At 38.2% G+C, this 230,686-nt stretch carries 205 protein-coding genes and 2 pseudogenes (1 of these 207 only partly in view); 65 read left to right on the forward strand and 142 right to left on the reverse strand.

The window, feature by feature from the left end; translation table 11 throughout:
* Nucleotides 1–37: 37 nt before the first annotated feature.
* Nucleotides 38–214: a hypothetical protein gene (locus I6F42_RS01210; protein WP_165722958.1), complete on the forward strand. Its 177-nt coding sequence runs from the start codon at nt 38–40 to the stop codon at nt 212–214.
* Between the two features lie 124 nt (nt 215–338).
* Here the strand turns inward: I6F42_RS01210 and I6F42_RS01215 are convergent, their stop codons facing one another.
* From I6F42_RS01215 to I6F42_RS01225, 3 genes are all read right to left on the reverse strand, one after another.
* Complete coding sequence (locus I6F42_RS01215; protein ID WP_197150185.1) at nt 339–2,510, reverse strand: S46 family peptidase; 2,172 nt, start codon at nt 2,508–2,510, stop codon at nt 339–341.
* Nucleotides 2,511–2,608: 98 nt separating this feature from the next.
* Nucleotides 2,609–4,699: a bifunctional diguanylate cyclase/phosphodiesterase gene (locus I6F42_RS01220; RefSeq protein WP_010552964.1), complete on the reverse strand. Its 2,091-nt coding sequence runs from the start codon at nt 4,697–4,699 to the stop codon at nt 2,609–2,611.
* A gap of 461 nt (nt 4,700–5,160) precedes the next feature.
* Nucleotides 5,161–6,948 (reverse strand): M61 family metallopeptidase, encoded by a 1,788-nt coding sequence (locus I6F42_RS01225; protein ID WP_197150187.1) that lies wholly within the window; start codon nt 6,946–6,948, stop codon nt 5,161–5,163.
* A 204-nt stretch (nt 6,949–7,152) separates the two neighbouring features.
* Here I6F42_RS01225 and I6F42_RS01230 point away from each other — a divergent pair, with 204 nt between their 5' ends.
* The 6 genes from I6F42_RS01230 to I6F42_RS01255 all read left to right on the forward strand — a co-directional run bounded on the left by I6F42_RS01230 (nt 7,153) and on the right by I6F42_RS01255 (nt 14,248).
* Nucleotides 7,153–8,688, forward strand: a complete 1,536-nt coding sequence (locus I6F42_RS01230) for a GGDEF domain-containing protein (protein ID WP_197150198.1) — start codon at nt 7,153–7,155, stop codon at nt 8,686–8,688.
* A 65-nt stretch (nt 8,689–8,753) separates the two neighbouring features.
* The gene (gene ppnN / locus I6F42_RS01235; RefSeq protein ID WP_007580678.1) at nt 8,754–10,097 is read left to right on the forward strand and encodes a nucleotide 5'-monophosphate nucleosidase PpnN; all 1,344 of its coding nucleotides are present in this window, start codon (nt 8,754–8,756) and stop codon (nt 10,095–10,097) included.
* Nucleotides 10,098–10,107: 10 nt separating this feature from the next.
* Nucleotides 10,108–10,881 carry a flap endonuclease Xni gene (xni, locus tag I6F42_RS01240; RefSeq protein WP_197150206.1) on the forward strand — a complete coding sequence of 258 codons (774 nt, stop codon included), beginning with the start codon at nt 10,108–10,110 and terminating at the stop codon, nt 10,879–10,881.
* 69 nt (nt 10,882–10,950) lie between these two features.
* Nucleotides 10,951–11,334 carry a DUF3192 domain-containing protein gene (locus I6F42_RS01245; RefSeq protein ID WP_024591078.1) on the forward strand — a complete coding sequence of 128 codons (384 nt, stop codon included), beginning with the start codon at nt 10,951–10,953 and terminating at the stop codon, nt 11,332–11,334.
* An 11-nt stretch (nt 11,335–11,345) separates the two neighbouring features.
* Nucleotides 11,346–13,034, forward strand: coding sequence for a hypothetical protein (locus I6F42_RS01250; protein WP_197150209.1), 1,689 nt, complete (start codon nt 11,346–11,348; stop codon nt 13,032–13,034).
* 206 nt (nt 13,035–13,240) lie between these two features.
* On the forward strand, nt 13,241–14,248 hold the full coding sequence (locus I6F42_RS01255; protein ID WP_007580684.1) for an isocitrate dehydrogenase: 1,008 nt from the start codon (nt 13,241–13,243) through the stop codon (nt 14,246–14,248).
* A gap of 57 nt (nt 14,249–14,305) precedes the next feature.
* On the opposite strand, the gene I6F42_RS01260 is transcribed toward I6F42_RS01255, so the two are convergent.
* The gene (locus I6F42_RS01260) at nt 14,306–17,302 is read right to left on the reverse strand and encodes an immune inhibitor A domain-containing protein (protein ID WP_197150220.1); all 2,997 of its coding nucleotides are present in this window, start codon (nt 17,300–17,302) and stop codon (nt 14,306–14,308) included.
* A 489-nt stretch (nt 17,303–17,791) separates the two neighbouring features.
* On the opposite strand from I6F42_RS01260, the gene I6F42_RS01265 reads away from it, so the two are divergent.
* The gene (locus I6F42_RS01265) at nt 17,792–19,516 is read left to right on the forward strand and encodes an acetolactate synthase 3 large subunit (RefSeq protein WP_197150222.1); all 1,725 of its coding nucleotides are present in this window, start codon (nt 17,792–17,794) and stop codon (nt 19,514–19,516) included.
* Complete coding sequence (gene ilvN, locus I6F42_RS01270; protein ID WP_007580691.1) at nt 19,516–20,013, forward strand: acetolactate synthase small subunit; 498 nt, start codon at nt 19,516–19,518, stop codon at nt 20,011–20,013. Before I6F42_RS01265 ends, ilvN begins: the two co-directional genes overlap by 1 nt.
* A gap of 92 nt (nt 20,014–20,105) precedes the next feature.
* Here ilvN and I6F42_RS01275 read toward each other — a convergent pair whose 3' ends face one another.
* From I6F42_RS01275 to I6F42_RS01345, 15 genes are all read right to left on the reverse strand, one after another.
* Nucleotides 20,106–20,381, reverse strand: a complete 276-nt coding sequence (locus I6F42_RS01275) for an HU family DNA-binding protein (RefSeq protein ID WP_002962474.1) — start codon at nt 20,379–20,381, stop codon at nt 20,106–20,108.
* 210 nt (nt 20,382–20,591) lie between these two features.
* Nucleotides 20,592–21,131 (reverse strand): DUF3833 domain-containing protein, encoded by a 540-nt coding sequence (locus I6F42_RS01280; protein WP_010552971.1) that lies wholly within the window; start codon nt 21,129–21,131, stop codon nt 20,592–20,594.
* A gap of 1 nt (nt 21,132) precedes the next feature.
* Nucleotides 21,133–21,621, reverse strand: coding sequence for a chalcone isomerase family protein (locus I6F42_RS01285; protein WP_197150225.1), 489 nt, complete (start codon nt 21,619–21,621; stop codon nt 21,133–21,135).
* Between the two features lie 54 nt (nt 21,622–21,675).
* Entirely contained in the window at nt 21,676–22,176 is a 501-nt protein-coding gene (locus I6F42_RS01290) for a DUF2878 domain-containing protein (protein WP_007580697.1), read from the reverse strand.
* Nucleotides 22,154–23,416 (reverse strand): cyclopropane-fatty-acyl-phospholipid synthase family protein, encoded by a 1,263-nt coding sequence (locus I6F42_RS01295; RefSeq protein WP_165735776.1) that lies wholly within the window; start codon nt 23,414–23,416, stop codon nt 22,154–22,156. The genes I6F42_RS01290 and I6F42_RS01295 overlap by 23 nt, the downstream gene beginning before the upstream one ends.
* Before the next feature lie 37 nt (nt 23,417–23,453).
* Nucleotides 23,454–24,191 (reverse strand): DUF1365 domain-containing protein, encoded by a 738-nt coding sequence (locus tag I6F42_RS01300; RefSeq protein ID WP_197150226.1) that lies wholly within the window; start codon nt 24,189–24,191, stop codon nt 23,454–23,456.
* Nucleotides 24,184–25,440 carry an NAD(P)/FAD-dependent oxidoreductase gene (locus I6F42_RS01305; protein ID WP_007580703.1) on the reverse strand — a complete coding sequence of 419 codons (1,257 nt, stop codon included), beginning with the start codon at nt 25,438–25,440 and terminating at the stop codon, nt 24,184–24,186. Before I6F42_RS01305 ends, I6F42_RS01300 begins: the two co-directional genes overlap by 8 nt.
* The gene (locus I6F42_RS01310; RefSeq protein WP_007580704.1) at nt 25,437–26,147 is read right to left on the reverse strand and encodes an SDR family NAD(P)-dependent oxidoreductase; all 711 of its coding nucleotides are present in this window, start codon (nt 26,145–26,147) and stop codon (nt 25,437–25,439) included. The genes I6F42_RS01305 and I6F42_RS01310 overlap by 4 nt, the downstream gene beginning before the upstream one ends.
* A 2-nt stretch (nt 26,148–26,149) precedes the next feature.
* Nucleotides 26,150–26,578 (reverse strand): nuclear transport factor 2 family protein, encoded by a 429-nt coding sequence (locus tag I6F42_RS01315; RefSeq protein ID WP_007580706.1) that lies wholly within the window; start codon nt 26,576–26,578, stop codon nt 26,150–26,152.
* Between the two features lies 1 nt (nt 26,579).
* Nucleotides 26,580–27,974, reverse strand: coding sequence for a deoxyribodipyrimidine photo-lyase (phrB, locus tag I6F42_RS01320; protein WP_197150228.1), 1,395 nt, complete (start codon nt 27,972–27,974; stop codon nt 26,580–26,582).
* Entirely contained in the window at nt 27,974–28,927 is a 954-nt protein-coding gene (locus tag I6F42_RS01325; RefSeq protein WP_007580711.1) for a DUF523 and DUF1722 domain-containing protein, read from the reverse strand. Before I6F42_RS01325 ends, phrB begins: the two co-directional genes overlap by 1 nt.
* A gap of 8 nt (nt 28,928–28,935) precedes the next feature.
* The gene (locus I6F42_RS01330) at nt 28,936–29,601 is read right to left on the reverse strand and encodes a ChrR family anti-sigma-E factor (protein WP_197150243.1); all 666 of its coding nucleotides are present in this window, start codon (nt 29,599–29,601) and stop codon (nt 28,936–28,938) included.
* Nucleotides 29,594–30,217, reverse strand: a complete 624-nt coding sequence (locus I6F42_RS01335) for a sigma-70 family RNA polymerase sigma factor (RefSeq protein ID WP_010552978.1) — start codon at nt 30,215–30,217, stop codon at nt 29,594–29,596. Before I6F42_RS01335 ends, I6F42_RS01330 begins: the two co-directional genes overlap by 8 nt.
* 68 nt (nt 30,218–30,285) lie before the next feature.
* Nucleotides 30,286–30,864: an LON peptidase substrate-binding domain-containing protein gene (locus I6F42_RS01340; protein ID WP_010552979.1), complete on the reverse strand. Its 579-nt coding sequence runs from the start codon at nt 30,862–30,864 to the stop codon at nt 30,286–30,288.
* A gap of 235 nt (nt 30,865–31,099) precedes the next feature.
* Nucleotides 31,100–31,372: a hypothetical protein gene (locus tag I6F42_RS01345; RefSeq protein WP_010552980.1), complete on the reverse strand. Its 273-nt coding sequence runs from the start codon at nt 31,370–31,372 to the stop codon at nt 31,100–31,102.
* A 298-nt stretch (nt 31,373–31,670) separates the two neighbouring features.
* Between I6F42_RS01345 and I6F42_RS01350 the strand changes: the two genes are divergently transcribed.
* On the forward strand, nt 31,671–33,362 hold the full coding sequence (locus tag I6F42_RS01350) for an alkaline phosphatase (protein ID WP_010552981.1): 1,692 nt from the start codon (nt 31,671–31,673) through the stop codon (nt 33,360–33,362).
* A gap of 60 nt (nt 33,363–33,422) precedes the next feature.
* Here I6F42_RS01350 and I6F42_RS01355 read toward each other — a convergent pair whose 3' ends face one another.
* Together I6F42_RS01355 and I6F42_RS01360 are read right to left on the reverse strand one after the other, a co-directional pair.
* Nucleotides 33,423–34,907, reverse strand: a complete 1,485-nt coding sequence (locus I6F42_RS01355) for a cellulase family glycosylhydrolase (protein ID WP_197150246.1) — start codon at nt 34,905–34,907, stop codon at nt 33,423–33,425.
* Nucleotides 34,908–35,307: 400 nt separating this feature from the next.
* Nucleotides 35,308–35,658, reverse strand: a complete 351-nt coding sequence (locus tag I6F42_RS01360) for a hypothetical protein (protein ID WP_101216961.1) — start codon at nt 35,656–35,658, stop codon at nt 35,308–35,310.
* 185 nt (nt 35,659–35,843) lie between these two features.
* On the opposite strand from I6F42_RS01360, the gene I6F42_RS01365 reads away from it, so the two are divergent.
* Entirely contained in the window at nt 35,844–36,473 is a 630-nt protein-coding gene (locus tag I6F42_RS01365; protein ID WP_197150256.1) for a hemolysin III family protein, read from the forward strand.
* Nucleotides 36,474–36,717: 244 nt separating this feature from the next.
* Here the strand turns inward: I6F42_RS01365 and I6F42_RS01370 are convergent, their stop codons facing one another.
* The 5 genes from I6F42_RS01370 to I6F42_RS01390 all read right to left on the reverse strand — a co-directional run bounded on the left by I6F42_RS01370 (nt 36,718) and on the right by I6F42_RS01390 (nt 42,662).
* Nucleotides 36,718–38,940 (reverse strand): DUF2971 domain-containing protein, encoded by a 2,223-nt coding sequence (locus I6F42_RS01370; protein ID WP_197150259.1) that lies wholly within the window; start codon nt 38,938–38,940, stop codon nt 36,718–36,720.
* Nucleotides 38,941–39,311: 371 nt separating this feature from the next.
* The gene (locus tag I6F42_RS01375; protein WP_197150262.1) at nt 39,312–40,406 is read right to left on the reverse strand and encodes a GGDEF domain-containing protein; all 1,095 of its coding nucleotides are present in this window, start codon (nt 40,404–40,406) and stop codon (nt 39,312–39,314) included.
* Between the two features lie 47 nt (nt 40,407–40,453).
* Nucleotides 40,454–40,627: a hypothetical protein gene (locus I6F42_RS01380; RefSeq protein WP_197150264.1), complete on the reverse strand. Its 174-nt coding sequence runs from the start codon at nt 40,625–40,627 to the stop codon at nt 40,454–40,456.
* An 837-nt stretch (nt 40,628–41,464) separates the two neighbouring features.
* Nucleotides 41,465–41,770 (reverse strand): MGMT family protein, encoded by a 306-nt coding sequence (locus I6F42_RS01385; RefSeq protein ID WP_197150266.1) that lies wholly within the window; start codon nt 41,768–41,770, stop codon nt 41,465–41,467.
* Complete coding sequence (locus I6F42_RS01390) at nt 41,760–42,662, reverse strand: LysR family transcriptional regulator (protein WP_010552989.1); 903 nt, start codon at nt 42,660–42,662, stop codon at nt 41,760–41,762. Before I6F42_RS01390 ends, I6F42_RS01385 begins: the two co-directional genes overlap by 11 nt.
* Before the next feature lie 122 nt (nt 42,663–42,784).
* Between I6F42_RS01390 and I6F42_RS01395 the strand changes: the two genes are divergently transcribed.
* Both I6F42_RS01395 and I6F42_RS01400 read left to right on the forward strand, forming a co-directional pair.
* The gene (locus I6F42_RS01395; protein WP_197150268.1) at nt 42,785–43,867 is read left to right on the forward strand and encodes an efflux RND transporter periplasmic adaptor subunit; all 1,083 of its coding nucleotides are present in this window, start codon (nt 42,785–42,787) and stop codon (nt 43,865–43,867) included.
* A gap of 2 nt (nt 43,868–43,869) precedes the next feature.
* The gene (locus I6F42_RS01400) at nt 43,870–46,938 is read left to right on the forward strand and encodes an efflux RND transporter permease subunit (protein WP_197150271.1); all 3,069 of its coding nucleotides are present in this window, start codon (nt 43,870–43,872) and stop codon (nt 46,936–46,938) included.
* A gap of 108 nt (nt 46,939–47,046) precedes the next feature.
* On the opposite strand, the gene I6F42_RS01405 is transcribed toward I6F42_RS01400, so the two are convergent.
* Nucleotides 47,047–47,379, reverse strand: a complete 333-nt coding sequence (locus I6F42_RS01405) for a PBPRA1643 family SWIM/SEC-C metal-binding motif protein (RefSeq protein WP_197150273.1) — start codon at nt 47,377–47,379, stop codon at nt 47,047–47,049.
* Between the two features lie 242 nt (nt 47,380–47,621).
* Between I6F42_RS01405 and I6F42_RS01410 the strand changes: the two genes are divergently transcribed.
* Both I6F42_RS01410 and I6F42_RS01415 read left to right on the forward strand, forming a co-directional pair.
* A complete protein-coding gene (locus tag I6F42_RS01410) occupies nt 47,622–47,879 on the forward strand; it encodes a MetJ regulator of methionine regulon (protein ID WP_197150276.1) in 258 nt (85 codons plus the stop codon).
* Nucleotides 47,880–47,937: 58 nt separating this feature from the next.
* Nucleotides 47,938–48,522, forward strand: a complete 585-nt coding sequence (locus tag I6F42_RS01415) for a hypothetical protein (RefSeq protein ID WP_197150280.1) — start codon at nt 47,938–47,940, stop codon at nt 48,520–48,522.
* Nucleotides 48,523–48,544: 22 nt separating this feature from the next.
* On the opposite strand, the gene rluF is transcribed toward I6F42_RS01415, so the two are convergent.
* The 10 genes from rluF to I6F42_RS01465 all read right to left on the reverse strand — a co-directional run bounded on the left by rluF (nt 48,545) and on the right by I6F42_RS01465 (nt 64,140).
* Nucleotides 48,545–49,582 (reverse strand): 23S rRNA pseudouridine(2604) synthase RluF, encoded by a 1,038-nt coding sequence (rluF, locus tag I6F42_RS01420; RefSeq protein ID WP_033012488.1) that lies wholly within the window; start codon nt 49,580–49,582, stop codon nt 48,545–48,547.
* 86 nt (nt 49,583–49,668) lie between these two features.
* The gene (locus tag I6F42_RS01425; protein ID WP_197150666.1) at nt 49,669–50,739 is read right to left on the reverse strand and encodes a DUF418 domain-containing protein; all 1,071 of its coding nucleotides are present in this window, start codon (nt 50,737–50,739) and stop codon (nt 49,669–49,671) included.
* Nucleotides 50,740–50,769: 30 nt separating this feature from the next.
* On the reverse strand, nt 50,770–51,984 hold the full coding sequence (locus tag I6F42_RS01430; RefSeq protein WP_197150290.1) for an EAL and HDOD domain-containing protein: 1,215 nt from the start codon (nt 51,982–51,984) through the stop codon (nt 50,770–50,772).
* 89 nt (nt 51,985–52,073) lie between these two features.
* Entirely contained in the window at nt 52,074–53,609 is a 1,536-nt protein-coding gene (locus I6F42_RS01435) for a glycogen synthase (protein ID WP_197150667.1), read from the reverse strand.
* An 81-nt stretch (nt 53,610–53,690) separates the two neighbouring features.
* Complete coding sequence (gene glgC / locus I6F42_RS01440) at nt 53,691–54,992, reverse strand: glucose-1-phosphate adenylyltransferase (RefSeq protein WP_002958601.1); 1,302 nt, start codon at nt 54,990–54,992, stop codon at nt 53,691–53,693.
* A 14-nt stretch (nt 54,993–55,006) separates the two neighbouring features.
* Nucleotides 55,007–57,544, reverse strand: coding sequence for a glycogen/starch/alpha-glucan phosphorylase (locus I6F42_RS01445; RefSeq protein ID WP_197150293.1), 2,538 nt, complete (start codon nt 57,542–57,544; stop codon nt 55,007–55,009).
* On the reverse strand, nt 57,537–59,600 hold the full coding sequence (gene glgX / locus I6F42_RS01450; protein ID WP_197150295.1) for a glycogen debranching protein GlgX: 2,064 nt from the start codon (nt 59,598–59,600) through the stop codon (nt 57,537–57,539). Before glgX ends, I6F42_RS01445 begins: the two co-directional genes overlap by 8 nt.
* Nucleotides 59,593–61,833 (reverse strand): 1,4-alpha-glucan branching protein GlgB, encoded by a 2,241-nt coding sequence (gene glgB / locus I6F42_RS01455; RefSeq protein ID WP_197150297.1) that lies wholly within the window; start codon nt 61,831–61,833, stop codon nt 59,593–59,595. The genes glgX and glgB overlap by 8 nt, the downstream gene beginning before the upstream one ends.
* Nucleotides 61,834–63,828, reverse strand: a complete 1,995-nt coding sequence (gene malQ / locus I6F42_RS01460; protein WP_197150300.1) for a 4-alpha-glucanotransferase — start codon at nt 63,826–63,828, stop codon at nt 61,834–61,836.
* A 9-nt stretch (nt 63,829–63,837) separates the two neighbouring features.
* Entirely contained in the window at nt 63,838–64,140 is a 303-nt protein-coding gene (locus I6F42_RS01465; protein WP_007580752.1) for an isoamylase early set domain-containing protein, read from the reverse strand.
* A 383-nt stretch (nt 64,141–64,523) separates the two neighbouring features.
* Between I6F42_RS01465 and I6F42_RS01470 the strand changes: the two genes are divergently transcribed.
* Nucleotides 64,524–65,456, forward strand: coding sequence for a hypothetical protein (locus I6F42_RS01470; protein ID WP_197150303.1), 933 nt, complete (start codon nt 64,524–64,526; stop codon nt 65,454–65,456).
* A 59-nt stretch (nt 65,457–65,515) separates the two neighbouring features.
* Here the strand turns inward: I6F42_RS01470 and I6F42_RS01475 are convergent, their stop codons facing one another.
* From I6F42_RS01475 to I6F42_RS01485, 3 genes are all read right to left on the reverse strand, one after another.
* Nucleotides 65,516–66,685 carry a cache domain-containing protein gene (locus I6F42_RS01475; protein ID WP_197150308.1) on the reverse strand — a complete coding sequence of 390 codons (1,170 nt, stop codon included), beginning with the start codon at nt 66,683–66,685 and terminating at the stop codon, nt 65,516–65,518.
* Between the two features lie 101 nt (nt 66,686–66,786).
* Entirely contained in the window at nt 66,787–67,158 is a 372-nt protein-coding gene (locus tag I6F42_RS01480) for a hypothetical protein (protein ID WP_197150310.1), read from the reverse strand.
* Between the two features lie 277 nt (nt 67,159–67,435).
* The gene (locus tag I6F42_RS01485; protein WP_002958609.1) at nt 67,436–67,864 is read right to left on the reverse strand and encodes an Lrp/AsnC family transcriptional regulator; all 429 of its coding nucleotides are present in this window, start codon (nt 67,862–67,864) and stop codon (nt 67,436–67,438) included.
* A gap of 194 nt (nt 67,865–68,058) precedes the next feature.
* On the opposite strand from I6F42_RS01485, the gene I6F42_RS01490 reads away from it, so the two are divergent.
* From I6F42_RS01490 to I6F42_RS01505, 4 genes are read left to right on the forward strand one after another with little or no spacing between them, the layout of a single operon-like run.
* Nucleotides 68,059–69,264 (forward strand): aspartate aminotransferase family protein, encoded by a 1,206-nt coding sequence (locus tag I6F42_RS01490; RefSeq protein WP_007580760.1) that lies wholly within the window; start codon nt 68,059–68,061, stop codon nt 69,262–69,264.
* Between the two features lie 50 nt (nt 69,265–69,314).
* A complete protein-coding gene (astA, locus tag I6F42_RS01495; RefSeq protein ID WP_007580762.1) occupies nt 69,315–70,349 on the forward strand; it encodes an arginine N-succinyltransferase in 1,035 nt (344 codons plus the stop codon).
* A 7-nt stretch (nt 70,350–70,356) separates the two neighbouring features.
* Complete coding sequence (gene astD / locus I6F42_RS01500; protein WP_197150313.1) at nt 70,357–71,823, forward strand: succinylglutamate-semialdehyde dehydrogenase; 1,467 nt, start codon at nt 70,357–70,359, stop codon at nt 71,821–71,823.
* Between the two features lie 35 nt (nt 71,824–71,858).
* Nucleotides 71,859–72,662 (forward strand): DUF1338 domain-containing protein, encoded by an 804-nt coding sequence (locus tag I6F42_RS01505; protein WP_197150315.1) that lies wholly within the window; start codon nt 71,859–71,861, stop codon nt 72,660–72,662.
* A 71-nt stretch (nt 72,663–72,733) separates the two neighbouring features.
* Here I6F42_RS01505 and I6F42_RS01510 read toward each other — a convergent pair whose 3' ends face one another.
* Entirely contained in the window at nt 72,734–74,014 is a 1,281-nt protein-coding gene (locus I6F42_RS01510; protein ID WP_008169642.1) for a flavohemoglobin expression-modulating QEGLA motif protein, read from the reverse strand.
* 146 nt (nt 74,015–74,160) lie between these two features.
* Between I6F42_RS01510 and I6F42_RS01515 the strand changes: the two genes are divergently transcribed.
* The 7 genes from I6F42_RS01515 (at nt 74,161) to I6F42_RS01545 (ending at nt 80,942) form a co-directional block, all read left to right on the forward strand.
* The gene (locus I6F42_RS01515; protein ID WP_010553009.1) at nt 74,161–74,418 is read left to right on the forward strand and encodes a DUF3081 domain-containing protein; all 258 of its coding nucleotides are present in this window, start codon (nt 74,161–74,163) and stop codon (nt 74,416–74,418) included.
* Nucleotides 74,418–74,723 (forward strand): hypothetical protein, encoded by a 306-nt coding sequence (locus tag I6F42_RS01520; protein ID WP_007580773.1) that lies wholly within the window; start codon nt 74,418–74,420, stop codon nt 74,721–74,723. Before I6F42_RS01515 ends, I6F42_RS01520 begins: the two co-directional genes overlap by 1 nt.
* Nucleotides 74,724–75,132: 409 nt before the next feature.
* Complete coding sequence (gene betI / locus I6F42_RS01525; protein WP_010553010.1) at nt 75,133–75,708, forward strand: transcriptional regulator BetI; 576 nt, start codon at nt 75,133–75,135, stop codon at nt 75,706–75,708.
* Between the two features lies 1 nt (nt 75,709).
* Nucleotides 75,710–77,173, forward strand: a complete 1,464-nt coding sequence (betB, locus tag I6F42_RS01530; RefSeq protein WP_010553011.1) for a betaine-aldehyde dehydrogenase — start codon at nt 75,710–75,712, stop codon at nt 77,171–77,173.
* An 11-nt stretch (nt 77,174–77,184) separates the two neighbouring features.
* A complete protein-coding gene (gene betA, locus I6F42_RS01535) occupies nt 77,185–78,852 on the forward strand; it encodes a choline dehydrogenase (RefSeq protein ID WP_197150328.1) in 1,668 nt (555 codons plus the stop codon).
* A 158-nt stretch (nt 78,853–79,010) separates the two neighbouring features.
* A complete protein-coding gene (locus I6F42_RS01540) occupies nt 79,011–80,228 on the forward strand; it encodes a BCCT family transporter (protein ID WP_197150341.1) in 1,218 nt (405 codons plus the stop codon).
* 9 nt (nt 80,229–80,237) lie between these two features.
* A complete protein-coding gene (locus I6F42_RS01545) occupies nt 80,238–80,942 on the forward strand; it encodes a TorF family putative porin (RefSeq protein ID WP_197150344.1) in 705 nt (234 codons plus the stop codon).
* A 96-nt stretch (nt 80,943–81,038) separates the two neighbouring features.
* Here I6F42_RS01545 and I6F42_RS01550 read toward each other — a convergent pair whose 3' ends face one another.
* From I6F42_RS01550 to fdxA, 4 genes are all read right to left on the reverse strand, one after another.
* Nucleotides 81,039–82,949, reverse strand: coding sequence for a bifunctional diguanylate cyclase/phosphodiesterase (locus I6F42_RS01550; protein ID WP_197150348.1), 1,911 nt, complete (start codon nt 82,947–82,949; stop codon nt 81,039–81,041).
* Between the two features lie 209 nt (nt 82,950–83,158).
* The gene (locus I6F42_RS01555; protein WP_033012790.1) at nt 83,159–83,617 is read right to left on the reverse strand and encodes an Sbal_3080 family lipoprotein; all 459 of its coding nucleotides are present in this window, start codon (nt 83,615–83,617) and stop codon (nt 83,159–83,161) included.
* A gap of 20 nt (nt 83,618–83,637) precedes the next feature.
* Entirely contained in the window at nt 83,638–85,881 is a 2,244-nt protein-coding gene (locus tag I6F42_RS01560) for a carbohydrate binding family 9 domain-containing protein (RefSeq protein WP_197150351.1), read from the reverse strand.
* A gap of 136 nt (nt 85,882–86,017) precedes the next feature.
* The gene (gene fdxA, locus I6F42_RS01565) at nt 86,018–86,341 is read right to left on the reverse strand and encodes a ferredoxin FdxA (protein WP_010553018.1); all 324 of its coding nucleotides are present in this window, start codon (nt 86,339–86,341) and stop codon (nt 86,018–86,020) included.
* Nucleotides 86,342–86,535: 194 nt separating this feature from the next.
* Between fdxA and I6F42_RS01570 the strand changes: the two genes are divergently transcribed.
* Nucleotides 86,536–88,143 carry an NAD(P)/FAD-dependent oxidoreductase gene (locus tag I6F42_RS01570; protein ID WP_197150352.1) on the forward strand — a complete coding sequence of 536 codons (1,608 nt, stop codon included), beginning with the start codon at nt 86,536–86,538 and terminating at the stop codon, nt 88,141–88,143.
* Between the two features lie 95 nt (nt 88,144–88,238).
* The gene (locus I6F42_RS01575) at nt 88,239–89,738 is read left to right on the forward strand and encodes an amidase family protein (protein ID WP_197150353.1); all 1,500 of its coding nucleotides are present in this window, start codon (nt 88,239–88,241) and stop codon (nt 89,736–89,738) included.
* 30 nt (nt 89,739–89,768) lie between these two features.
* Here the strand turns inward: I6F42_RS01575 and I6F42_RS01580 are convergent, their stop codons facing one another.
* From I6F42_RS01580 to I6F42_RS01715, 28 genes are all read right to left on the reverse strand, one after another.
* Nucleotides 89,769–91,073, reverse strand: coding sequence for a DEAD/DEAH box helicase (locus I6F42_RS01580; protein ID WP_197150354.1), 1,305 nt, complete (start codon nt 91,071–91,073; stop codon nt 89,769–89,771).
* 67 nt (nt 91,074–91,140) lie between these two features.
* Nucleotides 91,141–91,572, reverse strand: coding sequence for a hypothetical protein (locus I6F42_RS01585; protein WP_010553021.1), 432 nt, complete (start codon nt 91,570–91,572; stop codon nt 91,141–91,143).
* Between the two features lies 1 nt (nt 91,573).
* Nucleotides 91,574–92,386 (reverse strand): MipA/OmpV family protein, encoded by an 813-nt coding sequence (locus I6F42_RS01590; protein WP_197150356.1) that lies wholly within the window; start codon nt 92,384–92,386, stop codon nt 91,574–91,576.
* Complete coding sequence (locus tag I6F42_RS01595; RefSeq protein WP_197150360.1) at nt 92,379–93,608, reverse strand: beta-ketoacyl-ACP synthase; 1,230 nt, start codon at nt 93,606–93,608, stop codon at nt 92,379–92,381. Before I6F42_RS01595 ends, I6F42_RS01590 begins: the two co-directional genes overlap by 8 nt.
* Nucleotides 93,608–94,333, reverse strand: coding sequence for a 3-ketoacyl-ACP reductase FabG2 (locus I6F42_RS01600; protein ID WP_010553024.1), 726 nt, complete (start codon nt 94,331–94,333; stop codon nt 93,608–93,610). The genes I6F42_RS01595 and I6F42_RS01600 overlap by 1 nt, the downstream gene beginning before the upstream one ends.
* Nucleotides 94,333–94,794 carry a hotdog family protein gene (locus I6F42_RS01605; protein WP_010553025.1) on the reverse strand — a complete coding sequence of 154 codons (462 nt, stop codon included), beginning with the start codon at nt 94,792–94,794 and terminating at the stop codon, nt 94,333–94,335. The genes I6F42_RS01600 and I6F42_RS01605 overlap by 1 nt, the downstream gene beginning before the upstream one ends.
* A 3-nt stretch (nt 94,795–94,797) precedes the next feature.
* A complete protein-coding gene (locus I6F42_RS01610; protein WP_197150363.1) occupies nt 94,798–95,967 on the reverse strand; it encodes a beta-ketoacyl-[acyl-carrier-protein] synthase family protein in 1,170 nt (389 codons plus the stop codon).
* A 1-nt stretch (nt 95,968) separates the two neighbouring features.
* Nucleotides 95,969–96,529 (reverse strand): DUF3261 domain-containing protein, encoded by a 561-nt coding sequence (locus I6F42_RS01615; RefSeq protein ID WP_197150368.1) that lies wholly within the window; start codon nt 96,527–96,529, stop codon nt 95,969–95,971.
* A gap of 2 nt (nt 96,530–96,531) precedes the next feature.
* Entirely contained in the window at nt 96,532–97,806 is a 1,275-nt protein-coding gene (locus I6F42_RS01620; protein WP_197150370.1) for an NAD(P)/FAD-dependent oxidoreductase, read from the reverse strand.
* Nucleotides 97,806–100,148 carry an MMPL family transporter gene (locus tag I6F42_RS01625; RefSeq protein ID WP_197150384.1) on the reverse strand — a complete coding sequence of 781 codons (2,343 nt, stop codon included), beginning with the start codon at nt 100,146–100,148 and terminating at the stop codon, nt 97,806–97,808. The genes I6F42_RS01620 and I6F42_RS01625 overlap by 1 nt, the downstream gene beginning before the upstream one ends.
* Nucleotides 100,117–100,680, reverse strand: coding sequence for a hypothetical protein (locus tag I6F42_RS01630; protein ID WP_197150387.1), 564 nt, complete (start codon nt 100,678–100,680; stop codon nt 100,117–100,119). Before I6F42_RS01630 ends, I6F42_RS01625 begins: the two co-directional genes overlap by 32 nt.
* Nucleotides 100,670–101,098 (reverse strand): thioesterase family protein, encoded by a 429-nt coding sequence (locus I6F42_RS01635; RefSeq protein ID WP_010553031.1) that lies wholly within the window; start codon nt 101,096–101,098, stop codon nt 100,670–100,672. Before I6F42_RS01635 ends, I6F42_RS01630 begins: the two co-directional genes overlap by 11 nt.
* A gap of 9 nt (nt 101,099–101,107) precedes the next feature.
* Nucleotides 101,108–102,664, reverse strand: a complete 1,557-nt coding sequence (gene hutH / locus I6F42_RS01640) for a histidine ammonia-lyase (RefSeq protein WP_010553032.1) — start codon at nt 102,662–102,664, stop codon at nt 101,108–101,110.
* A gap of 19 nt (nt 102,665–102,683) precedes the next feature.
* Nucleotides 102,684–103,673 (reverse strand): family 2 glycosyl transferase, encoded by a 990-nt coding sequence (locus I6F42_RS01645; protein ID WP_010553033.1) that lies wholly within the window; start codon nt 103,671–103,673, stop codon nt 102,684–102,686.
* Between the two features lie 13 nt (nt 103,674–103,686).
* Nucleotides 103,687–104,424: a glycosyltransferase family 2 protein gene (locus I6F42_RS01650; RefSeq protein ID WP_010553034.1), complete on the reverse strand. Its 738-nt coding sequence runs from the start codon at nt 104,422–104,424 to the stop codon at nt 103,687–103,689.
* A gap of 12 nt (nt 104,425–104,436) precedes the next feature.
* A complete protein-coding gene (locus tag I6F42_RS01655) occupies nt 104,437–104,793 on the reverse strand; it encodes an acyl-CoA synthetase (protein ID WP_010553035.1) in 357 nt (118 codons plus the stop codon).
* On the reverse strand, nt 104,786–106,114 hold the full coding sequence (locus I6F42_RS01660; protein WP_197150399.1) for an AMP-binding protein: 1,329 nt from the start codon (nt 106,112–106,114) through the stop codon (nt 104,786–104,788). The genes I6F42_RS01655 and I6F42_RS01660 overlap by 8 nt, the downstream gene beginning before the upstream one ends.
* On the reverse strand, nt 106,098–106,664 hold the full coding sequence (locus I6F42_RS01665) for a hypothetical protein (RefSeq protein WP_010553037.1): 567 nt from the start codon (nt 106,662–106,664) through the stop codon (nt 106,098–106,100). Before I6F42_RS01665 ends, I6F42_RS01660 begins: the two co-directional genes overlap by 17 nt.
* Nucleotides 106,664–106,918 carry an acyl carrier protein gene (locus tag I6F42_RS01670; RefSeq protein WP_010553038.1) on the reverse strand — a complete coding sequence of 85 codons (255 nt, stop codon included), beginning with the start codon at nt 106,916–106,918 and terminating at the stop codon, nt 106,664–106,666. Before I6F42_RS01670 ends, I6F42_RS01665 begins: the two co-directional genes overlap by 1 nt.
* A 56-nt stretch (nt 106,919–106,974) precedes the next feature.
* Nucleotides 106,975–107,232, reverse strand: a complete 258-nt coding sequence (locus I6F42_RS01675) for a phosphopantetheine-binding protein (RefSeq protein ID WP_010553039.1) — start codon at nt 107,230–107,232, stop codon at nt 106,975–106,977.
* Nucleotides 107,225–108,019, reverse strand: coding sequence for a 1-acyl-sn-glycerol-3-phosphate acyltransferase (locus I6F42_RS01680; RefSeq protein WP_010553040.1), 795 nt, complete (start codon nt 108,017–108,019; stop codon nt 107,225–107,227). Before I6F42_RS01680 ends, I6F42_RS01675 begins: the two co-directional genes overlap by 8 nt.
* On the reverse strand, nt 108,001–108,729 hold the full coding sequence (locus I6F42_RS01685; protein WP_010553041.1) for a beta-ketoacyl synthase chain length factor: 729 nt from the start codon (nt 108,727–108,729) through the stop codon (nt 108,001–108,003). The genes I6F42_RS01680 and I6F42_RS01685 overlap by 19 nt, the downstream gene beginning before the upstream one ends.
* A gap of 81 nt (nt 108,730–108,810) precedes the next feature.
* A complete protein-coding gene (locus tag I6F42_RS01690) occupies nt 108,811–109,332 on the reverse strand; it encodes a hypothetical protein (RefSeq protein ID WP_010553042.1) in 522 nt (173 codons plus the stop codon).
* Complete coding sequence (locus I6F42_RS01695) at nt 109,329–110,435, reverse strand: beta-ketoacyl synthase N-terminal-like domain-containing protein (RefSeq protein WP_197150404.1); 1,107 nt, start codon at nt 110,433–110,435, stop codon at nt 109,329–109,331. The genes I6F42_RS01690 and I6F42_RS01695 overlap by 4 nt, the downstream gene beginning before the upstream one ends.
* Nucleotides 110,435–110,707 carry an acyl carrier protein gene (locus I6F42_RS01700; protein WP_010553044.1) on the reverse strand — a complete coding sequence of 91 codons (273 nt, stop codon included), beginning with the start codon at nt 110,705–110,707 and terminating at the stop codon, nt 110,435–110,437. Before I6F42_RS01700 ends, I6F42_RS01695 begins: the two co-directional genes overlap by 1 nt.
* Complete coding sequence (locus I6F42_RS01705) at nt 110,698–111,849, reverse strand: ABC transporter permease (RefSeq protein ID WP_197150406.1); 1,152 nt, start codon at nt 111,847–111,849, stop codon at nt 110,698–110,700. The genes I6F42_RS01700 and I6F42_RS01705 overlap by 10 nt, the downstream gene beginning before the upstream one ends.
* A complete protein-coding gene (locus I6F42_RS01710) occupies nt 111,843–112,766 on the reverse strand; it encodes an ABC transporter ATP-binding protein (protein ID WP_197150409.1) in 924 nt (307 codons plus the stop codon). The genes I6F42_RS01705 and I6F42_RS01710 overlap by 7 nt, the downstream gene beginning before the upstream one ends.
* 68 nt (nt 112,767–112,834) lie before the next feature.
* Nucleotides 112,835–114,859 carry an NADPH-dependent 2,4-dienoyl-CoA reductase gene (locus I6F42_RS01715; RefSeq protein ID WP_197150411.1) on the reverse strand — a complete coding sequence of 675 codons (2,025 nt, stop codon included), beginning with the start codon at nt 114,857–114,859 and terminating at the stop codon, nt 112,835–112,837.
* A 265-nt stretch (nt 114,860–115,124) separates the two neighbouring features.
* On the opposite strand from I6F42_RS01715, the gene I6F42_RS01720 reads away from it, so the two are divergent.
* A complete protein-coding gene (locus I6F42_RS01720; RefSeq protein ID WP_197150413.1) occupies nt 115,125–115,946 on the forward strand; it encodes a hypothetical protein in 822 nt (273 codons plus the stop codon).
* Nucleotides 115,947–115,970: 24 nt separating this feature from the next.
* Here the strand turns inward: I6F42_RS01720 and I6F42_RS01725 are convergent, their stop codons facing one another.
* On the reverse strand, nt 115,971–116,417 hold the full coding sequence (locus I6F42_RS01725; RefSeq protein ID WP_010553049.1) for a DUF2141 domain-containing protein: 447 nt from the start codon (nt 116,415–116,417) through the stop codon (nt 115,971–115,973).
* 84 nt (nt 116,418–116,501) lie between these two features.
* On the opposite strand from I6F42_RS01725, the gene I6F42_RS01730 reads away from it, so the two are divergent.
* The 4 genes from I6F42_RS01730 to I6F42_RS01745 are packed head-to-tail and all read left to right on the forward strand — an operon-like array spanning nt 116,502 to nt 120,016.
* Nucleotides 116,502–117,422, forward strand: a complete 921-nt coding sequence (locus I6F42_RS01730; RefSeq protein WP_010553050.1) for a hypothetical protein — start codon at nt 116,502–116,504, stop codon at nt 117,420–117,422.
* Nucleotides 117,423–117,431: 9 nt separating this feature from the next.
* A complete protein-coding gene (locus I6F42_RS01735; protein WP_197150415.1) occupies nt 117,432–118,586 on the forward strand; it encodes a beta-ketoacyl-ACP synthase III in 1,155 nt (384 codons plus the stop codon).
* 13 nt (nt 118,587–118,599) lie between these two features.
* Entirely contained in the window at nt 118,600–119,001 is a 402-nt protein-coding gene (locus I6F42_RS01740; protein ID WP_010553052.1) for a hypothetical protein, read from the forward strand.
* A 10-nt stretch (nt 119,002–119,011) separates the two neighbouring features.
* On the forward strand, nt 119,012–120,016 hold the full coding sequence (locus I6F42_RS01745; RefSeq protein ID WP_197150417.1) for a BtrH N-terminal domain-containing protein: 1,005 nt from the start codon (nt 119,012–119,014) through the stop codon (nt 120,014–120,016).
* A 64-nt stretch (nt 120,017–120,080) separates the two neighbouring features.
* On the opposite strand, the gene dapA is transcribed toward I6F42_RS01745, so the two are convergent.
* Complete coding sequence (dapA, locus tag I6F42_RS01750; protein WP_197150431.1) at nt 120,081–120,998, reverse strand: 4-hydroxy-tetrahydrodipicolinate synthase; 918 nt, start codon at nt 120,996–120,998, stop codon at nt 120,081–120,083.
* A 171-nt stretch (nt 120,999–121,169) separates the two neighbouring features.
* Here dapA and I6F42_RS01755 point away from each other — a divergent pair, with 171 nt between their 5' ends.
* Nucleotides 121,170–121,823: a DUF6058 family natural product biosynthesis protein gene (locus I6F42_RS01755; protein ID WP_024591738.1), complete on the forward strand. Its 654-nt coding sequence runs from the start codon at nt 121,170–121,172 to the stop codon at nt 121,821–121,823.
* A gap of 9 nt (nt 121,824–121,832) precedes the next feature.
* On the opposite strand, the gene I6F42_RS01760 is transcribed toward I6F42_RS01755, so the two are convergent.
* From I6F42_RS01760 to I6F42_RS01790, 7 genes are all read right to left on the reverse strand, one after another.
* Nucleotides 121,833–122,597: a 2-keto-4-pentenoate hydratase gene (locus tag I6F42_RS01760; RefSeq protein ID WP_197150434.1), complete on the reverse strand. Its 765-nt coding sequence runs from the start codon at nt 122,595–122,597 to the stop codon at nt 121,833–121,835.
* 138 nt (nt 122,598–122,735) lie between these two features.
* Nucleotides 122,736–123,140: a hypothetical protein gene (locus I6F42_RS01765; protein WP_002958658.1), complete on the reverse strand. Its 405-nt coding sequence runs from the start codon at nt 123,138–123,140 to the stop codon at nt 122,736–122,738.
* 109 nt (nt 123,141–123,249) lie between these two features.
* Entirely contained in the window at nt 123,250–123,408 is a 159-nt protein-coding gene (locus I6F42_RS01770; protein WP_007378675.1) for a hypothetical protein, read from the reverse strand.
* Nucleotides 123,409–123,434: 26 nt separating this feature from the next.
* Nucleotides 123,435–123,779 (reverse strand): hypothetical protein, encoded by a 345-nt coding sequence (locus I6F42_RS01775; RefSeq protein ID WP_197150437.1) that lies wholly within the window; start codon nt 123,777–123,779, stop codon nt 123,435–123,437.
* A gap of 720 nt (nt 123,780–124,499) precedes the next feature.
* On the reverse strand, nt 124,500–124,787 hold the full coding sequence (locus tag I6F42_RS01780; RefSeq protein ID WP_197150441.1) for a putative quinol monooxygenase: 288 nt from the start codon (nt 124,785–124,787) through the stop codon (nt 124,500–124,502).
* A 79-nt stretch (nt 124,788–124,866) separates the two neighbouring features.
* A complete protein-coding gene (dkgB, locus tag I6F42_RS01785) occupies nt 124,867–125,682 on the reverse strand; it encodes a 2,5-didehydrogluconate reductase DkgB (RefSeq protein WP_024591732.1) in 816 nt (271 codons plus the stop codon).
* A 419-nt stretch (nt 125,683–126,101) separates the two neighbouring features.
* Complete coding sequence (locus I6F42_RS01790) at nt 126,102–127,274, reverse strand: MFS transporter (protein ID WP_024593033.1); 1,173 nt, start codon at nt 127,272–127,274, stop codon at nt 126,102–126,104.
* Nucleotides 127,275–127,389: 115 nt separating this feature from the next.
* Between I6F42_RS01790 and I6F42_RS01795 the strand changes: the two genes are divergently transcribed.
* Entirely contained in the window at nt 127,390–128,277 is an 888-nt protein-coding gene (locus I6F42_RS01795) for a LysR family transcriptional regulator (protein ID WP_197150444.1), read from the forward strand.
* 22 nt (nt 128,278–128,299) lie between these two features.
* On the opposite strand, the gene I6F42_RS01800 is transcribed toward I6F42_RS01795, so the two are convergent.
* Complete coding sequence (locus I6F42_RS01800; RefSeq protein ID WP_197150447.1) at nt 128,300–128,779, reverse strand: hypothetical protein; 480 nt, start codon at nt 128,777–128,779, stop codon at nt 128,300–128,302.
* A gap of 169 nt (nt 128,780–128,948) precedes the next feature.
* Between I6F42_RS01800 and I6F42_RS20140 the strand changes: the two are divergent.
* Nucleotides 128,949–129,196: pseudogene (locus I6F42_RS20140) on the forward strand (LysR substrate-binding domain-containing protein); the annotation flags it as partial.
* Nucleotides 129,197–129,460: 264 nt separating this feature from the next.
* Nucleotides 129,461–130,501, forward strand: coding sequence for a metal-dependent hydrolase (locus tag I6F42_RS01805; RefSeq protein WP_197150450.1), 1,041 nt, complete (start codon nt 129,461–129,463; stop codon nt 130,499–130,501).
* A gap of 74 nt (nt 130,502–130,575) precedes the next feature.
* Here I6F42_RS01805 and I6F42_RS01810 read toward each other — a convergent pair whose 3' ends face one another.
* Complete coding sequence (locus I6F42_RS01810; protein WP_197150454.1) at nt 130,576–131,538, reverse strand: sensor domain-containing diguanylate cyclase; 963 nt, start codon at nt 131,536–131,538, stop codon at nt 130,576–130,578.
* Nucleotides 131,539–131,862: 324 nt separating this feature from the next.
* On the reverse strand, nt 131,863–132,132 hold the full coding sequence (locus tag I6F42_RS01815) for a hypothetical protein (RefSeq protein WP_007580861.1): 270 nt from the start codon (nt 132,130–132,132) through the stop codon (nt 131,863–131,865).
* Between the two features lie 241 nt (nt 132,133–132,373).
* Between I6F42_RS01815 and I6F42_RS01820 the strand changes: the two genes are divergently transcribed.
* Both I6F42_RS01820 and ykgO read left to right on the forward strand, forming a co-directional pair.
* Nucleotides 132,374–132,640, forward strand: coding sequence for a type B 50S ribosomal protein L31 (locus I6F42_RS01820; protein ID WP_007580864.1), 267 nt, complete (start codon nt 132,374–132,376; stop codon nt 132,638–132,640).
* Complete coding sequence (gene ykgO / locus I6F42_RS01825; RefSeq protein WP_002958669.1) at nt 132,637–132,771, forward strand: type B 50S ribosomal protein L36; 135 nt, start codon at nt 132,637–132,639, stop codon at nt 132,769–132,771. The genes I6F42_RS01820 and ykgO overlap by 4 nt, the downstream gene beginning before the upstream one ends.
* 63 nt (nt 132,772–132,834) lie before the next feature.
* On the opposite strand, the gene I6F42_RS01830 is transcribed toward ykgO, so the two are convergent.
* Both I6F42_RS01830 and I6F42_RS01835 read right to left on the reverse strand, forming a co-directional pair.
* Nucleotides 132,835–133,221 carry an OsmC family protein gene (locus I6F42_RS01830; protein ID WP_024591728.1) on the reverse strand — a complete coding sequence of 129 codons (387 nt, stop codon included), beginning with the start codon at nt 133,219–133,221 and terminating at the stop codon, nt 132,835–132,837.
* Between the two features lie 83 nt (nt 133,222–133,304).
* The gene (locus I6F42_RS01835) at nt 133,305–133,694 is read right to left on the reverse strand and encodes a cytochrome b562 (protein ID WP_007580869.1); all 390 of its coding nucleotides are present in this window, start codon (nt 133,692–133,694) and stop codon (nt 133,305–133,307) included.
* A 614-nt stretch (nt 133,695–134,308) separates the two neighbouring features.
* Here I6F42_RS01835 and I6F42_RS01840 point away from each other — a divergent pair.
* Nucleotides 134,309–137,152: a TonB-dependent receptor domain-containing protein gene (locus I6F42_RS01840; protein WP_010553070.1), complete on the forward strand. Its 2,844-nt coding sequence runs from the start codon at nt 134,309–134,311 to the stop codon at nt 137,150–137,152.
* Nucleotides 137,153–137,478: 326 nt separating this feature from the next.
* Here the strand turns inward: I6F42_RS01840 and I6F42_RS01845 are convergent, their stop codons facing one another.
* The 18 genes and pseudogenes from I6F42_RS01845 to I6F42_RS01925 form a co-directional block, all read right to left on the reverse strand.
* Entirely contained in the window at nt 137,479–139,257 is a 1,779-nt protein-coding gene (locus tag I6F42_RS01845; RefSeq protein ID WP_197150458.1) for a sugar phosphorylase, read from the reverse strand.
* 55 nt (nt 139,258–139,312) lie between these two features.
* Nucleotides 139,313–140,533 (reverse strand): glycosyl transferase, encoded by a 1,221-nt coding sequence (locus tag I6F42_RS01850; RefSeq protein ID WP_002958673.1) that lies wholly within the window; start codon nt 140,531–140,533, stop codon nt 139,313–139,315.
* On the reverse strand, nt 140,526–142,271 hold the full coding sequence (locus tag I6F42_RS01855) for an HAD-IIB family hydrolase (protein WP_197150461.1): 1,746 nt from the start codon (nt 142,269–142,271) through the stop codon (nt 140,526–140,528). The genes I6F42_RS01850 and I6F42_RS01855 overlap by 8 nt, the downstream gene beginning before the upstream one ends.
* A gap of 145 nt (nt 142,272–142,416) precedes the next feature.
* Nucleotides 142,417–143,655: a uracil-xanthine permease family protein gene (locus tag I6F42_RS01860; RefSeq protein WP_007580880.1), complete on the reverse strand. Its 1,239-nt coding sequence runs from the start codon at nt 143,653–143,655 to the stop codon at nt 142,417–142,419.
* A gap of 10 nt (nt 143,656–143,665) precedes the next feature.
* Nucleotides 143,666–144,295 (reverse strand): uracil phosphoribosyltransferase, encoded by a 630-nt coding sequence (gene upp, locus I6F42_RS01865; protein ID WP_002958676.1) that lies wholly within the window; start codon nt 144,293–144,295, stop codon nt 143,666–143,668.
* A gap of 146 nt (nt 144,296–144,441) precedes the next feature.
* The gene (locus I6F42_RS01870) at nt 144,442–145,398 is read right to left on the reverse strand and encodes a phosphotransferase (RefSeq protein WP_197150463.1); all 957 of its coding nucleotides are present in this window, start codon (nt 145,396–145,398) and stop codon (nt 144,442–144,444) included.
* A 208-nt stretch (nt 145,399–145,606) separates the two neighbouring features.
* Nucleotides 145,607–146,293: a hypothetical protein gene (locus I6F42_RS01875; RefSeq protein ID WP_197150465.1), complete on the reverse strand. Its 687-nt coding sequence runs from the start codon at nt 146,291–146,293 to the stop codon at nt 145,607–145,609.
* Between the two features lie 419 nt (nt 146,294–146,712).
* Entirely contained in the window at nt 146,713–147,687 is a 975-nt protein-coding gene (locus I6F42_RS01880; RefSeq protein WP_197150466.1) for a transposase, read from the reverse strand.
* Between the two features lie 101 nt (nt 147,688–147,788).
* Nucleotides 147,789–147,851 (reverse strand): annotated as a pseudogene (locus tag I6F42_RS20380) (Mobile element protein); the annotation flags it as partial.
* Nucleotides 147,852–147,886: 35 nt separating this feature from the next.
* Nucleotides 147,887–148,291, reverse strand: a complete 405-nt coding sequence (locus I6F42_RS01885) for a hypothetical protein (protein WP_197150468.1) — start codon at nt 148,289–148,291, stop codon at nt 147,887–147,889.
* Nucleotides 148,292–148,769: 478 nt separating this feature from the next.
* Complete coding sequence (locus tag I6F42_RS01890) at nt 148,770–149,744, reverse strand: transposase (RefSeq protein WP_197150470.1); 975 nt, start codon at nt 149,742–149,744, stop codon at nt 148,770–148,772.
* A 283-nt stretch (nt 149,745–150,027) separates the two neighbouring features.
* On the reverse strand, nt 150,028–150,453 hold the full coding sequence (locus tag I6F42_RS01895) for a hypothetical protein (RefSeq protein ID WP_197150473.1): 426 nt from the start codon (nt 150,451–150,453) through the stop codon (nt 150,028–150,030).
* Nucleotides 150,454–150,481: 28 nt separating this feature from the next.
* Nucleotides 150,482–150,862, reverse strand: a complete 381-nt coding sequence (locus I6F42_RS01900; RefSeq protein WP_197150476.1) for a hypothetical protein — start codon at nt 150,860–150,862, stop codon at nt 150,482–150,484.
* Between the two features lie 106 nt (nt 150,863–150,968).
* Nucleotides 150,969–151,328: a hypothetical protein gene (locus I6F42_RS01905; protein WP_010553078.1), complete on the reverse strand. Its 360-nt coding sequence runs from the start codon at nt 151,326–151,328 to the stop codon at nt 150,969–150,971.
* Between the two features lie 119 nt (nt 151,329–151,447).
* Entirely contained in the window at nt 151,448–151,633 is a 186-nt protein-coding gene (locus I6F42_RS01910; RefSeq protein ID WP_033012802.1) for a hypothetical protein, read from the reverse strand.
* A 133-nt stretch (nt 151,634–151,766) separates the two neighbouring features.
* Nucleotides 151,767–152,204, reverse strand: coding sequence for a hypothetical protein (locus I6F42_RS01915; RefSeq protein WP_010553080.1), 438 nt, complete (start codon nt 152,202–152,204; stop codon nt 151,767–151,769).
* A gap of 337 nt (nt 152,205–152,541) precedes the next feature.
* Entirely contained in the window at nt 152,542–153,633 is a 1,092-nt protein-coding gene (locus I6F42_RS01920) for an IS91 family transposase (protein ID WP_096058057.1), read from the reverse strand.
* Entirely contained in the window at nt 153,630–154,463 is an 834-nt protein-coding gene (locus I6F42_RS01925; RefSeq protein WP_010555537.1) for a tyrosine-type recombinase/integrase, read from the reverse strand. The genes I6F42_RS01920 and I6F42_RS01925 overlap by 4 nt, the downstream gene beginning before the upstream one ends.
* 304 nt (nt 154,464–154,767) lie before the next feature.
* On the opposite strand from I6F42_RS01925, the gene I6F42_RS01930 reads away from it, so the two are divergent.
* Nucleotides 154,768–155,697, forward strand: a complete 930-nt coding sequence (locus I6F42_RS01930; RefSeq protein WP_050576436.1) for an integron integrase — start codon at nt 154,768–154,770, stop codon at nt 155,695–155,697.
* A 383-nt stretch (nt 155,698–156,080) separates the two neighbouring features.
* Here the strand turns inward: I6F42_RS01930 and I6F42_RS01935 are convergent, their stop codons facing one another.
* From I6F42_RS01935 to I6F42_RS01955, 5 genes are all read right to left on the reverse strand, one after another.
* Complete coding sequence (locus I6F42_RS01935; RefSeq protein WP_197150479.1) at nt 156,081–158,336, reverse strand: acyl-CoA dehydrogenase; 2,256 nt, start codon at nt 158,334–158,336, stop codon at nt 156,081–156,083.
* A gap of 339 nt (nt 158,337–158,675) precedes the next feature.
* The gene (locus I6F42_RS01940) at nt 158,676–159,704 is read right to left on the reverse strand and encodes a zinc-binding dehydrogenase (protein WP_197150484.1); all 1,029 of its coding nucleotides are present in this window, start codon (nt 159,702–159,704) and stop codon (nt 158,676–158,678) included.
* A 10-nt stretch (nt 159,705–159,714) separates the two neighbouring features.
* Nucleotides 159,715–161,127, reverse strand: coding sequence for a TolC family protein (locus tag I6F42_RS01945; RefSeq protein ID WP_010553923.1), 1,413 nt, complete (start codon nt 161,125–161,127; stop codon nt 159,715–159,717).
* Nucleotides 161,120–164,272 carry an efflux RND transporter permease subunit gene (locus I6F42_RS01950; protein ID WP_007582022.1) on the reverse strand — a complete coding sequence of 1,051 codons (3,153 nt, stop codon included), beginning with the start codon at nt 164,270–164,272 and terminating at the stop codon, nt 161,120–161,122. Before I6F42_RS01950 ends, I6F42_RS01945 begins: the two co-directional genes overlap by 8 nt.
* Before the next feature lie 9 nt (nt 164,273–164,281).
* A complete protein-coding gene (locus I6F42_RS01955; protein ID WP_197150487.1) occupies nt 164,282–165,451 on the reverse strand; it encodes an efflux RND transporter periplasmic adaptor subunit in 1,170 nt (389 codons plus the stop codon).
* Nucleotides 165,452–165,570: 119 nt separating this feature from the next.
* On the opposite strand from I6F42_RS01955, the gene I6F42_RS01960 reads away from it, so the two are divergent.
* Nucleotides 165,571–166,509 (forward strand): LysR family transcriptional regulator, encoded by a 939-nt coding sequence (locus I6F42_RS01960; protein WP_010553925.1) that lies wholly within the window; start codon nt 165,571–165,573, stop codon nt 166,507–166,509.
* Between the two features lie 10 nt (nt 166,510–166,519).
* Here the strand turns inward: I6F42_RS01960 and I6F42_RS01965 are convergent, their stop codons facing one another.
* The 7 genes from I6F42_RS01965 to I6F42_RS01995 form a co-directional block, all read right to left on the reverse strand.
* A complete protein-coding gene (locus I6F42_RS01965) occupies nt 166,520–167,557 on the reverse strand; it encodes a GGDEF domain-containing protein (protein ID WP_197150492.1) in 1,038 nt (345 codons plus the stop codon).
* A gap of 169 nt (nt 167,558–167,726) precedes the next feature.
* Nucleotides 167,727–168,698: a GTP 3',8-cyclase MoaA gene (gene moaA, locus I6F42_RS01970; RefSeq protein ID WP_010553927.1), complete on the reverse strand. Its 972-nt coding sequence runs from the start codon at nt 168,696–168,698 to the stop codon at nt 167,727–167,729.
* Nucleotides 168,699–168,883: 185 nt separating this feature from the next.
* Nucleotides 168,884–171,175 carry a xanthine dehydrogenase family protein molybdopterin-binding subunit gene (locus I6F42_RS01975; protein WP_197150494.1) on the reverse strand — a complete coding sequence of 764 codons (2,292 nt, stop codon included), beginning with the start codon at nt 171,173–171,175 and terminating at the stop codon, nt 168,884–168,886.
* Nucleotides 171,176–171,187: 12 nt separating this feature from the next.
* Nucleotides 171,188–171,676 (reverse strand): (2Fe-2S)-binding protein, encoded by a 489-nt coding sequence (locus I6F42_RS01980; protein WP_007582016.1) that lies wholly within the window; start codon nt 171,674–171,676, stop codon nt 171,188–171,190.
* A 199-nt stretch (nt 171,677–171,875) separates the two neighbouring features.
* Nucleotides 171,876–172,469, reverse strand: coding sequence for a nucleotidyltransferase family protein (locus I6F42_RS01985; protein ID WP_121955118.1), 594 nt, complete (start codon nt 172,467–172,469; stop codon nt 171,876–171,878).
* Nucleotides 172,463–173,491: an XdhC family protein gene (locus tag I6F42_RS01990; protein WP_197150496.1), complete on the reverse strand. Its 1,029-nt coding sequence runs from the start codon at nt 173,489–173,491 to the stop codon at nt 172,463–172,465. Before I6F42_RS01990 ends, I6F42_RS01985 begins: the two co-directional genes overlap by 7 nt.
* Before the next feature lie 85 nt (nt 173,492–173,576).
* Nucleotides 173,577–174,440, reverse strand: coding sequence for a DUF6279 family lipoprotein (locus tag I6F42_RS01995; RefSeq protein ID WP_197150499.1), 864 nt, complete (start codon nt 174,438–174,440; stop codon nt 173,577–173,579).
* Between the two features lie 687 nt (nt 174,441–175,127).
* On the opposite strand from I6F42_RS01995, the gene I6F42_RS02000 reads away from it, so the two are divergent.
* Complete coding sequence (locus tag I6F42_RS02000) at nt 175,128–175,853, forward strand: tetratricopeptide repeat protein (RefSeq protein ID WP_007582012.1); 726 nt, start codon at nt 175,128–175,130, stop codon at nt 175,851–175,853.
* A 136-nt stretch (nt 175,854–175,989) separates the two neighbouring features.
* Here the strand turns inward: I6F42_RS02000 and I6F42_RS02005 are convergent, their stop codons facing one another.
* The 12 genes from I6F42_RS02005 to dnaK all read right to left on the reverse strand — a co-directional run bounded on the left by I6F42_RS02005 (nt 175,990) and on the right by dnaK (nt 189,233).
* Entirely contained in the window at nt 175,990–177,408 is a 1,419-nt protein-coding gene (locus I6F42_RS02005; protein ID WP_197150503.1) for a coniferyl aldehyde dehydrogenase, read from the reverse strand.
* Between the two features lie 256 nt (nt 177,409–177,664).
* A complete protein-coding gene (locus tag I6F42_RS02010; protein ID WP_197150507.1) occupies nt 177,665–179,140 on the reverse strand; it encodes a DASS family sodium-coupled anion symporter in 1,476 nt (491 codons plus the stop codon).
* Nucleotides 179,141–179,148: 8 nt separating this feature from the next.
* Complete coding sequence (locus I6F42_RS02015) at nt 179,149–180,105, reverse strand: porin (RefSeq protein ID WP_197150511.1); 957 nt, start codon at nt 180,103–180,105, stop codon at nt 179,149–179,151.
* A gap of 174 nt (nt 180,106–180,279) precedes the next feature.
* The gene (locus I6F42_RS02020) at nt 180,280–181,644 is read right to left on the reverse strand and encodes a sigma-54 dependent transcriptional regulator (protein ID WP_010553935.1); all 1,365 of its coding nucleotides are present in this window, start codon (nt 181,642–181,644) and stop codon (nt 180,280–180,282) included.
* Nucleotides 181,637–183,367 carry a cache domain-containing protein gene (locus I6F42_RS02025; protein ID WP_010553936.1) on the reverse strand — a complete coding sequence of 577 codons (1,731 nt, stop codon included), beginning with the start codon at nt 183,365–183,367 and terminating at the stop codon, nt 181,637–181,639. Before I6F42_RS02025 ends, I6F42_RS02020 begins: the two co-directional genes overlap by 8 nt.
* Nucleotides 183,368–183,537: 170 nt before the next feature.
* Entirely contained in the window at nt 183,538–183,801 is a 264-nt protein-coding gene (locus tag I6F42_RS02030; protein ID WP_010553937.1) for a hypothetical protein, read from the reverse strand.
* Nucleotides 183,802–184,004: 203 nt separating this feature from the next.
* A complete protein-coding gene (locus tag I6F42_RS02035; RefSeq protein WP_007585454.1) occupies nt 184,005–184,256 on the reverse strand; it encodes a hypothetical protein in 252 nt (83 codons plus the stop codon).
* Nucleotides 184,257–184,402: 146 nt separating this feature from the next.
* The gene (locus I6F42_RS02040; protein WP_197150513.1) at nt 184,403–184,771 is read right to left on the reverse strand and encodes a response regulator; all 369 of its coding nucleotides are present in this window, start codon (nt 184,769–184,771) and stop codon (nt 184,403–184,405) included.
* Nucleotides 184,772–184,863: 92 nt separating this feature from the next.
* Nucleotides 184,864–185,268 (reverse strand): DUF1761 domain-containing protein, encoded by a 405-nt coding sequence (locus I6F42_RS02045; RefSeq protein WP_024609209.1) that lies wholly within the window; start codon nt 185,266–185,268, stop codon nt 184,864–184,866.
* A 150-nt stretch (nt 185,269–185,418) separates the two neighbouring features.
* Nucleotides 185,419–185,880, reverse strand: coding sequence for a Cys-tRNA(Pro) deacylase (ybaK, locus tag I6F42_RS02050; protein WP_007585460.1), 462 nt, complete (start codon nt 185,878–185,880; stop codon nt 185,419–185,421).
* 97 nt (nt 185,881–185,977) lie between these two features.
* The gene (dnaJ, locus tag I6F42_RS02055; RefSeq protein ID WP_010553942.1) at nt 185,978–187,117 is read right to left on the reverse strand and encodes a molecular chaperone DnaJ; all 1,140 of its coding nucleotides are present in this window, start codon (nt 187,115–187,117) and stop codon (nt 185,978–185,980) included.
* 202 nt (nt 187,118–187,319) lie between these two features.
* Nucleotides 187,320–189,233, reverse strand: coding sequence for a molecular chaperone DnaK (gene dnaK / locus I6F42_RS02060; RefSeq protein ID WP_008171317.1), 1,914 nt, complete (start codon nt 189,231–189,233; stop codon nt 187,320–187,322).
* Between the two features lie 242 nt (nt 189,234–189,475).
* Here dnaK and I6F42_RS02065 point away from each other — a divergent pair, with 242 nt between their 5' ends.
* A complete protein-coding gene (locus I6F42_RS02065) occupies nt 189,476–190,291 on the forward strand; it encodes a thioesterase family protein (protein WP_024593153.1) in 816 nt (271 codons plus the stop codon).
* Here I6F42_RS02065 and I6F42_RS02070 read toward each other — a convergent pair.
* Entirely contained in the window at nt 190,280–190,942 is a 663-nt protein-coding gene (locus tag I6F42_RS02070) for an ABC transporter substrate-binding protein (RefSeq protein WP_231616283.1), read from the reverse strand. The genes I6F42_RS02065 and I6F42_RS02070 overlap by 12 nt on opposite strands.
* A gap of 248 nt (nt 190,943–191,190) precedes the next feature.
* Between I6F42_RS02070 and I6F42_RS02075 the strand changes: the two genes are divergently transcribed.
* The 3 genes from I6F42_RS02075 to I6F42_RS02085 are packed head-to-tail and all read left to right on the forward strand — an operon-like array spanning nt 191,191 to nt 194,617.
* On the forward strand, nt 191,191–192,357 hold the full coding sequence (locus I6F42_RS02075) for a paraquat-inducible protein A (RefSeq protein WP_010553945.1): 1,167 nt from the start codon (nt 191,191–191,193) through the stop codon (nt 192,355–192,357).
* A complete protein-coding gene (gene pqiB / locus I6F42_RS02080; protein WP_007582433.1) occupies nt 192,354–194,009 on the forward strand; it encodes an intermembrane transport protein PqiB in 1,656 nt (551 codons plus the stop codon). The genes I6F42_RS02075 and pqiB overlap by 4 nt, the downstream gene beginning before the upstream one ends.
* Entirely contained in the window at nt 194,009–194,617 is a 609-nt protein-coding gene (locus I6F42_RS02085) for a PqiC family protein (protein WP_007582431.1), read from the forward strand. The genes pqiB and I6F42_RS02085 overlap by 1 nt, the downstream gene beginning before the upstream one ends.
* Here the strand turns inward: I6F42_RS02085 and I6F42_RS02090 are convergent.
* Nucleotides 194,614–195,120, reverse strand: a complete 507-nt coding sequence (locus I6F42_RS02090; protein WP_165724926.1) for a GNAT family N-acetyltransferase — start codon at nt 195,118–195,120, stop codon at nt 194,614–194,616. The two genes, I6F42_RS02085 and I6F42_RS02090, sit on opposite strands and share 4 nt — an antisense overlap.
* 323 nt (nt 195,121–195,443) lie before the next feature.
* Between I6F42_RS02090 and I6F42_RS02095 the strand changes: the two genes are divergently transcribed.
* Nucleotides 195,444–196,826 (forward strand): Na+/H+ antiporter NhaC family protein, encoded by a 1,383-nt coding sequence (locus I6F42_RS02095; RefSeq protein WP_197150522.1) that lies wholly within the window; start codon nt 195,444–195,446, stop codon nt 196,824–196,826.
* 67 nt (nt 196,827–196,893) lie between these two features.
* Here the strand turns inward: I6F42_RS02095 and I6F42_RS02100 are convergent, their stop codons facing one another.
* Nucleotides 196,894–199,776 (reverse strand): insulinase family protein, encoded by a 2,883-nt coding sequence (locus I6F42_RS02100; protein WP_197150525.1) that lies wholly within the window; start codon nt 199,774–199,776, stop codon nt 196,894–196,896.
* 238 nt (nt 199,777–200,014) lie between these two features.
* Between I6F42_RS02100 and I6F42_RS02105 the strand changes: the two genes are divergently transcribed.
* Nucleotides 200,015–200,431, forward strand: a complete 417-nt coding sequence (locus tag I6F42_RS02105) for an MAPEG family protein (RefSeq protein WP_007582427.1) — start codon at nt 200,015–200,017, stop codon at nt 200,429–200,431.
* A 64-nt stretch (nt 200,432–200,495) separates the two neighbouring features.
* Here the strand turns inward: I6F42_RS02105 and I6F42_RS02110 are convergent, their stop codons facing one another.
* Nucleotides 200,496–201,245 carry a peptidylprolyl isomerase gene (locus I6F42_RS02110; RefSeq protein WP_197150527.1) on the reverse strand — a complete coding sequence of 250 codons (750 nt, stop codon included), beginning with the start codon at nt 201,243–201,245 and terminating at the stop codon, nt 200,496–200,498.
* Between the two features lie 258 nt (nt 201,246–201,503).
* Here I6F42_RS02110 and I6F42_RS02115 point away from each other — a divergent pair, with 258 nt between their 5' ends.
* Both I6F42_RS02115 and ushA read left to right on the forward strand, forming a co-directional pair.
* Complete coding sequence (locus I6F42_RS02115; protein WP_010553952.1) at nt 201,504–201,674, forward strand: hypothetical protein; 171 nt, start codon at nt 201,504–201,506, stop codon at nt 201,672–201,674.
* A gap of 92 nt (nt 201,675–201,766) precedes the next feature.
* The gene (gene ushA / locus I6F42_RS02120) at nt 201,767–203,401 is read left to right on the forward strand and encodes a bifunctional UDP-sugar hydrolase/5'-nucleotidase UshA (protein WP_197150533.1); all 1,635 of its coding nucleotides are present in this window, start codon (nt 201,767–201,769) and stop codon (nt 203,399–203,401) included.
* 26 nt (nt 203,402–203,427) lie between these two features.
* Here ushA and I6F42_RS02125 read toward each other — a convergent pair whose 3' ends face one another.
* Together I6F42_RS02125 and I6F42_RS02130 are read right to left on the reverse strand one after the other, a co-directional pair.
* Nucleotides 203,428–204,372, reverse strand: a complete 945-nt coding sequence (locus I6F42_RS02125) for a hypothetical protein (protein ID WP_197150534.1) — start codon at nt 204,370–204,372, stop codon at nt 203,428–203,430.
* Entirely contained in the window at nt 204,365–205,243 is an 879-nt protein-coding gene (locus I6F42_RS02130) for a hypothetical protein (protein ID WP_197150670.1), read from the reverse strand. The genes I6F42_RS02125 and I6F42_RS02130 overlap by 8 nt, the downstream gene beginning before the upstream one ends.
* Before the next feature lie 240 nt (nt 205,244–205,483).
* Here I6F42_RS02130 and I6F42_RS02135 point away from each other — a divergent pair, with 240 nt between their 5' ends.
* The 3 genes from I6F42_RS02135 (at nt 205,484) to I6F42_RS02145 (ending at nt 213,162) form a co-directional block, all read left to right on the forward strand.
* A complete protein-coding gene (locus I6F42_RS02135; RefSeq protein ID WP_010553956.1) occupies nt 205,484–206,344 on the forward strand; it encodes a S1/P1 nuclease in 861 nt (286 codons plus the stop codon).
* 167 nt (nt 206,345–206,511) lie between these two features.
* Nucleotides 206,512–209,739 carry a TonB-dependent receptor gene (locus I6F42_RS02140; protein ID WP_010553957.1) on the forward strand — a complete coding sequence of 1,076 codons (3,228 nt, stop codon included), beginning with the start codon at nt 206,512–206,514 and terminating at the stop codon, nt 209,737–209,739.
* 342 nt (nt 209,740–210,081) lie between these two features.
* A complete protein-coding gene (locus I6F42_RS02145) occupies nt 210,082–213,162 on the forward strand; it encodes a TonB-dependent receptor (protein WP_197150542.1) in 3,081 nt (1,026 codons plus the stop codon).
* Between the two features lie 51 nt (nt 213,163–213,213).
* On the opposite strand, the gene I6F42_RS02150 is transcribed toward I6F42_RS02145, so the two are convergent.
* Complete coding sequence (locus I6F42_RS02150; RefSeq protein WP_197150544.1) at nt 213,214–213,645, reverse strand: MarR family winged helix-turn-helix transcriptional regulator; 432 nt, start codon at nt 213,643–213,645, stop codon at nt 213,214–213,216.
* A gap of 150 nt (nt 213,646–213,795) precedes the next feature.
* Here I6F42_RS02150 and hmgA point away from each other — a divergent pair, with 150 nt between their 5' ends.
* Both hmgA and maiA read left to right on the forward strand, forming a co-directional pair.
* Complete coding sequence (hmgA, locus tag I6F42_RS02155) at nt 213,796–215,097, forward strand: homogentisate 1,2-dioxygenase (RefSeq protein WP_197150545.1); 1,302 nt, start codon at nt 213,796–213,798, stop codon at nt 215,095–215,097.
* A gap of 2 nt (nt 215,098–215,099) precedes the next feature.
* Nucleotides 215,100–215,729 (forward strand): maleylacetoacetate isomerase, encoded by a 630-nt coding sequence (maiA, locus tag I6F42_RS02160; protein ID WP_197150548.1) that lies wholly within the window; start codon nt 215,100–215,102, stop codon nt 215,727–215,729.
* Nucleotides 215,730–215,762: 33 nt separating this feature from the next.
* Here maiA and I6F42_RS02165 read toward each other — a convergent pair whose 3' ends face one another.
* Entirely contained in the window at nt 215,763–215,996 is a 234-nt protein-coding gene (locus tag I6F42_RS02165; RefSeq protein WP_007582405.1) for a TIGR02647 family protein, read from the reverse strand.
* A 138-nt stretch (nt 215,997–216,134) separates the two neighbouring features.
* Here I6F42_RS02165 and I6F42_RS02170 point away from each other — a divergent pair, with 138 nt between their 5' ends.
* Nucleotides 216,135–216,437, forward strand: coding sequence for a DUF1496 domain-containing protein (locus tag I6F42_RS02170; RefSeq protein WP_008134362.1), 303 nt, complete (start codon nt 216,135–216,137; stop codon nt 216,435–216,437).
* A 54-nt stretch (nt 216,438–216,491) separates the two neighbouring features.
* The gene (locus tag I6F42_RS02175; protein WP_010553962.1) at nt 216,492–216,800 is read left to right on the forward strand and encodes a VF530 family DNA-binding protein; all 309 of its coding nucleotides are present in this window, start codon (nt 216,492–216,494) and stop codon (nt 216,798–216,800) included.
* Nucleotides 216,801–216,850: 50 nt separating this feature from the next.
* On the opposite strand, the gene I6F42_RS02180 is transcribed toward I6F42_RS02175, so the two are convergent.
* Nucleotides 216,851–218,470, reverse strand: a complete 1,620-nt coding sequence (locus tag I6F42_RS02180; protein ID WP_197150560.1) for a diacylglycerol kinase family protein — start codon at nt 218,468–218,470, stop codon at nt 216,851–216,853.
* Nucleotides 218,471–218,819: 349 nt separating this feature from the next.
* Between I6F42_RS02180 and I6F42_RS02185 the strand changes: the two genes are divergently transcribed.
* The 6 genes from I6F42_RS02185 (at nt 218,820) to I6F42_RS02210 (ending at nt 224,490) form a co-directional block, all read left to right on the forward strand.
* Nucleotides 218,820–219,350, forward strand: coding sequence for a sigma-70 family RNA polymerase sigma factor (locus I6F42_RS02185; protein ID WP_008171354.1), 531 nt, complete (start codon nt 218,820–218,822; stop codon nt 219,348–219,350).
* On the forward strand, nt 219,347–220,030 hold the full coding sequence (locus I6F42_RS02190) for an anti-sigma factor domain-containing protein (RefSeq protein WP_197150573.1): 684 nt from the start codon (nt 219,347–219,349) through the stop codon (nt 220,028–220,030). The genes I6F42_RS02185 and I6F42_RS02190 overlap by 4 nt, the downstream gene beginning before the upstream one ends.
* Nucleotides 220,031–220,188: 158 nt before the next feature.
* The gene (locus I6F42_RS02195; RefSeq protein WP_197150576.1) at nt 220,189–221,781 is read left to right on the forward strand and encodes a DUF4331 domain-containing protein; all 1,593 of its coding nucleotides are present in this window, start codon (nt 220,189–220,191) and stop codon (nt 221,779–221,781) included.
* An 11-nt stretch (nt 221,782–221,792) separates the two neighbouring features.
* On the forward strand, nt 221,793–222,302 hold the full coding sequence (locus I6F42_RS02200) for an Ig-like domain-containing protein (RefSeq protein WP_197150582.1): 510 nt from the start codon (nt 221,793–221,795) through the stop codon (nt 222,300–222,302).
* Between the two features lie 53 nt (nt 222,303–222,355).
* Complete coding sequence (locus tag I6F42_RS02205) at nt 222,356–223,381, forward strand: hypothetical protein (RefSeq protein WP_197150586.1); 1,026 nt, start codon at nt 222,356–222,358, stop codon at nt 223,379–223,381.
* Nucleotides 223,378–224,490, forward strand: coding sequence for a HupE/UreJ family protein (locus I6F42_RS02210; RefSeq protein WP_197150589.1), 1,113 nt, complete (start codon nt 223,378–223,380; stop codon nt 224,488–224,490). The genes I6F42_RS02205 and I6F42_RS02210 overlap by 4 nt, the downstream gene beginning before the upstream one ends.
* 66 nt (nt 224,491–224,556) lie before the next feature.
* On the opposite strand, the gene I6F42_RS02215 is transcribed toward I6F42_RS02210, so the two are convergent.
* The 4 genes from I6F42_RS02215 to I6F42_RS02230 all read right to left on the reverse strand — a co-directional run.
* A complete protein-coding gene (locus I6F42_RS02215; RefSeq protein WP_007582392.1) occupies nt 224,557–225,183 on the reverse strand; it encodes a TetR/AcrR family transcriptional regulator in 627 nt (208 codons plus the stop codon).
* Between the two features lie 96 nt (nt 225,184–225,279).
* Nucleotides 225,280–226,698 carry an efflux transporter outer membrane subunit gene (locus I6F42_RS02220; protein WP_007582391.1) on the reverse strand — a complete coding sequence of 473 codons (1,419 nt, stop codon included), beginning with the start codon at nt 226,696–226,698 and terminating at the stop codon, nt 225,280–225,282.
* Nucleotides 226,695–229,829, reverse strand: a complete 3,135-nt coding sequence (locus I6F42_RS02225) for an efflux RND transporter permease subunit (protein ID WP_197150594.1) — start codon at nt 229,827–229,829, stop codon at nt 226,695–226,697. The genes I6F42_RS02220 and I6F42_RS02225 overlap by 4 nt, the downstream gene beginning before the upstream one ends.
* A 12-nt stretch (nt 229,830–229,841) precedes the next feature.
* Nucleotides 229,842–230,686: the 3' portion of an efflux RND transporter periplasmic adaptor subunit gene (locus I6F42_RS02230; RefSeq protein WP_010553970.1), read on the reverse strand. 325 nt of this gene lie beyond the right edge of the window; the window shows 845 of its 1,170 coding nt (coding positions 326–1,170); its start codon lies off the right edge, out of view; the stop codon is at nt 229,842–229,844.

Below are 230,686 nucleotides of genomic sequence, written 5' to 3' on the forward strand. Positions count from 1 at the left end.
TCCTCTGATAAAGCATTTATATTTAAAGGAGTGTTACATGGAGTATAAGTTTATTGCAGTTTCTCAAATCTGGGCTACAGGTGGTATGTTAAATAGAGCAAACGCTAAAGCAAACGAGTTGGCAAGAGATGGGTGGGTTTTATCAAAAATGGAAAAAGGCTTTAGTGGTTTTTTATTTGCAACTTTATATCTAGCCTTTGAGCGTAAAATTTAAATATAACAAGCGACTAAGGTTTCGATTATCCGATCATGGCACTTAGCAGTCATAAACGAATCAAACATCAACAAAAAAGGCGCTTCCTTTACGGTAAGCGCCCTTCTCTTATCTCACTAATTACTTATTTTACGATTGTCATTTCGTCTAACAAGTTTTGTGCATTATCTACTTTATCCATTACCCACAGCATGTAGCGCGAATCAACGTGGATTGAGCGATTAAGCTCAGGGTTGTAATCCCAGTCACCAATAATACTTTCGTAAACACCGTCAAACAGTAAACCAACAAGCTCTGCTTTGCCGTTAAGTGTTGGCGAACCTGAGTTACCACCGGTAGTGTCTACATTTGATAAAAAGTTAACGGGTACTGTATTCATGCCACCCGTGTAGTCACCGTAAAGCTTGGCTTTAATTTGCTCTTGTAACTTTTTAGGTGCATTAAATGGGTCAACATCAGTGTTTTTAGCTAGTAACCCTTCAAGCGAGGTAAAAGGTGTTGCTACCAAGCCATCTTGAGGTGAGTAGCCGCCTACGGTGCCATAGGTTACTCGTAGAGTGCTGTTGGCATCGGCGTATACAGGTTTGTTTTTAGCTTTGTTAAACGCAATTATTGCGCTCATTAACTCTGGGCGAGCTGCTTGTAATTTACCTGCAAGTGCTTTTGATTTATCTTCCTCAGCTTTCATTACTTTAAAGATTGCTTTAGCGTACTGCACAAATGGGTCTTGGCTTTGATTTAGCTGGCTAAACGATTGCTCAAACAATGAACTACGAACAGTGGCATTATCAAGTCTTGACTGTTCATACATGCTATCAAGTAACGCGCTTTGGGTTGCTTTATCAAACCCATTTTGTACTTTAAATACGTTATCAACGTCGCTAAAACGCTCTTCTTTTGGAAGTGCTGCATACAGTTCTAAAAAGTGCAGTAAAATAGCTTTGTCTACTTTGCTATCATAACGGCGCGTCATGCGCTCAAGTCCTGCTTTAATGCGAGGTAAGTCACGTTCTTGATAACCAGATTCACGTTCGCTATTTGGCTTTTGTTTTTCGTAAGCTAAGCGGTATAAACGTCGTGCTGTACTGATCATTTGTGAGCGATGTACATAACCTAACATGCGGTCGCGTTCACTGTGCTCTTGTGATTGCGCAATTAGCTCAGATAGCTCACCTAATACGCTTCCGTATTGTTCTTTACGCTCACCATCACTATTGATCCATTGTGTTAACTCTTGCTCAAACTGTTTTTTGCGCTCAAGCATAGTGCCTTTTTTGAAGCTTTCGATCATCGAACCATAGTTTTTAATATAGTTGTTATAACCTGCAATGGTGCTTTCGTAAGCAATACGCGCTTTACTGCCGTCCTCTGAGTTTTCTTCAATAAGCGACACGTATTTTGAGTTATGAACGCGTGCTTTAGGGTAGCTATCGTTAAATACGTTATCTACCTCTGTTGCAATGCGGTATCGGTTAGTACGCCCTGGGTAGCCTGTAACCATTACAAAGTCGCCTTCTTGCACGCCTTTGGCACTTACTTTTAGGTAAGAGTCAGGTACGTAAGGTACGTTGTCTTCGCTGTACTCTGCAGGTTTTCCATCTTTGCCTACATAAGCGCGGTAAAAACCAAAGTCGCCTGTGTGGCGCGGCCACATCCAGTTATCTATATCGCCGCCGTATTTACCTACGCCCATAGCTGGTGCGTAAGTTAAGCGTACGTCTTTTATTTCAAGTGACTTAATTAGGTAAAACTCTAAACCACCGTGAAACGAATACACGTTACAACGATAGCTCTCGTCGGCTTCACATTGGGCTACTAGCGCTTTTTCATTTTTTTCGAGTGCGTCGTAGCGTGCTTTTGCTGTTAGCTCGTTAGTACCTTTAATTACTTCATCTGTTACGTTGGTAACCGTTTTTGTTACATAGACGCGTGAGCCCGGCGCTGCAGGTAAATCTTCTGTAGGACTTTTAGCTAAAAAGCCATTTTCTAAAATATTGTTTTCAGGTGTTGAGTTGTATTGTACCGAGCCATAAACACAGTGATGGTTTGACACAACTAAACCCTTAGGCGATACAAACGATGCTGTACAGCCACCTAGGCTAATTACCGCATTCATTGGGAATTCGGTTAATTTAGAAATAGATTCAACATCAATTTCAAGCCCTTTGGCTTTTAAAATTGATTCTAACTCTGGAAGTTGGTGTGGTTGCCACATGCCTTCGTCGGCTATGGCACTACTTGAAAGTGATAAAGAAAATGTGGCTACTAATGTAGCTACAAGAGGTTTTAAACGCATTATAGAATCCTTTTTATTTGTTTCTATAACAGGTTACTCGTCAGTAGCTAATGAGGTCAATAGCCGTGCAATGAATTGTTACAATCGAGTGTTTAATCTTACTTTTTATCAAAATTCATCGAAAAATCAAGAAACTGTTTTGCTGGTATTGGTTTACTAAAATAGAAGCCTTGCATAAAATCACAACCCAATTCGTTCAGTAAAGTATGCTGCTCTTTTGTTTCTACACCTTCAGCTACCACTGTCAGTCCTAAGCTGTGTGACATGGCAATAATTGCCTTTACGAGATTACAATCTTCATTGTTTAGCACAATGCCATCTATAAAACTTCTATCTATTTTGAGTACATTAAAAGGGTATTCTCTCAAATAACTTAATGATGAATAGCCTGTACCAAAGTCATCCATTGATAAGTTAATCCCTAATGCTGTAATTTCAGTCAGTATATCAACAACATTAGTGTGGCAACTCATCAGTACTCCCTCAGTAATTTCAAGCTCTAAACTTTCGGGATTTACGTTTGCATCAATAAGTGAGTTTTGAATAAAGCGCAGTAGTCCTGAATCTCTAAATTGACGAGGAGATAAGTTAACGGCCATTGTATATTTTTGTTCGCGTTTACAGGTGCTTTGCCACTCATTTAAAAAATGTAATGCTTGGCTAATTACAAATTTACCAATAGGTACAATTAATCCTGTATTTTCGGCAATAGGTATAAACTCATCGGGTGTTACATTGCCTAACTCAGGGTTATGCCAGCGTAATAACGCTTCAGCACCAATGATATGTTTATTTTTAACATCTAATTGAGGTTGGTAATATAGTTCGAATTCATTACGCTCAAGGGCACCACTCATTTGCTCTTCAATTGATAAACGCCGCTGGATTACTACATTCATTTGCTTTGCAAAAAAAGAATAGGTGTTCCGGCCTAATGCTTTAGCTTGATACATTGCGGTATCTGCGTTACGCAGTAAATCCGAAGCTGAACTGCCATTTTCAGGATACATAGCAATGCCAGCGCTCAACGTAACCATTAATTCGCGGCCTTCTATTTTAAATGGTTCTCTAAAGTTTTTAAGTAACTTATCAACTATACGCAGCGCACTTTTTGCACAAGTTAAATCTGGTAATAATACAATGAACTCATCGCCTCCTAACCTTCCTACCATATCGTTATCACTGATAGTTCGCTGGAGTCTTGCAGCAGCTTGAATTAATAGTTTATCGCCAACTTCGTGTCCAAGTGAGTCGTTAATTTTTTTAAAATCATCTAAATCAAGAAAACATACAGCGGCATTACCTTTATTTTCATCCGCATCTTTCAAAATTTTTGATAACTTATCTAGCGCTAAAAACCGATTAGGAAGTAATGTTAAGCTATCAAAATAGGCTTGATGGCGTATTAGCTCATCTGATTTATGTTGTTCGGTAATATCACGAACAATAACCATGACTTGCTCATATTGAGGTACATGATTTACACGGGCTTCAAAATATACAGTGCCTTTAGGTAATCTAAGTTCGTACTCAAAGCTAACCATTACTTTTTGTTTTAGTGCTTGGGCAATATTAATCTGAAATTTAATCGCAATTTCATCAGGTAATACAGCAAACATGCTTTTACCAATAAATTCATTAGGATTAACATAGAGGTTATTCTCATTGCTGGCGTGATAGTCAACAATAGTGCCATCTTCTTGCATTAAGAAGAATAAATCAGGAATCGCTTCGAATATGGTTTCAAGCATTTTTTCTTTGAAAACAGCCTGCCCTTGGGCCTTTTTTACATCGGTTAAATCAATATCTATGCAATACATTTGTTTAATATTATATTGATTTATAAACATCACATGGCTTGAATACACACACACCTGTGTACCATTCTTACGCTGTAAGGTAATCTCTGCTGCAGGAATTTCTGTACCGTTGTTAAGCCAATTAGTATGAGCCGATACAACCGCATCTTGCATTGGGGTAGGAATAATTAAATCTTCTAGTTTTTGTCCAGCAGCTTCTTGTGCATTATACCCATAAAGATACTCACTACCTTTATTCCAATAAATTACACGTCGTTGTTCGTCATATCCTTGCACAGAAATAGCATTAACCGCATCAAATAATTGATGAAGAGGGTCGTTTGTAACAAACTGATGAGTTAACGCATTTACAACTTTATCTATTTTCATTTCGATGACAAGGATCAAGAAAAACTTACTAATAATAATAGTATTTAATGACTAATTTTTCTCTAAAAAATGTATTTATATTAGTAATTAATTTGATTTTAGCAACAAAACAAGTCAGCAGCTCATTTTTTATACATACATTTCATGTAAATAGGTGCTTTTTAAGACAAAATGTAGCTGCCGGCTCTGAATTATCAGGCCTAATAGCTCACTCTATTTTTTTATAATACCAATTTAGTCTTAAAATTATTTTTGATAAACTTAGTAGAAAGAATATGAAAATCTTCCCTGTTAACATCATTCCATTTTTTTAACATATCTATATTTTTAATACGCTACGATTTCCAGTTTTATTATTTCATGATGAACTTAAAAAACATCAACACATAGCGTGATCCACGCTGTAATACGGAAGATCACGCTATGATTAATTAATATAAAAAACAATATAATTTTTATCGTTATTTGTCAGTCACATCATTTGGATGTTCCACGCCAATCCATGCTTTGAATAGTGCTTTTTGCTCAGGCGTTGCCTCTTTATCAGCAACTACTTTTTTAGGCTTATCAAAATCTTCTGATAGTACTAATGTTAAGCTTTCAAGAGCATCGCGGCGAATGTAGTCTATTGTTACTTTGTCGCCTGCTTTAAACGTTTCTAAGCTGGTTTTTAAATCTTTACCTACGTGATGTTTGTTTATAGCGACAATTTTATCATCGGTAGTTAAACCTGCTTTCCACGCACTGCCACCACGGCGAACGTAACTTAACGTAAGTAACTCACCTGTGTTTTTAGCGGTAGCATCAATGCTTGCAAGGGCTTTTGCTTTTTCAGGACGTTCAAATTTCAAGCCTACTTTAGTAAGTAAGTCGTCAAAGTTAATACTTGCAGGCGACTCAACATTTTCTTGCCACCAGCTTGAGTAATCACGCCCTGTTAAACCTTTTAAGATATTAAGTACATCTACATCTGTAAAACCAGCTGGCATTTTATGATTGTTATAAAGTGCTTTGTGTACGTCGCGATAGCTTATTTTACCTTGGCTTTTTTCTAGCAAGTCGATATCTAAAACTAATGAAAGTAATGAACCTTCTGAATAAATATTAGTGCTGTAGTTACGTGCATGATCGCCACCTTGGTTAATCCATTTATCAAAGCTTGTTTCGCTTGCGCTTTGCACTTCACGGCCCGGTGTTTGTAAATGACGATTAATGGTTTTACTCATCACTTTAAAAAATTCATCTGTTGTTTCAATACCAGAGCGAACCATTAAATGATCTTCAAAATAACTTGTTGAACCCTCTGCAATCCAAAGCAGTTTAGAGTAATTCATGTTCGTGTAATCGTACGGCACTAAACCTTGAGGGCGGTATGCTTTAACATTCCACGTATGAACAAACTCATGCGCAGCGGTGCTAATAAAGGCTAGGTAATCTTCGCGGCTACCAAATCTATCGCGTGGACGTTGAATAATTGTTGAGTTTAAATGCTCTGTTGCACCACCAGCACCCGACGTAGCATGAACCATAAATACATAACGTTCATATGGATAGCCATCCCAAATTACATTACCAGTAGCAACTAATTTTTTAAGATCGGTAAGCATTTGCTCTACATCGTAGTTACCGTCGCCCCATATAACTAAATCGTATTCACGGCCATCTACTTCAAATGTGTGTAGTTGGTTAATACCCGTTTCAATTGGTGAATCAACAAGCACGTCGTAATCTGCTGCTTTAAATGAATTTTTGCCTTTTAAATTATCCATACCCGATACAGAGCGCCACTTTTTAGGCACCTCTAAATTAACGGTTACTGGCTCTTGGCGAAATGATTCACTAAACATAAAAAAGCCTGATGCATCTATAAATGCATGGCTGTCGTCAATGTGGCGAGCGCGCTTACCAAGCTCATTTGCATACACCTGGTAGTCAATATTAACTTCGGTTGGCTCATTAAGGTGTACACGCCATGTACTGTGATCAATTTTTTCCCATTTTAACTCTTTGCCATCTTCATCTTTAGCTTTGAAGTAACGAATGCCATTGGCAAGGTTTAGCATTTCATAGCGACCCGTTCGCCATGCAGGAAGTTTTATATCAAGATGTGCTTGTGCAGTTTTTGGAAACTCTACACTTACATCACCTAAATGGTGCTGTGGTTGTGAGATTTCTAAAGAATAATTTACGTCGGCAAATACAGGTGCTGAACATGCAGCTAGGATAGATAGGGCTAATAACTTTTTCATAGAGACTCTTAGTGGAAACTTAATTGCCTGCAAGACTAGCAAGCCCCTATTTAAAAGTGAATTAAATACGACAAATTGCCCCGTATACGAGTTTATACGTAGTAGCTTATTAAAATTTCTAAGTTTTTTACTAGATAACTACACATAATAAGAATTTGTTGTAAACTAAAGATAATGAAATTAAATTGATGGCGGTACGCTTAGGTGTCACAAAGATCTAACGCAGCAGATAAAAAGCTAAAACAGGCAATTGATGCTCGTATGGCTGTTGAAAGTGCACGCAAACATCAAGTGGATATTTTGTGTGACTTTGCAGCTAAACTTTCGCTAAGCTGTAAAGGGCTTGATATTGAGTTAGATAATCGCCTTGCTAAATTTAGAAGTGCACTCAATAAAGGTATGAGCTTTGAAGACCTCTCTCCCCTTGTTAGTGAAACTTTAACACTACTTAAAAACCAAGAATCAGTTCAACAGACCCAACAACGTGATTTATTCAACAATGTGCAAAATGCAGGTAAACAACTACAAAAAACCAAGGGTTTAACTGACGATACCCGCAGGACACTAAGAAACCTACTCGATAATGAAATTAATAATGTCCATTCAGTGCATGGTTATATCCCACTTCTTGATCAACTTATATCGTTTTACCATCAAGCTTTAATAACAAAACAAGACCCAGTAATTGATAAAAAGTTACCTACTGTACAAAGCTATGCAAATAAACTGCTTGAACTAACTAATGAACTTGTTCTGGAAGATGAAGCTACTCAACAAATTAAACATATAAAAAACAGCATTACCGCAAGTAAAACTATAACAGCATTACTTGATGCTGCGATTAGTATTATTGATGTAGTGGTAAAAAATATAAGTAAAGAACGTAAATCGGCACAAAGTTTTTTAGTTTCATTAAATCAAACCCTTGAAGATTTACACAATTCTATTATCTCAACTAGCAAGCACTCTGAGTCAATGGAAGTTGAGTTTGACTCATTAAATAAAAGTATCGAACTAAAAATAAAAAATCTTAATGAGCAAACCCAAAAAGCCACGTCAATTTCATCTTTAAAAGAACTCGTAGATAACGAATTAAAATCACTAAGCGAAGATTTTATAGCAAAAGAAAAACTTGAGCGAAAAGACAGAGAAATGCTTAGCTCTAGCTTTAATGAAATAAATAATCGTATTGGCACTTTAGAAGGTAAGTTAACAACGTATAAAAAACGCTTAAACGAGCAGCGCTTTAAAAGCTTACTTGATGGGCTTACAAAACTGCCTAACCGAGCTGCATTTGATGAACGCTACGATCACGAAATGCATTTGTTTAATGTGCAGCCATCAGATGTTACGCTTGCGGTTATTGATGTTGACCACTTTAAATCTATCAATGATAGATTTGGCCACACCGCAGGCGATATTACCTTACAGGTTATATCAAAAGCGTTGCAAAAATCGGTAAGAAAGTCCGATTTTATAGCGCGTTACGGCGGTGAAGAATTTGTATTGTTAATGCCTGGTGTGTCGCTTGAAAACGCAACATTACCTCTGGATAAAGTAAGAAAGGTAATTAAAAATATACCTTTTAAATTTAGAGAAAAACAAATTGAGATCACTATTTCGGTAGGTGCAACTCAGTTTAAAAAAGGCGATACTCTGTTAAAGGCATTTGATAGAGCAGATGATGCTCTTTACGAGGCCAAAAATTCAGGACGAGATAGACTTTGTACCAGTAAATAATGTCATAGCCATTATAAATTTTATGACAAGTAGTTTTTTACGATTTAGCAGTAAGGAGAACGTCTATGTTAATACAGTTAAACCCAACTGGGGTTTTAGATTTACTGTCGCAATTAGAAGTTGATTTATTAGAGCAATCTTCTGCTAGTGAGCGTTATAAGTTATTTAGAAACTGCGTACTAGCAGTGCTTAATGTAGGTAGCCATACCGACGAAAGTAGCGATATATACGACAAATACAAAGATTTTGATATTCGTTTAGTAAGCCGCGAACGAGGTATTAAAATTGAGCTTGAAAACCCACCCGAAACCGCATTTGTTGATGGCGAAATAATTACCGGAATTCACGAGCATATATTTTCTGTTATTCGCGATATTTTGTTTATTTGTCAAAAATACGAAAAAGATTTAAAAGAGCAAAAAGCCATTACTCATATGGTATTCGATATGCTCAGAAATGCCGGTGCTTTGCGTGTTAATAGCGAGCCAAGTATGGTTGTTTGCTGGGGCGGACACTCAATAAACGAAGTTGAATATAAATACACAAAACAAGTAGGTTACGAACTGGGCTTACGTGGATTAAATATTTGTACTGGTTGTGGCCCTGGTGCCATGAAAGGCCCAATGAAAGGTGCCACTATTGGCCATGCAAAACAGCGCAATACCAATAACCGTTACTTAGGCCTAACAGAGCCAAGCATTATTGCTGCAGAGCCACCAAACCCTATTGTTAACGAATTAGTTATTTTACCTGACATTGAAAAGCGCCTTGAAGCTTTTATAAGAACAGCTCACGCTATTATCATTTTTCCTGGTGGCGCAGGTACTGCTGAAGAATTGCTATATTTATTAGGCATATTACTTCATCCAGATAACACCAAACAATGTTTGCCTGTGATTTTAACTGGCCCTAAAGAAAGTGAAGCGTACTTTAAAGAGCTGTGTGAATTTGTTGAAATGACGCTTGGTAAAGAAGCATTAGATAAGTTTGAAGTTATTATTGATAACCCTGAGTTAGTTGGGCAAAAGCTAAGATCGGCTATGGCCAATGTTCGTGATTACCGTAAAAGCGAAGGCGATGCCTACTACTTTAACTGGACGTTAAAAATCGATAACGATTTTCAACAACCTTTTGCACCAACACACGAAAATATGGCAAGTCTTGATTTACATCTTGATCAACCAAAGCAGTTATTAGCAGCTAATTTACGCAGAGCTTTTTCAGGTATTGTAGCTGGAAATGTAAAAGACGAAGGCGTTAAAGCCATTAAGCAAAACGGTCCATACATTTTAAGTGGCGAGCCTGCCCTTATGGAAAATATGGATACGTTATTACAAGCATTTGTTGATCAAGGCCGTATGAAACTCCCTGGCAGCAAATACATTCCGTGTTACAAAATAAAAGCATGAGTTTTATAGTTTGAAACCCCATTTACTTCTTATTGATGCGCTTAATTTAATTAGGCGCATTTACGCCGTTGACGCTAATCAAAAACATCACAGCGATGAGCAAATGATACAAACGTGCTGCGCACGTGTAGCTCATGCGTGTAAAAAGCTTTTAGATACAAGTAATGCAACCCATGCGATTGCGGTATTTGATGGTGACAAAAGCTGGCGTTATCATTTTTATAAAGACTACAAACACTCCCGTGCCCCAATGCCTCAAGTGCTAAAAGATGCCTTAGAGCACTTTAAAACCGCAATAGAAGAAACTGGTATTGTTGTATTTGAGCCTATTAACGATGAAGCCGATGACATTATTGCAACGCTTGCGTTTAAGGCATCAAATAATCAAATAGCTAATACTGTTGTCTCTACTGATAAAGGCTTTTTACCCTATTTAGGCCCCTACATTACAGTTTATGATTACTTTAAAAAACTCTATTTAGATGAGACAAGTATAAAAGAGCGTTTTGGTGTTGAGCAAAATAAGCTCGTTGATTTTTGGGCTTTGGCTGGTGATAAAACAAATGATATTCCGGGAGTAAAAGGAATAGGTACTAAGTCTGCGCAGCAAATAGTTAATAACTATCATTCTATTGAGCATGCGGCCGAAGATGAGTCTCTAAGCCCGAGTATTAAAGCAAAGTTAGCCGCTAATATGGATATGTACGTAATCTCAAAGCACTTGGTTAGTTTACGCACCGATATAAATTTAGGCTTTAGTTTAAAGCAGTTAAGACTTAATTAGTCGCAAGTTAATAGCCTCTAAACATTACAAAACGTATACTATTATTAGTTACCGGAGTCAGAGTAAACCATATTGAAAAAATTTATCCGATATTTAATCTTAGGTTTAGGGCTATATGCACTGATAGCAGCGTTGGTGATCACCTTTTATAAAGACGATCCTCAGGCTATGATCTGGCAAGACCGAGAAGCTTTTAATAAACGTTATATCGAAAAACTATCACTTGAGCAGCCCACAACACTAAATACTGTGCTTGATTATTTAGGCAGCCCCGACCTTACTTATGCCAAACGAGATGGTGAACAAGTATTTCAGATTGTTTTTTACCGTACACAGCATAAAACATCTGACGGTATAACCACTATGGATGAATGTACTGGGTTATTATTTAAAAATGGGCAGCTATTTTTATGGGGTCCTAGTGCATATAATAAATATCAAGAACAAAATTAGGTGAAGGTTTAATGGATGAAGCTGTTTCAACTACTTTAGAGCAGCTGCTTAATAATACGCAGCTGTTTTTAAGCTATTATAACAATAAACAAAAATGGACAGCCTTATACCCCATGGCAAGTAAGCTAGCTGAGCAATATAGAGTGCTCTATAGCGAACAGCCATTCGCATTACAAGCTCGTTTAACACTTTATAATCCTAATTATTCTTATGCCACCAACTTAGTTGTTAGTCAAAGTGTAATAACCGCTGCACTTTGTAAATCTCAACACTATAACAATGCCCTAAGCGAGCTATACATAGCGGCTTCACTTATTGAGCATTTATGTGTTGGAGCGCAATTAAACAAGCTTTGCGAACAAACACCTTTTCAAGACTCTGATAAAAACATATGGAAAATGCGTCATCAGTTAGCCGCAAAAGTAATGTTATCCAGTGGCGATTCTGCCAAACCCGTCACGCAATTATTAGCTAAGTTAAGTAAATATAAACAAGCATTGGTAAGTGCTCCTAAAATAATGCTTTACGATGGGGGCATAACACTAATTGCTTTAGCAAATATTATTAGTATGAACATTACTAGTAATACGGCTAATAAACACATAAGTTTATTTAAAGCACTTACTGACTTGTACATTCGCACACCAAATTTGTTTGCACTGCAGCTAATCAAATCACTTATAGCCCATTTGGGGCCACTATTACCGGGAAGCCGCGTTTTTTATGCCGAGCAAACCATGATTTATTTAGCGACTGATGCGCAGCAAAAACATATTTTAATTAGTAACACTAATCCAAATAAATTAGCTTGGTTTAGCGTTAAAGCAACGCTTAACGACAACCCAAAACAATGGCATTGCGCTGATAAAACCATTAGCTTTAAAGTGTTTAACAGTGAACATGTTAAGTCAAAAAGTGTGGCTGGCGTTGATAAAGCACAGTCTTTACTTGAACTAATAAGTAATATTAAGTCACAGCACGAATATAGCTATAAAGGGCTAAGCCAGCTAATGGTGGCTCACCCTCAGGTAGTTGCTAATTTATGTGAGGCAGTGAAACCTTATAATAAGGAGCATCAGGCCGCTAAAGACTTAAAGCATAGTTTATCGATGGTCGGTTATTATAATGCGCCTGCGATAATTCAAAGAGTTGTTTTTGAGCAATTAGTTAATGTTACCCCACACCCTCTGCAAGCCTACGTTACTAACAGATTAAATGGTTTAGTGAAAATAATGGCCTTATTAGTCAGTAAAAATAAACATGACCAGTTTGAACACATTACATTACCTTTATATGCTTATGCTCATTTTTTATTAACGCAATGCAGTACACAGCTTTCTCGTAAAACGCTGATTGACGACACACCAAATAAAACATTGAGTGCCCCTATTTGCTCATTTTTTGGTGTGGATTCAATTAATAACGAGCAACTAACGCAACAGCTTACTCATTTATTAAGTGACAACCCATGGACAACGGCACTTTTAGAAGCAGAGCAAACACCTAAAAAACACTTAACTGATTCTCATAAACTCTGGATCACACTTAAAATTGTTGCCCAGAGTGTTTTTAAACCAGAACTTGCGCTAACAGCGTGGCAACTGCAAACATTAAACGAACAACTGAAAATACTAAATTGGCAAAACCCAACTGATTTTAATCAAAAATTAGAATCTCTCGCGTTATTTAATAGTATTTAATTTATGGAACCCTATTTAACGTCTTTATACCCATTATAACTTTGGTGTATACCCAGTATTTCTTGTATAAACTAGCAAAATGGGTGATAAGTTGATATAAATGCGCCCTTAAATTTTCAAGCACGTTCACATAAATGATCTAACAAGCGATTATCCTCTCAGGGTAATAATTTATGTGCAAATCAAACTCTTTAAAGGAAAAGTCAATGGCCAAACAAACCATCACAGTGATCAAAGGCGACGGCATCGGTCCGAGCATTATCGACTCAGCACTTGAAATATTAAAAGCCGCAGGTTGCGACTTTGATTATGAATTTGTTGATGCTGGCCTAGCTGCACTTGAAAAAACAGGTGAGTTACTTCCACAAGACACGGTTGATACAATAGCTAGAAACAAAATCACTCTTAAAGGCCCATTAACAACGCCTGTAGGTGAAGGTTTTACGTCTATTAACGTAACACTTCGTAAGCAATTTGGTTTATACGCTAACGTACGCCCTGTTAAATCATTTGTTGGCACTAAAGCACGTTACGACGATATTGATATCATTACTATTCGTGAAAATACGCAAGGTATGTACTCAGGTGCAGGCCAAATAGTAAGTGAAGACGGTAATGAAGCAGAAGCAAAATCGATAATTACGCGTGAAGGCGCAGAAAAAATCGTAACTTTTGCATATGAGCTAGCGGTACGTGAAGGTCGTAAAAAAGTAACTGCTGTTCATAAAGCTAACATTTTAAAATCAACATCTGGTTTGTTTTTAAAAGTAGCACGTGAAGTAGCTGAGCGTTACCCACAAATTGAATCAAATGAAATGATTGTTGATGCAACGTGTATGAAACTGGTAATGACACCTGAAGAGTTTGACGTAATTGTTACGACTAACTTATTTGGTGATATTTTATCTGACCTTTGTGCTGGTTTAGTTGGCGGTTTAGGTATGGCTCCAGGTGCTAACATTGGTGAAGACGCTGCAATTTTTGAAGCTGTACACGGTAGTGCACCAGATATTGCTGGCAAAAACCTAGCTAACCCAACATCTGTAATTTTAGCGTCTATCCAAATGCTTGAGCATTTAGATATGGGCGATACAGCAGAGCGTATTCGTAGTGCTGTTGCTGATGTAATTAAATCAGGCGACCGTACAACTCGCGATTTAGGCGGCAGCCACGGTACAACTGATTTCACTCAATCAGTAATTGACCGTTTATAATTAATATTTGTTATTAATTTAAATAGCCCGCTAATTTAGCGGGCTTTTTTTTATTTGCTAGCTGCGCTTTATCCTAGGTAAGCATAAAAGTAATAACACTAATAAACCTGCCAATGATCCGCCACTTGAACCCGAACTACTTTGTTGCTTTTGCACTGTAAGAGATAACTCTTTAGTAAAAGTATCATTTGTTTGAGTATCAGTAACATTCAACGTTACACTAAATGCCCCGTCAGTTTGATAAGTATGCCTTGGGTTTTGTAAGTTTGATACCGCACTGCCATCACCAAAATCCCAACTGTAAGTATAACTATTAAAGCCGCCGGTTACTTGCGCATTAAATTGAGCGCTTAAATCATTTACTGTAACGTTTGCGTCTATGCTAAGCGGAACAGTTGCCGTTACATCAACTGCTTTAGTTTGCTCCGTGCCTTCGTTATCTGTCACTGTAAGCGTTACTTGGTAATCACCAGAGTATAAATAATTATAAGTGAGCGATTGCGTCGTTAAAGTACTTCCATCCCCTAGCTGCCAATTATAAGTATACGGTGCGACTCCACCTGTAAACGAAGCTTGAGCTGTTAATATTCCTTGGTTTATTTCATATTCAATTTCATTTACAGATAATGGCTCAACTAATATAACTTGAGCTACAGCTACTTGCTGTGAAGTATCATTACTTGCCATAAACTCAACGCTATAGGTGCCATAATCTTGGTATTCATGAGTAGGCGTTAACTCTGTGCTGGAGCTTCCATCGTCAAAATTCCACGTGAATTTATCCGCAGGCGTGAGTGCAAAACCTTCTACATTAAAATTAACGATTAAACCTGTTTTGGTAAAATTAACACCCTTAGTAACATCGTAATTAAGCTCTACCTCTATATCTTCACTATCAGCTGACTGGCTTATAATATTAAACCCAAAGCCAACCTGTGGAAGAACAACACCCGATGGCTGTTGCGCTGAAAAGCTATAGTCGGTTTTATCAGTAAACTCTGTAATAGCTGATAAATCATCATCACCTAATCCAGCTCGCTGTGGATATAAACTAAAAGCAGCATCACGAATTTGAATTGCTGAAGCAGCCGGAGTTTGCGTACTGCCTTTATTTATCGAGCGCTGATCAGCATCTACCACTAATGCAAAACCACTACCAGGATGCTCTGTCGTGTTGTTATCTGCTTGAGATTCATTGCTATACCACAATAATAATCCCGGTGAGTACTGCTCTGCTTGCAAACTACTGTCAACACCTGTGTATGAACGCAATTGTAAATAGTAATGTGATGGCGATGCATATGTGTAACTACCTATTTTTTCAAAGCCATTAAACTCGGTGTTAACTTGATCTTGTGCATTATTTTGCCAAATTAAGGTATCACTTTGCTCAATACGCATATCATCCACAACAAAACCATAATAATGTGTGTTCGCATCTGTTATGTATTCTATTTTTAGATCAATCATTTGCCCAGCATAAGCTGATAAATCAAACTCATGAGTTAAATAGCCGTTAGGCTGCTTAGCATCGCTATTAAAAAATGAATCCCCTGATATATACGGACCAATGTCACCATAGTATGGGTTTATTGCTTGCGTATAATTACTAGCAATAGGCTCCCCATTTACTTTTACCTGTACTAAATCATAGTCGCGCTCAATACTGTAATAAGCAATAAAGCTTAAAGTAAGTGCCTCAGTTGTGTTTGGTAGCGTTACTGTATTAACTAAGCTGTTACTAATATTGTCGCCCGTATTTGAATAGTATTGAAAATCGCCTTCTACTGGCGTTTTAAATTTTTCGAGTCGAGATGGCAGTGTTATTTTTATTTGGCTTTGTAGTTGTGAAGTACTCGCAGTATTAATTAATGTTTGCTGTGCGTTAGCATCTATCTCATCCATATCAAGCGTGAGCTGATTAACCCAATTACCCTGGTATCGATTTTGTAAATATTCAAGCGCATAAGGGCTAAACATAACAGGCTCTGAGCCTCGTGGAGAACCTGCCCAACTTCCTGTCGACATAACTGACCAAGACGCGACAGGCTCACCTACCGTGTTAGATTGTAAGTCGTATTCATCTAATAATCCCAAGTCATGCCCAAACTCATGCACCACCACGCCAATCCCAGCATCAATTGGATTAATTGTGTAACCAAAGAGTTTAATACTGCTGCCTGCAATCTCGCTCGGCCCGCTATTCTCATCAAATACATAATAGCGGTGCGACCAAATAGCATCGGTGCTTAGGTAACCACCACCTGCTTCCTCACCAATACTAGAATGAAAAATCATTACATGGTCAATAATGCCGTTGGGTTCATTAATAATTCCATCGCCATCAACATCATCTAAATCAGTTAAATCATAGTCCGCTAAATTAATATTAAACTTTGCAACCGCCTTCTCCACAGCCTCTTTGACTAAAGCGGGCGCATTTTTATCACGCGTACTGCCTTGGCGTTCACCATATATTTTTGCATTACTATCAGCGGTTACCCAGCCATATACCTGCCCGTTAAAGTTTAAGCTATTACCAGACGCTGCTTTATAATAATCTGCAGCCGTTGATAAGCTTTGTCCATCAGGGCCCGCATAACCTTGAGTATTAAAAAGCATTTGCTGATAGTGTTCAGTTGAATATTCAGCGTAAAACATGTTTGTGTCTTGCTCTACAAGTCGATTATCGTCATGTTTGAGGTCAGGAAAATCAATTAAGATAGCTAACACTTTTACATCATTAACGCTTTGATCAGGCACTAGCGACGTTGAAAAAGCGGCTTGTTTTTTATTTGTGTTTGAAAAATCCGTAGAGGAAGATTTAAATCGCCTAAAGCCATTTTTAATTGAGTGATTGGCAACTTCTTTGTTACTCATATATGACTTAAATGAACTATCTAACTCACTAGAGGATATTTGGTCTCTTTTTTTAAGCCAATATAAAATACGTTCTTCGTTAGTTATACCAACATCATGCGGGCTTAAATTATTAGCCGCTACTATAGGGCTTAATAGCGTAGTTAAAAGCGCAATTAACGTCACTTTTTTCACTGTGTTTTCCTCAAACATAATTATGTAGTAATCATACCTAATAATAGAAATTTAAACATGCGATAAAAACATATAGTTAACATGTGCAATAAAAGTTAATGGTCTTTCACACTTTTTTATAACTAAAATCAAACACACAACCTAAAACGCATAATTTCTGCTAGTTAACTCAGTTAAATACAGTATTTCTGCAGATTTAAATTAAAAAAAGCTACAAAACGAATTTAAAATGCAAAAAACCACTTTCAAGGTTGACATAAGGGTTCAAAACCCTTAAAAATAAACCTATACAGAATTTTTAATTTAAAAGCAGTGTTTTGCTAAGTAGAGTAAAAACTATGAACACACAAATTAACCTTTTAGTCGTACTCGTACTGGTCTTAGTTATAAGCCCAGCGGGGATGTATTAAAAGGTGATACTGCTTTTTAAAAACCCTCGCACTACGCGGGGGTTTTTTTATGCATAAAAAAGCGCACAGAGGAATGAGGATGAGCAAACAAGAATATAATGGCTCTGAACTAGTAGTTCAGGCATTAAAAGAGTTAAAGGTAAAATACATATTTGGCTACCCCGGTGGTTCGGTTTTAGACTTATATGATGCACTTTTTCAGCAAGATGATATTGAGCATATATTAGTACGTCATGAACAAGCTGCCACACATATGGCTGATGGTTATGCTCGTGCTACTGGAGACGTCGGTGTTGTACTTGCAACCTCAGGCCCTGGCGCTACAAACTGTATAACGGGTATTGCAACGGCCTACATGGATTCAATTCCTATGGTTGTATTATCAGGCCAAGTGCCTACAAGTTTGATTGGCGATGATGCATTCCAAGAAACTGATATTGTGGGCTGTTCTCGCCCTATAGTTAAACACAGCTTTAACTGTAGAAGTGCTAAAGAAATCCCAACAATCTTAGCTAAAGCCTTTTATATAGCCAGTACAGGTCGTCCTGGACCTGTTGTAGTTGAGCTTCCTAAAGATATGCTTAACCCTGCTATAAAGTTTGAATACGAATTTCCTAAAACAACAGAGCTAAGAACATACAGCCCTAATACTAAAGGGCATTCAAAACAAATTCGTAAAGCGGTAACAACTATTCTAGAGGCCAAAAAACTGGTTATCTATTCTGGCGGTGGTATTGTTATTTCAAATACGTCAGAGCAATTAACGCATTTAGTTGAATCGTTAAATGCGCCCATTACCAATACACTAATGGGGCTTGGCGGCATATCAGGTGTACATCCAAACTTTGTAGGTATGCTAGGCATGCACGGCACGCTTGAGGCTAACAAAGCAATGGCAAACGCCGATGTGATTTTAGCGCTTGGTGCACGATTTGATGACAGGGTAACTAATAACGTTAAAAAGTTTTGTCCAAATGCCACAATTGTACATGTAGATGTTGACCCAACTTCAATTTCAAAAACAATCAAAGCACACATACCAGTTGTAGGTTGTTTAGCAACCGTACTTGAACAACTACAAACGGGTATTGATAAAAGCCTAATTAAAATAGATCGCAGCGCGCAAGAAGATTGGTGGCGCCAGATTATCAGCTGGCGTGAACAAAAATGTTTAAGCTACAACACAGATGGCGACAAAATTAAGCCACAAGCCGTTATTGAAGCTGTTTATAAAGCCACTAATGGCGATGCTTACGTAAGTTCTGACGTTGGTCAGCACCAAATGTTTGCAGCGCAATATTACCCATTTAAGCATCCTCGTCAGTGGATAAATTCTGGCGGCCTAGGCACTATGGGCTTTGGTTTACCTGCTGCTATGGGCGTAAAATTAGCCTTTCCTGATAAAGAATCTGTATGTATTACGGGTGATGGCTCTATTCAAATGAATATTCAAGAGCTATCTACCTGCTTGCAGTACAACCTAGCGGTAAAAGTTGTATCACTCAATAACCGCTCTTTAGGTATGGTACGCCAATGGCAAGATATGGTTTACGGCGGTCGTCATTCATCATCTTACATGGACTCACTGCCTGATTTTGTTAAGTTGGTTGAAAGCTACGGGCATGTGGGTATTAAAGTAAACACACTTGATGAGTTACAACCTGCAATCGATAAAGCTATGAGCATAAACGATCATTTAGTCTTTTTAGATATTCTTGTAGACGAGAAAGAACATGTATACCCAATGCAAATCAAGTTAGGCGGCATTGATGAGATGTGGTTACGTAAAGGAGTAAAAGCATAATGCGTCGTATTTTATCTATTCTATTGGAAAACGAACCAGGTGCACTGTCGCGTATTGTTGGGCTTTTTTCACAACGTGCATACAACATTGACAGCCTAACTGTTGGCACAACTGATGATCAGTCGTTATCACGTATTACCATTACCACCATGGGTGATGACAGAGTGGTTGAGCAGATCACAAAACAAGTTAACAAATTAGTCGACGTGCTTAAAATTATCGATTTAACAGAAATGAGTCACATTGAGCGAGAGTTATTGCTTGTTAAGGTATTTGCTCAAGACGAGACGACTCGTGCAGCGGTTACCCGCGTAGTTGATGTGTTCCAGGGTGTTATTTTAGATATGGGCCGACAAAGCTATAGCCTGCAACTAGTGAGTAGTACAGACAAAATAGAATCGTTTTTAGACACACTTCGCCATGAAACCGATATTATTGAAGTTGTACGTTCTGGTGCTGTTGGCATTGGCCGAGGCGATAAAGCCTTAAAAGCATAAATTTATAATATAAAGGCATCAGTTGATGTCTTTATTAAACATAAAAAAAAAGAGCTAAATAGCTCTTTTTTTATTTTAATTCGTTAAACCTATTAAGGGTTTACTTGGTCTTTAAGACCTTTACCTGCTTTAAAGCTTGGGATAGTTGCCGCTGCGATTTGGATCTCAGCACCCGTTTGTGGGTTACGGCCAGTGCGAGCTGCACGTTCTTTTACTGAGAAAGTACCAAAACCAACTAATGCTACTGAATCACCTTCTTTTAAAGAAGAAGTTACAGCACCTGTAAACGCGTCAAGAGCACGAGTAGCAGCGGCTTTAGAGATTTCTGCATCAGTAGCAATTTTTTCAACTAATTGAGCTTTATTCATTGTTAGATTCCTATTCGTTATTATTTTGCCTTCGCAAAACCTATCTTTATGCATTTTTAAAGAGTTAGCAACAGCAAATTGCATTTTTTGCTTAAATTCTTAAAAAATGAGTAAAATTTAAATAATTCTCGGTAGAATACAGCGTGTTGGGTTAACAAAGACTTAATTTGAGTACAATTTTGGCGCAAGTTAAGCAACTGGGTAAATAAGCTATATTTTTTCGATAACTAAGGTCACTTCCCCGACCTCGACTCCAAACTTAACAATAGATGTGCGGTTTATCAAGCGCGATTGTGTAACCAGGTACATCCAATCGTCAAAATTCACTTCTAAAGTACTGCCATCGTATGGAAGCTCTACATCATAATTCCAATGAAATACGCTGCCGTCACTTTTGCCTTTTGCTGTACCTATAACATCAGCTGCTGTCCCCGTTAAACTATTGTCTTCATTTAACGTTATTTTCCAGATTCGCTTTTGGGTTTCGCCATCATCATAAACAAAGTCTTCTTCAATAACGCCCTGGTTACCGTCCCAAGTCGCATTCATATCTACGACAAGCTTTCGGGTCAATTCGCCTTTAAAGTCTTGTACAACACCATAGGCTTTCAAATTTCCGCTAAAAAACGTTTTAAAGTCGAAATTTGGCGATGTATTTTTATAATGTTCAACATTTGGTGCCGAACAGCTAATTAAAAGTAGAGCCGAGAGGCTCATAACAGCTGCTTTTAACGTGTTTAATATGTTCATATTAATTCCCTAATAATTGCTTTCGTAATTTTGGCTCAGAGGTTTTTTCATCAAGCCAAATAGCTAAAAAGTCACTCGAAAATTGAGGTTCATCAATTTCACCCATTTTTTCATCATTATGATAAAAAGTGCTCATACCTTGCTCATTTGTCACTAATGTTAGTGAGTCACCCTTTTTTATATCAGGCCAAATAGACAACAATTTACTGTCGTATTTGTCTGCCAGCCCTGTTTTTCCAAGATGTTCCCACTGCTCATTTGTTGCTTTTACTATTTCTTTAGCGTCAAAGTCACGTAAATAGGTAAGCTTAAACTTAACAGGATGTGTTCCTGCGCTGTAATTACCTGAAGGGGTAAATAGCACAGCGTCATATACATCCCAAAATAAATACTCCACTCGTGCTTCGCCTACTTTATTAAATTGTGTGTTAGCTAAAACAATTGAAGTGGTAAGCAAATAAAAAGTAACTGCCTTTAGTAAAAATTTCAAAATAAGCTCCCTTTGAGTCAATGGGTAATGTTACGAAATAGAAATTGTGGAAGATCAGCGATTGATGAATAACTTGATTTTTTGGTTTATGAAAAGAATAACAGTAAACACTGTAGACCAAAGCGCCCCGTAAACGAGCCAGAATTGCCATAAAGGTAAACCTAAACTTATTACTTCAAAGCGCGCTCCAGCCCAATAACTTGCTGGCGCAAATGCCATACATACCAAAAAGGCCTGCCAAAGCTTTAATTTACTCAAAAAAACCATAGAGGTATTCAAAGAAAGTAATAATGCAGCCCATAAAAACACGAGCCATAGAGGGAAGGGATAAACTTTAAATTCTAACAAGCCTAACTTTACCGCTATAAATTCTAACAATAGTGCTAAAGGTAGGGCTTTAATTAATAGTAAGGAGTCTTGTTTTTTCTGCTTTGACAAACAAAACATTAAAACAATAATCAAGCCACTAAAAAGTAGCGAATTGGCTTCAAGCAGCAATGATAAAAACCACACTGCTTGAAATAAAACAAAATTAGTAACCGAGCGCAATATCATCGTTATCACTAGTAAAACGAGGTTTACGCGCCATTAAATGTACCGTACTTGTTGCTCTGGCTCTAAACGCACCTTCACAATAAGCAAAATAAAATAACCATAAACGATAAAAGCGTTCATCAAATTTAGAGCGGTCTAAATCAGGCCAGCTTTTTATAAAACGAGTTCGCCAGTCTGCTAATGTTCGTGCGTAGTGAGCACCAATATCATTAACAGTATGAATAACCATATCGGTATTATTTTTAATCTGCTCACTCATTTCGTTAAGCGATGGCAAACATCCGCCCGGAAAAATATACTGCTGGATAAAGTCAGAGTTTTTTAAATAATGCTTATAACGCTGATCGCCAATAGTAATTGCTTGAATAAGCATGGCGCCATCGTCTTTTAGGAGCTCACCACACTGAGTGAAAAAGCTCGGCAAATAATCATGACCCACTGCTTCTATCATTTCAATAGAAACAAGCTTGTCGTATTTACCTTTTAGTAGTCTGTAATCGAGCTTAAGTAATGTTATTTTACTTTCAAGACCAAGTTCAACAATCTTGTTAGCTACATAATCATGTTGCTCATCAGATATGGTTGTTGTTGTTACATGGCAATCGTAATGTGTCGCAGCATATATAGCAAATGCCCCCCACCCTGTACCAATTTCAATTACTGAATCATTTTTTTGAAGCTCAACTTGCTCACAAATGCGTTTAAGCTTGTATTGCTGAGCCTCTTCAAGTGTGGCTTCTTTTGTAGGATATACAGCACTTGAATAGAGCATTTCTTTACTTAAAAATGATTCGTACAAATCATTACCTAAGTCGTAATGAGCAACAATATTTTTCTTAGATCCCGATTCTGAATTTTTGTTTTTTATGTGATTAAACCGGTGTGCGATATTACTAAAAAATGCGAATTTTTTTTCAAACTCATCAAGTTGCTTTTCATTTATAGCAAATATCTCGATGAATGAAGTTAAGTTGTCACAAGACCAATGTCCCAAAATATACGCTTCACCAGCGCCAACGCTTCCAGATAACGCAAACGCTTTATACATAGCTTTATCATTAACTGTTACTGTTGCTTTTAACGCAGACGATACATCACCAAAAACTGTGCGCTCATTTCCTTCAATTAAAACAACTTGACCTGTTTCAATTGACGAAAAGGCTTTAGTCACTAATTTTTTATATATATTAGTTAACCAACTAGTGCTTTGTTCGCAATTTAAGCTCGACACTTTATCCATTAAAATACCTATTAATTGTCCTGACTACCTATGTGCTTTATGGCTTACCTGAGTGACCTAAAAAAGGCACTCGCTTTAAAAACAACTTTAATGCTTGATAATAAATACCTTTGAAAATAGACCATGTCATAGCCGGAAAACGTTTAAACAACTTATTAATCTCTTCGTTAGTGAGTTCTTTACGTTTTAAGCGAAGTGTTGCATCAAATAATAACTCTTCATTTCGCTTATTTTCAATGTGTATCAATGTTTTATCAGGCGATTGTTTAACATGCCAATGATAGTTCATATCCAGATTCATAAAAGGTGATACGGAAAAAACCTTCTTAAAGTTCACTTTTTTTTCTAAAGGGACTAAATAATAATGACGTTCGTTCCATGGTGTATTACTCACTTCAGCAATCATGTACTTAAAACGGGTGTCGTTGTGGCCAAAAAAGTAAAAATTAACAGGGCTAAAATACACACCAAAACAACGAAATTGCCCTAGCATGTAAATATGAGAAAAGGTTTCAGTAATACCTAAATTGGCAAGTTGATCATGCGCACGCTCAATAAGAGGTCGTTTAGCAAGTTCTAAGGTATCTTTAAGATAATCAGCTTCATTAAATTTTAACGCTTTTAAGCCTGACGTACCTATGTGTTTATGCACACCATTTAGTTGTTGAGGATTATTTAAATCTACCCACATCATATACAAAGGGTAACTAAAACGATGTTCTTTAACAGCAAAACGGCGATGTTTTACATCGCCTAAATACACTGCACTAGTCAAATTCGACCCCAAGTTGCTTGGCTACATCTACACCACTGTGTACGCCATCTTCATGAAAACCATTGTACCAATAAGCACCACAAAAATAACTATTGTTTTGTCCATCAATACTGTGTTTAAGCTTTTGAGCAGCAATTGACTCTTGGTTAAATACAGGGTGATGATAAGTAAACTCGCGCAAAATTTTACTTTGGCTTATTCCTTCAAGGTGATTAAGCGTTACACAAAACTGTGTATCCGATTGTATACCTTGCAAAATATTCATTTGGTAAGTAACAACAGCTGCTTTATCAGTGTTGTTATTAAGTAGGTAGTTCCAACTTGCCCATGCCGCTTTTCTATCTGGTAAAAGGTTTGTATCGGTGTGCAGCACAACTGAATTCTCAGTGTAAGCTATTGCACCCAATACTGACTTTTCTTGCTCAGTAGCATCACCAAGTAGTGCAAGCGCCTGATCTGAATGACAAGCAAATATTACTTTATCAAACTTACTTAATTCACCATTGGCAAACTCTATTGTTACTTCATCATTTTGACGCGTAACAGATTTAATATCTGTATTAAGTTTAATTTTATCAGCAAAGCCTCTGATCAACGGCTTAATATACTGACGAGAGCCACCTGGTACTACATACCACTGTGGTCTGTTTGTTACATCTAAAAGGCCGTGATTAAAGAAGAACTTAACAAAAAATTCAACGCCTACATTTTCCATTTCTTTAATACTGGTAGACCATATAGCCGCGCCCATCGGAAGAATATAATGGTATTTAAAAAAGTCATTAAAGTGATTGTCGCTAAGCAGTTGCCCTAATGATTGATCAGATTGGTAATCATCTTTTTCATGTAGTGCTTTACACAATTTGTTAAACCTAACAATGTCGTACAATAATCGCCAAAACTTAGGTCTAAAAATATTACGACGCTGTGCAAACAGGCTTGTAAACGTATGGCCATTGTATTCAAAGCCAGTGGCTTCGTTATGAACACTAAAGCTCATTTGGGTTGTTTGTTTATCTACACCAATACGCGATAGTAACTTTTCAAAGTATGGGTAAGTTCTGTCATTAAATACAATAAAGCCAGTATCAATTGCGTATTTTATGCCGCATACATCAACATCAACCGTTGCGGTGTGACCACCTATATAATCATTTTTTTCAAATACGGTTACATCGTAATGTTTATGAAGCAAATGCCCACATGTTAAACCAGATACACCAGTTCCTATTATTGCTATTTTTTTCAACGGGCTAATCCTTTTGCGATTTTAAGCCAAATTGGGAGTGGTAAAATACGTAATGCTTTTAATATAAGTGTAAAACGGTACGGAAAGTGAACATCTTTTCGGCGCTTATGTATTCCCTTAATCATATAATCTGCGGCTTTTTCAGCGGTAACGGCCATAGGCATCGGGAAATCATTTTTATTAGTAAGCGGAGTTTTCACAAAGCCAGGGTGAACTAAAGTCACATCAACATCATCTAAATCAACAGCTAAGCTTTTTGCTAAGTAACTTACACCCGCTTTTGATGCACCATAAGCTTCTGAACGAGGTAGCGCAAGATAGGTAACACTTGAGCTGACCAAAACAAGCTGACCACCTGAATTTATTTTAGGAAGTAGCGCCTCAAGGCAATACCCCATAGAGAGTAAATTTACGTTTATTACACGTTCAAACAATGCACTATCAAAGTTTCGTGCGTCATCTATGTATTCACAGTTACCCGCGTTTAAAATAACACGGTCAAAATGAGGAAAGCCAACTGTCGACTCTTTAATGTCTTGTAGATTAGTTGCATCAAATTTACATGCTTGAATATTGTCGTATTTAGCAAGCTCAGCGAGCTTTTCACTATTACGGCCACAAGCTATAACAGTGTCTCCCAACTGCGCATATTTAATTGCTAACTGCTCACCAATACCAGAAGTAGCACCCGTTATAAGTGTGATCATAATTAACCTGCCCTTTTATCAATTAGCTTTATAACACTACCAAGTAAAGGAATATGTTTGTACAGCAACTCGCCCACATTAAAGTAGTCTCTGTGCTTGATAATTTTGCCATTTTCAAAAATAAGCTTGCTATGACCTTCTACCGAAATAGTTTTACCTGATGAAAGCTTTGGATGTGCATAGTGCATAGTCCAATAAATAAAAGCATTGTTTCCGCTATTAAACGAATCGCTAATATCAAACTGACAATGCTTAACATTGCTGTATAAGTTAGCAAAGTACCTGCGCAATTCTACAATGCCATTAATTTCGTGCATTGGGTCTATAAACTGTATGTTGTCACAGTAAATATCACTCAATAAATCAAGATTAGTGCTATCAAGCTGTTGGTATATTTCAACAAATTTATCTACTGGTAACTGGTTATCCATATCACACCTTAAATGCAGCAAGTGCACGTTCTCGTGCCGCTTTATGATCAACTATTGCTGGCCAGTAACATTCCTTATCTTTACCTATTGCGGCTAAATAAGTGTGTGGAAAATGAATGTGTTTATCTGGCACGTTTTCAAGCTCTGGCAAATACTTACGGATAAACTTGCCAGTTGGATCAAAGCGCTCGCTTTGTCTGATAGGGTTAAAAACTCTAAAGTAAGGCTGAGCATCACACCCGGTACTTGCAGCCCACTGCCAGCCACCATTATTTGAGGCTAAATCGCCATCAATTAGGTGCTGCATAAAAAAGCGCTCACCTTCGCGCCAGTCTATTAATAAATGCTTAGTTAAAAAGCTCGCAACAACCATACGTAAACGATTGTGCATCCAACCGGTTTGCTTTAGTTGTAGCATTGCAGCATCTACTAACGGGTAACCTGTACGCCCTTCACACCATGCTGTAAATTCATTTTCGCTTTTACGCCACACTACGGCGTTATACTTTTCGTTAAAGTTATCACCGCGCGAAAGCTTCGGAAATTCAGCAATTAAATGCCTGTAAAATTCGCGCCAAACAAGCTCGTTAATCCACGTAAACGTTTTACTTTTTGACGTAGTTAAAATATCAGGATAACGCTGCTGAATATTAATAAGCAGCTGTTTTGTGCTTACAATACCAAGTGCTAAATACGGGCTTAAACCTGATGTGCCTTTTACGCTGGGTATATCACGCTGATCGTCGTAGCTTGTAAGTTTGTCACATATAAAGTTATCGACCACAGTAGAAAGTGTTTCGTCGTCAACCGGCCACTTATCCGAGCATCCATCACTTTTTAGTAAGCCGCTTTCATCAAATTTTGTTGGCTCAGAAGTTAAAGGCCATTGAGGCAAACTAAAGTGTGTATCTTGATACTGCTTTAACCATGCTCGTTTGAAAGGAGTAAATACTTTATACATTTCATTACTTTGATTTTTGACCGTTCCAACAGGTGCAATTAAATCACCTTCGTACAAAGTAAAAGTAATAGAAAGCTCATCGCATTCGTGCAAAATTGCTTTATCGCGGTTTACTTCATTAAGCTCATATTCTGTATTAGCAATTACGTGTTTTACATCGTTTGCTTTACAAAAATCAATAAGCTCACGCGTACAATCAGAAAAGCTAGGTGCTTCAATAACATGTAAAGTAATACCGTAATCAGCAAGCTGAGATTGAAGATAAGTAACTCGGCGCTTGAGTAAGTCAATCTGAATAGGCGCAGTTTGGTGTTGTTGCCACTGTTTTTCAGACACAAAAAAAATGGCGTGTTTAGCGCCATTGTTTAGCGCTTGAATTAACGCTTCATTAGAAAAAAGGCGCAAATCGCGCCTAAACCAAAATAATGTATCCATTAAATACCAAATCGTAGTTTTAAATCGTGAGGGTAAGGGTTAAAAAACACTTGTTTTTCAAGGTACTCATTTGGGTGAACCTTCAAATGATGTTTTAACAAGGTAAGTGGTACATACAATGGCACCAAACCTTCGCGGTATTCATCTATCGCATCACGAAGTTCTTGTTTTTCAACCTTCGATAAATCAGTTTTAAAGTAACCTTGTAAATGCATTAGCGTGTTGCAATTATTTCTGCGAGAAGCTGGCTTTTTAAGACCCGTCATCAAACCTAAAATATATTCATCAGCAACTGCATTTATATCGTCGCCTACATAAGTCCCCAGCAGGTTACCCAAATCACGATAAGCTTGATAGTTATGAGCCATCAACAAGTACTTATACTGAGAGTGAAATTGAGTAAGCTTATGAACCGTAAGCGGCTCTTGTACTAATTTTTGCCAGTTTTTAAATACGTAAATTCTCATTACAAAGTTTTCACGTAAATGCATGTCGTTTAAACGTCCGTTTTCTTCACATGGCAATAATGGGTTGTGCTTCATTATTTGCTCAGCAAAAAAACCAACGCCTTCAGAGGTATTACCTGTTCCTGCTTCATTGTATATTTTAATGCGCTCCATGCCGCAGCTTGGGCTTTTTGCACAAAATACAAATCCGCTTAATTCTTTAGCTTGTTCAGTAGCAACTTTTTTACCATATTCAGTAAGTTGTTGGCCTACCTCGCCGGTGCCATCTGGGCGGCATACTTTAATAGTATCGCCCACTTTAACTTGGCGAATAGTTGGACGAGGTATCGGTAAACCAACAGCTACTTCCGGACAAAACCGTGTGTATTCAACGTGTTTACCTAGCTCATCCATACAAAAATTTGACTTTTTATGTCCTGTGTCAAATCTAACTTTTTCGCCTGCTAAGCAGGCGCTTATACCTATTTTTATTATATCTGTGTGCATATATTCTCTTAGTAAATCAAATTACCTATTGGATTTAGTAACTTGCTGAAGCCCTTATTAAAATGTAGCGCACTACTGACAACTGTAAAGCATAAACATCCATCTTTCGTTAAAGGTGTATGTTGATGACTACCATCTTGCCAAATAAAGTCGCCTGGTACGTAATTACCATCTTCATCACTAAACTCACCGTCTAGTAGTAAAGTAACTTCAAATCCGGTATGTGTATGCTCAGGAATTTCGCCACCGGCATCAATATGTAGCAAGCTAGAACGCAGCGCACCATCATCAAGCGAAACGCGAGATCGTGCCAGTTTACCAACTTGTGTAAATTTGCTATGAGAAATACGTGTTAAAGCACGTGGAAGCTGATAGTTATGCTCATTCACTTTAATAGAGACAGGCTCTACTTCGTAAACTTCATCGATAGAATCATCAGACATGATCATATCGAGAACATTTAGTTCAAATTCTTCAAGTAAATCAGATTTCTCAAATTGACCAGGCTCTTCACTAAATAATGCATTTGCATTACTAGCTTCAATTTTAGCTACTTTAGCTTGGCACACAGGGCACATGTCTACGTGAATAGAAACGGCTAAACTCAATGATGTAGCAAGTGATGCATCGCAATACTGTGTCAGTAAAGTTTCACTCGGGTGATGTTTAATCATGCTGATCTCCCATTTCATTACGTAATTTTTGCAAGGCCAAACGTAACCGTGATTTTACCGTGCCTACTGGAATATTAAGTTGATGTGCAAGTTGCTCTTGCGACATATCTTGAAAGTAAACGCCTCTTACCACTTCGCGTTGAGCAATCGGTAATTTGTCTAAATAACGCTTAATTTGCTTATCTTCTAAATGATCACTGTATTCGTGATGCGTATCTTGTGAGTCGTTTAGTAACGGCCAAATATCTTCGCTTATATTTTCTTCTTTATTACTTTTCATTTTACGAAGCATATCGAACGAAGCATTACGCATAACGGTATAAACCCACGTAGTTGCAGCGCCTTTTTCACTATGATACAAATGTGCTTTACGCCAAACAGACGTTAATGTCTCTTGCACAAGCTCCATGGCTTGGGCTTCAACACCAAACTGCTTAATTCCAAAGCGTTTAATTTTTGGCGCAAAGTATTCAAATAAATATGAAAACGCTTTTTTATCGCGTGATTGCGCAACATCTATAAGCGCTTGCATGAGCTCTTTACTCGGCGTTTCTGGCATGGCAGTGTACTTACCTGTATTAGGTTCACAACGTGGTGACTGTTGTTGACTTACCATAATAATTTATCCCGTTATTGCTTTTGTATTAAGTAATACGGGCAATAATTAATTTAGGATCATAAAATTTAGGCAAATTCGTTATTAATCACAGTATGGAGGAAATTCAGTAAGTTATCAAAATTCGTTTCAAACGCAAGTTGCTGTTTTTTCTCAATAGAAACAGGTAGGAGTTCGAGCCAACGTGCTGCAATCCAGGGAAGCTTGTCAAAATGAGTTTTCTTGTACAACAAATTAAGTTCCGGATTACCATCAAACACGTTTTTAAGCGCGTCGTGTAGTAGGTAATGTTCACCAATTTGATTGTTAGAATCTTTGTACCAATACGGCGTATTACAAGGCGATACCAAGCCATGACGTAATTCGTCTTCGTCTTGATAAACATCATTAATTTGCACATTTTGCGATGCAAATACATCAATTAATAATACATCGTTATCGTCTTGGTCAAAATCAATAATATCAACAAGGCAACCTTGCGCGCTTATATTAAAAGGCGTGTCATGCTCAAAAGTACAAAGCACAAACCCTGTATTATTTTTTAATGCGGTTTTAACCATATTTAAGTAGCGAGGCTCAAATATGCGTAATCGCGTATAACCTTCAGGTAACATAAAAATGGGTAATGGAAAAATCGCACGTTTCATAAAGTCTACTTATTTCAAACACTCTGCCTTTATTTACGTGCGCTTTTGCTAAGTCGATCAGCTTTGTATGAATCGAATTAATTACCAGCTATATAATTGGCTAAAGATTAAACCAACCTCCCATAGCTTTAAACACTTGAACCGAGTAATAAGCGCTAATCATACTGACTACGGGTGCTAACATTAATGCAAATAATCCAAGTTCACTGCTCATCGTTTTAATCCTTTAAATGATTTATTTTACGTTTTTTATACTAGTATCAGTATTTTTAAGCGCTGTGCTATCTGTTAAAACGGGCTCATCTAATAAACCCTCTAAAACAGTTTTAGCATCAAAATAAAGCGTTTCCTTTAGTGATTTTTCAAGCTCGATTGTGGTTTGCTTAACATAGCTTGCTACACTTTGAGTTAATATATCAGTTACATCTAGGTCCACCTCTGTTGCGTGTACTTGCGCAGAACCTAATACTAATAAACTTGCCATAGCGATTTTAATTGAATGTTTCATAATGGTGTTCCTTGTTTGTGTATTGTTTAGACGTAGTTATATACTCAAGGGTTGTGCCAACATAAAAATAAACTTTAACCAATTGTAATTAAACAACTTTACATGCATTACTTTAATTTTAAAAATTCATCTCTCGTTAATTTAACCATTTAATTTAATTTTTTGACTACTTTTTAGTTAATAAATAAAAGGATTTAAAGGTATTAATACCGTCACACTAAATACATTTAGCGTTTATAAAAACGTCATATCTACCCGCTAAAGTGCACACCACTATAAATAATTCAAAAAGTGCAGTATGACTCTTTCATCACGTCGAAATTTTTTAAAAACCTCAGCAGCAAGCATATTTACCGTCGCAGTATCGAGTGCCATTACAGGTTGTGCTCAAACATTAATAAACAAACCTCTATCGGCTATTGAATTTAAACACGGTGTAGCGAGTGGCGATCCGCTTAGTCATGCTTTAATAATTTGGACACGTGCAACTCCTTCTCAATCAAATTTTGAAGTTACTGTTGCTTGGGAACTGGCAAGTGACTCTCAATTTAAAAACATTATTCGCAGCGGGCAAGAACAAACAGATAAAAGCCGAGACTTTACAATAAAAATAGATGTACAAGAACTTGCTCCAAACACAGAGTACTTTTATCGGTTTGTGGGTTTGAATACACAAAGCCCTATAGGCCGTGCTAAAACACTACCAATAAACAATGTTGAACAAGTAAAAATGGCTGTTGTGTCTTGCTCAAACTACCCTGCTGGGTACTTTAATGCCTACACCGATGCCGCTAAGCAAAAAGATTTAGATGTGGTACTGCATTTGGGAGATTACATTTACGAATACCCAATGGGCGGATACGCTACCGAAAATGCTGAAAAAATTGGCCGCCAATTAGCAGCCGATAACAGCGGTGAAATTATTACCCTTAGCGACTATCGTAAGCGCTATGCTATTTACAGAACAGACCAAGGCTTACAAGCACTTCACGCTGCAGCGCCATTTATCGCAATATGGGATGATCACGAAGTTACCAACGATACCTATAAAAGTGGTGCTGAAAATCATACTCCTGATGAAGGTGACTTTTTTAAGCGCCGTGCAGCAGCTATTCAAGCCTATTACGAATGGCTACCAATTAGACCGCCTATGGGCGAACAAAGCCCGCAAATATATCGCACCTTCGATTTTGGTAATTTAATAAGCTTGCACATGCTAGATACGCGCGTAATAGCACGCGATAAACAACTTGCTTACAGCGACTATAAAAACCCCGAGACCAAGCAAATGGATGTTGCGCGCTTTGTCAGTGATTTAAATAATCCAAATAGGCAGTTACTAGGTAACACACAACTAAACTGGCTCACGAGTGCAATAACTAAATCAAATGCAAAATGGCAAGTATTGGGCCAGCAAGTATTGATGACTAAAATGTGGCTACCTACTGAAATATTCTCGCAATCCGATCGCACTAAAATACCTCAGGTGTTAAAAGAGCTTGTTGCCATTAAAAAAGCCGTGTTAGCTAATAAAGCGGTAACACCCGCGCAACTCGCACGCGTAAATACTTTAATGCCTTATAATTTAGATGCGTGGGATGGTTACCCAAGCGAGCGCGAAGCATTATACAAAAGCGTTACTGCATTAAATAAAAAGTTAGTCGTGGTTGCAGGTGATACGCACAATGCGTGGCATGGCACATTAAAAAATGCAAAAGGCGAAAGCGTAGGAGTAGAGTTTGCAACACCTGGTGTTACATCCCCGGGTATGGAGCATTATTTAGCGCTTAATACAGCACAAGCAAAGCAGATGGCTGACTCGCTTTCATTGCTAATAAACGACTTAAATTATTGTGACTTATCACACCGTGGGTATATGTTACTGACTATTACTAAAGAGCAAATCACAACCGATTGGCGCTATATAGATAACATAAACTCACCAAGCTACAATATTGTTGAACAACACCAAAGTGTTTATAAAGGCTAATACTTTTAAAAAGAAGGTAAATGTATTATTTACCTTCTTCGCATATTTTATTTAACGTGCTTAATTACAAGTATAAAGAAGCGTCCACGAAGCATCACTTCCGGGAATGCTGTTTGTATACCAATTTGCACTGTATGCATTACCTTGATATTGCATTTTATCGTCAGTGTTATTGTGAGTAAACGGACCACCTGAGTAATCTTTGTTCACCCAATTAGGGTATGCATTAATACCATTACAATCTGTTGAACTTACAACACTGCATCCGTTTGTATCAACACTTGTACCAGCGGGTGTATCTGGGCACTGATCAATATCATCATTCACACCATCGTTATCCGCATCGCTTTGTGGCTCAACTACTTCAACAACACAACCTATATTATTAACAGTTTCACCTGCAGGTGTATTAGGGCATTGATCAACATTATCGCTTATACCATCGGCATCGCTGTCAGTTACTGCACAACCAATACTATCAACCGTTGTACCTGCGGAAGTATTATCGCACTGATCAAGGCTGTCACTTACGCCATCCCCGTCGCTATCTAAATCAACATTGCTACTACCACCACCCCAACCTTGAATGATCTCTTTAACTTTAGTGCCTGACGATGTTAGTGAATTCCAACTACCGCCTGGAGTAAATAACGAAGCACCTTCGTTTTTATCGTTTAAAGCCCAGTTAGCGTGGCTAATATTGTTTGTTTTAAAAAATGCCATCCATGCATCGGTTTCATTGATATTAACACCACCATTACCATCAGCATTAACTGTTCCCCACTCTGTAGCAAATAGTGCAATGCCGTTATCGAGTGCTGTTTGTGCTTTATTTCGATACGATTGACCATGTGTGCCAGCATAAAAATGCAGAGTGTAAGCAATATTGGCACGATCAATTGGGTTTTGTGATGCCACATCAACATCTTGCGACCACGTAGGCGTTCCAACCACAATTAAGTTATCAGGATCGATTGCTCTAATTTTATCAATAACTGTTTCTGCATAAGGCTTAATATCGTTAACCCACGAGATTTGTAACGGCTCGTTATAAATTTCATAAATAACATTGTCGTACTGCCCATATTTGGTAGCTACGTCTTCAAAAAAGCGAACTGCAGTTGCTTGATCGGTATGTGCTTCATGGCTATGAAAATCAATAATAACGTACATATCTTCAACAATAGCTGCGTTTACAACAGTATCAAGACGGCTCATATTGCCCTCCCAATCAAAGTTCAAACTACCACCAGTACTCGTACCATGACCAATAGCTGCACGAATTAATGTTGCATTAAATTCAGTTTTTGCCTTTGCTACTGTTTCTGCTGTATAAAACTTTTCAGCACCCCACCCCGTATTACTCCAAAATAGGCTAGGTCCTGCAAAGCTTGTGCTTTCCCCACCCGCAAGAATTTGATTCCCACTCACCGTTAACTTCTCAACAGCGGCATTAGCCATTGTTGAGCATCCTAGTAATAAAGCTAACGATAAGCTCGCCACTTTAAAATCCTTTCTTTTGTGATTATTTGAACTGTTATTCATCGTATTTCCTTAAATTGAAATTATCAGTCGTCATTGCTTGACGTAATAAATTGACACCAAACCAATACTTAATAGTCAAATAAAGTTAATTTGGCGAGCAGAAAGCACCATTTATTTATTAACATTAAATGAATAAAAAGGTACAAAGATAAGGATTTTAATTAACTAAATATCAACAAGTGAGCGATTTAACGAGGTTTGAGGATTTTACTGGGTATATACAGGCATTTACACGATGTTTACATGATGCGGGCAAAAAATCTCGGTTACAAAAAATATGTATAAAAATGAAAAGGCGGTAATAATAATTATTACCGCCATCAATAATAGCTAAATATCAGGGATAAATATGCGGGAAGAAAATTAATAAGCCAACCAAACCGAGTTCTGATTAAGTGGCTTATTTTTTAGTGGGCAGCGCTTTTCTACCCAAACGGTATGCATCCATCATGCTCAGCACCCAAATTATAATCATTAAAGGTAAATACTTATATTCAGCGAGTTTAGCGCAGGCGTCAGAAGGTTGTTGCGCGGCTTTTAAAATGGCCGTAACCGACATGGGGATTTTTCCGTGTACAATTTCATTTGCAGTACACTGTGCAATCGCAAATATATCTTGAAGGGTTAAAATTAAAAGAACAGAAAATACACCCGCAAAAATAGCGCCTATAAGGTGTTTTTTTAAAGAAAAATGCCCCGCTCCAGGATAAACAATGGCGGTAAGTAAAGCAGCTTTTAGATCTTGTTTCATGGTTATTTCAGCTCGTAATATGTATTACACTAGACACCAACATAGTGAATTAATTCTCTTTAAAATCAAGTAAAAGCTAAAGTAGCGTATCAAATAAAGTTATTTAGAATTACTCACAGCTAAGATTGAAACTTTCAGCGTACAGTTGTACACTGAAATTAATTCCAATAGTGGTAGGAACAGTTATGTCGTTAGAAGCGCCTTATTCCCGTAAAGAAGAGAAATTAAACGTAATCAGCCATGCACTCGGTATTATATTTGCCGCGTTTGTTATGTGGGATTTATTTAGCCAAGCCACCAGCACTAAAGCGTATATTAGTACTGCAATTTATGGCAGCAGCCTATTTGTGCTGTTTTTGTCGTCCACTTTGTACCACGCCAGTATTCAACCGCGCTTAAGAGCCTTTTATAAAAAGTGCGATCACTGCGCCATATACTTATTAATTGCCGGCACCTACACTCCCTTTTTATTAATCTCATTAACCGGTGCTTGGTCATGGGCAACACTTACATTTATATGGACTGTGGCACTAGCAGGCGTTGCGTACAAAGTATTTGTAAAAAACAGTAATAAAAAAATATCACTCGCCACCTACTTGCTCATGGGTTGGTTTGCACTGGCTATAGTGTATCCACTTTATTCTAGTGTTGATGTAAAAGCACTTTACTGGCTACTTGCCGGCGGTATTTTTTATAGTTTAGGTACATTATTTTACAGCGCTAAAAGCACCCAATTTAGCCACGCTATTTGGCACTTATTTGTTATTGCTGGGTGTGTTTGCCATTATATTTCAATTAGCAATTACGTTTATTGAGCTGGTTAGGCTAATTAGAATGGTCTGGTTTGAGTGAAGAGCAGACCGTCAGCCTTTGTCTTTGCGGTAGGCTGTTTCAAGCTCATTGCTGCCGTTAATATTCAATTTTTGAACGTTCACTTTGAGCCAACAACAAATTGTCACTTAATAGCTTAATTCCTCCATAACTGACACTGCATTGTGAATGTGGGGGGCTCTTTCTGAGTTGCGATGCGGCCCCTAAGTTTAGTATGAAACTAGTCCTTTAATTTATAACCTCGTATTCCAGTTCGAAAAAGTTCTTTTCTGATAACATAGCTCTTCTTAATTCAATCTTCGATAAATTATTATCAATATTTTCATTAAGTCCACTGATGATGCTTTGTATCAACTTTATTGTACTTTCGGGGAACTTATAACCTACAGTAATGCTTTTTATGTAAGCATAAGCTCTATCGCCTGTTTTATAAGGGTAGCTGGCTTTTTCGTAATAAATTTTATCCCTTTTATATGCGAATAGCCGAACTTCCTTCTCATATGACCAATCTTTGTTTTTGGTAAGCATATATTGATTGAATAAGTAACGTTCTTTTTCTTTGTATCTTTTGGTGGTGTGAGAGTAGTTCACTTTATCAATACCAACACCATCAGGTAGTTCACCTTCAAAGTAATATTCCACCATAAGCCCTGTATGATTCTCAGCGTAATGCGACCACATTAGCATTGAATTCTCATTATTTGAAAAAGAAGCCAATCGGAAGTTGGGACGCAAAAATAAATTAGTTTTATCAGCACTCAAATTATCGTATGGTAATTCAATTGGATCATTGAGTTGTTCAGAAGATGCTAGATAAAAATATCCATTAACTAAAGCGTCAAGAGTGAACTGGTTGAAAGGGTAGTACTTAAATAGTGAATTCCCATTTTGGGATGTAGATAAAGTATACCTAAAATGACCAGCAATACTCTCATTAAAGCTATCTATATATTCATCGTATAAAGAGTCTGGAATAGAGTGTTCTGATCGATTTAGACAAGATAAATAGTTTGAGATAATTACATCATTCAGCTCTCCGCTGACTTTCATTGAGTCAATAGCCGATTTAAAATGCGTTAATGCTGTGTCAACTTTATCTTGTCTTTCATAATATATAGCTAGTAAATTAGAAACTGACATTGAAGGTTCTAGCTCTGTTAAAAGCGAAGGTGCTTCATCGTGCCTGTTAGTATCAATAAGATAAGATGCCAATCTAGTTTTGTCATTTTCGCTTAAAGGTTCATCAGTACTCTTCAACTTTTCTATTTCTATATTAATGACATGCTTATCCCATTTATCCTTCAGTGATTTAAGCTTTTCTACTATTGAGTCGTGCATGTAATGGTTTAATAGATCATCATGGCTCAGATATTCATCGGCTTCTTGATACAAGCTCCAATGTTCAATCGGATGAAGGTCATCTTTTTCAACTAGAGAAGTTTCTAATACCTTAATATTTTTTAATATCAAATAGGCTAAATATAATGGGTTGCAACTATATTTTCTAAAGAAATTTTGCTTGTTGATGGCTATTTCATATTCTTCATTTAACTCAATGTCTAAATATAGCGATGACAGTAGGTAATACAGCCTTAGTTGATTGTTAATTTTTCTTGGTTCTTTAATTTCTTCCTCTACTAATGAGATGACTTCACTATACTCCTCTGCCTCGAACGCGTATTTTATTATCGCCTCTTTAGTTGGGTTCGCATTTCCTTTTTTTACTTCTTTCTTCGCTTCTTCATAAATACGTTTAAAGTCACCTTCAAGATATTTAACACTTTCAAAGAAGTATGATTTTTGAACAGCGTAGTCAAAATCAATACATCCTTTATCAAGATATAAGTCAATAATACTTTTACTGACCCGTTCCTTTTCATTCATGAGATTAATGCCATTTTCGAGGTCGTCTAGATAGAAATAGCAAATCAATAGGAAGTCGTGACAGTGAGAAACATTTGTATCAAGGAATATGCTTTTTAATTCCTGCCAATCGGCCTTATCAAACTTTGCTTGTATCAATTGAGGAGCATATGCATTGAGAAGGTTATATGAAACTAGATCAAATTTCTTTGCTTCATAGTTTATTTTAATTGCAGTTAGGAAATAAGAAGTGTTTCTAGTTAAAGCGAATAAATTCCACAATACATGCGAGTCCCTCTCATCGTGTTTTAGTGCTTCTTTAAAATAATAAGTTGGTATTTTACGCTCATTGGGATAATTAAACAGTTCACGCGCTATGTCACCTAAATAGCTATACGAAGAAACATAGCTCTCTTTTATATGTAGGATTTTATTGAAAACCTCAGAGGTATCCTTACCTTTCAATTCTAATAAGAAAAAGTAAAGACCTAGATTATTATTATCTTCAGCCCAAGCTTTTTCGTTGGATAGATATTCTAAACTTGCAAACTTTTTGTTTTTAAAATTATTTTTAACTTGGCTATCCATACCATTTCCTTTGATTAGATTGACGGTCAAATAAACTCTTACACTTCTTTAGATGTTGCTATAAATTTTATCTGATCAGGAGAAAATCATACCATGCAACTATGGTTATTAGAATGGCCGTTTATGGCGCAAAGTTAGCGTTCAATGTACTGCTTCCAATGACTGCAATGGTGGCTTAGCTGTCCAATTCAGAGGTTTTTGAAAAGTAATGTCAATGTCTGCTGTTGGCACTTACCCGCCCGTAATAATCACAGTAACAAATAGGGTCAGCCTTTCTTTTTTCTTTTGACTAGGGAAAGAAGCAAGACCTGCCCCAAATTTTTACGGTAATTATAATTATCGAAGATAAATATATAATCTGTGGATAAAAACTATGGACATGCTCTATTCCTGCCATTTTCTTTAGCTATGTACAGTTGCTTATCTGCTTGTTTATATAAGTCTTCAATTGAGGTGTTTTCTTTATTCAGTTCAGATAGACCTATACTGATAGTTGTACTCATCGTAATATTATTATAAATAAAAACTTTATCTTCTATAATTCTACGTATTTTTTCTGTAATCACCTTTGCTTCATCAAGTGAAGCGTCATTGAGTAAAATAGTAAATTCCTCCCCACCAACACGAGCAAAAACATCACTTTTCCTTATGTTTTTTTCTATTTCTTTTACTACATTTATTAAAATAAAATCGCCCACTTGATGTCCATAATTATCATTGATATTTTTGAAGTAATCTATATCAATCATTAAAAGTGAAAGCTGTTTTTTTTCTCTAGCTGCTATAGCTATTAATTTTTGGGAAATTTCAAAAAAATAACGTCGATTGTATATGTTTGTTAGCTCATCAATCATCGATAAATGATGCAGTTTATTAACACTTTTTTCCAAATCATCATGAGCCTGAATACTCGATAAACGACTACTATATATAGCTTTTGAAAGTAAGATAGTAGCGGGTATATAGATAAGTGTTAATACAATTAAACTAATATGGTGATGCTCACCGTAGTAAATCATAATGAAAATTTGAGGAATAATCATTGAAAAGAAAAAAATCAAATATGCCTTATAAAGTGATGACATAGATAATGCCGCAGCCGTTATAATCCCTATAATCATAACAAAAACAACTAATTCATATGGTTGAGGCGCATATACAATGGATAAAATAGAAGACATTGTCCACATAATGGCTTGGAATACGTTAGAAATAATGAAGTATATTCCATTTTTTTGTATTCCTTCTTGGTTTTTTGTTCTTAAATATTTTTTAAAACTTTTTGCATTATAAAAACGACACGTAGCTAATAATATTTGAAAAACAAACCAAATAATTAAGATATTAAATGGTATATATTTAATAAATACACCAATATAAGCAAAAGAAACGATTAACATAGCAATCATCGCTCTTGGTGTTTGCTCAACTAAACTTTCTATAAGTTTAGGATGGACGGTTAACATATTATTCCCTGATTTTTCATTCTAAAGCTCCTTTTACACTAATGCTATTAGTTAATCTCGGCTTGTATAAAGTAGCCAACTAGCACTAGGCTTCCAATCATTAACTCGCGCTGAAATATCACTGGCAGGCATCTAGCAACGCCATAACCTTGTGCTAATTCACCGTCAAGTATCAACAACACCGTATCACGATCAATAGTTTCTACCCCTTCAACAATCACATCACGTTTGAAGAATTTAGCTAAACTATTACCCTCTCAATAATGGGAAATCAATCCTAATTAATCAATCTTTTACGCAAAAAAGCCGGGGCTATCTTAATCAAGCTAGCGGGTAAAAGTAGACAACGATACTATTTTTAATAGAATCTAAGAGTCGTTTGTAACAATGAAAAAGTTCATAGCGTATAATTATCGCTGTTAGAATATACCATCACAAAATACTATATTAAATATAATAATTAATAATAAATCATTATCACTGATTTTAGTTGCTATAAGCATGGTTGGTTGACAATTAACGTTAAGTATTCCTAAACCGGTCACTACAACATTGATTCTGGCTGAATACATCGAATCACCTGATTTTAAATGATATTTATAACAAATACATTCTCATCTGATGCCAGCTCACAGTGTGAAAAGCAGCTCAATAATCCTAATTACTTTATACCTTTAGCAACTGAGAAGTTTAAATTCTGTATCCATTAATACATCAACTAGCCAATATCAATTAGATGTTGATTCAACAACAAGCTCTGCTGGCTTGCCTTTGTAAAGGGTTGAAATAGATAGAATAACAGACATGTCATTATTTAAACGCTTGCAGCTAAGCGTTTCACCTTGTTCATTATTGATAGCAAAACACTATTATTTGAATGCAGGTCAATTCCATCATAGAGTTTCATACTAAGCACCTCCATGCACTGTCTATGTTTTGGTCAACACAACTGTATCGAAAAACCCGAGACGCTTTCTATGTGATTATAAAATCTTAACTCCACATGTCACGATTCATCAACGTTCGTTTATGGTACTTATCAGCCAATAATAATCATGTCACTCCCACCGGCACTCGCGCATATTCACTTTGTCGTTTTTAAACAGTACACCTTCTGATAGTAGCCTTTCGCGCTGTTCTTGGTATTTTTCGCTACCTGCAGGGAATGATATTTCACCTTGGCTATTCACTACCCTGTGCCAAGGTATAACCGAGTCGTTTGGCATCATTTTTAATAAGCGCCCGACCAACCGTGAGTTTTGCGGGTAGCCCGCAAGTGCTGCAACTTGCCCGTAACTTGCTACTTTTCCTACTGGTATGCCTGCGATAACAGTATAAATAAGCGTTTCTTTATCAATATCCATTGTTGTTAGAATATTCCTTACTTAATTGTTTAAATTGCTCCCAGATAGTACGCGCTACAGGGCCGTGGTGCATTGCATGCTGCCTAAAGGCTCTAATTTGCGCGCTAAATTTATGCTCTCGGTCAGTTATGTGTATTTCTTGAAGTAAGCCTGCTTTTATTTCAGGGTCGCAGTGCTCTAGGCTCATCATTGCCCAACCCGCACCTGAGAGTAAAAACGATTTTAGGGTCGATACATCATCAATTTTCATCATGGCGGAGCCTTTTGAGTACGATAGCCTGTCGCTGTCGATACTCAAGTCACTTTCAAACATGGCTAAACACGGATACGTTTGCAGTTCGCTATAGGTGAGTTTTTGAGGGAGTACGCCTTTAGCGCTCACAATGCCTATATCGAGCCTGCCTATGGGTACGCTTTCTAAATCGCCTGTCGCGTGAAATAAATCAAACCACGGACCAATACCTAATTCAGCTTGCCCACTGTTTACTTGCTCTAATGAAATAAAACGCTTCCCGCTTGTTAAGCTAAACTCTGTGCTGGTAAACAACCTAAAAGTATTACTTATGATCTCGTTATAACTCTGCATATGACAAAGTTGTTCGTAACAAACTCTAAATTGGGGTTCATTACCTAATGCCAATTCTTTAGCGAGCTGTGCTAGCTCGTCGTTGGCATGCAGTAGTTGCTGTGCTTCGCGGTGAAAAACACGCCCTTTTTCAGTAAGCTGTAATCGGTACTTACTTCTGTCTAGTAACTCAAATCCTATTTTGGCTTCTAAGTTTTTAATGGCTAGTGTAAGCGCTGGCTGCGTTTTATGTAGCTTTAATGCTGCTCCGCTTAAGCTTGCGCTTTGCACTATGGCATCTAAAATTATTAATTGATTCAGCTTCATATACCGCTCTGCAACATCATAAATAAAACTTATTGAGTTTCTAAAATTTAATGATTTTTATTTTATATGTTTGCAGCGTATGCTGCACTTAATTATTTTGCCATCATTGCAACGGAGAAGACATGAAACTCTTTCGTCTATGTTTATTAACAACGACCTTACTTAGCTTAATAGCCTGTTCTGAGCCAGAACAACAAGTTAAAGAAGAGCCTATTCGCCCTGTTAAATTATTCAACATAGGTCATGATACGCAAATTAACATTCGTAGTTTTCCTGCTGAAGTTGTTGCAAACCAAGGCTCGTACCTTGCTTTTAGGGTAAACGGCGAACTTGTTAAGTTTCCTGTGCTTGCTGGTGAACACGTTGAAAAAGGTGATTTATTAGCAAAACTAGATCCAGAAGATTTTCAATTACAGTTTGACGAACGTAAAGCGCGCTTTGAATTGGCAAAATCACAACTTGGCCGTATTGAGCAATTGTTTGAGAAAAAAATCACCAGCCAATCAGAATTAGATCAAGCCACTGCTAATATGCAAATTGCTGAATCTGCATTTAAAATTGCACAAACGAACCTTGAATACAGTGAACTACGCGCACCATTTTCAGGCACAGTGGCTAAGGTGTTTGTTAAAAACTTTGAAAATATTCAAGCAAAGCAAAATATATTACGCTTAGAAACACGCGATTTAATGGACGTAGAAATTCAGGTTCCTGAAAAAATAGTCGCTCGCTTTAAAAAAGGCACCGATTACCACCCTACTGTAAAGTTTGATGGCTTTGACGACAAAGAATACATACTTGATATTAAAGAGTGGGATACCCAAGCAGATCCTGCAACACTTACTTATAAAGTTGTATTTTCGCTACCAGTACCTGAGGACTTTAATTTACTAGCCGGTATGACGGGTAGCGTGCTTATTGATTTAAGTAAAGTAACGCGCTCGCAAGTTGCTTATACAATCTTACCTATCGAGTCGGTGTTTTCTGAGCCGCAAGAATCAATTGAAGATAACGCCTACGTATGGCTTTTTGATTCAAAAACTAGCCAAGTGCATAAACAAGCTGTAAAGGTTGGCCAGTTGCACCGCGATGGTATTGAAGTATTAAGTGGTATTGAAGAAGGCCAAATTGTGGTTTCAGCCGGTGTGCATTCACTAAAAGAAGGCATGAAAGTAAGAGCATGGAATAAAGAGCGAGGCTTATAATTATGAGCTTTGCACAACTCTCCATAGAGAAAAAAGTAATCAGTTGGATGTTTACGCTGCTGCTATTAATTGGCGGTAGTGTGTCGTACTTTGATTTAGGGCAACTAGAAGACCCTGAGTTTACGCTTAAAAAAGCCATGGTTATTACTATGTACCCTGGCGCGTCGCCGCAACAAGTTGAAGAAGAAGTTACTTTTCCGATTGAAAACGCGATTCAGCAATTGCCTTATGTTGATTACGTTACGTCTATTTCATCTAACGGTAAATCGCAAATTTCAGTAGAAATGAAAAGCAATTATCGTAAAGAGCAGCTTCGCCAAATTTGGGATGAAATGCGTCGTAAAATTAACGACCTTTCTCCGTCATTACCCAGTGGTGTTTACCCAAGCACTATTTTGGACGACTTTGCCGATGTTTACGGTGTTATGTATTCGGTAACCGGCGATGGTTATTCGTATGACGAACTTAAAGATTACGTCGATTTTTTAAAGCGTGAACTGGTATTGGTTAAAGGCGTTAGTAAAGTAACCGTTGCGGGGCAACAACAAGCGCAAGTAATGGTTGAAGTTTCTACGCGTAAACTTGCTCAATTAGGTATTGCGCCAAGCCATATATTCCAGTTATTGCAATCGCAAAATACGGTATCTAACGCGGGTAAAATTCGCGTGGGCGATGAATCAATTCGCTTGCATCCTACTGGCGAATTTAAAGATGTAAAAGAGCTTGAAACCTTATTAATTTCAAAATCAGGTGCCAATGAGCTTATTTACTTAGGCGATGTAGCAAAGGTTTACAGAGAGTACGCAGAAGTACCAAATAACATTATTCGTTATAACTCTCAGCAAGCTTTACTTATTGGCGTGTCGTTTATGTCGGGTGTTAATGTGGTTGATGTGGGTAAAAACATAGACGAGCATTTAGCATCACTTGAATATCAACGCCCTCATGGTATTCACATAAATTCGGTATACAACCAACCACAAGAGGTTCAAAAATCGGTTGATGGTTTTATTATCAGCTTACTTGAAGCCATTGCGATTGTTATTGTTGTACTGCTGTTATTTATGGGCTTAAAAAGCGGCATTTTAATTGGTGGTATTTTACTGCTTACCGTACTGGGTACGTTTATATTTATGAAGTTGTTTGCTATCGACTTGCAACGTATATCGCTTGGGGCACTTATTATTGCGCTTGGTATGCTGGTCGATAACGCAATAGTCGTCACTGAAGGCATACTGATAAACCTTAAACGTGGCCAAACAAAACTCAAAGCGGCTGTTAATATTGTTGAGCAAACAAAATGGCCTTTACTAGGTGCAACAGTTATTGCAGTAACTGCATTTGCGCCAATTGGTTTAAGCTCTGATGCCAGTGGTGAATTTGCCGGTAGCTTGTTTTGGGTGTTGTTTATTTCGCTTTTATTAAGCTGGATAACAGCCATTACGCTAACGCCATTTTTTGCCAATTTAATGTTTAAAGAAAACGAATTTAAAAACGAAGAAGGCCAAGAAGATGAAGACCCATACAAAGGCTTTATTTTTAACGGTTATAAAGCGATTTTAGATTTAGCGCTGCACTTTAGAAAAACCACGCTTATATTAATGGTTGTTTTGCTGTGTACAGCGGTTGTTGGTTTTGGCTCTGTAAAACAGTCGTTTTTTCCTGCCTCTAATACGCCTATGTTTTATGTAGATTACTGGCAAGAGCAAGGTTCTGATATTCGCTCAACCCTTGAGGGCGTTAAAAAACTTGAAGATTTTTTGCAAAAAGAAGACCTTGTTGAAGAAGTAACAAGTACAACAGGCCAAGGTGCACCGCGCTTTATGCTTACCTACGCGCCAGAAAAATCATACCCAGCGTACGGCCAATTAATTATTCGTGTTGCCGACAGAGAAGCCGTAGCAACTGTAATGCAAACAGTGCGTGATTACTCAAGCAATCATGCACTCTCTGCACAGCTTAAAATTAAACCGATGGAAATTGGCCCCTCTACTGATGCAAAAATAGAAGCACGTTTTTCGGGCCCTGATCCTGTTATTTTAAGACAACTCGCCGCTACAGCCGAAGAACTGATTGGTAGCGACGATGGTGCATACAATATTCGTGATGACTGGCGCGCACGTACCAAAATGATTCGCCCGCAATTTAACGAGCAAAAAGCACGTCGATTAGGTATTAGTAAATCAGACTTAGACAATGTATTACTAACGAGCTTATCGGGTAAACAAGTGGGCGTATATCGCGATGGTACGCAATTGCTACCCATTATTGCTCGCTCTCCTGCTAACGAGCGCTTAAACGTAGAAAGCGTACACGACCTTCAAATATACAGCCCAGTTCTTGGTGTATTTGTACCAGTGACTCAAGTTGTAGACGAATTTGATGTGCAGTGGGAAGACAGCCTAATAATGCGCCGCGATCGCAAACGTACTATTACAGTAATGGCCGATCACAATGTATTAGGAGACGAAACGCCCGCTAAATTATTTGCGCGTATTCGCGGTCCGATAGAGAACATGGAACTACCGCGTGGTTACCAACTAGAATGGGGCGGCGAGTTTGAGTCGTCAAGCAAAGCTCAAAAAGCAATATTTGGCTCATTACCGCTGGGTTATTTAGCTATGTTTGCAGTCACGGTATTACTTTTTAACTCACTTAAACAGCCACTTGTTATTTGGGCAACTGTGCCTTTGGCTATTATTGGTGTAAGCGCGGGCTTGTTAGCGATGAATGCTCCGTTTAGCTTTATGGGGCTACTTGGTTTGTTAAGCTTAAGCGGTATGCTAATTAAAAACGGTATTGTATTAGTTGATCAAATAAATCTTGAATTAAGGGAAGGTAAATCGCCCTATGAGGCCGTGTTTGACTCTGGTGTGAGCCGTGTACGACCGGTTGCAATGGCAGCTATAACCACTATTTTGGGTATGATCCCGCTGTTATTTGACGTGTTTTTTCAGTCAATGGCGGTAACGATTATGTTTGGTCTAGGCTTTGCTACAATTTTGACTCTAATTGTAGTGCCGGTACTGTACACGGTTATATTTAGAATTGATTACGAGCCACGTAAGTAGTTAAACATATAATCGGTTAACATTAAAAATGCCACTGGCTCAAGGTCAGTGGCATTTTTATTTAATACCGATGAAAAAAGAAAGGCTACATATTTAGTTGTTAAGAAACTAACCGCAACACTTTTTATATTTTTTGCCACTACCACATACACAAGGTGCGTTACGCTCTGGTACTTTATCAAATACTTGTGGTGTTGACTTGCTAAGCGCAAAGTCTAGTTCGCGAATATCTTCTGGTACGTCTGCTTTAACTTCAATTGAAGCAAACAGCGAATGCTCTTCTAGTATTGCTTCTATTTCTGATTGTCGTTCAGCTGAGCTTACAATTAGCGTTAACGGGTGCAACTCTGTGCCTACCTTTGCAGTACGATTTGGCGCAAATCCATTACTGTTATTTTTACCCATTATGTCGGGCTTACCCATAAAGAAAAATTTTGACATGTTACTTCTATAACCTTTCTACATTATTAAGACGGCGCATCTTAACAGCTTACCCAAAATATAACTAAGTGTACTTGCTAATGCACAATATAAATCAGGCTTTAGCGTATATACGCCTAATATAGCGACATAATGAGGCCATTTAATGGATTTAGGCAAAATTTAAAATTCGAAATATAGTAAAATTATAATGACTCAACTCAGTGGCGTTTTAGTATCTAACTTAATATTATGGAAAAGCATTGGAAAACTTTAAAATTGCAGTACTAATAGCAGGCAGTCTTTTTATACTTTTTGGTTATTTACGCTTTATAACTGACGATAATGGTAACGTGAACTTAAACAACTACCGTTTTACAGGGGGCATACTACTGGTTATTTCCGGTATGGTTGATGGCACACGCGACCTTGTTAAGCGCCTGCGCTCTAAAAAAGCATTATCGGCGATTGCAATTTATTTAGGTATACTCTTATTTTATATTGGCTTTAGCATTCAATAGCTAAACATTAAGCGCTAATTTGGGCTTTATACAAGCAGCATTTTATAAGTGAATACCTGTGACCTTTAAACAACTATTCAACAGCGCTCTGCTACTTTTAGCAACGGCTCCTCCACTGGTTTTACTTGCATGGGATGAACAAGCTGATCCCGCATTTATTCCCAATGGTATATATAACACCTTAACATTTACGTTATTTCCAATAATGACGATCGTGTTATCGGTTGCTTTATTTAGGCACTTATATAAAAAATACAATAATAACTTTGAATTTAAACATACGGTTAAAGATTATATTGTTGAGCACGGGAAATTCCGTTCAGTATTTATACCAATCGGTTTACCTATTTTAATTTACTTATGGTTGTGGACGTCAGTATGTATTTCAGTAAAGTTACTGGCTAATAAATACGGCGATAATATATGGCAGCAAGAATATCAGTTACTCGAAGTAGGTACTTGCCCAACTGATTATGAATACAGTTGCGCAAAACTGACTGTACTGGATTTAAAAAGCTATAAAAAGCACACTTTTAGATGGTATTTAGATAAAGGTAGATTGGTGAGTTTGCAAAATAACAACATAAACTTAGTGGGCGTTAAAAGCCCACTTGGTAATATAGTACAAGAAATACAGTGGTAGTAGAATACCACTTAGCTGCACATTATTTTTTTAGACTGAGAATACGGTCCGAACTAGGTTTTGAGTCTGATTTAGCATTAGACGACTTGTTCTCTTTAATGCTTTTTGGCTTACCCACATACGTGGTAGAACGCTTTTGGTAAGGAGTATTACTGCGCTCATTTTTGCGCTCTGTGTTAGCGTTGCTGCGCTCAGAGTTACGATTTGTATTTCGCTCAGTACTACGCTCATTATTTCGATCACCATTATTAAAGCGTCGTGGGTTTTCGCCCTGAAAATCGCGTTTTTTAGGTGCTAAAGGTGCATTATTTTCTGATTGCTTATTAGTATCAAGCGAATGCTCTTGAGTTTTACCTGAGTCAGAAATCGAGTCGTTTATTTGCGCCATTTCAATATCTGACAAGTGACGCCACTGCCCTACTTTTAAACCTTTAAGTGTTACGTTCATTATGCGCGTACGTTTTAAGGTTACAACTTCGTAGCCTAAGTATTCACACATGCGGCGTATTTGACGGTTTAAACCTTGAGTAAGTACTATTTTAAATTCTTTAGGGCCACTTTGCGTTACTTTACATTCTTTAGTAACGGTATCTAAAATAGGCACACCATTCGCCATTTTTGTAACAAACTGACGATTAAGCGGTTTATCTACCGTAACAACGTATTCTTTTTCGTGATTATTGCCCGCACGTAAAATTTTATTAACGATATCGCCTTCGTTAGTTAAAAATATAAGCCCTTCAGACGGTCTATCTAAGCGCCCTATTGGGAATATACGCGTAGGATAATTTACCGCGCGAATAATATTACTTTGAATTTTACTTTCGGTAGTACACGTTATACCAACGGGTTTATTGTAGGCAATGTAAACGCGCTTTGGCGTGGCTTTAAGCGGCTTACCATCAATTAATACAACATCGGTAGCGGCTACTTTTACGCCCATTTCTGGTGAGTAGCCATTAACGCTGACACGACCTTGCTCAATATATTTATCGGCTTCGCGGCGTGAACAAAATCCTGTTTCACTAATAAATTTATTTAAACGTTTTAATTCGGTCATGGCACTTATAGCGTAGTAATTTTTAAGGCGAGTAGTGTAAACCACCCACACTATTTTTTCGCCCCTAATTTACTATTTATAGGTGTTTAAGCACTAATTTTTACTTTAGTTAATTTACGCCATACACATTCAAGCGGACCTTGATTAAAATAGCGGCTGTATAAAAAGGTAAATATGAGCTGCAGCGCAACTAATGCCGTTGCAACTAACCAATAGTCAATACGATCAAAACTGAGCACCCAGTGGGTAAATAGCACTTTATATAACAACAGTTGTATGAGTGTTTGGCTAATATATAAAGTAAATGCTAAGCGCCCTGCTTGTTGAATAAGCATGCCGACGTGTGCTCTGTTATTGCAAAATTTAACAATTAAATGAATATACAGCGTAGCCATACCTAGGGCCGCAAACATATTTACAAATTCTTGCACCCCATATCCTAAGCTGCCATTAAGCTGTGATGCATAAAGCCTGATTCCACAAAAAACAAGGGTCATTGCACCGAAAACTATTAATTGCTGAGTCGTTAAGCCTTTACTAAAAACGTCTTGTTTATATAAATAAATGCCAATAAGCATAAGGCCCACGCACATCCACATTGTCATTATTGGCACCATAACAAGCATCAATGTGTTCATGGCGAGGTTACTAATAAAGTAATCAATATAGTGTGGGTTATATAAATCTATAAACTGTGCTGAATCGCGGTAAATCACTTCATCGGGTACGTTAGATACAATAAGCACTGTAGCTACACCCGATAACAAAATAAACTCAAGTCCTCTTTTTAAAAGAACAGTGCTATCACGCTCTAAATATTTAATAACAAACCAGCCAGATACACCGTAAACAAATAAAATATCACCTGCCCAAAGTAAAAAACCATGCGCTAAACCAAAGAGGATTAACCAATAGAGCCTGCTTTTTAACTGCACTTCAGACTTGTAACGTTGCCACTGAATATAAAGTCCGGCGCCAAAAAGCAAACTAAACAGTGTTCTAAAACGCCCGTCTACAAACAAACTGCTAAAGGTGTGAATAATTGAGTCGCTTACAGGAGGATTAGTTAAAGAGGTATACCCGTATTCAAAAAGGCCGAAGGCGTAAGCATTCATGTAAACTAGGCCAAGCACGGCAACGCCGCGAATAAAGTCCATATTATAATTGCGCATTAAAGCTATTATCCGTTAAATATTATTCTTATAACTGTCAGCCCAATCGACTGACTGCTGGTAAAGTGGAGGAAGTATAGCACTGTCTATATTTAGCAAAAGTACAGCTTGTTCAAGTGCCCACCAGCTTCCTGTTTCGTATGCTTTAACAACGTTTAAAATATAATAAAGTGTGTTTTTATCCCCTAATAATGCCGTTTTTATTTCATCAGGGAAAGGTAGCTTTTCAACAAGCAAGCTCATTGGTTGATCAAGGATTGCATCTAGCAGTGAAAATAACCCAGTTAAAAATGCTTCGCCTGACTGGCTTTTATTAACCTTTTTTGCTAACAACTCACAAAAACGAGCACGTACAACACACACTTGCATTAGCTCTGCAGGCTTTTTACCCGCTGTATGAGCAGTAACAATAAGGCTCACAAACTTTTTAAGGCGTTCATGGCCTAAATACACAAGCGCTTGCTTTAATGACGATATTTGGCTTTGTATAGGAAAAACACCGCTGTTAATTAAACGCAGTAATTTATACGCAAGTGCAGCATCAAGCTCAAACAGTCCAGATATAGCTTTTATATCTGGACTGTTTTTCATTATTTCGGCGTAAATAGCGACGACTAAACCATAATTATAATCAATGTCATTTTGTTTGATCATGGTAGGTTTTGCAAAAAAATAGCCTTGAAAATAATCAAACCCCAAATCAAAGGCGAGCTTATAGTCTTCTTGCGTTTCTATTTTTTCGGCTAGTATTTTTATTTGTTTATGCGTTTGTAACTTATTAATTATGGGCTGTATTTCGCTAAGAGGTGTAATTGCAATATCAAATTTAATGAGCTTCACAAGCTTTAAAAAACGATCCCACTGTGGTTTATATACAAAGTCATCGAGTGCGAGTTTGTAGTTACTATGAAATAAACCTCGGCACAGTTCATAGTTATCGTCGGTGGGTTCTATGGTTTCGAGTAACTCAATCACAACGTCTTGGCATGGTAGGAAAGCACATAAATCGAGTTTTAATGATTCTGGTCCTATATTAATAAGCGCTTTTTTGCCTGATGTAATATGGCGTGTACCTAAATTTAATTGATTTTCCATAATAAGCCTTGCTGTTGCTTGGCCTTCGGCAATGTCTGGAAAATAATTTTTAGGACTATCACGAAAAAGTAGCTCATAGGCTACTACTTTTTTACTTCGATTGAATATTGCTTGCCTTGCAACAAATACAGACACATTACCTACTTCTTAGTTTTTATATAATACTAAGTAATTAAACCCTAAGCAGGTACATTTGTCACTAAACTTTAAAGTACAGCAACGATTTACCGGTATAAGGTTGTTATATAATCAGTTGCCACTTGTGGCCACGAAAAACGCATTTGCTCTGCGCTGTGCTTAATTTTATGCCACTTTTTAGGATTTTGCTTTTTAATTAAGAGAGTTTCGTCTAAACAGCTAATTAAATTACTCGTTTGCGTTGCTAACGTATCTCCATTAAAGCTAAAACCATTTTCGTGGTGTTTAACTGTATCTTTTAATCCGCCAACACTGTGAACTAAACACGGTTGCCCCGCACGCATTGCTAACATTTGGCTAATACCACAAGGTTCAAACGAACTTGGCATTAAAAATAAGTCACCTAGTTGATACATTAAATCGCCAACACCTTGACCATAGCCCTTCAAAAATAAAAGATTAGAATTACGCGCCATTGCTTTGGTAAATATGCTTTCGAGCTCTTTATCACCCGAGCCTAGAATAATAAGTCTGCCGTTATATTCATTAATGACTTGGCACACTTTATCAATAGCTAAAGCCTCATTAACCTGCTGGCACAATAACAACACTTTTTGCTCTGTAAGTCGGCCAACGCTTGTGATTAATGGGCCATTATTAACCGTTGCTTTAAATTGCTGTAGTCGTTGGTGGGCAATATAGTAGCCGCTTTGTAACTGCTCGCTATATGCCATCCAAGTAAATAAAGTGTTCTCTGCTTGGCTATAAAAATCAGCGAGAGTTGCTCCTTCAAGTGCATTGCTTGGATATTCGCAGCCATTTAAAATACCGACAAGCTTACCTTGGCTTGCTGCATTTTGCAGATCTTGCTCAAGCCCTTCGCCACCAAAAAAACCATGCTCGTAATTACTAGGTTCAAGAACCTCTTGGCTGTAGGTTGGTGATACAACATGTATTTTATCGCAAAGATTTATTGCACTGCGCATAGGATTAAAGCAATGAGGGTAACGCGGGTCGCATAGTTGCTGGCCATTATAACTAAGTGACGGAAACCATGCCTCTAAGCTTGAGTCGTCGTGTTTAAAAGGTCTTATACCTTGCAGTGCAATATTATGCACTGTGTAGGCAATGGGTAAGGTATTAAGTGAGCTATAACGTGGCTCAAACTTAAGTAAAACTGCAACGCAGGCGCTGTGCCAATCATGTAAATGTAGCGCTGTAGGGCGCTTTAATATACCTTGTAATAATGCTTCGCAGACAGCTGCATTAAATAAAGCAAATTTAGTCGCATCAGTTGCAAAAGGCCTCCCCGGTGCATCATTACAATATACACTGCCTGATTCACTAAATAGCGGGTGGCTAATAACAATTTGGCTTACGTTATTTTGGGCTTGTTGTACTTGAAAAACTGTTAATACATGGGGTTGAGCATTAAATGCAACGGTTACTTCACCTATATAAATACGCTCAAGAGGCTCAAACCCGTAGTCAGGAATAACAACGTCAACCGTTATACCTTGCTTTGCGAGCGCCCTTGGGGCATCGCGTACTACATCTGCCACACCGCCTACTTTTGCGCCTGGTAACGCGTCATTTTCTGCTGCAACCATTAATACATGCATTAATTTACTACTTCCTTTAACCTGTGTGGGCTTGCTCATAAATGAGCAAGCTTTGTTGTCGTGCTTAATATTTAACGTGTTTTACGCTAGCTTTTTATTCTCACGCGCTTGGCGCTCTAACTTTTTTGCAAGCTCAGTGAGCATATCACGAGTAACAAGAACGATGCCTTTCTTAGATACTCTAAAGCCGTTTTCTTCATCTGTTTTTTTGTCAAAACCGATTTCGAGACCTGCCGGTATTTCACAGCTCCTATCTATAATCGCACGCTTAATTTTACAACCTCGATTTATAACCGCACCGGGTAAAATTACCGACTGCTCAATGGTACAAAATGAGCGAACGTGGACATTAGAAAACAAGAGTGACTTTCTAACCGCAGAGCCCGAAATAATACACCCACCCGACACGGTTGAGTCCAAGGCCATACCGCGTCTATCTTCGTCATCAAAAATAAACTTAGCAGGTGGTAGCTGCTCTTGATATGTCCATATTGGCCACGTTGGGTCGTATAAATCGAGTTGTGGTTCTGGCATTACTAATTCCATATTAGCCTCCCAGAACGAATCTAGTGTACCTACATCGCGCCAATAAGGCTGCCCTTCTTGGTTTGGATCTCTAAATGGGAAAGCAAATACATTATGCTCTTCTATAATTGCTGGAATAATATCGTGACCAAAATCTCGGCCAGAGCCTTCGTTTTCAGAATCTTTTTTAAGTTGCTCAAACAAAAATTCAGTATTAAAAATGTAATTCCCCATTGATGCTAAACATGTACCTGGCTTGCCGGGTACAGAGCTAGGCATTGCTGGTTTTTCATCAAAACGACACACTCTGTTTTCTTCATCAACGGTCATTACACCAAACGTATCTGCGGCTTCCTCTACGGGCACTTCAATACAACACACTGTCATATCTGCGCCCTTTTGCACATGTTCAGCCAATAAAGCGCCATAGTCCATGCGATACACATGATCTCCAGACAAAATCATCACATATTTAGGGAGTTCGTGACGAATAATATCTATGTTTTGAAAAACAGCATCTGCGGTTCCACAGTACCAATCATCACCTTGGCGCTGAGATGCAGGTAGTATTTCAACCGACTCACCCAACTCTTTTTTAAAGTGGCCCCACGCGCGGTTTACATGGCGAATTAATGAATGTGATTTATATTGTGTAGCAATACCAACACGTCTCACACCCGAGTTAATGCAGTTTGATAGTGGAAAATCGATAATTCGATGCTTACCACCAAAGTAAACTGCTGGCTTTGCTCGCCAATCGGTTAACTCATGCAGGCGAGAACCGCGACCACCTGCCAGTATTAACGCGTAAGTTTCTCTGGTTAGGCTACTTATGTAGCGATTTGCATAATTAGGCATAATACTCTCTCCATTTAGTCTAGGCTGTTAGTGGCATGGCTTTTAGTTGTCGTTAAGTCTGTTTCACTAATATTGAGGGGTTCTAAATGCCAAATATCTTCACTGTATTGGCTTATGGTTCTGTCACTTGAAAACATACCACTGGCTGCCGTATTTAAAATACTCATTTGTGTCCAGTAGGTTTGATCTGCGTAAGCTTTATCAACTTCTTTTTGAGCTGCTACATAACTTTCAAAATCGTGCGCAACAAGCCATGGATCGTGTGGGCTCTTAATTGCATTTGTAATATCGTCAAATAAGCATGGTTCAAACAAGTTAAAATGGCCGCTTTCGAGTAGTTGCATTACATTATTTAAATCGCTATTTTGCGCGATTAAATGCTCAGGATTGTAACGCGATTTAATATCATCAATTTGATGAGCTTGTGCCCCAAACAAAAAGAAGTTGTCTGCACCAACGGCGTCTCTAATTTCAATGTTTGCACCATCCAGCGTGCCTATCGTCAATGCACCATTCATCATAAACTTCATGTTGCCAGTACCAGACGCTTCTTTGCCTGCGGTAGATACTTGCTCTGACAAATCGGTTGCAGGACAAATAACTTCCATAGCGGTTACGTTGTAATTAGGTAAAAAGGCGACGCGTAAATACGGGGCTGCTAACGGATCTTTATTTATAACCTCTGCCACGTTATTAATAAGCTTAATAATTTTTTTAGCCATGTAATAACCCGGTGCTGCTTTACCACCTAATAAAACACAGCGAGGAACAAGCCCTTGGGTATCACCACGGCGAATACGGTCATATAAATGAATCACATGAAGTATGTTTAATAGCTGACGTTTGTATTCGTGAATACGTTTTACTTGTACGTCAAACATCATCGATACGTCAAAATCAACATCGCAGCGCGCCTTAACTAAATCAACTAAACGCTGTTTGTTTTCGCGTTTAGCATTTTGCCATTGCCCATGAAATGCTTTGTCGTCGTAAAAACGACGTAGGTCGCCAATTGTTGAAAAGTTTTTAACCCAGTCATGACCAATTTTTTCGCTGATTAATTTACTTAAAACGGGATTACAATGTGCAAGCCAACGTCTTGGGGTAACACCATTTGTTTTGTTATTAAACTTATCTGGCCACAGTGCGTAAAACTCTTTAAATAAACCCGCTTTTAACAGTTCGGTATGCAGTGCTGCTACGCCATTTACAGAGTAACTCCCTACAATGGCTAAGTAAGCCATACGAATTTGCGGCTCATCGCCCTCTTCAATCAACGACAATGCACGCTGTTTATTAACATCACCCGGCCATTGCTGTGCAACTTGTGCTAAAAAGCGTGCGTTTATCTCGTAAACTATTTCTAAAATGCGTGGTAATAATTTTGAAAACAACGAAACAGACCACTTTTCAAGCGCTTCAGGAAGTAGCGTATGGTTTGTGTAGGCCATTGTTTTAGTCGTGATTTGCCAAGCATCGTTCCAATCAAGTTCGTAATCATCAATTAAAATACGTATCAGCTCTGCAACAGCAATACTTGGGTGCGTATCGTTTAACTGAAAAACATGAAAATCAGCAAAGTCGCTAAAGTTCTCGCCATGTTGGGAAACCCACTGATCAACTACGTCTTGAATACTCGCAGATGATAAAAAGTATTGTTGGCGCAATCTAAGCTCTTTACCATTTTCGCTGCTGTCGTTTGGATACAGCACCATGGTAATTTGTTCAGCTAGGTTTTTTTGTGCGACGGCTTCTGAGTAACTGCCTGCATTAAATTCGGTCAAATTAAATTCATCTGTCGCTTCTGATTTCCATAAGCGTAGCGTATTTACAATATTGTTTTTATAACCTGGGACAGGTACATCGTAAGGTACAGCTAATACATCTTGTGAACTCATCCATTGACGATGCTCTCGGCCGAATTTATCTGTGTAACTTTGCACGTAGCCGCCAAATTTCACACGTTTTGCATGCTCTGGCGCGCTTAGCTCCCATGGGTGCCCTTCGCGCAGCCAGTTATCTGGTTGCTCAATTTGGTTACCATCTTTAATTGATTGGTTAAACATGCCGTATTCGTAACGAAGGCCATAACCAATTACCGGTAACGCTAGACTTGCACAGCTATCTAAAAAACAAGCAGCTAGGCGGCCCAAACCACCGTTACCTAAACCTGCGTCGTGTTCGGCATCTTCAAGCGTTTCTACTGTTGTGCAGTATTCTTGTAATGCAGCAGCAACTTGGTCGTCTAAATCTAGGTTTAGTATTGCATTACCCAGCGCACGTCCCATTAAAAACTCAAGAGAAAGGTAAGCCGTTTTGCGGCGTTTCTCTTGCTTAATTTGTTGATTCGTTTCTCTGCAGCGGGCAACAAGTCTGTCGCGAATAGTCAGCGCTAAAGCATGGTATAAATACAGTCTTGATTCGCCGACCTTATCGCGACCTAGGGTATAATAAAAATGCCGTGTTAAGTCATCTTTAAGCGTACTTTCATCTATAACAGGACCTTCTTGCCAGCCCTTTACTACACACACTTGTTCACTTTGTTTAGCCATGACTTACATCCTCTAAATTAGCACTAAAAACCCAACTACTTTGTGCTGAAATTTCAACCATCGCATCTTCATTACTACTCACAGATGCATTATTTACACTTGATAAAACCATTTGCCACGGCGCATTAATAGGCGAAGGCGGCATTTGGCAAAAAACTGTTTTTTTACTGGCATTAAATACCATCAGTAATGCATGATTATTTTGCTTATCAAGTAAGCTATACATTAAAAACTGTCTGGTATCTTCGTGCCAATGAGCGTCGGTCATGGTTTTACCTTGTTCAGTAAACCACTTAACGGTAAAACGCTCGTCTATATCATCTAAAAATACACTGTGTTTGAACGCACTGTGCGCGCGTCTAATTTTTAAAGCATCATCAATAAATCGTGTTAGCGAATGATTAAGTTGAGAATCTTTCCAGGCAAGCCAGCTAGTGCGATTATTTTGGCAATAAGCATTGTTATTACCCCCTTGAGAGTGCGCCATTTCGCTGCCAGCGGCAATCATGGGTACACCTTTTGAGAGTATTAAAGTAAGTAAAAAGTTCTTTTGTTGTTGCAAACGCAGTGCGTTTATTTTTGAGTCACTGGTAAAGCCTTCTACTCCACAGTTAAACGAATGATTTGCACTGTGCCCATCTCTGTTTTGCTCACCATTAGCTTCGTTATGCTTTTCTTCATAACTCACTAAATCGGCAAGCGTGAAACCATCATGACTCGTTATAAAGTTAATGCTATTAAGTGGTCCACGTTGGCTATGCTCAAAAATATCAAACGATCCATGCAAACGTTTTGCAACGTTGGCAATTATGCCCGTTTCACTTTGCCAAAAACGTCTAATTACATCGCGGTATTGATCGTTCCATTCTCGCCATGGCGGCGGAAATGCCCCAAGCTGATAGCCACCAGGACCTATATCCCAAGGTTCACTTATTAGCTTAACCTTATTAAGCACAGGGTCTTGGGCTACTGCTTGTAAAAAAGTATGTGCAGAGCTAAAGCCTGCTTTTGAGCGCCCTAAAATGGTCGCTAAATCAAACCTAAATCCATCAACTCCCATTACCTCAACCCAATAACGAAGGCTATCAAGTACAAGTTGCAGCGTTTTAGGGTGATCAATATTTATGGTATTTCCACAGCCGGTATCGTTTATATATACATTAGGCTGACCCTCTACTGTGCGGTAATACGCTAAGTTATCAAAGCCTCTTAGCGATAATATAGGGCCATCGGCCCCCGCCTCTGCTGTATGGTTATAAACAACATCTAAAATAACTTCTATGTCGGCAGCATGAAGCTCGCGCACCATTTGCTTAAACTCGTTTATATCGTCGTTTACTAAATAGTCTTTATGGGGGGTAAAAAAGTTAAGCGTGTTATAACCCCAATAGTTTTGCAGCCCTTTTCCTGTTAAAAATTGCTCACTAATAAAAGAATGAACAGGTAAAAGCTCAACTGCTGTAATGCCAAAGCTTTGTAAATGCTCAATAAAGCTTGGGTGGCTTAACCCTAAAAACTTTCCTTGTAGAGATTTAGGTATTTTAGGATGACGACACGTTGTGCCTTTAACATGGCACTCGTAAATAACCGTGTTTGACCAACGGTGGTTTGGCTTTTTATGCGTATACAACGTAGGAGCCGCTACTTTTGACTTAGGTATATCAATCGCATTATTTACGGTGCTTTTAGTGCCAATTGGCATTTGCCCATAATGGCGTTCGCTCCATGTAAACTCACCAAACAAGTCTTTTGCGTATGGGTCTATCAGTAGTTTATTTTCGTTAAATAGTTGACCATTTTTAGGGTTATATTCACCCTCAACTCTAAAGCCATAAAGTGCGCCGGCGCTTAATGGCGAAATATGAATACTCCAAATACCCCCTTCGTTAATATTCATCGCCATTTTTAGAATTTCTGAATGGCCACTTTTATCAAACAAACACACATAGGCTTGGCTTGCACCTGGCGCATAAAGCGCGAAGTTAACCCCATTATTAATAACACTAGAACCTAGCGGTTCTACATTACCGGGGGCTACATCAAATTGGTTACTCATCATCAACCTTTTGTAAGTAAATAGTTGTTAAGCCACCAATGGCAATTGAAATACTGTGTTTAAAGCCATGATTTGATTCATTTATTGCCTGAACTATCTGCGATGAATCTTTAGTTACTTCAACGCCAGAGCCAAAAAACTGAGTATCGTCTGTATTTAAAACAACTTTATAACGTCCTTTACTCGGTACGCCAATAACGTAGTTTTCATATGACGCGGGGGTAAAATTAGCAATAACAACCACAAAGTCTTTTGCGTTTTTAGCATAGCGAACAAAGCTTAAAATGCTCTGCTGATTATTATTGTTATCTATCCAGGTAAAACCAGCCGCGCTCGAATCTAACTCATACAACGCGGGTTGGTTTTTATAAACGGTATTGAGCGCTTTTACGGTGTGCTTTATACCGTTATGGCTTTGGTGCTCAAGTAAATGCCAATCGATAGAATGATCGTGTCCCCACTCTTTTCGCTGTGCAATTTCACCGCCCATAAACAAGAGTTTTTTACCCGGGTGTGCCCACATAAATGCGTAGTAAGCGCGTAAATTTGCAAATTTCTGCCAATCATCGCCTGGCATTTTTTCAATTAACGATCCTTTACCGTGTACTACTTCATCGTGGCTTAATGGCAATATATAGTTTTCACTAAAAGCGTATACCATCGAAAAAGTCATTTCGTGATGATGATGCTGACGGTATAAAGGGTCGTGCTGCATGTAATGCAAACTATCGTTCATCCAACCCATATTCCACTTATAGCCAAAGCCTAAGCCGTTGTGCTCAACACTTTGGGTGACGCCCGGCCACGCTGTTGACTCCTCAGCCACCATCATAATGCCTGGGTTGTTTTTATAGCTGCGCATATTGACTTGCTTTAGGCACTCAATCGCACCTAAGTTTTCGCGCCCGCCATAACAATTAGCAATCCACTCGCCTTCTTTTCGGCTGTAATCTAAATACAACATAGAAGCTACGGCATCTACACGCAGACCATCTAAACCAAATTGATGTAACCAATACATAGCATTTGAAATCAAAAAGCTTTTAACTTCAGGGCGGTCGTAGTTATAAATGTAGGTATTCCAATCAGGATGAAAACCTTGGCGCTTATCGGCATGCTCATATAAATGAGTGCCATCGAATCGATGTAAGCCATGCGGATCGCTGGGAAAATGCCCAGGCACCCAATCAAGTAAAATACCTAAATTAGCTTTGTGGCATTGCTCTACAAAGTATTTAAAGCTGTTGTAATCGCCAAAACGGCTGGTAGGTGCAAATAAACCAACAGGCTGATACCCCCACGAACCATCAAACGGGTATTCACTTATTGGCATAAGTTGAAGGTGGGTAAAATTCATTTCAAGGGCGTAGCTAACCAGTTTGTCAGCAAGCTCTGTGTAACTTAAATAGCGGTTGTTTTCAGCGCGTTGCCATGAGCCTAAATGCACTTCATAAATACTAATTGGCGCATCAATATGATTACGCTTTTGTCTGTTTTTAAGTGCCTGAGCGCCGAGCGTTATAGGTTCTGGTTTATACTGCAGTACACTTGCAGTACCCGGGGCTTGTTGCATTTTAAATGCATAGGGGTCGGCTTTTTCGAGTACTTCTCCACTTTGAGCGGTAATTGCAAATTTGTAGCACATGTCGGCTTTAAGGCCTGGTACGAATAGCTCCCATACACCACTTGCAGGATGAAAACGCATAAAGTGGCGATTAGCTTGCCAAAAATTAAACTCACCAATAATAGAGACACTTGCAGCATTAGGCGCCCATACACAAAAGCGCACACCCTCTACATTTTGTTGAGTGCTAAAATGTGCACCAAAATGAGAGTACGCATGTTCAAGGCTGCCTTCGTTAAATAAATACATTGCCTCTGCATCAAGTGTGCTTTCAAAGCTGTATTCATCATAAAAGGTAGTGCTGCTATTTGTGTACTGAGCAATGCATTGATAAGGCGCAGTGGGCAGCGCATCAACTTTGACTATAAATAAGTCACTTTGTTGGTAGCGCTGCGCCTTAATACTTTTATTATTTAATGTAACACTCACACTTATTGCACAAGGTAAGTAAAAACGAATTTCAACTTCGGCATCTGTTTTATGTGCCCCTAAAAAGCTAAATGGGTCTTTAAATCGTCCTGTATTTAATGCATGTACTTGTGCATCATAGCTATTTTCATGTACTGAGCTGTCCTGTGCTGACGATTTTTTATTAATTGTACTGCTCATTTAACTTTTCCTTATTGAATCGATAGCAGCTAAAAGTGAGCCATTTTTAGTAAATATTTCTTCACTGGTATGCGTTAATACACGTCGCCAATTAGGATATTCTTTATCTGTCCCGGGGATATTAACCGGATATTTCTGCTCATCTAAATCATCTATTTGAATTGCAAATAAACGCGATTGAGAACCCGCCAAACATAATGCTAGTGCGTTATATACTTCGACTGAATTACTATGTAATAAAAGCTCGGTTGTATTGGTATGGCGATTAATAAATCGTAGTATCCTATGTTGCTCTTCTATTCGTTGTTGCTTTAATTGCTCGTATTCATTGCAAGTAATAAGCTTGTATTGTTGCTTAATATTTAAATCAGCATGCTGCCACCAACCTGTAAATGGAGGGACATCATGATTGGCTATCATTAACAAACACTGTGTTGCTAGCTCATCAGTCGATAAAAACTCACCACTGTGTTGTTTTTCAAAATAAAATAAGCTGTTAGAAAAAATACCGCTAGATGCCAAAGCCTGCCTTACCTCTGGCGGCACAACGCCTAAATCTTCTCCAATAACAATACTCTGATTAATATGTGATTCAATTTTTAAGATGGCGAGTAAGTGCTCAAACGGGTAGTAAACATAACAGCCATCTTGTTCACTATTGCTTTCAAAGCACCACCATAGGCGCCTAATAGCCATTACGTGGTCAATTCTAAGTCCACCTACATTTTGCATGTTTGCGCGAATGAGCGAGCGATAGAATTGGTAGTGATTATTACTAAGACTTTGAGGATTTAGTGCTGGAAGCCCCCAGTTTTGGCCAGCTTCGGCCCATGGATCGGGTGGAGCACCTACACTTGCACCTTGGCTAAACAGTGGCTTTTGATTTTTAAACTCGGCCCCATCACCCGCACAACCAACAGCTAAATCATTGATTAAGCCAATAGCCATACCTCGCTCTGCACAACTTTGTTGACACAGTGCCAATTGCGTATGCGCTTGCCACTGCAGGTAATAAGCAAATGTTAAGTTATCTGATTCGAGGGTATTTAACGTAGTTGAATGAGTATTACAAAAATCAGTAAACGCTTGGTGACGCTCATCACTTGCCGTTAATTCAAACTGATTATAAAGCGCTTCAAATAACGCATACTTTATATGGCTTACATTTTCATAATCTATAAATTGATCATTACTTTTTATAAGTGTAATTACATCGTCTCGTTGCATAAGGTCATGTAGAACTGCGTTATTTTGTGCGTCTTCGCTTAATACTATAGAAATATAAAGAGGGTTTAATAAAGCCCGACTACTAGGGCTATAAGGGCTTGCACGCTCTGGCATATCAGCAAATAACAAATGCAGTGGATTAAGTAATATGTAATCCATATTTTGCGAGCTACATAATTTTGTAAGCGTTAGTAAATCGTCAAAATCGCCAATACCTAAATGCGCTTTATTTTTTAATGTGTAAAGCTGAATAGATAATCCAGTGCGCTTTGTGTCTTCAACTTGATAGACTTGCTCAGGCACGCACCAAATTTGTGTAATAGCGTGTTGCTCACCTACCTGAACATTAGCGTCATGATAGCCAATTGGCATATTACCAATGGGTAGTGCCAGCTCAATATAGCGAACGCCATGCAAGTAATATTCACCAGTGACAGCCAAATTATAAAGGTTCTCAACCGCTATATTAATCCCAAGAGAAGGGACATTAATGTTGGCGGCTAAATACTGCTGACGTTCGTCTATACGAAGCTTTAAAGCGCATTTTTTTTGGTCAACCAAACTCACACTGGGTACTAAATCCAGCCAAAGAGATGCATCTAAATCATAAGTTAGTTGAGTTATTTCGGCTTCGTTATTTGTATCAACACCGCAACATTGCAAAGCACGTTTACGCGTGTCTTCGCTAAAAAACACCTGTTCACCTGTATACTTAGTGAATTCAAAGCCAATACCATGCAGGTAAAACAACTGCGAAAGAGCATCCATTGAATCGCCTTAATTAATGCGTTGAGTATTTACTATGCTGTTTTCTGTACCAAATGTATTGCCAATATAACCATCAGCTTGGTGGTCGTTATCCCAAATGTCTCCATTTATTAAATAACGAAAGTGAAATTGTTGATCGATAGGTAAGCGTTGCTTAAATTTAAACACACCTTGTTTTTTATTAAGCTTCATTGGCACAGGTTGCCAATCATTAAATTCGCCTAGTAAGCAAACTTCTTCTGCCTCTGGGTGAGAAAATTCAAAGGTTACTTCAGCTTCATCTTTTGTTTTAAAAAAACGTTTATTCAACATAGCAGGCTCCAACTAAACCAAAAAGGGTACTTAATCTTTGCCACAGGCCATACAACTAAACAAAAAGGCGATGTGGATTCCATTCAAAATCATTAAACACGTTGTAAGTTAACCAAAACTTTATTTACGCATTATTACAGTGCAACAATTCATTTTTTCTGCACTTAAAAAGTGCGGTTAGTATATAAACAATCTTTTTTAAAAAGCTCAGTAGTACAGAGCAATATTTGAACCAACTAAGCGTACATCACATATTATTTATTTAATCGAATTTAAAGTTAAATAATCCAAAAGTATTGCCTAAATTTATAAAATTCTTTTGTTCTGTACTTTCATCAGCGATAATACACAGCATCTTAATACTCTGAAATATCATAATTTTCATGTTGAAAAAAAGCATTTTAATAACTATAGCCATCATCTTTTTAATAATAGCCACACTTGTTAGTTCTTCAATCTATACCCTTTATAGTAAAAAAGAAATCTCAGTTGATCCTAAATTAAAAGAAATCTCAGGTATTGAATTTGATAAACAAAAACGTCTATGGGCTATTAACGACGGAGGCAACGAACCCAAGCTTTACCGCCTTAACAAAGATGGTTCTATCGCCAAAGAAATTTTGGTTGAAAACGCTAAAAACATTGATTGGGAAGACATGACCCAAAACAAATTTGGGCACTTTTTTTTAGGGGATTTTGGTAATAACAAAAATGATCGTAGATGGCTCACTATTTATAAAATAGAAAACCCTATAGATATAAAAACAAACACAACCCAAGCCGAAATAATTAAGTTTACCTACCCTGAAATGGATGGCAGTCCAATAAAACCCAATGACCGCAATTTTGATTTAGAAGCATTTGTAGCACTAGGTCGTCATTTATATTTATTTACTAAAAACCGCACAGAACCTTTCGATGGTATTACTAAAGTGTATAAAGTGGGCGATCATGCAGCAAATTTTGATGCTGAGCTAATTGACTCTTTTAAAACGTGTACCACGCTTGAAAAACTATGCTGGATAACCTCTGCGGCGCTCAGCCCCGATCGTAAAAAATTAGTCTTACTTGATTCAACAAGTCTTTGGTTATTTGAAAACTTTGAAGGTGATAAGTTTTTCTCTGGTGATGTATCAAAAATAGACTTAGGGATTGTTACTCAAAAAGAAGCAGTCACCTTTTTTGATGACAATACGATTGTATTTACAGATGAAGAGTTTAAAGGCATAGGCGGTAATGCTTATTTTATAAAGCTTGATAAAGCCAAAAAAGAAGTTATAAGAAAAAAACCTATTTCAGAAAAAACACTTCCATAGCATATAGTTAGCTAAGCTGAAGCATTAAAGCTTAGCTAACTTATGTGAAAGGTAATGAGTTAATTACTCTTTGCGTTTGACGAATGAAGTGCTTTTTCTACATCAACACCTAAAATTAACACTCCAATATGACTATTATTATCATCTAAAACAGGAAAACTTAGCTGAACTTGAAAATGATGTGTTGATGCATCATATGTGACGCTATCAAAGTTAAAATCTTTTGACTGTTTAAATATTTTAGTAAACTTATTTTCATCTCCTTGCCAGTAGTCACTGGTTAGCTTACTAATAGCGATGTTTTTTCCTTGGTTATCAGTCAATATTAGCTCAGTAACAACACCTTTGAATTGAGATTGCCATTTTTTAAATACTTTAGATAACGGTAAATTAAGCATAGCTAATCCATCAGGGTGCTTTACTTGTTTACTTTCTTTTATCCATAGCTGGTCTAGTCTTTTAATTTCAGATTCACTTAAGGGAGACTCATTACTTATTTGAACTTGTTCTACTAAACTAGGTAAGTTTAGTAAGGTTTTAGCACTACTGGACAACCTATCAAGTATTTGCTTTTCTTCACTTTTTGATAGTGAAAATGGAGCCTGCGCGCAAGTATTTATATTTTCATCAAACTGCTGCATAAATTTAGGGAAGCGTTTAATAAGTGAATGCGAAGCAAATAATCCCAAAGGTACATACCTAAAAAATTCTCTTTGATACTCATCTTCATTAATGCCTAGCTTTGAGGCTGCTAATTCAAAATCGTCTAAATCAAGTAGAATTCTATCAATCCGCTTATGGTGCATAACATTTACTATTTCTTCTAATGAATTTACTTCTACCTCAGTAATAATATTCTGAGTTTTAAACCAATTAGCCTGGAAACTCCCTCTTACTGCACCATAACGCATTTTATTTTTTGGTTTATTAATGCTCTCTGGATGAGTAAACCAGTACCAGCTTTCTAAAAATATGGGGGATGATATGCGCCCATAGGCCTTCATTTCAGGCATTAAATGAGTTGTGAAATAACCGTCTAAGCGGTCTAACTTTACTTCTCGACGTGCACGTAACCATGGCAAGGTTTGTAGCTGAAAAGGGGCTCCCATTTCAAATAAAATACACTCAACTTGGTTGACTGCATTATCAGGTGCACTGGTGGGTAAGTTTGTTCCAAACTGAAGAGGCTCAGTTAAACCCAATAAGAGGGTAAAAAAATATGCAGGCATAATCCATTACTAAATATTGTACAAATTAAAATGAGTGTAGCCAAACAGATTAAAATTGCATTATTTGCTGTAATTATTAGGTAACAGCTCTAATTTCCTAGCTATGCAGCGCTTACACACTTAATAAACCGTTCTGTTAGCAGTGTTACTGTAGCTTTGTCTGTATAGTGCTGCTTAGCATTCTTCATAATATGCTTTGAGCAAACATTTTTAGATTCTTCAAATTGAGAATTGCAGCTAACAACAGTATTACCTAAAGCTTCCTGATAGGCTTTATCTGCGCACATAGTTAAAGCAAAATCTGTAGCGCCAGCAATTATTTCATTGATATTTACTGAGGATGTTTCGAGTTTAAAATAGATATCACTATACGTATTAACTTCTGTATTCTTTGACGAAAAATGACTAGCTTTGGCAGTTAAATAATAGCCTATAAGTATGATTGATAATATCACTGTAAAAACCGTTTTCATAATTACCCTTAACACAATAATTAGTATTGCATTGTTTATAAAATAGTTCGATTTTTTACATAAGTACGAGGGAGGGAGACTCTCTACATCCATGTAAGTAGTAAATAAATCCTTGTCATATAATTACTAAAAACGCAATTACCAACTAATTTTAATTTTAGCACGCAAGATAAATAAATCAAGAATTTATAAACTATTTACTACACGTTATTTACTAATGTTTATAGTCATTTCTAATATATAAACAGTATTAAACAACTCAGGGCTTAAATGGCGATTAACGCTTAAATTTAGTTTCTAAAATTACAGAAGATGTTGTGCGCTCTACTCCATCCAGATTTCCTATATCGTCTAGTAAATGGCTAAGCTGCTCTAAATTTTGAGCCTGTACTACAGCAATTAAATCAAACTCACCACTTATCGCGTAAAGCTGCGAAATTGCATCAATTTGCTTAAGCTCGATATTTGTTTTAGTTGTTAATTTTTGCCTTACTTTTATAGACACATGAGCTGATACCATTTTACTGAGGTAGTCGTCACCATAATCAACGCTATAGCCTTTAATTACACCCGTTTCTTCTAGTTTGAGCATACGGCTTTGTACCGTTGAACGAGATAAGTCAAGCATGCGAGCAAGATCAGAAATACTCGCTCTAGCGTTTGTTTTTAGTACAGAAAGTAGCTTTTCATCTTGTGGAGTTATCATAATGGTTATTTTCTTCGTTATTTTGTCTTTTATTTTAATCATTTTTCACAAAATAGCACTGCAATTTTAATAGCTAACCTTCGATAATGGCCTCTACAAGAAATAATAACGTGTTTGCTGAAGAATAAAGGCTATATTCTTCTTTGAGTTAGCAACTAATCTTTTATCTAAGCCCATTAAATTTAGGTGTAAAAATGCAAGTAACAAGAGACTTATTTAACGACGTAATGGTACCAAACTATAATCCATCAGCAATCATTCCAGTTCGTGGTGAAGGTTCACGCGTTTGGGATCAAAATGATAACGAGTTTATCGATTTTGCTGGTGGTATTGCCGTTAACTGTTTGGGTCACTGTCATCCTGCATTAGTTAAAGCATTAAAAGAGCAAGGCGAAAAAATTTGGCATTTATCGAATGTTATGACTAATGAGCCAGCACTTCGTTTAGCTCAAAAAATGGTTGAAGCAACATTCGCTGATAAAGTTTACTTTGCAAACTCAGGCGCAGAAGCAAACGAAGCAGCCCTTAAGTTAGCTCGTCGTTATGCATTGGACGTATATGGCGCTGAAAAAACGCAAATTATTGCATTTAATAAAGGTTTCCATGGTCGTACATTCTTTACAGTAACTGTGGGCGGGCAAGCAGCATATTCTGACGGCTTTGGTCCTAAACCTGCTGACATAGTACATTGTGATTTTAACGATATAGCAGCATTTGAAGCGCTGATCAGCGATAAAACATGTGCTGTTATGATGGAACCATTACAAGGTGAAGGCGGTATTATTTCACCAACAGATGAATTTGCTAAAAAAGTACGTGAACTTTGTACTAAACATAACGCGTTACTTATTTTTGATGAAGTACAAACGGGTGTTGGCCGCACAGGCGATTTATATGCTTATGAAGGTTTAGGTGTTGTTCCTGACATTTTAACAACGGCAAAAGCATTGGGTGGTGGTTTTCCAATTGGCGCTATGATCACTCGTACGCCAATTGCTGAGCATTTAAAAATTGGTACTCACGGTTCTACTTATGGCGGAAACGCACTTGCTTGTGCTGTAGCCGAAGCGGCATTTGATACAGTAAATACACCAGACGTACTAAATGGTGTTAAAGAGCGCGAGCAATTATTCCGTGACGGATTAAACGCAATTAACGAAAAATACAACGTATTTAGCGAAGTACGTGGTAAAGGCTTATTAATTGGCGCAGTACTAAATGACAAATTTGAAGGACGTGCACGCGACTTTTTAGTAGCCAGTGCTAATAATGGTTTAATGAACCTTGTAGCTGGCATGAATGTAATTCGCTTTACACCGTCTTTAGTTATCCCGTTTGAAGATATTAAAGAAGGCTTAGCGCGCTTTGAAAAAGCCGTTAGCGATGTAGTAAACGGTTAATATAGTTTAAATTAGCACGCCTACAGGCGTGCTATTGGAGCAAGCAATAAATGCAAGTATTACGTCCTATTACTGCCAATGATTTTGACGCGCTTAAACAAATAGCGATTGAGTCCGGTCATGGGTTTACCTCTTTACCTGTGGACGATGCACAGCTTAAAGAAAAAATTGAACGTGCTGAAAAAAGCTTTGCCAAAAACATTAACCAGCCACTTGATGAAAGCTATTTATTTGTTTTAGAGGACAGTGAAACAGGTGACGTTATTGGCACAACCGCTATAGAAGCTGCGGTGGGTTTATCGGTACCTTTATATCATTATCATTTAGGTAAAACAGTACACCACTCGCCTACTTTAAATGTATATAACACCGTTGATATTTTAAGCATGTGTAACGACTACACAGGTTGCTCTGAAATATGCACATTATTTTTGCGCGAAAATAGCCGTAAAGGTTTAACGGGTCGATTTTTATCGCGTTCACGCTTTTTGTTTATGGCTCAGCATAGCGAGCGTTTTGCCGATACTGTTATCGCAGAAATGCGCGGTGTTAGCGACGAGGACGGTCATTCTCCTTTTTGGCAATGGCTGCAAGAGCACTTTTTTAGTATCGAATTTCCAGAAGCGGATCACTTAGTTGGCTTAGGCGATAAGGTATTTATTAGCGAGTTAATGCCTAAATACCCTATTTATGTGAACTTGCTTAGCAAAAAAGCCCAAGCAGTTATTGGGCATGTGCATGAAAAAACAAAACCTGCGCTAAAATTATTAGAAAAAGAAGGTTTTGAGCACAGAGGCTACGTTGACTTATTTGACGCAGGCCCAACGGTTGAAGCAAAGCTTGGTAATATTCGCAGCATTCGCGACTCTCAAGTTTGCCCTATTACTATTGGTGAGCTTGATCACATATCACAAAATAGCTCTGATACGCTGGCTGTATGTAATCAAGGCGTAAGTGGCTTTAGAGCAACATTTACCAAAGACGCACATTACAATCATGCAAAACATACCCTCGTCATTAGCCAAGATGTAGCTAAGGCGCTTAATTTAAGCCAAGGAGATGCAGCGCGATTTTTCCGCCTGTAAATTATTTATGAATACACACCTAATTAATAATCAGTGGCATGTGGGCCTTGGTCCAGCATTTGAGTCAATCAATCCAAGTAATGGCAATGTGGTATGGCAAGGCAATGGCGCAAACGCCCAGCAAGTAGATTCAGCTATAAAAGCAGCCAGAGCAGCACAGGTACAATGGGCAGATAAGCCGCTTGAAGAGCGTATAGCCATTCTTGAAAACTTCGCAGCTCAATTAAAAGAACACAGTGAAGAATTTGCGACCATAATTGCACGCGAAACAGGTAAGCCATTATGGGAAACCCGTACCGAAGTGGGCGCAATGACAGGCAAAGTAGCTATATCTGTAAAAGCGTACCATGAGCGTACCGGTACAACCGAAAACCCAATGCCCGGTGCTAAAGCGTTTATTAGACACAAACCGCATGGCGTTGTGGCTATTTTTGGCCCGTATAACTTTCCGGGGCATTTACCAAACGGGCATATTGTTCCTGCAATTTTAGCAGGCAACACCGTAGTATTTAAGCCATCAGAACTAACACCGCACGTTGCAGAATTCACCCTCTCACTTTGGTTAAAAGCGGGCTTACCAGCGGGTGTTATTAACCTTGTCCAAGGTGAAATTGAAACAGGCAAAGCGCTTGCTTCTCATAAAGATATAGATGGATTGTTTTTTACCGGTAGCTCAAACACAGGTCACTTACTACATAAGCAATTTGCAGGGCACCCTGGCAAAATTTTAGCACTTGAAATGGGCGGTAATAATCCTCTTATTGTAAAAGACGTGAGTGATGTAAGCGCTGCTGTGCACGATATTATTCAATCAGGCTTTATTACCTCAGGTCAGCGCTGTACGTGTGCACGCCGCTTATTTATTGAAAAATCGCTCAATGGCGATGCTATTTTAGAAAAGCTAATAAGCGCGACTAAAAACATAGTTGTAGACGACAGTTTTGCTACAGAGCAGCCTTTTATGGGGGCAATGATAAGCGAAAAAGCAGCACTGGGTATGGTCGCTGCCCAAAGTGAATTAGTGTCAAAAGGCGCGCAAATCCTTGTTGAACTTAGGCAATTAAAATCAGGCACCGGTTTTGTAAGCCCGGGTATTATTGATGTAACAAACATTACCGACATGCCAGATGAAGAACATTTTGGACCGCTAATTAAAGTGTATCGCTACAACGACTTTGACAGCGCAATCATTGAAGCCAATAACACAAGCTTTGGTTTATCTGCAGGTTTACTTAGCGACAGTGAAGATGATTACACTCACTTTTTAAAGCGCATCCGTGCAGGTATTGTTAACTGGAACCGCCCTATTACGGGTGCCTCAAGTGCAGCTCCATTTGGCGGTATTGGCGCCAGTGGTAATCACAGAGCAAGTGCCTATTATGCAGCCGATTATTGCGCATACCCTGTAGCATCTGTTGAGTCAGACAAAGTGAGCTTACCGCAAACCCTAGCGCCTGGCTTGATAATTGAATAAGCAATAAAACCAAAATTTAGATTTAAGGATTTAACATGCATACTGATGTAAACACATTATTTGAGAGCCTTTGGAAAAACTACTTAAACGTAACACCATCGGCAGACAAAATTCATGACCTTTTAGGGTCAACGCAAAAAGATGACATTATTAATGATCATATTGCGCTGCGTACGTTTAATATTGAAAAAGTGGGCCTTGAAAAACTCGCCGCTCATTTTTTAGCAATTGGTTACAAAGAATGTGGTGAATACCACTTTGAAGCTAAAAAACTCTACGCAAAGCACTACGAGCATAGCGATCCGAATCAACCAAAAGTGTTTATTTCTGAGCTACTAGTAGAAAAATGCTCGCCAGAGTTACAAGCCATCGTAACCGACATGGTTGATAAAATTGATGAAAGTGCTGTTACTGCTGATAACTTTTTGTACTCAGGCACGCATTGGCAAGTAAGCACCGATACTTACAAACAACTGCTAGCTGAAAGCGAATATGCAGCGTGGATGTCGGCGTGGGGTTACCGTGCTAACCACTTTACTGTAAATATTAATACGCTTGCTAAGTTTAATAACATTCATGATGTTAACCAAGCTCTAAAAGACGCTGGATTTTCGCTTAATACGTCAGGCGGCGAAGTTAAAGGCTCACCAGAGGTGTTACTAGAGCAATCGTCAACACTTGCTGATGAATACTCAGTTACCTTTAGTAATGCTGATATGAGCATTCCTAGCTGTTTTTATGAGTTTGCTATTCGTTACCCTAAAGCAGACGGTGAGCTTTATACTGGTTTTGTTGCAGCCTCAGCTGACAAAATATTTGAAAGCACCAACGCTCGATAGCAAAACCTAAAGTACTTTATTTAAAAAGCCCGTTATGGGCTTTTTTTATGTCGGTAGGTTATGTTGATTAATTATAAAAATAACGGTTTATAATCGTTTTCTAACTTTTCAAACGATAAATCGCCAATAAAGCGGCCAAAGCTCAACCAAGTTGCCAAACCGCGTAAGTCTTTAAAGTGTGGTGGCACAAATTGTGGGCTCTCAATTACACCTAAATCATGAAGCTGCGATATTAATCTAAAATCATCTATCGATATTTTACCTACCAGTAATAAAGGAAGTCTATCGATTCGTCCAAGCTGTATTGCTACGCGTATTAAGTTATAAACCAGTACAAAGCCTTTAATGTAAGCAATATCTTTTGTAAAAGGCAAACCTGTTGGCGTACTGCCTCTAAATACACGCTGCGCGAGTGTGTAACTGTCATCTTTTGATAAACCTTGCGCTACGTAATCACGGTAAATATCTACAAACTCAGCACCGTCAATTACCTTTGTAACGGCTTGAATACGATTCACTAATTTAGATAAACGCCTTGGAGTCGATTTTAATGTAATAATTTCGGTAAGTACCGCTAAGCCTTCTTGGGTAATAGTAGAGCTAGGTGTGCCTTTACTTAAACATGTTAAATAAGGCTGAGCTAAACCATTTTGAGTGGTACCTACGTGTATCCACCCTTCGTGAACTTCTAAAATATCAAGCTCACGCTGAGAAAACTTAACATCTTGATTAAGCTTTATATTATTAGCACCTGCGGCTGCATCACTAACAATACCATCGCTAAGCATTACCTCTACGTTTATGCCTGCCATACTGGCATTTACTTGCTCAGACAAAATACGCACAGCATCAACAGCATCAATATTTTTAGGGTCGTCAGGCAGTATGTCGGCTATAAGTAAATTTTGCAGCGGTTTATCTAGCATATTAGCTAGCTCAGAAAGTGAGGGCTCACCAGCATGGAATAAATCTTTAGGGTGTCCAAATAACTCCACTGATAAGTCATGAAACTCTGGCGTTCCACGATACTCAAGCATACTTAATACCGTTTTATACTCGGTGCACATTTTTCCCATATATTGAGCAATCGGATTTAACTGCCCCAATTGGTTAATAATGTTACGGTGCAAAGTAGAAAATGCTTGGCGTAACTCGCTAGGTACAAAACCAAGGTCGCGCTGTTGATAATATGCACGATCGATGAGTGGGTTTTTTTGACATTTCTGTCTAAAAAACTCCTCTTTAGTTTGTTTATCCCAATTAATAGCATCGAGTATCCTAATTGGAGTTTGCAATGCAATTAATTGATCCGATAACTCACGAGTTTTTAGTAGTAACGCCTTGTCTATCATGCTCTAAGCTCAACAATAAATGAGTTTTGAGCATAATTTAAAAAAGCGAAATTACAAAGCAATATCACACTTTTTTAGCTATTGTTTTTAAGATGATCGACCCTCATATCTGTATCGTATGAGTTATTAAACGAAGGGCATAAAACATGAAAAACGAAATCGACAATAAACAGATTTTAGCCGTGTATGAACGCATAATTCAAAAAGGTGAAATGACTGATGAAGGTAAACATTATCAAGGCGTTACTGCTTATTCAGACGTAGATGGTTACACCATATACTTACAAGGTAGCGGCGTTGAACTGCGCTTTGGTTTTCACAATACTTACCACCTTGACTACGAACATGAAAAGCATAAAGACGACTTTTTAAAAAAATTATATAACATTGCAAACGAAGGCTAATGCAACCACGAAAACGCAGACACCGCCCTACCAGTAAGCTCAATACTACTTTTATAAACCAAGTAGTAGAAGAGCTTAGAGCTGATCCAAGCAAAGTCTCAATTATTCAAGAAAATTTAGAACAATACCGTGCTCAAACTCATTTAAAGCGTGGTTTTTTACTGGCTATAGAGCGCTTTGATTGGGTTTTTGAAGCAAGCAAAGATATAGACTTTATTTGCCAGCAAATTTTAGCTGATGACTATATTGGCAATAGACTAAGACGTTACCCCCTACTTTTTAAAGGCGTTATTAATAATGCCTGACCTTTCAAAACCAAGCGCTTTAAAACGATAAAACCACAAAGTTTACTCTCTATATAAATTTATTAGAGCACTAAGCAATTGCAGGTTTAGTGCGCTTTTGTATTAAATTAATACTATTAGTACTCTAACTATTACTGCACTAATGATTATTGATCATTTTATTCATTTATTGCTGTAAACAAATCATTACTATTATTTAATTTCAAAATAGAATTCACAAGCCTTTGTTTTAAATAAAATAAAACAAAGTAAAACCTTATCTTCTTTATCGCATTAGTTGCGCTTTTATTAATGATTAATCTACATTTTGGCATCTAGATATTTACTTCAGCCTTGAATTGTTAGAGCTATTACCTTAAGCTTATGTTTATTGAACGTTCAATTAATAAAAATTATGCCTAAAGTCGGAATGGAACCTGTCAGACGTCAGCAGCTAATTGACGCGACTATAGAGTCAGTTGCAACTAATGGACTACAAGGCACAACTATAAACAGCATTAGTAAAAATGCCGGTTTATCGTCAGGCATTATTAGTCATTATTTTGGTGGTAAGCAGGGGTTAATTGAAGCCACTGTTAGATACTTACTAACAAGCTTAAAACAAGGCTTGATAAGTAAAGTAAATAACCAAACGAATGCCATTGAACGTTTAATGATTATTATCGAAGCCAACTTTGCGCTTGTACAACAGCGTAATGATACAACCCGAACGTGGTTAAGTTTTTGGGCGCAATCGATGCATGATGAAGAATTACACAGACTACAAAACGTAAACAGTAAACGCTTGCAAAGTAATTTAGCATTTTCTTTTAAGCAATTAATGCCTATTGAGCAAGCAAAGCAAGCTGCAGAACTTAGCGCCGCAATGATCGATGGCCTATGGTTAAGAGCAGTACTGAGTAAATCAGACAATAATCAGTTTAAACACAGTGAAAAGTTAGCAAAAAGCTACGTACTTTCACTTATCAAGCAATATGGAGCCTAGCGTGACTACACCTGTCTATCAAAACTTTATTAACGGCCATTTTCTTGCAAACCAGAACGGCAAAACATTTGATGTATCAAACCCAGCAACGGGCGAGGTTATTTACGCAGTAGAAATTGCCGACGAATTTATTCAAAACGCAGCCATTGCCAGTGCAAAGCAAGGTTTTGCTCAGTGGTCAGCAATGACACCCATTGAACGTAGTCGCATTTTATTAAAAGCAGTGGCTATTTTACGCGAGCGCAACGATGAGCTGGCACTTGTAGAAGTACTCGACACCGGTAAACCAATGCAAGAAGCAAATTGTGTTGATATTGAAACTGGCGCTGATGTAATTGAATACTTTGCAGGCCTTGCGCCAGCACAAGTAGGCCAACAACAAATGGTTGGTGATGACTTTTACTACACACGTAAAGAGCCATTAGGTATTTGTGCGGGTATTGGTGCATGGAACTACCCACTACAAATTGCGTGTTGGAAGTCGGGCCCTGCCCTTGCAGCTGGTAATGCATTTATATTCAAACCATCTGAAGAAACACCACTTGGCGCAATTAAACTTGCAGAAGTATTTGTTGAAGCTGGCGTACCTGCAGGTGTGTTTAATGTTGTTCAAGGCGCGGGCGATGTAGGCCAGTGGCTAACGCAGCATAGCGATATTGATAAAGTATCGTTTACGGGTGAAGTAGGCACAGGTAAAAAAGTAGTGGCAAGCGCTGCCGGTACTTTAAAAGATGTCACGATGGAACTTGGTGGTAAATCTCCACTATTAGTATTTGATGATGCCAACATTGAGCAAGCGGTTAGCGCTGCTATGTTAGGTAACTTTTATACGCAAGGCGAAATTTGTACTAACTGTACACGTATTTACGTTCATAAAAATGTATATCAGCAGTTTATTGATGAGCTTAAAGCGCGCACTGAGAAAAACATTATTGCTGGTGACCCACAAGATTTAAATACTAACTTTGGCGCACTTATTTCTAAAAAGCACCAAGAACTAGTAATGAGCTACGTTAATAAAGGCATCGAAGAAGGTGCAACGCTATTAACCGGTGGTACAACGCTTTCACCTAAATCTGCACCTAATGGCTATTTTGTAGCACCGACTGTGTTTATTGATTGTAATGACGATATGACTATCGTTAAAGAAGAAATATTTGGCCCTGTAATGAGCGTGCTTGTTTTTGACGACGAAGACGATGTTATTGCACGCGCTAACGGGACTCACCTAGGCTTAGCTGCAGGCGTATTTACTAGCGATATTAAACGTGCGCACCGCGTGATTCATAAGTTACAAGCCGGTATTTGTTGGATTAATGCATACGGTAACTCACCTGCTGAAATGCCAGTTGGCGGTTATAAGCAATCGGGTATTGGCCGTGAAAATGGTATACAAACTCTTGATCAATACACGCAAACTAAGTCTATTTATGTTGGTATGGCCGACATAGAAAGCCCATTTTAAGGCGCCCTACTATGAGTAATCATTACGACTATATTATTGTTGGCGCGGGTTCGGCTGGTTGTGTTTTAGCAAACCGTTTATCTGAAGATTCAAGTAACCGCGTATTACTACTTGAAACTGGCGGTAGCGATAAAAGTATTTTTATAAAAATGCCAACCGCGTTATCTATTCCTATGAATAGTGACAAATACGCATGGCAGTTTCATACGCAACCTGAGCCTCATTTAGATAACCGTGAGATGCATTGTCCTCGAGGCAAAGTATTAGGCGGCTCGTCATCTATTAATGGCATGGTATATGTACGTGGCCACGCAAAAGATTTTGACGAATGGCAGCAACACGGTGCAAACGGTTGGGATTACCAATCATGTTTACCGTATTTTCAAAAAGCAGAAAGCTTTTACCTTGGTGAAAATACTTACCGTGGTGGCAAAGGCCCGCTTGGCGTTAATAACGGCAACGAAATGAAAAACCCGCTTTACCGCACCTTTATCAAAGCAGGTGTGCAAGCCGGTTATGCTTCTACAGATGATTATAATGCGTCGCAGCAAGAGGGTTTTGGCCCAATGCACATGACCGTAAAAGATGGCGTGCGCAGCTCTGCTTCTCGTGAGTATTTAGACCCAGTTAAATCGCGTAGTAATTTAACGATTATTACAGGTGCACTCGCACAACGCGTGATTTTAGATGGTAAAAAAGCCACTGGCATTGAATATAAAGTAAATGGCAACGTTAAAATTGCACATGCTGCAAAAGACGTTGTACTAAGTGCAGGGCCAATTGGCTCTCCACATATTCTACAACTCTCTGGTATTGGTGATACTCAAGCGCTTGAAAAAGCAGGCATTGAAGTACAACATCATTTACCTGGTGTTGGTCAAAATTTACAAGATCATCTTGAGTTTTACTTTCAATACAAGTGTAAGCAACCTATCACGCTTAACGGCAAGCTAGGCATTGTTTCAAAAGGGTTGATTGGCGCGCGCTGGTTATTAACGCGCTCAGGTTTAGGTGCAACGAATCATTTTGAATCGTGTGCGTTTATTCGCTCAAAACCAGGTGTTGAATGGCCAGATATTCAGTATCACTTTTTACCAGCGGCTATGCGTTACGATGGTAGAAGTGCATTTGCAGGTCATGGTTTTCAGGTACATGTTGGTCATAACAAACCAAAAAGTCGCGGTAGTGTCACTATTGCTTCTGCGAATCCTGAGCAACCACCAACCATTTTATTTAATTACCTTGAACACCAAGACGATATTGAAGGCTTTAGAGCGTGCGTTCGCTTAACACGCGACATAATCGAACAAAGTGCCTTTGATGAATACCGCGATGAAGAAATTCAACCTGGTAAACATATTCAAACAGATGAAGAAATAGATGCCTTTGTACGCCAAGCCGTAGAAAGTGCCTACCACCCTTCTTGCTCATGCAAAATGGGTGAAGATGATATGGCCGTTGTTAACTCAAATACGCAAGTACATGGTATTGAAGGACTACGTGTTGTTGACTCATCTATATTCCCAACAGTTCCTAACGGAAACTTGAATGCACCTACTATTATGGTTGCTGAAAAAGCAGCTGACATAATTTTAGGTAAAGAACCATTACAGAAATCGGATGTGAATGTTGCCATAACAACAAATTGGCAAGAAACACAACGTAGTACGGAGATCTAACTTTAGCCACATGCTCAGGTTTAGCCTCGTCGGGCTAAACCATTGCGTGCCTTGCAGTGGCACACGATGTAAATAGGTTACGTTGTGTTAATGCGAGAATAAAACAATAAAATACGGAGTGCTTATGAATTATTTTTATTCATTATTGGAGGGTAACAATGACTATTTGGCTTAATGCAGGCATCATTTTTACCTTACTTGCTATTATCACTATTTTAATTAAATGGGGTAATGTTCGCGTAGTAGGTGTAACACCAGTTCGAACCTTTACGTTTATAGCAATACTATTTACTTCTGGCCTTGATGTTGGCCTTATTATGTTTCCTTTAACTGAGTTTGCAGGTTATGCAGACATAAAAGCAAGCCCAGAATACGCGTTTGCAAATCCACTGGCTATTGAGTTTGGCTACTGGGGATTTTTGATCTGGGGATTTTACTTTCTTACGTGCTTTTATTTCTGTGTAATAGAACCTAAAGTGAAATTTTTCGAAATTCCTTGGGTTAAATTTATCAATAACGTTGTAATTATTGGTACATGTGCATTTACCGCTTATTTGCTGCTTACAAACCTACCGTGGTATTTACCCGAACTAGGTGATGGAACAAGTATAGTTTCTGAGTTTTACTTAATTGTGTTTGCTGCTATCTGTTTTGCTGTGTACTCAAGTACTGATATTAAATATGTACGTATTTTGAGTATTTCTACTACGTGGTTATTTTTAGCTTTAATCGCCTTTATGTGGGCTGGCGCATTTGTGATTGGTGATAGTCAAATGTCAGCATTTACAGATAACTTAGGCTCTATTGGTACTTACTTTGCAAACATTAATGAATTTGTTTTACCGCTTAATGATTACCATGAGTTTTACTTATTCTGGTGGTTTGCGTGGAGCATAATGATTGGTCAATTTACATCACGCTTTGTTGGTGGACTTAAAACATACCAAGTATTAGGTGCTATGTTGATTTTCCCTTCTATTCCTATTGCGATTTGGTTTAGCGTACTTTACCACTACCATGAAGCCGGCATTCCAACGCAAGGCATTAAAAACTTTGCAATGGTATTTGTAGGTATTGTATTTGTAATTAACTCACTCGATTCGTTAGTGCGTTTATATACAGATAACCTAAACTTTACCGTAAAGCGTTTTGGAAAAATGAAATACATGATCGGAAATGTTGTTGCTCTATCACTACTTACATTATTGTTTAAATTAGAATTTTTACAAATTCAGTGGGTAGGCGCATTAGTTATTGGCTTATTCTTTATCTGTGCTGCTTTTATTGGTTACAGTAAATTTAAAACAGTAACGAATATAGACAGCTCACCAAAAGCAAACGCAATTGATTATACAAAAATAGACACTGTACACTAGGGAATAGTAATGAATAACAAACTAAAACAACTTGTAGTAGCACTACCATTAGCACTTTTATCAACAACTGCAGCAGCTGATTGGTCAACAACAATCACTGCAGCGTCTGACTACACTTTTAATGGTGTAAGCCAAACAGATAGCAACCCTGCAATTCAAGGTAGCTTAGACTATGCCTTTGAAAGCGGTGTATATGCAGGTGCATGGGCTTCAAATGTAGATTTTGGTGACGATACCGATTTTGAACTTGATGCTTACATTGGTAAGTATGTACAACTTGATGAGCAATTTAGTGTTGATTACGGTATTGCTTATTACACTTATCAAGGTAATAACAGCGATGGTAACTACGCTGAGGCTTACACTAAGTTTGGTTATGCAAGTGAGTACGGCCAAACTGAGCTTAACTTTTGGTACAGCTGGGACTACTTCGGTTACGATACAGGGCATGTTATTTCGATGATTGCTCACACGTATGAGCTGGCTCCAAACCATGCACTACGTGCCAGCTTTGATATTTCAAACTCACTTGATGGTGATAAGTTTGAGTGGGATGAGATTAAGGGTGATAAATCATACCACCACTACCGCTTAGCATACCAAACAAGCTACGAAGGTTTTGGTATTGAAGTGGCCGCTGAAAACACAAGCTTAGATAATGATGCGTCTGACGAGCGTATTGTACTTGCTATTTCACGCACATTTGATCTTTAATTCAGTAATTACTGATTAAACAAAAAAATGCCACTCTATTTAGAGTGGCATTTTTATTTGTAAACTAACTAACTAACTAACTAACTAACTAACTAACTAACTAACAATATCCCACGCACTTGTACCCGATGCTGAAAGGTTACTAGTGTTGTTACGTAATACTTTATTACCAACATTAACCGATGACTCAGGGCGGCTAACTAAATATCCCTGAACAGAGCTCACACCCATTTTTTTAACGAGTTCAAACTGCCCAATTTCTTCAACGCCTTCTGCAACAATTTTAAGACCTAGCTTTTTCCCAAGATCACTAATTGTATTTAATATATCGTTATATTTTTGGCTTTTATTGGCTTGTGCTATAAACGAGCGATCAATTTTAATAACATCTATTGGTAAATCCGCTAATGTACTTAAAGAACTAAAACCTGTACCAAAGTCATCAATAGCAATAGTGATACCCTCTTCTCTGAGCCTGCTCAGCTCTTTAATAATTCTTGGACTGGCTTTAATGAAAGTTGATTCGGTAATTTCTAGCATCAAAGACGTAGCCGGTAAGCCGGTTTTTTTTAGCTTCTTCATTACCCAATCATAAATATCACGATGCTTTAGTTGAATGCCCGAAACGTTAACTGATATTTTTACTTTGCGCATACCTGCATTGTGCCAAGCAGCCATTTGCCGACACGATTCAAGCATAATCCAATCGCCAAGCTCTAATATTAAATTAGACTCTTCTGCTATCGGAATAAACTCTGAAGGAGGGATCATACCCTCAACTGGGTGGTCCCAGCGTGTAAGCGCTTCGAAATAATCAATCATACAATCTTCAACATGCACAATTGGCTGAAAAGATAAGTACAAATCTTTACACGCGACTGCTATGCGAAGCTCTTCGAGTAAATAATGGTAACGGCGCATTTTGTTACCCATTTCTGGTGAGTAAACTTTAAATATTCCCTTACCATCGCTTTTAGCTCTATACATAGCTACATCAGCTAATTGTAAAAGGGCCTGCGGCGTTGACGCACTTTCTGGATATGCCGCGATACCAATGCTGGCACTAATTTTTACTATTTTATTGCCTAGCACAAAGTCTTTTTCAAGTTCACTTAGCACGTGCTTAGCAATTTCAACGACTCTGTCACTATCATCAAGTAATTCTATAAAAATGGAGAACTCGTCTCCTCCTAACCTTGATAAGTTTTGCTCTAATTGGTTAGCACTATTTATGTTACTTAATTTATGGTGGCGTAAAACATTCGCAAGTCGGCTAGCAACTTGAACTAATATTTCATCACCAAAACTGTGACCAAACGAGTCGTTTACTTGTTTAAAACCATCAAGATCTATAAACAGGAGTGCGCACTTCAGCTCTTCTTGGTTTGCGTGATTAATTTGCCTGTCGATATGTTCAATATACGCATGGCGGTCAATTAACAACGTCAGTTTATCTTGGCATATACTTGTTTGTGTTTGTTTTACGTAATTAGCCACATGCGTATTTAAACTATTTATTGATTGGCTTAAGCTGCTTACACCCAAAGGATTCTCTGCCGGTTTTACTTGCAAATTAAATGCAGTGAGTAAGCTATTGGCTTGAAGATTAAGCTCCGCTATTTGATTTTTATAATGACGCTTTCTACGCTCTCTGCGTAAGTACAGGCCAGAACCAAATATTAAGATACATAAAAGTAAAAAATTAATAGGTGATGCAAGTGTCATTATAATTAACTTACTTGAATCAGCAGCTACAAACTGGGTGTCAGTGGTTTTAATAAGCAAAAAATCAGCTGTGGGCTGCTCAATTATATAGTGGCCATTTAATATCGGATTATACCAAGGAGCCATATCAAGAGAGGTATTCGTTATTTCAAAATTTCGTATATCAATACTGGTACTAAATAGATTTATACGGTTAATCTGATTCGTTAACCCTATATTTATGCAAAAACAAAATAGAATTATGATTAAGAAAATAAAACCAAGTGGTTTAAATTTATTCATAAAAAAAATCCATCTATCTTACCTCTCCCTTAAATCCATTTCCAAAAGCGGATTATATCGCTTGCATTTAGTACTACGCAAGCATTGATATAATCCTAAGCCATTAGCATAACAAAAAATCGTAACAATAATGGATTACCTAACTATATCTGCATATAGTATAGGTGGGATAAACAAAAATAAACAAAAAGGTTCTAATTGTTTAAAATTTAATACATACCGTCAATAAGCTCTATAATTTTTTCTTCGGCGTCTATAAACTTATCCAGTCCACCACCGGTGCGATAAGATGCTTGCGCTATTTTTTCATTCGTTTCAACGTCTTTAATCCAAATATTTGCGTATGCCATATAGAGCGCTAAATCCCAACGCCAATTTGCTACGTAGTAAGCAACGGCATTACACCCTGTTGTGTCTGCATCTGGTAACTCAGTCTGGTAGTCTTGATGCTGCAATACATAATTAGCAGGAATAACTCGGGTTTCTACCTCATGCTTTGCAAAACCTTTTTTCATCGCATCAATAACCCCCTCTTTAACAGCCTTATGTTCAGCAATACACACTGTTTTAGGTTTGTTTGTTTCAAAGCGAGTAATGTCTTGCTTGGCCGCACAACCCGCCAAGGTAGCAACCATTGCAGCTGCAACTGTTATTTTTAAAGTTTTCATATTTATTCCTTTTTTAATATTTAAAGCCGCCATGCATAGCTAACTTTTGTAAATAAGGTACGTTGATCCCGCTCAATATTTTTAAGTGAATCGTCTTGGTAACCTCTATCTGAGTAACCCAAATAAAACAACGTTTGCGCATTAATTTTATATGAGTAAACAAGCTGACTACCGTAGTCTTTGTTAATTTGACTAACTTGATAAAAGTAGGCATTTTCGTCTCTATCAATATCTTCAAATTGTAAAATTAATTTAAGAATTGAACGCATGCTAAATTTATAATGAAGTCTAAAGTCGACCAAGTTAGCAGTAAACACCCGCTTCCCTTGCGGGTTGTCTAATTGACTGTAGTTATGCTTTACATCGAGTTGCCAATGGTCGTTAATGTCCCAAACCACTTGGGTTTGAGTGTCAAACGCGTCGCCTAATTGCTCATTTGCATAATCAATGCGGCTAGCGTATTCAATATATAACGAAAGCTTTAAATCTTTAGTGGGTTTAAAGCCCGTATAAATAAAACCAATATTTTGATTATAAAAATTGTCGTTATAGTTTTCATAGCGGTGCACTAAACCAATTTCAAAAATAGATTGTTTTTGGCCTTTAAAGCTTAAAAAGCCTTCGTATTCTTCTTCAAGTAAGTCGCCGTTTTGCGCCCACGTTTTATCCCAGTCAGCTTCGTATGACCATGAGGTAAGTAAATCAGATTCATCTCTGTACCATGTTTGTCCGCCACCAAAGCCTACTTTTTCATAATCGACTTTAGCTTGATAACCTAAATCGGTGCGGTAGTCCTGCCCAATATTTTCATAAGATGCAAATAATTTGTAATCACGTTTATCGCGGGTAAGTTCCAGGGCATATGCTTCATCTGACTGAGTTTCAGATAAGTTATAATTTTGAATTAAAAATTCAGAGTTACGTGTATCAGCAGATGATACTTGATACAAAAGAGTATCCGATTGATTAAACCAGTAGCTACCATCCACTGATAATACAGTGTTGTGATAGTCATCACTTTCTCTGTGCGTGCTTGAAAGGCCAATAGTACCCTGCTGACCTAGATCATATTGATAACGCCCTGCGGCAGCATTCGTTTTTTCGTTTAAGCTTGCAAAGCCAGAGCCCTGATTCGTTGGCAGTAAAATATTACTATTGTCGTCATCAGCGAGCATTAACGCATAACTATGATCACCCGTTTTACCCGTTAATTTTGCACCTAAAGTAGGCTCTGCAATTGTACGTGTATATAAAAGCTCAAATAAGCTGCTTTTAAAGTAAGAAGCTCCATCTAAAAAGAAAGGACGTTTTTCAGCATAATAAATAGAAAAGGTTGTATTTACATCGAGCTCTAAAGAGTCTGTTTCTACTTGCGAAAAATCTGGGTTGATAGTCGCATTTAAAACAGCGTCCTTGGTTAAACCCCAGCGCAAATCTAAGCCCACTTCGGTATCTATATCACCATTATCCCAGTTACCCGGTAATTCAGATTTATTATCGTTACGAAGTGCTGTCAATGTAGGTGTTAATTGAATATTTTTACTCGATTCAATATCGCTAAAACCCACTAACTTATCAAACTGACAAAGGCTACATTTTATATTTCTATCAAATCCCATATTTGATAGCTGATATAAAACATCACGTTGGTAGTTTCTCATTACTGAAAAACCCCACGTTAGCTCTTTTTTATTTTCAGGAAAGCGCAGTGCCTTAAAAGGAATACGCATTTCAACAACGTAACCTTTCTCGTTAATTTGTCCCGCGCTATCCCAAATAGCATTCCATGAGGTATCTGAGCTCCACCCATCGGTATCGGTCATTCTTATATCGCCTTGTGCGCCAAGGGGATTTACATGAAATTCATAACCACTGCGTTCATCATTAAATGTATCAATAACAAGAATGACTACGTCGTCTTCCCATAGCGTATCGCGGTCACGAAGTGATGCACGAATTTGTTCAGGGTTTGGATCCTCTGCAATAAAGGCAACATATAAGTTTGTGCCATCTTCGTAAATAAAGGCATCAGTTTTTACAGGAGGTGTGCCTTTTTCGTTAGGCTCATCTTGGTAGAGTAGAGGTATACGTGTCGCATTTTGCCAGTGCGCTTCATCCATAACACCATCAATAGTGATATTTGAATCAATACGAGATAAGGATATTTGCTGTTTACTAGCCGCTACATCAAGGCTTGAGAGTAATAAAACGAAACTTAAAAATAGGAAAGTAAATTTTTTTATTATAGTTATAAAGTACTGCATAAACATCCATTTAGACTGTAATTACTCATAGGGAGTAACTTAAGCTGGGGATTGTAATTTATCCAGGTACATTTGTTAATACTTTGAAATAAAAAATCAACTATTTAATGATAAAGGAGTAACTAATTGTTACGTATTATGTTTCGAGTAGTTTAAGTTTATCGTCTATGCCATTCCATATATCAGCGTCCTCTGGTGCAGGTTTAACCTCTGTAATGCGCGGCCAGACCAGTGCAAGTTCAGCATTCAATTCAGCAAACTCTTTTTGAGATTCTGGTAATTCATCTTCTTGGTATATAGCATCAGCTGAACACTCAGGGACACATAAACCACAATCGATACAATCAATCGGGCTAATTGCTAAAAAATTAGGGCCTTCAAAAAATGCATCTGCTGGGCACACTGATACGCAATCGGTGTACTTACATTTTATACAATTTTCGGTGACTACAAACGCCATACTATTTTAATACCTAAGATTTTAAACAACAGTTGTGGATCATACCCATCCACTCCAAAAATACAATAAATAAGTGCCATATCACCCTATTTTAACGTAAAATACGCGCCTTATGTTTGCACACCCGTTGTGCCCTGCATCCCCTTATTGTGAGCGGTAATAATACCCCGCTATGACACCTAAAAGAGATATAAATGATACGTTTAACCGAAATAAAGCTGCCACTTGATCATGACGAAGATGCAATTGGTCAAGCAATTGTAAATAAACTAAAAATCCAACCAGAACAATTGCACAGTTTTAATGTGTTTAAGCGTGGTTATGATGCACGTAAAAAATCAGCTATTTTACTGATTTATACACTCGATATAGAAGTTGATAACGAAGCCGAGCTACTCGCGGCATTTGAAAAAGACCAACATGTAAAAGTAGCGCCAGACACAAACTATAAATTTGTAGCCCAAGCCAGCGAAAATATAACAGAGCGCCCTGTTGTGATTGGTTTTGGCCCTTGTGGTTTATTTGCAGGCTTATTACTTGCTCAAATGGGCTTTAATCCCATTATATTAGAGCGCGGTAAAGAGGTACGTGAACGTACAAAAGACACGTTTGGCTTTTGGCGTAAACGCACACTTAATACCGAATCAAATGTACAATTTGGTGAAGGTGGCGCAGGTACATTCTCAGACGGTAAGTTATACAGCCAAGTAAAGGATCCAAAACATTACGGTCGTAAAGTCATTACTGAATTTGTAGAAGCAGGCGCACCCGATGAAATTTTATACGTAAGTAAGCCACACATTGGTACGTTTAAACTTGTCACCATGATTGAAAAAATGCGCGCTCGTATAATAGAACTAGGCGGCGAAATTCACTTTAGCACACGTGTTGACGATATTCATTTAGACGACGGGCAAGTAACAGGTTTAACGCTTTCAAATGGCGAGCAACTAAACACTCGCCATGTTGTATTAGCCGTTGGTCACAGCGCACGTGACACGTTTGATATGATCCACAAAAAAGGGATTTATGTTGAAGCAAAGCCATTCTCAGTCGGTTTTAGAATCGAACATAAACAATCAATGATCGATGAATGTCGTTTTGGCACAAATGCAGGAAACCCAATTTTAGGCTCTGCCGATTATAAACTTGTTCATCATTGCGACAATGGCCGCACAGTTTACAGCTTTTGTATGTGCCCAGGTGGCACAGTAGTCGCTGCAACCTCTGAAAAGGGCCGCGTTGTTACCAACGGTATGAGCCAATATTCACGCAGTGAGCGCAACGCTAACAGCGCTATTGTGGTAGGTATTTCTCCAGAGCAAGATTTCCCAGGTAATCCACTTGCTGGAATAGACTTACAACGTAAACTTGAAGAGCAAGCGTATGAGCTTGGTGGTAGCAACTACGATGCACCAGCCCAGTTAATTGGCGACTTTTTGAAAGGTAAATCATCAGAAAACTTAGGTGAAGTACAACCCTCTTACACACCCGGTATTAAGTTAACTGACTTGAGTAAAGTGCTACCACAATTTGCTATTGATGCCCTTCGCGAAGCGATACCAGCGTTTAATAAACAAATTCGCGGCTTTTCAACTAACGACGGTTTACTAACCGGCGTTGAAACACGTACTTCGTCGCCTATTAGTATTAAGCGTGATAAAACATTCCAAAGTATTAACACCAAAGGGCTTTACCCTGCAGGTGAAGGCGCAGGCTACGCTGGCGGTATTTTATCAGCGGGTATTGATGGTATTAAAGCGGCTGAAGCGGTCGCACTTTCTATGTTAGAAAACGCTTAAACCTCTTTTTTAAGCCGTTTATCGAAAAGCCTCACTTTGTGAGGCTTTTTTGTGCTAAATGTATAGAAAATAATAACACCTCAAGCACCTCAACAATGATCAAAACATTTACCTTTTCGTTGCTTAGTGTATTAGCAATTTTTAACGCTAAAGCACAAGAGCTAAAAACCATCGATGAAATTCACAGTGCATATAAAAATAATTCTATTAATGCACAGCAACTCACCCAAAATTATATAGACCGAATTAATAAACTTAATCCACACTATAATGCGGTTATTAGTTTAGAGCCTACAGCTATTGCTCAAGCTAAAACGTTAGATGAACTTGCCGTCAAAGGAACTTGGGCTGGGCCATTACATGGAATACCTGTACTTCTTAAAGATAATATAGAAACTAAAGGCACACTTCCTACAACTGCTGGCTCTTTAGCACTTAAAAATAACGTTACTGATAATGATGCTTTTGTTGTTAAACAACTACGTAATGCGGGCGCTATAATTTTAGGTAAAGCTAATTTAAGTGAGTGGGCAAATTTTCGTTCATCCTATTCATCTTCAGGCTGGAGTGCCGTAGGCGGACAAACACATAATGCGCACGATGTAACACGTAACCCATGTGGTTCTAGCGCAGGTTCTGCTGTTGCGGTAGCACTTAACTTTGCGCCTATAGCATTAGGGACTGAAACAGACGGTTCAATTACGTGCCCTGCCTCAGTAAATGGAGTGTATGCAATAAAACCGAGTATGGGCCAAGTATCACGCTCAGGCGTTGTGCCTCTTTCAAGTAGCCAAGATTCTGTAGGGCCGATGGCGCATTCACTTAAAGATGCGCTGCTGGTTTTATCAGTTTTGCAAGGTGAAGACTCCCTTGATGCGACAACTACAGGGTTTGAATTAAAAACAGGTAATATAAAATCAAAATCGTCACTTATTATTGGTGCACTGCCTAGCGACAAATTTACAGTTGAAACGCAGCGCCTTTATGCCAAGCAGTTACAAGCATTACAACAGGCTGGACACACTGTTATTAATGTAGATATTACTGATAACTTAGATACGCTATTTGCTGATGAATACTATATTTTACTTTACGACTTCAAAGCCGAAATTAATCATTACCTCGCAAACACTCCAAAACAAGTGGCTGTTAAAAGCCTAAAAGCACTTATTAATTTTAATATTAAAAATAAAAAAACAGAAATGCCCCACTTTGAGCAAGATATCCTAGTTCAATCGCAGGCTATTGATTTAACTAACAAACAAAAATATCAGGAGACTAAAGAACGCTATCGCACTTTAGCAACGACAGCCATTGTTAATGTATATAAAAACAACAAGCTTGATATTGTTATAGCGCCTACAGTATCACCGGCCTGGAAAACAGACTTAGTTAATGGTGATAATTTTAATGGCAGTAGTAGTTCGTTATCTGCTATTGCTGGCACAACGCACATAACCCTACCGGTCGGAAAAGTAAGTGGTTTACCGGTTGGTTTGTCCATAATAGCAAATAAAGAGGACGAGCAAGCGGCTTATTTATACGCAAATATTATTGATGAGGTGTTATCACCAGGCACAAAAAAACCTGAGTAAACTCAGGTTTTTTAAACTAAACGGCGTTAACTATGACTTTTTAAGTGACAGTTTTTCGCCTTTTAAGCTTTTACGAACGCTTGAAATACGTGAGCGATTTACTGCTCTCGCTTCACCGGTTGCTTGTCCTGATAACTTGTTAGAACGTGTACGGCGTAAATGCGCTGGTTTTTTACCAATTTTATCAATTAGTACTTCACGGTTACTTACTTCATAACCTTCTAAATATACACGTTTGATTTTCTGGCCGATTAGCGTTTCAATTTCAAACAAAGTGTTTTCTTCTTCGCGGCTAACAAATGAGATTGCTTGACCTTGGCGACCAGCACGACCTGTGCGGCCAATACGGTGAACGTAATCTTCTGCAAGCCAAGGTAAATCAATATTAATTACACGAGGTAAGCCATCAATATCAATACCACGAGCAGCGACTTCTGTAGCCACTAATACGCGTACCTTGCCTTCTTTAAATTCACGTAAAGCACGACGACGGTTACCTTGAGATTTATCACCGTGGCAAACGCCTGCCGGGATACCATCAAGGTTAAGCTCTTTAACAAGCTCATCAGCTGTTTCTTTCATGTTTACGAAGACAAGCACTTGTTGCCAGTTTTTCTTACCAATCAATTCAGAAAGTAGCTCTTGCTTACGACGCTCTTCAACAGGGTAAACAACATGCTCAACGGTGCTTGCTGTACTGTTAGTTTGATCAACACGCACTATTTCAGCTTGTTTCAATACTTTAGATGCAAATTGTTTAATTGCTGCAGGGAATGTAGCAGAGAAAAGTAAAATCTGGCGCTCTTCTGCACAGCTTTTAATCACGTTTTGCATATATTCAATAAAGCCCATATCAAGCATACGGTCAGCTTCATCAAGAACAAGGTGCTTAACACTTGCAAGGCTTAAGTTACCTAAACGAATATGATCAAATAAACGACCTGGCGTTGCAACAACAATATCTACACCTTCTTTTAAAGCATTTGCTTGGCCGGCAGTGCTAACACCACCAAATAAGCTAACGACTTTAAGTGATGTATGCTTTGCAAAATCTCTAAAATTATTTGCAATTTGTTCTGCAAGTTCACGCGTTGGAGCAAGTACTAATGCATGAGGTGCATTCGTTGTGCTGAGTTCAGACTCAACCAATTTTTGGATGATAGGTAAAGCAAACGCGGCAGTTTTGCCGGTACCAGTTTGTGCACTGGCTAAAACGTCTTTACCTTTACGAACAGCAGGAATTGCTGCGCGCTGAATGGGCGTAAGAGTGTGATAGTTAAGTTCGTCCAACGCCTGGATGATTTCAGGAGCGAAACTAAAAGATTTAAAATTCATGCTGTATAACCTACGGCCACATTATCAAGGGTCGCAAATTATACAGCAAAAAAGTGCTAACAGTTAGTTATAACTTAACTAAAGTGCCTTTTAATGCAACACCAGCCATAATAGTACCTGCACCACATTCAAATTCAGTACTACTGACAAACTCACGTTTTTTGTAATATGACTGAATATTAACAACTGCATTCATGCCTTCTTTTACAGCACGCTCTTGTAATGCTTTAAGTGCACTTAACATTACCCACTCACATGCCTCAGTATCAGACTTACCAAATGCATTGGTTTTTTTATTAGTGATTACTTCACCGTATTTGCTGCTTTCTTTTGAATAGCTTTGATCAGCAAAGTAAAGTGGTATATCCAATAATGCATTTTTTGCTTTAGTTGTTTCTAGCAATTTTTGAATTGGGTATTTACTAATATCATCACGGGCTTGAGCAGCCGATGTCATTAATACTGTGGCAATAAGCAACGTACTTATAATCGTTTTCATTTTATCTTCCTTCTCGTGTATAAAATTTCCATGCAACTCCAAAGCCAAGCGATACATTACTGTTTTGCTTAACTAAAGGACTCTGTTGCTGCTTTGTATTTGCTAGGTAATCATATTTTACAAAACCACCTAACCAATATTTTTTAGTATCAAGATTTATCCCAATGGATAAATCTGATCCTGAATATCCGGAACGGTTATTAAACTCAGCTCGTTCAGCACTACTATCAAGTAATGAAATACCATAATAATAATTTAAATACCGATCGTCAGCAAAATTAGCATTTGCTCTAATACTGGTGCTTAACTCATAGTCATTCGTTATTAAAAGTGGCGACTCGAAATAAACACTAGGTCCATAATGCCAACCTACATTAGTGATAGACCCAAAATCGGTAGCCATAGCTTTTCGAGTAAAAAGCCCAAAATATAGGTGGCGTTTTGTTTGTGGGGTTCCTATTAAATAATAATTTAATGATGGCCCCAGCTCAAACACCCAATCTAAGTCATCTAAGCCTTCTCGTGCAGTGTTATCTTTACTGTCAATAGCAATACTTACACCGGCAGAAATGTCTAAATGCAGGTTCCCATGCTGCCACAAGTAGCCTGTAAAGCTATTGCGGTCGATATCTAAATCATCACTTTGATAACGGATATAAGGTACGGGGAGTGCATACTGTTCACTTTGATCAGAACCTAGGTAATGTGGGATGTCAGCCATAAAGATACCGCCACCTACTTCAAGCTTTGATGCACTAAACGAAAACGTACTAAATAAAATTAATAATAAGTATAACCACTTAACTTTACTCACCTTGAAACCGTTTAAAAATAAGAGATGTATTAATACCACCAAAAGCAAAGTTGTTACTCATTACAAAATTTGTATGGATCTCTCGACCTTTCTCAGTAATGTAATCAAGAGGTGCACATTCACTGTCTATTGTTGTTAAATTAATAGTGGGTGCAAACCAGTCATCATTCATCATGTTTATACTTGCCCATGCTTCTATTGCACCACACGCACCAAGAGTGTGCCCTAGATAACTTTTTAGTGAACTAATAGGCTTAGCACCTAATGCATTAAATGTTGCATGAGATTCTGCAATGTCACCTCTATCGGTTGATGTACCATGTGCATTAATATAACCAATTTGATCCGCTGAGATATTAGCATCTTGTAGTGCCATTTCGATTGCAACTTGCATTGTTTCAGAAGTTGGTTGTGTTAAATGTTGCCCATCAGAGTTACAACCAAAACCAACAACTTCAGCTAATATGGTTGCACCACGTGCTTTAGCGTGTTCATACTCTTCTAAAATGAGTGTACCTGCGCCCTCACCGATAACTAAGCCATCACGGTTTTTGTCAAACGGTCTTGGTGTATTTTTAGGCGTTTCATTTTTTGTACTCGTTGCATACAAAGTATCAAAAACAGCTGCTTCTGTAACACATAGTTCTTCAGCACCACCTGCGACCATCAATTTTTGGCGACCGAATTTTATCGCTTCGTATGCATAACCAATTCCTTGTGAACCCGAAGTACACGCTGAACTTGTTGTGATCACACGACCTTTTAAACCAAAAAATACGCCAACGTTAACCGGTGCAGTATGAGCCATCATTTGAATATAACTCGTCGCGGTTACGCCATTCATAGAACCACTTTCCATCATGCGACCAAAAGAGACTAAAGGCTCTGTTGAACCTATTGATGAGCCGTATGACACACCGGTAGAACCATCAGTTAAAGCTGGGTGATCCAACAATTGTGCTTGCTCTAAGGCTCGCTCAGTTGCAACTGTAGACATAAGAGAAACACGTCCCATAGAACGAACCATCTTTCGCGTATAGTTTGCTGGGCGACTAAAACCTTCAACGGGGGCTGCTAAATTGGTATTTAAGCCATCAATATAATCCCAGCTAGGCATACGTTTTACTGCATTTTCACCTTTTATTAAAGCCGCTTTGAATACATTCCAATCATCACCTAGCGCAGTGATAGACGCCATTCCCGTTACTACTACACGTTTCATTACGCCATTCCACCATTAACTTGAATTACCTGACGGGTAATATAACTTGCGCCATCAGACATTAAAAAAGCGACTGTTGCAGCCACTTCATCTACATTTCCCATACGGTTAGCGGGAATCATTTTTTTCATTTCGGCTATTGGTAAATCATCAGTCATACCAGTATCAATAAGACCAGGTGCCACACAATTCACTGTTATTTTTCGCTTTGCAAGCTCGACAGCAAGAGCTTTCGAAGCTCCAATAATACCTGCCTTTGATGCGCTATAATTAACTTGCCCACGGTTACCAGCAACGCCAGAGACCGATGACATAGCGACAATACGCCCACCTTTACGATTACTTACCATTGGCATAACTAAAGGATGCAACACATTATAAAAGCCATCTAGGTTTGTGTGTATTACGCTATCCCACTCTTCATCTGTCATTGCAGGAAATGCAGTGTCAGCTGTAATCCCGGCATTGCATACCACGCCATAAAATGCACCATGTTGCTCTACATAACCATCTAAAATTGTTTTAGCTGATTCTCTATCTGCAACATCAAATTGCAAAATATCAACATTGACACCTAGAGCAATAATTTCAGATTTAACCTGTTGTGCCGCTTCTATTCCTGAGCGACAATGCAAACTAATATCAAAGCCATCTTTAGCAAGCTTTAAAGCAATGGCTTTACCAATACCTTTACTCGAACCGGTTACTAGTACACGTCTTGACATTAAATTTGCTCCGCTAAAAATTGGCTAGGGTTTTCTGGTTGAAATACATTAATTTTGGCATCCACTAATAGCGCGTCGCCTTCTTTAATTTTGCACTCAAATGCACTTAAACCACTTTCTTCACTATATAATTTTTCAACTTCAATGGTTAAAGTGCTATTGAGAGAAAAACCAGTGCAATGCATTTTATACTTACGGCTGCTTACTAAAAATCCAACTTCTACTTTAGCACCACTATCTACTTGGTTTGCGTTAGCATAAGCAGCAATAGTTTGTGCCATATATTCAATTCCAACATGGCTTGGTACCTGCTTTAACTCAGGGTCATAAAAATTACTTTGAGGAGTAATTGTAACAAGGCAGCATCCTCTAATTTCGTCATAACTTTCTAGGCTATCGATTAAAATCATTGGTGCAGTGTGAGGTAATACACTTTCGATTGGGTGATGAGGGTGATTCATAGCTTATAGTCCGATTAATACACTGACGTTATTACCGCCAAATGCAAATGAGTTTGATAAACAGGTAGTTATTGTAGAAGGGTGTTTAGCACCAACTGAAACAAGGTTTATTTTGGGTAAATTGGTATCTTGTTCACCATCCCATACATGAGGAGCATAATCATTGCCCCCTAGTAATAACCAACATAAACCTACTTCAGTCGCGCCAGCGGCACCTAATGTATGGCCAATCATACCTTTAGATGAGCTACATGGTGTTTTAATGCCAAAAACATTCATTACAGCAATGGCTTCCATTTCATCATTTTTAGGCGTTGCAGTACCATGCAAATTTACATAGTCGACTTCATTTATATTAATATTGGCGGCAGCTAACGCACTTTGCATTGCCATTGCAGCTCCTTCACCTTGTGGATGAGGTGCCGACATATGATGCGCATCACTGGATTCACCAACGCCTAATAATTTAACTTTTCCCTGCTTTTGTACAATACATAAAGCAGCGGCTTCACCTATGTTTATTCCATCACGATTTTTGCTTGATGGGTTTGATATACCTGCAGATGTTGATGCTAAGGCATGAAAACCATTTACCGTCATCCCACACAGGCTATCTACACCACCTACAATTGCAGCATCGGCTAATTCACAAGCTATCATTTCTTGCGCTGTCGCAAATGCTTTAGAGCTTGATGAACATGCTGTAGATAATGTAAAAGCAACGCCTTCTAAACCCAGCTCACTTTGAATAAATTGCGCTAGGTTGTCCATCTCTTGTTGCTGGTAATGATACTCACTCGGAAAAAGACCATCCCGCTGTTGAGTTTTCATTGCTTGTTCACCTTGAGCAATACCTGATGTACTTGTACCAACAATAACTGCAATTCGCTGTGCACCATATTGTTTTTTAAGCTCAGTAACGGGCTCTCTTAATTGCTCAAGTGCATGTGCTGCCAATTGATTATTTCGAGTTTGAAACTCAAGAGGTCGGTCAGTTAACTCGGGTAACTCTGCATCCACAGCGCCAACATAAATAGGACCTTCGTCAAATAAAGTATTGTTGATAACAATACCCTCTTGACTACCTGCAAGTAAGTTACGTTTTATACTTTGATTATCACACCCTAGTGCATTTATCATGGCGTAATGGCTAATAAATAGCGGTTGTTGCATATTAATATTCTTCTAATCTTTCTATAGTTAAGCGATAATTCTGTTCGTTATCAACAAGTTGAGTCTGTGATGCATTATATATAACTTCACGAATTAATGTATCGCCTCGATAAAAACGACGTGTTAGTTGCCCTGCAATAGCAGCTTGTGTTATTTGGCAGTTTTTACACATATGTTGTTTAAGTAGTGCTAATGGCCAAAATGCACTTTGCATATCATAAATAATTTTTTTTCCGTCAAGGTCAACTCCTAACGAATTAGTCGTTGTTAACTGCTCCGTGAGGGTATTAAACTGCAACTGAGATAGTGGAACACCTTCAAAACTCAATGCTGCAACTTTGATCATTTTCTCAGAAAATTCAGTAGACACTAGCATTGACTGCTCAACAACACCTGAAAATTGAAACTTCTCAAGCCAGCCTTTGCCAACCATTTCATTAGGTATTGGCATTAACTCAAACAATGCAGTATCAACTTTTGGTTTATGAGTAATCTGGCAAGCATTTAAAAACACAATAAAAATGATAATAAATGCCGCTTTAATACTTTTATTAAACAACATACTTATACAACAGCAGCATCATTATCAGCCATTTCAGAGTCACATATTTTTTCTAAAATATTAAGACCTCGTTTAGTGTTTTTAACGAACGGATTTTTTTTATCCCATGCATAACCCGCTAAAATGGAGCAAACCATTGCTTTTACATCAGGCTGACCATCTGCAAAAAAGATAACTGATTGTAAACTCGTATCATACCAAGAGTTCACAAAGTATTTGAATACAGTGATCCCTTCACGCAGTGGTATTTCATATTCATTTTTCCAATCAACAGTCTCACCTTGTAATTGTTTAACCACAAGTTCAGATGCCTGTACCGCAGAACGAAGTGCAATTGTAACCCCAGAAGAAAATACGGGATCTAAAAATTCACCTGCATTGCCCAATAACGCAAATTTATCACCATGTAACTGTTTTACATTTGCTGAGTAACCGCCAATAGTGCGAACAGGAGCAATTATTTCAGCATCAGCTAACAATGATGATAAGTTATCATCTTCATTAATAAACTTAAGTAATATTTGCTCAAGGCTCATATCTGGATTTTCTATCTGTGCGGTTTCACCCACAACGCCTACGCTCACCGTACTGTCACTAAATGGGATAAGCCAATACCACACGTCAGGAATATCTGGGTGAACTGTAATAAGTATTTTATTACGATCAAATTTAGGACAATCTATATTATCTTTAAAATGTGTAAATACGGCTTTACGAGGTGATAACTCACTCGCTTCTTCTAAATCTAATAAACGAGGAAGAACTCGACCAAATCCACTTCCATCTAAAGTGAAACGGGCTGTTATTTTACTTTTTTGCTCCGTTTTTAAATTAGTAATGTCAATGCACGTACCATTTTCGTTAGTTGTGAAGTTTGTAACACGGTTCCCAAAACGAATTTCAGCTCCTTGATTAATCGCTTCTTGAGCTAATAAATTATCAAACTCAGCGCGTTTAACTTGATAAGTTGTACCAGGGCCTTCACTAAACTTTTCTTCAAAATTAAAGTTGGTGTGATGACCACTTCGGTAAAATGCAGCGCCATTTTTAAATTGGAAACCCAGTTTTTCAGCATTTTCTATTAATGTGTCTAGCATATTTGCTTGGCGTAAATAATCCATTGATTGTGGTAATAAACTCTCACCAATAGAAAAACGAGGAAACTCATCTCGCTCTACTAAACATACACTTAAACCATGCTGCATTAATAAACACGCAGCAACTGTTCCTGACGGACCAGCACCGATTATAGTTACATCAAAATCAGTTGATATCATTAAATATTCCTTTTCGATACAAGAGTAAGGCGCGGGGCCATAATGAACACCATAACAACACCTATAAATACAGTGAAACCAAATTGGCTCACCGCGGGTGTTGAGCTAACAATTAAAATTGCAAATACAAATAAAGAACTTAAAGCTGAGATGAGCGTGGTTAATGTTATTTTTTCACAAAGACCATGCTCAGCATAAAATACGCAGTAGTCTAAACCCAATGCCAAAATGAGTATGCCCGCTACATAATTAAACACACTTAAGCTGTCAAAAAACCATGCACTAATAACAAGTGCTATTACCATAGCAATTGCAGGTCGGCTTACGGCAATAAACGCATTAAGCAATCCGTATCGTAGCCAAAAAACAAGCATTGCAGCACCAAGTGCAAAAATATAAATTAAAACCAAATGATGCCTAAACAAACCTACCTGCTCACTTACAGCTAATACTTTATCAACAAAAAAAACATCTTTGTAGTTATTTAAGGTCCTTTCGAGCATTTTTGGATCGTTAATACCTTGCAACTTAATAATACTGTAGTAACGACTATTAATTTCGACCCATTGATCTGTAAATAAGTGGGCTATTTGGCTTTTTTGCCATGTTGGAAAATCTAACTGAGTTAATTCTGGATTATTTCGCATGTAAGGTAATTCTAATAATGTTTTTAATTGATTGAATAAACCGTCATTCTCGGCTTGCAACATTAACGCTTGCGACTTTTTCTGCATAGCAATTGAAGGCAACCACTGGCTGATACTTGAATATCTGGAAAAGGCATTATTTTTCTTTAGTTGGCTTAAGTCTTCAGCTAATTGTTCAGAGCGTTCCAATGTTTGCTGAGAAGAATCCCCCGCCACTAAAATATATGGGCTGTCCCATTGTGCATTTAATATTTCTGAAATTTTCTGTTGTTGAGTCACTAAGCTAGCTGAGCTTTTATAAAACGTACGCGGATCATCAACATTATTAACCACACTTAAAGCTACTATCGCTATAACTAAAAAACCAGCCTGCCACCAATAGTTTAAGCGTTTTTTGAGGAGTGCTTTTTGCCAATTATTAAGTTGAGTAACAAAGTGAGGAATTACGCTTGGTTTTTTTACAATAAAACCAGCAATACTTGGGTAAACAAGTAATACCGTAAGCAAAGCCCCCAATAAACCAGCCATAGTAAATACGGCAATTTGCTTAAATAGTACTAAAGGTGTAAATACTAAAATTAAATAACCGACTGTTGTCGTAATAAAACCCAATAAAAGTGACGAACGAATACTGAGTAAGGGGTTAAACCTGTCAACTTTACTAAAGCGTAATTCGCTCAATGCATGAAAACTATAATCAGCAGCAATACCAATTAATGTAACTGCAAATACCAACGTTAATATATTTACTTCAGTAAAAAATAAACGCAATGCACTGTAACCGTAAAGCATACTTATAGAGATGACAAATAACGTACAAAAAATACTTAACGTGCTTCTATAAACAACCATAATCAACAATAAAGTAGCAATAATGGAAATACTGCCAAATACAGTCATCTCGTTCTGAGCCGTCATACTTGCGTCAGCGGTAAAAAATGCGGCTCCGGTAACAAGATAATGTACACCGGATTTTTTTTCGTCATTTTGTCTTTTTATATCGTTAACTTTTGCAGCTATGTCTTTGGCTATATTTAAATCTAAGCCAGTATCAGAACTAATAAAATTAATAAGCACATAGTAAATTGTACCGCCAGAACGACCGTTTTTTATCTCATCTTGAGCAATAAGATAACCTTGGTAGTTTTTAAGCTTCATTGAGGGGGCGTATTGTTGATTAAAAAAATCAGCTAAACCCAAATTAGGATCAGAAGATAATGTTGCTGCCACCCACGGCGACCCCATTTCATTTAATAAACTAAATTGATAATTAAATACAGCATCTGAATTTTTGTTTTGTAATAGCTGTTTATACTTTTCACTCAGAAATGCATATTTATAAGGTAGGTAATCCTTAACTACAGATTGCAGTTCTGGAAGTGCTCCAAAATGAATATTAACTTCAATACCATTAATATCCCTTAGCGCAAATGCAGCTTGCTCTGCGTACTTTATCGCGTTGCTACGCTTTTTATGACCAACAAGCATGACGTGTTGACGCAACTGTTGCTGCTCAACTTTATCACTCACTAATCGCACATCCTCACTTTGTTCCACCGTAAATATCTGGTTAATATCTGCCACAATAGCAAAAGGCTTAAATAGCCATAAATAACTTAAACCAGCGAGTAAAATAAGTAATTGTAATCCCCAAAGGAGTAACTTAGTGCGTGAGTTTAACGACATCCATGTCATTTTGAGTCAGCTCCTTGCTGGTAAATACCATCATTATCTCTGTTTTATTATTTTGCTGGTCTGTTAATACTATACTGCGTTGACTTTCACCAAGTGCACACAAGTTAACATTGGTAAATAATGCAGCAACGTCTTTAAGTTTTGGTATTAAGTTATAACAACGTTCATTGTCTAAAGCGGTTATGTTCCAATCACTTTCATTAATTTGCCCACTAAGGAGCTTTGCAAGTAAATTGTTTATTTGCTTATCTTGAGTAAGCGTTTCATACGCTTTTGATGTATCTAAGCGACGATAAATCCCACTAGGCAGTAACAGCATTTCACTGCTAACCGGTGATATGGTGTGCCAGTAAACATGTTGATCATAAATAACAAATTCACCTTGCGATTTAATCGCCCGCTTTAAAAATGTAAAATGCTTAGCTTGGCTAAACTGTCCTTTACCCTGCAATACTTTAAAGCGACTAAAGTCATTAGCTGCAGCATGCGTACTAAAAAAAAATAAAAATACTAAAGCCAGTTTATTCAACATAAACCATCACTTTATCAGTAAATATACTTGGCGATTCAAATTGGAGATCTTGAGTATGTAAGTCCATCGCAACTTGTATCGTATAAGCTTTAGTCAGAACCTTATCCGTATCAAGGCATTCAATACGGTAATCAATTTTAATCCGCATCTCAAATTCAACCAAAGAGGCGTGAATACGTATACGAGATCCAAATACAGCCGATGCAACATACTTTAATCGCATATCAACAATCGGCCACATAAAGCCTGACTCTTCCATCGCATTATAGTTATAACCAATTTTATCTAGCAATGCGCAACGGGCGTCTTCTATGTATTTTACATAGTTACCATGCCACACAATTCGCATTGGGTCTAAATCATAAAATGGGACCACCATATCTATGGAGGCACTAACAATTGCTTTGGATTTTTTCATTATTTACCTTTAGCTATTTTGATAAAGTGCCCAACGTTGAGTTTGAATATACTCAATCGTTTGACGTAATATCATATCTGTTGGGCGATCTTCTTCTAATAAATCAAAGAAACTTGCTACATCATCAATCATTGCAGTAATTTCAGGGTTTAATGCAGAAGCATCAATTTCATTATTCAAAATACGAATTCGAACACCTTGCACAGCAGCCAATAAAGTTGCCGCGAGTACCTGTTCTGTTAGTTGTAAAATACGTAAACAGTCACGTGCAGCAATGGTCCCCATACTAACTTTATCTTGGTTGTGACACTCTGTAGAGCGTGAAAACACGCTGGCTGGCATCGTTAATTTAAGTGCTTCAGCAGTCCATGCAGAACAACCAATCTGAATAGCTTTAAAACCATGGTTAATAAAGTGACGTTCACTTGAAGCCGCACTTAAATTGGATGGCAAACCATTATTCATCTTAACATCAACCATCGTCGCAATTTGTCGATCTGCTAAATCAGCTAAATTTGCCACACAGTTTTTCATCGAGTCCATAGCCATTGCAATATGACCGCCATAAAAATGACCTCCGTGTAAAACATGCTCGCCAATACCATCAATAATAGGATTATCGTTAGCACTGTTAAGTTCATTTTCAATCATATTTCTTAACCATGGTAGGCTATCTTCAAGCACACCTATAACGTGCGGAGCACATCGAATAGAATAGCGATCTTGTAAGCGGTCTGAATTACGAGGATGCTCAACATGGTTTAAGTCATGCTGAATGCGTTTAGCAACATTTTGCTGACCAACATGCGGCTTAACACTAAATAAAATATCATCGAAGTGATTGCTATTACCTTTAAGCGCAATACTTGCAAGTGCAGTTATACGCGTCATTAAACGACTTGCGTACTCAGAGCGGTCGAATGCTTGACATGCTAGCGCCGTCATAACGGCGGTGCCATTCATAATAGCTAGCCCCTCTTTAGGGCGTAACGTAATTGCTTTTAAACCCTCAGCCGAAAATGCCTCTAATGAATTAACGACCTGATCTTTATAGTACGTATCACGTTCACCAATTAAGCTACCAGCAACATACGATAGAGGTGTTAAATCACCACTTGCGCCTACTGATCCTTCTTGTGGAATAACAGGAATAATATCGCGGTTGATCATCTCAACTAATAATTTAAGTAAATCCCAACTTACACCGGAATAACCTTGTGACAAAGACGCCAAACGACTTGCTAAAATAAGCTTACCTTGCTCTGGCGTAAAAAAATCACCCAAGCCACAACCATGAAAACGCGTTAGGTGTATTGGCAGCTCATTAACGAGTGATAAAGGAATTTCAACGGTGCATGAATCACCGTAACCGGTTGTTACACCGTATATATGACCTTCTTCAGCTAATAGCTTATCTAAAAAAGCGACGGCAGAATCAATTTTTTTTGCAAAGTGACTATCACCAGAAAGCGCAACTCCGCGCTTATCTTTTACAACACTGATAATGTCTTCAATTGTTAAACGGCCTGCACCAAATAATAGGTGACTTGATGTATTACTTTCCATTTACTACTTCTCCAGATATTTAGCTAGGCTTTGAATCTTTGTCTGTGGCTTTTGGCCAAAAATTAAAAAAATTGTACCATTGATACGGCGCTTTTTTACAATAAAACTCGAGTCGTTGAGCGAACTTAGTAGCCATTGACTGAAAATACGCTTGACGCTCTTTACGTTTAACCTTGATAGGGTCTGCAAATTTTTCAATGTACGTTTTATAACGTCCTTGCTCATTAATACAAAACATTAAAAATACAGGGCATTCCATAATGTTTGCAAGAGCAAATGGACCTACAGCAAACGGAGCATCTTCTCCTAAAAACGGCACATGATGTACACTATTTGGGTTATTAACCGATGTACGGTCAGCAAATATAATTACGGCTTCACCGTCGTCTAATTTTTGCTTTAATTTAATTGTATCATCTGGACCAAAGTTATTGATATGAATAAAATTAATGGCTGCATCTTGGTTAACCTTCTTCAAAAAATTATTAAATGAAGGTGTATGCTCATTATAAGTAATCACGTTAAGCGGTCGTTTGTTATCTCCCATGCTAAAAATAGCACGACAAATTTCCATATTACCTAAATGAGCACTAAAAATAACAGCGCCTTTAGCCTCTAGTAATTGCTGATAACCTTCTGGTGTAGCAATTTCTAAATCTTTAATATTTACTTTACCAAGCCAAGCATCAAATTTATCTAAAATTGCCATACCAAACGAGAAGTACAACTTAAAACCTTGTTTAAAACGCGCCCAACCAGTGCGTTTATCCTCACCCATACTGACATTAAGATTATCTAAATAGTGCCAAATAGCTTGACGAGATAAACGACCTGTAACGTAAAAATAAAACATAACTGGTGTTAAAACTATTTTAAACAGCCACTTACCAAATACCTTGTATATAAATACCAATACTTCGATACCAAGCATAGAGCCGCGTTCTTTTAATTGTGACCAATGAAATGGTTTATCAACGTCGTTATGCGGTGCTTTTTTTTGCTCTGACACGCAATAAATCCCTCTATTTAAATTTGTTTATAATTAAACGTGGTAAACGCCACAACATGCCAAAAAAGAGTCTCGTATGCATTTTTGAAATTAACACGTTATCTTCCCACACATTAAAGTGTGATACTCCATTCTCTGGGTAATGAACTTTAGTTTTGATAAATTCAACAGGCGTGCCTTGCCAATAAAGCTTTACCATTACCTCTATATCAAAATCCATTTTATTACCCAAACGAGTACTATTTATAAGCGTTATATAAGCATCTAACGGATATACACGAAAACCACACATAGTGTCCTTTAATGCAAACGATAACGTTTCTATATAAACCCAAAAATGAGTTATAAAACGTCCATAATAACGTCCTTTTGATATTGACTCATCGTAGATAGGTTGCCCACTCACTAATGCTTTAGGGTAAAGCTTAGAGCGAGTCACAAGTTGGTCTACATCGTTTAAGTCGTGTTGACCATCAGCATCAATTTGAATTGCATGACTCCAGCCTGCTTGATGAGCATGAACAAGACCCGTTTGTACAGCGGCTCCTTTGCCACCATTTTCAATGCGGCGTACCAATGTAACCAAAGCAAACTCTGCATCTATTTCTTCAAGCACATTTTGCGTTTGTTCGTTGCTTCCATCATCAACCAATATAATAGGTAGATTAAAATCAACTAAAGCAGATATCGTATCGTGAATCACTAAATCGTGATTGTAATTTGGGATAACAAATCCATATTTACTCGACATTATAAAGCACTCTTATTCATCATTTAGCACTACTTTGCCTGATGCATGCTGCCCATGCTCTGAGCTGTAACTAAAGCTAAATTTAGTATTTTTAATTTTTTTTAATAATAAATCTACTTCGTAATTTGGTTTAACTATAATCTGAAATTTTAACGCATCAACTGAAATTGCTTTTTGGCAATCTACATTCAAATATTTAGTCAAATAATGCATCACCCAATCAAGTTGAGCTACACCGGGTAAAATTGGTGCTAGCGAAAAGTGACCTTGAAAATAAAATAAGTTTTCTGGTATTTTCAAACGCAAAAGCACATGTTCAGGGCTTTGTTCTATTACTTCACAAATAGGTTTATATACAAAATCAGTCAAACATTTTCTCCAATTGCATTTTTTCGAGTTTACCTTGCGTGTTATAAGGCAATGCCGACAAATAACGAAACTTACGTGGTACCACTAAAGGTTCAAAAAATGCTTTTAAATGACTCTTAAGAGCCTGTGAAAACTTAAATTTACCGTGCTCTGCTAATACAGCTTCACCCTCTTGGGTTAGCACTAATACTGCGGCAATTTCACTTCGTTTGTTTTGCTGCTCACTTTCAAGAAGTAATACATAGCATTCGTTAACCAAAGTGTATTGATTTATCTTCTGTGTTATCTCATCTAATGAACAACGTTTTTCTTCAATTTTAACAATGCGATCTGCTCGACCTAATAACGAAAACTGATTACTGTTGGTTAATTGCGCTCTATCATCTGTTTGATACCACTGACGCTGATCAACATAAGGCGATGAGATAATAAGTCTTTGTAAGTCATCTGTTTTTATTTTTATAGGCGTAAACGCTTGCCAGATTATAGACTCACTTTGTTGACGCCAAGCTATTCCGCCAGTTTCAGTACTTCCAAGCACTTCAACCGGTGAATAACCAAATTGCTCGCTTAGTAAATTAGCAGCAACTGATTGTAGTGGTCCACCAGATGAAAAACAGCAGCGTAATTTATCTTTAACAGATACTAATACGTTATCTTGAACCAATCGATGATAGTAAGCTGGGCTACTAATTAAGGTAATGTCACTTTTAACTGTATTTTCAATAAACGAAAGTAAATGCTCTGGATATTCAAAGCTACTAAAACAAACATTTCGACCAGAGTATAGAGGCCAAAGTACTTTAAATAACAATCCATAAATGTGTTGATGCGACACAGTAGCAACCAAAGTCGTATTTACAATTTGCCCGCCAAATTGATCTTCAAGTACATCAAGTTCTAAAACTAATTGCTTAAACGTTTTATCTACCGCTTTAGGTTCTCCACTCGAACCCGATGTAAAAAAACGAATATTTGTAAGCTCGTCAATATCAAGCGCAGCTGTAGTGCTACTTCTTAAATCTGGCGTAAATGTGATGTCAGCAGATGATAAGCTAGCATCACCACAAAATGCATCGGCATGGCTTAAGCATTGCGTGAGCTGAGCAGGTTGTCCATTTTGGGGCAAAACAATTGACTTTTTTGCCACTAATAAAGCAAAAAACAATACGCTAAACTGGTAGCTATCAGCATCAAAAAGCAACCACGTAGTTTCAGGTTGCTTAGAAAACTTTTTAGCGTGCTCGTTAACCTGCTCACGCCAAGTTGTAAAGTCATGGTTCTCACCATAAAAATAGTTATTATTATTTGGCCACTTCATTCGATTTATTTTTTGCCTTTTGCCATTTTCTTACAATCAATTCTATGATCATTAATAACCCCATCAGCAGATACGAAATCAAGCCATTATAGGTAAGCCATACTTTTGGATTTGGGTGAAATACGGTTACAGTCGCAATAAAACCATTCAATATAAAAAACACACACCACACTTTAGTTACTGATCGTGTGTAACGCTTTCCATGTTCATCTAGGGTTTCAAATTTGCCTGCAATAATTTCAATTACACTTGGGGGTCTATATAGTGAATAAGCAAACACAGCTAAAAAGCAGCAGCTAATAACAACAGGGTAAAACTTTAACGCTAATGCTGAATTTGCAAAAGTAGCAAAAAGTAATAACCCACACCCGCATGCAGTCATAATTTTTAAATGAGGAATTGTTGCTTTGCTGTCTTTAACCAACCAATGTCTTAGCAATAAAACGGCAACAAAAACACCACCAATAATTACCGGTTCACTGTACTGTAAGCCAAAATATACCGCAAAAGGGTAAGTTAATAATAAGCCAGCTAACAACGCCTTTTTCATTAAGCCTCAACAACCATTAGCTTTTCAATTGCGTCAATTACATCTTGTACGGTACGAACTTGTTTAAAGTCATCAGGTTCGATTTTTTTACCTGTTTGTTCGCGTAATTTTACAACCAAATCTACGGCATCAATGCTATCAAGATCTAAATCTTCATATAAACTTGCTGTGCGAGTAATGTCCTCAGGCTCTATCTCAAAATATTCCTGTAAAATATCGCTAAGCATCACAAAAATTTGCTCGCCGCTTTTCATGTTTTCATTATTCATATATATATCCAAATACTGTATCGCTTTATAAACGCAGTATGTTATGCCCTTGTTGCAGCTATAAAATCACATAAAGTTTTAACCGAGTAAAAATGCTTTTTACTGTCATCGGTATTTCCATCAATTTTTACATCGTATGCTTTCTTAATTGCGACACCTAATTCAAGTGCATCAATTGAATCTAAGCCTAAACCATCAACAAAGAGTGCTTCTTCATCGTTAATATCTGCGGCTTCAATGTCTTCTAAATCTAAAGTTTCGATAATTAGTTGTTTAACTTCAGTGCTTAAATCACTCATATTTTAATTTTTCCTCGTTAAGATAAGCTTGTAAATCGCGTGTTAGTTTGCGTACCGAATTAGTTATCTGATCGTCTTGTATATAAGGCGCAATCAAATAAGGTGGTAAAACACGCATCTTAAAGGTAAAACGGCGATCAGTTACCTGATACCACTTTTGTCCTTTGGTTAATGTTATTGGGTTTACATCAATTAAGATTGGTAAAATATCGACTTGAGTTCGAAGCGCAATGTTGCCTGCCCCTCGTTTAAAATGCCAAGGTTTACCTGGTATACTTCGAGTTCCTTCAGGGAACACTATAAGGTTGTTTCCACTAGCAAAGCTTTTTTTGCATTGCCCTAAAAAGTAATCTGGCTCAGCATCATTATTGATATAACCAGTGGCTTTAACTACACCTTTTAGAAAAGGGTTTTTCCATAGATCAGCTTTAACAACACAGTCTGCATGGCGCACAATAGAAATAAGCACAACAACATCGATTAAAGATGGGTGATTAGCTATTATTAACTGCCCTTTTGCTTGTTTTATTGCATCGAGCTTATCTACGTCTAAGCGTAATATGCCAACTAAGCGCATATAACCAACAAAAAATTTAAATGAATAATGCACTGCAGTTCGTGCAGCTTGATTTCGTTTATTTATATCACGATAAATAAGTCGTTGAATTGAAAAAATAATAACAGACAATGCCAAACCACCAGCACTAAACAATGCAAAGGCACTGCCTGTTGCAATAATACGGTATGCTTTTATCAATTGAGTCTTCATTAGCGCGATAGCTGCCATTGATATCTTTTTGAGTTTATTTCTAACTTATTATTTTGTGAAAAATAAAACTTTAAAAAATCGAGAGCTTGTAACTCAGCTGCTTCACTTTCTTTTACTTGATGATGACCAGTGCATTTTAACTCAAAACCGTTACTACTTTCACACGGTTCAATAAGCAACCCTACTGCTATATTGTCAGGTTTTTGTTGTACATAAGGTTGGTAATGTTCAGGTACAGCTTGGTCACTATATACATATAAAATACGCTCATAGCCACGAGTTTTTAGCTTTGCTACAGCATCTACTAATCCCATAAAAAAACTATCTTCACCTGCGGACATAGCGCAAAGTGGTGCTTTATTTCCAGCATAAATACTAAACAAACCACCCACAGCATTATGTACTGATAACGCAAAGTTAGTTGGGGAAAGCGTTTCTTTAGCTGCAACAGATGCAATTAATTTAGTCGTTTTGTGTAGGTCGCCATGGCGAGAAGAAAATACACTAGGAATGTTATGCTGAAATGCTTCACTTGCCTCTAAAGCACAGTGAAGTGTCAGTTTAGCAAATGCACTTAAACGTCTTCGCTGCATCGCAGGTATCTGTTTTAATTCAGGAAGAGTTAACGTTTGTGGGTTTACTATCATACCGTTAGAGTATGATTGCCAATCTTGGTGATTTATTTTTCCGTCGCCCCAAGCGATGCATTTTTTGATAATAAATTTCAATGTAATAATCCCTATTACAGCAGTGGTGACAAAAAGAGGCTAGATTCTACAGTCGCACTTGTTTTGATTCAAGGAAAACTCTCATATAACCCCACGTTCGCCGAAAAAACCATCATCTTGGATTATTTTCGCCCAACATTCTCGCTGGTTTTCATCTTCTTGCCAAACCAGTAAAATAGCGTGTTCAATCAAACCTAAACTCATATCGGTTTCAGCTAGCAGCTTATTTTTTTCTATTGCTTGCTTACTACTACCTATAAAAATGTTTGGACCATCAATCGAGTACGTATTAGCTATATAATAGTTTGCTGCATTACCAACACTTGCTACAAAATTTAATGGCTTTATAGGGTTGTTTTGGTGTACATCAATTAACATCGATTGCATTGAATCACTCGAAAAGTAATCCGCGCAGCTATACAAGCCACTCTTTGCACTTAGTTCAATATCACCTTTAGCACGGTATACAGCAAGCAATGCAATTAGTGTAAAAGAATCCATCCTACGAACCTGTAAACCGGTTTCTTGTTTTACGAGTTGCCTTAAGCTTTTTACATCTAGCTTTTTTTCAAAACTTAAATAGCTACTGCCTACTTCTTTCATTCAGTCCCCCTATAACACTGAAAAACTAAAGCCGCATTATTACCGCCAAAACCAAAGTAATTAAATAATACAGTGTTCACTTGTGAAAAGTCATTTCCTTTATAAAAGGGCCACATCAAATCGTTATTTTGAGTTATATACTCAGGTGGTATGTACGATTCTTTACTTAAACAATCAGCAAATAGTGCAATTTCAATTACACCACATGCGCCTAATGTATGTCCTGTAAAAGGTTTAAAAGCAATAATAGGAGGAGGACTCTGAGTTATTTCTGATGTATTAAATAATGTAGTTAAAGCATTGCACTCTGCTTCATCATTACCAAGCGTGGCAGTACCATGTACTTTAATTAGGTCTATATCAGTACTTTGAATATTTGCCTGTAGTAAACAATCATTAATAACTTGTGCAATATGACTGCCATCTTCCTGAGTCATTGTTAAACTATAAGTGTCGCATGACGATGCACCACCCAGCATTTTGAGACTACACTGCGCGGTAGGCGTCGATGATAAATAAAGAGCTGCAACTCCCTCCCCTAAGATTAAGCCCGAACGACCTTTAGCAAATGCAATTAATTCTGTTTTACTAATTAAATCTAACGACTTAAAGCCTTCAACTGTTAGGGGGTTATAAAATTCGCAACCTATAACCAATGCATGTTCAATTTTTCCGGTACTTATTAAACGCGAAGCATACAAACATGCATTAGCACTTGCTGTACATGCTGTGCTAAAAGTAAATTCCAATTCATTTAAACCGTATCGTTTTGCTAATGCTTGGCTAATTTTATCTGTTTTAGATAGCCATAGCTTATCTTCATCCCCAACTTTCACAGCACTGATATCTAAAGAAGTCGATCCTAAAAACAAATTAGTTTTTGCTAAGTCACTAGCTGATAAATTCAACTTTTTAAAAAGAGGATATAGCACAGCATCAAAATAACTTAAAATACTCGTAAAATCGCTACAATTTATTTCTTCTCGGAATGATTTAAATGCCACACTCACATCTTCAATAGTGCTTACAACACTACTTGTTTTATTACTTAATGGTGCCGATAGCACTTCGCTGGCATTTAAATATACATCCCGTTTATTCATTACTTAGCACGCTCTTGAATAATGAAGTCGGCAATTGTATCTATAGACTGTAAATGTTTACGCGTTTCTTTAGAGCCTTCGACTTTAATGCCAAAGTTTTGTTTTAATACTAATGAGAGTTGTAAAGCATCTAACGAGTCTAAGTTGATGCGTGATTTACTTCCAAACAATAGCTCTGAGTCAATAATATCAGCGGGCTCAAAATCATCTTCTTTATCACATTCAGTAATAATCAATTGTTTTAACTGTAGTTTTAATTCGGCTAATTCCATGTCAAATTCCTCATTTTTTTATTAAATATACATAGTGCAGCAACAAAGCATAGCAATGAAAAACCCCAAAGCGATGCTGTATATTGCCAAAAAGTGTGATCAACTGATTCACTCATCAGTTGTCGTAATAGTTGAGCTGACCAAAACATTGGCGACCCATTTGCCAGCGCGGCTAAATTATCCGGCATAATTTCAAGCGGCACCATAAAGCCACTTAACGCAGCTAAAATTATATTTACTCCACCACCTACAACAATAGCTTGCTCATAACTCGACACCATACTTGCTAATAATAAAGCAAAGGCAATCGCAGTAAAACTAACGGTTATAAATGTAAATATACTAAGCAATAAACCATGCAGCGGTAGCAAAGGTACATTCAAAAAATAGGGAATTACAATACAACCAATAATCGCAAGTAAACAACCTTGTATAATACTTACAATTACATAAGCACACGCTTTGTTATAAAAATAGCGAGCCATACTGATTGGATACGTTTTTAATCTAACCAAAGTGCCATTATTACGCTCATTAATAAAAGTGAGCGAAATAGGCAAAACAATAAAGTAAATACCAAATACCCACCAAGCAGGAATGCTGTTCAACGCAGGGTTGTGTAACGCTTTAGCTAGCGGCTTTTCTAATAAATAACTTACATCTGATGATTCAACAACTTGATTAACTTGCTCATCTAACGATAAATCCTGAGATAAATCACCTGTATCAAGCATATACAAATAGAGTTTTAATTGAGATAAGCTCGCTTTCAATTTTTCAGTCATTAGTAATCGCGTTTGCGGAGCGAATTCGTCACTTATATCTAACCGTAACTGGCTATTACCTTGGCGCATTAAAATTTGTTTATCTACACCGGCTTCTATTGTTAATCTGTTATCGGAATTATTTTTATCTATAGTAAAACCCTGTGCAATTAAAAGTGCGATTAAAACATTGCTATGCGCACTATTCTCTTGCCCAATTACACTGAGAGTTAGATTAGCTTGTATATTTTTTTGCGACTGACTGCTTGCCATCGTCATAATAACCATAAATACAATAGGCATTAGTAATAATACAGCTAAGCTGTGTAAGTCATTTATAATTAATCTGGCTTCTTTTTTTACCGTATGGATTAACATGATGACTCCGAAAATAAGTCTCGATACAGTTGCTCTATATGACTATTTGAAAATGTCAGTGTTTTAATATCATGACTTAAATTAGCAAGCACTATAAAAGCTGATGCTAGCTGCTCGCTATTACTCACTTTTAATTGATGTCCGCCATTTTCTAAAATGGTTATCGGCTGTGTAAAAAGAGTTATTTGAGTAGGGGATAAAGGCTTAACAGTAGTGAAGTTTAAAGACGGTTTTTGAATATTTAAAAGTTCATTTGCTACGACTTTACCATTATTTAAAAATACGACTTCATCGCATAGCAATTCAACTTCGTGTAATAAATGAGAGGTATAAACCAAGGTTTTACCTTGTTGTTTTAAATCCAATAATAAATTAATTATTGCATCACGCGATAGTGGATCTATGCCTACCGTTGGCTCATCTAAAAATATAATGTCTGGCTGTTTACTCAAGGCAATTGCAATATTTAAGCGACGCTTATATCCACCTGATAAAGAACCCGCCATTTTATTAGTAACATCATCAAGCCCGCATGCTCGTATAGCCGATTTAATATGGTTTGAATGTAAACTGCGATTTCTTTCACTTATGGACACAAAAAAAGCTAAATTATCGTGCACACTAAGTTCATGATAAAAGGCAAAATCTTGCGGTACCAAAGCAACTTTTTGCGCGATAGCTTTTTTGGTCGTGTACTGTGAATAAAAAGGGTAACTAATATGACCTGTTTGAGCAGTCAATAGACCACTCATTAATGAAATTAATGTTGATTTTCCAGCTCCATTAGGACCTAAAATAGCGGTACAGCTACCTTGAACAAGATTGAGTGATATATTGTCAACACTCAATGGCATATTTGCTTTATAACCAAAGCTCACTTGTTTTAGCGCCAACATAATAGGCATTAACTGCGTCATACCTTTCCCTGTAACATTAATTATTCCTTTATATTTTTAATTATATTAATAGTGAACTGCGTAACCAGCTATAAACTTTGCGCAACAGAAAAAGCATCGCCAATCGCTCTTTGTAAGTCTAATTTTTCAGAGTTTAACGCACCACCTATATAGCTAACTGGCATTAAACTGTTTAGTTGATGATGATACTCTGGCAGTACCGACTGCTGACCACTACAAATTACAACATGGTCCACACTTAATACTCGTTCACGGTTACGTATATTTAAATGCAAACCTTCTTCATCTATTTTTTGATAATTCACAGCAGCAAGCATTTTTACTCCCTGCTGTTTTAAATGCTCTCGGTGTATCCAACCAGTCGTTTTCCCTAAATCTGCACCATGCTTTCGCAGTTTACGTTGCAGCAAATACACTTCATTTGATACTGTTGATTTGGCAGGTTTTTCTTTTATACCACCAGCATTGCCGACGCTCAAGTCAATACCCCATTGCTCACTAAAACGTGCGTTTGAGGGGGTCATATTCAAACACCGATTTTTCATTGCAACTATGTAAGCGGCGACATCAAAACCAATTCCACCAGCACCAATTATTGCAACTTTTTCGCCTGGCTTTACTTTAGCGCTAAGCACTGACTCATAACTAATTACGTTTGGTAATTTAATACCTTCTATTTCCGGGGTTAAACCTGTGACACCCGTAGCAATAACGCAGTGATCAAAACGAGCTAAAGCCGCTATATTAGCTTTTATATTTAAGTTAATTGTAACATTTAGATTTTTTAAACGGCTTTTAAAATAACGTAACGTTTCTCTAAATTCTTCTTTTCCGGGTACATTGGCGGCAAGTAATAGTTGCCCACCGAGCTCTAATGCACTTTCAAATAAAGTAACTTGATGGCCACGTTCTGCGGCATAAATAGCACAAGCCATTCCTGCAGCGCCACCACCGACTATAGCAACTTGTTTTACCTTATTAGCTTTATTAACAGGCATTAGCGTTTCATTACAAGCTCGAGGATTAACAATACATGTGGCTGGCAAGTTAATAAAGATATTATCTAAACAAGCCTGATTACAGCCAATGCAAGTATTAATTTGGTCAGAATTACCCGCTTTCGCTTTTGCGACAAACTGACTATCGGCTAAAAAAGGGCGTGCCATAGAAATAAAATCAGCATGTTTACCTGCAAGTAATTGTTCTGCAACTTCTGGAGTATTAATTCTGTTGCTCGTAATAACAGGCACCGTTACTGCTGTTTTTAACCGTTGACTTAAGGATGAAAAAAATGCTCTTGGAACACTCGTTGCTATAGTTGGAATGCGCGACTCGTGCCAACCAATGCCAGAATTAAGCATATCAACACCTGCAAGTTCTAGCTCATGCGCCAACTGCAATACTTCATCAAAAGTACTGCCGTCTTCAACTAAATCAAGCAAAGATAAGCGAAATATAACTATAAAGTCACGCCCTAAAGCAGCGCGAACTTGTTTTACAATACTAACTGCAAAGCGAATACGGTTTTTATAACATCCGCCCCATTGATCATCTCTATGGTTTGTCGCTTTAACAATAAATTGATTTATTAAATACCCTTCAGAGCCCATAATTTCGACACCATCGTACCCTGCTTTTTTAGCGAGCTTGGCGCATTGCACAAAATCATCTATTTGTTTTTCTATTTGTTGATGGGTTAATTCTGCTGGAGTATAAGGGCTTATAGACGCTTGAATAGCTGATGGAGCAACTTGCTTAGAATGGTAACCGTAGCGCCCTGCATGCAATATTTGCATGCAAATTTTTGTATCGTGTTTTTTAACAGCCTTTGTAATTAACGTGTGTTGCTCAACTCCCTCTATAGAATCTAAAACACTTCGATTAGGCGCTAATATCCCTTCTTGATTTGGAGAGATACCACCGGTAATAATCAAACCAACACCTGCGCGGGCACGTTCACCATAAAAAGCGGCTAAACGCTCAAAACCTTGAGGTAACTCTTCTAAATTTGTGTGCATAGAGCCCATCACCACACGATTATTTAGTGTAGTGGAACCTAACTGATAAGGCGTAAACAAATGGCTATATAACATAAAAACAACACAAAGTGGCTCAAAACCGCGCTAGAGTAACAAGCTTTAATTATGACTGCAAAATTTACTGCAATATTTTAAAATTAACGACAAAACAGTTTGATTTAAAAACAAATAAATAATATATCTTGTTGTGTAGCAAAGTGATGACTATGATAGTTAACAAGTTTATTATACTAATTAACTTTCAAATACAGAGTGCTATATTTAAAAAATTAACAATATAGTATTACTCTTTTTACTCCCTCTTATACAAGGAATCGTTATGTTTTCATTAAAATCATTATTAATGGGCTTAGGTTTAGCTGCATTATCAAGCTCTGCATTTGCACTAACAACAAGTGAGCAGCTCAATTATGACCGGTTAATTTCAGGCGATATTAATCAAGTAAAACAAGCTGCTCAGTCTATTGTATCCAGCAATAACAGCAACCCTGAGGTGCTAGATGCTTTAGCCCAATACTTAGCCAAAAACTACTTAGCTGCGGCTGATTACCAATTAGATACAATGGCGTGGGCATGTCGCGCTTTAGGTGAGACAGGAAACGCGCGTTACCGAGATTTACTCTCTACTATAGTTAATAGCAATGCACATAAAAAAATCCGTAAATATGCAAAAAAATCATTAAAGCGTTTACCTTCTGATAGTACTGAGCAATTTGTAATTGGATCTGTAGATTTATCAAACTTACAAAAAAATGCTCCTAAGTCGGATATTCCCTCGCTTAAAGGTGACGATAAAGTCCTGTTTGATATAGCAAGTGAAAATTTAACTGAAATTAAATTGCTCGCCCAACAGTACACATCTAAAGGCCTACCCTCTAAGAAAATAGGCGACACCCTTGCTGAGTATTTTGCTCAAAATTACAAAACAAGCGAACAACACAAATTCGATACTTTAGCGTGGGTATGCAAAGGTTTAGCAACCGATGCAACCGGACGTTATAAAACACTAATTGAAGACGCTGAAGAAAACAGCCCTATTCGTGCAGTTAGAAAGCATTGCCCTGATGATATTGATGGAAATGGCCCGTATTACAAAGCAGGTGATGTTGATTTAGCTGCAATTATTAAACAGCTTAAATAACGTATTTATAAATAACGCCGTAATTTAACGGCGTTTTTTGTAATTAACGTTTACTTTAATAGATTTACTACTTGTAAGTTCAAACACGCTATTTTCGGGTGATGGTAGCCCCATCATTAAATTAGGGTTGTTCGAAAACCCAACTGGTTCTTTAGGGATCGAACTCGACGATACATCAAGTAGACCATTTCCATTTAGATCTTGAAAAAAACGCAAACAATAACGACCTTCAGGTAACTCATTCAGCGTTACTTTATGCTCATCACTCGTTACTGTAAAATTTTGTACTCGAATCTCTGGTAAATCATCCCATGCTAGGGCTGTATTATTGCAATCAAGCACTTGAAAGTGTAATTGACCTCCCACTCCCCTAAACTTAGCGAACGAAATATCAAGAGAGTAACCTTGCCCTACAGCAAATAATTTACAGCTAAATAGTATAGTAGAAACAAAAATAACTATTTTATACATCAAGTAATCATCCAATTTAGTATGGTTTGAGTTTTTATATTGGGTATAATAGCCGACTATTAGGAAGTTATAAAAGGTAAAAGGATGCACAAAGTACTCGTTATTCATTATTCTCAAACAGGTCAACTCACCAAAATTGCAGATTCAATTGTAAAACCTCTGCAAAATGATGATGAAATTACGGTAGATTACCTTAATTTAAAACCTGAAAAAGAATACCCATTCCCTTGGCCTTTTTTAACCTTTTTTCATATTTTTCCTGAATGCGTAAAAATGACGCCGCAACCAATGGAAGTTGTTGAGCCCGATCATAGCGATTACGACTTAATTATTTTAACGTATCAAGTATGGTTTTTATCTCCATCGCTCCCTATTTCATCATTTATGCAATCGCCACAAGCAGGTAAACTACTAAATAATAAACCCGTTATTACCGTTATTGGTTGTCGTGGCATGTGGTTAAGCGCACAAGAAAAAATGAAACAGCTACTTAAAAATGTCAATGCTAACCTAATCGATAATGTGGTGCTTAGTGATGAATGCGGTACTGGCTTTAGCTTTTTAGCAACACCACTTTGGATGTTCACAGGAAAGAAAAAACCTGTTTCGTGGGTACCTGCAGCAGGTATCGCCGAAAAAGAAATTATTGATGCTAGTCGCTTTGGTATCGCAATAAAAAAATCAATTAACAATTTACCCAATACGCAACAACTTCAACATTCTGTGTTAAAAGGATTAGGAGCAGTTAAAGTAAATGAGAGATTTATTGCCAGTGAACGTGTTGGTCAACATAGCTTTAAGATTTGGAGTAAAATCCTAACAGCTTTGGGTCCTATGCACTCAAAGCGTCGAAGTTGTGGGCTTATAATCTATGTGCTATTTTTGCTCACCTTAATTATTACTGTGGTGCCAATTACAGCAATAATAAAAAAATTAATTGCCCCTTTAACAAGAAAAAAAATTGCAAAGCAAAAAGCCTATTTTGCTGAGCCTTCTGGAGAGTAGTTTTACGTTATGGAAAATGCCGTATACATAAATAACTTACATGCTGTTTTACCAAATAGCCCTGTTAATAATAAAGAAATGGAAGTTGTATTAGGTGAAGTTGGAGGGCAACGCTCGCGCGCTAAACCTGTTATTTTACGCAGCAATCAAATAAAAAATCGTCATTACGCTATTGATCCACAAACTGGCGAATATAATTACACAAATGCATCGTTAGCGGCTGAAGCTGTAAAAGGATTATTTACTAAAGAAGGTACCCAACTAGAGCAACTAGACTCTTTGGTGGCAAGTACCTCTATGGCTGATCAGATCATGCCTAATCACGGTGTAATGGTCCATGGAGAGCTTAAAAACCCAAGCCTTGAAGTTATCTCAACTGCAGGTATCTGTTTGTGCGGAATGACGGCTCTTAAATATGCTTACTTAAATGTTAAGGCTGGTGAGAGTAAGCACAGTGCAGTCGTTGCCAGTGAGCTTGCATCCAATGTAATGCACTCAAGAAACTTTGCCGCCGAAAGCGATTATAAAGTTGATATGCTCAACCAGAAACCTGAAATTGCTTTTGAAAAAGACTTCCTTCGTTGGATGTTATCTGACGGTGCTGGCGCAGCATTATTAAGTAATCAAGCTAACCCTACAGGTTTATCACTTCGTATTGATTGGATTGATATTGTTTCTTATGCAGATAAACTTGAAGCGTGTATGTATGCAGGGGCAGAAAAAATAGATGGCGTATTAAAAAGTTGGACCCGTTTTGATTCAAAAGAACGTGAACAACAATCAATACTTTCTGTTAAGCAAGATGTAAAACTACTTAATGAAAACATCGTTAAATTTACGGTTGAAGATGCACTTAGTAAAATAATAAAAAAACGCGCCATAAAAGCCAGTGATTATGATTTCTTTTTGCCGCATTATTCGTCAGGTTACTTTCGCGAACGTTTATTTGAAGGATTAAATAATATCGACTTTCAAATCCCTTACGACAAATGGTTTACTAACTTAACAGAAAAAGGCAACACAGGGTCTGCATCTATTTTCATTATGCTTGATGAGCTTTTTAAATCAGGCAAATTAATAAATGGTCAAAAATTACTGTGTTATGTACCTGAGAGTGGTCGTTTCTCAAGTGCATTTATGCAATTAAGTGTCTTAAGCCAATAGTTTAGAGTCCATTATGAAAAAAGATGAAGTACCTCAAGATAATAGCAAAAGCTATCAGGGCCAAAACAAGTTACTTTACGCGGTAGACGACAGCGGACATTATCACGGTGTTAAATCATCTGGCTGGGAAGTAGAGAATTTTGCAACCCAATTAGCGGTAGACGATTTAAATGAACAAACAAGCCAAGCTCTATCTGATGCTCATTCGGGGCTAATTTCTCCGCTTGGTTATCATATGCTCGCAAGACGCTTTGATGTTTCAACCCTTGCTGCCGCGAGTGGTTTTTTTCAATGGCAAATTAATCGTCATTTGCGTCCCGCTATTTTTTTAACGTTATCTGATAAAAAAATTAACCGCTATTGCGATACACTAAAAATTAGTCGTGACGCTTTACTCTCACTGCCCTCACTATAACGAACCTTTCATGCCTGACATTATTTTACCTATTAACCACCTACAATCTTCACATTGTGAAACGGGTGTAGTTGCCACACTTTTACAAAGTAAAGACATTAATATGAGCGAGCCAATGGCTTTTGGTCTTGCTTCAGCCCTTACTTTTGCTTACTTACCTTTTGTAAAAATTAGTGGGATGCCATTAATTGCTTATCGCATGCCTCCAAAAACAATCATTAAAAAAGTATGTAAAAAATTAAATATTGAATTAGAAGCTCGCAAGTTTTCGAATGCGAAAGATGGTATGCAAGCACTCGATGACGAGCTAGCTAAGGGCAATTTAGTTGGTTTACAAAGCTCTGTATATTGGCTGCCTTATTTCCCTGAAGATATGCGCTTTCACTTTAATGCACATAATCTAATTGTTTATGGGAAAAACTCTCTTGGCGAATATCTTATTAGCGACCCTGTTTTTGAGCATCCAGTAACGTGCCCTGCAGAGGATTTAAAAAATGCGCGCTTTGCAAAAGGTGCACTCGCGGCAAAAGGATTAATGTATGTTATTCGCAGTACACCATCGAATATTGAGCTCAATGAAGTGATTAAGCCCGCAATCAAAAAAACAGCAAAAATGATGAATGGGTTAATATTGCCGTATTTTGGTCTTAAAGGCATTCGTCATATGGCAAAAAAAATACGATTGCTTGATAAAAAGACACCTAAATATACCCGTCTTTATTTAGCTCATATTGTGCGTATGCAAGAGGAAATAGGCACCGGTGGGGCTGGTTTTAGATTTATGTACGCCAGCTTTTTAGAGCAGGCAGCCGATATATGTAAAATACCAGCACTCAACCAATGTGCAGTGCACACTACCTTAGTGGGTGATTTATGGCGAGAATTTGCAATGGATGCCGTAAAGTATTGTAAAAAGCGCGGTGATATTAGCTTAGATGATATCGCAAAAAAGCTTGAACAAGTAGCTGAAGAAGAAGCAAAACTAAGTAAAATGCTACTTTCAGCTATCGCTTAAATATTAAAAGTCACCTTAGAGTGACTTTGATTTTAATAAACAGATTAAAGCTGCCACCTAATTACTAAGAAAGTAGTGCTATATCACCTTGCTTAATGCACTTAGCTGTACCGCCTACAACATCGTCATTATCTAGCGCATTAATTAATACTTCGCCTTGGGCTTGCTGCTCATCACTAAGCGGTAAATACGGTAATCTAAATACTGGGTTTACTGCGCCAGTCATCATCAATGCGGTATTAATAGCAATCGGGTTTGGTTCACAGAACAACCAGTTCATCAATGGTTGTAACGACGCATTTAGCTCGTTACTTGGCGTATCCATTAACTGACGGAATAACCCAGGTATTAAGTTAGAAGTAACCGAGATAACTCCGTGCGCTTTATGTGTGTGGCGCGCATCATGACTTTCGTCATCATTACCCGACCAACATGCAATACCTTGTTGCTCATAATGGGCAATACGTTCATTACCGCCACACTCTTTTACGCCAATAAAATATTCATGCTTAGCGAGTGGCTCAATAATATCAGGTGTTAGGTCTTGACCTGTTCGCCCTGCTACGTTGTAAATAAAGGCAGGTCCAATATCAAGTACGCGTTTAAAGTGCTCTTTAACGCCTGCAATAGACGTACGTCCGTAATATGGATTAATTTGCAGTGCTGCATCCATACCACTGGCAAAGCCATATTTAGTTGCTTTAATCGCTTCACGGGTGTTGTTACTACCGGTATTACCGACAATAACCAGTTTGTCACCATACTTGTTTGCACTGTGCGCTATAAGCATTAAATGCTCTTCCCAGTTCATTAACTGGCCTTCGCCTGTTGTGCCACCAACTACAATGCCGTCAACGCCTGCTGCAATTTGTATTTCTACGAGCTCATCGTACTTTGCTAGGTCTATTTCACCGTTTGCTAAGTATGGCGTTTTAATAGCTGTAATAAGGCTTGCTTGTTTAATTTGGTCTAGGGTGCGCATAAAAAATCATTATTTATAAAACTTGCGCTATTTGTAACATAATTGCCGGTACTTTTGGAGGTGTAAGCCTACATTTAATTATAAAATTTCTTGTGTTATTAAGTTTGGTAATACAAAATGAACAACTGTATATATGAACAGTATTTTATTTTTAACGATACCAGAGGCTTTATGCGTTTATCTGACTACTTAGCAACTCATTTTTATAACACCGATGAACTGTGCCAAGCATTAAATATAGATGCAGATACACTTTTAGCTTGGCAAGAGCGAAGTGTTTTCCCCAAACCAAGTTACTGTATTAAAAGTCAACTTAGCTGCAGCTCATATTCAGGCTTGTATGAATGCGAAGAGTATGACGACTATTACCCGCGCGGCTGTGTTAATTGGGGTCAAGGTCTTTTAAAACAAAAAATAGAATCATCAAGCCATGCTTTTAATTATTTTGCACAGCAATATACTGCAAGCCTAACTAAACTCGCTCAGCAAGGATTTACGTTTAGCGAAGAGCTATTTGGCTGCGAAATAGACGAGCACTTGCAGCAAATTTGGCAACAGTTTTTATGCAGTAAGTACGGCGTGCTTACTCAAAATGGATTAATAGACGAAATAGTCTCGGTAGATATTGGCAGGCTATTAGTTGACGACATTACAGAACTGCGCAGTAAAGCGAGCTTAAACCAAGAAGAAAGAGCGCTACTGCACCCTGCCATGAAACTTTTAAACAAAGCATTAGGGCATGGCGCCGATCATGAAAAACAACACACTTTGCGCACCCGTTACATAGATGCGCTTATTTTAAAATACGATTTATCTATTAAGTGACGTTTAAATTTACTTTGATAAAAACGTAGTGCTAACAGACCCTAAGTCTTCGTAACTAACCGTGGTTAACTGATCAGTATTAAGCTCAACAACACCACAATAAGAGCCTGTTATAAACACTTGCCCTGCTTTTAAGTTAATTCCCTTTGCTGATAAGTAATTAACCGCCCAATAAAGTGGAAGCTGCGCAAGTTTTGCAGGATGCACACCCGCCAGGTTTAACTCCAGCTCAGTTTGCTTAACATTAATATTTACAGTACTTGCGTTATACGCTTTGGCTTTATCTATTTGTGGGCCTAAATACACACCTTGATTAGATAAACCATCAGCCAGTTTTTCAATGTGAGTGCTTGGAGTGTCTTCATCAAACCTTTTTTGAATAAGCTCAAGTGCCAAGTGGGCGCTGGCAAATGCAGTATCTACGTCTTCATTTTTATAGATTTTATTACTTGGTAAATCGCTTTGTAAAATAAATGCAATTTCTGGTTCTATCAGCGCTTTGTTGTTTGTTGTATACAGTGGGCAATTTTCAGCTTGTTTTATAGGTGCATGTAAAAGAGGCGCTAATATAATTGAGCCATCATCTAAAGGCAGCATACACTTCCAGCCATATACAGTTTGCTCATTTAAATAAATCATCAACTTTTGTACTTCTATTGCATCGTCAGTCGTATCTAGTACTAACTCTTTAGGAAAGTTTGAACGCGCTGGGTTTTCTTCTCTTTGTGCTAATAAGTGAGTAGCAATTAGTTTGAGTTGTATTGAGTTGTTCACATAAATCTCTTTAAAATACGTTACTGGTTAAGCAGTAAATAGGAAGGGTTATATTATTAATGTATTAGCTTAGGCATTAGAACATCATGTTAAATGCCTATAATTAAAATTGTATTTAAAACAAAGCGTGGGAATTATTTAAGTATCAATAGATTTAAGCGATCGTAAAAATAGCCCTAAGCCGCCAAACGCTAAAATTATAATAACAATCAAATCAAACGACGTCATAGTTCGCATACTAAATCGAACACTCGATATAACGCCAAATATTAGTGCAGTTAACGAGCCAAGAGATAGCACCCAGCCTAAAATATTTTTAGAATTGTAAAAAATCAGACCCACACCAAAAATAAATGGGATCATAACCATGCCGCCTGTAACGCCAAAGCCACCTAAAGCATTAACACTATAAATGCGAGAACTTAGTCCAAAATTAGAGGTCACCGAAATTGCGTTTAGCAGCATATAAAAGCCACCGCACATCATAATCAAACCAATAAAAAAATGCCCAATACCACCAGAGCTTCCACCCGCACCTTTCATTATTAATTATTCCTTTTATATTTTTAACGTAATCGTTTTAAATGGTAATTACTCGACTATTAACATTGACCGCGGTCTACATAATCAATCAGTGCACACGCGAAAACACTTATCGCGTAATTACATGCCAAATAACATAAAACCAAGATAAAAAACCATGCAAAATTGCCCATAACACAGACTCGTTAGCACTCCATGAAATAGCAATTGCTAGTGCTGTACCAAAAGAGACTCCATATTTTACTATTTCATTTCTTGAGTTTCTCATTAATTATATTCCTAATTTTTAACTTGTTAGCTGCTTGATTTGCTTACTAAAACTGAAAGCTCTTTACCATCAATATTGATACTTGCTTCTTTGCCTAGTTCAACAACTAAAGAGGGAGCCATATGTTTTTCACCTAGCTTCAGGTCAGTTGCTAAACTAACAGTAGAATCATCAATTGACGTTACTGTAAGAGCAAAACTATACGAATTATCAACTGAAACAGACGCCTCTTCATTTGAATTTACAACTAAAGTAGGTGAGCCAATTAGGCTTTTATTATCATAAAACTTGGCCTTCACTACAAAACTATCATTAGCTTGTGCAAATGAGGCAAAGCCTAACAACGCTACTATTGCGATTAATTTTTTCATTATTATTTCCATATAAATTATACAGCTTAAAGATATTGGGGCCTGTTGACCTTTCAGGATTAAAATTTGTTCAATCTAGGGGCTATTTAATCGCGGCGCGAGGTTTGTAACCTAGTGGGCTAAGTAAAAACCGAGCAACAAAGAGTAAATAGCCCCTAAGCAAAACCCTTCGGGCAGCGCATGTTTGGCATTTGTGCTACGTTATCACCTATTTATGGGGAATAACCACACTACATAGGCTTTGCCTTGCCTAAATACCAAACAGTCTGCTGCAAATTTAACCTCGAAAGATAAACAGGCCCTAGGCTTTATTGGCTGTGATTTTTTAGCTAGTAATTTACTAGTGATTGATGTTACATCATTCACTATACTCTCCATGCGCCAAGGCACGTAACAGTGCCTATTAGTGTTTCTATATTTACACCAGAGAACTTTAATGTAAACAACAAATTAAATAGGCTATTTATTAGAGTGGATTGTGATACCAAAACGACTTTTAATAGTGTTATTAATCTCTTTAAATTTTGACGCACTACACATTAACAAAAAAGAGTCTTATTAGGTTTCATTTGTATATTGGGGAGGTTGAGTATTTAGGCAGGTTGGAGTGTAAGAATAAAAGGTGATGTAAGTTAACAGCACCTATTTGGGTATTTACTTGGTTATATGTAATTTACTAAGTATTTTGAATACATACCATAATAGGCACTATAAAAATTCTTAACCAATTGATTTATATACATCAATACTACTATTGGTTAAAAGCCCAGTAACTTGCGTACCAAACGCTTTAAAGTGTGGCTCGTTTTTATGCGCTTCAAAGTGCTCGTCAGACGCCCATTGTTCGCTAACAACGTAATCGGTATGTTTATCATCATTTTTTACCGATAATTCATAACGTAAGCACCCTACTTCTTGGCGCGATGACTTTTGTAAGTTTTCAAGTGCTGTAAGCATCACATCTGCATCAATATTTTTGCACGACAGTGCAGCTATAACCGTTAACATGTGTATTCCTTTTTAAAAGTTAAGGTGTAGATAATCTACACCTTAAAATATTTAGTTTAACTTTGCGTTTGAGGTAAGTTTACTGATCCCACTGCGGCGCAAATTCTGGTGTTGCTTGGCGGTCGCCACAATCTAGGCCATCAATGCGGGCTATGTCTTCATCATCTAATTTAACGTGGTCGTTAAAGTTATCTTCTAAGTTTTTACGCTTAGTTGATGATGGAATTGTCGTCATGCCGCTGGCGTTAACCCATGCTAAAACAACTTGTGCTGGACTTGCATCGTGCTTTTTAGCAATGTCGATAATGGTTTGATCTTTAAGTACTTTACCTACTACAAATGGCATGTACGCTGTCACGTGTATATCGTGCTGAGCACAAAATGCACGCAATTTAGTATTAGTTAAATATGGGTGCACCTCAACCTGATTGGTAAATATTTCACGCGAGTCAAGCGTTTGCATTGCTTCATTTAAGTTTGCAATGGTGAAGTTTGATACACCAATGTGCTTAGTTAAACCAAGCTGCTTCGCTTTTAGTAATTCAGTGAGGTATTCACTCATTGGCTCGTCGTTAGCAGGCGATGGCCAGTGAATTAGCAGTAAGTCGACCGAATCAACTTGTAGCTTTTCAAGTGACTTTTTAACGCTTGGGATAAAGTCGCTTTTATTTAATTTGTTATTCCACACTTTGGTAGTTAAGAATATTTCACTGCGCGGAATATTACTATCTTTTATGGCTTGACCTACTTGCTCTTCGTTGCCATAAATTTGTGCGGTGTCAATATGGCGAAACCCAACTTCGAGCGCCATTTTTACTGAGTTATAGGCCGTGTCGCCCTCTAAGCGGAATGTTCCCATACCGAGTTCTGGCATTTCTATTACACGTTTTGTCATGGTTTATCCTTATAAAATAATCGGTTTTGAAATACAAACTTCACTGAAGTTTTACGAAATACACCTTTTACTTCTTATTACGACTGTCACTTAAAAATCTATGACCTCATAACAGGTATGAGGTCATTAATTTTAGTTTCAAGGTTAGGGTCTGTTAATCTTTAGAGATTACATTTGCAGCAGTGTATTTGGTATTTAGGCAAGGCAGAGCCTATGCAGTGTGGTTGTTCCACATAAGTAGGCGATAACGCAGCATAAATGCCAAATACGCGCTGCCTGTCGGTTCTTCCTAGGGTGGATTTACTCTTTGTCCCTCGATTTTTACTTAGCCCACTAGGTTACAAACCTCGCTCCGTGATTAAATCCTCCCTAGATTGAACAAATTTAATCCTACAAGGTTAACAGACCCTGCTAAGGCTTTATGCTTGCTGAATTTCACGTTTATCAAGCATACCGCTGTAGCGTGTAACACCAAGTGCTAAAACAGAGATAACGGCGCCTATCCATGCTGTATCTTGCAGGGTCATGTTCTCTACTACGCTACCACCAATAATTGAGCCAAGTGCAATACCAATATTAAATGCGGCTATGTTCAAACCTGATGCAACATCTACCGCATTTGGCGTGTGCTTCTGCGCTTGCTTTACTACATAAAGTTGCAAGCCTGGCACATTGCCAAAAGCAAATGCGCCCCATACTAAAATAGTAAGTACAGCGGCAATTTTTGATTCCATCGTAAAAGTAAATATCAGTAAAATAATACTCAAAGCGCTGAATATAATGCTCAGTGCGCTAATTGGACCGCGTTTGTCGGCCAACTTTCCACCCCAAATATTACCTATCGCTACCGATACACCGTAAACAAGCATTATTAAAGCAATAGCCGAAGGCGCAAAACCTGTTTGTTGCTCTAAAATAGGTGCTAAATAAGTAAACGCTGTAAACGTGCCGCCGTAGCCCAATATCGTCATTAAATATACGAGTAATAAACGCGGTTTTACAATTACTTGTAGTTGTTCTTTAAACGTGGCTGGTATTGATTGTTTTAAGTTTTTTGGCACTAAAATAGAGCTGCCGATTAATGCAATTAAACCTAATACCGACACAACTAAAAACGTTGCACGCCAACCAAAGTGTTGTCCAATCCATGTACCTAATGGCACACCGGTTACTAGTGCTACAGTAAGCCCGGTAAACATAATGGCAATTGCACTGGCTTCTTTGTCTTTGCTTACTAGACTTGTGGCAATCATCGATCCGATTGAAAAAAACACACCATGGGCAAGCCCCGTTAAAATGCGCGCAAGTATTAATGTTTCGTAACTTGGCGCTTGCCAAGCAAGTAAGTTGCCCAATACAAACAAGCCCATTAAGCTTATTAAGACCACTTTACGATTCCAACGACCCGTTAAAGCTGTTAGCACCGGTGCACCAATAGCAACGCCAACCGCATATAAACTTACAAGCAAACCCGCTGAAGGTAGGCTTACGCCTAAGTCGTTTGCAATGGTGGGTACTAATCCCACTATTACAAACTCAGTTGTTCCTATTGCAAATGCGCTTAAGGTAAGCGCCCACAAAGCCAATGGCATAGTTATATCCTCATTAATATTTGAAAAATGTAGTTTGGCTAAAATATCGTTTGCAAAAAATAGCATTAGTGACAAAATACTTTTGTTAATAATGCAAAGATGGTGTTGGTATATTATGGCGGTTCATTCAAAAACTGAAGATTTAGAAACATTTATAACGGTAGTAGATTGCGGAAGCTTTTCGGGGGCAGCTAATTTGCTCGATCAACAAGTGGCTAAAGTGTCGCGAGCTGTATCACGCCTTGAAAATACACTGCAATGCACTTTACTAAACAGAACAACACGCCGATTAGAACTTACAGAAGAGGGCCATACTTTTATAAAATATGCGCGCGAAGGGTTAAATACGCTTTATACCGGTGAAGAAGCCATAAAGCTTTTAAAACAAGCGCCAAGTGGCAAGCTGCGAATAGATGCTGCAAGCCCTTTTGTATTGCACCAACTTACGCCTTTAATTGGCGAATTTGCTAAGCAATACCCTCACATAACGCTTGATATAACCTCACACGACAGCATTATTGATTTACTTGAACATAAAACCGATTTAGCCATACGCATTGGTGATTTAAAAGACTCAAATTTACATGCTCGTAAACTCGGCAGCAGTCAGTTACGTATTGTAGCCAGCCCAAAATATATAAAAAACAACGCAGCAATTACACAAGTAGATGACTTACAAAACCATAAGTTAATTGGTTTTAGTGACTCCCCTAAATTAAACACTTGGCCGTTAGTAAAGCCCGCTTTATTTACGTTTTCGCTTAGCGCAAGCAGCGGCGAAACAGTGCGCCAACTATGTATTGCAAACCAAGGCGTTGCGCTACTTTCTCACTTTATGATTGGCAATGACCTAAAAACAGGTAAATTAGTTGAAGTGTTACCCAGTGCAGTTAGCTCACCTAATAACCGAGAGGTTGTACAAGCCGTGTATTATAAAAACAGTGCGGTATCGTCTCGAATTGTGGCTTTTTTAGATTTTATAAAGCCACGACTAAGCTTATAACTATATTAAAAAGCAAGTTAAATTATGCTTGGTTATTAAAAAGCAAACCTGAGTGTTTACTATCCGAAGATGATGAAAACATTGAATCCATTAAAGTAGATACATTTTTACGCACTGATAATTGTATTGACGATAGCTCACTGTCGAGTTGCTTTTTAAGTTCGCTTAGCTCTTCTACCGCTTCCCCTGTGGGCGTATCAGAACTATTGGTCATTTCTCTTATTTTACTCTGTAAATCTTTAATTGACTCGATCGCTTTATTCATTTGAACTGCTGAATTGTCACTCGAATCTTCTGTTTCGCTGCTAATGATAGACTTTGCGTCTTCAGTAGCTGCAGTAGAGCTCGTAGTTTTTTCGGCGTCTTTATTTAAAGAAGAGTCTGCTTTAGCCTCTGGACTTTTACTAGGATCATCCGTTTTTACAGTGTTTTTATTTAAATTACTTAGGCTTGAATAGCCATTGTCATTGTATAACTGCGAAGAAAGAGTTCCAAAATTCATTTTTGCCTCATGTGTCTAAAAATTGACGACTTTATTTTTATAATTAGAAGCAATTATCATTCCAAATATGGTAACAAATTGACCATCCGTATTTTAAACGGGAACAGGACTTATAAGTCGCCACGGGGTATTATTTTGCTTAATTTAAAATGCGAGGAAAGCTATACTTTTAAAATACGCCTGCGAAAGGCTAAATATTTTATGCACAGATGAAAACGCCATAAAGCTTTAAAACAAGCGCCAAATGGCAAGCAGCTAATAGATGCGGCAAACCCTTTTGTATTGCATCAACTTACGCCTTTAATTGGTGAATTCGCTAAATAATACCCTCACATAACGCTTGATATAACCTCACACGGCAGTACTGTTAATTTACTCGAGCATAAAACAGACTTAGCCATACGTATTGGTGATTTATAAGATTCGAACTTACATGCTCGTAAACTTGGCCGTTAGTAAAACTCATTTTATTTACGTTTTCGCTTAGCGCAAGCAGCGGCGAAACAGTGCGGTATCATCGCGAATTGTGGCTTTTTTAGATTTCATAAAGCTTAGGCTTAGTTTATAAGCTCTGTATATTAATATTGATATGCTTATTAAATGTTTTAACCGATTTTTTGACGCTTTTTAATAATCAAAAAGTATAAATAATAAAAGTAGTAATTAAAGGTATTAATTAAAATGGATTCTTTAACGCAGGTAGCATTAGGCAGTGCTGTAGGTTATGCGGTATTAGGCAATAAAATAGGTCGAAAAGCCGTTTTATGGGGAGCAATTTTAGGCACGCTCCCTGATTTAGATGTATTTTTGCCATATGGCGGATCTGTAGAAGCATTTACTTATCACCGTGGCTTTAGCCATTCGTTATTAATACATTTATTAATTAGCCCGCTCATTGTATGGCTAATATTAAAAGTACACGCGGGAATGCAAATTTATAAAGTGCGCTGGTTTTGGCTAGTATTTTTAAGTTTATCTACACATGCCCTATTAGACAGCCTAACGGTATACGGTACACAACTACTCTGGCCTTTTACTGAGTACCCCTTTGCGGTTTCTAGTGTGTTTATTATTGACCCCGCTTACACGCTTCTTTTATTAATTGGCGTAATATGTACGCTAATACCCAAAATAAAAGCAGCAACGGCTTATCGTATAAATGCAGCGGCTTTAGTTTTAAGTAGTCTATATTTATTTTGCGCTTTAATTTTAAAAGTAAATATTGATGACAAAGTAAAAACGGCTCTCAACAACAGACAAATACCAGTAAATGCGTATGTTAGTACGCCTGCACCGCTAACCACTTTGCTGTGGCGTATTGTTGTGATGTCTGACGGACAATACTACGAAGGTTATGCATCAGTATTTGACGCGCCCAGCGATGTTACATTAACGGCTTATCAAACAACGTCTTCACTGTTAAATAATATTAGCGATGAATGGCCTATAAAACGCTTGCAGTGGTTTACTAAAGGGTTTTATTCGGTGCGCCAACAGCAAAGCAATATTGTACTTTCTGATTTACGTATGGGCATGGAGTGCAACTATGTGTTTAATTTTGTAGTGGGTAAAAAAAGTGATTCAGAAGTGAGCATTGGTAACTTTGAAAAAATAAGTCAAAGACCAAACTTAAACAATCTTCATAAAATATGGAACAGGATTTGGCAACCAAATGTGTCTTTAGCATCACCCGCTGCAAAAAATGACTGCAATAGCGAATAGCGGCATATTATAAAATTCGTACTAGCATGAGGAAGTTAAGTGAAGTTCAAGCAGCAATTAAACTAAATAGCTCACTAAAGTGATTGCTGCTTTTTTTGCTGATACATTGCAACATCAGCATCTTGAATCATATCCTCAATCGATTTACCTGTATCGTGTTTAAAGTGTGTTACTCCTACACTGTAGTCAATTTTGTATGGCTTATTTAAGGTATTATTAGCATGCGCTATTGCATCCGCAAACCTTTGTAAAACAAACTCTGCTTTTGTCTCGTCTGAGTCGCTTAACATCGCAACAAATTCATCTCCGCCAAGTCGACCTATGACTTCACAATCACGAAATGAACTAAGCATAATTTGTGCAAATTTATTTAATACAAAATCGCCTTCGTGGTGTCCATAAATATCATTAATTTGTTTAAACTTATTGAGATCAAACAATATAAACGACATTGATACTTTGTTTCGCCTACATACATTTAGCGTATGTTCGGCAAGGTTTAAAAAGCCACGTCGATTAGAGATTCTTGTTAGCTCATCAATTGTGGCTAGTTGAATTGATTGAATTTCTCGCTCGACTAACGTGCCTAAATCTCTTAGTAATTGTTTTTCTTCATCATCGAGTTGTCTAGGTTTATTATCGGCAAGGCACAAAGTGCCTATAGTGACTCCTTCCCTTAATTTTAAAGGAAAGCCTGCATAAAAGCGTACTTTAGGATCGCCTGTAACAAAGGGGTTATCAAAAAACCTTTTGTCTTGGGCTGTATCTGGGATTATTAATAACTCGTCTTGATTTATGGTGTGGCCACAAAATGAGGTTTCGCGAGGAAGCTCAGGCGCATCAAGCCCCTGCCTTGATTTAAACCACTGGCGGTCTTCGTCAATCAAGGTAACCAATGAAATAGAAACATTAAACATACGCTTGGCAATACGAGTAACACGATCAAAGCGCTCTTCATGAGACGTATCTAGAATTTTTAATGCTCTAAGCGCGTGTAATCGCTCGGCTTCGTTACTTGGGATCTCAGGTTTAATCATTAAAGCTCTGTTAATTTTAAATGTTTTATAAATTATGAGATGGGAGCGAATATTTTCGAGTATATAACCCGATAAACTTATCTAAACTATAAACAGTCTGCCTATTAAAACTAGAACATTACCTTAAAATAGCAATAAATACTTATGAATGTCAGTAAGTCGTACCTAAATAAAGATAAGATTAAATCCGCAAAAAATTATGATGAAAACAGGTGGGAGTAGTGGTTGATACAACATAGCTACTCTTTAATGAAAAAGTAGTAGTGGCTATTTAGTTTTATTTAAATAACCACTGGATTTGGCATACTTACAAAAATAAACACTTTAATTTTGGTGCTCATATTGTCCACGGTAAACTTCAAATACTTTTAAAACAGTATGTTGCTCTTTAGTTAGGTTATCAAACCAATCATCAAACAGCTCATCATCTTCTTGCTCGCTTAGTGCCATATACCTTGCTAGTAACTCTACAATATCATTGTGGTTGCAGGTTAAAGGATTTACTTGTTGCGCCAAGGTACTGTGGTCGCGCTCTCTTAGGGTTTCCATCACCCCTTGGTCAATTTGTTCTTGTTGTTGTGTTGCGTCACTCATACATAACCTCTGTAATAACTTTATAACCGTATTTGTTAACGTTTTAACTCTTAAATATAGTTATAACAGCCTAAACGCCAATAGCCAGCATTTTTGATTCAAGTGCTTATTTTTTGATTTGTTTGCACAAATAGCCAGCAATTACAGCCTTTTTGAGGAACATTTAAATAATTTGCAATGGAAGAATAAATACGTTAAATTAAAATGATATACTATCACATATCATTTATTGAGGCGTATTATGAAACCAAATATTCATCCTGATTACCACGTGGTTGCTTTTCACGATACCGCTGCCGATTCTTACTTTATTATTGGCTCAACCATAAAAACGAGCCGCACAGTAGAAATAGACGGTAATACATATCCATACGTACCTATTGATGTATCAAGTGACTCGCACCCATTTTATACAGGCAAGCAAAAAACAACCGCTACAGATGGCCGCGTTGCGCAGTTTAATCGTCGTTTTAAAAGTTTATCGACTGTTAAAAAGGAAAAGGTATGAAAGTACTAAGCTCTCTTAAAAGTGCTAAGCAACGTCCGGGGTGTCAAATTGTAAAACGCAAAGGCCGCGTATTTGTAATTTGTAAAAACAACCCACGCTTTAAAGCAGTACAAGGAATGAAAAAGAAATAAGTTAAACGGGAATGCTCAACATATAATTAGGTAGCTTGCTTAAGCTACCTAATTTAGGGGGGACTATTTTACCACTACTGAAAACTCTGGCACTGCCTGAATTACTTTTTTTACCGTACAGGTATTAACGGCTGCAATAAGCGCCTTTTTATATTTATCAGGGAAGCCTTCTGGTAAGTTAATCTCAATTGAAAATAGCTTTTTACCGTTGTCATCTACATTTTCGTTATTTTGAGTAAGCGTCATACCTTGCGTTGAAATATCACGCTGCTCGCAAAACTTACGCGCATAAAAACCTGCACATAAAACCATACTTACTAAAAAATAATCAAACGGTTCTGGATACTCTGCATTGCCACCAGCGTTTACGCTTTGATCGCTTATTACTTCTAGGTCGCCAAATTTAGCGCTTTGCTTTTGGCCTTCTAACATTGAAACTGAAATTTCCATTGTGTTTCCTTATATTTATTGCTGCAGATACCTTTAACGCAATTAGCTTAAAAGTAGCTACTAAAGATACATATAGTCTAGGTTTATGAACCGAACAGTAATTCAAAGAACCCTGGAGGCTCGTGTAACTCATGATATTTTTTACGTAAATTATCTATATTTTTCAGTGGTTCTTTTGCCGCACTTAGCCCCTGCTCGTTTGCTGCTTTTTTTGCAAGTTCAGCTTGAGCAATCACTTTATCAAGGCCCTGCAATGACTGCTCAGGTTTTTTGTAAAACTTACCAGTTTTACTCACTTTAACCAGCTTTATAAATTCATCAATCGCAGTATTAAATTCACTAAGTTGAGTTGCCTGCACCGCTTGTTTATATGCAAGGCCCGTGTTTTTCATATTTACTTCAAGATCGACTTCTTGCTGCGCAAAAGACATTGAACTAAACGCAAAGGTAAAAATAATAACTAAATACTTCATGGTCAAACCTATTAATTAAAAACACCTAAATTGTATCAAGTTTACGTAGCAAAGTAACTTTACGAGCTGTTATGAGCACTTTGAGCTGTAAAGGGGGTTTACAAATCAATCATTTTAAAGCCGCAATAGTGAAAAATATTCAAATAACGATTTTTTTGAATAAAAAACACCTAATAAAAATCACTTTAAAAGAGTAATAACACACATAACCTTTACAAATAAGTACATATAACATTCGCTGGCAACTTCATATAAATAAAAATTTATATATGAATAATTATAAACTGCAAAAAACTGACTTAAAAAACAACTTAAAATTTAACAAATAAAAACCAATGTTAATAACTAAAACATATAAGAAAAACTAAATGTAAAAACACCACAGTAAATCATTTAAAGGGCCTTTGTAATTAATACCAAAAACCACAACAACCGTCCTTCAGATTAATTCAAGTTGCTTATTTTACAGTGAGTTAGCTCCTTTTAATAAAATAATCAGCATGCAATAATCACCGCCCTCATAAAAAAAGTTATAGGGCTTTATCCAAATACAAACTGCATTTGGATAAAACTACATTGTATTTAATTACTATAAAATGTTCTCTGGGAATCAAATGAAACGTCATAATTTACTTTCTACTAGCATTAAATGTGCATTAATTACTGCTGCTGCAACAGCAAGTAATTCTGTGCTTGCACAAGATGAGCAAGCAACAAAAATTGAACGTGTTGAAGTGACGGGTTCACGTATTTTACGTGAAGGTGCTATTGCACCTGCCCCTGTAACAGTTATCAGTGGCGAGCAGCTAATGAACACTGGCGCGGTAAACATTGGTGAAGCGCTAAATAACTTACCAGCACTTGGCAATACATATTCTATGGCTAACTCTGGCCGTTTTATTGGTACTGCGGGTTTAAATATTCTTGATTTACGTAACATGGGTACAGATCGTACTTTGGTACTTGTAAATGGTAAGCGTCATGTATCAAGCTCTGCAGGTTCTCAATCTGTAGATACCAACACTATTCCAAGTGTATGGGTTGAACGTGTAGAGATAATTACTGGTGGTGCATCTGCTGTATACGGTGCTGATGCGGTAACAGGTGTTGTTAACTTTATATTAAAAGACAACATTGAAGGCATGGACTTTAGCGTTACACGTGGTTTTGCCGATTTAAGCAGCTACAACAACGAAAAAGCAACGTTCTCATACGGTTCTAACTTTAACAACGACCGTGGTAATGCTGCTTTTGCTATTGAGTACTCAGGCCAAGATTCATTAAATGCGCTTGATCATCCTTGGACAAGTACTTCTTTTAGAAGCTTACGCAATCAAGCTCAAACTGATAGCAATAAAGATAGCAGTGCTTTTCCAGATGACATTTTAACGCCTAACGCCGGTCTTTACGCTATTAATAACGCAGGTGTTTACGCACTTGAAAATACTTTATTTACCAATAGCTTTAACCCTGATGGCAGTGCGCACAATTTATATATAGGCGATAACGTTGATGGCACAGCATGCGCTAACTGTGACTTTTTTAACTTAGGCCAGTTTGAAGAAATTCAGCCTGAGTTTGAACGTTACAACGTAAACTTCAAAGTTAACTACGATGTAACCGACGACTTGAACGTTTACTTTGATGCGAAATATGTAAATAGCCAAGGCGAAAGCATTGGCCAACCAGCATATTTCTACCGCGACGATGATAACAGCATTAAAATTGATAACCCTTACCTAGACCCAAGCATCAAAGCGCGCATGGAAGACCAAGGTGTTGACTCGATAATGGTTAACCGCATGATGAGTGACCTCGGCCGTCGTATAGAAAACAACACCCGTGAAACAACGCGTTTTGTAACAGGCTTAAAAGGCACTGTATTTGATGATTGGGAATTAGATACCTCAATAGTATACGGCCAAACTGATCTAGAGCGCGAAAATGGCGCTAACATGATTTTAGCTAATTACTTTAATGCGCTTGATGCTGTTGAAGATAAAAATGGTAATGTTGTTTGTCGTAGTGCAGCAGCCCAAGCTGATGGCTGTGTTCCTGTAAATATTATGGGGTTTGGTGCGCCATCTCAACAAGCCATTGATTACATTAATACGGTATCTGTTGGCACTTCAACTATTAAACAAACGGTTATTTCTGGATCACTTGCAAACGGCGCTATTTTTGAGTTACCAGCGGGTTATGTGGGTGTTGCATTTGGTGCTGAGTACCGTAAAGAAGAAAGCGAAACTAAAGAGCCTGATAACGCAGAAGGTACGTTCTTTAACGCACTGGGCGAAGATAAGGGCTCGTTTAATGTTCGCGAAGTATTCTTTGAAGTGTCTATGCCAATTTTAACTGACTTACCGCTTATTCAAGACTTAGTGTTTGATACAGCAGTACGTCATGCTGATTACAGCACTATTGGTGATGCCACAAGCTGGAAACTAGGCCTTGATTGGACTGTAAACGATGAGCTACGTGTGCGTGTAACACAATCTGCTGCGCTTCGAGCTCCTAATATTAGTGAAGTATTTGGTGCACCGAGCCAAACTTTTTATAGTGTTGACGACCCGTGTCGCGCCGACAACCTAGGTGATTTATCAAACGGAGCAACTCGCACTGCAAATTGTGCCGCATTGGGTGTAGCGAGTGATTTCAACTCAGATTACGATTCTGCTTCATTAGATGGTTTAACAAGCGGTAACCGTGATGTAAAAGGTGAAGAATCGACAAGTACGACTGTAGGTATTGTTTACCAACCAGAGTTTTTAGAAAACGCACTACTTACTATTGATTACTGGGAAATTGAACTTGAAGATGCAATTGACACAATTAACGCGCAAGACATTCTTGATCGCTGTGTAGATAGCAAAACAGGTATTAATAACCAGTACTGTAATTTAATAACTCGCGATGCAAACGGCCAAATTTCACTTATTCAAAACTCAGTGCTAAATGTTGCAGGGCAAAAAGCATCTGGGGTAGACTTTGAACTAGGTTACGACTTTGACGCGCTTGAAGGTAGCTTTAAAACCCGTTTAATTGGTACTTACTTAATTGAACGTAAAGACTACCCGTTCCAAGATGACCCTAGTAACTACATTGAATACGCAGGCACGGCAGGTGAAGCTAAATGGCAAACTAACCTATCTGTAAGTTATGTTATGGATAACTTTTTCTCAACAGTTGAAACACGCTTTTTGAGTGAAGTAGAGCTATACACAAATTTTGAACTTGATAGCAACCCTAACCCAAGTAATCAAATGTCTTACGGTAAATACTTTATTACTGATATGACTGTAGGTTACAACTTTAATAGCGGTTTAGGCGTTAAAGTAGGTGTTGATAACGTATTTAACCGTAAACTTCCTTACGGAACACGTGGTACCGGGGCAGGAAGTGCAAGTTATGACAACATTGGCCGCTTTGGCTACATTAACTTAAGCTACAGCTTATAATTAATAAAATAACTTATTAGGGCGTGTTGATCATTGGTGGGTGAATTTGCAGCAGTATGTTTGGTTTTTAAGCAAGGCAGAGCCTATGTAGTGTGGTTATTCCCCATAAATAGGCGATAACGCAGCATAAGTACCAAACATGCGCTGCCCGAAGGGTTCTTTCTAGGGACGATTAACTCTTTGTTGCTCGGTTTTTACTTAGCCCACTAGGTTACAAACCTCGCGTCGCGATTTAATCGCCCCTAGATTGAACAAATTTCAATCCACAAAGATCAACACGCCCTAGTTAAAACAAAGGCTCGCAGTGCGAGCCTTTTTAATAGGTATTATTTAATATTACTCAGCCACACGCTTTGGTATGGTTCTAGCTCTATCGTTAATTGGCTTTCTTCAATCGTTTTATCTGCCACCAAATCAAACCACTTTTGGGTGTTAATTAAGTTTAAGTCGGCCAATGTGAGCGTTTGTGGTTTATCGCTAATGTTATAAACACAAAATATGCTTTGGCGTCTGTCTATACTTTGTCGCCAAAAACCAAATAATCCCCCCGCTAAATGCAGCGTAAACTGTGTAGCATTTGGGTGAAAGGCACTCTGCTTTTTGCGTACTGCCAATAAGCTTTTTATGCCGTTAAACACTTTATGATGATGACTATACTTTTCACCAATCGCAGCCAGTAGCTTTGACTCTTGCCAACGATGGCGGTTTATAGCGCGGTTATGCTGTGAATTTTCAAATCGGTCATAGTCGTTAGTTGTACCCAACAAACTATGAATATAAAGCCCTGGGATACCTTCAAGCGCAAACATAATTGCGTGAGCACACATAAATCGCTCAAGGCCAAACTTATCGGGGCCATTGTGCGTCCCTTGTAGTGCATCAAATAAAGCAATATTTAGCTCGTACGGTGTATGCGTTCCATCGTTACTGGTTCGCATAGATACACGACCACCAAATTGCATAGTGGTACTTACTAGTGACGCCACTTCGCTAGTTTGTAGTAAACCTTCAATTGGTCTGAGCCCTACTCCATCATGCGAGGCTATAAAGTTAAAGTATGCCGTACCATTTTGCGCAGGCGGCATACTCATCATCCAATGTTTAATTGCTGTACTATCGCCGCTAAGTAATGTGTGTAGCAACAATGGCGGCAATGCAAAGTTATAAATACTGTGCGCTTCGTTAGCGTTACCAAAGTACGATAGGTTTTCTTGGTTTGGAATGTTGGTTTCGGTAATAATAACTACGCTGGGCTCTGCGTGCTCAATAAGTGTTCGCATGAGCCTTACGGCTTCATGTGTTTGCGGCAAGTTAATGCAACTTGTATTAAGCTGTTTCCACAAAAATGCAACCGCATCGAGTCTAAATAAACGTACGCCATTGTCTAAATAATGCCTAATTATTCTCACAAACTCTTTAAGTACATCAGGATTGCCAAAGTCAAAATCAACCTGATCGTGACTAAACGTACACCATACGTGCTTTTCGCCGCTTGGCGTAGTTACAGTATTTAATAACGATGAGGTTCGCGGGCGTACAACTTGGCTTAAATCATCCGTTAAGCTGGCCGTTTTAAAGTAGTCTTTACCCGGGTGTAAATCGTTTAAAAAGTTCTCAAACCATACGCTTCTGCTTGAGCAATGGTTAATAACTAAATCTGCCATTAACTTTACGTCTTTAGCGATATTTTGAATATCTCCCCAATCACCTAACGACTCGTTCACTTGCACGTAGTTCATTACGGCAAAGCCTTCGTCTGAGCTGTACGGGTAAAATGGCAATATATGCAGCGCATTTAACTGCATATCACATTGCTCTTTTATAAACCTGTGTAGTGTTTTAAGCGGTGCCTCCATTGGGCTCGATACGGCAAATTCGCTATCATCGTGTTTAATAATAGAGTCGCCATAAGCAATCAATACTATATCTTGTTCATCCCATCGGTTTGTATGGGGTGTCGGGTCGCGCAGTGCATTGCTACCTAATATAATTTTAATAAGTTGCTGAGCAAGCTCAGTAACCGATAAAGGCAGCTCAACACCCTCATAAATAATATGAAGATGTTGCTCTACTCGTTGTAAAAATAATTCGCTAACTGTGCTCACATGCGCCCCTAATATTTATTGTTTAGACTTATAGGCTAGTTAACCTGCACGCAGGTTAACTATATTCTTCGTTATCTAGCTCTACGGCTTCTTTTAAGCGCTCAAGTACGTCTGGCATTGCAGATACAACACGGTTCCAACTTGGCACAAATGGCGCTTCCATTGGGTTTTCTAAAAAGTGTTGCCCTGCTTCCATAATATTTTGTGCAAACATTTCTACTGCTTTTTCTTCTTGGTGTACATCAAGCGTTAACCCGTTCATTAGCGCGTCGTTATGATACGTTTCTATAAAATCTAGCCCGATACGGTAGTAAGTCGCTTTTAATGAACGAATTGTTTCGCTGGTAAAAGTAACACCTTGTGTTGCCAGCTTTCTAAACAATGCCTTAGTAATATCAATCGACATTTTAGACAAACCTGCGCTTTGGTCATCAAGTGAAAGTTCTTGGTGCTTATGATCGTAATTATCGGCAATATCTACTTGGCACAAGCGGTTATGTGAATAGTTACGATACATTTCACTCAGTACGCCTATTTCAAGGCCCCAATCACTTGGTATGCGAATATCGTTTAAAACATCGCGTCTAAACGAAAACTCACCTGCAAGTGGGTATCTAAATGAGTCCATATATTCAAGGTAGTCGGTATTGCCTAAAATTGTTTTAAACGAGCGAAGCAGTGGCGTTACTAATAAGCGCGATACACGGCCATTAATTTTGCCATTAGCAGTACGCGGGTAAAATCCTTTACAAAATTCATAGTTAAAACGCGGATGCGCAACGGGGTAAATTAAGCGAGCAAGTAAGCTTCTGTCGTAGGTTAAAATATCGCAATCATGCAGCGCGATAGATTCCACTTCCGCTGTTGCTAATTTATAGCCCATGCAGTACCACACGTTACGGCCTTTACCCAGCTCACGCGGTGCAACGCCTAGCTCTTGTAATTCTTTATCAAGTGCTTGTAAGCGTGGGCCGTCGTTCCATAATACTTTATGGTTTTGGTTTAGCTCTTTAAAAAAACCAAGTGCATGGCGGTACTGTGCTTCGTCGGCTCTATCTAAACCTATGGTAATTTGCGATAAATACGGTACTTCGCGTAATTCGCTAACTATATTTTGCAGTGCAGGGCCTTCGAGTTCACTAAATAACGAAGGAAGTATTAATCCCATTGGGCGCTGCTTGCTAAAAGTAAGTAGCTCTTTTTCTAGATCTTCTATTGGTCTGTCGGCAATATTATGTAATGTTGTAATAATGCCATTTTGGTAAAAATCAGCCATGAGATGTTTGCTCCTCAGAAATACTTAAAATACTGCTAATACACGGCAACGATGTTATTTCTTCAATCCACCCCAGCGGTGCTGGTGATTGAGAGTACCGTGCTTTGTTGTGCGACAATTTAACCGGCTTTTTACTCGCCGGATTGGCAATAATAATGGCGATATTTGCGTGCTCTAACATTTGCTTATCGTTATCGCTATCACCCAGAGCTATAACCGTGAGAGGCTTTCTGAAATGATTGGTAAACTGTTTAACTAACCACTGCTGTGCAGCGCTTTTATCGGTATTTTTGGCAATATGAATGAAGCGTCCGCCAATTTTTATATCGTAGCCGAGTGCTTCAACATCGCTTACAAAGGCTGTGAGTAATTCGTCGTTGCCATACCAATAAAGAGGGTCTGAATAATCACGAGTTTGTGCGCGCCTTGCTTGTGCATCGCTAAGACCAGTAAGCTCTGATATTTGCTCACTCGATAAATCACTAAACAATTTGTAATGCGCTTTATAATCCGCCTTTAAAGTATTTAAATCATTTAATAAACTCGATAACGGCTTTGCCATTGCGTAGCACCAATAAGCGCCTATTTTTTTGCAACCAATAGGCTTAAGTTCAAAATAATCTTCTGGAATAAATACCGCAGCACCGTTTTCTACAATAAAAGGCTGCTGAATGTTTAAATCGTTTTTAAGCTCTATAACTTCGCAAAAAGTTTTACTGGTATTAAACACCACAGGAATATGTGCATTTTGCAGCTGCTGTAATAACTCACTGATATTATTGGTATTGTAATCGGCGTGATCGAGCAATGTACCGTCCAAATCTGTAAAAATAATAGGTTGAAGGGTGTCATCACTCGTTAGGTGCATACCGCTAATATCGCGGTTGCTATCAAGTTCAATTAAAGCATTTGCTTTAGCGCTCAGTGTGTTTAAGTTCTCACGCGTAATGCGCTCAAAATGAGAAATAAAATACACCAATTGCTCGTTAGTCATGGTGCCTGAGCCTTCACCTTTTTTGGCTATTAACTTTTGTTCTTGCTCTTGTCGCCATGTAAAAACATCACTAAAACTCGGTGCTTTTAGCATAACGGTATAATCAATTAGGTTAAAAACGGCTTTATATTCGTTTGCCAAACAGCTGTTTACACAGCGGCGCCAAACGCCTTCTTTATCAAATTGTTGCTCTAACTCGTTAAGCGGCTCACTCAATGAAAACAACGGTTGTGGCTCACTGCCTACACACCACCCTTCTAAAATAACAATATCAACTGGCTTTTCGTTTGTTAGCCAATCACTTGCTGGCACGCAGTCGTCTTCGTGTTTATTAAAACGTGGAAGCGGTACGTTTACCTCTCCTGCCAGTAAGTTAGTTATTGTGCTATTCATTAACGCTACATCGTGAGTACCCGGTACTCCGCGAGTAGTAAAAAGAGGATGTACGTCTTTGGCAAGTTCACTACGTGCTTGTTTTGCTAAATAAAAGTCATCAATAGACAATGCAACACTGTTAAGTGGTGTGTTTTTAGAAAACCAGGTAACTAAAAAATCAGCGAGTGTTGTTTTTCCTGAGCCTTGGCATCCATTTATGGCAACAAAAATAGGAGTATTTGTTTTTTTAGATTCGAGGATGTCATGCGCGAGTGGAACAAAATATTGCTCACTCAAATATTGATACTTTAAAGGCAGTTGGTGTTTTGCTAAAAACGGGGTTATATCCACAATATTGGCCTCTGACATAGTAACTCCTTTGCATACAATGCGTTCTGGAAGTTAAATGCAGATACTAGACCATTATTATTTTTGTATATTTATTAATAAGTTAAAAAAATAGCGCATTAAAAATGCGCTATTATGGTGCAATCTATTTAGCTAATGTGCAAAATTAAACTTTTTCAGGTTCTGCTTTTGGTAATACTAAGTTAAGTACTATTCCTAAAATAGCGCAGAGGCTTACGCCCTCTAAACTAAATTGGCTACCACCAATATGCATACCACCAATACCGCACACCAAAATAAGTGCAACGATACTTAAGTTACGTGGTGCTGTTAAATCATCGCCCGATTTAACCAGTGTATTTAAACCCACTACAGCAATAGAGCCAAAAAGTAGAATCATAATGCCGCCCATTACTGGCACAGGAATAGTTTGCAAACCAGATCCCATTTTAGCTACAAACGCTAAAATAATGGCAATAACAGCTGTCCACATCATTACTTTAGGATTGAAGTTTTTGGTAAGCATAACTGCCCCCGTTACTTCTGAGTAAGTAGTGTTAGGCGGGCCGCCAAATAATGATGCCGCAGAAGTCGCAAGGCCATCACCAAACAAAGTACGGTGAAGCCCAGGCTTTTTCAAAAAGTCTTTATTGGTTACTTGGCTAATAGCCATCATATCGCCAATATGCTCAATTGCAGGTGCTATTGCTACAGGTACCATAAACAAAATAGCCTGCCATTTAAACTCAGGCCAAGTAAAGTTTGGTACAGCAAACCACTGTGCGTTAGTCACCGCGTCAAATTGCACAACGCCCATACCAAGCGATAAACAATAACCCGCTACAACCCCTGCTAATATAGGTATAAGCTTAAATACGCCTTTTCCCCATACTGCAAAAATAAGCGTAACCACTAACGAGAACAACGAAATATAAATAGCGCTGGTGTAATCTATAATTTGAATACTGCCGTCGCCACTTTTACCCATCGCCATATTTACAGCAACAGGTGCAAGCGCAAGGCCAATAACCATAATTACTGGGCCCACAACCACAGGCGGTAAAATTTTATGAAGCGTTGCAACGCCTTTAAATTTCACTAATAAACTTAAAAGCATATAAGCAAAACCCGCCACCATTAAGCCGCCCATAGTGGCTGGCACGCCCCACATTTGCACAGCGGCAATAATAGGTGCAATAAAGGCAAACGATGAAGCTAAAAATATAGGCACTTGGCCTTTAGTCACTACCTGAAACAGCAAGGTACCAATGCCTGCGGTAAAAAGCGCAACATTAGGATCCAAGCCCGTTAAAAGCGGCACTAATACCAGCGCACCAAATGCTACAAACAGCATTTGCGCGCCCGTTAAAATAGTTTTTATTGAAAAGGTGTCATTATTTTGCACTTAAAGACTCCTAAACAGTACCGAATATTTTGTCGCCCGCATCGCCTAAACCAGGGATAATATAGCCCTTTTCGTTTAAGTGGCTATCTACAGAGGCTGTAAATATTTCTACGTCGGGATGTGCTGTAAGTGTTTTTTCCACACCTTCTGGTGCAGCTACTAATACAATTACTTTGATTTCTTTACAGCCTGCTTTTTTAAGCATATCGATTGTGGCAATCATTGAGCCACCTGTGGCAAGCATAGGGTCAATAACTAAGCTTAGGCGCTCATCAATATTACCTACTAGCTTTTCAAAATATGGTACTGGCTCTAGTGTTTCTTCGTTACGTTCAAGACCAACCACACTTACTTTAGCGGCTGGTAATAACTGCATAACACCATCCATCATGCCAAGACCAGCACGCAAAATAGGCACTACGGTAATTTTTTTACCTTTAATATGCTCTACTTTTAACTTATTGCCATCCCAGCCTGTAATTTCGTTATCTTCTAACTGTAGGTTTTTAGTTGCTTCGTAAGTTAATAAGGTTCCAACTTCAGAACATAATTCACGAAAGCTTTTAGTACTAATACCATGCGCTCGCATTAGGCCTAGTTTATGTTGAACAAGAGGGTGAGAAATAACGTGAATTGCCATGATATAAACCTACTGATACAAGAATTTGCAGTATTTTATATTAAAAAAGGTCATTTGACCTGTAGTTTTAAAGAGATTTTCATACATCGTGCCAAAATGCATTGTTTTGCTTGATATTTATGCAAGAGATTAGCAAAACCTGTTTATTAAATGTTACTCGCTAACCAGCTGTTTACTTGCTGTTGCATATAACTATTTATTTTTTGGTGCTCGGGGCTCCAGCCAGCTAAAAATCGATAAAAGTCAGCCCATGCAGCAGGCCATAAAGCGAGCCAATTGTCAGCTATTTTACCTGCTGGTGCTGTAGGATGATAAGTTGTAATAGCAGCCTTTAAATTATCAAAATAATACGCAAGGTACTCATCAGCGCACTCGTGTAATTGTGCATCACTTAAGCAACTGGTCATAAAATACATTACATCAATTATCCCGCAACCTGCACCTATATACTGAAAATCATAACCGAGTATTTCATCGCGCTCATTTGCTGCAAAGTTAGCAACTTTTGCATCGCCATGAATCAGCGTTTTATACGCACAACTTTGTAGTTGCTCATCTATTTTATGTGCAGCATTTTTAATATCGGACTTTTTATCAAGGTTATCTTTTAGTTTATTAAACTCATCTGGGCGCGTGCTTAAATGCCAGTAGTTGCCTTGCTGCCATAACCCTTCAGCGGGTTTACTTAAGTTAAACGCATGAAAGTGTGCAAGCCACTTTAATATAGCTTTAACATGTTGTGGCCCTGCTTGAGCAAACCCATGTTTGGTGAAATCCTTAAACACCAGCGCATATTCATCATCTTTATTAATTGCACCTATACATTCAATACTTTGCGCATGTACTGGTAAATGCTGGCTATAAAGCTTATAAAATGTGTATTCAACACTATAGGAATGCTGCTTTCTTTTAAGCGCAAATTCGCTTTGTTTAATTTTAGGATGGTGTATATAACTGGGCATTTTAATCGCTTTAATAACACATGGCTTATCATCAAACTGGCACTGCACAATACTGCCACATCCACTCCAAAGTGATGTAAGCGTATCGCCAATTTCAATGTGCTCAAAGTGAGCTTTTAATAAAGGAATGTAAAATGCCATAGCTATATTAAGTAATTAAGTTTTTTGTAGTTTAACATTAGTGGACGTTTTTAATAAAACTAAGGTTTAAAAAAGCCCCGCTTTGTTTTATACAAGTTTGCATGTAAATAGTGGCCAAAATCACTATGCCACTACACTTTAGCTGTGGTTTAGGTTTGCACAGATAACAATCGGATCAAAGTCAAGTAACGGCTTGTAAACCTAAAGCTTAGTTACTGCATTCATTTTCATAAACTCTATTGTAACTTATTTCTTGTTGAATCTGATTCTTGATTGACTTATTTGAAACTTGATTCAAACTTACTCTAAGTGATTCTAGCATGTATTTGTCATCAATAAGTAAGAGTGAATTTAATGCTGTTTTACCTATAAAACTATCTTGATTATCAATTAATATCGCTATTAACGTATCAACATCATTTTTTTCACCAATCATTCCAAGCCCGGTTATAGCTGAGTTTTTTAAGATATTTTCATTCGAACTGATCATCTCCATAAAATATTTTCGTGCAATATTCAGATCCACTCCACTATCAAAACATTTATTTTTAAGATTAATTCTCCATTTCATAGCAGCTAATCGAATTAAGTGATCATCTAATACACGAACATGCTTAGTGTTCCTCCATACCTCTAACAATATAGAATTATATAAATCAGCATCAAAACCTTCACTGGACCAACCATTGGAAATTAAATTTGAAACAGAGAACACAGCTTCTCTGTAGTTTTTATTCCAATATGAGCCAATTTCCATGTTCTGAACCGAGTTGTCAGCATGCCCAATTGTCTTTTCAATTTCGAGTTTCCACTGCCAATTACCATCGTCTGCATATGAGCTGCATGCAGATAGCAGCCAAATACCGCATGTTATACAAATTTTAAATATCTTCATGTGTTTTCCTGTTTATGGGACTATCGGCCAACTTTGAACTTGGTTAACTCCACCCCTTCGTCTCGATTCAAAATATTGGATTTTTGAATCAACTTGCTGCACCTCTTTTGTATACTTCCAACGAGTTTCAACAAAAGTTCTTTTACGATCATAAGAACTAAACTAGACAGCAAGAACTAAACTAGACAGCCACTCTAATTGAACAAGAACTAAACTAGACAGCCACTCTAATTGAACAAACAAAATGTTGCCATAAAATTTAATTTGTAGACTAATAATATATCTTTTATCGACAGGTTATTTTTATTTCATCCATCAAATAAGTCACTAGCGCTCTTAATCTAAATTGCACGCATGAAAATGACTGCATGGTGCAGTTGTGATTTTTTACTGAATAGTTTTACTGAGTAGTTTAAATTTTATGCCAGTAGCTTTTCGCAGTTACTGATATTCGCTCGCCGCTTTCGGTTTAAGTTTTCACAATAACCTTCTTGTGAGACTGGCCTGCCCACTGCGCCATGAAATACACGCGTAAATTGTGTGGTGAGTTTTAACCAGTTTTCTGGAGATATATTCACTCTTTCTAGCAAAGGCAAGTGTGTACTCTCAATATACCCTCGCTTATCTTCACGTATACAACGTCCTGTTAATTCAACAAGTTCAAGGTACGATTTAAGCTCAAACGGCAGCCCTTTTGGCATTATTTGACGTGGCATGCCTGCAAAGCGCTGTAGTTGTTTTGGTTGTTTACCATCCTTTACATACGTTAAACGCTGTTTGATGCTGGTATGGCCTGAATCCTCTGGAGTGTTAGCCATTTTAGCTCTAATGGGATTTAAGTCGACATACGCCATGCAGGCCGCTAGGGCTGCTTCATCTAGTAATGCTTGCGATTTGAATCTACCCTCCCAGAACCGTCCAGTGCAGTTATCTTCTTTATTTGCTCTGCGAGCAATGTCTTCATTTAATAGCCGCATAAACCAGCTGATACTTGATAAGCGTTCGCGGTATTGTTTAACCGTTTGGTTGAAAAAGATGAGCTCAACTTTACTTAACTTTTCACCTTGTACATATTTCTGCGTTAACAATGTGCCTTTACAGAGTTTATGCCAGCGAATAACAATCGCTTTATCATTCAGCCTGTTTGCTCGATTATCATCTACATACAGGACTAAGTGAGTGTGATTACTCATAACAGCATAAGCACACACATCAATACAAAATATTTTTGCGAGCATAAGTAACTTATCTTCAACCCACCCTCGTCGATGCTCGTAAGATTGACCAGTAAAACGGTCTTCTCCACATAAAAATGCACGACGAACACAGCGTGAAATACAGTGATAGTATTTTGTATCAACCAAACTTACTTGACGCTTTCTTGCAATTGCCATAAGACACTCTGCTTGTTTTTTGCACTAAATAAAGGCTAGCCTTTAATTTTAAAAAATGCAAAATTTAGGATGGGTGTCTTGTTTATTTGTTTCACGCAACGTGAAATACAGTGATAGTACTTTGTATCAACCAAACTTACTTGACGCTTTCTTGCGATTGCCATAAGACACTCTGCTTGTTTTTTGCACTAAATAAAGGCTAGCCTTTAATTTTAAAAAATGCAAAATTTAGGATGGGTGTCTTGTTTATTTGTTTATAACCATCCGCACTAATAAAACATGCGCGGCAGTGGTTATGCGTAACCCAAAGTTGCATATTGCTGCAGTCAGTGGCGTAACGTATGTTTATTGGATCGAATAATAAAACTCCCGGAATGTTTTGAATAACTAATTGATTACAAATACGCGATAGCCGCTCTGAACGCATTCTCTTAAGGTTAGGTAGCACTAGACCATCAGAATCCCATTCATCAAAAGCTTGCTGAGTGGGACCTATTTCTGTTCTATCATTATCTACAGGCGTGCCGTCAGGTTTATGTGTATGATTTTGCATTGGAGCAATTTTACGTTCCGATGCTGAAGTAAAAAAAGTATTAGCGCTCATTGTTAATTTAAATACCTTAAAGTTAATTTTGTTATTAATTAATGTAAGTAACTTGGCTGGCTAATAGTAATATCACCGTATTATAAAAAGTGTAAGCACTATAAGTAGCTCTACTCTTACCTATAAAAGTTGCTGATACTGCTTTATTTTTAAACTATAAATCGGAAGTTTATGGGAAAGTCAGATTAGTTTTGGTGATATAAAAATTAATAGTTTCAAACCTTAACACCTAAAAAATAGTCAACTAATTTTCATATTTAAATAGCAGATAAACTAGACAGCCACTCCAATTGAACAAACAAAATGTTGCCATTAAATTTAATTTGTAGGTTAATAACATACCTTTTATCGACAGGTTATTTTCATTTCATCCATCAAATAAGTCATTAGCGCTCTTAATCTAAATTGCACGCATGAAAATGACTGCATGGTGCAGTTGTGATTTATTACTGAATAGTTTTACTGAGTAGTTTACGTTTTATGCCAGTAGCTTTTCGCAGTTACTGATATTCGCTCGCCGCTTTCGCTTTAAGTTTTCACAATAACCTTCTTGTGAGGCTGGCCTGCCTACTGCGCCATGAAATACACGCGTAAATTGTGTGGTGAGCTTTAACCAATTTTCGGGGGATATATTCACTCTTTCGAGTAAGGGTAAGTGTGAACTCTCAATATACCCTCGCTTATCTTCACGTATACAACGCCCTGTTAATTCAACAAGTTCAAGGTACGATTTAAGCTCAAACGGCAGCCCTTTGGGCATTATTTGACGTGGCATGCCTGCAAAGCGCAGTAGTTGTTTTGGCTGCTTGCCTTCTTTTGCGCATATTAAGCGTACTTGAGCGCTGGTATGGTCTGACTCTTCTGGCGTTTTAGCCATCTTGGCTCTAATGGGGTTTAAATCGACATACGCCATACAGGCGGCAAGTGCGGCTTCATCAAGCAGTGCTTGCGATCTAAATCGCCCCTCCCAAAACCTGCCGGTACAGTTATCTTCCTTATTTGCTCTGCGAGCAATATCTTCATTTAACAACCGCATAAACCAGCTAATACTTGATAGGCGCTCTCGATATTCCTTTACTGTTTGATAAAAAAAGATAAGTTCAACTTTACTTAGCTTTTCACCCTGTACATATTTTTGCGTAAGTACGGTGCCTTTACACAGTTTATGCCAGCGAATAACAATCGCTTTATCATTTAACCTATTCGCTTTTTTATCATCAACATACAAGACTAAGTGTGTATGATTACTCATTACGGCATAAGCACATACGTCAATACAAAATATCTTGGCTAACTCAAGCAGTTTGTCTTCAACCCAGCCTCGTCGATGCTCGTAAGACTTACCTGTAAAGTGGTCTTCGCCACATAAAAATGCACGGCGCACGCAACGCGAAATACAGTGGTAGTATTTTGTATCAGCCAAACTTACTTGACGCTTTCTCGCGATAGCCATAAGACACCCTGCTTGTTTTTTACACTAAACAAAGGCTAGTCTTTAACTTCTAAAAGTGCAAAATTTAGAGTGGGTGTCTTGTTTATTTGTGATAAGACACTATCCAATCTTCTGCACCATGCCTTTCATTTAAGTATCCGCAGACAAGAAATAATGAAAGAGAAAATAATAAAATAACTTTATTTAAACTCATATCTATTTTAAGTACACCAGTAAACTAACGCCTAATTAACAGGCTAAAAATAGTGGGCTAAAATGGAGCGGAGCGAACAGCCCGCTGTTTTTAGTCCTTGTTGAATTTCTTGTTATATTTCATTTTCCAATTCATGTATTTTACATTTTCTAACTCATGTATATGTCTTAAGCCCTCTCGACGAAAAACAAACCCTGCAATAAATGCTAAAGCTAAGAAGCCAATAAATGTCCATTGAGTTGCAGGAGATAATGAAGACAACATATCAAATAATGACACAGATTTTTTATTGCCATTAATAGCAATTTGTAATATTGCTGCAAGTGGAACAACAGTAAATAATAATATAATGCCTTTAAATATAGCTACACCTATATCGATAAGTGATTTACCAAATGCTTCTTTAGCTTTAGGATTGTAATCCTCAGGCTTCATTGATTCTTCCTTGAAATATAACGCCTCATTAAGAGGCAAATAATTGTTGGCTAAAATAAGTGACGCAGGAGCAAAAGCCAACTGTTATTTGTCCTGCTTTAATGACTTGTTATATGCCGGATACCACCGTCCGTACTTTGCAACTATGATACAACTTTTGTTCTAGAATCTTACCACTTGGCAATGCTATGGCAATAGTTGCAGAGGTATTTAGAATTGCATCTTTATTTGTTGGGCTTGTTATATGAAGCTCAATTCTGTCTTTATCGAGCTCTAAAACCTCAGCGCAAACCAAACAACTTTTACCGTAAATTTTGTCAGCGTACAAGGCTACTTTAGCAAGTGATTTATCTAAAAGAGGTTTATCTAAAAGAGGTTTATCTAAAAGAGGTTTATCAATATCGATTTCGTTAGCACATAGCTCAATAGCTTTTGCGGAATTACAAAATAAACATATCGAAATAAGTGCTAAAAGTAGAATTCTACGCATAGTTCCCTTAGGCATATAACGCCCGCTTAAGCGGAAAAGTATAGCTGGCTAAAATGTTGAACGGAGTGAAAACAGCCAGCTGTATTTTTTCCGTTTGAAGCGCTTGTTATGTGTAAATTTTTAACTGAACTTTGCCGTTTATAACTTCTAAGTTACCAAACTCACCAACAACCTTAAAGCCTTGATTTGTTTTAATTAACGAATCTATATTGCCATAATCAAATGAACCATTTATATCTTTGTTTGGTTTAACACTACTTTTTTCAGCAAGCCCTGAATATGAAGTGAAATCCGCAAATTGAATTTCACATATACGGTAGCAAGTATATTCATCAGGTTTTGGATTTAGATAATGAGGTGAATCAGGCCAAATGCTAGCCTCAATTTTGAATGTGATTTCAGTTGCATTCGAACTCCAACCGAGAACAAACGAGTCATTGAAATCTATACCTTTGAAAATATCCATATACTCGACGATATCCGTTTACACATAACGCCTAATTAACAGGCAAAAAATGGTTGGCTAAAATAAGTGAACGTAGTGAACAAAAAGCCAACTGTTTTTTGTCCTTGTTGAATTTCTTGTTATGTGTTTTTTGCACTCCACTTTCCAGAAAGAATCATGACATAAATACCGATGGTAATTGTACCAAGCATTAGCCCTATGAAAGGTGATGAACTCCCAACTAGAAATGACATACCAAGTGAAGTACCTAAACATATAGTTAAAGCACCAAGTTGTGCGCGATTGAGCTTATTATTAAATCTCATTTTGGACTCCCCATCCTTGAATTTACTGTGAATAATCCTAAACACATAACGCCCTGTTAAGGGGCAAAAATTGTTTGCTAAAATGTTGAGGAACGAAACAGCAAACTGTTTTTTGTCCCGCTTGAACAGCTTGTTATATGCTCTCAACACCAATAACCTCGCCCGACATTAAAACAGCAACGAAATTTTTTGAACCATACATTTTGTTGCCATCAAGAAGAGGATCGTATTCGACAATGTAATACCAATACTCCTCTTTAGAAAAACCAACCAGACAATGGTATTTAACTAACTCTACACTTCTAATTTCGATACCATCAAATTTTGGCAAATTACTAACAGCCCAATCCTGAACTAAAGAGTAGGCTTTATAAGTTGCTAATGGTGGTGAAACCATTTCTTTAGGTGACCATGAACCAGCCTTTTTAACTTTGCTGCCTGGAACAACAAGGCCATACTTTTCACCACCATGAGTTGCTGTAGTTCTAGGAGTATGATCCTCACAAAAATCTGTATTCGCTTGTGCAAATAACGGTAGTAAAACTAAAAAAGAAACTAGAAATTTAATCACAATTCTTCCTTGAGCATATAACACTTTAGTATTTATGCGACACGCAGTTTGTGTTGCATAATCGCTTGTTGGACTGAGGCGCTACCTGCTCGGTGTGTCAGAGTTGGTGTTGTTTATGCTATGGGAATTTGCTTTTTAGAGGCTCTAGCTAAATCAGCTAATTTAATAAGCTTACCTATTATAATTTAAGCTTTCCCTGCATTGCTCAGCGTTTATTATCTATTCATTAAACCGAATGTTTAACCGTTAAGCAAGGATATTTTTCGCTCGCACAGTCGCTATTAGCCTGAGCAATTAAGCAGGTTAACTTATTGATTTGATGCAGCAAGCAAGGCTGCTAACTCGTTCGCGCTATTTTATTTGTCGCCTCATCTAAATTCATCACACCAATAAATCGTAAGGTACCCGTCTTGCATGACTGGCAAGACCAATGGGGTATTAATCGTTCTTGCTCTACCTTCGGCTTCACCGCTTTGCATGGGGTTGCTGATACTTGAGCCTTTATTAACCCTAACTTTCGCTTGCGACACGCATTAGCTAAAAAGCCATAGTGACGAATGCGCATAAACCCTTTGGGCAATACATGTTGTAAGTAGCGCCGTAAAAATTCATCACAACTCAGAGTCATGACTTTATCGCGGTTGTTATCTGCATAATCGCGGTATTTAAAGCTCACTGTTTCTTCAGTCGCTGACACTAATCGCGATTCTGACATCACGCCTTTTCGGGTATAACGAGCAAGGTAACTAACTAGCTTTTCACTGTACGTTAAACAGGCTTTGCTATACACGCACCATTTGGTTGGTGTGCTTACCTTCGCGAATGAACTATCGCATTCATTGAGCGCCGCGAGCATTTTCCCTCTAAACACTGTTGATAATGCTTTAACGGGGTATAAATAGCCTTTTTTTATTTCATGCCAGTGCGCTTTATCAAGCGCGCCTGCGGGTATCAAGCAATGCAGGTGAATATGCTGACTTAAGTTCTGCCCCCACGTATGCAGTACGCTTGTCATGCCTAACTGGCCATGCCTCTTTCGTTTCGCAAATTTACACAGCGTTTGCCATGCAGCTTTAAATAAACAGTGATACAACGCGTTTGGGTTGTAGTGCGCAATGATATTTAACTCATGCGGGAGCGTAAAAACAAGGTGGAAATAGCGACACGATAATAAATCCTCTTGTTGTCTTTGCACCCATTTAGCCGTTGCCATACCTTGGCAACGTGGGCAATGCCGATCTCGACAGCTACATCCAATTTGTTGTACTTCACTACAGTTATCACATTGCCATGCTTGATAACCGAGCTGACCCGTTCTGCATGATTGAAGGTGTTGGCAGACTCGTAACTGCTGATAACTCATTATGTGGTGCTGCCGATAATTCCCAAGGCCAGAATTTAAAATATCAGCGAGGTGCAAGCCTCTCATTGGTTTCCCCAACTTGCGAGTAAATCAATACCACCATGCCCTAATTCAGGTAACCAGTGTAAGTAACTTTGCGTGGTTCTAATGTCACTGTGACCAAGCTGATGTTGAAGTTGATGAAGCGGCATCCCTAACTCAAGTTGATGTGTTGCATAAGCATGGCGTAATACATGTGGATTACAGTGCTTTAAACCACACATTTGTGCATGTTTTTTCAATGCCTTTCTGAAGCTTGAGGGTGACATAGGTTTATCCATTAACCATCGTGAATAAAACATCCAGCCCGTTGGGTGATACATTTTCCAATAGCAACGTAATTGATTTAGCACGCTATCTGATACAACAACATAGCGTGACTTATCTCCTTTACCATGTTCAATTAAAATGGTTTTACGCTGTCCATCGATGTCTTGCACTTTGATGCGCAGCAGTTCGCCAATACGCAAACCACATCCATAACACACCACTATCAATGTTTTTAAGCGCATATCCGTGCAACTTTCTATAAGTCGTCGAATATCATCACGCGATAAATAAGTAGGTGCCCGAGGTTTTGCTTTAGGCAAGGCTATGTCTAAGTTCAGTGGGCGGTGTAAAATATTCTTAAACAAAAACCAAATGCTGTTTATTTGTATTTTTTGACTCGCTCTGGAGAGCTTGCGAATGGCGGGATCTTTAAAAAAGATATTCAGCTCATCATCAGTAATTAAATCGAGTGGTTTATTAAAATAATGGCTGAGTTTAAGTAAATGCTCGCAGTAACTTTTACAGGTACTTTGTGAATAACCACGGTAGGCTATTTCAATTTTGACTTGTTCAATGAGTGTATTCATGACTTACCTCCAAATATGGGATAACCCCAAGGTAAGTGTGGCTCAAATGGTCAGAATAGGATCTCCGCGTAGCGGCTTAGTTCAACAGCTTTATCAGAGGACACTTTCCTCTTTTTATGAGCAATGCATGTTCCCTTAATTATTTTACATATTAATAACAAATACTGTAACACATTGCCAGCTTTAAACTTTAAGTCAGGCTGTTCTTTTATTAAAATGCAAAAAAGAGGAAAATGTCCTCATTTCTTGACTTAGGAGGAAAAACGCCAATACTGTATATAATTACAGTTAATTGAGATTTAAAATGAAAACTAAATCCCCTTTTCTTAATAGTATTATCAACTATATGTATAGCCATCACTACGCTAAAAAATCTATTGAAACTTATGTATTTTGGATTACTGCCTATATCCATTTTCATAATAAGCGGCACCCTACCAGTATGGGCAATAATGAAGTTGAAATATTTTTAAATCACTTAACAGTCACTAAAAAAGTGGCAGCGAGAACACAAGCAACCGCTTTAAATGCACTTGCTTTTTTATATAAACATATTATCAAGAATGAGCTCTCATTAGATTTAAATTTCGTTAAAAGTAACCGCCAACAGAAACTTCCTGTCGTACTTACACAAACTGAGGTATTGCTATTTTTTAGAAATATAAATAAACGACATTATTTGATAGCAAGCTTGCTATATGGAAGTGGTTTACGGCTGATGGAAGCAGTAAAAATAAGAGTTCAAGATATTGACTTCGACTATAAAAACATACGCATTTGGAACGGTAAGGGTAATAAAAATCGTATTGTGACACTTGCTGAAGAATTAATACCAATGCTAAGAAATCAAATAATTCAAGTTGATGAATATTTACAGTTAGATTTAAAAAATGATGCGTACGCCGGTGTATGGATGCCTCATCGACTTAGTAAAAAATACCCAAGCGCTAATAAGTCTTTACAATGGCAGTTTTTGTTCCCATCACATAAATTAAGTACGGACCCTGAAACAGGAGAAATAAGACGTCACCACTTAGATCATTCAGGGGTAAGAAAGTCAGTTAAACTATCTTCAGCAAAAGCTGAAATTAACAAACACGTTACGCCACATACTTTGCGTCACTCTTTCGCTACGCACTTGCTGCAAAGCGGCGCTGATATCCGCACAGTACAAACACAACTAGGCCATAGTGATGTGCGTACTACGCAAATAATACCCGCTGTATTGAATTAGTGAGCAATTTTAGCGATAGATAAATAGCTCAGTAACAAGGCAAAAACTTGGTAATATAGTTTATCTATATGAGAAGTTTTTAACGCAGTTAATGAGTTATTTAGAACGCTAAAATGTTCAACGTTTTAATTCAGCGGGTATCCTACCCATGTACTACAACAAGGTGCTAACGGGGTTGTTAGCCCTTTTTCAAGATTATAAGCGTCTCTTTTTAATCCTCTACACATACATACTCGCTTACAAATCAATACCGCTATCTATTTCTACTTTAAAAAACACATAAAAAAGCCCCGCTTGTTTTTACACAAGCGGGGCTCCACACTAATACTTTTCAACAATAAAAGCGCCGATACTGCGGGCGCTTTGCATCATTGAATTTAATTTTATTGATTAACTACACTTTTAAGCGGGTTAATCGGCTGTGCGTTATCGTCTAGTATGTTCATATCAAAATCGAACTCATCTACACGAATCGCTTTTTCACGTTTGATGTTGTAATCAATTAACTGAACGTGTTCAGCTTGCGTGATTACGTTTGCCGCTAGTGCGTTATCAAGCGTGATGTTAAAGCGTATACCTGGTTTAATTACTTTAGCACGTAATGCTTTTTTAACTTTAGCCAGTTCGCCAAGTGATGCCATTTTAGCTTTGTAAGCTTGCTCATTAATATGATGGCCATCGCCCACTACTGGTTTAACTAAATGCGTGATTTGCGCTTTAAATGCGGTATCTAGCTGAGCTTGCTTAGCTAGTTCGCGGATTAAATCGTCGCTAATTTTTGGCATTTTAGTTGAGTAGTTCATTGTAATGAAACGAATAAACTTACGTGTACCACTTGCAGGGAAGTTATCTAAAAACTTATGCAATGCTTCTTCAGCACTTTGAAGTGCAAAACGAGTCGCGTAATGGAAATACGGTGCAGCTTGCTCACGGTCACTACTTGATACTTTTTGCTCGTAATATTTAATTGATGCCATAGCTGCATATAAGAAGCTCATTACATCGCCTAAACGTGCCGATAGCATTTCTGCTTGTTTTAACTTACCGCCAAGTACCAGTAACGAAAAGTCTGCGTACACTGCAAGTTTTGCAGATAATTTATGTACTGCTTTTTCGTAGTCACGTACTTCTGGTAATTCAGAGTTTGCACTTGCTGTAAATGGTAAAACACCAAGGCGAAAAGCACGGAAGCTGTTTGCTGTGCTGTAACCAATTGTTTTACGTAAAATGCCGTTAAATTCTTTATCTGCGCCTTTATCTTCACTATGGATAGATTCAACCATAGATTGTAAATATGGGTGACAACGCATAACACCTTGACCAAAGATCATCAGGTTACGTGTAAGAATGTTCGCGCCTTCTACCGTAATGGCAATCGGCTGAGCAACATAACCACTTGCTAATGTATTTTGTGGACCATTTTGAATCGCTTTACCCGCTTGAATATCCATTGCTGAATCAAGCACGTCGCGACCAAGCTCTGTCATGTGGTATTTAGCGATTGCAGTTACTACTGATGGTTTTAAGCCCATGCCTAAGCCTTCAGTTGTAAGTACGCGCATTGCTTCTTGTAGGTATGTTTTACCTGCAATGTCAGCTAGTTTTTCTTGAATACCTTCAAACTGGCCAATGGCTAAACCAAACTGTTCACGCACTGCTGCGTATTCAGATGCTGATTTAAATGCAACTTGTGCTGTACTAACACCTAGTGCAGGTAATGAAATACCACGGCCAGCACCTAAACAGCTAACCAGCATTTGCCAACCACGGCCGATATTTTTTTGCCCGCCAATAACAAAATCCATTGGTACAAATACTTTGTTACCACGTGTAGTACCGTTGTAAAAACGAATACCCATTGGGTCGTGGCGATTACCAAGCTCTACACCTGGGTGCTCTTTTGGAATTAGTGCACAGGTAATACCTAAGCTTTCTTTACCACCTAATAAACCATCAGGGTCCATTACTTTAAAAGCTAAACCAAGTACGGTAGCAATAGGTGCAAGCGTTATGTAGCGCTTGTCCCATGTGATCTCAAGGCCAAGTACTTCTTCGCCTTTATACATGCCTTTAGTAACTGTACCAATGTCTGGAATGCCACCTGCATCAGAACCCGCTTCTGGGCTTGTTAATGCAAAACATGGAATATCTGTACCATTTGCTAGGCGTGGTAAGTAATGTGCTTGTTGTTCTTGCGTACCAAAGTGAAGTAATAGCTCACCCGGGCCTAACGAGTTAGGAACCATTACGGTTACCGCAACTGCTGAGCTTTTAGTCGCAATTGTGCCAACAATAGTAGAGTTTGCATAAGGGCTAAACTCTAAACCACCAAACGACTTAGGAATGATAAGCGAGAAAAAACGCTCTTTTTTCAAAAATTCTAAGATGTCATTTGGTAAATGAATGCCGTTTTGAATCACTGAATCGTCAATCATGCCCAATAACTCTTTTACTGGACCGTCTAAGAATGCTTGCTCGTCTGCGCTTAATGTAGCAGCAGGTACGTCGCGAAGTGCACTGAAATCAGGTTTACCTTGATAGATAGACCCTTCAAGCCATACATCACCCGCGTCTAGCGCTTCTTGTTCTGTGATAGAAATACTTGGTAATACTTTTTTTAGTTTTGTACGTAAACTCATGATTGAACTCATCCGACCAGCTAAATAATAACTACATTACGTCATAAAAAATCGTTTAGATCAATTGCTCTATTCAATTAATTAACAGTTTTTTCAATTTATTTTCTTTACCTGAACGTAAACTGTTGAAACACAAAGGCTTACAGTTGTACGCTAAAAAAAAGTATTTTGACTAAAATGATGAATAAAACAGCAAAAGCGCTAGCGCTGTATCTATTTTTTTATGGGCATAAAAAAACGCAGCACAAATAGGCTACGTTTTTATTCAATTTGTAGAGGCTACATTATCAATTAATCTAGCTAAAACTACCTAAATTTAAATCAAATTGTATAAGCGCTTCACTTAGTAACTTTAACAACTTGCTTGCCGGTAAAACCACCAGCAAGTTGTTTATTAAGCGCTTGCGATACTGAGTCAGCACTAAAATCTACGGGCGTTATTTCTGGGTGTTTAATGTCGCCACTAACAGCGCCTTCAAGTAACAGGTTGCCCATAAAACTCAAACGTTGTTGTGCACATAAACTATTAGCAAGCCATGCTCCACCAATTGATACTACGCTAATATTAGGCGCTCGGTGATACATTAAGTCTTGATCAAAACAAGGTAGCGGATTTAAGCAGGCAATACGTCCGCAAAAACGCATTAACTCAATATTACGCTGAGTACACTCACCACCTATCGTATCAATAACCGCATCAAAGCCTTGCGGGCCAAGTTCTCTGCGGATTTTTTCGCATAGCTTTTTATCGCTATAGTCAAAAACCACATCAGCGCCTAGCTGCTTAACCAACTTATGGTTACGCTTTGATGCCGTGGTAAATACATCTGCGCCACGCTGTTTTGCATATTGAATAGCAAACTGCCCTACCGCTCCGGCTCCGCCTTCAATAAAAATAGTATCGCCTTCACTAATGCCTATTTTATCTAAGCTGATAAGTGCTGCCATACCGGCGCATGGAAGTGTTGCTGCAATGGCCGGATTTAAACCGCTTGGCACAACCGACACTGCAAAGTTAGGTACTTTGGTGTATTCGCTCAAAGCACCTTGCTCACCAATGTTGGCGTGCCACATAACGCGCTGGCCAACATTTGGAAACACACCTTTATTAGCTTTAACCACAACACCTACGGCATCTAAGCCTAAAATGTGTGGATACTGCCATTTACAAAAGCCTGTTTTAGCAAATTGACCATCAACTGGATTTAAACCAACGTACTCTACTTTTACAAGCAGCTCGTTATCTGCACAGTCTGGAACAGGCAGCTCAGCATCTGCTAAGTCAATTGCTTCATTTGGTTCTGGCAGTACAATAGCGCGCATCGTTTGCGGGATAATGTATTCATGTAAATTTTCAGTATTTGGCATCAATATAACTCTACTTATTAGTGTCGTTTAACGCATAACTCCATTGGCCATTAAATGACTGGTAAGCATTTACTTTGGCAAGCAGTGAAGAAATTGTTGTTTCAACAGCATTTTCTTGTGCTATTAAAACATCCTGGCGCGCATCTAACAACTCAAGGTAAGGAATTTGGCCTTCTTCATACATTGCTTGTGCTTGTAAAAATGCTTTATTAGCAAAGTCATAGCGTTCATCGGCAAAGCGTTTTTGCTGTGCTTGATTGACCAACAATTGCAGTGAAAGTTCACTTTCACTTAGTGCAGTTAATACCACTTGTTGATAATCGCTGTATGCGGCTTCACTTAAAAACTGCTGCGCGTCGCGCTGTGCTAATAATGCTGGGTAGCTTAATAACGACCATTGCAATTGCGGCGCTACTTGCCACTGTTGGTCGGTATTTTTTAAGCCTGTGCTATCTATACTCACAACCCCTGCAAATGCAGATAAGCTAATATCGGGTAATAACGCTTTACTCGCTGCAACGCTTAAACTATTTGCTTGGCTAAAGTCAAACAGTGCACGGCTAATATCTGGACGTAAGGCAATGGCATTATTAGCGTTTTTTAGTGCTACGCTAAAGTCACGTTCAAGCACACCTTGCTCGTTTTCAATAGCAATATTTTGCGCTAACTTACCGCTTAGTACTGCAAGAGCAGATAAATCGCTGTATTTTGCATACTCAATAGCAGGCATTAATGCTTGTTGCTGCCTAAGCTGCGCCATAGTACGGTTTAAATCAAGCTCGTTTGCTACGCCTTCGTCAACTCGGGCTTGAAGAACGTCAATACTTTGCTCAAGCGCTTCAATTTGAAGTGTAACAATGTGTTGTTTTTCAACATTACCTTGATAACTTACAAAGCCTTTAACGACTGACGAAACAACTTCAATTTGTAATAAGCGTACTTGCTCTGCTTGGCTCATGGCTGATGCATTTGCAGCATCAACCAACGCCGTTATACGACCAAATAAATCTAGTTGCCAATCAAGTGCAACGTTTGCACTTGATTGGCGGTCAAACACGCTTGGTGCATCGCTTCGAGCTGCGCCAACATTTACGCCACCTTGCGGAAGGTACTGGGCTTTTTGCTCTCCTAGTCGCGCTAATGCACTTTTAAGTGTTAGCTGGCTTGTTTGCAAATTATAGTTATTTGCAAGCGCACCAGTAACAAGCTCATTTAGTTGATCAGAATTAAGCTTTTTCCACCAGTTTGTTTCATCAGCAACGCTAACGTTACTAGCAATATTAGCTTTGGCAACAAATTCGTTAACGGCTTTTTGCTCACTCATGGTGTCTATTTTACTCGCACACCCGGCTAAAAACGCAGCGACTAATACTGCACTAACAGTCAGACTTGTTTTAAGTCTTTTTTGCATTAATTTAGTCATGAGTATTCTCCTGCGCTTTCTCTTTTTTGTTAGTCACTAACATATAAAATACCGGCGTGAATAATAGACCAAACACGGTTACACCTATCATCCCTGAGAATACTGCGTTACCCATTGCGTGTCGCATTTCGGCGCCTGCACCGGTGGCAAGTACTAACGGTACAACACCTGCTGTAAATGCAATTGAGGTCATTAATATTGGGCGCAAGCGCATACGACATGCCTCAAGTATTGCCTCTAAGTGCGATAAGCCTGAGTCGTGTCTATCTTTTGCAAACTCAACCATCAATATTGCATTTTTAGAGGCCAACGCGACCAGAACTATTAACGCTATTTGGGTGAATATGTTGTTGTCAGAGCCAACAAACCACACACCTAACAAGGCTGAGAAAATAGTCATTGGTACAATTAATATAATTGCCAGTGGTAAACGTAAGCTCTCGTACTGCGCTGCAAGTACCATAAATACAAGTAATACAACTAACGGGAATACATAAACCATGGTGTTACCGGCAAGTACTTGTTGGTACGTTACTTCAGTCCACTCATATTCAATACCTGTTGGTAGTGTGTCTGCGAGTACTTTTTCAATAGCAACTTGTGCTTGATCAGAACTATAACCTGGCGCTGGGCTACCATTTAACTCTGCACTTGGATAACCGTTGTAATGCATAACACGGTCAGGACCAATTGTTGGTGTTACTGTTAATACTGAGCCTAGTGGCACCATATTACCTGAGCGGTTACGTACTTTTAAATTAAGTATTTGATCAGGATCTAAGCGGTAGTCAGCATCAGCCTGTGCATTTACTTGGTACGTACGACCAAACATATTAAAGTCATTTACGTACACAGAACCTAAGTAAATTTGCAGTGCATTAAATACTTCATCAAGTGGAATACCTTGAATAAGCGCTTGCTCACGGTCAATATCAATATCCATTTGTGGAACTTGGATACGGAAACTTGAGTACAGGCCCATTAATGCAGGGTCTTGTTGCGCTTTAGTAATTACGGCTTGCAGACTATTAAATAGTGCTTCAAATCCTTTATTAGCTCTGTCCTCTATTTGCAGTTTAAAACCACCGGTAGTCCCTAAACCTTGAATTGGCGGCGGTGGAAATACCGCTACAAATGCCTCATCAATGGCGGCAAAACGTTTATTCAACTGCGCCGCTATCGCCATCGCTGATTGGCTTGGGTCGGTACGTTTATCAAAGCTCTCAAGTGGTGTAAATACAATGCCGCTGTTAGGGCTATTTGTAAAACCGTTCACTGATAAGCCAGGAAAAGCAACAGTATGTGCAACGCCTGGTACTTCTAATGCAATTTGCTGCATTTGAGCAAGTACGTCTTCAGTACGATCAAGGCTTGATGCGTCAGGTAACTGCGCAATAGCCACTAAATACTGTTTATCTTGCTGTGGAATAAAGCCACCTGGTACGGTATCAAATAACTTAATTGTGCCACCAACAAGTGCTATGTAAGCCACCATTACAACAACGGTCATACGAATTAGTTTTTGTACCAGCTTTTCGTAACCTTTAGCACCACGATTAAATACGCGGTTAAATGGTTTAAACAACCAACGACCAAACAATTTATTAAGTAAACGCGTGAACGCATCTGGTTTTGCATCGTGCGATTTTAATAACAATGCAGCAAGCGCAGGCGATAACGTTAGTGAGTTAAACGCTGAGATAATAGTCGAAATTGTAATTGTAAGTGCAAATTGCTTATAAAATTGACCTGATAAACCGGTAATAAACGCAGTAGGAATAAATACAGCACTTAGTACTAGCGCAATGGCAATAATAGGGCCTGTTACTTCGCTCATTGCAACCCGGGTTGCTTCAAGTGGCGATAAGCCTTTTTCAATATTACGCTCTACGTTTTCAACAACTACAATCGCATCATCTACAACAATACCTATGGCCAATACTAAGCCAAACAACGACAAGGTATTAATTGAGACACCTAACCACTGCATTACTGCAAACGTACCAATGAGCGAAATAGGCACAGCAATTAGCGGAATAATTGATGCACGCCAGGTTTGTAAAAATACAATAACAACAATAACTACCAGCACAATTGCTTCAAGCAAAGTAGCAATTACCGCGTCAATTGAGCCGCGAACAAATACTGTAGGGTCGTACACAATGTCGTATTCAACACCAGTAGGGAAATCTTTAGATAAGCGCGCCATTGTTTCGCGTACTTGATCAGAAAGCTCAATAGCGTTTGAACCTGGGCGTTGGAATATTGGCATTGCAAGAGCTGGTTGGTTATCAAGCTCAGCACGCAGTGCGTAAGTGTCTTGGCCTAAATCAACACGGGCTATATCAGATAAACGCGTTAACTGACCTTCGTCGCCTACCTTAATAATAACTTGTTCAAATTCTTCAATACTGTTTAAACGACCTTTAACGTTTAACAATATTTGAAATTGACTGTCGTTTGAAATTGGTTGTGCACCTAAGCTACCAGCAGCAACTTGCTGGTTTTGCGAGCGAAGTGCTGTTACTACATCTGTTGCTGTTAATTCGCGTGCAGCAAGTGCATCTGGGTTTAGCCATACTCGCATTGAGTATTTGCCAGCACCAAACATGCGAATATCACCTACGCCTGGTAAGCGCGCAATTTCATCTTTAATGTTTAAATCAGCATAGTTAGATAAGTAAGCTGTGTCGTGCGTTTTTTCAGGTGAGTATAAATGCACTACCATGGTTAAATCTGGTGATGACTTTTCAGCCACAACACCTAAACGTTGTACTTCTTCAGGCAAACGCGGAAGCGCACTGTTTACACGGTTTTGTACTTGTACTTGAGCACGATCTAAATCGGTACCTAACGCAAAAGTTACCGTTAGTGTCATGCGTCCATCACTGGTACCTTGCGAAAACATATATAGCATGTTTTCAGTGCCGTTAATTTCTTGCTCCAGCGGTGTTGCCACTGTTTGCGCAATAACGGTAGGGTTAGCACCCGGGTAGTTAGCGGTAACAACAACTGTTGGAGGAACTACTTCTGGGTATTCACTAACTGGTAATTGGAATAGTGATATACCACCAGCAATTAAAATAACCAATGACAGCATGGCCGCAAATATTGGACGCTGTATAAAGAAATGCGAGAATTTCATCAATAAACCTTATTGCTTAGCCACAAGTTGTGCGTTGTCATTTAACAATGTAAATGCCACACCACTTGTATCAATTGTTACTGTTTGCGGAGAGATTGGCATACCAGGGCCTACGCGAGCTGGGCCATTTACAGCAATAACATCACCTTCGTTAAGGCCCGATGTAACCGCACGTAAGGCACCGTAACGCTCACCTGTAGTGATAAGTTTGTATTCAAGTACGTTGTTTTCGCCAACCGTTAATACAAAACGATTTTTTAAGTCGGTACCAATTGCACGTTCTGGGATAATAATCGCGTCGCTAATAGAGTTGGCTGCAAGCTTAATACGTGCAAACGAGCCTGCGCGTAATTGGTTGCTGTCTTCATTAAATACTGCACGTACACGTAATGTGCCCGTTGATGAATTAATTTGGTTATCAATAAAGTTAATGTAGCCTTTGTATGCAAAATCGCTTTGACCCACTTTTTGCATTACAACAGTTTGATGGCTCGCAGCAGTAACATCATTAAAAGAGCTATTCCATGTGCGTTCATCAACATCAAAATAAGCGTACATAGCTTGGTTTGAAACAATCGACGTTAATACGCTTTGACCCGCAAGTATGTTATTACCTTTGGTAATATTTGCGCGAGAAATAATGCCATCAATTGGTGATACTACTGACGTAAACTCTAAATCAAGCTCTGCTGAAGTAAGTTGTGCTTGAAGTGCAGAAAGCTGTGCTTCGCGTTGGCGTAGTGTTGAAGTACGCGCTTGTGCTTGCTCAGTTGAGATTGCCTTGCGGTCTAATAAGCGTACCGCACGTTTGTCTTCACTTTTAGCTTGCTCTAAGGCAGCTTCTGCACTGTTGATTTGCGCTTTTAAGCTAGCAACCACAGCAGCAAATGGACGAGCATCTAATTGAAATAAAACATCGCCTTCTTTAACCACGTCACCTTCTTTAAATTCAATGCTATCGATGATTCCCGATACACGCGGCATTAAAGCAACTTCTTGTGGAGACTCTAAACGAGTTGTATATGTGTGCCAGCTTTGTACCGGCTTAACAAGCACCTGTGCTACATCAATTGGTTGAAGTTGCTGTGCAGGTGATGATTGAGCTGTGCTCTCATCAGCACAACCCGCAAGTGTTAAAGATGCCGCAGTAAGTGCAGCAGCAATTAGATGTTTGTTCATGAAGACGCTCCATTGTTGATTAGCCTCGCATAATACGGATTAAACCCGTGTGTAAAAACCATAGATTTTTAAATTCATTAATGCCAAAATGGCATCAATAGATTAGTTAAGGTGTAATAATGGATACAACAAGTCGACTTTTAATGTTACTTGAAGTGGTTGAGCAAGGCTCTTTTGCAAAAGCTGCAGAAATCCGCAACATAGATCGCTCTGTTATATCTAAACAAATTAGCCGTTTAGAGGATGAGTTAGGCGTTAGGTTACTTAACCGAACCACGCGTTCATTTTCGCTCACAGCGGCGGGTGCCGAAATGATCAAAAAAGCCGCTGAGCTTAGAGAGCTGCTTGGCGAAACCGTACGCATGGCTGAAAACTACCATTTAGAACCGCGTGGCGTATTAAAAATCACTTCATCAACACTTATTGGTCGTCGTTATTTACAACCTGTACTTAATGATTTTCAAAAACGCTTTCCGCAAGTAGAAGTTGAACTGCGTTTAGACGATAGATTAGTAGATATAGTCTCTGAAGGATTTGATTTGGCTTTTCGTGTAGGTGAGCCTAAAGATTCGTCACTTATTGCACGTAAAATAGCGCGTAACCGATTATTAATTTTAGCTGCACCACAGTTTATTGAAACTTACGGTATGCCAAAAACAATCGAAGAGTTAGCGCAATTACCAGCAGCAAGCTATGCCAGTAATTCTATTCGAGTAGAAACCATAGATTACTACGATAGTAAGGGTGAACGCTGCGAGCAAAAAATAAAAAGTGTGTTTCGTGCTAATGATGCCGAGTCATTGTTAATGAAAACATTATCGGGCACAACTTACTTTGTCGCCCCTGCATTTATTATTGGTGATGAAATAATACAAGGTAAGCTAGTGCCTTTATTGACCGATGTAAAACTGATGGAGTTTAGTGCGATGTATGCCGTATATCCGCACCGAGATTTACCAGTGAGGACCCGGTTGTTTTTTGATGCTGTGCGCGAGCATTTAGGAAAAGATAAACCGATTTGGGAAAGCGGGATCCCCAATTTTGAGCAAATGTATTAAGTAACCCTGCTTAAGCAACTACCGTCTCATCGTCGTGTTCTTTTTTAAACTTACAATACACTTTATTGCGGCCAAATTGTTTTGCTTTATATAACTGTTTATCTGCTTGGTTTACAAAGCTTTCCAATGAATTAGTACTTTTAAATTTTGCGACACCAATACTGGTTGTAACATTGATTGCAAGGCCGTCAATGTCAAATGTGGTATTTTCAAAACGTGCTCTTATTTGTTCAGCGGTATTAAGTGCAGCCTCTTCATTTGCAAAAGAGCTAAATAAAGCAAACTCTTCACCGCCTACTCTAAATACATACCCTCTACCAAGCACAACTCTTAGTAAAGTGGCCACTTCGATAAGTACTTGGTCACCGACACCATGGCCATGCTCATCATTTATCTGCTTAAAAAAGTCTAAATCGAGTAAAAACAAATATAACTGTGACTTATCTTGTAGTTCAACTTCAAAGTAGTGGTTCATTGAAAGACGATTACCTGCACCCGTTAACGGATCAAGTAACGCTAAATTTTTAAGGCGCTTTGAAAAATGTGAGCGGCTCCCTTCAAAAACATGAGAAATCGCCCAAATACTTAAATAAGCACAGAGTAGATTAAGAGATAAGTTAAAAGTTTCAAAGGGGGCAAGTGTAGACTTACTCCCTAAAATAAACACTTGGATAACTAATAAATTTGCAGAGAAAATTACACCATATTGTTTACCTAGTAACAGGTAGTACAAAATAGGTAATGCAAACGACCATACAAACACACCATTACTAGGCGTTGCTAAGGATGTACCTATAATAATAATTAACGTTACCAGTGCACACATTATTAAGGATTGCCAAAACTGTAGTGGACGGCGTTTAAGTGAAATATAAGTAAATATACAATAAATAGAAAAACAGATTTCGATATAGCCTAGCAATGGAAAATTATTTACGGTCAAATTAACACTCGCAAATACTAGCGATAAAAAACCAAAACAAAGACACATCCCTCTCAGGACGTCCTTTCTTAATGATTTAGTGCTATTAAGGGCCGCTATATCCATTCTAATCACTTAATAAAAATAAAAAGTAAGTTTAACGTGAAAATACAATTTAACAAGCTTTGTTCATATAAAACCACGTAAATACAACCAGTTATTTACATTTTAGGGATAATGTAGTGTATTTTAGAAACACGTTTGATACTTTAATATCACTAAGTGGCTTTAACAACTAGCCACCTAACATGGATAAATTAGTAGTAATACCTGTATTACCCTGGTGTAAAAGGTGAGTTGGCTTTTTGGTTTTAATATAACGAGATAACAATGCCATTAATTCACTGTTTGAACTGTTGTTCATATATTCTCTTAGCGAAATACCCTCTTCAGAAAACAAACACAAGTGCAGATTCCCTTTTGCTGTAACCCTTAATCGGTTACAGGTACTACAAAAGTCGTTGCTGTAAGGCATGATCAAACCAATTCTGCCTTGATAATCAGGATGAGCAAACTCTTGAGCAGGACCTGCTGATGCACTACGCGCAACTTGCTGCCAACCCGTTTGTAATAACTGAGTTTTTAAAACTTGCCCAGAAACATGGTTAGCATCAAAAAAGGCTTTGTTGTCGTTTGTTTGCATCAATTCTATAAAGCGGATGGTAACGGGACGGTGTTTAACCCAATTTAAAAATGTATCAAACTCTTTTGCGTTGTATTGCTTCATCAACACGCTATTTATTTTTACCGAATCAATACCCGTTTCAAGCGCAGTATCAATACCTTTCATTACTGAGGTAAATTTGTCATGCCCAGTAATGGTGTTAAACATGCGCGAATCTAAACTATCAATGCTTACATTAATGGCGTTTAAGCCTGCATCTACCCAGTCATGAATATTCTTATGAAGAGAAAAACCATTGGTAGTCATTGCAATTTTTTTTATGCCCGCGACATCTTTTGCCGCGCGAACAACATCTATAAAATCTTTACGAAGGGTTGGCTCTCCGCCAGTGATCCTTACTTTTTCGATACCATGGTGTGCAAACGCTTTAAGCGTGTTGCTAATTTCATCAATTGTGAGAAAACCACGGTCTGGCCCGCCCTGATAACCATCTGGTAAACAATAAACACACTTAAAATTACATACATCAGTAATAGACAAACGTAAGTAACTAAACTCTCGCCCTGTTGGGTCGATTAGCATAAATAAACCTTAACTAATATCAACAAGTAATAACAACCTAATACCAATTTGCAATAATACTTAATCATTTAATTAAGCGAATTAGTATAAACAACGCTACTTATTGATACATAAATAATAATTACATAAATATATTTGATAACTTAAAGGAGCAGCATAAAGCATACCCCTTTAGTTATTTTTTTTTACGCTTCTAAGCCTTTTTTAAGTTCGCTTGGCTTCATTGGTAGGTCACGTAAACGCACGCCTACTGCATTAAACACAGCATTACCAATAGCAGGAGCAACCCCTATAACGCCAGGTTCGCCTAAACCAACTGGAAACTCATCGCTTTGTAAAAATTCAATGTCAATATCTGGCACATCTTGCATTCTTAGCGGTAAATAAGTATTAAAGTTAGTCGCTGATACTTGCCCATCTTTATACGTATTTGACTCATGCAATGCAAGGCTGCTGCCCCATAGTAACGACCCTTCAATTTGCGCCAGTGCGCCATCTGGGTGAACTATTAAGCCAGCATCTACAACAACATAAAGCTTTTTAAGCGTTATTTTACCACTATCACGGTTAACATGAACATGCGCTGCGGTTGCAAGCCATGCTGGCATAGTACGTTCTTGCCCTGAGCTTACAGAAAAACCAATGCCCTCATCTTTAGCTAATTTAACAGAAGCTACTTTGTCAGACACCGTTTTAAGCACATTACGTAAGCGCAGTGCTCCGCCAACGCTCTCAGGTGCTTTACCCGCTTGCTTGCCTTTACCGTCTAACATTTCAATTCTAAATTGAACTGGATCTTTGCCTTGCTTATGGGCAATTTCATCAATAAACGACTCAAGACTCCATGCAATCCAGCCAGGCCCTACTGAACGTAACCAACCAGGAGTAAAGGTGCTTTGAGCAACTTCGTTATTAATAGCGCGTGCACGATGACTGCTCATGCTATACCAATGATCAGCGCCTGATGCCGAAAATGCATCAAATTTACCTTTACCATCAACACCCGGTGATAAAAACGCTGGTGCCATTGCTTTAGTAGGCCAACCTGCAGCAAATGCATGCTCTAAACCAGTAAAAGTACCGTTTTTATCAAACGACGCTGTTATTTTTGCAGCAGATGCAGAACGAGACTGATCGAATAAACTATCGTCTGCTCGTGTAAATACCAGCTTTACTGGTTTACCTACTGCTTTTGCGGTTAGAGCTGCAGGTACAGTCCAGTCACCAAATAATCGACGACCAAAACCACCACCTAAATAATAAGGACGAATAATTACTTTGTTTTGTTCTATATCGAGTGCTTTAGCAAGCGCAGGTAACGTAAGTGACTGCCATTGGTTACCTGTATGAATAATCCAATTTCCGTCTTTAAACTCTGCAACCGCATTTAATGGCTCTAGCTGATAATGGCTCGCTGTCGCTGTGGTATACATTGATTCTAACGACTCACTAGCGTCTGCTTGGGTTTTCCTTATATCGCCTTCATCAACAAACAAAGTACCCGAGTCTCGTTGCTCGCATAATCGCTTACCTTCTTTTTGAATATCAGCTTCAGATATATTTGCTGACTCACCCTTTTTGTAACTCACCTTTAAAGCATCTACTGCTTTAATGGCACTTGGGTAACTATCAGCTAATACAACAACCCAGCCTTGCACTGTGTTACTAGGGTCATTTAAAATTTCATAGCCTTTGTAACCTTTAATAGCTTTTGCTGCACTATCGTCAACGTTTGTTACTGTGCTGCCATAACGGGTTGGCGGTATTACTGGTCGCGCGTACAGCATGCCTTCAACTTCTACATCTATCCCATATACTGCGGTACCATTTGTTTTGGCTGGTATATCAAGCGCTTTAAAGTCTTGTTTAAGCCCAGTTAAATGACGTTTATTAGCAGGTTTTAGTGGCAAGTTTGCAACTTCATCACTTGTGAATGTGCGATTAAACTCGCCTTTTTTAACTATGTCAGCATAACTAACCGATTTTTCGCCTGCAATAATATAGCCCTTTTCAGCACGACATTTGTCTGCAGGCACGCCGAGCATTTTGGCTCCGGCTTCTATTAATGCAATTCGACCCGCAGCGCCGGCTTGAGATAATGGCTTGAAGCTTTGAAATACAGACCACGAACCACCCGTTACCATAAAGCCCCATTTTTCATGGGTATCTACGTAGGTAATTGATACTTTATCCCAATCACATTCAAGCTCATCAGCCACAATGCGCGCAAGAGCAGTACCAATATGTTGACCCATTTCAGCTTTAGCAATACTCACTTCTACGGCGCCGTCGGTGCTCATAGTCCACCAAATAGTGGGTGAAAAAGCTTGTTGCGCAATTGATTCTTTTGCACTGAGCGAACCCGAAAATAACGCAGGGGCAAACGCCATGACTAAGCCTGCGCTAGCAGTGCCAATCATAAACGAGCGACGATTTAAATTAACGGTTTCGCTATTTTTTTGAAATAATTTTTTCATTATCGGCTCCAGTTAAGCGTCTTGTGCATTTGGATCAAATATATTTACTACACTTTGTGACTCATCTGCAGCGCGTTGAATAGCAGTTTTAATACGTTTATAAGCCATACAGCGACAGTAGTTACCATTCATATGGCTTACTATTTCTTCATCTGAAGGACTTGGATTAGCTGCCAGTAATGTAGCAGCTTGCATTATTTGCCCCGATTGGCAGTAACCGCACTGTGGTACTTGCTCTTCAACCCATGCTTTTTGAAGTGGGTGTTCGTTATTAAGCCCTTCAATTGTGGTAATGTTTTTTCCTGCAATTGCGCCAATTGGTAAAACACATGAGCGAGTTGCTTGCCCATCTAAATGCACCGTACACGCACCACACATTGCAATACCGCAACCAAACTTCGTACCTTTTAATCCAATTTCATCACGAATAACCCATAACAGTGGTGTATCTTCACTTGCGTGTGATTCAACCACCTTGCCATTAATTGTAAACGTCACCATAGCTTGCCCCTTGATTAAGCTTTATAACCCGTGTTTAAATTATTTAATTTAAACGCAGGTTATAACAGTTAAGATTGTTGTAACTACTAATCCATAACAAATATAGTTACCGCATCAGCTACATTAACAGCTAAATACCATAACCACTGCACTAAAGCGTTAGCGCAGCTAAAACTTATTTTGCCCTACTAATACTTTTTCACTCATTTTTAGCTATAAAATTACTTAGCTGCTTTTGAGTATCTATGTCTAAACTCGCACTACGTAAACTAATTGTATTGACGACCTCACTGCTGGAGCGCAGTAATTGCTGTGCACCTCTATCTGAAGTTAAGCTTGCAAGCTGAGATAAATCAACCACTGGGAATATAGCGGGTACACCTAAACGCTCGCCATAGTTTGCGCACCAGCGCGATGGATTACGTGTAAAACCAGTAACTAGCTCACTTAAGTGCGCTACTTTTAGCTCAACCTGATCCGCGAGCATAAATAAAATCCCATCAAAGGACTTATTTTTAAACACTGTTTGAGAAGCTATCGCGATTGAATTACCTAAACCTTGGCTCCATTGCTTGTTCTCAATGAGCTCTATGTTTTTATAACCTGCCAGTGCTTGTGATACTTCTTTATGCCATGCCCCGGTAACTACATACACCGGCGTGTCATCAAGTGCTTGAAGTGTATTTACTGCATGCTCAATCATTGTTTTGCCAAACCCGATATCAGCCGTTAATTTACAGCCGTTAAAGCGAGATGATTGACCTGCAGCTAAAACAACTTTTGCAATTAGCACGGCTCTTGCCCCCAATGGCTTAGTGATTGGGCGTTTTTGTCACACAGCACTGCATGTATTTCGCTGATCAGCGATAGTGCAATACTCTCTGGCGAGTCGCCGCCTAAATTTAAACCGACAGGCCCAAAAACAGGAGACTTAATTTGTGAAACATGCGTATTTGCGTGCTCTAAAACTTGTTCACGTCTGTGCTTAGGACCCAATAACCCTATATATTTAAACGGAACATCTTTAAATTGAGCCAACGTACTGGCGTCAAGTTCAACGCTGTGAGCCATTAAAATAGCCGCATCGACTTTATGAGTTATGCAATATTCTTTTAACTCACTCGGTGTGATGCGCAAAATAGCATCAGCATTTTTAAAATATTGCCTTTTTGCATTAGCCGCGCGTGTATCCCATACAGTTACACTCCAACCAAGTTGTTTGGCAAATGTATAAACCGGAACTGCATCGGCCCCACCACCCACTATTAATAAATGAGGCGGCGGATAAATAGAAGTTTGCAAGCACGTAGCGCCTTGTAATTCTACCAATTGCGCTTTGCGGTTCATTGATAAACCATGTAACTCATCATTTTGCGTAAATACACCACTGCCGGCTGGCAAAATCGGGCTTACTTGTTGAAGGTATCGCCCTGGTTTATTCTCATTAAGTGCTTTAGATACGAGCTCTAACTGTAAATAGTCATTAGCTTTGTGAATGGGCTGCAGTAAAATGTGTACTATGCCCCCACAACCAATGCCAAGTTGAAATGTTAAATCGTCTTCATCGGTAGCATCATAACTAATGGTTTTACTGGTTAAAGTACTCATTACTTGTTTAGCGTGGCGCTGTATGTCAGCTTCTAAACAGCCTCCTGAAAGCATCCCCAAGCGCTCGCCTAGGCTCGAAATAAGCATCATAGCCCCTAGTTTTCTGTAGCTAGAGCCTTCAATTTTGTACAAAGTAGCTAAAACCCATTCTTGGTTGTCCCTATTGAGATACCAAGTGTTTAAGATACTTTTCAAATCTGTAACCATATATTGCCCTTTAAAAAGCATTTTTTGCGTTTAAAAACAAACCAGCCTAAACAGCTAATTTAAAACTTAATAATTCATGCACAATTTAGTTTTCTATTATATCGTTTAAGGTTTCAATTAACTCATCAAATTGATCATTAACGCTTTGGCGTTGTTTATCATTTAGAGTTAGGTTTAATTCGTAGAGTAAATTTATATATAAATTTAAGTTTGCTTCATTGCTTTTCAATAGTGCGTCGCTCATATAAAGTTCGCGCTCTTTAATAACCGTACTTAACTGATTTATAAATTCTTTTTTTGTAATTTCAGCATTTGTAAATACCTGTTTGGCTGCATTTAAACGGTTTTGCTTGTACTCTAACCAGAGCGCTCCTGAGTCTTGGTGCTGCTCATTAGTTGATTTAATCAGCGCTTTTTGTTGTTTATTAAGCTTGCCTATCCACTGCTCGTAGTATTCAAATTGCTCTTCTAAACGCTCACTTTTTCGCTCAAGCGGAGTTTGTTCGTTAAACTCTTCACGATCGTCGTTAATTTTTATTTGGATATTGTCTAAAAGCTCACCTCTTTGCTCACTTGATAAGGTTGCCCCAAGCTCAGCTAAAGGCAGTTTTGCGTATCCAAGTAGGTTCTGCCAATGTTGTTTTGCAAGCACAACCTGTGTTTTTAATTGTTTAGCCTCCAATGTTTGGTTAAACAATACTTTTATATTTTGTATGTCTTGTCTGTAGGCGGGTAACTGGGTAGTTCGGTGCCAATTTTGTGTTGTTGTAATTATGTTTTTTAGCTGTGTATTTTGCTTTTTATTTAAATCAACATAATCGTCAACCCAAAACGATGAAAGCCAACTCAAATTATTGTAAGTAAAAGATGCCGAACAACTACATAAAAACAACATACTTACAGCAAGGCATATCTGTTTTAGTTTTTTTGCTTTGAAATTATTAAGCATAACCTTCTCTATTATTTAGATTGTGGCAAAGCTCAAAACTCATTTGATAATAATTATCATTTAAGTATTGACTTGCATTTAGATCTAACTGATAATCGTTCGCACAAACACAGTGTAACGACCTCAGTGCCTACGGAAGAATATTCAGCAAGGATGCTGACACATTAAAAGAAGAGCGTGCCGCTTCGTGTTATTACTTACTCGACCCAAGTAATAACATCAAATATCACATTTACTTGCTACATTGCTCATATTAGTGACGGTTAATATGACTCAAAAAAGCCCTAACGGGCTTTTTTTATTTCTTTAAATTTTCTATAAAATCTGTATCTTACACTTCTTAAACTCGTTTACTTACCTTAAAAGTCCACCGCGCTATTATTTACATTTTATACGCACGATCTGATAAGGTATCGCCTTGCGTTTGCGCTAAAGCTGGCGTAAAACATAACAGTAGACACCCTTTTTTGCATCTATTTATAATAACCGATTTAGTCTCTACTTAAATGCATTGAGTATTAAACGTTTAAAATGCGCAAATAGTGCAAAAATTTAATAATTTAGCATTTAACTAAAGTCTGTTTACCTTTCGGGATTAAAACTTGTTCTATTTAGGCGCTATTTAATCGCGGCAAGATATACTGGCCCTAAAACCTATCGTAACTATTACTAATTGGAGACATTAATATGTCACAGTTTAATTTGAAAGCACTCGTTCTTGCTGGCGTTTTACTTGCCAGCCCTTTCGCTCATGCAACATTAGAAGATGGCATAAGAGCAGCTAACGAAGGTGAATTTGCAGTCGCCCTAAAAGAATTTCAATACCTTGCCGATAAAGGTTTTGCACCAGGAATTTACGAACTAGCTAAATTATACGAAGGTGGATACGGTGTAACACGCGATTACCGCAAGGCAGCTGCGCTTTATCAACAAGGCGTTAAAAAGAACCACCCGGATTCAATGTTTGCGTTAGCTGTTTTATACGACGAAGGTAAAGGCGTAAAGCTTGATCACCAAATGGCTGTTACCTTATTTGAAAAAGCAGCCAATAAAAACCTGCCTGCGGCTCAGTTTAACTTAGGTGTAATGTATTCCAATGGCGTGGGCGTTACGCGAGATTATGAAGCGGCACGCAACTGGTACGAAAAAGCAGCTGCAAACAATTACTCTTTAGCACAATTCAATTTAGCCCTCATGTATTTTGAAGGGCTAGGTATGCCAAAAGATTTAGAAAAGTCGTACATTTGGAATACTATCGCTGAGTACAACGGCAATATGCAAGCGAGTCATAGCCGCAAACTTGATGAGCGTAAAATGCTGCCTAAAGAAATTGAAGAAGCTAAAGAAAAAGCCGATGCCATTTATGCAAAAATACAAGTGGGTACCTATGCTGGCGAAGGTCGCTTATTTTAAAGTCTTATTTTAAAGTTTAAGAGTTTAGTTTGAAACTAATCTAAAAAAGGCTGAATTACATAACGTAATTCAGCCTTTTTAATATCTTGATTTAGCAAGTTCAAAATCTATTCAACTTTACAAAATCAACACACTCTTATTTTATGTAAAGCCACTTTAGTAGCTTAATAAGAAGTTTGCTTTGTTTTAGCAGCATAACAATACGAGGATTAAACGAGCCCGATACTAACGTATTTTTAGCATGGCTAAACGTTAAAAACCCTTCTATGCCATGATAATGCCCCATGCCTGAATGCCCTACACCACCAAAAGGGGCATCGTCAGCAGTTACTTGCACTAACGTATCGTTTATTGCCACAGTGCCACTGATTGTTTGCTTCATGATGTATTCTTGAGTGTGCTTATCTTGCCCTAAAATATAAAGCGCTAACGGATGGTGATGGGCTTTAATATAGTCAATTGCGCTGTCGAGCTTGTCATAACTCATTATTGGTAATATTGGGCCAAATAACTCATCTTGCATAAGATGCATTTCGTCAGTAACTTGAGTCACTAAGTGCAGGCCCATACGATGTTTTTGCTCATCTTGCTGGTTTTGCTCAAGTGGCTTAATAATGTTTGCGCCAAGCTCTTGGGCTTGCTCTAAGTAGGTTGCTAAACGTTTATAGTGTGCATCACTAATAATAGAGGTTAAGTTTTTACCTTCAACACCGTCTTTAAAGTGCTTTTTATAAAGCTCGCATAATTGCTGAACCAGCTGATGCTCAAGCTCTTTGGGTACAAATACGTAGTCGGGTGCAACGCATATTTGCCCTGCGTTGGCCATTTTTCCAAACAGTAAGGCTTGTGCCGCTTTTTTAATATCGGCATTTTGCGTAATAATAACTGGCGATTTACCACCGAGCTCAAGCGTTACCGGTGTTAAATTACGGCTCGCTGAAGCCATTACTAATTTACCAACGGCCGATGACCCCGTAAATAATAAATGAGCAAATGGCAGTGATGAAAACTGCGCGGCTACGTCGCTACCGCCTTGTATTATTTTGCAATGCGTTTGCATGTCGTCTTTAAATATTTTTTCGATAACGACGTTTGTGTGAGGTGTAAACTCGCTTAACTTAAGCATCACTTTATTACCGGCAGCTATGGCGGTAAGCACAGGTACTAACGCTAACTGAATGGGGTAATTCCACGGTGCAATAATACCAACCACACCTTTAGGTTGGTAATTAACACTTACTTTTGAAGGCCACAAACTTAAACCTACAGAGCGATTACTTGGCTTTGCCCATTTTGGTAGCTTTTTGATAATGTGCGCGAGTGTTTGAACCGTAGGCAATATATCGCCAAGTAGAGTATCGAAAGCGGTTCTGTAACCAAAGTCTTTTGAAGCAGCATCCACTAGCTCTTGCTCAAGTTCAACAATACGTACACGGAGTTTTTTTAATAAAACGAGACGTTTATCAATTGGCAAGTAAGGTGTTTCGAGAAAGCTTTTTTGCAATTCATCAAATTGGGGAATTAAAGGCATTGCCTGTGATGTGTCGGTGCTCAAAATAGATTACTCAATTTTTAAAGTTACCGCAGACTATAACCTTGTTCTGTTTTTCGAGCAATAACACTAATTTGCTTGAAAGCGTAATATATAACTTGAGTTTTTAAGGGTAAATCTACCCTAAGCAACTCTTTTGAACACTAATGGCGTGAATTTAACTGAAATAGATTGGATACAAAGAGTAGCTTTGCTTTAAGTTATAACTTTAAACAAAACTACTCTGATATAGGTTGGTTGGAACTAATTTAGTACAGTTTTAAAAGCCAAATACTTGCGCTGCGATAGTCATTGTCACTAGCGTAATTAATACAATGGCGACAATATTTAGCACAAAGCCGGCTCTTATCATGTCGCGCATTTGAATTTGCCCTGAGCCAAACACAATAGCGTTTGGTGGTGTCGCTACCGGCATCATAAACGCACAACTACACGCTATAGCTGCAGGAATAACCCAAACTAAAGGCGAACCTGTTATAGACTCTGCGACGGGTCCTAACAAAGGAAGAAAGCCAGCTGCAGTCGCTGTATTGCTAGTGATCTCAGTTAAAAATGTAATTAAAGCAACCACAACAAGTACGCTCATAACAAGAGGAATCGCACTTGCGCCTTCAATCATGTGAGCAATAAACTCGGCAAGACCTGACGATTTAATTTGAGATGCAAGCGTAAGTCCGCCCCCAAATAATAATAAAACGCCCCACGGCACTTTAGCTGCGCTTTCCCAATCAAGAATACGTTCGTCACTGCCTTTGTTTGCAGGCAAAACAAATAGTAATAATGCGGCGGCAATCGCAATACCCGTATCAGAAATTTTAAGCCCTGTTATGTCGCCAAGTATAGGTCTAAATATCCAACACAGTGCTGCTAAAACAAACACAAATAACACGCCTTTTTCGGCGCGTTGCATTATACCTAGGTTTTTTAGCTGCGTTGAAAACACCGCTTTTGTATCAATTTTTTGATCGTTTTTAACATTAGCATCTACTTTATACGCAAATTTGGTAAGCCAAACCCAACTAATAATAAGCATACTTAAAGACAGTGGTACGCCTACAATCATCCACTGAGCAAAGCCTATTTCAATTTGGTAACTGTCAGATAGGTATGCAGCCATTAATGCATTAGGCGGTGTACCAATTAAAGTAGCAATACCACCAATGCTTGCACCATAAGCAATTGATAGTAGCAATGCTTTGCCAAACCCTTCATTACTTGGGTCTGATTGCTTAACCAAATTGGTAATTGAAAGTGCAATAGGTAGCATCATTACGGCTGTTGCGGTATTAGACATCCACATCGACAAAAATGCAGTTACAAGCATCATTGCTAAAATTTGCAAACTTGGCTTTTTACCCGCATATAACATGGTGCTAAGCGCTATACGTTTATGTAACCCCCATCGCTCCATAGCGATAGAGATTAAAAATCCGCCTAAAAATAAAAATATTAGTGGATGCGCATACGGTGCAGCCACACTTTTTATGGCTTCTATATCAGCAAGTGGTGATATTACCAAAGGAAGCAAAGCTGTTGCTGGAATTGGCACTACTTCACTTACCCACCACGATGCCATCCAAAATGCTAAGCCTGCTGTTTTAAATGCAGCAACCGACATACCCTCAGGTGGGTTTACTAGACAGGTAAGCAACATAACGCTTGGGCCCAGTAATAGCCAAAACCATTGCATACTCTGTTTTTTAGGAGAATTGTTTTTTAAAATTTGTTGAGTCATTACTTTTCCTAAAATTTATATTTAAGGCCAAGAGCAACACTGCTGTCGTCTTGTTCTTCTAAATTAAGATCGGTATATAAAAGATAAGCTGTAGTTTGCTTATCAAATACATAATCAAGGCCTGTGCTCCATTGCGTTGCCTCAGATGCTTGACGAAGAGTTGAGTCATCTTTAGCAAATTGAATTTTTGGCACCCACTTATCAAGTGTATAACTGGCACTTAATACGTAACCATTGCCCGACTTACTGCCATCTACTGATTCTGAATGCTGGTACAGCGCACCTAACTGTAATTGTTCGAACTTATAAACACCAACAAGGCGGCTTGCTTTTACATTGTTAAGTGAATCTACATGACTGAACGACACATAATATGAAGTACTTTTTAAATTACGGTCGCCATAAATAAGCGTAGCAGCAAAGCCTGCTTTATCGTCTTTATTGTCATCTTTTGGCGCATAAGTAAATGAAAACTGCGTATTATGCCAATAGTTTGATGTGTAAGTGATAGTATCACCGAGGCGGTCTTGGCCTGCAATAACTTGCGCTATATCCGCCTGCGTTTCGTTAAAGTTATCGAGTTTACCTTCAGAATATTTAAAACGAGTGTCGTTACGACCTACAACAACTTCACCAAACGCACCTTTTAAACCTAAGTAAGTATTACGTGCAGTAAAAGGCTCTTGCGTATCATCTTCTTCAAAACCTTTAACTTGTACCTCATATTTAAAAACAGCACTTAAATATTCGTTAAGTTTATGATCGCCCTTAATACCAATACGCGAGTATGGCGCTTCAATTTGAGTACCCTCTTCGGCATAACGCATTATGCCCGTATCAGTACTGGCAATTTGTACTTCGGCTTTACCGTATACAGCGTACTCTGCAGCAAAAGATGTGTGTGAAAATGTAGCTAAGCAACCATAGGATAGAAATAAAATACAGGTGTGTGTAGTTTTTGTCATCGTGTGCCCTAATTATTAGAATCTACTTGTTGTAGCGCTAATAAGGCAACTTTACTGCCAAGTGTATAAAAGCAATCTATTTCAATAGCTTACTAAAATAAGTCGTTTAATTTAAATAAAAGCGTGTGAATTACCACACATAAGAAAGTGGATCTTGTCACCAAACCCACACATTTAGTCAGTAAACATATCTCTATTAAGATTGTATTTACTCATTTTATCGTAAAGTGTTTTACGAGCAATTTGCAGTGTTTCCATGGTGTTTTTAATACTGCCGTGGTTTTGCTCAAGCGCGTACTCAATAAGTGACTGCTCATAAAAAGAGACTTTTTCAGATAAGCTTAAATCGGGAGATAAGCCACCTAATTGTTGTGTTTTAACTTCAGCAAAAGCAAGCTCAGCACCAAGTAATACAGCTCGCTCTGCTTGATTTCTTAGCTCTCTCACATTGCCAGGCCAGTCATAGGCAACTAACCGCTGTTGTATTTCGTAATTTACTGCCGCCGGCGGCTTATGATAGCGAGTTGCAGCAATAGAGCTAAAGTGTTTAAACAAAAGTAATATGTCAGCTTTTCGCTCTCGTAATGGCGGAATATTAACGTTAACCAAACTAAGTCTGTAGTATAAATCAGCTCTAAAATCACCCTTTTCAACTAACGCAAGTAAGTCTACTTTTGTAGCTGCAACAATTCTGATGTCTAAATCAATTGCTTTGTTATCGCCTACAGGTGTTACTTTTCGCTCTTCTAATACGCGTAATAACTTAACTTGCAGTGCCATTGGAGTGCTTTCTATTTCATCTAAAAAGACCGTACCACCTTGTGCATATTCAAACTTACCTTTTCGACTTTGAGTAGCCCCTGTATAGGCACCACTTGCTGCACCAAACAATTCGCTTTCTATTAACTGCTCTGGTACTGCGCCACAATTAATAGCAACAAAATTACAGCTAGAGCGATTACTCTGATCGTGTAGATACCGCGCTACAAGTTCTTTACCTGTGCCAGTTTCACCTTCAATCATTACATCGGTTGGGGTATCTATAATTGTGTTTAATAAGTGCATCATGTGTTGCATTTTAGGTGTGTCACCTAGTATGCGTACACCTGGGGCTGAGGTTTTCTGTACAGCCACTTTTAATGCGCGGTTCTCCATAACAAGGCTTCGTTTGTCGCACGCTCGTGCTATGCAATCAAGAAGATGTTCGTTAACTGGTTTTTCAAATAAATCATACGCACCTAATTGCATCGCTTTAACTGCTATCGATACATCAGCGTAACCAGTTAAAAATATTACAGGGAGCTCACTATCAAAAGCCGTTATTTGCTCTAAAAGCGTTAAGCCATCCATGTTCGGCATATTTATATCGCTCAGCACAACTCCAGCAAAGCGCCTATTGAGTTTGCTAAGAGCGGTACTTGCGTCATTAAAGCACTCAACGGTGTATCCTTCGAGAGTGAGCAATTGCTTTAAAGAGTCTCTGATCATTGCTTCATCATCAATGACTATTATGTGATTACATGGGGAGCTATCAATCATCTTTATTTTCCTGCCTGTTAGAGAGGCTAATTATAAATTCAGCCCCGCCTTCAACTCGATTGTGCGCGCTCAAACAACCATTAAACGAATCTATTATTTGTTTTGATATAGATAAACCAAGGCCTAAACCTTTACTTGATTTAGTACTATAAAAAGGTTCAAATAAATTACCAAATGCATGTTGCTCAATACCAGAGCCAGTATCTAAAATCGACAGTTTTACTCGCTCTTCAAAACACTCCAGCTGAAAACTTAAGTTACGAATAATTGCACCATTCATAGCTTGGCTAGCATTAGTAATTAAATTAACCAGTACTTGTTCAAATTTAAGCGAATCGACCCACACAACGACTGTTTCATCAAACTGAGGTGGCTCTACTTGTACGTTATCTTGCTTTAACTGCGCGCTAGAAATCATTAATGCGTTATTAACAAGCCCTGCAAGAGGGTAAGGTCTGAGCTGCATTTTTGAAGGTTTACTAAAATGCTTTAACTGACCTACAATTTGGTGCACTCGATTAACTAATCCCTCAATCACTACTAAGCTTTCACCAAGTGCTGAAGTATTTCCTTTAGCTAATAAACGCTTTGCCGAAGCTAAATAAGTATTAATAGCACTGAGCGGCTGGTTTATTTCGTGGTTGATTCCTGCACTTAGCTGTCCTATTGTCGCAAGCTTTGCAGACTGCACTAAAGCCGTTTGTACTTTTTCCAAAGCCTGAGTGCGCTCAAGGACTTCAAGTTCAAGGCTATGTCTGGAGTACACCAGCTTTTTATAACCCGCAAACCGAGTTAATAAAATATAACTAATAATAATAACTAAGCTACAGATAATAAATACCCAAAATAAGCGAGGCAGTTGAGCTGAATTAACTTTTGTTATATCAACGAGTACGTTCATCGTGGCATTAAAATATCGTAAAGGTCTTTGCGACATTACGTAAAGTTTTTTATCTATTTTTAAATGTTTAATACCTTCATTAGAAAATTGAAACTGCTTAATATACAAAGGCTGATGATCTAAATAAGCCCGACGAGATTTAATATCTCTGCGCATAGTTATATCAAGTTCAGTGAAGCTGTTTAATCGCCACGTTTGCATATCTGACATTGCAATTACCTCATCTGCAAGCTGCAAAAAAAAGTGACTACCCTTTGAAGTATTTAGAAGCTCTCTGTCATCCTCAAATTTACTTACATTCACTTTTAACACAACAACACCAATGGCTTTATTGTCGCGATATACTGCTTGTGAAAAGTAAATACCACGCTCTTTAGAGCGCATGCCTAATGCAAAGTACGCTACTTTTTCGCCTGCAAATGCACGTTTGAAATAAGGTCTAAACGCAAAGTTGCTACCTAAAAAAGTATAATCTGCTTGCCAATTACTACTGGCAATAACTTCGCCTTGAGTATTTAGAACAAAAATATCTGAGGCACCGCTAGCTTGTTGAATATCAGCAAGGTAGTTATTAATAGCGTTATAGTGCTGTGGCTGCGCATCTACAAAGTCTATCATTAACGAGTTATAGGTAAGTAACTGGGGAATAGCAGAAAAACGAGCAAGCTCAGTATCAATATAGTTATTTAATTGCGTAACTTGGCGCTCAGCCTGGTAGGTTGCTTGCTCAACATCATGAGAACGACCAAGCCAAAACGTAACAACTAATATAAGTACGAGTAACACACAAACAGTAATGATTTTTTTAGAAAAAGAAAACATGAAGAACTCGCAAAAAATAGCCAAGAAAATTTTAGGGCGCTAGTGTAACGGCTAATCTCTAGCAGAGATATAAACTTTTTGTTAACAACAGTTTTAAAGTGTTTAAAAACAAAAATCGCCGTAAACAACTATGTTTACAGCGATCTGTTTAGCATTAAATTAAAAAACAATTAATTTGTAGCTAATGTTGATCTATTTTTAACATATTTATATAAGCCAATTAACGACGCTGCAATCCAAAATATCTCGATTACAAAGCTCGCTAAATTAAAGTTATAACAAAGGCTAATTAACAGTAAAATTGCCCCTGTTAAATTCATCATATTATACGTTAAGCTAGCTGGAGATGTTTTACCTAGCTGCAGTAAAAAAAATGAACCAACTACTAAAAAAGTACCTGTCATGCCTATGATGTCAAATAAGAGTGCTATCACGAAACTATCCTTTATCCATTTTTAAATAACCCAATAAACTGGCCCGATCCATGGGGAGGGTATTTTTTCATTCATTGAAACAGCAAACCGGGCGATTCTATCAATATGGTAAATTCTAACAAGGCCATATGTCCGCATGCACAAGGCTTTATACTTATTCGCTTAATTAAGTATTATTGCGGTTTAGTATTACTTCATATACCTTATTTAAAGGTTACTTTGCCGCCAATTATTTTATAGGCAGGCGCACCGCGAATAATCGCTTCTCGGGCAAATGGTCGGCTACAGTTAGGGCAAATACAAGCCTCTGTTGTAAAGTCTTGGCTAATACGCTCTTTAAAGCACTTAACTAATGCTCCTTTCCCCCCTTTTCGATATTTAAATAAAGAGGCTTTACAAGCAGAGCAAAAAATATCAACCGTTTTAGTAGGGCCTTTTTTGTTGGGTTTTGCCATTACGTCCTGCGGTATTATATAAAGAGTAATTAGCAATTATATCAGTTTAGATGGGTAAAGGTTACCACCTCTGACTTAGAATTTAGATACGGCAGACTTAATCTATAAAGCCCCATTACATATAACCTTTATAAAATAAACACATCCTAATCTTTAAAAAAGAAGCGTTTTAACTGAGATGACAATACATTCATATTAAAAGGTTTGACTATAAATCCTGATACTTTAGCTGCAATAACTTGCTTAACTTTATCTGTACTGTCTTCACAAGTAACCATTAAAACGGGAATATCAGCGAGTTCTTTATCTTTTCGAATGTTAGTAAGTAAACTAACGCCATCCATTTTTGGCATATGAAGGTCAGTAATAACCAAATCGAAATGCTGGTTGCGCAGAAATACCAAAGCTTGCAATCCATCAGTTGCTTCAACGATATTGCTATACTCTAGTTTTCTAAGCATATTAATTAATACGTGTCGCATGAGTGGCATATCATCAACAACTAATATTTTCATTAGTTTCTTTACCAAATTGTATAAATGGGATTATATAAAACTACTCTACTCGTAGATAAGGATCAAATTTGGATTTGCTGATTATTTAAATCTTACGGCCATATCCCTAAAATGAGCCCCATTAACGAAAATTGTAAAATATGGTACCCCCCGTTAATTAAAAAAAGCTTTAGAGGGCGTTGCTCAAATATATAACTCAATCCAAATGAACTACTGATCCAAAAAAAGCCGATCACAAAGCCGGCTCCTATACTTTCACCTACGCTTGCATCCTTACCTAAAAAAAGAGATAGCATTAAAGCCGCTATAAAAACTAAAAAAAAACTGCCACCAAATATCAACTTAGGGTTAGCCGATTGTAAATCCAGATCAGTTAAGCCTATACTTTCTAGCCAGGCATTTTTAAAGAGAGCTTTTGAATACCATATACCACCAAGCATAAAAGAAGACAGTGCAGCCACTAGTATCGCAAAATAATCTACATCTAAAAGGTTCATACAAATAGCCGTATACAAAAAGTGTAATACCGTTTGGTATTAAATATTAACGGTATAAAGATACTCCCAATGTAGTTATAAATAGGGGATTGAGCAAATGGCCTTACTTAAATTAATTTTTGGTATAGAAGGTAATTATAAAAATAAAATTTATAAATCGCCAAATTTTGCATTGGTCAATAAGGCTAAATCAGTTGGCGAGAGTGCTATTTCTAAGCCTCTTTTTCCGGCGCTCACATAAATAGTGTCAAAGAGAGAAGCACTGCTATGAATAAACGTAGCTAGACGTTTTTTTTGTCCAAGCGGACTCACCCCTCCTAAAATATAACCGGTACTAACTTGTACTTTTTGTGGGGCAGCCATAATTACTTTTTTAGCCCCACATAATTTAGCTAACTGTTTTAAATTAACTTGTTGAGATACAGGCGTTACAGCAACAATCAGTTGCCCTTCATGTGTTTCAAGTACTATGGTTTTAAATACTTGTGCACTGTCTAAATTTAACTTTTCAACGGCTTCAAGCCCGTAGTGGCTATTATTCTTATCGTGCTCATAACTGAGTACTTCAAAGGTTTTTTTTTGCTTTTTAAGTAGATCTATTGCTGGTGTCATGCTGTTTCATCTTTTTTATTCACAGTAACAAAAATTAAGTTTAAAGCAAAAAAAACGACGCTAAAAGCGTCGTTTTTTGGTTCATAATAATTTAAATTTATTTAGTTAAATCATCAAAAAACTTTTTAACACCGTCAAAAAAGCCTTGCTCTTTAGGACGGTTTTTAGAGCTATCTGTGCCCATGCTTTCATCTAACTCTTGAAGTAGTTCACGTTGACGCTCGTTAAGATTAACTGGCGTTTCGATTACCACTTTACAAATTAGATCGCCTTGTGCACCACTGCGTACAGACTTAACACCTTTGCCACGCATACGGAACATTTTGCCCGTTTGAGTTTCAGACGGTATTTTAAGTTTTGCACGACCATCAAGTGTTGGCACCTGAATTTCGCCACCAAGGCCTGCTGTAGTAAAGCTAATTGGTACTTCACAATATAAATTATTCGCTTCACGTACAAATATTTCATGTTCACGAACCGATACTTGCACATACAAGTCGCCCGATGGTGCGCCATGCATTCCGGCTTCGCCTTCACCCGTTAAGCGAATACGGTCGCCTGTATCAACGCCAGCTGGAATTTTAACTGAAAGCGTTTTAGTTTTTTCTACGCGGCCTTGTCCATGACAACTGTTACAAGGGTCTGAAATAATTTGACCTTGTCCCTGACACGTTGGACACGTTTGCTGAACAGCAAAGAAACCTTGGCGCATTTGCACTTGGCCAGCACCATGACATGTAGTACATGTTTTAGGTTTAGAACCCGCTTTAGCACCACTGCCATCACATGGCTCACAACCAACCCATGTAGGTACTTTAATTTCAACTTCTTTACCACGAACAGCTTCTTCTAAGCTTAAGTCCATGTTGTAACGTAAATCAGATCCACGTTGTTGACGAGATTGACGTCGACCACCGCCGCCACCAAAAATATCGCCAAATACATCGCCAAATACATCACCAAAGTCGCCATGTCCGCCACCAAAACCACCGTGACCACCGCCACCACCTTGTTCAAAGGCTGCGTGACCATGTTGGTCATACATTTGACGTTTTTGATCGTCGGTTAAAATTTCGTACGCTTCTTTAACTTCTTTAAATTTTATTTCGAGATCTTTATCGCCTGCGGTACGATCTGGATGATATTTCATCGCTAAGCGTTTATACGCTTTTTTTATGTCTCGCTCACTCGCATCTTTGCTTACGCCGAGGACTTCGTAATAATCGCGTTTTGACATATCTATCACACTACTCTTTTCTGTTTACAGCGTAAGCTGCTGGATAAACCGATAAATCGCATCGATTTATCATTGAATTTTTAAACCTTGAATACATGCAAAAGGCGCGACAAGCTATTGCTCGCGCGCCTCAATTGTTCATCCTAACCTAAACACCTAACTGAGTTAAGTGTTTTTGGCTAGCGAGAAGCGGTAGCAACAATTACTTGTCGTCTTTCACTTCTTCGAACTCTGCATCAACAACGTCGTCGTCTTGCTTAGTTGACTGTTGTTCGCCAGCGTCTGCTGAACCTTGCTGTGCTTTCGCTTGAGCAATTTCCATTAGTTTTTGAGACTTTTCAGCAAGAGCTTGAGTTTTAGCTTCAATCTCTTCTTTATTGTCGCTCTTAATTGCAGCTTCTAAATCTACAACAGCCGCTTCAATTGCTTCTTTGTCTTCGTTTGGTAATGCATCGCCAGCTTCTTCAATTTGCTTACGTGTACCGTGAACTAAAGCGTCAGCTTGGTTACGAGCAGCTACAAGTTCTTCAAACTTTTTATCGTCTTCAGCATGTGCTTCTGCATCACGAACCATCGCTTCAATTTCGTCATCGCTTAAGCCTGAAGATGCTTGAATCGTAATCTTTTGCTCTTTACCTGTATCTTTATCTTTCGCAGATACATGTAAGATACCATCGGCATCAACATCAAATGTTACTTCGATTTGTGGTGTACCACGTTGTGCTGGACGAATACCTTCTAGGTTAAATTGACCTAGAGATTTATTGTCGCTTGAACGTTTACGCTCACCTTGAAGTACATGAATTGTTACAGCAGATTGATTATCTTCAGCTGTTGAGAACGTTTGCGATTTCTTAGTAGGAATCGTCGTGTTTTTCTCAATCAATGCAGTCATTACTGAGCCCATTGTCTCAATACCTAGAGATAATGGAGAAACGTCTAGTAATAGTACATCTTTAACGTCACCAGCAAGTACACCGCCTTGAATCGCTGCGCCTACGGCTACTGCTTCATCAGGGTTAACATCTTTACGAGGCTCTTTACCGAAGAACTCTGCAACGATTTTTTGTACTAAAGGCATACGTGTTTGACCACCAACAAGAATAATGTCGTTGATGTCGCTTACTGATAAATCAGCATCAGCAAGTGCACGTTTAAGTGGCTCAATTGTTTTAGTTACTAAATCTTCAACTAGTGACTCAAGCTTAGCACGTGTTAGTTTCACGTTCATGTGCTTAGGACCAGATGCATCAGCAGTTACATACGGAAGGTTTACTTCTGTAGACTGTGCAGATGAAAGTTCAATTTTTGCTTTTTCAGCAGCTTCTTTAACACGTTGCATTGCAAGCGGATCATTTTTAAGGTCTAAGCCTTGATCTTTCTTGAATTCAGCTACTAAGTAGTTGATTACGCGGTTATCGAAATCTTCACCACCTAAGTGAGTGTCGCCGTTTGTAGCAAGTACTTCAAAAGTGTGCTCGCCTTCAACTTCATCAATTTCAATGATTGATAAATCGAAAGTACCGCCACCTAAGTCATATACTGCAACTACGTTTTCGCCACGGTTTTTATCCATACCGTAAGCAAGTGCCGCAGCCGTTGGCTCATTGATAATACGTTTAACTTCAAGACCCGCAATACGACCAGCATCTTTCGTAGCTTGACGTTGTGAATCATTAAAGTATGCAGGTACTGTGATTACGGCTTCAGTTACTTCTTCACCTAAGAAGTCTTCAGCTGTTTTCTTCATTTTTTTCAGTACTTCAGCAGAAATTTGTGGTGCAGCGCGTTTTTCGCCGCCCGCTTCTACCCATGCATCGCCGTTATCAGCTTTAACAATTTTAAACGGCATGATGCCGATATCGCGTTGTACTTCTTCGTCTTCAAAACGACGACCAATTAAACGCTTAATTGCAAATAATGTGTTTGTCGGGTTAGTAACCGCTTGACGCTTAGCAGATTGACCTACTAATGTTTCGCCGTCTTGCGTGTAAGCAATAATAGACGGGGTTGTGCGATCGCCTTCCGCGTTTTCAATAACACGTGCTTTGCCACCATCAAGTACTGCAACACAAGAGTTTGTAGTACCTAAATCGATTCCAATAATTTTACCCATGAAACTTCTCCAACTTCAATATTCGTTAATACGTTCGATGACATAGTAAATAGGGATGCGCCAAACTTATTTCAACTGTAAAAATGAAAAAAAATTCATTTTTTATGATTTATTTACAAAATAACCCTAATAATTGTAAGGAATGATGATTTTTACACCGCTGGAGTCGCTTTTAATTACTGGTCTGACTAGTTTGATTGTGTTATAAATTTATTAAATCGCACTATAAAAGGATATCTTCTATGCATTTTGAACAATTACTTCAGCAAGCTTCAAAAATTGGAAATTCAGACAATACCGAACAATCAACTAGCACAATGCAATTCCCAGAAAACTGGTGTCAGGGCAGAACTGCTTTTGGTGGGCTTTCGGCTGCGCTGTTATATCAAGCAATCAGAGGCAAGGTAACGGATGATCGTCGCTTACTTTCACTCAGTACTAATTTTGTAGGGCCATTACTTGCCGATACCTCTTTTTCATTGTCTGTTGAAATACTGCGCCAAGGTAAAAGCAGTACACAGGTACTTGCCAAAGCGATTCAAAATGAACAAGTGTGCGTAATTGTACAAGCATGTTTTGCTAAAAGTAGAGAGTCGGGTATTAATGTGCCTGTTTCAAAATCTTTGGGTTTAAAGCCAGTAGATGAGCGCCACACGTTACCTTTTATAAAAGGTCAGATGCCTGAATTTTTCCAACATGTTGATTTATGCCCCCAACAAGGTGCTATGCCATTTAGTAGTGCAGAAACTTCTCACTTAGGTGGCTGGATGCGCTTTAAACATACGCCCGAACAAATAACTGAAGCCCATGTGATTGCACTTACCGATGCATGGCCGCCAACACTTTTACAAATGTTTAAACAACCCGCTCCTGCAAGTAGCATGTCGTGGTATTTAGAATTTGTGCAAGAGCCAAACTTAACACCTGGAGAATGGCTTGGCTTTGAAGCAATTACTCATCATTCAAAAGATGGTTACGGTTTAGAAGATGGCTGTATATGGTCGCAGTCGGGTGAGCTAATAGCGCTTACACGTCAAACAGTGGCTTTATTTGATTGATGAATGGGTTTGGCCTTCATCAACAATCCTTTTATAAGTACCATTTTGCTTGATGAGCGCCAAACCAATATCAAACTCAGTAGCTAAAACGAGGTTATTAAAATAAGCAGGTCGATCTGCTTTTGGAAATAAAGTGTAAATTTGCACAGCTTCGGGGGATTTATGTTGATTGTAGTAATAGTAAAAAATACGCTTATCTAACACAATTACATCAACCCAACCTTTTAACAGCTTATCTACCTGCGCTTTTTGATTAATAACCTCTTGATATGAGCTAAAGTGTTTAACATTCCTTTTAAATATAGGAGGCAGATATGCCGTTGCATTTTGAAAAGCAAGAACGTTTTTATTAAACATGCCTTCTATTTTATCAATGTTATATTTATTTCGCTTGAGTGTAATGGCCACATTTTCATAACTAAGTACCGTTTTACTTGGATAAATACCCGCACTAATTCCTCCAGCATAATTTAAAAGTATATCTACTCCTTTATTATGCAATTGATGCTCAGCGCGTTTATTCGACATATATTGCACATTAATATTGGCAAATCCATTGGCCTTTAACGCGGCTTTTATTAAATTTAGGTGTATACCCGAGTCTGTTTTTACAAAAACATAGGGTGGAATTGATGCGCTCGCAGCGATCATTACCTCTCGCTCTTTATTAATAGCCACAGCATTTTTCGAGCAAATAAAGAGCCACATTAATATGTAGTAAAAATAATATTTCACACGCTTCCTTTATATAACGAACAGCTTGATAGCAGAACGCGTTGTATTAATGTATTAAATATAGCAAAATTGAAGAAATATTCTTCTTGCTTGGTATTAAATTGCAAACTGTATGCCCCTGCTGCGATCTGATCATAGATATACCTCGCATAATCGCAAAACAAATGGCGATATGCCCACATTGCCACCATAAACTTTGCGAAGCCGATGTTAATCACGATAGTCGTATAGTTGCACTAAGCTTTAGCGCACTATTAATGCTGCTGAGCAGTATGTTTTACCCTTTTATTTCTTTTAGCAGTAGTGGTATTACTCAAACTATTACTCTGCCCGACGCCGCTCGAATTTTATTTAATTACGATAGTGAACTGCTTGGCTTATTTATTGATTTGAGCATTATTGCTCTGCCTATGGGTTTGCTTCTTATTTTAATTCCTTTGCATCTTGGGCTTTTAAAAACATTACCAGAGGGCATAGCAAGGCGACTACTAAAGTTCACCCTTGCGTTAGAGCCCTGGATTATGTCGGAAATATTTTTAATTGGCGTACTTGTTAGTATGGTTAAAATCATGTCGCTGGCTGATATTAGCTTTGGCACGAGTTTTTGGGCTTATGTGGGGTTTGTTATTTTATATATAGCCGCGCTTGTTCACTTAAATCGCCCACGCTTATGGGCTCAAATAAAGCCTGTAAAAGTACTCGAAGGCGCAGAGCATGCTAAACGTGCAATAGATGAAAATATTAAAGCCTGCCATGTGTGCCATCAACTATGTACCGGTAATATTTGTCAGCGTTGCCATACAAAAACGCACGTTAGAAATCCTTACAGCGTACAAAAAGCAGCCGCTTGGCTAATTACCTCTGTTGTTTGTTATATTCCAGCTAATGTGTTGCCTATTATGCATACCACTAGTCTTGGGGATGAATCCCCTTCGACTTTAATTGGTGGTGTTATTACTCTTTGGAAAAGTGGCTCCTACCCTATTGCCGCTATTATATTTTTAGCCAGCGTTGTGGTGCCACTTGCTAAAGCTTTTGTGTTGAGCTTTTTATGCTTTATGGTAACGAGGCCTGCCAATAGACATACAAAAAGTTATACCCGAATTTATCAACTGACTGAGTTTATTGGAAAATGGTCGATGATAGATGTATTCGTGGTTGCTATTTTAGTTGCCTTAGTTCAACTGGGTAATTTAATGTCAGTAACACCAGGATTAGGCATTGTATTTTTTACAGTTATGGTAATATGCCAAATGATGGCTGCCCATGCCTTTGACCCACGCTTGTTGTGGGATTCCCCTAAAAACAAAAAATCAGAGAACAAAGCATGACCGAAACTGCCGAAATAACAAAAGAACCGAAAATTTCCGCTATCTGGATCATTCCGGCAATTGCGCTGTTAGTGGGCATGTGGATGTTATACCAATACCAAGCTAATAAAGGCCCTACAATTTTTATCGAGATGCCACAAGCTGAGGGCATTATTGCAGGTAAGACTGAAATAAAAGTGCGCAGTGTAAAAATAGGTCAAATTGATCATGTTCGACTATCAGACACCCAAGACAGCGTTATTGCCCGTGCGCAAATAGACAAAAACTACAATAACTTATTAACTGATGATGCCAAAATTTGGGTCGTAAAACCACGCATTGATGAAACGGGTATTAGCGGAATGAGCACGCTATTATCTGGTGTATATTTAGAGTTTTCACCCGGTGAAAGTAAAGAGCTAAAAGAGCGTTTTAAATTACAAGACGAACCCGCCCTCATTGGTAAAGATGTGAAAGGTGGCCGTTTCAAATTAATGAGTTACAACGCTGAAGTGCTTGATGTGAGTACTGGTATATTTTTCAAAAATTACAAAATAGGTCAAATAGAAACCGCCACTTTTGATTGGGAAAACCAAGCAATGAAGTACGGCGTATTTATTAAAGAACCTTATCAAAATCTCATCACCATGAACTCTATTTTTTGGGTGAACGCAGGGATTGAAATTGACCTATCTGCCGATGGCATCAATATTAATACGGGCTCTTTAAGTAAACTTTTAAAAGGCGGCATTTCGGTTGGCTTACCTGAGCAACAGGCCCCGGGTGAAATAGCACAAGATGGGCATAGCTTTTCATTAAGCCAAAGCTATAAAGAAGCGCTAGAAGAGCGCTTTTACGATTTTGATTACTACCTCATTGAATTTGAACAATCAGTTCGAGGACTACGCACAGGTGCTCCTGTCGAATATAGAGGTATGCGTGTAGGTACTGTTGTTGAAACCCCTGCCAATGTAATTATTGACGGTAAACCTGCCCACTTTAGAAACCATAATACGGCGGTTCCAGTACTTATAAAAGTAGAATACGGACGCTTGTATCACGACAGTGCCTCAGCTAAAGAGTATTGGCAAGGTAGTTTAAAAGGCTGGATTGAAAGTGGTATGCGCGCCTCGTTAAAGCCTGGTAATTTATTAACGGGTGCAGTGTACGTTGATTTTGATATATACCCAGATGCACCGCAAGCGCACCTAGGTAAACTTGTGCAGTATGATGTTTTTCCGAGTATTTCTAGCGGCATAACCGTATTAGCAGACCAAGTCTCTGACGTACTTAATAAAGTAAATAACTTAAAAGTTGAAGATAGCTTAGAACAAATGCAAGCCACATTTACCGATTACCGAGCGCTTGCTAATGAAATGCGAGAGCTGCTAAGCCAAAAAGATACACAAAACTTACCAGGCGACTTTAATCGTAATTTCGAAAAGATGACAAAAAGTATGGAGCAGTTTGAAGTAACTATGCGCCAATTTGATAAAACCATGGCCAGTTACCAAGCAGGTTCTGAACTTCATCATCAAATACAGCAAACATTAAAAGAGTTTAAACGTTTAAGTGAGGGCCTACAGCCTCTAACTCGCGGATTAAACGAGCAACCTAATATGCTAATTTTTGATAAATCATTACCAGCAGATCCAAAACCAAGGAAGCAATAATGAAATCGTTATTTTTAACTGCAAGTTTATTATTACTATTGGCAGGTTGTAGTTCATCAATACAAACTGCGACACAGTATTACCAGTTTGAGCAGCCTATTGGTGCCTCGTCTCGAAATGTGACAGACACAGACGCACAATTAAGAATACAAACAGTTGTACTTAGAGGTGCTTTAAATAATTTAGGTATTGCTATGAAAATAGATAGCAACCAAATTCATGCCGCAAATTACAACCTGTGGGGCGAATCGCCGGATGTAATGCTCACTGCAACAGCCCAGCAAACTCTTTTTAATGCTATGCCAAATTGGATGGTAATAAAGGGCTTACCGGTCATTACCGAACTCGATCAGCAAACGTTTTATGAGCTTGAATACGAAATTCACCACTTTAATGGCGATATGGAAGGTAACGCTGATATTTCAGGGCTTTGGCGTTTATATTACACACACCCTGAAACAGGCCGACGTCTTATAAGTATTCATAATTTTTCAAACCTAGTACCTATAGATGATGATGGATACGACGGTTTAGTTTCAACGCTTGAAGCAACATGGCTAAATATAAACCTAAATGTTGCAAAACAAATAGAACAAGCAAGACTTTAATCATTAAGTGAAAATATAATTACGGCGGTTTTATCATCATTGATAACCGCCTTGCCCTTTATTTTAAAGCCCAATTTTAACAACACATTCTGCGATGCCCTATTATCTGGTGATGTTATTGCACACAGTTTTGTAATTCCAAATTCATGCTTATGTTGCAAAAGTGCGCTGGCCGCTTCAAAAACATAACCCTTTTTTTCAAAACCGCTTACAAGTGCAAAACCTAAATCAGGTTGCAGTAACGCGGCGCGTTTATAAAACCCAACAACGCCAACCACTACAGCATTATGCAAAGTAATAATGTAAGGCCCAAAGCCTTGGCGTACATGAGAAGCAATAAATGACTGATTGATGTACGACTTGGCATCATCAAGGGTATAGATTGCTTTATCACCAATATGCTCTATGAAACTCGCCTGATTAACTAGCTTAAGTAAAATAGCTGCATCAAGCTCATTTGCATGGCGCAACAACAGTCGATTTGTTTTAAATACAGCGTTCAATGTAAGCTCCTCTAAAAAACTTTGTTTTGCATGTAACTTTTTGTTGACTGAAATTAAAAAGCGGATTATTTTTGCGCCGATGTTTTTACAGGCACAACAATAGCGGTTTGCACTCCTTGCACCGTCTGGCGCCAAAGCCAACGCGTTTCACTTAAGCCGCTATTTAACATAACTGTTTATGTGTCCCTCCCTCGCGTACAAAAGCAGTGACTTGGAAGGTGATTTTACAACAAACTTATCATCTTCTTTGTTTTTGTATAAGCAGTTTAAAAATTAATACTATTGTAATTTTTATACATGCTTTTAATTTTGTGAATACTTAAATGCTTGAACCTTCTGCGTTGAGTTTACTACCACCGTTAGTGGTGGTTGTATTGGCTGTTGTATTACGCCGCCCTATTTTATCTTTACTTATTGGTGCTTTAGTTGGTTTAGTTATAGCCGATCCTGCACAGGTACTTACTAACTTTGCGAGTACATCGCTAAAAGTAATGACAGACGAAACCATCGGCTGGCTAATACTTGTATGTGGCGGTTTTGGCGCTTTAATCGCACTGTTAGTGCGCACAGGTGGCGCATCAGCTTTTGGCAAGCTAGCCCTTAAATACACTAAAGGTAAGCGTTCATCGTTGTTTATGACCTTTTGTTTAGGTGTGGTTATTTTTATTGATGACTACTTAAATGCGCTTACCGTGGGTGAAACCATGAAACGCATTACCGATAAATTTAAAGTTAGCCGTGAAATGCTTGCCTATGTTGTTGACTCTACTGCTGCACCAATCTGTGTACTTGTTCCTTTATCTACTTGGGCGGTATTTTTTGGTGGCTTATTGGTAGATAACGGTATTGCTGAAGAAGGCAAAGGTATTGCTGTTTATATTCAAGCTATTCCGTACATGTTTTACGCGTGGTTTGCAGTGCTTGTTGTTTTACTTGTTGTACTAGGTGTTATTCCTGCAATTGGTCCGATGAAAAAAGCAGAACAAATGGCGCAAATTGAGCAAGCTCAAGTCGACCCTGCTCAATACAATGACGTTCAAACAGCGGATGAATATGCAGTAAAAGCAGCTGAAGAAAACTTTGAAGATGCTGATCCTAAAGGTAAATTACGTAACTTTTTGGTGCCGATTATTTTACTGGTTGCATTTACTGTTTACTTTGAAATAGACGTATACAAAGGCTTACTAGCAACAATGGCGGTCACTCTCCCGTTTTATGCGCTACAAAAATTAATGAGCGTAAGTGAAATGATTGAGCGCATGCTTGATGGCTTTAAAAGTATGATCCCCGCTATTGGTACTGTTATAGCTGCGTTTATATTTAAAGATGTATGCGACTTAATTGGTTTACCTCAGTTTGTTATTGGCAGCTTAAGCCCTTATATGACTGCTGCATATTTACCAGCCGTGGTATTTATTTCAATGGCTATTTTAGCGTTTGCAACAGGGTCTAGTTGGGGTATTTTTGCTGTATCAATTCCGATTGTTATGCCACTGGCAAATGCGGTTGATGCAAACATACCACTGGTCATTGGTGCGCTATTATCGGCTTCTTCTTTTGGTAGCCAAGCGTGTTTTTACTCAGATTCAACCGTACTCGCAGCGCAAGGCTCTGGTTGTAATTTAATGAGCCATGCCGTTACACAATTGCCTTACACGCTAATTGCTGCGGCATTAGCTGTTATAGGCTTTTTAATAATGGCTTAAATTTGCTTAAATAAAAACCCCAATGTAGCAATACATTGGGGTTTATTTTTAGCTGTATAAATAAAGCTTATTTTTGTAGTTTAATACCATTGTAATAGGCATCAAGCGTTGTGATTTTAGTTTGATTTGGTAAATCGGCAAAGTCACTTTCTATAAACTTAGTACCACGTAATTGCACATTTAAACGTGCCGCATTAGGATTAAGCATTGTTTGCTTGTAGTAGTCTTTTATATCTGCAAGCGTTACTTTTTCAACTTCATCAATCAGCTTTTGCTTAGAATCAAAGGTAAAATTTTCACGGTACCAATCGTTTATAAGTGGGCTCATTTCGTCACTTAAGTTTTTAGGCTGCTCTTTAAGCGATACTAGGGTTGAATTTTTAAGCTGCTCAAAAGTCTCTTCGCTCATGTTATCAAGTTCAACTGCGTATTCTTTTTTAAACTTATCAAAACGAGCTTGTATTTCTTTAGGACCTTTAACCGGTGTTTGAATATACAAACCAATTGCTGAGTAATCCTCGATTGGGCGAGCTAATGCACCTACTGCGTATGCAAGTTGCTCCTCAGTACGCATTTTATCAAACGCAACTGTTCTAAAGTGGCTTTGTAATACAGCCGCTTCTGCTTTTTGTTTGTAACCCGCAACAGGGTGAACGGTCATATCAACCACCGCTACATCGGCTACATCAATATCTTTTTGCAGTACCAGCGTTTCGCCCGGTTGTGGCAACCATGCTTTGCTTCGCGCAAATTCACTGCGTTTATGGTTGCTTGGTAATGTTGCACTTAATTCGTCTGCAATCGCGTCTATATCTTGCTGATTGTAGTTACCGTAACTAAATACGCGTAAATCGTTTTGTGCAAACGTAGCTGTTTTTAATTGTGCTAAGTCGGCAACACTCAGTGAGTCAGCGGCTTTAATAAGTGCGTCTGTATCAAAACCACCTGTACGGGTTAGTTTTGAATACTCGCCAAATGCTTGTGCATACGGAAACTGTTTTTGTTGGTTTAGTAAATTACGTTTAAAGCGATCAACTGCTTGGCTAAATGCTTGTGCTGTTTCATCGGCTTTTAATCCGGTTAAAGCTTGTTTAAGCAATACATCTTGCTTATCTGTAAAGCCACTCATAGATAAAACAAGACCATTACTCGGTGCTAAGCTTACGCTCATACCGGCGATTGCTGCTTCGGTACTTAACTGACTTTGTTGAATATTATATAAATCAGCCCAAACAGAATAAAGGACTTCTGCTTTAATATCGTTCAAACCGGGTTGAGTATTTATATAAACTTCGACAAGCCCTTTTGGCTGCTCTGCAAATTTTTGACTTGCTTGGCGCCATACTTTTACACCATTTTTATCGTAAGCAAGCTCAGGGTGTTTTTGCTCTTTAAATGCTTGCGTTTTTATTACAAAATTTTCAGGCAATAAATTGTTTACAGTTGGTAGTGCTAACTTAAATTCGCTTGGTTTTTTCCAGCTGGCAATTTCATCATCGCTAATATCACTAATGCGGTATTTGCCGTCGTAAAAGTGTAGTTGCGAGTCAGTCTCTTCTTGCTGCGATACATACCAAATACGAAGAGTATCGGCATTTAACTGCTCAAGTACTTTATTTACAGCATCAGCGTCAAATTTTGCATAATAGTAAGGTGCATTAATAGCGTGATTTAACGGATAGTCTTGCATGCTTTGCGTAAGTGAACTTACATAATTAAACTCATCACCTTTTTCTAAAAACTTAAATTGGTTATTTAGTGATGTACGAATTTCGTTGAAGTACTTGCTATCAACGCCCTCTTTTTTAATTAAATCGATGTACTGCATAATAGTCGCAACTATTTCGTCACGATTTTTCATGCCTTCATCTGTAAGCTCTGCGTTTACGTTTAATGACCCGTAGTTACCATATTGATTTGGTGCAGTTGAAGCTGACAACTGAGATACCCACCCTTTGTCACGAAGCAATTGCGCTGGGCTGCCCGGCATTTCATTACTTAGTAAATACGCTACAAATCGGTTTGGTTTAAGGGCAAATTCGCTATTATTATTAGCAATGGTGAAATCAAGTTGTAGCTGTTTTACATCTTCATTTGGTGCATAAAACACGCGTTTTCCGCCAGCGTTATCAAAATCAAGTTTTGCAGTTACTGTTGGTTTTTCTATGTTTTTATTTTTTATATCAGCAAAGTATTTTTGTGCTTTTTGCTCCATTTCAGCAATAGATAAATTAGAAATAAGCGCTACTTTCATGACATTTGAAGAATAATATTTATTATAAAAATCAACCGTTTCTTTATGAAGCGAACTGTTTTCTTTATCACCAAGTGTTTCTAGATTACCAATTAAAAAGCGATTAGCTGGGTGATCGCCCATCATTTTACGCGCTAGTTTAAATTGACCAAAAAAGTCCATTTCGCGACGCATTGACCACTCTGCGTTTACTGCATTTTTTTCTTTGTCTGTGTATTCAGGGTATAATTTAGGTGCTTTAAAAAAGTCGGCAAAACGGTCTAGCCCTTCATCAAACGCGTCGTTATTAATTTTAAACATGTAATTAGTAATATCGAGCCAAGTATACGCATTGTGCGCGCCACCATTTTTGGTCATAAAATCAGAATACCCTTTTGTATCTGGGTAACGATCAGTGCCTAAAAACAGCATGTGTTCTAAATAATGCGCCATACCCTGTTGCGACATCGGGTCGTGTAGTAAACCTACACCTACACTTAGTGCCGCTGCTGACTTTTCAGCACCAGGATCAGACACTAAAATAACTTCAATGTCGTTTGCTAATTTAAGTGTTTTATATTCGCGGTTATCGTTAGGACTTAAAACTAACGTGTCTGATAATAAAGAGGCCGGAGGCGCCACAGAAACCGAAGCTGTATTTGAACAACCACTTAAAACCGCAAGTGCGATAGCACTAAAACCAATAATCTTTTTCATTTTTGTTTTCCATTAAAAAGTATTGCGCAAAATAGCATGCGCCAATTCAAAGCAATATAGTTAAGCTAAACTAACATTTTCAATTAATAACTTTCTACAAAATAACGCTATTTTGTGTAACACATTGTGAAAAATGTCTTCATAATCGGCTATTAGTTGCGAGTCTGCCAACTTTCGAGATTAAAAATCATTCAATATCAAAAGATACACAAACTCTAAATAATAATAAGGAAAAACAATGGAAAAAATCATCATACTTGCCATGTTTGCACAAGTTACGCTTTCACTGGTTGTCATGCTCATTATGGGTAAAAGGCGCTTTGCAGCAGCTAAAAACAAACAATTAGATTTAAGCGATTTTAAAACAATGCAATTAGATAAGGCTGGCGACACTATTAGGGTTGCAGATAGAAACTTTTCAAATCAGTTTGAAATACCTGTGCTTTTTTACGCGGGGTGTTTACTTGCACTACAGCTAAATAGCGCCAGTACACTTGTGGCTATACTGGCCTGTTTATTTGTAGCAACACGTATTATGCATAGTGTTATTCATTTAGGTGAAAATAACGTACGAGCACGTTTTAAAGTGTTTTTACTAGGTTGTGCTTGTGTGTTTTCAATTTGGCTTGCGATGGTTTGGCGAGTATTACTTTAAACAGCAAAGTTTAATAATAATGTGGGCGGCTGGTTTACGCCATCCACATTACCGTTAATTTTAACTATTTAGCACGTTTTAAACGAGGTACAGCAAGTAAAAAAGCACCTAACAGCCAAATTAACCCGCCGCCAGAACTGCTACCTGAATCTGTTGATGAGTTAGAATCAATTAGCGTATTTTCAGTAACAGTAAGAGCTGCGGCTGAATTAGGATCATCATCCATTACCGCCACGTTTTGAATAGTCACTAAATTAGCACTGCTAATTGTTACATCAGTGCTTGCACATTGTTCAGCAGTAATACCAACAACGGGTGTTTCGCCACAGTGTACTAATGCTGCAATTTTATCTAACGTTGATTGGCTTGCCTCTGTTATTTGTCCAAATACAGTAAAACCCCCATTTTGTGTGTCTAATTGAGCACTGCCAACACTGTTATCCACAATATTAAAAAACCATTGGCTTGTGGCACTATTAGGATCGCCATCTACTTTCGCCATTGCAATAGTACCTTTAACATTTGAAAATACAGGTTCATTAATAATGGCAGGCTTAGTAGTAATTGGATCAAAGTCGTCAGAAAAAGTAAAACCCCCACCTTGAATAACAAAGTCACTCAGTGAACGGTGGATCACGGTTTGATTATAAGACTCATCATCAACGTAACTTAAAAAATTTTCAACTGTTTTAGGCGTGTCTTGATCAAATAAATTAATCACAATAATACCTTGGCTAGTTTTCATTTCAACGATAGTTGCAGTGCTACTAAAGCTAGCTGCTGCCAATAGTGAACCAAGGAAAAACTTCTTCATATTTAACTCCTATTGTTATAATTACTTAAATGTTTTGTTAATATACAGGCAGGTTATTATTACTCACTGAATAAATCGAGAGCAAATTGCATATTGATACAAATCAGACCACATCGATAACATTTTAATTACATTGTTTTAGCTGTTTTAGCTATATTCTTTTAAGTTATATAAATCAAAACAGCTAAAACTAAATCATCTTTCCCCTGTGTGTACTTTTGTTACTATCAAACAAAATAAAAAACACTGGTAATAATAATGTCAAACACACAACACACTATTTGTGACTTTGGTTTACACAGAGGCGAAGCTTACACAAAGCTACCCGCCAGCTTTTTAACGTGGATGATTGCAGCAAATCATGAAAAATCTGAATATGCGAGTAAAGAGTTAAAGCGCAGAGAAACTGCTGCGACAAGCCGTAATTAAGATGAAATGTAAATAAGTACGTTTTTTTCGCATAAAACTAGTTTAAACTAGCCACTCAATAAATTAAGTGGGCCTTAATAGACAGGTATTTTATGCGAATAATTATTTTATTTTCAGTTTTTTTAAGCGTACTTGGGTGTACATCGGCTACAACCGACTCAAGTGTAAGTAACTCTCCTGCAACTCAATATCTTACTGTACTTCACACTAACGATAACCACGGGCGTTTTTGGCAAAACGAAAAAGGCGAATACGGTATGGCCGCTCGCAAAACGTTAATTGACTCTTTACGCAATAAAGCTCAAAAGCAAGGTCATGCAGTACTACTTCTCTCTGGTGGTGATATTAATACTGGCATTCCTGAGTCAGACTTACAAAAAGCAGAGCCTGACTTTAAAGGTATGTCTTTGATTGGTTACGATGCAATGGCATTAGGTAATCACGAATTCGACAACCCTATTGATGTTTTAAAGCAACAGCAAAAATGGGTGGATTTTCCTTTTCTATCAGCCAATATATTTGAAAAAGAGTCAGGCGAACACGCGTTTGATAGCTACAAAATATTCAAAAAGAATGGATTAACTATTGCTGTTATTGGTTTAACAACAACCGACACAGCTAAAATTGGTAATCCTCAGTATATTGGGCACTTAGAGTTTAAAGACCCTGTTGACGTTACAGCAAAACTAGCTAAAGAAATAAAAGCTAAGTATAACCCTGACATTACAATCGCCCTGACTCATATGGGTCATTATGTTGATGCTAGCTTTGGTATTAACGCACCCGGTGATGTAACACTTGCTCGCTCACTTCCTGCAAACACCCTTGATATGATCATTGGTGGCCACTCTCAAGAACCTGTATGTATGAGCGATACAAATGTAAATGACGATAGCTTTAAACCAGGTCTTGCCTGTAAACCAGACCAACAAAACGGTACTTACATTATGCAAGCCCATGAATGGGGTAAGTATGTCGGTAAAGCTGAGTTTAAGCTTGAAAACGGAAAATTAACGTTACTAGACTACAAACTGATGCCAGTTAATTTGTATGTAGATAAAGTACAAGCTGATGGCTCAACTAAAGAAGTATTAGCAAACGAGTACATTAAACCAGACTCAAAACTTGAATCTTATTTAGCGGTATACCAAGCTAAAGGCGCTAAACAAATTGAAGGTACTATAGGTGAAGTAGATGCTCGCTTAGAAGGTGACAGAAACAAAGTTCGCTACCAACAAACAAATCTTGCACGCGTAATTATTCAAGCTCAAATGGATGTAGTGGGTGCAGACTTTGGACTAATAAGTGGTGGTGGTATTCGCAGCTCAATAGAGGCTGGTGAAGTGAGCTATAAAGATATTTTAAAAGTACATCCTTTCAAAAATCGTATTACTTATATGGATTGGCAAGGCAGTGATTTATGGGACTATTTAAATACAGTAACGAGCTTCCCACCGGATGCAGGTGCTTATTTGCAGTATCATAAACTATCGTTTGAACGTAAAAATGGCCAGCTAGTTAATGTGGTTATTAATGGACAACCTTTGAATAAAAATAAAACGTACCGTATGAGTCTAAATAGCTATAACGCATCAGGCGGCGATGGCTATCCTACGCTTACAAATAAAAAAGGCTTTATTAGTACAGACGAAACAGATGCCCAGGCACTTCAAGACTTTATATCAAAAAACAGCCCTCTTAAAACGGCTGAATTTACTCCTAAATAGCCTCTAATAATAGGAAAGTAACCTTGTTACTTTCCTATTATTTCAATACTGCCCTTTTTAATATTTGCCAGCCCATAACTATGCAGACGAGAGCGAGAACCCTCCCCGTATGCTTTAGGTGGGTAATATAACTCTTTTTCTTCAGGATATTCGCTGAGTATTTCATCTAATGCCGCACGTATTTCACTTAAGGTTTTTTCAAGACTATTATTAAAATTAGGCCTTTTTCTAACCGTATGGCCGAGTTCGATCAACCTATAAAAATACTTGTTAGCAAGCTCTAGCAGCTCCTCTGGCACATCTTTATTATGACTAAGCGTTACATCATCATTATTTGTACAATACTCTACAAGTGCTAAATAAAAGCACAATGGCTTATTGGCTAAACACATTTTTTGTTCTGAATTACAACTACTTGATAATGTTTTATCGTTAAGGTCAACAATAAGTATCAGCGGCGTAGACTCTGCAATTGATTGATGCTGTGCATTATTAAACTGCTTATTGCTTTGTTTAATAAACGCAAACTTTACCCAAAAGCTAACCAACACACTTAAAATAAAAAACATTAAATAATAAATAATATGACTCAACGTAAAATGAGTGTATTTAACGCTAAGTACAACTAATACAAACCCGCTGTTTGTACTCAAACTACGTATTGTTTGGTTGTGCTTAATTGGTGTTACTATTTCGCTTTTGGGTGCAATAGTAACAACCCTAAGATCATCCGAATTGATGTAGCTATTTAAGATTTTAATGTAGCTATTAACCGCGTCTTTATTGCCTGAGTGTTTAAGCAGCTCATTTGATAAATCAAGTAAGGGTAAATCTAGTGCTATTTGCCTCTCGATCTGCATAATTTTTTGTTTAGCTACTTGCTGGCTTTTTTGAGTTACAGAAATATAAAAGACAGACGACAAAATAAAAAACAAACTTATAATAACAAGTAATTGCTTATACTTACTCATCACCAACCTCCTCTTTTAAGCCTACTGAGCTGGCGCCACAGCGCCAAAATGGCTGGACGTTTTGATAGTAATGCAAACTTTGATCTTTAGACATATCAAGCAAATTTTCCTGCACTGCGCATAATAAATCTGTGTTGTTTTGCTGCATTTTTAAATACCATCTTGTTCCAGAAATATTATTACTCAATGGCGTAATATAGTTTTTTGAAAAGCGTTTTTCGTCGCTCTCTTTCCAAAACGAAGCAATAATATCTACTTTTCCATTAGCGAGTAAATCACGTAATTCGTTATGAGAGCTAGCATAAGTGATTTTCAAATTGGCTAAATTAATATCCAACTCTTTAAACGTTTGCTTTGGTAAAATATGCCCTGACCGGCTGGTCGGATAATCAAGCAAACCTATGCGCTTATCTAAAAAGTATTGTTTAGTGACTCGAGGTTTTTCTTTAGAAGATATAAAAAAAGCCGTATAGTCAGAAAAACCAACAACGGGCTGGTAGTTATAGGTCGACTCTGCTTTAAAGGCTGCCATAATATTGTTTTTAGCCAAAATTAAGTCAGCAATTCCTTTACCCACAAACTCAAAGCTGTCTGCCGTTCTATACCCCCAATACCCTTTTACAGAGCCATATTGCTTAGCCACCACGTTATCAGAGCATAACTTTTGTGTTAATAACTTAGCTATTTTTTTTGATTGCGTAAAAACAATTAGCTGGTCTTTATTACTTGTTGCAGTTGTTTGACATTCTGTTGAGGTTTCAATCATAACTGGAAAATGTAAATCATCGTTGTGTACACTAACTTGACCGAAAACCCATGTAACGACCAATAATAGAAACAAAAGTATAACAATTAACATCTTGTGCAACATGATATTTTTAAAATTCAAAGCAATGCTACTCAAAAAAAAGATTATATAGTGCATTTGAACAATTTTACTTACTTATTACAACAAGTAATTTTACCTATCAAGTATAACCTATTGATTTAAAAGTAATGTAAATAAGAAACTATGAATTTTAATGAGTCCTTCCTATCGACACCAAAAGTAAGGACAATTGACCGCATTAGCCTATAGCAACGCCATGAAATATTCATTTAGGAAGTTCTAATGCATAACAGTTTAAAGTACTCGATATCCTCTGCACTTTTGGTTAGTGCTATATTCACAAGCACCGACTCACATGCTTGGGGTCAAAATGGCCATCGTATTGTCGGGCAGATTGCACAATCTCATATAAGCGAAACAACTAAAGCAGCAATTAAACCTTATTTAGATGGTGAGTCACTAGCTCAAATATCAACGTGGCCTGATGAAATGCGCTCTGCTCCTGGCGAGTTTTGGCAAAAGAAATCATCTCGTTGGCATTATATTAATGCAGCACCAGGAAAATCTTTCAGCTTCAATCACGATCACACTAAAAATAAAGAATCTGTAAGTAATATCCTTGAAGGTATTCATTACTCAATGCAAACACTTACAGATACCAACAGTACCTTAGATGCTAAACAGTTCAGTTTGCGTTTTTTAGTGCATTTAGTAGGTGATAGCCATCAACCATTTCATGCAGGTAGAGGTGAAGACAGAGGTGGTAACCGTATTAAGGTTTCATTTTTTAACGAAGAAACAAATCTTCATAGCCTTTGGGATACAAAGCTAGTTGAAAACGAAAACTTGTCGTTCACTGAGTACGCACAATTTATTGATACAAATAACAGCGAGTTAATTGCACAGTATTTACAAAGCTCACCTATGACATGGGTTGAAGAATCTCATAATTTAGCCACAAAAATTTATAAATATACCAACAACGAAATTGGTTATAGCTACATATATAACAATACTCCAATTATAAAAACGCGCTTACAGCAAGCGGGTATTCGATTAGCAGGATTATTAAATGCCTTATTTGACCCTTCTGCAAAAGAGTTAGAAACAGCTTTAGCTTTTGAAAAGAAGCAAACTAACTAGATGTATTTCATATTAATGTAATACTAGAAAAGTAAAATCAAAGAAATATGATTAACAAGCAATACATAATTTAAATACTGCAAAGCTTAATAAGGCCCATTAGCTTGGTTCTTATAAGTATATTTAAAACTATAAATTTGACATTAATAACACGGGAAATCAACATTATGACTAAGCTTCGTCTTTCGAAATTAACTGGTGCTATAATTTTAGCGCTAGGTGTTTCTACAAGCGCAATGGCTGCTGATACTTCTTCTGCAATGCGTGGTAAAATTACGACGCCTTCAGGTGGCAGTGCTGCAAACGTTAAAATTAAAGTAGTTCACCAACCAACGGGAACTATTAGCGAACTAACTACAAACGAAAGTGGTACTTTCATAGCCAACGGCTTACGTGTAGGTGGTCCTTACATGGTTATCATCGATTCTGATACCTTTAACGATACCACTGTTGAAAATATCTACTTGAACCTTGGTGAAACTTACCGTTTAAGCTCGCAGCTTGCTCCACGAAACATCGAAAAGATTGAAGTGTCTGGTTATAAAATCGTTCAACAATCAGGTGGCTCTAGCAGTACATTTGGCTCTGACACTATTGAAAATATGCCAAGCTTTAATCGCGATATTAAAGATATTGCGCGTTTAAACCCACTTGCGAGTATTAACGGTAATGGCGAGCTAACGTTTGCAGGTAGTAACCCTCGATCAAATGGTTTAACTGTTGATGGCATCGGCCAAAACGATGATTTTGGCTTAAGTTACGGTGGTTACCCAACTTCACAGCCTCCAGTTGCACTTGATGCTATTGAACAAATTTCTGTTGATGTATCTCCATTTTCAGCTTCTAAAGGTAACTTTGGCGGCGGTACCATTAATGCGGTAACAAAATCAGGTACGAACGAATTTAAGTTTTCTGGTTTTTATGAAACATCAACTCCTGATATTGCAGGCGATGTAGACAGTATTTCTCAAGTTTATACTGATGGCCGACCGGCTTTAGATGAAGATGGTCATCGTACATATGTTATTGAAAAAGTTGAGCCAATCCAAACTGAGAAACGTTATGGTTTTAATGTTGGCGGACCGTTGATCGACGACACTTTGTTTTATTTTGTAAACTACAACAAGTGGACAAGTGAACTTGATTTGGATTATGGTTTTGAAGGTTCAGGCGCAACGAACGAGTACGACGTAACAGAAGATAATTACAATAATTTTCTTAACATTTTAAGTAATGAATATGGATTAACTGACTCTTTAGGTGGCGATCCTAAAGATACAAACGAGTCATTACTTGTTAAATTAAGCTGGAACATTAATGATGCCCACCGTCTAGATTTTACTTACCAATGGCAAGATGACAAAGACGAAACAAATGTTGGTACTGGCGGAAGCACTGTAAGCTTAGCGTCAAGCCGTTACACTTACGCCACTAAATTTAATAATTTTGCGACTAAATTATACTCAGACTGGAATGAAAACTTCTCAACTGAAATTGGTATAGCTTATAAAGATGTTTCATCTAGAAGCTTAACAAATTCTGACATCGGTTTCGTTAAAGTTGAAGAATACTATCGTGGTCCTGCTTACGAGTTTGGTACCGACGAATTCCGCCATGCAAATAGCGCATCAACTGAAAACTTAACACTCACGTTTGATGCAACTTATTTAATGGATGACCATGAGATTAACTTTGGTATGCAGTATGAGTCGTTAAACTTATACAACTTATTTGCTTCCAATTCATTAGGCTCTTGGGAGTTTGATAACTTTGAAGGCTTCGAAAACCGTGAAGTTGGCAACTACGACGGCACTTACGATTTTTCTTACAGTAACGCATTTACAAACAATCCAAATGACACCGCTTATGATGCCACGCGCAACCAATTAGCGCTTTACATTGAGGATACGTTTTACGTTGGTGACGATTTAGAAGTAACAGCAGGCATTCGCTATGAGCGTTTATCATCAGATGATAAACCAACACGTAATGAAAATTTTGTTAATGCTTACAGCGCATTATATGGAGTTGATGACTTCAATAACCAAGAAAATCTTGATGGCTTAGATATTTTCCTACCACGTATAGGCTTTAAATATTATGCAACTGAAGCATTAACCATCAACGGTGGCATAGGTCGCTTCCAAGGTGGCATTCCAAATGTTTGGTATAACAACTCATTCCAAAATGATGGTATTACAATTGTTGAACCGACAGAAAACTTCGTTAACAACTATTATGCAAACAACCAGGCTGATATTACACAAGTGCCTGACGCAATTAAAAATTCGTTAGTGCAAGGTACTGGTAGCACAAACTACATTGACCCTGACTTTAAATTACCTTCAAGTATTCGTGCTCAAGTTGGTTTTGAGTATGAGTTTGACTCAGAATTGCTTGGCGATGGATTTAAATGGCAAGCTGAAATTGCTTACCATAAGAAAGAGAACGAAGCTGTATGGCATAACACGGCTATCCAACCTGTTGGTTTAGCTGCCGATGGTGAGCGTGTAATCAACGAAAGTATTTATAGCGGTGACCTTGATCAAAACTTTGATATTGCAATGACTAACTCATCTGACGATGGCCGTTCAATTATTATCTCAACGGGTCTTGCAAAAGAGTTCGAAAATGGTCTTTACGTTTCAGCAAGCTACGCACACCAAGACGTAACTGAAGCATCTTCTGGTTCTTCTTCACGTGCACAAAGTAATTATCAGTACAACATTACACGTAATCGCAATGAAGATTTTGCTGACCGTGGTTCTTACGAAGTAGAGCACAGCTTTAAAGTTAATTTGGCTTATAACACTGAATTTTTTAGTGGCTACGCAACTAAGTTTAACGTATTTTTTGAACGTCGTTCGGGCCGCCCTTTTAGCTACACTATGGGTATGTACCAAGAGCGCGGCTTAGGTGATACTAAAGACTTTGATAGTAGCTCAGCTTACTTAGCTTATATACCTACAGGTGCTGATGATCCAAATGTAAACTGGGATGAGTCTGGTTTATCTTGGAATGAATTAGAAACGCTTCTAAATCGTGCTGGTATATCAGAGCGTGGTGAAATTTTAGGTCGTAACTCAGGCACTCAACCTTGGGTAACTACTATGGATGTAAGTATCAAACAAGAAATACCTGGCTTTGCTGAAGGTCACAGCGGTGAAATTTATTTCATGGTTGATAACTTTGCAAACTTATTAAATAGCGATTGGGGTGTTGAAAAACGTTTAGGCTTTTCTGACCAAGCCGTATATGACTTTGAAGGTTTAGATGCTGATGGTCGTTACAAAATTGACCCTCGACACGACGGTGCTGACGTTCGTAACTATAGCCAGTATGTAACTAGTTCTTCTGCATGGCAGGCTAAAATTGGTATTAGCTACAAGTTTTAAGCCTTAAAAACTCTACATCAATAACTTGTTAAGTTATTTGTAAGTTACAATAAACCCATTGCAAATTTGTAATGGGTTTTTATATTCCACGCTACAATTTCACATTTTTGTCATAAACCCCACGTAGTATATATCCCGAAATAGAGTTATTGCTCAAAAAAAGCACTCAAATAGACAAATATATTACTATTTATTAAAAATATATTGCAGTTGTATTTTATTTGTAACGAATAAATAAGGTACACTAGTAACGGATTTTGAAAAATGAACTTAAACTGTTTATTTTGCAAAATTTAAAATAAAAATATAAAAATTTAATTAATAACTACACGGGAAAATTAAATGAAAACTCAATTACGCAAAACAGCTCTTTCACTTGCTATAGCAGCATGTGTTGGTGTGAGTGGCGCTGCAATGGCTAACGAAACGTCATCATCTGTAAAAGGTCAAATTACAGGGCCAAATGGTAGTCCTGCGGTCGGTACTAAAATTACAGTTATACACGTCCCATCAGGTTCAACTAAAACGACAACAGTGAATGAAGCTGGTAGCTTTTCATCTAAAGGGTTACGTGTTGGTGGTCCATACAAAATAATTGTAGACTCAGATAAATTTCAAGATACTGAGCTTGAAAATATTTATTTAACACTAGGTCAAACCTATCCAGTTACTGTTGCTTTGAGTTCAGAACAAATGGAGCAAATTGTTGTAACAGGTGCACCTATTAGTTCTCAATCTGGTGGTACAGGCCCTGCGTCAACATTTTCATTAAGTGATTTAGAAAACAAACCAGCCATCAATCGCGATTTAAAAGATATAATCCGAGCAGACCCTCGAATTTACATTGACGAAACAAATGCTGGCGCGATTAATTGTGGTGGTGGTAACCCTCGATTTAACAGCCTAACCCTTGATGGCGTTCGCATGAACGATAACTTTGGTTTAAATTCAAGTGGTTACCCTACAGAAAGAATCCCTTTTTCTTTTGATTCTATCGCTCAAGTTGCAGTAGAGCTTGCTCCATTTGATGTTCAGTACGGTGGCTTTACATCATGTAACATCAATGCAGTAACTAAATCTGGTACAAATGAACTTACTGGTGGTTTCTTCTATGATTACACTAATGACTCACTGTCTGGAGATTCAATTAAAGGTAATAAGCAGGATCTAGGCGATTACTCAGAAAAACGTTATGGCTTTAATGTAGGTCTTCCTCTTATAGAAGATAAGTTATTCCTATTTACATCATACGAAAAATTAGAAGGCGCAGAAATTTTTGAGTACTCACCTTTTGTAAATGGTCGTATAGATCAAGCGACTATTGATCGAGTAACACAAATAGCGATTGATAACTATGCATACGATCCAGGTTCTTTAATCCCAAGTATGCCTGTTGAAGATGAAAAAATCTTAGTGAAGTTAGATTGGAATATTAATGATTCCCATCGAGCAAGCTTTTTATACAATTACAATGATGGCTTTGCAATTTCACAATCAGACACTGGTTCAGAGCGTTTAGCTCTGTCTAACCATTTCTATGAACGTGGTGCAAAGTTAGAATCTTATGTAACTTCATTCTACTCTGATTGGACTGATAATTTTTCTACTGAAATCCGTGTAGGATACTCAAAGCTTGATAATCGTCAAAACTCTATAGATGCAGCATCAGGCTTTGGTGAATTCCAAATCAACACAGGTGATGTAACTGTTTACCTTGGTCCGGATGATTCACGTCAATCAAACAAACTTAATTACGATAACTTATCGCTTAAACTTGCCGGTACTTATTACTTAGAAGAGCATGAAATCTCGTTTGGCTACGAACGAGAGGAACTAGATGTTTTCAATTTATTTGTACAGCATAGTCAAGGTGAGTACCGTTTCAACTCTATAACAGATTTTGAAAGTGGTTTAGCTGATCGTATATATTACGGTAATGCGGCAAGTCAAAATCCAGATGATGCTGCTGGTGAGTTTAAATATGCTTTAAATACTTTATATGCTCAAGATAAATTTGATTTAGTTGACTACGATGTAACGTTTACTGTTGGTCTTCGTTATGACTGGTATGCGAGTGATGATACTCCAACATTCAACCAAAATTTTGAAGACCGCTATGGTTATTCAAATAGTCAAAATCTTGATGGTGTTGATTTATTGCAACCTCGTTTAGGTGTTAACTGGATTTATAATGACCAATTAGAGTTACGTGGTGGTATTGGCTTATACTCAGGTGGTAATCCAAATGTGTGGATTTCTAACAGTTATTCGAACGATGGTGTGCGTAATGTCCAAGTTCGCGGTGACGATTTACAAATCTTAGGTGCTGACACGATAGCATTTAATGGCAATGGTCAACCTGGCTACGATATTCCTCAAAGTTTATATGATACTGTAGGGCTAGGTGGTGCAGATGCTGATGTAAATGTTACTGACCCTGATTTTGAAATTCCATCAGAGTGGAAGTTTTCACTAGGTGGTACCTATATCACTGAAGATAACTATGTATTTAACGTAGATTATTTATACACTGATAAGAGAAACTCAGCGATTGTTCAAAATTTAGCATATGAACAAACTGGAACGGCCCCTGATGGACGCCCTATTTATAATGGTGGTTCAGACTTCCTGTTAACAAACGTTGATGGTGACGATGCATACTCTCATATATTATCATTTGGTATGAGTAAATCGTTTGATAATGGAATTGATCTATCTCTTTCATATGCTTATACAGAGTCTAAAGACGTACATCCAATGACAAGCTCTGTGGCATTCTCTAATTACCATGGGATTGCTGTTTCTGACTCAGAAAACCCAGGTGTTGCTACATCAAATTATGAGATTCCACATCGCTTCACGATGTCATTAGCTTATAGCTATGAGCTATTTGACGGTTATGACACTAAATTTAACTTATTTGGCCAAGCATCGAAAACATCGCCGTATTCTTACTCATTCGAAAATGAAAATAATTTCACTTTTGGATATAATGATAATGCTCGTCAATTATTATATGTACCAACGGTTGACGATAGCACTGTTAGCTATGGACCTGATTTTGATTTAACAGCATTTAATGATTGGATTAGTAGTGAAGGTCTGAGCCGCGGTGAAATACTAGAGCGAAATAGTATTGATGGTGATTGGTGGGTTACTTTTGACTTAAAAGTAGAACAAGAGTTTGCAGGGTTTAAAGAAGGCCACAAAGGCGCTGCATACTTTACTATTGCCAATATTGGTAATATGTTAAATGATGACTGGGGTGTGTTAGAAAGCGGTTCATCTCTTCAAAGTGCCGTAACAGCTGATATTGTTGATGGTAAATATGTTTACAATAGCTTTAACAATCCAGCAGGAACAAGTATAGAAGTTAACCCTTCTCTTTGGGAAATGCGAGTAGGTATCAAATACGATTTCTAATTTAGAACTGTAACCTAAAACATCTTTTAAAAGCCCACTTTGTGGGCTTTTTTATGCCTTTAATTTATTATTTAACTTTTCAAAAATAGTCACTAACACTTCGTATTCTTCGTTGGTTAAAGTGCTCAGCAATTGTTTTTCCCAATTCAGTGCATCGGGCGTTATTTTTTCATATAAGCTTTTCCCTGCTTTGCTCAGTACAAGTAAGGCCGCGCGTTTGTCTTGCTCATTTAACTCACTTCTCACTAAACCTTTATCTATTAAAACTTTTACCGCGCGTGACACGGTCGACTTGTCCATATTTGCTTGCGCGCATAAATCCTTTGCGTTGCTTTGGCCATACTGCGCTAAATTAGCAAGTATTCGCCACTGGGGAATATTTAAACCGTACTTAGTTTGATAAACCTCGGCAAAGTCGTTACTTACACGTGTTGCTACATTCGTTAATTGATAAGGTAAAAACGTTGCTAAATCAATTTTCATTTTTAGTTATCCCAGCTTTGTAAGGTTTACCTTGGTGTTCATTAATATTTACGCAGATGCGCAGTTGCACATTTGATATTAGTCTCACTTGAGAGTATCTTAACTGAAATAAAAATAATATTAAACCAACCCCTCTCACAGGAGTCAGTAATGGCGACACAATTAAGTTATATGACCGGTTTTGGTAATGAATTTGAAACACAAGCGCTACCCGGTGCATTGCCGATAGGACAATTTAGCCCACAAAAAGTTAAATACGATTTATACACCGAGCAATTTAGTTCGACTGCATTTACGGCTCCTCGCGCTTCAAATCGCCGCACTTGGTTTTACCGCCTTCGTCCGTCTGTAGTGCAAGGTGATTACCAAGCAATTGATAACGGCCTAATAAGAACAGCCCCAATCACTGAAGCCGTAACACCACCAACAATGCTACGTTGGAACCCTATTGATATGCCCTCGCAACCTACTGATTTTATTGATGGCTTGGTAACGATGGCAGCTAATGGCAGCGCTAATGGGCAATCTGGTATTGGCATTCATGTATATGTCGCTAATCAGTCAATGCAAGGGCGTTACTTTTGCAATGCTGATGGAGAAATGCTGTTTGTCCCTCAGCAAGGTGAGTTATTAATTCACACCGAGTGCGGCAAGTTAAGTATTAAACCAGGTGAAATTGCTGTTATACCCAGAGGAATTAAGTTCTCTGTTGATTTAATTGATGATACAGCCCGTGGTTATATTTGTGAAAATTATGGCCATGCGTTAGAGCTTGCAGAGCGAGGACCTGTTGGTGCCAACGGTTATGCGAACGACAGAGACTTTCAATACCCCGTTGCTGCCTTTGAAGATAAAGAAGGTGACTTTGAGCTTGTTTCCAAATTTAACGGTAATTTATTCAGCTGTGAAATAAAGCACTCTCCTTTTGATGTTGTTGCATGGACAGGTAATAGCTCACCCTATAAATACGACTTATCGCGTTTTAATGTAATGAATACAGTGAGCTTTGATCACCCCGACCCGTCTATATTCACTGTGCTAACCTCTCCTTCTGCTACTGAGGGTATGGCAAATGTCGATTTTGTGATATTTCCACCGCGTTGGATGGTAGCCGAAAATACATTCCGCCCGCCTTATTATCACCGCAATATTATGAGTGAATTTATGGGCTTAATTGAAGGTGTGTATGATGCAAAAGAGCACGGCTTTGTACCTGGTGGCGCAAGTTTACACAATTGTATGTCGCCACATGGGCCTGAAGCCGACGTATTTGAAAAAGCGTCAAACGCTGAGCTTACACCACAAAAATACGAAAACACATTGGCCTTTATGTTTGAGTCGCGCTATATAATTTCACCGACAAAATATGCATTAGAAGGACAAGAGCGCCAACCAAATTACACCGATTGCTGGCGTACTATTAAAAAACAATTTACAGGTTCACAGGGTTAATTATGAAATTATACAGCTACTTTCGCTCATCAGCGGCTTATAGAGTGCGTATAGCGCTTAACTTAAAAGCAATCGATCATGAACTTGCTATTGTTAACCTTTTAAAATCAGAGCAGCTTGGGGAAGAATACTTAGCGACTAATCCGCAAGGGTTACTACCTGCACTTGAAACCGATGATGGTGTTTTAGCACAATCGCTTGCAATACTGGAATGGCTTGATGAAACTTATCCGCAATCGCCATTAATTACAGGAACTGCGTGGCAAAAAGCACAAATAAGAAATTTAAGCTTTGCCATTGCCTGCGATATTCATCCTGTTAATAATTTACGCGTGCTGAAGTATTTATCGAACGAATTAGGTGTTGATGACGAGGCTAAAAATAAGTGGTATCGACATTGGATAGAAGTTGGTTTTGAAAAAATAGAACTGATGCTAAACGAAAATGATGACTACTGTTTTGGTAATCAACCAACACTTGCTGACATTTGTTTAGTGCCGCAAGTATTTAATGCAATTCGTTTTAACGTAAATATGAGCGCTTATCCAAAAATTGCAGCTATTTACGAACACTGTAATAAATTAGCTGCATTTAATGATGCTGCACCGCAAAATCAACCCGATGCAAATTAAGCTAGTTCAGTAACTAACTAGAGTTCAGGTTAGCTAGCTTTGTAGCGCACTATGAATAACCGTAATGTGCTCAATTAAATCTAAGCCCAGATCAGTTAAATATCCGCCATCTGGGCTATCTATAATCCCTTTTTCAAATAAACGTTGCGCTGCACTAAGTAAGCTTGGCTCTGCGTCTGAGTGTAATTTAATACCCTGCATTTTACTGTCGCGAGGAAACTTCGCTAATAGTGTGAATTCTTCGATCATTGTTTGATTAAATTGCATTGTGTGCACCTTTTTATTTGAATCCAAGTTGTTCTGTGAGTAACTAAGTTTATAATTAAAATCACTTTGTGTACTTTACACTAGCACGTTTTTTAGCTTAATGTATTATTTTTAACCCTCCCTATTTAAAGGCCTCTAATGCGTAACTTTTTAATTCTATGCTTTTGTTTTAGCAGCTTATCGTATTCAATACTTAGTGAAGCAACAACCCTTAAAACCCATTCAATTATTGATGCAAACCAGTTTGTAAATGAAGAATCAAACTGTTGGTACGACAACAAACGCTATAGCGAAGGCGCATTAATACAAATTCACTCATTTACACTTTTGTGCGGTGCTAAAACACCCCAGCACAGTAACAGCCAACTCATTTGGCTTAAAATAGATAAACAGGGTAATGCTATTTACCCAACAGCTCCTAAAACAATCACTGTGAATTAGCGCTAAAAGATGATTTGAGCTACAATGCACGCAGTTTAAATAAGTAGTATGGCTATGGATAATCAACCTAAAAACCCTTTACATGGGGTAACGTTAGAACAAATACTTGTTGAGTTAGAACAGCGACTTGGCTGGAGAACACTTGGCGAGCAAGTAAAAATCAAATGCTTTACTGATCAACCGAGCATTAAATCGAGTTTAAAGTTTTTGCGTAAAACGCCTTGGGCTCGCGATAAAGTGGAAGCACTTTATATTCACACTATAAATAACAAACCTATTCGTAGACCAAAAAGTGCGCCGAGAGAAACATCTTCTCAAGCGCCGGATACAACAGGGTTTGTTTGGCCATCAATTAAAAAATGATGTAAAAAAGGAGCTAATTTAGCTCCTTTTTTGATTGTAATTAGCGCGATTTATTGCTCTTTGCAAATCACATTTAATGAGGCCGGCTCAATAGTAATAACGAGTTTGTGAGCAGTTTTAACTTCACCGTCAAGTACGTACTTAAGCTCTCCTTCGCCTGTCACCTCGACTCTTTTAGCATTTGTATGATGCGAATTTATAGCTAAATGTGTTTGCGTTAAACTGCTAAACATCAGTTCTGCAATACTCAATATTGTCGTAGAATTTTCATTATTTGGTGTTAGCCAATTCACATCAAGAAGCCCGTCACTATGATTTGGCTGCCCACCACCTTGAGCCAATAACGTTGTAAAAGGCGCAGCATTAGCCACAATAAAGCTATTTGTACATATTTCTTTCGGCTCATTATCATCGAGTTTCACACTAAGTAACTGTGATTTTTGCTCGCCAAACGCTTCAAAAAAGCCATTTAAATAGGCAAGTTGCCCCGACTTATTTTTCGACTCTCTATCTGCTTTTTCTATCATAGATTGCTCAAAACCAATACCCGCGAGTAGTAGTACTAATTCGTTATTACAATAAGCTGTATCTATTGTGCTTGTTTGACCATCTATAATTAAGTCACAAGCTTGTTCAACAGGAATAAATTTAGAGCTAATCCCCATCAACACATGCGCAAGTGCGTTTGCAGTCCCCATTGGTATAATACCTAGCTTACATTGTGTATTTACAAGTACGCTTGCAACTTCGGCCACTGTACCATCGCCTCCACACGCTACTATTATGTCTGGTTTTTGCGTAATCGCTTGTTTAGCCAGCTCAATACCGCTTACGTCTTGTGAAGTAGTAAGTACTTTTAAATCGTAATAGGCCGATAACCGCGCAACAATTAAGTGCTCTTTTTCTTGCCATAATCGTGTACCAGATACTGGATTTGCAATTAAAACTGCTTTGTTTTTAATCAGCAGCTCGCCTTTTTTATGACGCTTAGCTAAATGACGAAGCTGATGCTTATTTAAGTTTGCGGTTTCGCGGGTTTCCTTTATTTGTGCAAGTACTTCATGTACATCTGCATTTTTGTTTTGACTCAATAAATAAGCCGCCATTACAAAAACAGAGCGCCCACGGCCTAAAGCACAATGTACAACTACGCGACGGTTTTCTTTAATATGATGATGTATCCAATTAATAGCCTGATTTAACTGAGAATGGGTAGGAATACTATGATCGAGCACCGGAATGTTTAAGTAATTTATATTCTCTTGTGTTGAACTCCACTCGAGTCCGTCGAATTCACACGTAACGTCTAAAATTGCAGTAATTCCGTTATCTTTTAATGTGTCTATGTCTGAGGGAAATAATCGGCAAGCTAAAAATAGGTTTTCGTTTATTTTTTGAATTGGCGGCACTTTATCGCGCTTACGTGACCAGGCATTATAAATTTGCACACCAAATAAAAATGGCACAAACGCCCAACGTATATAAAATGGGATCACCCCATTTTCACGTTTTCTAAATATTTTTGCTGTATTAAAAATATATGCGGTACTCACTAATAAAAGTGACAGTGCAGTCCAATAAAAAACAATAGCAAAGTAAACAGAGTTTACTTCCCAACCAATAAAAATAAGTAGTAATGCTAAAAGTGAATAACCAATTGCAGCCCACATAGTTTCTCCTTTGTGTAAATAATTCCGATTTTCTAATTTTAATTTAAACGGCTTTATGTACTCTTTTGCAAATATCACGCCATATAAATGGCATTTTAAATTCAAATTAAAATAATAGGTTATTGATATGTAATGTTAATAATAAAATAAATTTAAGTGCAATCTGCTCTTTGTGCATTTTTTACAAACATGTGAATAAATTATACTTACACGTCTAAATTTCAAACACTGATCGGTTATTGCTTGTACTAACGTATAAAGCAGCTAATCTAAAAATCAATTAAATTTTTTGCATCCAAATCACACTCTCAACCGTTTACTCAATGATAATAAGAAAAACAGGACCCCTATGGATAACGATGATTTACTCCCTCTTTTGTGCGCAACAGCACAAGGAGACAAAAATGCTTTCTCAAGTTTATATCAACAAACTAGCGGCAAACTTTTTGCTATTAGTTTAAATATGCTCACTAACAGAGCTTATGCGGAAGAGGCACTACAAGACGCTTTTATAAAAATTTGGCATAACGCATCTGAATATAACGCCTCTAAAGGCACCGTTATTAGTTGGATGATAAGTATAGTTAGGTATAGAAGTCTTGACTCACTGCGCTATCACAAAGTACGGAAAGAGCAGTCGTTAGGCGATGACGAATATGAAAATGAAAATGAAAGTGTTGACGTTAATTACGATGAAGAAACGAAACTGGTTAATTGTATCGAACAGCTTGAGCCGCAACAAAAACAAGCTATTCACTTAGCTTATTATAAGGGGCTGAGTCATAGCGAGTTAGTGGATCATATAGAAACGCCATTAGGTACAGTTAAAAGCTGGATCAGGCGTGGGCTTATGCAGCTACAAAGGTGTTTAACATTATGAATTATAATAAACCCGAACTATTAGACGCGCTTGCTGGGCAGTACGTGCTTGGCACACTTAGAGGGCTTGCCCGTAAGCGTTTTCAGCGTCTGTTACTTAACTCAAATCAAGCACGTGAAGCAACAAGTCTATGGGAGCAAAACCTAAACAACTTAGCGAGTGCTATCACACCGCAAACGCCACGTGACGATGTATGGGTAAATATACTACAGCGTATTGAAAACAGGCCACAAACAAGTAAAACAGTCATACATACCAAGCCTTCAATTTGGCGTACATGGTCTTTTGTGGCAACTGCTGCGTGTATTGTTTTAGCCTTTTTGGTTATTCAACCTAGTACCAATGTTATGCACACGCAACAAATTGCTTTGGTTCAAAATCAAGATAAACAATCATTATGGTTTATTGATGTTAACGAGCAAGGGCTCTCAATTAAAACCAGTAGCCAATTGGTTGCCCAAACTAACAAAGATTATGAGTTGTGGATGATTTTAAAAGGGCAAGATGCACCTATTTCACTGGGTTTACTTCCCAAGCAAGGCAGTAAAATATTATTAAAAGATAACCGTTTTAACGCAAGTGATATTGCATTGCTAGCCGTAAGCTTAGAACCTATTGGCGGCTCGCCAAATGGATCTCCTACTGAGGTACTATACACCACAGAGCTGGTACTTTTATAACCCTACTATTATGACCAAAGTTGGCTGCTTAAATAAAGCAGCCAACCTTCTTCAAAACTTTTTTAACAAAAAATAAAAATAATTTAACTTTTTTGCATCCAATTTAAATCCTGCCCCGTTATTAGCTATGACTTCAATCAAAACTAAAGGACAAAGTCATGAAAGCTTTAACTCCATCAATACTCGCAGTAGTAATATGTAGTACGTTTGTAAGTGCACCAAGTGAAGCATCAAGCCACAGAGAAGCGCCAAATATAAGCCGTTTCCCGACTTTAGACTCAACCGATTTTTATGTATTTAATAGTTACGAGCAAGGTCGTGATGATTTTGTAACATTAATTGCTAACTATATCCCACTGCAAGACGCATACGGCGGTCCTAATTACTTTGCAATGGACCCAGATGCTACCTACAGCATTCATATAGATAACGACGGCGATGCTGTTGAAGATATTACATTTGCGTTTAACTTTAAAAGCATGCTTCCTAATGATAACCAAGGTGTGCAATTAACTGTTGGACCTGAAGGTAATCAACGCACCGTGTCTGTACCGCTTAAAAATGTAGGCGGTGTATCTGCCGGTGATGACAGCGCTGCAAATTTTAGTGAATCATACACAATGAGCATGATTAGCGGCGCGCAGCGTACTGGCGAAACAACGGTATTAAACAACACAGCATCAAACTCAAGTACATTTTCTAAACCACTTGATTATGTGGGCAATAAAACATTTGGTTCAATGAGCGATTACCAAACTTACGCTGACCAATTTGTGTATCAGGTTTCAATTCCTAACTGTGAAAGCATGGCACAAGTTTTTGTAGGACAACGTAAAGACCCATTTGTAGTTAACCTAGGTAAAACATTTGATTTAGTTAACTATGTACCTGTAGAGGGTGATAGCGCCCCTGGTGCTGGTGACGGCGGCGGTTTTCCAGGTGGTATAACACAATCAGCTGATAACGACGACCTTGCAGATAAAAACGTAACGTCAATCGCTATCGAAATACCTAAGAGCTGTATTGTTGGTGAAGGTAACGGCGTAATAGGTTCGTGGACAACAGCAAGCCTACCTCAAGCTCGCGTATTAAACCCTAATGCTAAATTTGCTAATAACGCCGTTAATGGTGGTGCTTTAACACAAGTTTCACGCTTGGGTAGCCCGCTTGTAAACGAGCTTGTAATTGGCATTAAAGACAAAGACACATTCTCTACTGCTCACCCTAAAGATGATGCACAATTTTTAGATTATGTATCTCATCCAGCACTACCAGAGTTATTAAACATTTTGTTTAAAGATGCTGTTAATACGACCCTTGGCGCAAGCTTAGAAACACTGGCACCCACAAACTTCCCGCGTACTGATTTAATCACTGCATTTTTAACAGGTTTTGCAGGCGTTAATCAACAAGCAACTGTAACACCTTCAGAAATGCTACGTTTAAATACAGGCATTGCAGCAACAGCGCAAGCTGATCAATCTGCATTTGGTGTAGCGGGTAATGATTTAGCCGGCTTCCCAAATGGTCGTCGCCCGGGTGATGATGTGGTTGATATTGCACTTCGTGTTGTGATGGGTCGTTTATGTCATCCTATTCCTGTAAATGGTGAAGACACTGATTTAGGACTTTGTGCACCAGAGGATGCTAATACAGGCACAGTGCCATTTACAGACGGCGCACCTATTGATGCAACAATGATGGATTCATCATTCCCATACCTTGCAACACCGCTTGCTGGCTCTAAATAAGGAGTAAAATAATGCGTAATTTAAAAACTACCCATATTTGTGTTCTCCTCAGTGCATTAACATTGGGAGCATGTAGTAGCGATGATGATAAAAAACAGCCTACTCCGGTTGTAAACACAGCGCCTACAGCAAGTGATGCAATACTAACTACACAAACTGAAGTAAGCATTACCGATATGCTTAGCGCAACCGACAATGATGGCGATTCACTGACTTACTCGTTAACAAGTGAGCCAACTATTGGAACTGTTACCGTTAATAGCGATGGTAACTTTACCTACACACCGAATAAAGAAGTGACAGGTTCAGATAGTTTTATGTTTGGTGTAAGTGATGGCGTTAATTCGCAAGTAACTGCAACAGTGAACATTACAATTGACGCACTACAAGTCGACTTTGCTCAATTTGCAACCGATGCATTTAATCAAGCCCCAAATGCAGAGCCGTTAACTGTTAACGGTCGGGTGTTTACAAACACCGATACCGATGTTGATGGATTAATTTCAACAAACGGTAACTAACCAAGTAATTAAGCTGACAGGCCATGGATGGCTTTTTTCAAAGGATATTTATAATGCATTTATCAATTTTTAAGTCCGTCGCATTTATTACTTTATGCCTAACACCCCTTGCGTTAAGCGCTGCGCCTTTTACCCCAAAAGATGATGCAGTTATTGCTAAAAGTAATTCAACGCTTAGTGCTTCCCTCTCTGTTGACGAGATAAATACATTAGTCACTAACAGCCAATATGCCGGCCAAACAGAGCGCTTACAGGGGCTACTTAAAACCCGTTTAGCCCAGCTATATAAACAAACACCCTCATCTCAAATTGGTTACTTATATGCTCGCGTTTTACAAAAAGAGCACCTTTTCAACGAAGCTATTGATATTGCTAACAACGTTTTGATTAAAGAGCCAAAACATAGTAATAGCCATTTATTGCTAGCCAATATATTTATGACTCAAGGTAAGTTCGCACAAGCAAAAAAACACTGCGTAGCCTTAATTGGGCAAGTAAGCACTATTACTGCTAGCACCTGTGTACTCGATGTACAAAGCCAACATGAAAGCGTTTTAGACAGCTACCAAGCATTAGTAAAAATTATAAATAATAATCAAACTAGCCTAGCTACAAACCATGTTTTAAGTGAAATGAGCTATCGTTTAAATAACTACAAACAAGCATTGTCTCACTTACAAAGTGTAGATTTAGTTCAAGCCCCTGTGAGCCTAATTGTTTTATGGGCCGATATTCAAATTGCTCTAAATCAACCACAACAAGTATTAAATACATTAAGCGTACTGCTTCCTGATAAAAGTAATTTAGAGGATGCTATTTTGCTAAGACTTTCAATCGCAGAAAAAAAACTAAATAAACGCGATAAAAAATGGCAAAATACAATGGCGCAAAGAGTTACACTACGAGAGCTTCGCAAAGATTCTTTTCATGCAAGTGACTTAGCTAAATATTACCTTGATGTACAACCAAATCGCGAAAAAGCACTTTACTGGGCTCATATTAATTGGCAACAGGCTAAAATGAGCACCGATGAGCAATTACTTATTCAAGCAAAAGCGATGCAACGAGACACACTATGAAAACGCCTTATCTATTTATACTCACTTTAATGCTGTGCATTTTTTCAACTTACAGCTTTGCCCATCAACTAAGTACAAGTTATATAACCTTAAATAGCGAGAACAATAACGACACCAACAAAAACCAATACACGGGTACCTGGCAAATTAATATAGCCGACTTAGAGCACGCAGTTCCTCTGGATTTAGATAAAAACGGGCAAATTTCGTGGACAGAAATAAAAGCAAAACGCAGCTCAATTAATAACTTCATTGAAGAAAATTTAAATATCACGCAAAACGCGCAATCATGCCCTTTAAAAAGTGAAGGTATCTATCAGCTAGATAACCATTTTAATCAGCCTTATTTGGTTATTCCGCTGCTGTTTAGCTGTGATGACAATAAAGTAATCTCCCTTTCTTATTCTGCTTTTTTTAATACCGATGCCAATCATAAATCCATCGTAAATATAAACGGTGTATCTCGTGTATTTAATATCAACGAGGCACAACAAACGTTCAGCTTTGAGCAAACAAGTTATTTGAGTACGTTTAATCAATACGTGTATCAGGGTGTTTTACATATTTGGATTGGTATTGATCATATTTTATTTTTAATCGCCCTGTTACTTACCTGTGTTTTAAAACGCAGCGATAAAGCATGGCAAGGTATTAGCTCTAAAAAACAAATTATTAAACACACAGCATGGATAGTAACCGCGTTTACGCTTGCGCACTCTATTACGCTTACCGCAACAGCTATGAACTTAGTCTCACCAAATAGCCGCTGGGTAGAGCTTGGAATTGCTATATCGGTTTTATTTGCAGCATTAAATAATGTGTGGCCGTTGGTACTTCGTTTAGGTTGGCTTACTTTTGCTTTTGGTTTACTACATGGGATGGGATTTGCGAGCGTACTTGGCGAGCTTGGCTTGTCGAGCGACTATCAACTGCTTAGTATATTGGCGTTTAATTTAGGCGTCGAAATCGGTCAACTTAGTATCTTACTAGTAGCCTTACCAATACTCATTTATGTACGACACTACACTTGGTATAAAAAGTGGTTAATGCCAATGGGCTCCGTTGCTATCGCAATCATTGCACTTCAGTGGTCAATCGAGCGATTTTAAATAGACTAAAATAAAAAAGCTAGCCAAAGTATTGGCTAGCTTACTTTTGGTTATTTATTTTGAGCGTTACTGCGCTTTATCAAATGGCATCAGTAATGTTTTCATCGCCGGGCGAAGCGCTATTAGTACTGTTTCTTCGGTTAACTCTGGGTAGAGTAACTTTCTAAGTAATAACCCTGCCATCATCGAAAAAATAACATTAATTCGACTTTCAAGTTCAAGCTCATCAATGTCTTTGAGCGCACTTCGCTCGCTAGTTAAAAGCTGTCTCATGCGCCCGCGTGCTTGAGTATCCATATCACGTAGCAATGAAGCTACTTTAACATTTCGACCTGCTTCAGCCATCATATCTAAATCAACTACACATGCCCCTGTGTCCATGTGCCTTTGCACACCAATGTTTAAGCCATCTAAAAGAGCTGCTAAAACATCACCTGGGTGATCTTCAAACTGTTGGAAGATAGAAAACATTTCTTCCATGTCTTTTTCAATAATGCTTTCTATAATGGCTTCTTTACTTTCAAAGTAATTATAAATATGGCCCGCACTCATCCCTGCCGTTTTAGATATTTCAGCCATGCCTGCACCGTGGTAACCTTTTCGGCGAAAACACTCTGCAGCAGCTGTTAGTATTTGTTCGCGCCTAGCCAGTGCTATCGCGGGATCTGTTTGCCTTTTTGCTTTAGGCTTCATGTTCAACTCCACTACCAAGTCATAAACTCAGTAAAGCAAGAGCTATAAATAGTCTCGCTATATAAATATGTAATGCGGCTTTAAAAGCCGCAAATATTATTTCTCTTCCTGAGCTGTTTCACTGGTTACGTTCCATCCGCCACCAAGCGCTTTGTACAAGTTAATTTGGCTTGCAAGATACGCTTGCTGACCCGAAATTAACTGTTGCTGCGCGCCGTACCATGTACGCTGAGCATCAAGTACTTGCAAGTAGCTATCTGCGCCTTTTTCGTAACGCATTTTTGATAAATCAAATGTGATTTGTCGGCTACTTATAAGCATATCAAGGGCACTTAATTGCTCTTGGTAACCTTCTCTATCAGCAAGTGCATCGGCAACTTCGCGAAACGCATTTTGAATTTTTTGCTGATAAGTAGCCACTGCAATTTCTTGATCAGCTTTTGCTACATCAAGATTTGCTTGGTTACGTCCCATATTAAAAATAGGTAGGCTAATTGACGGCACAAAACTCCATGTACCCGAGCCTGAATCAAACAAGCCACTTAAATCACTTGAAGCAGACCCGGCATTGGCTGTTAAGCTAATACTTGGATAAAACGCTGCACGTGCAATACCAATATTGGCATTTGCAGCAAGCATTAAATGCTCAGCGGCTTTAATATCAGGGCGTTGCGATAACAGGTCAGACGGTAAACCGACCGGCACTTCTGGCATACTGATCAAGTTAGTCAGGTCTTTACTAGGCAGTAAATCAGCTGAAACAGATTTACCCACTAATAAATCTAGGGCACTTTTATCACGCTTTAACAAACGTTTGTACGTTGCTATGTCTACTTTTGCTGTAGCAACTGTACTTCTAAGCTGCTCAAGGGTAATTGAAGAAGTTGCACCTAAATCAAAACTTTTTTGCGTAAGCGATAATGACTCTTGCTGAGAGGTGAGCGTTTCTTTTGCAAGCTCTAGCAGTTGTAAGTCCGTCGCGTAACTAAGCCACGCATTTGCCAACTCTGAAATTAAAGACACCTGCGTACTGTATTGGCTAAGCTCTGTAGAGTATAAATTTTGGAGTGCTTGCGCTGATTGATTGCGTACTTTGCCCCAAATATCTAACTCGTAAGACGTAATGCCCACTGTTGCACTGTATTGCGAGCTAATAGCTGCATCGCCAGTACCCGACAAATCAGCCGGTAAACGCTGGCGCGTACCAGAAGCATTTAAATCAAGCGACGGATACAAAGCAGAATCTTCGATTTGATACAAACCACGAACACGCTGCACATTAAGCACTGCAATTTGCATGTCTTTATTGTGCTCAAGGCTTTGCGTAATTAAGGTTTGTAGCTTTTCATCATTAAAAAACTGCTGCCAATTTAATTGCTGCGCAGCGCTTTGCTCAGTACCTGATGCATAAGCATCAGATACTGGTAGAGCAAGGTCTTTTTGCTCTGGCGCTAATTGACAACCACTTAGCACCAATAAAGCAATTGCACTTAGGCTGAATGTTTTAATGCTCATTCTGCGCTCTCCTTTGTTGTCTCGTTAGTTTTACCAGGGAATACACGGCGAACTAACACAAAGAACAACGGTACAAATACAACAACTAATATTGATGATGCGAGTGTGCCGCCAATAATCGAAATACCTAACGCATTTTGCGCACCAGAACCCGCACTTGAGGCAATAGCAAGCGGTAAAACACCACAAATAAAGGCCATCGAAGTCATAAGTATTGGACGTAAACGTAAGCGTACAGCTGCAATAGCCGCATCAACTAAGCCAAGCCCATCATCCATTTTATGAATTGCAAACTCTACAATCAGTATCGCATTTTTAGATGCCAAACCAATGGTGGTCAACAAGCCTACCTGCAAGTAAATATCGTTAGATAAGCCACCGCCTAGCGCTGCCATAATTGCACCAAATATACCCAGTGGCACAATCATCATTACCGCAAACGGTACCGACCAACTTTCATAAAGTGCAGCTAAACATAAAAATACAAACAATAGCGATAAGCCATATAGTAAAGGTGCTTGACCACTACTTGAGCGCTCTTGGAATGAAATACCGGTCCACTCAGACGAAATACCATTAGGTAATTGTTTAACTAAACGCTCCATTTCATCCATTGCTTGGCCTGTACTGTAACCCGGCGCTGCACTACCTTGAATTTCCATTGCTGAAAAACCATTGTAACGCTCTAAACGTGGCGAACCATACGTCCAGTAGGCACTAGCAAACGCTGAAAACGGCACCATATCGCCATTGTCATTGCGCACATACCATTTATTTAGATCCTCAGGCACCATGCGCGATTGTGCATCACCTTGCATATACACTTTTTTAACTCGACCACGGTCAATAAAGTCATTCACATAACTACTACCCCATGCTGTCGAAAGTGTACTGTTAATATCGTTTTGCGACACGCCAAGCGCTTCGGCTTTTGCCAAATCTGTATCAAGTTGTAGTTCTGGCATATCTTCTTGTCCATTTGGACGTACGCCCGCTAAAATTGGACTTTGGCTTGCTAAACCTAATAACTGATTTCGTGCCGCCAAAAGTGCGTCATGGCCAAGGCCTACACGGTCTTGTAAGAAAATATTGAAGCCATTAGCAGTACCCAGTTCAACAATTGCAGGTGGCGGGAATGCAAACACAAACGCTTCTTTTATCGTTGAAAAGTACCCCATCGCTTTACCTGCAACACCTTGAACAGATAACTCGTCACGTTGACGCTCATCCCAATGTTTAAGGTTAACAAAGGCAATTGCTGAGTTTTGGCCAGAGCCTGCAAAACTAAAACCAGTAACGGTAAAAATACCATTCACAGCTTCAGATTGATCGTTTAAAAAGTGATTTTCTACCTTCTTAACAACCTCAAGCGTTTGTTGTGTTGTAGAGCCTGCCGGTAATGATACTTGGTTAAACAAAATACCTTGGTCTTCGTCAGGTAAAAATGCCGTTGGCAAGCTTGAGAATACATAAACCATACCGCCCACAATCACGCCATAAATAAGTAAGTAGCGTTTAGAGTGCGTAAGCATACGGCCTACAAAGCTTTGTGCACCTGAATTTGTTTTATCAAAACCACGGTTAAAGCCTGTAAAAAATCGGCCAAATAACGTCTCATTGTTATGTACATGGCTTGGTTTTAAAAGCGTTGCACACAATGCAGGCGTTAAAATAAGAGCAACTAAAACAGATAACCCCATCGCCGATACCAGTGTTATAGAAAACTGACGATAAATAATACCGGTAGAACCACTAAAGAATGCCATTGGGATAAATACCGCAGAAAGCACCATGGCAATACCTACCAGCGCGCCTTTAATTTCATCCATCGATTTACGCGTAGCTTCAAGTGCCGAGAGTTTTTCCTCGGTCATTAAGCGCTCAACGTTTTCTACAACAACGATTGCGTCATCTACCAATAAGCCTATGGCAAGTACCATCGCAAACATCGTTAGCGTATTTATTGAATAACCAAAGGTGTACAAAATACCAAACGTACCTAGTAAAACCACTGGCACTGCTATTGTTGGTATAAGTGTTGCCCTAAAGTTTTGTAGGAACAAATACATAACTACAAAAACAAGTACAACAGCTTCAATTAAGGTGTGAATAACTTTTTCGATAGATAACGATACAAACGGCGTTGTGTCGTAAGGTATAACAGCATCTAACCCTTCAGGGAAAAACGGTTTTAGCTCTTCAATTGCTTTTTTAACTCCAGCGGCAGTATCAAGTGCGTTAGCACCACTGGCTAGTTTAATACCTAACCCTGATGCAGGTTGCCCATCGTAACGAGCAACAACGCGGTAGCTTTCACCGCCAAGCTCTACTCTAGCAACGTCCTCTAGACGTACAAAAGAGCCATCTGGATTAGTTTTAATCAATATTTGTTCAAATTGCTCTGGCGTTTGTAATCGACTTTGCGCTGTTACTGTTGCATTAAGTTGCTGACCATCAACGGCAGGCATACCGCCAAGTTGACCGGCAGATACTTGTGCATTTTGCGCACTAATTGATGCACTAATATCAGCAGGTGTCAGCTTATAATTTTGTAACTTTGAAGGGTCTAACCAAATACGCATCGCGTACTGAGAACCAAACAGCTGCACTTCACCTACGCCTTCAACACGCGAGACAATATCTTGCACGTTTGATGAAACATAATCGCCAATATCAATATTGGTCATGCTGCCATCTTTAGACACAAAAGCATAAACCATTAAAAAGTTACGCGCTGACTTTGCAACTACAACACCTTGCCTTTGAACGGCTTCTGGTAATAGTGGAGTCGCTGTCGCTAGTTTATTTTGCACTTGAACTTGTGCAATATCAGGGTCAGTTTCAGCGCTAAATGAAAGTGTAAGCGTAGCAGAACCACTCGACTCAGACGTAGATGACATATAAAGCAGGCCATCAAGTCCTTTCATTTTTTGCTCAATAACTTGCGTTACCGTATCTTCAAGTGTACGTGCAGATGCACCAGGGTACGTTGCAGTAATACTCACTGCAGGTGGTGCAATTGAAGGATACTGCGAAATAGGTAAACTCCTAATCGCCAAAATACCTGCAAGCATCACTACAATAGCGAGTACCCAAGCAAATATCGGTCTATCGATAAAAAATCGTGACATTAAAACTCTCCGTTATTGCGCTTGATCGGCTTTAGTAGACGATTGAATTTCAGATGGATTCACTGGTGCACCAGGGCGGATTTTTTGTAAACCTTCAACTATTAACTTATCGCCATCCATTAAGCCATCAGTAACAAGCCAATCAGAACCAATAGTTCTATCTACTTTTAATACGCGGCTTTCTACTGTGTTGTCTTTGCTGACAACCATTGCTGTTGGTTCGCCTTTTGAATTACGGCTAACACCACGTTGCGGAGCTAAAATAGCACCCGCCTTAACACCTTCCACAATAGAAGCTCGGGCATACATGCCTGGCAGTAATAATTTTTCTGGGTTTGAAAATTTAGCACGTAGTATTACTGAGCCAGTACTTGGATCAACTGTCACTTCAGAAAACTGCAATGTGCCTTTATGAGGATAAACAGAGCCATCTTCCATAATAAGTTCAACGTCAGTTTGGCTAGTCGAATCAACACTTAGAGCACCTGATGATATTGCTTTTTTAAGTTTGGTAAGCTCATTACTTGATTGTGTTAAATCGATATAAATTGGATCTAACTGAGTCACTGTAGCAAGTGCAGTACTTTGGTTAGCACTAACTAGTGCACCTACAGTTACGCTTGATTTACTAATTTGACCACTAATTGGTGACGACACATGGCTGTAATCAAGGTTAATTTGCGCCGATTTTAACTGCGCTTTAGCCGTTAATAATTCTGCTTTTGCTTGTTTGTATGCAGCATCTGCTTCATCAAAGTCTTGCTGACTTACCGCTTTTATTTTTAAAAGCTCGCTAAAACGAGATGCTTTAGCTTTACTACTTGAAATACTCGCCTGAGCACGTGCAACACTTGCTT

Source organism: Pseudoalteromonas sp. SWYJZ12, from assembly GCF_015864395.1.
GTDB lineage: Bacteria > Pseudomonadota > Gammaproteobacteria > Enterobacterales > Alteromonadaceae > Pseudoalteromonas > Pseudoalteromonas arctica.

What these genes read in the sequence shown, in the direction of transcription:
- I6F42_RS01210 (WP_165722958.1), top strand. Translation starts at nt 38, where the DNA reads ATGGAGTATAAGTTTATTGCAGTTTCTCAAATCTGGGCTACAGGTGGT.
- I6F42_RS01215 (WP_197150185.1), bottom strand. Translation starts at nt 2,510, where the DNA reads ATGCGTTTAAAACCTCTTGTAGCTACATTAGTAGCCACATTTTCTTTA.
- I6F42_RS01220 (WP_010552964.1), bottom strand. Translation starts at nt 4,699, where the DNA reads ATGAAAATAGATAAAGTTGTAAATGCGTTAACTCATCAGTTTGTTACA.
- I6F42_RS01225 (WP_197150187.1), bottom strand. Translation starts at nt 6,948, where the DNA reads ATGAAAAAGTTATTAGCCCTATCTATCCTAGCTGCATGTTCAGCACCT.
- ppnN (WP_007580678.1), top strand. Translation starts at nt 8,754, where the DNA reads ATGTTAATACAGTTAAACCCAACTGGGGTTTTAGATTTACTGTCGCAA.
- I6F42_RS01250 (WP_197150209.1), top strand. Translation starts at nt 11,346, where the DNA reads ATGGATGAAGCTGTTTCAACTACTTTAGAGCAGCTGCTTAATAATACG.
- I6F42_RS01255 (WP_007580684.1), top strand. Translation starts at nt 13,241, where the DNA reads ATGGCCAAACAAACCATCACAGTGATCAAAGGCGACGGCATCGGTCCG.
- I6F42_RS01265 (WP_197150222.1), top strand. Translation starts at nt 17,792, where the DNA reads ATGAGCAAACAAGAATATAATGGCTCTGAACTAGTAGTTCAGGCATTA.
- ilvN (WP_007580691.1), top strand. Translation starts at nt 19,516, where the DNA reads ATGCGTCGTATTTTATCTATTCTATTGGAAAACGAACCAGGTGCACTG.
- I6F42_RS01275 (WP_002962474.1), bottom strand. Translation starts at nt 20,381, where the DNA reads ATGAATAAAGCTCAATTAGTTGAAAAAATTGCTACTGATGCAGAAATC.
- I6F42_RS01280 (WP_010552971.1), bottom strand. Translation starts at nt 21,131, where the DNA reads ATGAACATATTAAACACGTTAAAAGCAGCTGTTATGAGCCTCTCGGCT.
- I6F42_RS01290 (WP_007580697.1), bottom strand. Translation starts at nt 22,176, where the DNA reads ATGATATTGCGCTCGGTTACTAATTTTGTTTTATTTCAAGCAGTGTGG.
- I6F42_RS01295 (WP_165735776.1), bottom strand. Translation starts at nt 23,416, where the DNA reads ATGGATAAAGTGTCGAGCTTAAATTGCGAACAAAGCACTAGTTGGTTA.
- I6F42_RS01310 (WP_007580704.1), bottom strand. Translation starts at nt 26,147, where the DNA reads ATGATCACACTTATAACGGGTGCTACTTCTGGTATTGGTGAGCAGTTA.
- I6F42_RS01315 (WP_007580706.1), bottom strand. Translation starts at nt 26,578, where the DNA reads ATGGATAACCAGTTACCAGTAGATAAATTTGTTGAAATATACCAACAG.
- phrB (WP_197150228.1), bottom strand. Translation starts at nt 27,974, where the DNA reads ATGGATACATTATTTTGGTTTAGGCGCGATTTGCGCCTTTTTTCTAAT.
- I6F42_RS01325 (WP_007580711.1), bottom strand. Translation starts at nt 28,927, where the DNA reads ATGCACACAGATATAATAAAAATAGGTATAAGCGCCTGCTTAGCAGGC.
- I6F42_RS01330 (WP_197150243.1), bottom strand. Translation starts at nt 29,601, where the DNA reads ATGATTAAACATCACCCGAGTGAAACTTTACTGACACAGTATTGCGAT.
- I6F42_RS01335 (WP_010552978.1), bottom strand. Translation starts at nt 30,217, where the DNA reads ATGGTAAGTCAACAACAGTCACCACGTTGTGAACCTAATACAGGTAAG.
- I6F42_RS01340 (WP_010552979.1), bottom strand. Translation starts at nt 30,864, where the DNA reads ATGAAACGTGCGATTTTTCCATTACCCATTTTTATGTTACCTGAAGGT.
- I6F42_RS01345 (WP_010552980.1), bottom strand. Translation starts at nt 31,372, where the DNA reads ATGAAACATTCAATTAAAATCGCTATGGCAAGTTTATTAGTATTAGGT.
- I6F42_RS01350 (WP_010552981.1), top strand. Translation starts at nt 31,671, where the DNA reads ATGACTCTTTCATCACGTCGAAATTTTTTAAAAACCTCAGCAGCAAGC.
- I6F42_RS01355 (WP_197150246.1), bottom strand. Translation starts at nt 34,907, where the DNA reads ATGAATAACAGTTCAAATAATCACAAAAGAAAGGATTTTAAAGTGGCG.
- I6F42_RS01360 (WP_101216961.1), bottom strand. Translation starts at nt 35,658, where the DNA reads ATGAAACAAGATCTAAAAGCTGCTTTACTTACCGCCATTGTTTATCCT.
- I6F42_RS01365 (WP_197150256.1), top strand. Translation starts at nt 35,844, where the DNA reads ATGTCGTTAGAAGCGCCTTATTCCCGTAAAGAAGAGAAATTAAACGTA.
- I6F42_RS01370 (WP_197150259.1), bottom strand. Translation starts at nt 38,940, where the DNA reads ATGGATAGCCAAGTTAAAAATAATTTTAAAAACAAAAAGTTTGCAAGT.
- I6F42_RS01375 (WP_197150262.1), bottom strand. Translation starts at nt 40,406, where the DNA reads ATGTTAACCGTCCATCCTAAACTTATAGAAAGTTTAGTTGAGCAAACA.
- I6F42_RS01385 (WP_197150266.1), bottom strand. Translation starts at nt 41,770, where the DNA reads ATGGATATTGATAAAGAAACGCTTATTTATACTGTTATCGCAGGCATA.
- I6F42_RS01390 (WP_010552989.1), bottom strand. Translation starts at nt 42,662, where the DNA reads ATGAAGCTGAATCAATTAATAATTTTAGATGCCATAGTGCAAAGCGCA.
- I6F42_RS01395 (WP_197150268.1), top strand. Translation starts at nt 42,785, where the DNA reads ATGAAACTCTTTCGTCTATGTTTATTAACAACGACCTTACTTAGCTTA.
- I6F42_RS01400 (WP_197150271.1), top strand. Translation starts at nt 43,870, where the DNA reads ATGAGCTTTGCACAACTCTCCATAGAGAAAAAAGTAATCAGTTGGATG.
- I6F42_RS01405 (WP_197150273.1), bottom strand. Translation starts at nt 47,379, where the DNA reads ATGTCAAAATTTTTCTTTATGGGTAAGCCCGACATAATGGGTAAAAAT.
- rluF (WP_033012488.1), bottom strand. Translation starts at nt 49,582, where the DNA reads ATGACCGAATTAAAACGTTTAAATAAATTTATTAGTGAAACAGGATTT.
- I6F42_RS01425 (WP_197150666.1), bottom strand. Translation starts at nt 50,739, where the DNA reads ATGGACTTTATTCGCGGCGTTGCCGTGCTTGGCCTAGTTTACATGAAT.
- I6F42_RS01435 (WP_197150667.1), bottom strand. Translation starts at nt 53,609, where the DNA reads ATGCATGTATTAATGGTTGCAGCAGAAAATGACGCGTTACCAGGCGCA.
- glgC (WP_002958601.1), bottom strand. Translation starts at nt 54,992, where the DNA reads ATGCCTAATTATGCAAATCGCTACATAAGTAGCCTAACCAGAGAAACT.
- I6F42_RS01445 (WP_197150293.1), bottom strand. Translation starts at nt 57,544, where the DNA reads ATGGCTAAACAAAGTGAACAAGTGTGTGTAGTAAAGGGCTGGCAAGAA.
- glgX (WP_197150295.1), bottom strand. Translation starts at nt 59,600, where the DNA reads ATGAGTAACCAATTTGATGTAGCCCCCGGTAATGTAGAACCGCTAGGT.
- glgB (WP_197150297.1), bottom strand. Translation starts at nt 61,833, where the DNA reads ATGAGCAGTACAATTAATAAAAAATCGTCAGCACAGGACAGCTCAGTA.
- malQ (WP_197150300.1), bottom strand. Translation starts at nt 63,828, where the DNA reads ATGGATGCTCTTTCGCAGTTGTTTTACCTGCATGGTATTGGCTTTGAA.
- I6F42_RS01465 (WP_007580752.1), bottom strand. Translation starts at nt 64,140, where the DNA reads ATGTTGAATAAACGTTTTTTTAAAACAAAAGATGAAGCTGAAGTAACC.
- I6F42_RS01470 (WP_197150303.1), top strand. Translation starts at nt 64,524, where the DNA reads ATGTTGAAAAAAAGCATTTTAATAACTATAGCCATCATCTTTTTAATA.
- I6F42_RS01475 (WP_197150308.1), bottom strand. Translation starts at nt 66,685, where the DNA reads ATGCCTGCATATTTTTTTACCCTCTTATTGGGTTTAACTGAGCCTCTT.
- I6F42_RS01480 (WP_197150310.1), bottom strand. Translation starts at nt 67,158, where the DNA reads ATGAAAACGGTTTTTACAGTGATATTATCAATCATACTTATAGGCTAT.
- I6F42_RS01485 (WP_002958609.1), bottom strand. Translation starts at nt 67,864, where the DNA reads ATGATAACTCCACAAGATGAAAAGCTACTTTCTGTACTAAAAACAAAC.
- I6F42_RS01490 (WP_007580760.1), top strand. Translation starts at nt 68,059, where the DNA reads ATGCAAGTAACAAGAGACTTATTTAACGACGTAATGGTACCAAACTAT.
- astA (WP_007580762.1), top strand. Translation starts at nt 69,315, where the DNA reads ATGCAAGTATTACGTCCTATTACTGCCAATGATTTTGACGCGCTTAAA.
- astD (WP_197150313.1), top strand. Translation starts at nt 70,357, where the DNA reads ATGAATACACACCTAATTAATAATCAGTGGCATGTGGGCCTTGGTCCA.
- I6F42_RS01505 (WP_197150315.1), top strand. Translation starts at nt 71,859, where the DNA reads ATGCATACTGATGTAAACACATTATTTGAGAGCCTTTGGAAAAACTAC.
- I6F42_RS01510 (WP_008169642.1), bottom strand. Translation starts at nt 74,014, where the DNA reads ATGATAGACAAGGCGTTACTACTAAAAACTCGTGAGTTATCGGATCAA.
- I6F42_RS01515 (WP_010553009.1), top strand. Translation starts at nt 74,161, where the DNA reads ATGAAAAACGAAATCGACAATAAACAGATTTTAGCCGTGTATGAACGC.
- I6F42_RS01520 (WP_007580773.1), top strand. Translation starts at nt 74,418, where the DNA reads ATGCAACCACGAAAACGCAGACACCGCCCTACCAGTAAGCTCAATACT.
- betI (WP_010553010.1), top strand. Translation starts at nt 75,133, where the DNA reads ATGGAACCTGTCAGACGTCAGCAGCTAATTGACGCGACTATAGAGTCA.
- betA (WP_197150328.1), top strand. Translation starts at nt 77,185, where the DNA reads ATGAGTAATCATTACGACTATATTATTGTTGGCGCGGGTTCGGCTGGT.
- I6F42_RS01540 (WP_197150341.1), top strand. Translation starts at nt 79,011, where the DNA reads ATGACTATTTGGCTTAATGCAGGCATCATTTTTACCTTACTTGCTATT.
- I6F42_RS01545 (WP_197150344.1), top strand. Translation starts at nt 80,238, where the DNA reads ATGAATAACAAACTAAAACAACTTGTAGTAGCACTACCATTAGCACTT.
- I6F42_RS01550 (WP_197150348.1), bottom strand. Translation starts at nt 82,949, where the DNA reads ATGAATAAATTTAAACCACTTGGTTTTATTTTCTTAATCATAATTCTA.
- I6F42_RS01555 (WP_033012790.1), bottom strand. Translation starts at nt 83,617, where the DNA reads ATGAAAACTTTAAAAATAACAGTTGCAGCTGCAATGGTTGCTACCTTG.
- I6F42_RS01560 (WP_197150351.1), bottom strand. Translation starts at nt 85,881, where the DNA reads ATGCAGTACTTTATAACTATAATAAAAAAATTTACTTTCCTATTTTTA.
- fdxA (WP_010553018.1), bottom strand. Translation starts at nt 86,341, where the DNA reads ATGGCGTTTGTAGTCACCGAAAATTGTATAAAATGTAAGTACACCGAT.
- I6F42_RS01570 (WP_197150352.1), top strand. Translation starts at nt 86,536, where the DNA reads ATGATACGTTTAACCGAAATAAAGCTGCCACTTGATCATGACGAAGAT.
- I6F42_RS01575 (WP_197150353.1), top strand. Translation starts at nt 88,239, where the DNA reads ATGATCAAAACATTTACCTTTTCGTTGCTTAGTGTATTAGCAATTTTT.
- I6F42_RS01580 (WP_197150354.1), bottom strand. Translation starts at nt 91,073, where the DNA reads ATGAATTTTAAATCTTTTAGTTTCGCTCCTGAAATCATCCAGGCGTTG.
- I6F42_RS01585 (WP_010553021.1), bottom strand. Translation starts at nt 91,572, where the DNA reads ATGAAAACGATTATAAGTACGTTGCTTATTGCCACAGTATTAATGACA.
- I6F42_RS01595 (WP_197150360.1), bottom strand. Translation starts at nt 93,608, where the DNA reads ATGAAACGTGTAGTAGTAACGGGAATGGCGTCTATCACTGCGCTAGGT.
- I6F42_RS01600 (WP_010553024.1), bottom strand. Translation starts at nt 94,333, where the DNA reads ATGTCAAGACGTGTACTAGTAACCGGTTCGAGTAAAGGTATTGGTAAA.
- I6F42_RS01605 (WP_010553025.1), bottom strand. Translation starts at nt 94,794, where the DNA reads ATGAATCACCCTCATCACCCAATCGAAAGTGTATTACCTCACACTGCA.
- I6F42_RS01610 (WP_197150363.1), bottom strand. Translation starts at nt 95,967, where the DNA reads ATGCAACAACCGCTATTTATTAGCCATTACGCCATGATAAATGCACTA.
- I6F42_RS01615 (WP_197150368.1), bottom strand. Translation starts at nt 96,529, where the DNA reads ATGTTGTTTAATAAAAGTATTAAAGCGGCATTTATTATCATTTTTATT.
- I6F42_RS01620 (WP_197150370.1), bottom strand. Translation starts at nt 97,806, where the DNA reads ATGATATCAACTGATTTTGATGTAACTATAATCGGTGCTGGTCCGTCA.
- I6F42_RS01625 (WP_197150384.1), bottom strand. Translation starts at nt 100,148, where the DNA reads ATGACATGGATGTCGTTAAACTCACGCACTAAGTTACTCCTTTGGGGA.
- I6F42_RS01630 (WP_197150387.1), bottom strand. Translation starts at nt 100,680, where the DNA reads ATGTTGAATAAACTGGCTTTAGTATTTTTATTTTTTTTTAGTACGCAT.
- I6F42_RS01635 (WP_010553031.1), bottom strand. Translation starts at nt 101,098, where the DNA reads ATGAAAAAATCCAAAGCAATTGTTAGTGCCTCCATAGATATGGTGGTC.
- hutH (WP_010553032.1), bottom strand. Translation starts at nt 102,664, where the DNA reads ATGGAAAGTAATACATCAAGTCACCTATTATTTGGTGCAGGCCGTTTA.
- I6F42_RS01650 (WP_010553034.1), bottom strand. Translation starts at nt 104,424, where the DNA reads ATGTCGAGTAAATATGGATTTGTTATCCCAAATTACAATCACGATTTA.
- I6F42_RS01660 (WP_197150399.1), bottom strand. Translation starts at nt 106,114, where the DNA reads ATGAAGTGGCCAAATAATAATAACTATTTTTATGGTGAGAACCATGAC.
- I6F42_RS01665 (WP_010553037.1), bottom strand. Translation starts at nt 106,664, where the DNA reads ATGAAAAAGGCGTTGTTAGCTGGCTTATTATTAACTTACCCTTTTGCG.
- I6F42_RS01670 (WP_010553038.1), bottom strand. Translation starts at nt 106,918, where the DNA reads ATGAAAAGCGGCGAGCAAATTTTTGTGATGCTTAGCGATATTTTACAG.
- I6F42_RS01675 (WP_010553039.1), bottom strand. Translation starts at nt 107,232, where the DNA reads ATGAGTGATTTAAGCACTGAAGTTAAACAACTAATTATCGAAACTTTA.
- I6F42_RS01680 (WP_010553040.1), bottom strand. Translation starts at nt 108,019, where the DNA reads ATGGCAGCTATCGCGCTAATGAAGACTCAATTGATAAAAGCATACCGT.
- I6F42_RS01690 (WP_010553042.1), bottom strand. Translation starts at nt 109,332, where the DNA reads ATGAAAGAAGTAGGCAGTAGCTATTTAAGTTTTGAAAAAAAGCTAGAT.
- I6F42_RS01695 (WP_197150404.1), bottom strand. Translation starts at nt 110,435, where the DNA reads ATGAATAAACGGGATGTATATTTAAATGCCAGCGAAGTGCTATCGGCA.
- I6F42_RS01700 (WP_010553044.1), bottom strand. Translation starts at nt 110,707, where the DNA reads ATGGAATTAGCCGAATTAAAACTACAGTTAAAACAATTGATTATTACT.
- I6F42_RS01705 (WP_197150406.1), bottom strand. Translation starts at nt 111,849, where the DNA reads ATGTTAATCCATACGGTAAAAAAAGAAGCCAGATTAATTATAAATGAC.
- I6F42_RS01710 (WP_197150409.1), bottom strand. Translation starts at nt 112,766, where the DNA reads ATGACGCAGTTAATGCCTATTATGTTGGCGCTAAAACAAGTGAGCTTT.
- I6F42_RS01715 (WP_197150411.1), bottom strand. Translation starts at nt 114,859, where the DNA reads ATGTTATATAGCCATTTGTTTACGCCTTATCAGTTAGGTTCCACTACA.
- I6F42_RS01720 (WP_197150413.1), top strand. Translation starts at nt 115,125, where the DNA reads ATGTTTTCATTAAAATCATTATTAATGGGCTTAGGTTTAGCTGCATTA.
- I6F42_RS01725 (WP_010553049.1), bottom strand. Translation starts at nt 116,417, where the DNA reads ATGTATAAAATAGTTATTTTTGTTTCTACTATACTATTTAGCTGTAAA.
- I6F42_RS01730 (WP_010553050.1), top strand. Translation starts at nt 116,502, where the DNA reads ATGCACAAAGTACTCGTTATTCATTATTCTCAAACAGGTCAACTCACC.
- I6F42_RS01735 (WP_197150415.1), top strand. Translation starts at nt 117,432, where the DNA reads ATGGAAAATGCCGTATACATAAATAACTTACATGCTGTTTTACCAAAT.
- I6F42_RS01740 (WP_010553052.1), top strand. Translation starts at nt 118,600, where the DNA reads ATGAAAAAAGATGAAGTACCTCAAGATAATAGCAAAAGCTATCAGGGC.
- I6F42_RS01745 (WP_197150417.1), top strand. Translation starts at nt 119,012, where the DNA reads ATGCCTGACATTATTTTACCTATTAACCACCTACAATCTTCACATTGT.
- dapA (WP_197150431.1), bottom strand. Translation starts at nt 120,998, where the DNA reads ATGCGCACCCTAGACCAAATTAAACAAGCAAGCCTTATTACAGCTATT.
- I6F42_RS01755 (WP_024591738.1), top strand. Translation starts at nt 121,170, where the DNA reads ATGCGTTTATCTGACTACTTAGCAACTCATTTTTATAACACCGATGAA.
- I6F42_RS01765 (WP_002958658.1), bottom strand. Translation starts at nt 123,140, where the DNA reads ATGAAAGGTGCGGGTGGAAGCTCTGGTGGTATTGGGCATTTTTTTATT.
- I6F42_RS01770 (WP_007378675.1), bottom strand. Translation starts at nt 123,408, where the DNA reads ATGAGAAACTCAAGAAATGAAATAGTAAAATATGGAGTCTCTTTTGGT.
- I6F42_RS01775 (WP_197150437.1), bottom strand. Translation starts at nt 123,779, where the DNA reads ATGAAAAAATTAATCGCAATAGTAGCGTTGTTAGGCTTTGCCTCATTT.
- I6F42_RS01780 (WP_197150441.1), bottom strand. Translation starts at nt 124,787, where the DNA reads ATGTTAACGGTTATAGCTGCACTGTCGTGCAAAAATATTGATGCAGAT.
- dkgB (WP_024591732.1), bottom strand. Translation starts at nt 125,682, where the DNA reads ATGACAAAACGTGTAATAGAAATGCCAGAACTCGGTATGGGAACATTC.
- I6F42_RS01790 (WP_024593033.1), bottom strand. Translation starts at nt 127,274, where the DNA reads ATGCCATTGGCTTTGTGGGCGCTTACCTTAAGCGCATTTGCAATAGGA.
- I6F42_RS01795 (WP_197150444.1), top strand. Translation starts at nt 127,390, where the DNA reads ATGGCGGTTCATTCAAAAACTGAAGATTTAGAAACATTTATAACGGTA.
- I6F42_RS01800 (WP_197150447.1), bottom strand. Translation starts at nt 128,779, where the DNA reads ATGAATTTTGGAACTCTTTCTTCGCAGTTATACAATGACAATGGCTAT.
- I6F42_RS01805 (WP_197150450.1), top strand. Translation starts at nt 129,461, where the DNA reads ATGGATTCTTTAACGCAGGTAGCATTAGGCAGTGCTGTAGGTTATGCG.
- I6F42_RS01810 (WP_197150454.1), bottom strand. Translation starts at nt 131,538, where the DNA reads ATGATTAAACCTGAGATCCCAAGTAACGAAGCCGAGCGATTACACGCG.
- I6F42_RS01815 (WP_007580861.1), bottom strand. Translation starts at nt 132,132, where the DNA reads ATGAGTGACGCAACACAACAACAAGAACAAATTGACCAAGGGGTGATG.
- I6F42_RS01820 (WP_007580864.1), top strand. Translation starts at nt 132,374, where the DNA reads ATGAAACCAAATATTCATCCTGATTACCACGTGGTTGCTTTTCACGAT.
- ykgO (WP_002958669.1), top strand. Translation starts at nt 132,637, where the DNA reads ATGAAAGTACTAAGCTCTCTTAAAAGTGCTAAGCAACGTCCGGGGTGT.
- I6F42_RS01830 (WP_024591728.1), bottom strand. Translation starts at nt 133,221, where the DNA reads ATGGAAATTTCAGTTTCAATGTTAGAAGGCCAAAAGCAAAGCGCTAAA.
- I6F42_RS01835 (WP_007580869.1), bottom strand. Translation starts at nt 133,694, where the DNA reads ATGAAGTATTTAGTTATTATTTTTACCTTTGCGTTTAGTTCAATGTCT.
- I6F42_RS01840 (WP_010553070.1), top strand. Translation starts at nt 134,309, where the DNA reads ATGAAACGTCATAATTTACTTTCTACTAGCATTAAATGTGCATTAATT.
- I6F42_RS01850 (WP_002958673.1), bottom strand. Translation starts at nt 140,533, where the DNA reads ATGGCTGATTTTTACCAAAATGGCATTATTACAACATTACATAATATT.
- I6F42_RS01855 (WP_197150461.1), bottom strand. Translation starts at nt 142,271, where the DNA reads ATGTCAGAGGCCAATATTGTGGATATAACCCCGTTTTTAGCAAAACAC.
- upp (WP_002958676.1), bottom strand. Translation starts at nt 144,295, where the DNA reads ATGGCAATTCACGTTATTTCTCACCCTCTTGTTCAACATAAACTAGGC.
- I6F42_RS01870 (WP_197150463.1), bottom strand. Translation starts at nt 145,398, where the DNA reads ATGGCATTTTACATTCCTTTATTAAAAGCTCACTTTGAGCACATTGAA.
- I6F42_RS01875 (WP_197150465.1), bottom strand. Translation starts at nt 146,293, where the DNA reads ATGAAGATATTTAAAATTTGTATAACATGCGGTATTTGGCTGCTATCT.
- I6F42_RS01880 (WP_197150466.1), bottom strand. Translation starts at nt 147,687, where the DNA reads ATGGCAATTGCAAGAAAGCGTCAAGTAAGTTTGGTTGATACAAAATAC.
- I6F42_RS01885 (WP_197150468.1), bottom strand. Translation starts at nt 148,291, where the DNA reads ATGAGCGCTAATACTTTTTTTACTTCAGCATCGGAACGTAAAATTGCT.
- I6F42_RS01890 (WP_197150470.1), bottom strand. Translation starts at nt 149,744, where the DNA reads ATGGCTATCGCGAGAAAGCGTCAAGTAAGTTTGGCTGATACAAAATAC.
- I6F42_RS01900 (WP_197150476.1), bottom strand. Translation starts at nt 150,862, where the DNA reads ATGCGTAGAATTCTACTTTTAGCACTTATTTCGATATGTTTATTTTGT.
- I6F42_RS01905 (WP_010553078.1), bottom strand. Translation starts at nt 151,328, where the DNA reads ATGGATATTTTCAAAGGTATAGATTTCAATGACTCGTTTGTTCTCGGT.
- I6F42_RS01910 (WP_033012802.1), bottom strand. Translation starts at nt 151,633, where the DNA reads ATGAGATTTAATAATAAGCTCAATCGCGCACAACTTGGTGCTTTAACT.
- I6F42_RS01920 (WP_096058057.1), bottom strand. Translation starts at nt 153,633, where the DNA reads ATGAGAGGCTTGCACCTCGCTGATATTTTAAATTCTGGCCTTGGGAAT.
- I6F42_RS01925 (WP_010555537.1), bottom strand. Translation starts at nt 154,463, where the DNA reads ATGAATACACTCATTGAACAAGTCAAAATTGAAATAGCCTACCGTGGT.
- I6F42_RS01930 (WP_050576436.1), top strand. Translation starts at nt 154,768, where the DNA reads ATGAAAACTAAATCCCCTTTTCTTAATAGTATTATCAACTATATGTAT.
- I6F42_RS01935 (WP_197150479.1), bottom strand. Translation starts at nt 158,336, where the DNA reads ATGAGTTTACGTACAAAACTAAAAAAAGTATTACCAAGTATTTCTATC.
- I6F42_RS01940 (WP_197150484.1), bottom strand. Translation starts at nt 159,704, where the DNA reads ATGCCAAATACTGAAAATTTACATGAATACATTATCCCGCAAACGATG.
- I6F42_RS01945 (WP_010553923.1), bottom strand. Translation starts at nt 161,127, where the DNA reads ATGACTAAATTAATGCAAAAAAGACTTAAAACAAGTCTGACTGTTAGT.
- I6F42_RS01950 (WP_007582022.1), bottom strand. Translation starts at nt 164,272, where the DNA reads ATGAAATTCTCGCATTTCTTTATACAGCGTCCAATATTTGCGGCCATG.
- I6F42_RS01955 (WP_197150487.1), bottom strand. Translation starts at nt 165,451, where the DNA reads ATGAACAAACATCTAATTGCTGCTGCACTTACTGCGGCATCTTTAACA.
- I6F42_RS01960 (WP_010553925.1), top strand. Translation starts at nt 165,571, where the DNA reads ATGGATACAACAAGTCGACTTTTAATGTTACTTGAAGTGGTTGAGCAA.
- I6F42_RS01965 (WP_197150492.1), bottom strand. Translation starts at nt 167,557, where the DNA reads ATGGATATAGCGGCCCTTAATAGCACTAAATCATTAAGAAAGGACGTC.
- moaA (WP_010553927.1), bottom strand. Translation starts at nt 168,698, where the DNA reads ATGCTAATCGACCCAACAGGGCGAGAGTTTAGTTACTTACGTTTGTCT.
- I6F42_RS01975 (WP_197150494.1), bottom strand. Translation starts at nt 171,175, where the DNA reads ATGAAAAAATTATTTCAAAAAAATAGCGAAACCGTTAATTTAAATCGT.
- I6F42_RS01980 (WP_007582016.1), bottom strand. Translation starts at nt 171,676, where the DNA reads ATGGTGACGTTTACAATTAATGGCAAGGTGGTTGAATCACACGCAAGT.
- I6F42_RS01990 (WP_197150496.1), bottom strand. Translation starts at nt 173,491, where the DNA reads ATGGTTACAGATTTGAAAAGTATCTTAAACACTTGGTATCTCAATAGG.
- I6F42_RS01995 (WP_197150499.1), bottom strand. Translation starts at nt 174,440, where the DNA reads ATGCTTAATAATTTCAAAGCAAAAAAACTAAAACAGATATGCCTTGCT.
- I6F42_RS02000 (WP_007582012.1), top strand. Translation starts at nt 175,128, where the DNA reads ATGTCACAGTTTAATTTGAAAGCACTCGTTCTTGCTGGCGTTTTACTT.
- I6F42_RS02010 (WP_197150507.1), bottom strand. Translation starts at nt 179,140, where the DNA reads ATGACTCAACAAATTTTAAAAAACAATTCTCCTAAAAAACAGAGTATG.
- I6F42_RS02015 (WP_197150511.1), bottom strand. Translation starts at nt 180,105, where the DNA reads ATGACAAAAACTACACACACCTGTATTTTATTTCTATCCTATGGTTGC.
- I6F42_RS02020 (WP_010553935.1), bottom strand. Translation starts at nt 181,644, where the DNA reads ATGATTGATAGCTCCCCATGTAATCACATAATAGTCATTGATGATGAA.
- I6F42_RS02025 (WP_010553936.1), bottom strand. Translation starts at nt 183,367, where the DNA reads ATGTTTTCTTTTTCTAAAAAAATCATTACTGTTTGTGTGTTACTCGTA.
- I6F42_RS02035 (WP_007585454.1), bottom strand. Translation starts at nt 184,256, where the DNA reads ATGGCAAAACCCAACAAAAAAGGCCCTACTAAAACGGTTGATATTTTT.
- I6F42_RS02040 (WP_197150513.1), bottom strand. Translation starts at nt 184,771, where the DNA reads ATGAAAATATTAGTTGTTGATGATATGCCACTCATGCGACACGTATTA.
- I6F42_RS02045 (WP_024609209.1), bottom strand. Translation starts at nt 185,268, where the DNA reads ATGAACCTTTTAGATGTAGATTATTTTGCGATACTAGTGGCTGCACTG.
- ybaK (WP_007585460.1), bottom strand. Translation starts at nt 185,880, where the DNA reads ATGACACCAGCAATAGATCTACTTAAAAAGCAAAAAAAAACCTTTGAA.
- dnaJ (WP_010553942.1), bottom strand. Translation starts at nt 187,117, where the DNA reads ATGTCAAAACGCGATTATTACGAAGTCCTCGGCGTAAGCAAAGATGCG.
- dnaK (WP_008171317.1), bottom strand. Translation starts at nt 189,233, where the DNA reads ATGGGTAAAATTATTGGAATCGATTTAGGTACTACAAACTCTTGTGTT.
- I6F42_RS02065 (WP_024593153.1), top strand. Translation starts at nt 189,476, where the DNA reads ATGCATTTTGAACAATTACTTCAGCAAGCTTCAAAAATTGGAAATTCA.
- I6F42_RS02070 (WP_231616283.1), bottom strand. Translation starts at nt 190,942, where the DNA reads ATGATCGCTGCGAGCGCATCAATTCCACCCTATGTTTTTGTAAAAACA.
- I6F42_RS02075 (WP_010553945.1), top strand. Translation starts at nt 191,191, where the DNA reads ATGGCGATATGCCCACATTGCCACCATAAACTTTGCGAAGCCGATGTT.
- pqiB (WP_007582433.1), top strand. Translation starts at nt 192,354, where the DNA reads ATGACCGAAACTGCCGAAATAACAAAAGAACCGAAAATTTCCGCTATC.
- I6F42_RS02085 (WP_007582431.1), top strand. Translation starts at nt 194,009, where the DNA reads ATGAAATCGTTATTTTTAACTGCAAGTTTATTATTACTATTGGCAGGT.
- I6F42_RS02095 (WP_197150522.1), top strand. Translation starts at nt 195,444, where the DNA reads ATGCTTGAACCTTCTGCGTTGAGTTTACTACCACCGTTAGTGGTGGTT.
- I6F42_RS02100 (WP_197150525.1), bottom strand. Translation starts at nt 199,776, where the DNA reads ATGAAAAAGATTATTGGTTTTAGTGCTATCGCACTTGCGGTTTTAAGT.
- I6F42_RS02105 (WP_007582427.1), top strand. Translation starts at nt 200,015, where the DNA reads ATGGAAAAAATCATCATACTTGCCATGTTTGCACAAGTTACGCTTTCA.
- I6F42_RS02110 (WP_197150527.1), bottom strand. Translation starts at nt 201,245, where the DNA reads ATGAAGAAGTTTTTCCTTGGTTCACTATTGGCAGCAGCTAGCTTTAGT.
- I6F42_RS02115 (WP_010553952.1), top strand. Translation starts at nt 201,504, where the DNA reads ATGTCAAACACACAACACACTATTTGTGACTTTGGTTTACACAGAGGC.
- ushA (WP_197150533.1), top strand. Translation starts at nt 201,767, where the DNA reads ATGCGAATAATTATTTTATTTTCAGTTTTTTTAAGCGTACTTGGGTGT.
- I6F42_RS02125 (WP_197150534.1), bottom strand. Translation starts at nt 204,372, where the DNA reads ATGAGTAAGTATAAGCAATTACTTGTTATTATAAGTTTGTTTTTTATT.
- I6F42_RS02130 (WP_197150670.1), bottom strand. Translation starts at nt 205,243, where the DNA reads ATGTTGCACAAGATGTTAATTGTTATACTTTTGTTTCTATTATTGGTC.
- I6F42_RS02135 (WP_010553956.1), top strand. Translation starts at nt 205,484, where the DNA reads ATGCATAACAGTTTAAAGTACTCGATATCCTCTGCACTTTTGGTTAGT.
- I6F42_RS02140 (WP_010553957.1), top strand. Translation starts at nt 206,512, where the DNA reads ATGACTAAGCTTCGTCTTTCGAAATTAACTGGTGCTATAATTTTAGCG.
- I6F42_RS02145 (WP_197150542.1), top strand. Translation starts at nt 210,082, where the DNA reads ATGAAAACTCAATTACGCAAAACAGCTCTTTCACTTGCTATAGCAGCA.
- I6F42_RS02150 (WP_197150544.1), bottom strand. Translation starts at nt 213,645, where the DNA reads ATGAAAATTGATTTAGCAACGTTTTTACCTTATCAATTAACGAATGTA.
- hmgA (WP_197150545.1), top strand. Translation starts at nt 213,796, where the DNA reads ATGGCGACACAATTAAGTTATATGACCGGTTTTGGTAATGAATTTGAA.
- maiA (WP_197150548.1), top strand. Translation starts at nt 215,100, where the DNA reads ATGAAATTATACAGCTACTTTCGCTCATCAGCGGCTTATAGAGTGCGT.
- I6F42_RS02165 (WP_007582405.1), bottom strand. Translation starts at nt 215,996, where the DNA reads ATGCAATTTAATCAAACAATGATCGAAGAATTCACACTATTAGCGAAG.
- I6F42_RS02170 (WP_008134362.1), top strand. Translation starts at nt 216,135, where the DNA reads ATGCGTAACTTTTTAATTCTATGCTTTTGTTTTAGCAGCTTATCGTAT.
- I6F42_RS02175 (WP_010553962.1), top strand. Translation starts at nt 216,492, where the DNA reads ATGGATAATCAACCTAAAAACCCTTTACATGGGGTAACGTTAGAACAA.
- I6F42_RS02180 (WP_197150560.1), bottom strand. Translation starts at nt 218,470, where the DNA reads ATGTGGGCTGCAATTGGTTATTCACTTTTAGCATTACTACTTATTTTT.
- I6F42_RS02185 (WP_008171354.1), top strand. Translation starts at nt 218,820, where the DNA reads ATGGATAACGATGATTTACTCCCTCTTTTGTGCGCAACAGCACAAGGA.
- I6F42_RS02190 (WP_197150573.1), top strand. Translation starts at nt 219,347, where the DNA reads ATGAATTATAATAAACCCGAACTATTAGACGCGCTTGCTGGGCAGTAC.
- I6F42_RS02195 (WP_197150576.1), top strand. Translation starts at nt 220,189, where the DNA reads ATGAAAGCTTTAACTCCATCAATACTCGCAGTAGTAATATGTAGTACG.
- I6F42_RS02200 (WP_197150582.1), top strand. Translation starts at nt 221,793, where the DNA reads ATGCGTAATTTAAAAACTACCCATATTTGTGTTCTCCTCAGTGCATTA.
- I6F42_RS02205 (WP_197150586.1), top strand. Translation starts at nt 222,356, where the DNA reads ATGCATTTATCAATTTTTAAGTCCGTCGCATTTATTACTTTATGCCTA.
- I6F42_RS02210 (WP_197150589.1), top strand. Translation starts at nt 223,378, where the DNA reads ATGAAAACGCCTTATCTATTTATACTCACTTTAATGCTGTGCATTTTT.
- I6F42_RS02215 (WP_007582392.1), bottom strand. Translation starts at nt 225,183, where the DNA reads ATGAAGCCTAAAGCAAAAAGGCAAACAGATCCCGCGATAGCACTGGCT.
- I6F42_RS02220 (WP_007582391.1), bottom strand. Translation starts at nt 226,698, where the DNA reads ATGAGCATTAAAACATTCAGCCTAAGTGCAATTGCTTTATTGGTGCTA.
- I6F42_RS02225 (WP_197150594.1), bottom strand. Translation starts at nt 229,829, where the DNA reads ATGTCACGATTTTTTATCGATAGACCGATATTTGCTTGGGTACTCGCT.